The organism is Pseudomonas sp. CF161 (assembly GCF_000416215.1).
Lineage (GTDB): Bacteria > Pseudomonadota > Gammaproteobacteria > Pseudomonadales > Pseudomonadaceae > Aquipseudomonas.
The window spans coordinates 1-223,760 of the sequence record NZ_ATLP01000083.1 but is presented as its reverse complement, the minus strand read 5'-3'; the positions used below and the strand labels follow the sequence as shown (position 1 = coordinate 223,760).

Genomic DNA, 223,760 nt, shown 5'->3' with positions numbered 1-223,760 from the left:
TGCTGGCAGTTCGGGTGCGACCTTGCAGGCATCTTGTTCGGCTCCCGCTTGCTGCTTAAAGCTTGTCGCTGTGCCAACCACAAATTTGCACAGTTATTTTGAGGCCAGGACACTAGAATAGCGGCAACCCCTTTTAGAGCCAGAGTCCCTTATGCCAGATCCGGTTGACGCCTCCGGGTTGTCAGATTTACCGCTGGACGACCTGGTGGCCTGCCACGAGTGTGATCTCTTGATGCGCAAGCCTGAGCTCGCTCTCGGTGAAAAAGCCCTGTGCCCGCGCTGTGGCTACGAGCTTTATGCCCATCGTCATAATGTCGTAGAGCGCAGCCTGGCGTTGGTGATTGCCGCCTTGTTGTTGTACGTCCCCGCGAACTTTTTACCCATCATGCAGCTCAATCTACTCGGGCAGACATCCGAAGATACGGTCTGGAGTGGTGTACTGGGCTTGTTCAATACCGGCATGCAGGGCGTGGCCGTAGTGGTGTTCCTGTGCAGCATGGGTATTCCGCTGCTGAAGCTGCTGTGCCAACTGCTGGTATTGCTGAGCATCCGCTGGAATATCGGCCGCAGCTACGGTTTGTTGCTTTACCGCATTTATCACCATCTGCGCGACTGGGGCATGTTGGAGGTCTATTTGATGGGCGTGCTGGTGGCGATCGTCAAATTGGCCGACTTGGCCGCCATCTCGGTGGGCCTGGGCCTGGTGTGTTTTGTCAGTTTGTTATTGGTCCAGGTCTGGTTGGAAGTGGTCATGTCGCCGCATCAGATCTGGGAGGCCTTGTCAGGAGAGGATCTTCATGCGGGCGATTGAGGCGGGCATTCTGATCTGTACCGAATGCCATGAATTGAACAAGCAGGAACCCGATACCGACGAACAGGTCTGTACCCGTTGCGGGGCGCTGGTGCATCCGCGTCGCCCGAATAGCATCATGCGCACCTGGGCGTTGCTGATCACCGCGGCGATCCTCTATATCCCGGCCAACCTGCTGCCAATCATGACGGTCAGCACGTTGGGACAGGGCGAAGGGGACACCATCATGTCGGGTGTCATTACCCTGGTTCAGCACGGGATGTTCCCTATCGCTGCTGTGGTATTTATCGCCAGTATTCTGGTGCCCACCTTCAAGTTGGTGGGGATCGCCCTGTTGCTGTTTTCGGTGCAGCGCCATCAGCCGTTGTCGGCACGCCAGCGCATCATCATGTACCGCTTTATCGAGTTCATTGGCCGCTGGTCGATGTTGGATATTTTTGTGATCGCCATCCTGGTAGCGGTGGTGAATTTCGGTCGGCTGGCCAGCATCGAGGCCAATCTCGGTGCGGTCGCATTTGCCAGTGTGGTGATTTTGACAATGCTCGCCGCAGTAACTTTTGATCCCCGCCTGATCTGGGATAACACGGAGTCGGACGACGACCATGAGTGATTTGCCTAAAGCTAAAACCCGTCCTGCCTCGAACTGGTCGGCCATCTGGGTCTTGCCCCTGATCGCGTTGATCATCGGTGGCTGGTTGGGCTGGCGTGCCTACAGCCAGACCGGTATCGAGGTTCAGGTCCGCTTTGAAAGCGGCGAGGGCATCCAGGCGAACAAGACCGAAGTGGTCTACAAAGGCATGCCGGTGGGCAAGGTCAAAACCCTGGCCCTGGACGACGAGGGCAACTCCAAGGGGGTGATCGCCACCGTCGAGATGAACAAGGATGTCGAGCAGTACCTCAAGACCGGCACCCGCTTCTGGCTGGTCAAGCCAAGCGTGACCCTGGCCGGGATCACCGGCCTGGAAACCCTGGTCTCCGGCAACTACATCGCGGTCAGCCCCGGTGAGGGCGAGCCTTCGCGCAAATTCAAGGCGCTGGCCCAGGAGCCGCCACTGTCGGACCTCAAGCCCGGGCTGCACTTGACCATCAAGGCCGAGCGGCTGGGCTCGCTGAACCGTGGCAGCCCGGTGTTCTACAAACAGATCCAGGTCGGTCAGGTCAAAAGCTACCTGCTGTCGGAAGACCAGAACACGGTCGAGATCAAAGTCTTTATCGAGCCGACCTACGCCAACCTGGTGCGCAAACACACGCGTTTCTGGAATGCCAGCGGCATCAGCATCGACGCCAACCTGTCCGGGCTGAAACTGCGCAGCGAATCCCTGGCCAGCATCGTGGCCGGCGGTATCGCCTTCGCCACGCCGGAGAACCGCAAGGACAGCCCGCCCACCGACCCAAGCCTGCCGTTCCGTCTGTATGAGGATTTCGACGCGGCCCAGGCCGGGATTCGGGTCAAGGTCAAACTGTCCGACTTCGAAGGCCTGCAAGCCGGCCGTACGCCGGTGATGTACAAAGGCATCCAGGTCGGCAGCTTGAAAACCTTGAAGGTCGACCCTGACCTGTCCAGTGCCACCGCCGAGTTGACTTTGGACCCCCTGGCAGAGGACTACTTGGTCCAGGGCACGCAGTTCTGGATCGTCAAACCGTCGATTTCCCTGGCCGGCATCACCGGGCTCGAAGCGCTGGTGAAAGGCAACTACATCGCCATCCGTCCCGGGGACAAGGGCGCCGCGCCGCAACGGGAGTTCGAGGCCCGAGCCAAGGCGCCGCCGCTGGACCTGCGTTCCCCCGGCCTGCACATGGTGCTGTTCACCGATAACCTGGGCTCGCTGGATGTCGGCAGTCCGATTCTCTACAAGCAGGTCAAGGTCGGTTCGGTACAGAGTTACCAGTTTTCGCGCACCCGCAAACAGTTGGTGATCGGTGTGCACATCGAGAAGGAATACGAAAACCTGGTCAATGGTTCGACCCGCTTCTGGAACGTCAGCGGCATCACCCTGACCGGCGGCTTGACCGGCGGCATCCAGGTCAAGAGCGAATCCCTGCAGAGCCTGATGGCGGGCGGCATTGCCTTTGATACGCCACGGCCCAACGTGGCCCTGAAGAAACGTATTCCGCGCTTCCGTCTGTTTGCCAATCAGGAAGAGGCGGCGCAAAAGGGCACCCTGATCAGCATCAAGGTCGACCGCGCCGATGGGCTGCGCTCCGGAACGCCGATTCGTTTCAAAGGCCTGGATGTGGGCAAGATCGAAGAGGTCGACCTGAGTGCCGACTTGCAGTCGGTGGTGCTCAAGGCACGTATCACCGAGGTGCCGGAACGCATCGCACGGGTTGGCAGCCAGTTCTGGGTGGTCAAGCCCGAACTGGGTCTGATCAAGACCGCCAACCTGGAAACCCTGGTCACCGGTCAGTACATCGAGGTCCAGCCTGCCGCGAAAAGCCTTGGGGCGCAGACCAGCTTTATCGCCCTGGCCCAGCCACCGGAAACCGCTGCGCCCGAAGCCGGCTTGAGCCTGGTGCTCAGCGCTGCGCGCCGTGGCTCGTTGAAGGTCGGGGTGCCGGTGACTTACCGCGAAGTGACGGTGGGCAAGGTGACCGGTTACGAGCTGGGTAAAACCGCCGACCGAGTGCTGATCCGGGTGCTGATCGAACCCAAGTACGCACCGCTGATTCGTGGTGGCACGCGCTTCTGGAACACCAGCGGCTTTGGCCTGGACTTCGGCTTGTTCAAGGGCGCGACGGTGCGTACCGAGTCCCTGGAAACCCTGATCCAGGGCGGTATCGCCTTCGCCACGCCAGACGGCGAGCGCATGGGCAATCCGGCCCGGCCGGAGCAGACCTTCCCGTTGTTCGATAAATTTGAAGACGAATGGCTGACCTGGGCGCCGAAGATCCCTCTCGGCAAATAAGCTCAGCGGGTCCCCATAAAAAAGGCCGCGATCTGTGAAGATCGCGGCCTTTTGGTTGCGGCGGGGCTGATTTAAATCGGGTCCAGCTCCGCTTCCGGTTCTGCTGCGACGTTCAAGGTCGCCTTGACCTGGTCGTGACGGCGGATGAACTTCCAGTCCGCCTCGTCGATGTAGATACCGTTCGGGCCGCTGCCGCCTTCGAGGTCGATGGCGACATGGGCCGACACCTGTGGCTTGACGCTGGCCAGGATCGGCACGAAGCCCAGTTGCAGGCTGGTTTCCAGCAATGCGGCCTGGTTTTTCTCGTCGATGTCGGCGGCCTCATCGAGGTAGTAGGGCAAGCGCACGCGCCCGGCCTGGTCGCGATCCATCAAGTGCAGCAACAAGTACATGTTGGTCAGCGCCTTGATGGTCATGGTGGTGCCGTTGGACGCCGCACCGTCGATGTCGGTGTGGATCACCGGCTGGCCATTGACCTTGGTGATCTCGAACGCCAGTTCGAACAGGTCCTTGAGGCCCAACTGGTTATGGTTGGCCGCCACCAGGCGCGCCAGGTACTCCTTGGCCTCTTCGTTCTTGTTGTCCTGCTCGGCACTCTGGCTCAGGTCGAACACCGACAGGGTTTCGCCTTCTTCATACTGACCGGCACTGTGGATGATCTGATCGATGTGCTTCAGGGCTTCCTTGTTCGGCGCGAGGACGATGCGGAAGCTCTGCAGGTTGGACACCTGGCGTTTGTTGATCTCGCGGTTGAACAACGCCAGCTGGTGTTCGAGGCTGTCGTAGTCGCTGCGAATATTGCGCAGGGTCCGGGCGATGTCGGTGACCGCCGCGCGCCGCGCCTTGCCCAGGGTCAGGGCTTCGTCGGTGCGGTGGGCATAGGCGTTGATCAACAGCTGCAGGCGGCGCTCGACATCGTCTTCGCTGTCGAACTTGGCCACACCCTTGAGGCGGACCTGGGCGTACAGCGCCTCAATCTGCCCGTCGACCCGCTGCAAGCCCTGCCAGCTGTCCTGATAGTCGTTGAGCAGGGGCAGCAGGTTGTCCATCGAGTCGTCGATCGGGTCCATGCACGGCGTGCCGAACGGCAGGTCGGCAGGCAACAGCTGGCGGCGGCGCAGGGCGTCGTCGAGGGTGCGTTGCTTGGCTTCCATATCGGCAATTTGCCGGCCGACCAGTTGCAGCTTGGCCGACAGTTGCTGGACGCGCTCGGTGAAGGCATCGCTGGAGCGCTTGAGCTCGTCCTGGGCCGCTTCCATCTGCGCCAGCTGTTCGAGTTTCTCGCCTTCCTCGGCACTCAGGGTTTGTGCGCGGCGGAAGTCTTCCAAGGCTTTTTGCGCGTCCAGCACCTGCTGGTACAGCGCTTCGGTCTGGGTTTTGCTCGCAGCGCGGTCAGCGGCCACGGCCTGCTGGGTCTTGAGTTGCTTGAGTTCTTTTTCCAGGCGTTCCTTCTGGTCACGCAACGCGGCGCGGTCAGCCAGGGCCTGCAGCGCAGGCGGCTCGATGTGCGACAGGTCGATGCTCAGCCCCGGCACTTCGAAACGCTCGCCCTTGAAGGCGTCGAGGATCAGCTCCATGGATTTGACCCACTCGCCGTTCTCGTCCAGCGCAATGCCGTGCTCGCCCAGGGGCAGGCTGAACAGGGCGCTGTTGAACAGGCGCATCAGGCGTTCGACGTCCTGCTGCGAAAACTCTTCGCGCAGTCGGGCATAGCTGTTGTTGTCGGCGTGATCGAGTTGCTGCTTGACCGACTTCAGGCGTTTTTCCAGGTCCCGCAGGCGCTCTTCCAGGTCCTCGGCGGAGAACTGTCGGGACTGGGCCAGGGCGCCGGCCAGTTCATCGTGGGCATCCTTGGCCGCCAGCAGTTGCTGCTCCAGGACTTTCACGTCATCGACCAGGGCAAAGCGATGCTTGAGCACCGACAACTCGCCGAGCCAGCGTTGGATACCGCTGATTTCCCGCTCCAGGCGCATCAGCTCCTGGGTGCCGCCGCGCTGATCGTTTTGCAGGGCGTCCTGTTCGTGGCGGTAGTGCTCGGCCTGGACCGTCAGTTCTTCCTTGCGGGCACTGGCGTAGTCCGACCAGGTGCCGAGCAGCGAATCCAGCAGCGGCGAAATACGGTGCAGTTTGCCGCGCAGCAGGTCGCGCTGCTTCACGCCGTTGGCCAGGGCTTCCACCAACGGGCCGGCAGACACCAGGCAGTTGTAGTCCTGCTCCATGCGGCGCACGTCGCGGAAGGCTTCTTCGCAGGCGGCGATGTAGTCGACGCTGCCGGAACGCAGGCTGTGCTCGAAGGCATCGAGGAACAGCTGCTTGAGCTTGGCCGCGGTGATTTCGCGCATGTGCAGCAGGTTGATAAAGAGCGCGCGGAAGGTCTTCAGGCTCTGCTCGCTGGTGGAGCGCAGCGGAATCAGGGTCAGGTCCAGCGGGATCGAGGTGTGACCGCCGACCAGCAGGCGCCGCAGTTCATCAGGCTTGAGCTCATAGGCCTTGAGGCCCTGGCGCTCAAGATTGGTGAACAGTTCTTTCTGACGCAGGCAGGTGTCGTCTTTCTGGTAATGGGCCAGGTCCAGTTGCCCCGCATAGGCGAAGAACTGGTGACCGAAACCACCGCCCGGGCCGCGCCCGACCACGCCGATCACGTGGGGGCCATGGGGCAAGGACACTTCCACCAGGATGTAGCTGGTGTCCGAAGCGAAGTAGAAGCGCCGCGATTGTTCCAGGCTGTATTTGCCGAAACTCATGTCCGACATGCGCGCCAGAATCGGGAACTGCAAAGCGTTGATCGAGGCGGATTTACCCAGGTTGTTCGCCCCGTAGACCGACAGCGGCTCTTCCAGCGGGAACAGGCCCAGGCTGTAGCCGGCGGTGTTCAATAGGGCAAAGCGGCGGATGCCGTAGCGTTCCTTGCTCATGCGTCGAGCTCCTGTTCTTCGGCAATGGCCCGGGCCAGTGCGTCCTCTTCACTGTCTTCACCTTCGACAAATTCGCTGAGGTCCAGCGGATCGTCGGTCTCCAGCAGTTTTTCGTCGCTGTCGTGGTCGATCAGCACCGGCGTCGGCAACGGCAGCACGCTGTGCAGGCTGGCGGCCAGGTCGCGGTCCTGCTGGACCGAGAGGCAGACATCGAGGAAGCGGTGCATCGGCGGCAGGAAGCGGTAGATACCCGGCTCCTCGCTGGCAAAGCCCAGTTGGGTCATGCGGCGCATGATTTTTTCTTCAAGTTCGTCCTGGGTCTGGACTTCGGCCTGGATAAACAGGTCGCGGTACTTTTCCAGCAACGACGGCAGTTCATCACGGCCCAGGCTGCCGCCGTCGAGCACGGCGATCGGGTCGCGGCCCTGGTCGGCCAGGTGTTCCACCAAGATGAAGGTGAACAGCGCCAGGCGCTGGGCGGTCTTGTTCACCTGGGCGGCGGCCAGGTCCGGGACGAAGTAATAGAAGCCGCGGGTGTCGCACACCAGCTCAAAGCCCAAAGCCTTGAACAGCGTGCGGTACTGGTCCTGGAAGTTCGACAGTTGGGCGTACAGCTCCGGGTCGCGGCGGCTGACGTGGTAGCCCTTGAACAGCTCGCGAAAAATCGGCGCCAGCTGGGACAGTTCGGAAAGATCAAGATGCATGAGGAGTGCTCGCAGAATTCTCAGGCTGGTCATCGCGTGCCGAGAGCAGGGCGAAGGAGCGCAGGCTGACCTGGTGCTCATGGGTGTGGTAGTCGCGGCGTTCGAGACGCTCGCGCTTGAAGCGTTTTTCCCGGGATAAACGGGAGAACCAGTACAGCAACTCGTCGGTCGCGCCGTCCGGCTCCTGTTCCAGCAGCCAGTGCATCAGGTCCGGCATGGGCAGCGCATCTTCGCAGCGCTCGAGCATTTCCTTGACCGTGCGCGGTGCTCGCGGCGCTTCGCCCTTGTGGCTCTTGTGGGCCTTGGGGAAGCGCGCAGGCTTGGGTTCGAAGCGGGCCAGGGCATACACATAGGCCTCGACCTGGCCGGAACTGCCGAGGAAGGTGCTTTGCGGCCGGGTGAACATGGGCATGGCGGCTTGCGGCACGGCGTCGATGCCCTTGCGCCGGATCGCCGACAGGGCCAGGGCCGCGCCACGGGTCACGGCGTTGTGCCGGCGCGCTTCTTCACGCAATGGCAGCAGCAGCTCGCGGGCGTGGCGCAGGGTCAGCTGGGCGCTGGTCTGCATTTCGAGGATCCGCGCGTGGGTGCGCAGCAGCATGTCGTCGTCCACCAGGTGGCCCAGGCGCTGCTGTTCGGTGAGCATGCGCAGCAGGACGTTCTCGACCTTGCGCACCCCTTGCTCGAAGGCCCCGTCGGCGTTCACCAGCTGGATCATCGGTTCGACGTATTCGTCCCAGGTCGCCAGCACCTCGGCATAGCGCTGGCGCAGGGGGATCTGCCGGTCGCTGGTCTTGGCCCGCTCGGCGACCGCCACCAGGGCCTGTTCGTCGTTGGCGAGTTTTTTCAATACATCGCGTACGCGCATGTCCAGCAGGCGCAATTGGCGCGCCAGGTCATTGCTGTCGCGGATATCAAAGGCGTCCTGGATGTAACCCGCCAGGCGCTCCAGGTGGCGCAGGTAGGCTTCGATCTCCAGGCACAGGCCCAGGCGGTGTTCGCGCCGCAGGTAGGCCAGGAAGTCGTGGATCTGCGCGTTGAGCTCGAAACGGTTGGGGCTTTTGGCCACCGGCACCAGGATGTCGAGGCGGATCCACACGTCCAGCAGGCTGGTGATGTCCTGGGGCGTGCTATCCAGTTGCTGGGCGGCCAATTGGCTGCGCAGTTCGGCGAGGCTCAGGGTGCCTTGGTCGAAGTGCTCGCACAGTGGCTCCAGAAGTGCCCAGTGTTCGGCGAGGGCGCGCAAGACGCGCTTGGGTTCGATCATCGGAATGGCCGGCTGGTTGGCAATGAAAAGCAGCGATTGTACTGCATCAGGCGGTCGACGATTCACCCCCGGTCTTTTGATGAGACGGACTGTCGGTTTTCAAACCGATCAACAGCGGGCGATCTTTGTCGAAGGGCGGTAGAATCCCCACCTCAGTTATCCACAAGTGGCCGACCTTTGCTTATCGAGTCCCGTCGTCGCGCTTATTTGACCGCCATGCAGGTGGTCAACTGGCTGCCGCGCACCGAATTGCCCTTTGCCGCGCCTTCGCGTCCCGAGTTGCTGGAGCTGCCAGAGCCGCCGGTCGAGGTGCCTGCGCCTGCCGTCGTGGCCAAGGCGCCGACAGAGCAGCCGGTCGCCAAGCCTGCGGAACGGGCAAAAATCGAAGTGCCGCGGCCCGGCAGCAGCGCGCGCCCGGCCAGCAAACCGGTGGAAGAGGCCGCACCGACGCCGGTGGTGCCCAAGGCCGCGCCGGTGCCACCCCCGCGTTTTGCCCTGCAATTGCTGCGCGCCGGGCGTTGCCTGCTGCTGGTCGAACTGCCGACCGGTGAAGCGTTCCAGAGCCGCGATCCGGCCTACCTGCTGCTCAAGGACATGCTGCGTGCCGCCGGTTTGCCCGACAGCCCGCAGATCGTCGCCGAGCCGGTGCGCTGGCCAATGCTCACGCGCGGCAACCTCGACCAGGGCCCCGATGCGGCCCGGGATTTCGTCCAGGCCTTTGTTTCGGTGCGGGTCGAGGAAGAACCCTGCGTCTGCCTGTGGCTGATCGGCTTGCCGGCGGTGCGTTTTGCCGGAGAGGCCAACGCCGAATCCTACAACCGCGAACTCCAGGTCGAAGGCCTGGGTTCGGCCTGGGCCTTGCCTGGGCTGGAACTATTAATGGAAGAGCCACAGCGTAAGGCTGACGTCTGGCAAGCCATGCGTCGGCTGATGGCGCGCTGGAAGAATACTGATGAGTAAGAACACAGATGAGTGATGCCGTGAACTTCCGTCTCGCCACCGAGGCGGACCTGGATGCCATCCTGAAGATCGAGTACGCGGCGTTCAGCCACCCCTGGACCCGCGGCATTTTCATGGATGCGTTCAAGTCCTATGAAGTGTGGCTGATGTTCGAAGGCAGCCAGCAGGTCGGGCACGGGGTGATCCAGGTGATCATCGACGAGGCGCACCTGCTCAATATCACCGTCAAGCCGGAAAGCCAGGGCCGCGGCCTGGGCTTGCGCCTGCTCGAGGAATTGATGAAGCGGGCCTACCAGAAGGAGGCGCGCGAGTGCTTCCTGGAAGTGCGCTCCAGCAATCAGACCGCTTATCGGTTGTATGAGCGTTATGGTTTCAACGAAGTGGGACGGCGTCGGGATTACTACCCGGCGGTGGGCGGGCGCGAAGATGCGCTGGTGATGGCCTGCACCTTGGTCGACTGACCGGCCCAGGCTCGTTGTAGACGGCGCTGGAGCGAATCCACCGCCGTGATTTTATTGCCGGTGCAGGCCCTGTCGGGTCAGCGGTTACCGTCCAGCGGTTCGCGGCGCGCCAGTTCGGCTTCATCCAGGCCATTGCCGCCACCGATATCGTCTTCATCGACAATACTCAGGTCCCAGTCGGCCTGATCGCCGTCGCCGGCTTCATTGGCCGAACGGGCACCATCTTCGTGGATCAGGGTCTCAGGGCTGAGGTCGTCGTCGGTGGGCTCGTGGTCGGCGGTCGAGGCCCCGGTCAGGCCGGCGTCGCGGACACGCTGGGCGGGCAGGCGGTGCTCCAGTTCCGCCTCGGGGATGGTGTCGCCGATCTTGGCACTGGGTTCTTCATCGTCGAAATGCAGCTCCTCCATCGAGCCCATGCGGTCTTCGTTGTCATCGATGGGCTCGGGCTGCGGCGCACCGTAAGGACGTCGTGATTCGGTCATGGCTATATCCTCATACTGTTGGGGCTTAAGGGGTGGACCTGCGCCGCCGCTCAAGATTCCACTGCGAGGGATAGCCGGTATCTACGCAACACACGTGACCTCGACAGGCGGTCGTCTGTCATACCAGCGCATCATTCTTGAGGCTTCACAGCATGAACGAACTACAAGATCTGATTGATAACAACGAGCGTTGGGCCGAGGCGATCAAGCAGGAAGACCCGGACTTCTTCTCCAAGCTGGCCCGCCAGCAGACCCCGGAGTACCTGTGGATCGGTTGTTCCGACGCCCGGGTGCCGGCCAACGAGATCGTCGGCATGTTGCCTGGCGACCTGTTCGTGCACCGCAACGTGGCGAACGTGGTACTGCACACCGACCTCAATTGCCTGTCGGTGATCCAGTACGCGGTGGATGTGCTCAAGGTCAAACACATCCTGGTCACCGGCCATTACGGCTGCGGCGGCGTGCGTGCCTCGATGCAGGATCGTCAGTTGGGCCTGATCGACGGCTGGCTGCGTTCGATCCGCGACCTGTATTACGAGCACCGCGAAGCCCTGGGGCAGTTGCCGACCGAGGAAGAGCAGGTTGATCGGCTGTGCGAACTGAACGTGATCCAGCAGGTGGCCAACGTCGGCCATACCAGCATCGTGCAGAACGCCTGGCATCGTGGGCAGAGCCTGTCGATCCACGGTTGCATCTACGGCATCAAGGACGGTCGCTGGAAGAGCCTGAACGCAACCATCAGCGGCTTCGAGCAACTGCCGCCGCAATATCGCCTGCGTCCGGTCGGCGCCATCTGAGCCGAAACCGCGTAGCCGCTGCCGAAGGCTGCGGCTACAGGTTTTCGGTTTACAGGTGTGGCACTTCGGTGCTCGGCGCGGGCGCCGGGGCCTTGAGCTGTTGCAGCTGGGTCTTGATGGGCGCGGTTGCGCATTTGGCCTGGGCCTGTGGCGGGGTCAGGTCGCGGACCGAGGTGTAGAACAGCTCGCAGGTCTTGGCCTTATCGGTCACCTGCCAGGTCTGGGTACAGCGCTGCAATTGCGCGCTCGGGTCGCTGCCCGGCGTACTGCCCATGCCCGCCTGCCAGCACGCGGCGCTCAAATCCTGCCCCATCACTTTCAAGCCTGCGGCATCGGCCTTGGCCTGATCGTTGTCGTAGTTGGCCGGGTCCGCCGCGTACCAGATGTAGCTGGGGTGGTTGGAGCCCAGCACCGGCACGTTCACCCCCGGAGTGGGGCTGATCTGCCCCAGGCCCAGTACCCCGACACTGGCGCCGTATTGCTGCTTGATCCAGTTCCGCACCGGTGCGCCGAAGGCCACCATGGGCAAGGCCTTGCCGTCGGCGCTCTGGCTGACCTGCTTGACCATGCTGGTCTGGTAGTCCTTGAAGTAGTCATAGACGCCTTCCAGGTCCTTGCCGGCGCTGGAGGGCGCAGCGATGGGCGCGATGTCGACAATGGTCTGATAACCCGGTGTCTGCTCGGCGGCGATGCCGTTGGCGGTCAGCAGGGTCGCCCAGCGGTCGGTGGTGGCCGATTCCAGGTAATCCTGGGCGCGGGTCAGGGAATAGTCTGGCGGGAAGTGCAGCAACTCGACGCTTTTGCGCTGTTCCAGGGCCATGCCCAGGGGCAGGAACAGGTACCAGCTGTAGGCCCATTTACCATCGGCATTGAGCTGGCTGGCGCCCTTGTAGGCCAGGTCGCCGGCATCCAGCAGGGCCGTCAGCGGTTTGCCGTAGCCTTGGGGCACGCCGCTGATGGTCGCGTGCAGTTGCTGTTGATCGCCGCTGACCTTGACCCGGGCAGCGCTGTAGCCGTCGCGTTGCACGCTTTGGGTCAGGTAATGCTCGACGGTCTGTTCCAGGGTCCAGTTGCGAAAGCAGATCACGTTGCAATTATTGGGATAGGCGAAGAGTTGGGTCACGCGCTGGGGGCTGCCCAGGGGCACCTCTACGTCAGCGGCCAGGGCAGGTGCGCCCTGGATCAGGGCGGCGAGGCCCAGGGACAGTCCGGTGAGTTTGTTCATGCTTGGCTCCTTGTCGGCGAGAACCCCGCTTGTGCGGGGTGAATATCCACAGGGGAACACTAGCGGGTGAGCGGGAGCCGGGTAGGAAATACTTCATCACCGGCGCCGATTGCGCGGCGCCGGTGAGGGTCAGCGCTTGAATTGCAGGGCGTTGCTCAAGTCGCCCAGGGGCTTTTGCCCGCGCGCGACCATGGCGGCGTCACGTTGCTTGATGCCGTCCAGGGGCTCCAGTTGGAACACCCGGGTGATCAGGCGCAGGATCGAGGCGGTGTCGTAAATGGTGTGGTCCACCGTGCCTTTGCGGGCAAAGGGCGACACCACCAGGGCCGGGATCCGCGTCCCCGGGCCCCAGCGGTCACCCTTGGGCGGCGCCACGTGGTCCCACCAGCCGCCGTTTTCGTCGACCGTGACCACCACCACCATGTTTGACCACTGCGGGCTTTCGCGCAGCACCTTGAGCACCCGGTCGATATGCCGGTCGCCGGAGGCCACGTCGGCGTAACCAGCGTGCATATTGAGGTTGCCCTGGGGCTTGTAGAAGCTCACGGCTGGCAGCTTTCCGGCTTCGGCGTCGGCCAGGAACCTGTTGGTCCCCGATTCATCGCCCAGGCCGCCGTCGCGCAGGCGCTTGCTGCGCTCTTCGGGGTTTTCCGGGCCCTGGCGCTTGAAGTAGTTGAAGGGTTGATGGTGGTACTGGAAGTTGGGGATTTTCGGCAGGCCGGTCGAGTCCTTGAACTGGTCCAGGGTCGCTTGCCAGGCACCGCCGTACCAGGCCCAGTCGACGTTCTTTTTCGACAGCTTGTCGCCGATGTGTTCATGGGTCTGGGGCACCAGCACGCTGGGCAGGTCGGCCTTGGCGTAGTCCGGGCGCTCGGGGTCGCGGATCCAGGTCGGCCAGTAGGGCGGGGCCATGGTGTTGACCGCGTAGCCATCCGGGGTCAGGGCGCTGGGGCCGAACTGCGGCGGGCCGGTCATGGCACTGGCCGGGGATTTTTCCAGGGGCTTGAGCCGGGTGTCTTGCGGGTTGTCGCTTTGCAGGGTGGCGATCTGTGACTTGGCCACCGAATTGGCCGCATCCGGGTAGACGGGCACGGCGGCGCTGATCAGGTACTGGTGGTTGAGGAACGAGCCACCGAAGGCCCCCTGGAAGAAGTTGTCACACAGCACGAATTCCCGCGCCACGTCCCACAGTCGCAGGGAATAGCGGCTTTGCGGGTAATGGCCCATGGTCAGGGCGCCGGAGTCGGCCCAGGCGACAAAGCCGTCATTTTTGCCATCGTTGATCTGCATCTGGTTCTGATAAAACACGTGCCACAGGTCGCGGGTCACCAGGCCCAGGGGCAGGTCCTCGCCACTCGGGCCCTTGAGGGCGAACGGAGCGTTGGGCAGGTCCTGCTGGAACTGGGTTTCGATCGGGTAGGTCACCCCATCGAGGTGTTGCGGGCCGACCTGCAGGATGCCGCCCCAGATCGGCGGCAGGGTCTGCAGCAGGCTGCCGTCGCGGTCGCGCTGCTGGTAATCGCCCGGCTTCAGGGAGGACAACGGCTGCTCCAGCCCGGGGAAGTCGGCGAACAGGTTATTGAAGCTGCGGTTTTCGGCGTAGATCACCACTACGTTCTTCACTTGCTCGCGCAGGGCCTGGTCCAGTTCGGCCGGCGAGAGTGGGTGCTCCTGGGGTTTCCCCGGTTCAGCGGGCCCGCCGCAGGCGCTCAAGGTGGCGCCTACCCCCAGAACGGCAACGCCGCCAAGAAAGCGGCGGCGGCTGGTGTCGGTCAACTGTTCGGGCGCCGCGGGTTGCGCGTCGTCATGGTCTTTTTCGTCACTCATGCCAGTTCCCTGCAGGTCTTTTAGTCAATTGGTTACAAAATATTTCGGTCGAACGGTAGCAACCCAATATGACGGAAAGACTACAAAGCGGATCTAGGATGAAGCTGTAGTTGGCGGGGAAAAGTCCGAAATAGCTGTAAGCCAAATGCTGCGGTCGGCCAGCCAAGCACAGCACGGTGAGCGGGGCCCGTGCTGGGGTGGATATTCGGCAGGCCGGCTGCGACGGCACCTTTGCCGTCGCAGCCCGCTCGCCAAGCGGTCTTAGGGCAATACCGGTGGCGTATAGGCCAGGGTGGTGCCCAAGGCCCAGAGCAGCACCAGCACCAACGGCGCGTGCACCAGCAATTGCACAAAGGAAAAACCGATAAGGTCCCGGGCCTTGAGCCCAAGCACGCCCAATAGCGGCAGCATATAGAAGGGGTTGATCAGGTTCGGCAGGGCTTCGGCGGCGTTGTAGATCTGCACCGCCCAGCCCAGGTGGTATTGCAGGTCATTGGCCACCTGCATCACATAAGGCGCCTCGATGATCCACTTGCCACCGCCCGAGGGAATAAAGAACCCCAGCACGGCCGAGTACACGCCCATCAGCAGCGCGTACGTATCGTGGGAGGCGATCTGCACGAAAAAGGTCGAGATATGGTGGGCCAGGGTCTGGCCGTCGACCCCCTTGACCACCGTCATCAAGGCCGCAATCGAACCGTACAGCGGGAACTGGATCAGCACCCCGGTGGTGGTCGGCACCGCGCGCGCCACGGCATCCAGAAAGCTGCGCGGGCGCCAGTGCAGCAGGGCGCCGAGCATCAGGAACAGAAAGTTGTAGGTGTTGAGCCCGGAAATCGCGGTGATCGCCGGTTTGGTCGAGAACTCATGGAACAGCCAACCACCCGCCAGGACCACCAGGGCAATGGTCAGCAGCGGGCTGTACTCCAGCCATTCCCCGGGGCGGGTGCGCGGTTGCGGTGCCGGCATGCTGAAGCTGGGGTCGACGCCGCAGGCCTGGGCATCGCGGGCCGAATTCGGGCCGGGAGCGGTGGCGTAGGCGATGACCAGCGAGACCACGATCAATGCCAGCAGCAACACGCCGGACTGCCAGAGAAAAATGGTCTGGGTGAAGGGAATCACCCCGGTGATCGACAGGATCGACGGCGGCAGGCTGCCCGGGTTGGCCTGCAACTGCGCGGCCGACGATGACAGCCCCAGGGCCCAGACGGCCCCCAGCCCCAGGTAGGCGGCGGCACCGGCGGCGCGGTAATCCATGCGCAGGTCGGTGCGCCGGGCCAGGGCGCGCACCAGCAAGCCGCCGAATACCAGGGACAGGCCCCAGTTGAGCAAGGAGGCGACCATGGAGATCAGCGCCACCCAGGCCACGGCCGAGCGGCCGTTGTTCGGGATGCGCGCCAGTTTGTCGATCAGTTTCACCGCCGGTGGCGAACTGGCGACCACGTAGCCGCCGATCACCACAAAGGCCATCTGCATGGTGAACGGGATCAGGCTCCAGAACCCGTCACCAAACGCCATGGCGGCGTCGGTGGGCTTGGCGCCCATGGCCAGGGTGGCGAGGGCGACGATGATCACCGCCAGCGCGGCGAACACCCAGGAGTCGGGGAACCAGCGCTCGGCCCAGCTTGAACAGCGCAGGGCAAAGCGGGCGGAACGGCTGTCTTCGATGTCTGCGGACACGGAAATACCTCAAGTGTTTTTATGTTTGTCAGGAGGTCGGGCGTCAGGGCAGGAGGCGTCCGATAACTGTGCAAGAATGCGGCAATTGGGAACCACTGCAAAGGATTGAAGGACATGTCATTTCCCCCTGAAGAACGTCAGGCTCTGCTCAAGGTCAAGGGTGTCGGAGCCACCGTGGTGTCGCGCCTGGAGCAACTGGGCTTCAATTCCCTGGCGCAGTTGGCGGTGGCCGATGCCCTGGAGATCGTCACCCAGGCCGCGTCTCTGGTGGGCTCCAACTGCTGGAAAAACAGCCCCCAGGCCCGCGCGGCGATCCAGGCCGCCATCGCCATGGCCAGGGATGCCTGAGCCGGTGAGTCGTGAAACCCCCTTCGCCTATCAGGCGGTGTACCGCTACCTGGTTGAGTGGATCGACAATGCCAGCGAGGCCGAGCAGCGCCTGCCCTCGCTGCGAGCCCTGGCGCTGCGGCTGAAGGTCTCGATCTCCACCATCAAGCATGCCTACGCCTTGCTTGAAGACCAGGGGCGCATCCAGTCCCGGCCCAAACAGGGCTATTTCCGGGTGCCGCTGGCGCCGGCGCAACTGCCGGTGGATGGGCCGAGCCTGATCGACAGTGTCTATGCCCAGGCGCGCCAGCCCGGCATGTTGGCGCTGTGCAGCGATGCGCCGGGCATATTGCTGTCCCTGGAAAACCCGTTGCTGATGACCGAGCGCGAGCTCACCCGGCAATACCCGCGCTCCCAGGCGCCGCCGTTCCAGCCCTTTGGCGAACCCGAACTGCGCAGCGTCCTGGCCGAGCGCTACACCCGCTCTACCACTGACTATTGGCAGGCCGAACAGGTGTACCTGGGGCCGGACCTGCGCAGCCTGCTGGAGCTGGCGCTGCATGCCCTGGAGCTGACGGGCAGCGTGGCGCTGGTGGAGTCGCCCTGTTCCTGGGCGATGTTGCGCCAACTGCGCGCCGCCCATATCCGGGTCATCGAACTGCCTCTGGACCCTACCGGGCGTTTCGATCAACAGCAGCTGCAAGACCTCCTGCAACGTGAGCCGGTGCGCCTGGTGGTGCTGTCATCGACCTTCAGCGTGCCACACGGCAGCCTGATGCCGGCCGCCGACAAACAACGGTTGTGCCGCTGGCTGGACGAGCGGGGTATCTGGCTGTTCGAGAACGACAGCTATGGCGAGTTTTGCTTCAGCCCGGCCCCTGTGCGTTTTCGTGACTACGCCAACCCCGAGCGGCTGTTGGTGTTTGCCACGTGCGACAAGCAAATCGGCGCCGAGGCTCCGTTCAGCTACGTGCTGACCCGGGGCCATGGCCAACGCCTGCATCGGCAGTTTCTCGAGCGTGCCTTTCGCTTGTCGCCGCTGCGCCAGCAGGCCCTGGCCCGGCTGTTCAGCTCCGGGCGGGTCGACCAGCATCTGCTGAAACTGCGGGTGCTGCTGCGCGAGCGCATGGGCCAGATGCAGGGCTTGCTGCAGGAACACGCCGCCCAGCAATTGCGGGTACAGCCAGCGGCCGGTGGCGCGACCTTATGGGTCGAGGCCCTGCGCCCGGTAGAGATGTGGCAGGTGTACCAGCGCCTGCTGGCCCAGGGCCTGGTCATCGCCCCCGGGCCAATGTTCAGCCAGCAGGGCCTGTGGCGGCATCACCTGCGCCTGAGCTACACCCTCGACTGGCGCCAGGACATCCCCGGCGCCATCCAGGCCCTGGCCCAGGCAATCGATCAGGAACCCTGTTCGACTCCATAGCAGTGCCGCGCTTCGGGAAACTGCCCGTCGCGCACTTCGGCGGCAAAGCGCTCGCAGGCCTGGCTGATCAGCGCGGCGGCATCGGCGTACTGCTTGACGAAGCGCGGCACCTGCTCACCGCCCAGGCCCAGCAGGTCCTCGGTGACCAGCACCTGGCCGTCGCAGGCGGGGGAGGCGCCGATGCCGATGGTCGGCATGGCCGAGAACTCGCTGATGCGCCGGGCCACCGGTTCCGCCACCCCTTCCAGCAGCAAGCTGAAGGCGCCCGCGGCGAGGTGGGCCCGGGCGTCTTCTTCGATCGCCCGGGCCGTGGCTTCACTCATGCCCTGGGCCTTGAACCCGCCCATGGCGTTGACGTACTGCGGCATCAGGCCGATGTGGGCCATCACCGGAATGCCCCGTTGCACCAGAAACTCCACGGTCGGCGCCAGGGCCTTGCCGCCTTCGAGCTTGATCGCATCGCAGCCGGTGCGCGCCAGCACCTGGGCGCAGTTGCGGTAGGCCTGTTGCGGTGACTCCTGGTAACTGCCAAACGGCATGTCGGCGATCACACAGGCCAGGCGGGTGCTGGCGACCACGGCGCGGCTGTGGGCGATGATTTCCTCCAGGCTCATGTCCAGGGTCGAGGTGCGACCGTAGCCGACCATGGCCGTGGAGTCGCCGATCAGCACGAAGTCGACGAAGGGGTCCATCAACCGGGCCATGTGGCTGGTGTAGGCGGTCAGGGAGACGATTTTCTGCCGGCCTTTCATCGCCACCAGTTGCGGTACGGTCAGGCGGCGGGTGCGGGTATGGATGCTCATGGCGGCTTTCCTGTTCTGCTGCGGTTTGGAAAGTTGCCGATTATTGCTGCTGCTCAAGGGGATTCAATGCACAGAAATTGGCTAAAAATAGACCCAGTTACGGGTTCGGGTTGTTCCAGGCGGTTTTTGCGTAGACCATTGGCGCCTTGGTTTCTGTCCCCCCTACAGAGTGACTGCTATGCCTTTGCCTCCAGAGACGCGACCGGCACCGTTTTCCCGGTCCGACTATAAAACCCTGGGTCTCGCGGCCTTGGGTGGCGCGCTGGAAATCTACGATTTCATCATTTTCGTGTTCTTCGCCCTGACCCTCAGCCAGCTGTTCTTCCCGCCGGAAATGCCTGAGTGGCTGCGCCTGCTGCAAAGCTTCGGGATCTTTGTCACCGGCTACCTGGCGCGGCCGCTGGGCGGGATCCTGATGGCGCATTTCGCCGATCGGCTGGGGCGCAAGAAGGTCTTCAGCCTGAGCATCCTGATGATGGCGCTGCCATGCCTGCTGATCGGCATCATGCCGACCTACGCACAGATCGGTTATTTCGCGCCGCTGCTGTTGCTGGTGCTGCGGGTGCTGCAAGGCGCCGCGGTGGGCGGCGAAGTGCCCAGTGCCTGGGTGTTTGTCGCCGAGCATGCGCCGCCTGGCCATCGCGGTTATGCCCTGGGTTTCTTGCAGGCCGGGTTGACCTTCGGTTACCTGATCGGCGCGCTGACCGCGACCCTGCTGGCCCAACTGTTCACCCCGGCCGAGATTCTCGATCAGGCCTGGCGCTATCCGTTTCTGCTGGGTGGACTCTTCGGCGTGATCGGCGTCTGGTTGCGCCGCTGGCTGAGTGAAACCCCGGTGTTCATGGCCATGCAGGCACGCCGCGAAACCGACGCCGAGCTGCCGCTGCGCACCGTGCTGCGCGAGCATCGACTGGCGATGTTGCCGGCCTTGATCCTGACCTGTGTCCTGACCTCGGCGGTGGTGGTGTTTGTGGTCATCACGCCGACCATGATGCAGAAAACCTTTGGCATGACCGCCAGCCATACCTTCGCCCTGAGCAGCCTGGGCATCGTGTTCCTGAATATCGGCTGCGTGCTGGCCGGGTTGATCGTCGATCGCATCGGTGCCTGGCGCACGGTGATGCTCTACAGCCTGCTGCTGCCCCTGGGCATCGGCCTGCTGTATGCCAGCCTGATCGGCGGCAGCCAGTGGGTCGGCCTGGCTTACGCGGTGGCCGGGCTCGGCTGCGGCGTGGTCGGCGCGGTGCCATCGGTGATGGTCAGCCTGTTTCCGGCGCGGATCCGCGTGTCGGGCATCTCTTTTACCTACAACATCGCCTACGCCCTCTGGGCCAGCACCACGCCGTTGCTGTTGATCGCGCTGATGCCCTGGAGCCCATGGGTGTGCGTGATCTATTGCGTGGTGATGGGCGCGGTGGGGGTGCTCAGCGCCGGGTATTTCGGTTCGCGCCTGCCCAGTGAGACACGCTCAGCCCTGCCATCCGGCTGCTGATCCTGGCGGAACGGGCCCTCCCGGAATCGACGTATTGCGAGACTGGCCCGTGCTAGAGCCTTCGCCGAGGGCTGGCTGTTTTGACTGGCCACGGCGCTGCAAAATTGCCTTCAGCCCTGGGCGATTTACCCGCTAATCTCCCCGAAACCCGTGGCCTGCACGGGCTTTTCGGGGGCTGTCTTGATTCGATCGACGCTGTGTTCCTTGAGAGACTTTTCCACGCTGGAGCCGCTGTTGCAGATGGCCCTGGTGTCGTTCGTGCTGGGCCTGGTGTTTGCCGGTATCGAACTGTGGACCCAGAGCGCACCCGACTACGACCTGGAGGGCGCCAGCGTCGAGACCTTCAGCGCCCGGGTGCTGGAGGTGGGCCCGGGACGGATCCTGCTTGAAGAAGCCGAAGGCGGCGAGGTGCTGGCGCTGACGATTGCGCGCGGTATCAGCCAATTGAACGCGGACCCGGCACGGCTCAAGGGCCAGACCCTGACCGTCAGCCATCTGCGCCACTACCTGCTCAGTTGCGGGCGCGAGGGCGAGGCCCTGTGCCGTGCACGCTGTTCCTCGGCCAGCAGCTGCCGGGACAGTCGCCGCGAATATGAATCATCGTTGAGCATGCTGTACGGCGCGTGGGCCGTGACCTTGGCCAGCCTGGGTGCCTATGCCTGGGGACAGCGCGGCCGCAGACCCTGGCGGGTCGGGGGCGAGTGACCGGGGCGGGTCGCGGCCTTAGCTGCAGCACTCCGGCAACCAGCGGTCCAGGTCCCGCGCCCGCTCGCGGCTCAGGCGGCTGACGCAGGTATTGATCAGGGTGGTGTGGGCCGGCGTTCCCGGCTGCACGTCAAACGCCTCGACCACGCAACTGGTGTCGCGGTATTTGATCCAGGCCCGTTGGGCGTTTTTCAGTTTGCCGAGGTAATCCTGCTCCAGCAGCGGCTGGCTCTGATACTGGTGTTGCAGGCGCCCGAGCAGCGCTTGATAGCTGGCGTTGAGGGCTGCATCGGCGCGGTCCTTGTCGAGCTGCGCACAGCGCTCAAGCTGAGCGCTGAGGGTGATCCGCGAACAATCGAGGTCATCTGCCAGGGCCGCCGACGCCGCACCCAGCAGTAAGGAAAACAGAGCGATGGAGAGCCGTGAAAGCCGGAGCGGGTGCAGCATGGCATGCCCTTGCGCGGATAAAAGAGCCGGCATTCTACAGCGCCTGCCAGCGCGAGGTATGTGCCTGGCGCGCCACAGCATGCCGTGGTTTGCCCCTGCGACTGCAACCGTCCCCGAACAGCCGGGTGCCGATCAGTTAAGCGCTAGAGCGAACGAAACATAACCTGTGGCGAGGGCGCTTGCTCCCGTGGGGCCGGCCGGGGCTCCGGGGCGTAGCAGTGCCCTTTTTGGGGCCGCTGCGCGGCCCAGCGGGAGCAAGCTCCCTCGCCACCCTGACAGTGCTGGCCCTTGACTGACTGGCAGTAGGCAACAGGCCGGATAAGCGCAGGATGAGGATTGCCTCACACCGGCGCCCGGCGGCCGCTCATTCACGTTCCTCAAGCACGTAGCCGACGCCGCGCAGGGTGTGGATCAGCTTGCTGTCGAACGGGTCGTCGATCTTTGCCCGCAGGCGGCGGATCGACACCTCGACCACGTTGGTGTCGCAATCGAAATTCATGTCCCAGACAAACGAGATGATCTGCGTGCGCGACAGCACCACGCCGCTCTGGCGCATCAGCAGGTGCAGCAGGGCGAACTCCTTGGTGGTCAGGTCGATGCGCTGCTTGCCGCGAAAGGCCCGGTGCCGGCCCTGGTCCAGCTCCAGGTCGGCCACCCGCAACACATCCGGGACCGGTGGCTGTTCACTGCGGCGCATCAGGGTGCGAACCCGGGCCAGCAGTTCGGGGAACTCGAACGGCTTGACCAGGTAATCATCGGCGCCCAGGTCCAGGCCTTTGATCTTGTCGGCCAGGCGCCCCAGGGCGGTGAGCATCATGATCCGCGTGGGGCTGCTTTCGCGTATGCGCTGCAGCACGCCCCAGCCATCCAGCAGCGGCAGGTTGACGTCGAGTATCACCAGGTCGTAGGCGTGCTGCAGGGTCAGGTGCAGCCCGTCCGCGCCGTTGTTGGCGCAGTCCACGACATAGCCGCTTTCGGACAGCCCCTGATGCAGGTAATCGGCAGTTTTGGGTTCGTCTTCGATAACCAGGATGCGCATGCTGAGTGAGATCTCGGAGTTGAAAGGCAGTTGCGACTTGAATACGTGATGCCGGCCTACCCCTGGTCGTTGTGATTTTGGTGGGGGATCAATCATCGGCCGCCGAGGCATTTCCGGATGCGAAATACACCGCAGGGAAGGCGTCGATTCGGCGCTGTTTGAGGGGGCGGATACTAATACAGAACCTTGAGCCAGAGCCTTGGCTAACGGATTTGTAATCTTTGCGCCACCCTGTTGATAAGTACCCGACGCTACATTTGGCCGGCATTCAATACCCTCCCTTTTAATGATTGAGCGGGGCGCGGTGTTGACTCAGCAGGCCGGTGCGAATGCCTTGGATGATTGGCCGGTCTCTGCTGTTTCAACCGTTGCGGCAACACTGCTTGTGCACAGGCCTGAATCAGTTATGCCCATCACCATGAGAATTTCCCTGCGGCGCCTGGTGGCCCTGTCTGGCGCCCTGTTATTGGCCAGCGTGGCGCTCGAACAAGCCCGGGCCGCCGAAGCATTGAGCCTGGACCAGGCCCTGCAGACCGCCGTCGCCAACAACCCGGAGCTGGCCGCGGCGCGCTGGGACGTCGAGATTGCCCAGGGTGCCCGACAACAGGCCGGACTTATCCCCAACCCGGTGCTGACGCTGGATGCCGAGGACACTCGCCGCGATTCGCGCACCACGGCCATCAAGATCAGCCAGACCCTGGAACTGGGAGGCAAGCGCGGGGCACGGATCGACGTCGCCAGCCGTGGCCAGGACGCGGTGGACCTGGAGCTGGAACGGCGGCGCAATCTGCTGCGCGCTGACGTGATCGAGGCTTTTTATGCGGCCTTGCGTGCCCAGGAGCGCAGCCAGTTGGCCGAACGGTCCCTGGCCCTGGCCGAGCGCGGCCTGAACGTGGCCCAGGGCCGGGTGACCGCGGGCAAGGCGTCGCCGGTGGAAGCGGCCCGGGCGCAGGTGCAGCTGTCGCAGATGCGCCTGGAGTCCAACCGCGCGCACATGGATCAGGGCAACGCCTATCGGCGCCTGGCCACGGTCAGTGGTGCATCCACTGTGGGCTTCAGCGCGGTTCAGGCCCCATCTCAGGTGCTGCCGAGCGTGCCGGCTTCCAGCGCGTTGCTGGCTCGGCTGGAGCAGACGGTCGAATTGCGCCTGGCCGAGATGGCGATCGTGCAGGGGGAAGCGGCCCTGGGCCTGGAAAAGTCCCAGCGCATTCCCGACCTGGATATCAGCCTGGGCAGCCAGTACGACGCCAGCGCTCGCGAGCGGGTCAACCTGGTGGGGCTGTCGATGCCGATTCCGTTGTTCAACCGCAACCAGGGCAATGTGCTGTCGGCCGCGCGCCGTGCCGACCAGGCCCGGGACCTGCGCAACGCCGCCGAGCTGCGCCTGCGCGGTGAAACCCGCGAGGCCCTGGACCAGTGGGCCACGGCCGAGAACGAGGTGCAGTCGTTCAACCGGGTGATTCTGCCCGCTGCGCAAAACGCCGTGGACAGCGCCACCCGTGGCTTCCAGATGGGCAAGTTCAACTTCCTCGAAGTCCTCGACGCCCAGCGCACCCTGATCGAGGCCCGCAGCCAATACCTGATGGCGCTGGCGCAAACCACCGAGGCCTGGGTGCGCATCGAGCGCATCTACGGCGACCTGACGCTGCTTGACCGCAGCCGCTGACAACCCATTGCCGCTGAGCGTGCGCAATCCCTGGCGCAATTTCTGGAGCAGCGCCGCCAGCTGTTTTCCATCACTGCAAACCTTAGGCGCCGCAGCGTTGTTCGCCGGCGGCACAGCGTTTTTTCAGGAGCACCCATGAACAACAAACGAAGCATTGCCATCGCCTTCGGCCTGGTCGCAGCGCTGGGCCTGGCCGGGCTGCTGTTGCAGCAACGGGCCGAGGGCCAGGCGCCTGCGGCCAGCGTCGAACCCGCGCCTGAAGAGCATGCCGAGGAAGAGGGCCTGCTCGAACTCAGCGCACAGCAGATTCAAGCCGCCGGGATCGAACTGGCCGAGGCCCAGCCGCGTCGCCTCAGTACCTTGCTGGCGCTGCCGGGCGAGGTGCGTTTCGACGAAGACCGCACCTCGCACATGGTGCCGCGTGCCGCCGGGGTGGTGGAGTCGGTGCAGGTCAGCCTGGGCCAGGCGGTCAAGCGCGGCGACCTGTTGGCGGTGATCGCCAGCCAGCAGATCTCCGATCAGCGCAGCGAACTGGCCGCCGCCGAGCGCCGGGTGCAACTGGCCCGCACCACCTTCCAGCGCGAGCGCCAATTGTGGGTCGAGCAGATTGCCGCCGAGCAGGATTACCTGTTGGCCCGCCAGGCGCTGCAAGAGGCCGAGATTGCCCAGGCCAATGCGCGGCAGAAGATGAATGCCCTGAGCGGCAGCGCCCAGTTGGTGGGCGGCAACCGCTATGAAATGCGCGCGCCATTCGACGCCGTGGTGGTGGAAAAACACCTGAGCCTGGGCGAGGTGGTCAATGAGTCCAGCGCCGCCTTCACCCTGTCCGACCTGTCCCGGGTCTGGGTCACGTTTGGCGTGTTTCCCAAGGACCTGGACAAGGTCCGGGTTGGCCAGGCGGTGACCGTCAGTTCCACTGAACTGGGGACCCAGGTGCAGGGCCAGGTGGCCTATGTCGGCAGCCTGCTCGGTGAGCAGAGCCGTACCGCCACGGTCCGGGTCAGCGTCGCCAACCCCCAGGACACCTGGCGCCCGGGCCTGTTTGTCGCGGTGCAGGTGGCCACCGACAGCTATGAGGCGGCGGTCACGGTGCCTCAGGCGGCGATTCAGACCGTGGAAGGGCAACCCTCGGTGTTCGTACGGGTCGACCACGGCTTCATGGCCCAGGCGGTGGTGGCCGGAGCCAGTCAGGACGGCGTGGTTGAAATCAAGCAGGGCCTGGCGGCCGGAGCCCAGGTGGCCAGCAACGGCAGCTTCACCCTCAAGTCCGAACTGGGCAAAGGCTCGGCCGAACACAGCCATTGAATGGCCCCTCATAGAGTGATTTCCCATGTTTGAACGCATCATTCAATTCGCCATCGAGCAGCGCATCATCGTCTTGCTGGCGGTGCTGCTGATGGCCGGGGTGGGCATCGCCAGTTATCAGAAACTGCCGATCGACGCGGTGCCGGACATCACCAACGTGCAGGTGCAGATCAACTCGGCGGCGGCCGGGTTCTCACCGCTGGAAACCGAGCAGCGCATCACCTTTCCCATCGAGACTGCCATGGCCGGCCTGCCCGGGTTGCAACAGACCCGCTCGCTGTCGCGCTCGGGGTTGTCCCAGGTGACGGTGATCTTCAAGGACGGCACCGACCTGTTCTTCGCCCGGCAACTGGTCAACGAACGCCTGCAGGTGGCGCGCGAGCAATTGCCGGCGGGCGTCGAGGCACTGATGGGGCCGATCTCCACCGGGCTCGGGGAAATCTTCCTGTGGACCGTGGAGGCCGAGGAGGGCGCGCTCAAGGACGACGGGACAGCCTACACGCCGACCGACCTGCGGGTGATCCAGGACTGGATCATCAAACCGCAATTGCGCAACGTGCCCGGGGTGGCCGAGATCAACACCATCGGCGGCTTTGCCAAGGAATACCAGATCGCCCCCGACCCCAAGCGCCTGGCCGCCTACCGCCTGACCCTGAACGATCTGGTGACGGCCCTGGAGCGCAATAACGCCAACGTCGGCGCCGGTTATATCGAGCGCAGCGGCGAGCAATTGCTGATTCGCGCCCCGGGCCAACTGGCCTCGATCGACGACATCGCCAACATCGTGATCAGCAGCAGCGACGGCACGCCGATCCGCGTGAGCAATGTGGCCCAGGTCCAGATCGGTCGCGAGTTGCGCACCGGCGCTGCCACCGAGAACGGGCGCGAGGTGGTGCTGGGCACGGTGTTTATGCTGATCGGCGAAAACAGCCGCAGCGTGTCCCAGGCCGTGGCGAAAAAACTCGAAGAGATCAACCGTTCGCTGCCTGCTGGGGTGGTGGCGGTCACGGTGTACGACCGCACCAACCTGGTGGAAAAAGCCATCGCCACGGTGAAGAAAAACCTCTTCGAAGGCGCGTTGCTGGTGATCGTGATTCTGTTCCTGTTCCTGGGCAATATTCGCGCGGCGCTGATTACCGCGATGGTGATCCCGCTGGCGATGCTGTTCACCTTTACCGGGATGTTCAGCAACCGGGTCAGTGCCAACCTGATGAGCCTGGGGGCCCTGGATTTCGGGATTATCGTCGACGGTGCGGTGGTGATCGTCGAGAACGCCATTCGCCGCCTGGCCCATGCCCAGCGTCACCACGGCCGCATGCTCACCCGCTCCGAACGCCTGCATGAAGTGTTCGCCGCAGCCAAGGAGGCGCGGCGGGCGCTGATCTTCGGCCAGCTGATCATCATGGTGGTGTACCTGCCGATTTTCGCCCTGACCGGGGTCGCCGGAAAAATGTTCCACCCCATGGCCTTTACCGTGGTGATTGCGCTGCTGGGGGCGATGATTCTCTCGGTGACCTTCGTCCCGGCGGCCATTGCCCTGTTTGTCACCGGCAAGGTCAAGGAAGAAGAAAACCTGGTCATGCGCAGCGCGCGCCGGGCTTACGCACCGGTGCTCGATTGGGTCATGGGCAACCGCTCCCTGGCATTTGCTCTGGCGGTGTTGGCCCTGGTCGGGTCCGGGGTAGTGGCGAGCCGCATGGGCAGTGAATTTATCCCCAGCCTCAGCGAAGGCGACTTCGCCCAGCAAGCCCTGCGCGTGCCGGGCACCAGCCTCACGCAATCGGTGGAGATGCAGCAGCGCCTGGAGCGGACCCTGATGGCCCAGGTGCCGGAAATCGAGCGGGTGTTCGCCCGCACCGGCACTGCGGAAATCGCCTCCGACCCGATGCCGCCGAACATCTCCGACAGTTACCTGATGCTCAAGCCCAAGGCGCAATGGCCGGACCCGGACAAGTCGCGGGAAACCCTGATCGCGGATATCCAGCGTGCCAGCGCGATAGTGCCGGGCAGTGCCTATGAGCTGTCGCAACCCATTCAGCTGCGCTTCAACGAGCTGATTTCCGGGGTGCGCAGCGACGTCGCGGTCAAGGTCTTTGGCGATGACATGGCGGTGCTCAACAGCACTGCCGCCGAGATCGCCGAGACCTTGCAGAAGCTCGAGGGCGCCTCGGAGGTCAAGGTCGAGCAGACCACCGGCCTGCCGGTGCTGACCATCAATATCGACCGCGACAAGGCCGCGCGTTTCGGCCTCAACGTCGGCGACGTGCAGGACACCATTGCCGTGGCCGTGGGTGGGCGCCAGGCCGGCACGCTGTACGAGGGCGACCGGCGCTTCGACATGGTGGTGCGCCTCTCGGATGCCTTGCGCACCGATATCGACGGGCTGTCGCGGCTGCTGATCCCGACCCCGGCCCGGGCGGGCAGTGATTCCGGGCAGATCGGCTTTGTCGCGCTGTCGGAGGTGGCCAGCCTGGACCTGGTGCTGGGGCCGAACCAGGTCAGCCGCGAAAATGGCAAGCGCCTGGTGATCGTCAGCGCCAACGTGCGTGGGCGTGACATTGGCTCGTTTGTCGACGAGGCCACGCGACGGATTGCCGAAGAAGTGAAAGTCCCCGCCGGCTACTGGACCAGTTGGGGTGGGCAGTTCGAACAACTGCAGGAAGCCACCCAACGCCTGCAGGTGGTGGTGCCGGTGGCGCTGCTGCTGGTGTTTGGCTTGCTGTTCATGATGTTCAACAACCTCAAGGACGGCCTGCTGGTGTTCACCGGCATTCCCTTTGCCCTCACGGGCGGGATCATGGCGCTGTGGCTGCGGGACATTCCGCTGTCGATCTCGGCCGGGGTGGGCTTTATTGCCCTGTCCGGGGTGGCGGTGCTCAACGGCCTGGTGATGATTGCGTTTATCCGCAACCTGCGTGAACAGGGAAGGCCCTTGGCGCTGGCGATCAACGAAGGCGCACTGACCCGCCTGCGCCCGGTCCTGATGACCGCGCTGGTGGCGTCCCTGGGCTTCATCCCCATGGCCCTGGCCACCGGCACCGGCGCCGAAGTCCAGCGCCCGCTGGCCACCGTGGTCATCGGCGGCATCCTCTCCTCGACCATCCTCACCCTCCTGGTCCTGCCCGCCCTCTACCACTGGGCGCACCGCAAGGAAGAGCAGGTAACCACCTGACCGTAGCCGCCGGACGCTGCCCCTCAAAAACGCCGTGATGACACCTGACACCACACGGCGCTTTTCCGGGGCTGCGGTAACCGCGATGGTGTTAGCGCCAGGCGGCATCCCATAGGGGGTATTCGCCTACCCGTCGTGCCAGCCCCGCACGCACGGGGTTGAAGATGATGTAACGGGCGATGGTTTTAAGGTCTTCGTCCTGGCGTACGGCGCGTTGGTGGTAACCCTTTTGCCAGACGTGGCCGTGGCTGTGGGTTGTGTGATTAAGGCTCAAGCTGCTTCTGGACTTGAGCGGGCACATAACCACACCAAGCGAGCGCGCCTGCAACTCGAACAGCCAATGAATGTGGACGGGTATGACCACCCAGGCCAGGGAGTGTGTATGCCCGGCTTGGTCCTGCCTGCGCAGCTGGTCGATCACCAGGTGCCCCAGGTGAACGTCGCGCAATATAGGTTTTCGCTGATTTGTCACGGCCGTTAGGGAATAGACCTGGCTGATTTGTGAGTGGCGCACCTTGAGCAGGTGATACCCCTTGGTTCGGAAAAACACTCCCTTGCCCTTCAGAGCGGGTGCATGAATCTTCACCCTAGTTCCGGGACCTCCTGTTAACAGAAGTAACCGTTAAGCAGATATTTCCTGTAGCCGCTACAGGCGCCGGACGAAAAACCGAGGGCAAAAAAAAACGCCCCTGATGGGGCGTTAAAAATTCATCTCTTTCCAAAGGAGCATCCAAAAACGCTTCAGAGATGAATGTGCTCTGGAGAACCTGCGTCAGATTTTTTCGTCAGCCGCGGAGGGCTTCGGGGCGCTGGGTTCGGCTCTGTCTTCGCTGCCACTGGCGGCGACTTGCTGGTTGTTGTCGCCGTGGATCTGTTCCTGTCCGAGCAGGAAGCTATCCCGTTCCAGCTGGGAGCGTTCGCTGCCATCAGCGGCCAGTGCGGCGGTGGTGATCGTGGCCAGAAGGCCGATCAAAAACAGTTGGGCAGGCTGCATGCTATGACTCCTGTAAAGGGCCCTGCCGGCAGCGGAAAGGCTGCGGGCTTGAACCTGTTCTGGAGTATATGGAGCGCAACCTAACGAGAAGGTGAGGCCGATATTACAGTTCTGAAAGGTGTGAGTCTGTGAAGAAGTTTTAACGTCGGGCAGGCACCAAACCTGCCCGGCGCAAGGCTTAGAGAATCGCCAGCGGGTACTCGACGATCAGGCGAAATTCCTCGAGGTCGGACTCAAAGCGGCTGGAGCGAATCGTCGCCTGGCGGATGCGCAGCGACAGGTCCTTGAGGCTGCCTTCCTGCACCACGTACTTGGCTTCGATGTCGCGCTCCCAGCGGCGCTGGTCGGTCAACGGGTCGCCCGCCGCATCGCGACGCATGTACACCGAATTGGCGTTGCTGTAGTCGGCGCCGGTGCCTTTGGCGTAGCGGGTCATGAACGACAGGCCGGGAATGCCGAAGGTCTGCATGTCGAGGTCGTAGCGCACCATCCACGACCGTTCCTTGGGCGAATTGAAGTCGCTGTACTGGATCGAGTTGTCGAGGAAAATCGAGTCCGACTGGCGCAGGTAGTCGAAGTCGTCATCGCCATTGTTGCGCTGGTGGGACAGGGCCAGGGTATGGGCGCCGTAGGTTGCGCCGACCTTGGCGCTCCAGATGTTGTTGTCGAATTCGCCAAGCAGTTTTTTGCCCTCGTCGACGGCCTTGTAGTAGTTGAAACCGGCGAACAGCGCGAGATTCTCGGTGAGCGGATAGTTCGCGGCGGTGCCGAAGTAGTGCTGGTCCCAGGCGTCTTTCAGGCGGCTGCTGTAGAGGCTGAAACTGAGGTTGGGGTTGAGCTGATAATCGCCGCCGAAGTAGCCGACCCACGGCGAGTCGACCTTGCCCGCGTAGAAGGTCGCGAAGCCATCGCGCATGCCGCTGCTGTCGGGCTGGCTCATGGCGTGCAGCCGTCCGCCTTGCAGGGTCAGGCCATCGAGGCTGGTGTTTTCAACGGTGGCGCCGCGAAAGCTCTCGGGCAGCAGCCGCGAATCTCCGTAGTGCACCACCGGGGTTTTCGGGAACACGTCGCCCACCCTTACCACCGTGTCCAGCAGGCGCATTTTTGCCGCGCCACCGACCTTGGCGTATTCGTCAGCCGGGCGATTGTCGCTGTCGACCGGCAGCACGCCGAACGAGCCGCCCCCGCCGCTGCGCCCGGCGCCCGAGTCGAGCTTGAAGCCGTACATGGCAAATGCATCCAGGCCCAGGCCGACCGTGCCCTGGGTAAAGCCGGATTCGAAACGGCCGATCAGCCCCTGGGCCCAGGCCTCGGAGTAACCGTTGCCGGTGGGGCTGGACTGGCCTTTGCGGTCATCGCGATTGAAGTAGAAGTTACGGGCCAGCACGTTGAGGCTGCTGCCTTCGATAAAGCCTTCGGGCTTGTCGTCGGCCGCATTGACCGACACCGGGCCAAGCCCCAGTGCCGCGCAAAAAACGGACAACGACAAGCGGGTTTGAGTACGCATGGATTTCGCTCCTGAAGGGTGGCAGCTATCAACTTTCTTATCGTCAGAGACGTTCTTATTGGTCTGCTCGCGGCCGCGCTAAAAGCCGCACGGCGAGCCAGCGCGGATAGTTGCAAACGGCAGATAACCCGGGAGTGACGGGCGGATTACAATTTTGCAAGACCGGCAGGCAGCACCGCACCTGCGCTTGGGAAAAACGCGCTGTTTTCGGGGCGGGCACGGGAGGGCGGAGCGGGATGACAGAAATGTAAGGCGGCCGAGATCCTCCTGACAGGGTCGGCTGGCTATCCTCGCCAGCGTCATCCAGACGAGGAAACCGTCATGAAAGCAATCCAGTCAGTGATCGCCGCGTGGGTAGTGGGCCTGTCATCCGTGGCGTGGGCCGAGGGCGGCAGTGAGCGCACATTCCAGCGGGCGATGGAGGCGAACCAGCAAGCCATGGAGCGCTACGCCACACAGCAGGGCAAGCCGGTGCCGAAGGTCGAGTCCTATCGATATGGCATGAACCTGGATATTTCCCGGGTGGTCAGCATGACCCCGCCGCTCAAGTCCTGTGGCCTGGTGCCCTCGCGCATGACCTACGAGGACTCCGCCGGGCAATTGCGGACCGTCGAATATCAAGTGCAGGGCCAGTGCCGCAACAACGGCAGCTAACCCCGCGTGCAGGCTTCAATCTTCGGTGGTTTCGTGGGGCGCCGGGGCCGGTTCGAGGGCGACGATCATGTCCACTTCCACCGATGCATTTTTCGGCAACTGGTACACCCCCAGGGAGGTGCGAGTGTGCACCCCGGCCTCGGCGAACACCGAATACAGCAGGTCGGACGCCGCGTCGGCGACTTCGCTCTGTTGGGTGAAGTCGGCGGCGCTCTGCACATAGACGTTGATGCGCAATATCTGCTTGATGCGCTGCAGGTCCCCCAGGGTTTGCTGGAGAATGGCCAGCGCGCGCAGAGTGCAGATCCGGGCCGCGTGCCGGCCCTGCTCCAGGGAGACCTCGGCACCGACCCGGCCGACCACCATCACCGTGTTGTCGATGCGCGGAATCTGGCCACTGACGTACACCTCGTCGCCATGTTGCACGGTGGAGACATAGTTGCCGCCAATCCGCATCTCCCCCGCGAAACTGTGGCCGACGCGGGCTGCAGCCTGGTCGAAAAGCGCCTTGCGTGAATCATCCATTACTCAACTCCGTCGATCAGCGTGGATTGTGCCGGGCACGACTATAACCTCTGCCTGATGCCAGGCAAGAGGTCTGTTCGGGCGCCGGAATGTGGCCGGTACGCCGCTTGAAAGTATTTTTGTCAGACAAATCTCGATAGCTCTTCAGAAAAAACTTTCAGCGCCGATGGTTAGCTCAGAACTGCCACTTATTTCAGTCCATCGGTGCACCCCATGTTCAACAAACGCTTGAAGCAAGAGCTGTCGGCTCTTCGCGAAGAACTCTCGAGCCTGCAGCAAGTCAAGGAAAGCCTCGAAAGCGAGATGATGGTTATCACCCTGGATGCCGATGGACGGATTCACTCGGTCAACCACAACTTCGCTCAGGAGATGCTCTACAAGAGTGCCGATCTGCTCGGCCGCTCCCTGGAAGACCTGGTGCCGGAGCATGTTCGAAGCGATGAGTTTCACAAGCGTTTCAAGGTGTCCTTGACCCGTGGCGAACACTTCGCCGGCGCGGTGCGCCTGTTGCGCGGCAATGGCCAGGAAGCCTGGCTGCGCTCCATCTCGCAGCCGATTCGTGACTCGGCCGGGCGGATCAAGTATTTCGCGATTTACTGCAGCGACCTGACCCGCACCATCGAGGCCTCGCGCGAGCACGAAAACCTGATCGGCGCCCTGGTCCGCTCCACCGCGGTGATCGAGTTCGACCTCAATGGCCACGTGCTGTCGGCCAACGAGCGCTTCCTCAAGGGCATGGGCTACACCCTGGCGCAGATCCAGGGCAAGCATCACCGTATGTTCTGTGAGCCGCAGGAGTACAACAGCGCCGAGTACCAGGCGTTCTGGAAGCGCTTGAACAATGGCGAGTTCGTTGCCGAGCGCTTCAAGCGGATCGACAGCCATGGGCGCGTGGTGTGGCTCGAGGCCTCCTACAACCCGGTGCTCGACGCCAACAACAAGCTGTACAAGGTGGTGAAGTTCGCCACTGTGATCACCGATCAGGTCAATCAGGAAATAGCCGTCGCCGAAGCGGCCAACATTGCCTACAGCACCTCGCTGCAAACCGACAATAGCGCCCAGCGTGGCACCACAGTGGTGACCGAGGCGGTGAACGTGATGCGCGATCTGGCCAAGCACATGCAGCAGGCCGGCGACGGGATCGAGGCACTGAATGAGCAGTCGCTGGTGATCGGCACCATCGTCAAGACCATCAGCGGGATTGCCGAGCAGACCAACCTGCTGGCGCTCAACGCCGCCATCGAAGCGGCGCGCGCCGGTGAGCAGGGGCGTGGGTTTGCGGTGGTGGCGGACGAGGTGCGGCAATTGGCGTCGCGCACCAGCAAGGCCACCGAAGAGATCGTTGCCGTGGTGCGTCAGAACCAGGACATGGCCCGCGATGCAGTGGCCTTGATGGCCGAAGGTCAAAGCCAGGCCGAGCAGGGCCTGGCCCTGGCCGCCGAAGCCGGTACGGTGATTGTCGAGATCCAGGACGGCGCGCAAAAGGTCGTGAGCGCGGTCGGGCAGTTCGCCAACCAACTCTCCACCTGAGCCCGGGCCCAGGCCCATCCAACCCGCGTACGGCCCTGCACCGACGCGGGTTTTTTATCGCCTGGGCCCGGGGCTGGCCCTGGCCGATTACAGATCCCGCTACAATCGCGCTTTTGCCCAAGGAGCCAGCATGAGCCCATCCCAGCGTCGTCCGGTGCCGTTGTCCAAGGCCTATCGCCTGCTCAACCATGGCCCCACCGTACTGGTCAGCGCCGCCCACGACGGGCAGCGCAACATCATGGCCGCCGCCTGGGCCATGCCCCTGGATTTCGAGCCGCCGAAAGTCGCGGTGGTGCTCGACAAGTCCACCTGGACCCGCCAGTTGCTGGAGGCCGCAGGCACCTTCGTGCTTAACGTGCCCTGCGCGGCCCAGGCCGATATCGTGCAGACCGTCGGCTCCACCTCGGGCTTGGAGCTGCAACAGGGCGGTGGCGATAAATTCCAGGCCTACGGGCTACAGACCTTTGCCGCTGAACAGGTCGAGGCGCCGCTGCTGGAAGGGTGCGTGGCCTGGCTCGAATGCCGGCTGTTGCCCGAGCCGCACAACCATCAGCAATACGACCTGTTCCTGGCCGAGGTGATTGCCGCCCAGGCAGACTCGCGGGTGTTCAGCGACGGGCGCTGGCACTTCGAAGGGCATGATGCGCTGCGCACTTTGCACCACGTGGCCGGTGGCCATTTCCTCACCATCGGCGCGCCGCTCGACGGTCAACTGCTGAAGCCATGAACCCGCTACCGCCGTGATCAGGACCTGAACTCGCGGCGCAGCAGCGACAGTTGCAACAGGTCATGATGTCGGCCCGCCCAGTACCCGGCCTCGCGCAACCGGCCTTCCTGCTCGAACCCCAGGCGCTCCAGCAGGTGCAGGCTCGCCTGGTTCTGCGGGTGCACCAGGGCTTGCACGCGGTTCAACTGCATCTGTGCAAAACCCCAGGCCAGGACCGTGCGCAAGGTTTCGCCCATGATCCCCCGGCCCCTGGCGTCGGGAGCCAGGGCGAAGGCGACAAAGCAGCTGCGGTACTCGCGGCTCCATTTGAACAGGCCGCAGTCGCCGAGCAACTGGCCGTCCTGCCGGCATTCAATGCCCCAGCGGGTGCCGGGGGTGGCTTGCTGGCGCCAGGTGGCGAAGGTCTCGATCAGCGCCTGGGCCTGAGCCAACTCGGTAAGCGGGTCGCTGCCCAGCCATTGCATGGCCTGGGCGTCGCCATACATTTCGAGCAGCCTTGGCGCGTCTTGCGGCGTCAGTTCGCGCAGCAGCAGGCGCCGGGTTTCGCAGGTGGGGAAGTCGTTCACGCAAGGTCCTTGTCGCGGGGGATTCACGCGGGATAGCCGCCCAGGCGGGTGATGGTGAATGTCACGTATTCGCCGATCAGTGCCGGGTCGCTGGAGCGCACCACATCTTCGACCTGCAGCACCGCGCAATCGACCACCACCGGCGCGACGCTGACGATCCGGCCGTAGGCCTGGTAACGCCAGCCAGCGAGGTGCTCCAGGCCCTGGCGCTGCGGGTGCCCGGGGGAAAATATCTGCGCCCATGACTGGTTTTCGTCCAGCTCGGCCGAGAACTCGAAGTCAAAGCTGTCGCCGACCTGGGGCATGGTCTCGGCGCTGACGCTGAACTCATCCATGACGATAAAGCGCTGGCCTTGCACCTCCAGGCACGCTTCCAGGTAGGGACCATCGGTGGCAATCAGGGTGGCGCGGACCATTGAACTCTCCTTGTTTGATTAACGATGCAGCGACGCTTCAGCAGGCCGCGAGGCCCAGGGCCCGGGCGAAGGCCTGCAGCTTGGGCGCGCACTGGCGCGAGGGTGGATAGACCAGCGACAAGCTGCGGCTGCACCCGGAAAACCCCTCGAGGATCGGCACCAGGCGGCCGTCGGCCAAGGCGTCGTCGACCGCAAAGCTCATGACCTGGGCAATGCCGAAGCCGCCCAGCACGCCTTCCACCAGGGCATCGCCGATGTCGAAGATCAAGCGGCTGGGCACGCTGATCTCACGCAGCTTGCCGCCTTGCATGAACTGCCAATCCACCAGCCGTCCGCTGCGCAGGTTACGCACGGTCAGGCAGTTGTGCTGCTGCAATTGTTCCAGGGTCTGTGGGGTGCCGTGGCGCGCGAGGTAGTCCGGCGCGGCCACGGTGACCCAGTGCAGGGCCGGCAACGGGCGGGCGATCAGGCGCTGGTCCTGGATCTCGCCGGTGCGCAATACCGCATCGAAGCCCTCGTCGATGATGTCCACCAGGCGGTCGGTCATCACCGCCTCGATGCACAGCTCGGGGTGGCGCGCGGTGAGCTGGCCGATCAGCGGCATCACCACCTTGCGCCCGAACAGCGACGGGGTGCTGATTTTCAGCAGCCCGGTGGGTGAGTCGCGGCGATCCAGCAGCAGGTGTTCGGTGTGGGCCAGTTCCGCCAGCAGCGGCGCGGCGCGCTCCACCAGCACCTGGCCATCGGGGGTCAGGCTGACGCTGCGGGTATTGCGCTGCAACAGGCGCACCCCCAGTTGCTGCTCAAGGCGCGAAATAGCCCGGGACAGCCCGGACTGGGTCAGCCCCAGGTCGCCGGCGGCACGGGTGAAACTGCGGGTTTCGGCGACCCGCACCAGCAGGCGAACGGCATTGAGATCCATGATTTAAGTCATTACTGAAAGCGTGTGCAGCGTATTTATCATTTAACGCGCATCAATGACACTGGCCGCCGCTTTTTCCACACAAGGATTTCCCCATGCCCGCTTCTCTTGCGGCCAAGCCCTCGGGCTGGATGCTGTTGTTGCTGGCCACAGCGCAACTGATCATCGCCCTGGACGCCACTATCGTTTTTATCGCCTTGCCGGAGATTGGCCAGGAGCTGGGGTTTTCCGCGCAGCAATTGCAGTGGGTGGTCAGTGCCTACAGCGTGGCGTTTGGTGGCTTCCTGCTGCTTGGTGGGCGTGCATCGGACCTGCTGGGCAAGCGCCGTTTCTACATCATCGGCCAGGCGCTGTATGCCCTGGCGTCCCTGGCGGGTGGCCTGGGTGGCAGCGCGTTGTTGCTGGTGCTGGCGCGGGCGGTGCAGGGCGTGGGCGGGGCGATGCTGTTCCCGGCGACCCTGGCGCTGATCAATAGCCATTACGCCGAAGGCCCGGCGCGCAACCGGGCCTTTGCCGTGTGGAGCGCGGCGTCGGCTGCGGGGCTGGCCCTGGGGGCACTGCTTGGCGGTGTTCTCACGCAGTGGTGGGGCTGGGAAGCGGTGTTCCTGGTCAACGTGCCCCTGGCGGGCGCCTGCGCTTTGCTGGCCCGGCGCTGGATTCCGGCCGATGGGCGCCGCGCCCGTGGGCGGCAGTTCGATTTACCCGGCGCGCTGAGCGTGACCCTGGGGGGCACCTTGCTGGTGTTCGCCATCGTCCAGGGGCCGGAGTGGGGCTGGGCGGCGCCGGCCACCCTGGGTTGTCTCGGGCTGGCAATGGCCTTGCTCGGGCTGTTCGCCTGGATCGAGCACCGGGGCCGCGATCCGCTGATGCCGCTGCGCCTGCTCAGGCACCGCTCGCTGTGCATGGCCATGGTCCAGACCGCGTTGTTCATGAGCAGTTTTGGCGTGCAGTACTACTTCCTGACTCTGTATTTCCAACAGGTCTATGGCTACAGCGTATTGAACAGCGGCCTGGCGTTCTTGCCCTCGACCCTGGTCTGCACCTTTGGCATCTGGCTGGCCGAGCGCTCGCTGCTGCGGTTCAGCCTGCGCAGTACGTTGGTCAGCGGGTTGCTGGCTGGCGCCCTGGGCATCGGCCTGGTGTACCTGGCGCTGCCCACGGGGGCGGGTTACTGGAGCCTGCTGCCCGGGGTGATCGTGCTGAGCATCGGCCAAGGCATGACCTGGACCGCGATGTGGGTCTCGGCCGGGCAGGGCATTGCCGCCGGCGAACAGGGCGTGGCCGCGGGCATGGCCTCCACCAGCCAGCAGATCGGCGGCGCCCTGGGCCTGGCGTTGCTGGTGTCCCTGGCCAACACCGTCAGCGTCGACGGCGGCCTGGCCTACGGCCTGCAACTGGCGGTTGGGGTCAGTGCCCTGCTGGCATTGCTGGGCGCACTGTTGGCGTTGGGGCTGCGCAGCCCGCTGCCAGCGCCTGCGCCCGTGGGTGCAGCGCACGGCAGCTGAGCGCGGGGCTTAGATCCACACGTCATTGGCGGCGGTGCGTTCGCCGCCTTCATGGCCGGTGTTGCGCACGCCCTTGGGTTCGATCAGCAGCAGTTTCACTTCGTGCTCGGCAAACGGTTTGTGCTTGAGGCCCTTGGGCACGACAAACATCTCCCCCGGGTTGACGAACACCTGGCCATCGGGGAAGTCGATCCGCAGCTGGCCTTCGAGGACGATAAAGGTCTCGTCGGTGTCCAGGTGGTCGTGCCAGATGAAATCCCCCAGCAGCTTCACCAGCTTGAACTGGTAGTCGTTCATTTCGGCGATGACCTTGGCTTGCCAGTGTTCGCTGAACAGGCTGTGCTTCTGCGCGAAGTTCAGGCTTCGGTAGGGCAGGGTCGAGATGGGGCGGGTGGTCGTGGTCATGGCGCGGTTCCGGGCAATTGATTCTTGAGTGCCCAGAGTAGCCAGCGGCCTTTTGCGCTTCTTGTACGATTGTGCGTGGCTCAGCGGCCGTGCATTTTCAGCCAGCGGGCCGGGGGCAGGCCGTAGGTCTTGCTGAACTGGCGGGTCATGTGGCTCTGGTCGGTAAAACCGGCCATCAGCGCTGCGCTGACCAGCGACTGGCCCTGCATCAACAGGGCGCGCACCAGGTCCAGGCGGCGCATGGTCAGGTAGCGGTAGGGGCTGGTGCCGAACAACAGGCGAAAGTCCCGCGACAGGCTCCAGCGGTCGCGGCCGCTGTGCTCGGCCAACTCGTCGAGGGTGACGCTGCGCTCGAGGGCACCGTGGATCAGTTCGCGGGCACGTTCCGCCGCCAGGTAATCGAAGCGCTGGCGTTGCAGCGGCACGCCGGACACCGCGTTCAGCGCCTGGGCCAGGTCGAACAGGGCGTCTTGCTGTTCCAGCGGGTCGAGGGGGCTGTGCATGCTGCCCAGCAAGGTGTCGGTGGCGGCGGCCAGGCGCGGGTCGCTGGACAGGCCGTCCTTGATGAAGGGCAGCGGCTGGCCGCCGAGGATCTGCTGGATCAGCGCCGGCTCGACATACAGCATCCGGTACTGGAAACCTTCCTGGGTCCCGGCTTCGCCGTCATGCAGCTCGTCGGGGTGCAGGACCATGGTGGCGCCGGGCAGGCTGTGCCGCCAGCCGCCGCGGTACTGAAAACTCTGGACCCCGGCCAGGGTCCGGCCGATGGCGTAGGTGTCATGCCGATGAGGGTCATAGCCATGGCCCGAAAAAAACGCCTCGATACGCTCCAGCCCCTGGGCAGGGGGAGCGCGGTGAACCCAGTCGGTCGGGGGCGTTGGCTTGGCCATGGGGGCGGTCTTGGTGGCAGGGGCAAGGAACGCACGTTAACCCAAGGCGCAAGCGCTGTCAGCCGGCATACCGGTTGATCCACAGCCCCGGAGTGGAGTAGAACGTGCTCTCCCTTCTCCTCTCCCGGCGGTTGGCTCATGCAGCTCCCACACCTGATCTACGCGGCTCCCTTGCTTTCGCTGGCGTTGCTTTGGAGCGTTGCGGTCATCACCCCGGGGCCGAACTTCTTCACCACTGCGCAGCTTGCGGCCAGTTGCTCCAGGCGCCATGGCCTGTTCGCCGCCCTGGGCGTGGCCAGCGGCACCGTGCTCTGGGGCCTGGCGGGCGGTTTGGGGATCAAGTCGCTGTTCACCGCGGCGCCGGCTCTGTACCTGGCGTTCAAGATCGCTGGCGGCTGCTACCTGATCTACCTGGGGCTCAAGCAATTTCGCCGTAAACCGGCAGTGGCGGTCGACGCCAGTGGCCTGCCGCACGAGCCGACGCGCAGCCTGTTCTCGGCCTACCGCCTGGGCTTTTTGGGCAACATGACCAACCCCAAGTCGGCGCTGTTTGTCGCCACTATTTTTGCCACCTCGATGCCGGCGACACTGCCACCGCTGCTGTTGGCCCTGGCGGTGCTGACCATGGCGTCGCTGTCGTTCTGCTGGTATTGCAGCGTGGCGCTGTTTTTTGCCAGCAGCCGCGTGGCCGGGGCCTATGGCCGCTCACGCAAGTGGCTGGAACGTTTTGCCGGCAGTTGCTACATGCTGTTCGGCGCCCATTTGGTGGCCAGCCGCTGAGGCAGCGCGTTGGCGTAATGGCAGGACCTTGATGTCAGGAGACAGAGCATGAGCTTCAACTTCCGCGCGGCAGAAGAACGGGATATTCCACGGGTTTGCAGCTTCGCCCAAACCGAGCAGGACCTGTTCTTTTTCTTCCCGGCCGCCCATTGGCCGCTGACCCACGAGCAGTTGCGCGAGTCCATTGCCAAGCGCAGTGATTCAACGGTGATCGAGCGCGATGGCCAGGTCGTGGGTTTCGCCAACTTCTACCTCTGGGAAGCCCAGGGCACCTGCACCATCGGCAACGTCATCGTCGACCCCGAGGCACGCGGAACCGGGGTCGGCGCAGCACTGATCCTGCACATGATCGAGATCGCCGGCAGCCGGCACCAGGCCGCCGAGGTCACCCTGTCGTGCTTCAACAGCAACGTCGCCGGACTGCTGCTGTACCCGAAACTGGGCTTTGTGCCATTCGCCATCGAAGCCCGCAAAAACAAGCTGGACGAGCGTGTGGCCTTGATCCACCTGCGTTACGCGCCTGCGTGAATGCGTTAACGGGCGCGGGTCAGGAGTACCCCGCGCCTGGGTTGGAAAACCGCCCTTGGGGCACCGTGTTATCTATTCAGGAGGTACCGATGAGCGTGGCAACAGAAGCAACGGTTAACTTGTTTTCCTATGGCACCCTGCAAGACAAAGCCGTACAGATCGCCAACTTCGGCCGCGAGTTGAACGGCAGCGCCGACGCCATGCTGGGCTATGACCAGGCCTGGGTGGAAATCACCGACCCGCAAGTGCTGGCCGCCAGCGGCAAGACCCATCATCCGATCCTGCGCCCGGGCAGCGCGGCCAGTGCGCCGATCCCGGGCACCGTGTTCCAGATCACCCCGCAGGAACTGGCCGCCGCGGACAGCTACGAAGTGGCGGACTACAAACGCGTCAGCGTGGCGTTGCAGTCCGGGATTCAGGCCTGGGTCTACGTCAGCGCGTAAAGCCCGGCAGTGGGTCCACTAGGTGACCAGCAGGCCCACCGCCACCAATAGCCAGAGCACCACGCCGATCACGATAAAGACGTAGTTGATGGGCGTGAAGCGTGCGTTGCTCTGGCCTTGCGGGTCGCCGCCGGCGACATTCAGCCCGCGCTGGCCTTCGAAGGTCACCACGGCCTGCAGCGGAATCAGCGCCAGGTTGATGATGTCGAGCAGCGGCGCGCCGATGTTCTTTCTGACCAGGGCATCGAGCACCTTGCTCGCAATCGCCAGCAATACAAACCAGGTCGCCAGCTCCGCATGCCGCCAAGGGTGGCTGCGCCCGTTCTGCTTGATCCAGGCGTCGGCCTCGCGGTACAGGGCGTGGGTCCAGAAAATCGCAAAAAACGCCCGCGCCATGGGCCACATCGGCTGCTGGGTAGCCTGTTTGAACTGGCGCCAGTTCTGATAGGCCCAAAACAACTGGTACAGGCCAAAGGTCAGAATGAACAGGGTCAGGAACTTGCCCCGCGACACCACGTAAAAAGCCTGTTGTTCCTGCACTGGGGTGTGCAGCAACGGCGCCTGTGGCGGTGAATAAAGGTTATCGGACACGTTCACTCCCTGTAGTGATCTGGAAAATGTGCAACGTTAGCGCAGCCGCCGCCTGAAGCCCAGGCGTTACTGCGACGGGTCACCCTCTGTTCGGTGGTGCGAAGTTGAACCTTTGGTATCAGGCTCGCTGGATCCATGAATACTGAAAGGCCTTGGCTTCCCCGCGATGGTTTCGACGGCGGTAGCTGGCCAGGGCTTGGGTGGAGCAATAGGTGCACGATGGGCTGACGGCGACTTGCTCCGACGCGACGCCTTCGGCGTGCAGTTGCAGGAGGGCGTAGCGGTTCAGGTCAAACCACAGGCTGCCCGCCTGCGTCGGTGGTGGCGGTGCTATGGCTGGAGACCGTTGCGGCTGGGGTTGAGCGTCGAACCAGGGCGGTTGTGTGCCTTGCCAAAGATGCCCCTGGGGCGCTTCCAGAGTAGCGATAAACCCGGGGCTCACTTCATAGCAACACGGCTTGATCGCGGGGCCGATGGCAATCCTCAACTGCTGGCGTGAAACGCCCTCGGCCTCAAGGCGCTGTAACGTATGGCCGATGATGCCGCGCTGCAAACCTTGCCAGCCGCCATGAATGGCCGCCACCACTGCGCCGTCGGCAGAGGCGACCAGGAGTGGCAGGCAGTCGGCGGTAATCACCGCAATGGGGCGCCGGCTGCGAGTGAAGACCGCGTCGGCCTCGATCACTCCGGCGGGCTGTCTCTCGTCGATTTCAATCACCGTGGCGGTGTGAGCCTGGGCGCAGAAGAACAACGACGCGGGTCGCGGGGCATCGACTGCGGCGAAGTCATGTTCGATGCCCGGCAGTTGGCTCAGGATGGCTGCGGGAAAACTCATGGCCGGTTGCTCTGTTCCATACAAAGAGGAGGCAGAGCATAGCGGGATCCAGCCTGTTGTGGCGGGAGCCGTCAGGCGATATCGATCACCACCTTGCCCACGGCCGTGCCTTGCTCGACGGCATCGTGGGCGGCGTGGGCTTCGGCCAGGGTATAGCGCCGGGCATCCAGCAGCGGTTTGAAATGGCCTTGCTCGACCATCTGCGCCGCCGCCTTGAGGATGTCACCGTGATGGTCGCGGCCGTTGCCGCTGAGCATGGGCAGCAAAACAAATACCCCGGACAGGGTCATGCAGCGCAGCGAACCCACCGCCAGCCCGTGCTGGCCAAAGGCGGCACAACTGGCGATGTGGCCGTAGTGGGCGATGGCGGCAAACGAGTCATCCAGGCTGGCACCGCCGACGGTGTCGTAGATCACATCGAACCCGGCCCCTGCGGTGTGGGCCGTCACGTAATCGGCGACGCCCTGGGTGCGGTAGTCGATGGCGGTCGCGCCGTAGCCTTCGACAATGTGCTTTTTACCGGCCGACACGGTGGCGAACACCTCGGCCCCCAGGGCGCGGGCAATCTGCACCGCCGCATGCCCCACGCCACCGGCACCGCCATGCACCAAGACCTTGTGCCCGGCGCCGACCTTGGCCCGGTCCACCAGCCCTTCCCAGGCCGTGAGGAACACCAGGGGCATGGCGGCCGCTTCGCGCAGGCTGAGGGTGCTTGGCTTGTGGGCCAGCAAACGGGCGTCCACCGCGGCGTATTCGGCCAACGAGCCTTGCAGGCCACGAACGCCGCCGGTGAGGCCATAGACTTCATCGCCGACAACGAATTGGCTGACGCCAGCCCCCACGGCTTCGACCACGCCCGCCAGGTCGGTGCCGATGATCGCCGGCAACTCCGGCATGGCGTAGGGCGCGTTGCCGGTGCGGATCTTGTAGTCGATCGGGTTGACCCCGCTGGCGACAACCCGCACCAGGACCTCGCCGGGACCGGCCTGGGGCAGCGGCACCTGGCTTTCGCTGAAGCGACCGCTGGCGTAATCGTGCAGCACCAGGGCGCGCATGGTGGTGGGCAGGGACATGGGCAAACCTCGAATCAATGACGGGGCGGTGATCGCCGCCGTGGATGGGTAGAATTATTGGTCGCCGGTGCCTGACTGTAAATCAGGCACTTTTTAGTGCCCAAGACCTGCGGAAGTCACCATGAGCGATCTCACTTACGTTCCTGTAGCCGGTCCCCTGATCGTCGAAGAAACCTGCCCACCACGGCGCATTCATACGCTGCTGTCGACCAAATGGACCTCGATGGTCCTGTACTGCCTGAGCTTCGGAGCCTCGCGCAGCAGCCAGTTGCAACGCAGCATGCCGGGCATCTCCCAGAAAATGCTGACCCAGACCTTGCGCGAACTGGAGCGCGATGGCGCAGTGGCCCGCACCGTATTGCAGGACATGCCACCGCGGGTGGAGTACGCCCTCACGCCCCTGGGCTGGCGCTTTGTCGAGCCCTTGAGGGCCCTGTATTCGTGGGCCGACGAGAATGCCGATGCGCTGGATGAGTTGATGCATAACCGTGAGCGGATGGGGGCTGCACAAGCCATGTGAAGGCGCGGGGATTACGCCGGCTTGACTGGCTTGATCAGGCTTTGCGCGGGGATACCGAACAGCTGGTGCAGTTTCCAGATCATCGGCAGGGTCAGCGCGCGCTTGCCGTTGAGCACTTCGTACACGCGGTTGGTACGGCCGATGGCGGGCACCAGGTCGGCCACCGACAATCCCGACTGCTCCATGCGGAACTTGATGGCCTCGATCGGGTTGGGCAGGTCGACCGGAAAGTGCTTGGCCTCATAGGCCTCGATCAGGGTCACCATCACGTCGAAGTAATCGCCTTCAGGGGTGCCGGGGGTGGGCTCGTTATCAAAAAAGGGCGACACGTTTTTCAGCGCCGCGCGGTAGTCCTGGTCAGTGTGAATAGGGCGAATATTCATGCTTGCTCCATATCAATGCGGTCGGCGTCGATGGCGTCGTACTGCGCGTGGGTGCCGACGAACTTTATGTAGAGGGCGCCGAAGCGGTAGGCCACGGCGACCACCAGCCGGTAGTCATTACCTTTGATGTTGAACACAACCCTGCGGCTTTTGAGAATGCTGGCGCTGCGGTACTGGTCCTTGATTTGCGCAGGGGTGGACCAGTGGGCGGTTTTTGCTTCGTCAATCCAGGCCAGGAAGGCTTGCTCCGAATCGGGGTACTTCTCCCAGAAGGCCTTCAAATGACTGATGGCGATAATTCTCATGGCAGGATCCTAGTCCCGTCCCGGGACCTAAACAAGTCAATGAGGAGAGTAGCCGATGGACGGGCAGAGGGTTCTGCCCGTCCCGGGTCAGCGCCGTCAAGACGCTGCCGCTAGCCCAGCGTGCACATCATCCATCGCTGCCTTGGCCATCTCTCCCAAGTAATGTGCTGCCCAAGCATAGCGCTCGACCTGGGGTTCCAAGGCGGCTTCCAGGGAGAACTGTTTTGCCAGATGTAGCAGCGCCGAGGCATGCGCCAGGGCATCGGCTGTGGGCACATTCGTATTGACCCGAAACAGCGGGCGGGGGTGTTCGCCGCAGTCGGCAAAGCTGATATCGCCGAGGGTAGTGAGGATAGGGGACGGAGCTGGAGTGTGGTTCATGGTGACGACTCCTTTCGTGGTCGGGCCGCCAAGCCCGGTCGCTGATTGGGCAGCGACGGACGGAGAATAATGGCCCAGGTACCGCGCTGCGACGGCGCGGTTGCGACATTCGGTGACGGTGCCGTTAGAAATGTTGTTTTGGGCAGGAAATGGTTTGAGAAGGCGCTGACACTTCAGCGATCGAACAATCGAAAAAGTACCCTGTGGCGAGGGAGCTTGCTCCCGATGAACCCGCCGCCGGGCTGGTGCGAAGCCGTCCCATTTTTGGGGCCGCTGCGCGACCCAGCGGGAGCAAGCTCCCTCGCCACATGTGAGGTGCTGCGCTTTGGTGGTTCATGACACATTTCTTTTTTGCCTGCGCCGCCCACTCAAGGCTAGGATGCGCGCCCTGTTGCGCATCTTGCCTTTGCGCTGCGCGATATCGGCTCACCCCAAGGGCGCTGCACCGCCCCTCCAGGCAAAAGGAGTTGCTTGCACGATGCGTCACGATATCCAGCTGCTGCTGGTTTTTTTCCTGATTCAAACCCTGACGTTGCTGCTGTTGCCGGTCTATAGCGCGTTCGATATTGCCTTGTTCAGTGGCCTTGGGGCCCTGCTGGCGGCGCTGATCAGTGCTCGCCACAAAAGCCGCCGCCAGCGGGCGCCCGGGGTCTGGCCGAGTGTGGTGGGGTGCGCCCTGGTCGCAGCCACGCTGTTCGCGGCGCTGTACAGCGCCAAGCTCTACCTGGACCTGGTGGTCAACGCCCGCAGCGGTGTGCGTTTCCCGGCACCGCAGTTGGACCTGGGCTGGACCTTCATCAAGGGCTGGAGCATTAGCCTGCTGACGGTGGGCGTCGCGCTGGCCTGGTTCGACCCCCAGGTCATGCGCCCCGCGGTGACCGAGCCTGAAAGCAAACCCCGGGTGCCCCTGCATTTCGCTGGCGACGGCAGTTCGCTGGCGTCCATCGGCGGTCGCCGCAGCGCCTGGCTCCCCGGCTTGGGGCGGGCGTCCAGGCGCGATAAACACTTTGTTGCACTGTTCTTTGCATTGGCCGCGCTGATGGTGCTGGGCAATGTGCTGTGGGGCCTGGAGCGCATGGGGCTTGTGCTCACGACCTGTCTCGCCACCCTGGGCGCGGTGCGCCTCACCCGGCGGGTTTCTGCACAGCGCTGCGCCGATCAGCCCCTGTGGCCCTCGGTGTTGTTCTGCGCCCTGGCGGCGGCCTGCCTGTTTGCCGCACTGGTGATTGCGTGCCGGACCCTGGTGCTGGCCTTCTCCGACTTCCCCTGGACCTTTGTCGAGGTGATACAGCGCTCGCTGCTGCCGGAATTGGCCGAGGCTGTGGGCGTGGTCTTTATCACCGTGGCGACCCTGTTGGGCTTGCTGGATGCGCGGGTGTTGCGCGGCAGGTTTATAGGGGCGCGCTGAGGGCCAGGTGTGTTTCGGCGTTATTGATGATGAAACGCTTTGCGTTCCTCCCGAGCGTGCGACGTTGAGATCAATGCTCGCCCCCCAATAGCTCTTGGCCGATTGGCTGTTCGCAGCACGTTCCACCCCCTTCAAACCGCTCTGATTTAAATGCCTCGGAACGGTTGATAACCCGCAAGCACAGGTTCACCCTGGCCGCTCATTCATGGAGTGCGGTGATCTGTACAGCCACAGGTCGCGGCATTTGGGGGGCGTTTGCGCGGTGGCGCGGCGCTCCCGCACGGCAACGGAGTAGCCCGCACGATGCGTCTGGATATGAAACTGGTGGGCACCTTTGGTGCGCTTGAAGCGTTGGCCATTCTGATGGTGGGTATCAACAGCCTGTTCGAACTGGCGGTGTACACCGGGCTTGGAGCCCTGGCGGCGGCTTTTATTGTCCGGCGGCACAAGACGTCGAATGAATCACGGGGGCGAATGGGGTCGCTGGTGTTTTGCGCCTCCTGGGGCGCCACGCTGTTCGCCTTGCTGTACTGCGCAAAACTGTACCTGACCCTGATGTTCGCCGGTGCCATGGGCTCGCCCTATGGCCTGTCGGCGCTGACCTTTGTCTGGGTTTTCATCAAGTGCTGGGCGACGGCCTGGGTATCGATGGCCGTGGTGCTTGCGGTGTTCGATCTGGCCGTGCGTGATGCTTCGGTGATGAAAGGGCCTACCGCGCAGTAGGCCCCTTTCAGTTTCGGCTCAATCCCCCAACGCTTCACCTTCACGCCGTGGGTCGGCTCCGCCGGCCCATGAAGCTTTGCCCTGGGCGTCGCGCACGCGGACGATGGCCTGGGTGCCGCTGGTCATGTCGATCTCGTTCACTGCGTGCCCCTTGGCCTGCAACGCCTGTTTCAGGGCCGGTGTGAATTGGCCTTGTTCCAGTTCGGTGGGGCCATTGCGGCTGCCGAAGTTGGGCAGGTTGATGGCGGCTTGCGGGTCGAGGTTCCAGTCGAGCATGCCGATCACCGACTTGGTCACGTACTCGATAATCTGCGAGCCACCGGGGGAGCCAACGGTGGCCAGCAGTTCACCGCTGGCGCGATCGAAGACCAGGGTCGGGGCCATGGACGAGCGCGGACGTTTGCCCGGCTGCACGCGGTTGGCCACCGGTTGGCCGTTTTCTTCGGGGATAAAGGAAAAGTCGGTCATCTGGTTGTTGAGCATGAAGCCCTGGACCATCAGGTGCGAACCGAAAGCGGCTTCCACGGTGGTGGTCATCGACACCGCGCCGCCCAGGTCATCCACCGCCACCACTTGCGAGGTGGAAATACGCATCGGCGAACGGTCCGGGGCGTACGCCACTTCAACCCCCTGCGGCTTGCCTGGCTGGGCCTGGCCCATGCTGCGTTCGCCGATCAGCGCCGCGCGTTGGGCCAGATAACCGGGGGCGATCAGGCCGGTCACCGGCACCGGCACGAAGTCGCTGTCAGCCACGTACAGGCCACGGTCGGCGTAGGCCAGGCGCTCGGCTTCGGCAATCAGATGCACCGCTTGCGGCGCCGGTTCGAGGCCGGCCGGCAGGCTGGTTTTCACCGGTTTGAGCGGCGCCAGGGCGTAGCGCGGGTCACGTGCCTCCAGCGCCTGCAAGGTGCCGAGGATCTGCGCCACGGCGATGCCGCCGGACGACGGCGGCGGCATGCCGCACACCTGCCAGCGCTTGTAGTCGCTGCACAGCGGCGCGCGCTCCTTGGCCCGGTAGCCTTGCAGATCCTTGAGCGACAGGCTGCCGGGGTTGGCGTGGCCCTGGACCTTGGCCACGATTTCCTCGGCGATCGGGCCCTGGTACAGGGCGTTCGGACCTTCATGAGCGATGCGCTTCAGCACCGCCGCCAGCCTCGGATTGCGCAACAGGGTGCCCACGGCTTTGGGGCTGCCGTCGGTGTTGAGGAAGTACGCGGCCATGTCCGGCGACTGCGCCAGATAAGGGTCGGCCACGATCATGCCGTGCAGGCGCGGGGAGATCGGGAAGCCCTGTTCAGAAAGGCGGATGGCCGGCTCAAACAATTGCGCCCAGGGCAGGCGGCCGTGTTGTTGATGGGCCAGTTCCAGGGCTCGCAATACGCCCGGGGTGCCCACCGAACGTCCGCCAATCTGCGCCTTGGGAAAGGGCATCGGGCGACCGTCGGCTTGCAGGAACAGGTTTTCGCTGGCGCCGGCCGGTGCGGTTTCGCGGCCGTCGTAGGTGCGCACCGCCTTGCCATCCCAGAGCACGATCATCGCGCCGCCGCCGATGCCCGAGGACTGCGGCTCCACCAGGGTCAGCACGGCTTGCATGGCAATTGCCGCGTCGATGGCCGCGCCGCCCTGGCGCAAGATCTCGCGCCCGGCGTGTGCCGCCAACGGGTTGGCGGCGGCGGCCATGTGCTGGTCGGCATACCGGGTGTGCAGGTCGGTGCGGTAGCCCGAGGCGATTTCCGGGGCCGCGGGCAGGGCGGTGCTGGGGGGCGGGTTGTTGCAGGCACTGAGGGTGAGGGCGGCGGCTATCAGCGAGAGGGTGGTAAGCCGGCGATGACGCGGATGGAAGATCGAAAACACGCGTTGAACTCCGTTCACTGGAAAAATGATGTGTCGTCCGTGGCGGCAATGTACAGCAGTGGGCGGCCGGCTGTTCAGGCGGGGATGTCGGACGCGGCAGCTTCTGCGCAAATCTCCCGGAGGCAGGTGCGCAGCCAGCGATGGGCCGGGTCGGCGTCCAGCCGTGGGTGCCAGAGCATGGACACGGTGATCGGCGCCACATCCAGCGGCAGGGCAAAACTGTGCAGGCCGGTGCGCAGGGTGGCGGTATGCCGTTCAGGCACGGTGGCGATCAGGTCGTCACCACGGGTCAGCGCCAGGGCACTGGCAAAGCCGCCGACGATGGCCACCTGTTGGCGCTGCAAGCCAAGGGTGTGCAGGGCGTGCTCGATCGGTTGCGGGCCTTTGTCCTGGCCGCCTCGCGAGACACCGATATGCCGCCCAGCCGCATACAGCGCCGGGGTGATCGCCCCCCGGGTCAAGGGATGGCCTTGGCGCACGACGCCAATAAAACGATCGCGGAACAAGGCCTGGGTCAGCAGTTCGGGCGCGGTGGCTTGCCCCACCACGCCGGTCTCCAGGTCGACCGTGCCGTCGCGCAGGGGCGTGCTGTCCTTGTCGGGCTTGTGCACAAAGCGCAGTTGCACCCCGGGTGCTTCCTGGCTGATGCGGGCGATCAAGGGCGGGCCGAAGGTTTCGACAAAACCGTCACTGGTGCGCAGGGTGAAGCTGCGCACCAGACGCTTGAGGTCCAGCTGTTCGACCGGGCGCAACACGGCTTGTGCTTCTTGCAGCAGACGGCTGACCTGCTCGCGCAATTCCAGGGCCCGGGGTGTGGCCACCAGCCCGCGCCCGGCCCGGACCAGCAGCGGATCGCCGGTGGTTTCACGCAGGCGCGCCAGGGCCCGGCTCATGGCCGACGGGCTCAGGTGCAGGCGTTGCGCCGCGCGCGTGACATTGCCTTCAGCGAGCAGGGCATCGAGGGTAAACAGCAGGTTGAGGTCGGGTTTTGACATGGGGCGACGTTAGCACAGGCGGGATCGAGGTATGGCGTCTAGTGCACACCTGAAGTGTAAATGCTGCGTCTTCCGCCTTGTCAGTGCAGGCCATACCCTGTTGCCAGCTGCATTGTGCGGCGCTCAAAAAAGGAGCACAGCGTGAAGCCGATCATTGCCCAACCGGAGCCTGCACGGCGCGGGGTGCTCGCCAGCCTGTCACTGTCGATGCTGTTGGCATCCCTCGGCACCAGCATTGCCAATGTCGGCCTGCCGGCCCTGGCCCAGGCGTTCGAGGCGTCTTTCCAGCAGGTGCAGTGGGTTGTGCTGGCGTATCTGCTGGCCATCACCACCTTGATCGTCAGCGTCGGGCGCCTGGGCGACCTGCTGGGGCGCCGGCGCCTGCTGCTGGCGGGCATTGCCCTGTTCACGCTGGCTTCCCTGGGGTGCGCTTTGGCGCCGAACCTGGGGTGGTTGCTCGGCGCGCGCGCGATCCAGGGCCTGGGCGCGGCGATCATGATGGCGCTGGCCATGGCCTTTGTCGGTGACAGCGTGCCCAAGGCGCAAACCGGCAGCGTCATGGGCCTGCTGGGGAGCATGTCGGCGATTGGCACGGCGCTGGGCCCGGCCCTGGGTGGCGTGCTGATTGCCTGGCTGGGATGGCGGGCGATCTTTGTGCTCAATCTGCCCCTGGGCCTGCTGGCCTTGGCCCTGGCCTACCGTTACCTGCCCGCCGATCGCCCACGCGCCGAGGCAGGGCCGGTCGGTTTTGACTACGGCGGCACCTTGCTGCTGGCCCTGGCACTCGCGGCTTATGCCCTGGCGATGACCCTCGGGCATGGCCGTTTCGATTGGCGCAACGCCGCGCTGCTGCTGACAGCGGCGATCGCCGGCGGGCTGTTTGTCTGGGGGCAGGGCCGGGTGGCGTCGCCGTTGATTCGCCTGGCGTTGTTTCGCGAGCCATTGCTCGGCGCCAGCCTGCTCATGAATGGCCTGGTGTCGACGGTGATGATGGCGACGCTGGTGGTCGGGCCGTTTTACCTCAGCCGTGGGCTGGGGCTCGATCTGGCCGTGGTCGGTGCGGTGATGGCGATGGGTCCGGTGGTTTCGGCGCTGAGCGGGGTGCCAGCGGGGCGCGTCGTCGACCAGCTCGGAGCGCCCCGGGGTGTGGTGCTCGGGTTGTTCGGCATGCTCGCCGGAGCGCTTGCGCTGAGCGTGCTGGCGCCGCTGTTCGGCGTCGTCGGGTATGTGGCCGGGCTGCTGATCCTGACCCCGGGTTATCAACTGTTCCAGGCGGCCAACAACACCGCGGTGATGCAGGATGTCCAGGCCGATCAGCGCGGCGCGATGTCCGGCTTGCTCAGCCTGTCGCGCAATCTCGGGCTGATCAGCGGGGCGTCCGTCATCGGCGCGGTGTTTGCCTTGGCGTCATCTGCCAGCGAGCTGAGCACGACCGCGCCCGATGCCATGAGTCACGGCCTGCGGGTCAGCTTCGCCGTGGCCACCGGGTTGCTGCTTATGGCCCTGGTTATTACGCGCTGGTCGCAGCGCGCACCAGGGGCCAGTCGTGCCGGTTATGGGGGTTAGAAGTCGAGCTTTCCGCGCATCTCGGCGAAAGGAATCATCACGTGCTCGCGGTAGGCCGGGCGCTCCTGCAGGCGGGCGTACCAGGCCTCGACGTTGGGGATGACAGGGCGTTCGATCTCCAGCTCGAAGTAGCGATACAGGTTGGTGCCTGCCGGGATATCCGCCAGGGAGAATTGGTTGCCGCCCAGGAACGCTTGTTTGCTCAACACCTGGTCGAGCAACTGAAAATGCTCGGTGCAACGCTGGATGCTGGCCTTGAGCGCCACGCTGTCCTGCTGCTCCTGCGGCGTCCGAAACCCGCCCCAGAACACCCCGTTGATAAAGGTGGTTTGCAGGCTGCACTGGGCCCAGTCCATCCAGCGATCGACCACCGAGCGCTGCCCGGGGTTGTCGCTCCACAGCGCCGTGCCGCCGTAAGTGGCCGCCAGGTACCTGAGGATCGCGTGGGACTCCCAGACCACGGTCTCGCCGTCCTTGATCAGCGGCACCCGGCCGTGGGGGTTCATGGCCAGGAACTCCGGTGTTTCCTTGATCCCGAAGCTGCCGCCGGCGGGGATGTGTTCATGGGCCAGGCCCAGTTCGCCGATCAGCCACATGACTTTTTGCACATTGAACGCGCTGCGGCGTCCCCATACTTGAAGCATTGCCCACTCTCCTTGAGCGCCCATTGATGTCGAACCGGCCGGGCAGCAGTGCCGGCCCAGGAACGCCAGCGATCTTGAACAGCGGGCGGTGACAGCGCAAGGCTTGAGCGCAGGCTGAGGGGGATCGGCGGGGTGCTGATACTCGCGCCTTGCAAATTGACATCCAAACAACAAGAATGAGAACAATTACCATTAGTGCATGATTCGCATGGCCGACTTTCGCGCTCCTCCCCAAGATCCTTTCCAACTTCTGTACGCGCAGAATCATCAGTGGCTTGAACGCTGGCTGCGTCGGCGCCTGGATTGCCATGCCGATGCGCAAGACTTGACGCACGACACGTTTGTGCGCAGCTGGAAATCCTCCAGGCTGGAACAGATTGAAGAGCCCCGGGCATTTTTGTGCGTGATCGCCAAGCGGGTGCTGTGCACGTTCTGGCGGCGCGGCGAGCTGGAGCGCAGCTACTTGCAGGCCTTGGCCAGCCTGCCCGGGGATTGCTCACCGTCCGAGGAGGAGTTGGCGCTGTTGCGTGAGGCCCTCGAGTCCATCGACGCCATGCTCGACGGTTTACCGGCCCGGGTGCGCCATGCGTTTTTGCTCAACCGTCTGGAAGGCATGACCCATCAGCAGATCGCCTCTGAGCTGGGGGCATCGGTGGCCAGCATCGAGCGCTGGATAAAACGCGCGGTGACCCAGTGCTACCTGGTCCAGATGGGATCGAGCCCGGCATGAGCCGCTCCCATGCCGAGCTGACGCCGGTCCTGAAAGCCGCCATCGACTGGATGGTGCTCCTGGATTCCGGCAGCGCCAAAGCCCGTGACCGAGCCGCGTTCGAAGGCTGGCTGGCGGCCGATGCCGGCCATCGCCTGGCCTGGGAGTCCCTCAACGGCGCTCTGGCTCCGGCGTTCACGCCGGTGGTGCAGGTTGACCGCTCGCTGCCTGGCAGTGCGCGCGCCGCGACCCAGGCGTTGCGTTCTTCGGGCGTCTCGCTGGAACGCCGGCGCCTGTTGCGCAATGGCTCGGCGTTGGCGCTGCTCCTTGGCCTGGGCACCTCGATCACGCTCCAGCGACGCATGCCGCTACAGGGGCTGGTGAGCGATATCTACAGCGGCACCGCCGAACGCAAGCAACTGACCCTGCCCGATGGCAGCGTGTTGCTGTTGAACGCACGGACTACGGTGGATCTGGACTTCAGCACCACGGCGCGCCGTCTGCGCCTGCATCAGGGCGAGTTGCGGATCCAGGTGGCGGCCGACCCGCTGCGGCCATTGCAGGTCGTGACGGCCCAGGGCTCTGTGCAGGCGCTGGGTACTTGTTTCAGCGTGCGCCAACTGCAGCAGGAAACTCTGGTCGGCGTGCAGCAACACAGCGTCCGGGTGATGAATCTCGCCGGCCAGCAGGCGCAGGTGAACGAGGGTGGGGCGTTGCGTTTTTCCCAGGACAGGCTGCTGGCCCTGCCGGGTAATCAGCACCAGACCGATGCTTGGGTCACCGGCCGGCTCGAGGTTGAAAATGAGTCGCTGGGTTCGGTGATCGAGGCGCTGCGGCCCTATCGCTATGGCCTGCTGCGGATATCCGAGGCGGCGTCGCGGCTGCGGGTCTTCGGCGTGTTCAACCTGGACGACAGTGACCGCGCTCTGCAATCGCTGGCGCAGGTGCTGCCGATCACGGTCAGCCAATACGGTCCGCTGACCCTGATCGACCTTGCGTGATCCCTGTAAAAAAATCTCGATGTGATGAGGGCTTTTTCCAACTGGCTGGACATATCAGCAAGTGCCCACTCATTTCAGCGAGGAACCCCTTGAACATGTGTCCGACATTCTTGCGTCCTGCCACCCTGGCCACGGCCATCGCCTTGGCGTGCACCGGCGCTGCCATGGCCCTGGCCAGCCAGGCGGCCACTGCCGCCGAGGCCATTGCCCACTACGACATAGCGTCCGGTCCGATGGAGCAGACCCTGCGCCAGATCGCCCGGCAAAGTGCTCGCAGTATCGTCGCCGACCCGGCCCTGGTGCGCGGCAAGAGCGGTGCCGCGGTGCGTGGTGATTTCAGCCCCGAAGCCGCGGTGCAGCAGGCGCTGCGGGGCAGCAGCCTGCAACTGCGGGTTACCGCCAATGGCACCCTGACCCTGGAGCCCGCAGTCAGCGGCGATACGCTGCAACTGGGGGCCACCAGCGTGGTCGGCCAGGCCTTGGGCGAGGTGACCGAGAACACCGGTTCCTACACCACGGGGAGCATGAGCAGCGCCACCAAATTTCAGGCCTCGGCACGGGAAACGCCGCAGTCAGTGACCGTCGTCACTCGCCAGCGCATGGACGACCAGAATATGCAGAGCCTGGAGGACATCTCCACCAACACCCCCGGCCTGACCCTGCGCCGAACCGGTGGCGAGCGCCCGGAGTTCTACTCTCGCGGCAGCGCCGTCGAAAACATCATGATCGACGGCCTGCCCATCGCTTACGACAGCGACACCCTGGGCACCTCGACCCTGGCCATGTTCGACCGCGTGGAAGTGGTACGCGGCGCCTCGGGGCTGATGGTGGGCTCGGGCAACCCTTCCGGGACCTTGAACCTGGTGCGCAAGCGCCCGACTGTCGAGCCGCAGGTATCGATCAGCGCCGGGGCCGGTTCCTGGGACAACTATCGGACCGAGATCGACGCCAGCAGCAAGCTCAACCAGGCCGGGACTGTCCGCGGTCGGGTGGTCGCGGCGTTCCAGGACAAAAACAGCTTCACGGACTCCTACAGCAGCAAGCGCCAGTTGCTGTACGGCATCAGCGAGTTCGACCTGTCCGAAGCCACCACCCTGACCCTGGGCGGCTACTACAACCGTGAGGACAACCCCGGTGCGGACTGGAATGGTTTGCCGACCCAGGTCGACGGCGGTTTCCTGCCTCTGAGCCGTTCCTCCCGGCTGACGCCGACCTGGACCTACTGGGATAAAAAGAACCAGAGCCTGTTCGCCGAAATCGAGCATCGCTTCGATAACGACTGGAAGCTGCGGGTCAACACCACGTGGCTCAAGAGCAACCTGGAAATGCTCGGGGGCAGTTTCTACCGTGACGCCACCGACACCCTGCATCTCAACGCCGGTCGCTACAGCTATGAGCACAGCCAGAAAAGCATCGATGGATATGCCCGCGGGCCCTTCAGCCTGTTCGGCGCGACCCATGAGCTGGTGGTGGGTGCCAGCTATCGCCGCGAAGACACCAATGACGGGCCTGGCGGCGGCCCGGACGAGAACTTCAACTACCTCGTCGACCCGCTGAATTTTGACTACAAGGCGGTTCCCAAGCCGCAGATCGTCTACAACTGGTCGCGCAAGGGGCTGGTGGATCAGGCCAGCACCTATGCGGCGCTGCGCTTCAATCTGCGCGATGACCTGAAGCTGATTCTCGGCTCGCGGCTGGACTGGTACGAGCACGATATAAAAACCGTGTCCGGCACCTATGCCTTTGGCGAACCCTACAAGGCGACCCGTGAGCTGACGCCCTATGCCGGGGTGATTTATGACCTCAATGACACCTATTCGGTGTACGCCAGCTGGACCCGGATCTTCCAGCCACAAGAGTATGAAGACTCATCGGGCGGGATTCTCGAGCCGGTCACCGGGACCAACATTGAAACGGGCCTGAAGGCCGAGTACTTCGACGGTGCACTCAATGCCAGCGCGGCGATCTTCCAGCTCAATCAGGAAAACCTGGCCAAATCCCTCGCCTTCAGCCAGTGCCTGCAGGGCCAGGACGCCTGTTATGAGGCCAGTGGCGAAGTCCGCACCCGGGGTATCGAGTTCGAGCTGTCTGGCGCGGTGGCGCCGGGCTGGCAGGCCTCCGCCGGCTACACCTACGCGGCGGCCGAGTATGTGAAGGGCGTCGATCAGGCGCAGAAAGGTGATCGCTACGACAGTGACAGCCCCTACAACCTGTTCAAGTTGGCCACCAGTTACCAACTGTCTGGCGCATTGGACAGGTGGACCGTTGGGGGCGCCTTCAGATCGCAAAGCCGGACCTACACCAGCTTCAACGTCAAGCAGGGCGGCTACAGCATCACTGACCTGATGACCAGCTACCGCCTGACCGACAACCTCAAAGTGCAAGCGAACATGAACAACGTGTTCGATAAGCGCTATTACCAGAGCATCAGCAACTCGGCCGGGGCCAACCTGTTCGGTGACCCGCGCAACCTGATGTTCACTATGAAGTGGTCGATGTAGCCATAACCCAGCGTCGATGCAGCGGGTTCACGACAATGGGCGGACCCGCTCCGACTCCCGCAGAATTGATCCGGGCACCCGTCGACGACGGGTATTGCCTGCCCGACTGGTTGCCGGGAGGCTGCCAAGTGGTGATCGACGTGCGCTGACTCAGCCCTGATAACGGCGCCGGTGCAGCGATTGGACCGTTTGCAGAAAGCGTTTCTCGTCAGCCATGGGTGACTCTTTGGCGCTGAAGACGTTTTTGATTCGGGTGAGCTCGACGCGTGTTCGCTCTTTTTCAGCCTGGGCCAGTTCAGGGAATTCAAGCAGCAGCGCCTTGTTGCCCCGGGTGATGTGTTCCATCACCGCCAGCGCGATGTGCTCACGCACCAGCCCGGCGGAGACGTAATACATGGCCCAGGCCTGTTCGGGCGTGCAGTGACCGATTTGCTCTTCGATCTCCTTGTACGCTTTGTAATCGTCCGACTCCACGTTGCGCTGGCAATCGCCTCGGCACATGACTTTCTCCTTCCCTAGGACCTCGGTGACAACGCCGTTGTCATTCGGCTGCTCCCTGCCTGATTGCGTGTGCCGCTCATAAACGCCGGCCAGCGCGCAACCACGGTGGATAATCACTTAGTTGGGCCGAGTGTTGGACTCGGCCTGCCAAGGGCTATCGGCACCGCTCAATCTTTTGGTTCTTTATAAAAGCCTCTGTTCCCTCATGCCGTGTGAAGGAACAGGGGAGCAATCAATCATAACCAGGCAATATCAAGTGCCACTCTTGACCTTGGTCCATACGCGAGTACGAATTCGCTCCAACTTCAATGGCAGCGGCTCAAGTGGAATAAGTGTGGCGATGGTGTTCTTGTCCGGATAGATCCAGGGGTTGTCTCGCAACTTCTGCTCAACAAACTCAGAGGCGTCTTTATTGGCGTTGGGGTACAGCGTGTGATTTGAAGTCTTGGCAATCACATTGGGGCGCAACATGTAATTAATAAACGCCATGCCTTGTTTAGGGTTCGGGGCGTCTTTGAGCAGCACCAGGTTTTCCGACCAGACCAGTGCGCCTTCGCGCGGAAGGCTGTAGGCAATCTTGCGCCCGGTGTTGGACTTCTCATTGATGGCCTGTGCCGCAAGAGCTCCATTGGCCCAGCCCACTACTGCGCAGATATTGCCATCCGCCAAGTCGGCATCGATTCTGGAAGAGTCGAAATAGACGATGTAAGGGCGGATTTTTAATAGCAGGGCCTGGGCTTTCTGGTAATCCTCAGGGTTTTTGCTGTTGCTTGGCAGCCCAAGGTAATTCAAGGCAATCGAAATGATCTCGCTGGGAGAGTCGAGCATGGCCACGCCACAGGACTTGAGTTTGCTGATGTTTTCTTCTTTGAAGATCAAGTCCCAGCTATTCACTGGGGCATTGTCGCCCAGTGCGGCCTTGACCTTATCTTCGTCATAGCCAATCCCGGTGGTGCCCCATAAGTAGGGAACAGCGTAGCGGTTGCCGGGGTCATTGGCCGCGAGCAGGGCGAGGATATCAGGGTCAATATGGGAAAAATTGCTCAGTTGGCTGCGATCCAGTGGCTGCAGCACGCCGGCCTCGATCAGGCCTGGCAAGACATTGGAAGTGGCCACGACCACGTCATACCCAGTGCGCCCCGCCATCACCTTGCTCTGCATCATCTCGGCGCTGTCAAAGGCGTCCATCTTGATTCTGCTGCCGGTCTCCCGCTCGAACTCCTTGGGGGTCTCCGGCGCCAGCAACCCGAACCAGTTATACAAATGTACGGCGGGTTCTACAGCACTGACGGATGTGCTTATTCCGGCACTGAGAAGCGAGGCTAAAAAAATAGCTCGCAAATGCGACTTACTCATATGACTATCCCTGTCAACTCGATAGGCCCTCATGGCCATCGTAAGCTAGGGGCTGAATATACTCGGCATCCTCGAATAGTAAATACCTACAAATACTTACCTCTGACCCATGAATTCCTAACCCTAAAGGGGTAGACAATGTCACTCGACCTTCATGACCTGGTGTGGCACCGGTCGATTGGAAAGTTGATCATGCAGCTGGACCGTCCGGAGTTCTGGAGCTCGCTTATTCGCGTATTGAATGAATACGTGAAGATAGATAATTGGGTGGTATTGATTTTCAGCGATCAGCAGGTTCAAGTCATTAGCCTGCCTGAAGTGGCCGATGCCGAAGAGGTGGACGCCTTTACCCATCGTTATGTAAAGGGACTTTATTTGCTGGACCCTTTTTATATCGCCAATCGAGAAGATCCGCAGAGCGGCTTCTTTCATATGCTCGATATTGCGCCGGAGCACTTTCTGGAGACTGAGTATTATCATCAGTACTTTGCGCAATACATTTCGGTCGATGAGGCGCAGTACAATGTTCAACTCGATGCGGATCGAACATTGTGTGTTTCATTTGGCAGTACTGTTCGATTCACCCAGGAGCAAATTGCAACACTTGAAATCATCAAGCCCTGGGTCATTGCTTTGATGTATCAGCGCATGTCGTTTGAAAATAGCCTGGAAAAAAACATCACCGAGCCCCCTCTGTGGTCGGACACCATCGCTCAGTTGGGGGCACAAATAACGGCGCGGGAAAAGGATGTACTCAAGTTGTTGCTGAGCGGCTTCTCCAGCAAGGAGATAGCCGGCAAGCTTTCCCTGTCTACGGAAACCATCAAGGTTCATCGGCGTAATATTTACGCCAAGTTCAATATCAAGTCGCAGTCCGAACTCTTCGCGCGCTTTTTCATGCCCAGGCAAGAGGGGCAGACCCTCAGTTGAAACCAGCGCCTGCGTGGGCGGGCGCGACGCAGGTAGACGTGGCCGGAAACAGCAGGGCCGTCTTCCGCAGCCAGGGGCTTTTCTCCAGGCATAAAAAAACGGCCTACCTTGCGGTAAGCCGTTTTTAGTACTTGGTGGCTACACAGGGACTTGAACCCCGGACCCCAGCATTATGAATGCTATGCTCTAACCAACTGAGCTATGTAGCCAAGTGGCGCGCATTATTCGCGGAGAACGACATTGCGTCAAGCCTTTTTGTAAGAAATTTATCTACGCTATCAACCGTTTATCCAATTACCCCCGACTCAGCAGTGGCGAAGGGCAGCGCTGGAACCAGCGGCTGGCCTGTTCGTAGGCGTGTGCCAGTTGCAGCACGGCGAAGTCGGCCTGGTGCCGGCCGATGATTTGCAGGCCCATGGGCAGCCCGTCGGCATTGAAGCCGGCCTGCACATTGGCCACCGGGCAGCCGCTCAGGGTGCCGGGGATGACCACTTCCATCCAGCGATGATAGGTGTCCATGGCCACGCCCTGGATGCTGCGTGGCCAGGGGATGGTTTTGTCGAACGGGAACACCTGGGCGCTGGGCAGCAGCAGAAAGTCGAAGCGCTCGAACAGTTTGCTGATGGCGCGGTACCAGTGGCTGCGGCTGACCGAGGCGGCGTACACCTGGCTGGCGCTGAGGCTGAGGCCGTTCTCCACTTCCCAGCAGGCTTCGGGTTTGAGCCGGGCGCGTTTTTGCGGGTCGGCGTAGGCCGCGCCCAGGGAGCCGGCCACCAGCCAGTGGCGCAGGGTGCGCCAGCTGTCCCACAGCTGCTCCGGGGCGAAGTCGACCTGGGCCACCTCGACGCTGCAGCCCACGGCCTCGAAGTCGGCGAAAGTGGCTTGGCACAGTTCGAGGATGCCTGGCTCCATCGGCAGGTAGCCGTTGAAGTCGCCGAGCCAGCCCAGGCGCGTGCCCCGCAGGTCGCGCTCCAGGGGCTCGACAAAGGCGGCTCCGGATTCGGCGATGGACAGCGGCGCTCGGGCATCAAAGCCGGCCTGTACCGACAACAGCAGGGCGGCGTCACGCACGCTGCGGGCCATGGGCCCTTCATAGCCGAGCTGGTCGAAAAACAGGTCGCTGCTGTCATCGAACGGCACCCGGCCCTGGGACGGGCGAAAGCCGAAAATATTGTTGAACGCCGCCGGGTTGCGCAGCGAGCCCATCATGTCGCTGCCGTCGGCCACCGGCACCAGGTGCATGGCCAGTGCGGCGGCGGCACCACCGCTGCTGCCGCCGGCCGTCTTGCTCGGGTCATAGGCGCAACCGGTGGCGCCGAACAGCGGGTTGTAGCTTTGTGAGCCGAGGCCGAATTCCGGGGTGTTGCTCTTGCCGATGATGATCGCCCCGGCGGCCTTGATCCGCTCGACCATGATGCCGTCGCGCTGCGGCACAAAATCTTCATACAGCGGTGAGCCCAGGGTGGTGCGGATGCCGTGGGTCAGCGACAGGTCCTTGATCGCGTGGGGCAGGCCGTGCATCCAGCCGTGGTATTCGCCGCGCGCCAGCGCTGCGTCGCGCAGGTCGGCCTGGGCCAGCAGCGCCTGGGCCGGTTGCAGGCTGATCAGGGCATTCACCGACGGGTTGAAGCGCTCGATATGGGCCAGGTAGGTCTGCATCACTTCGCGGCAGGAAACCTGACGCAGGCGAATGCGTTCGGCGAGTTCGTGGGCCTGCAGCAGGACCAGTTCGCTGATGGGGTGTGAAGTCATGGTGATGCTGCCTTGTAGACGGCTTGAAGAAAGCGCCCCGCCGCAGCGGGGCGGCCGGGGGTCAACGCATCAGGTTGGTCCACAGGCGGTCGGCCAGACGGATGGCGCCTTCGCCGCAGGTCTGGCTGAACACCACCTTGGTGCCCTCGGGAATGTGCAGCTCGGGGGCGTCCTTCAGGCCCGCGTCGAGGAAGGGTTCGACGCCTTTGATCGGGCTCTGGTGCTTGAGGAAGTTCTGGGTCATGGCCGCGTTTTCAGGCTGGCTGAGGAAGGCGATAAAGGCCCTGGCGTTCGCCGGGTTCTTGCTGCCCTTGGGGATGACCATGTTGTCGACCCAGGCCAGCACGCCTTCTTTCGGGTACAGGTACTTCAGGCTCGGTTTCATCTCCCGGGCGCGCATCGACGAGCCGCCCCAGAACATCGACATGTCGATTTCGCCGGCGGCCAGGTTCTCGCGGATGGAGCCGGCCTTGGAGCTGTAAGTCTTGACGAAGGGCTTCTGCGCCTTGAGCAGGGCCAGCACCTGTTGCAACTGCTTGGGGTCTTCGCTGCACAGCGGAATGTTCAGGTACAGGCTGGCCATGTCGATTACATCGCTGACCGAATCGAACATGTTGATCCGCCCCTGCAACTCGGCCGGCGGCTCATACAGCACCTTGTAGCTGTCGGCCGGGCCCGCGTAGCGCTGGCTGTCGAGTACCACGCTGGTGGTGCCCCAGATAAACGGCATCGAGTAGGCGCCGTCCGGGTCCCAGGTCGGCCGTTGCAGGTTGTCGACCACGCTGGCGTAGTAGGGCTGCTTGATCGGGTCGAAGCGCTCCAGCAATTGTTCCTTGATCAGGATCGGCACGAACTGGTGCGAGGGAATCGCCACGTCGTAGCCGGTGCCGCCCTGCTTGAGCTTGGCCAGCAGGGTCTCGTTGGAGTCATAGGAATCCACCGTGACTTCAATGCCGCTCTGTTTCTGGAACTTGGCGAGGATCTGCGGCGAAAAGTAGCCGCTCCAGCTCACCACGTTGAGTTTCTCCGCCGCCTGAACGCTGCCGACCATGGTCAGTGGCAGTGTCAGTAACAACGAGGCGCCGAGGCCTGCAATCAACTTGCTCATGCTATTTCCCCACAGTGCTTGGAAGGTTCAGGTTTTCTTTTTGCCCAGCAAATAAGAGAGGCTGACGAACAGCACCGAGACGCCGAGGATCAGGGTCGAAACGGCGTTGACGTCGGGGGTCACGCCCATGCGCAACAGGCCGAAGATAAAGATCGGCAGGGTGGTGGTGCCGGCCTGGGAGACCATCATCGAGATCACGAAGTTATCCAGCGAGACGATGAAGGCCAGCATCAGCCCGGAGAAAATCCCCGGCATCAGCAGGGGCAGGGTGACCTTGCGAAAGGTGCGCCAGGGGCCGGCATAGAGGTCGGCGGCGGCCTGTTCCAGGGACAGGTCCATGTCGTTGAGCCGGGCGCGGATCGGCAGGTAGGCGAACGGGATGCAGAACACCGTATGGGCGATGATCAGGTTGCCGTAGCCCAGGGACAGGCCGATGGTGGAAAACAGCGCCAGGGTGGCCACGCCGACCACGATTTCCGGCAGCACCAACGGCAGCATGATGGCGCCCATGGACAGTTGCAGGCCCTTGAACTTGGCGCCGCGCGAGGTGCCCAGCGCCGCCAGGGTGGCAATCGCGGTGGCGATGCTGCTGGCGCAGACCGCGATCAACAGGCTGTTGCCCGCTGCCTGGCGCAAGGCCTGGTTGGCAAAGGCGGCGCGGTACCAGTCGAGGCTGAAACCGCTCCACACCGTGGCCGACTGGTTGGCGTTGAAGGAGAACACCACTAGCACCACGATCGGCGCGTAGAGGTACAGGTAGAACAGGAAGCTTGCGCCACCAAAGCCGGGGAAGTCCTGCACGCCCAGGCCGTTTCGCTTGAATAGACGCAGCATCATGCACCCTCCCGGGCAACGCGCTGGCGCTGGGCGCGCAGGGCATACAGGGTCAGGACCAGCATCACCGCCGCCATCAGCACCAGCGACAGCGCGGCACCGAACGGCCAGTTACGGGCGTCGCTGAACTGACGGAAGATCAGGTTGCCAAGCATCATCCGCGTCCCGCCGCCCAACAGCTCCGGGGCAATCATCGCCCCCAGGCAGGGCACGAAGGTCAGGATCGCGCCGGCGATAATTCCCGGCCGGGCAATCGGCAGCACCACCTTGCGCAAGGTGCGCAGGCGCCCGGCGTACAGGTCCTGGGCCGCCTCCAGCAGACGCGTGTCCATTTTTTCCAGGGTGGCGTAGATCGGCAGCACCACGAATGGCGCGTAGGTGTAGACCAGCCCCAGCAGCACCGCGCCGTCGGTGTAGAGCAGTTGCAGCGGCTGGTCGATCAGGCCCAGGCCGAGCAGGCTGTTGTTGATGACCCCGGTGTTGCGCAGCAGCAGGATCCAGGCGTAGGTGCGGATCAGCAGGTTGGCCCAGAACGGCACCGTGATCAGGAAGATCAGCAGCCCGCGGCGGTGCACCGGTTGCATGGCCAGCCATACGGCCACCGGAAAGCCGATCAGCAGGGTGATCAGGGTGGTCAGCCCGGCAATGCCGATCGAGCGCAGGGCGATGACCAGGTAGGAATCGGTGAAGGCCAGGCTGTCGTCCAGTTGCCGCTCGAACAGCAGCGAGGTGTAGGCGTCGCTGCTCAGGACCTTGTTGACCCCACCGTAGGGGTTGGCCTCCATCAGCGAGTAACCGATGACGATCAGGATCGGCACCAGCAGAAACAGGCCGATGGCGAGCAGCGCCGGGCTGACCCCGAGAAAGCTGTGCAGGGCCCGGCGACGTTCCAGGTTGTGAGTGATCGGTGAAGCGTGCATGGCGAACCCTCGTGCTCAATCCAGCAGGACGCTGGCGCTGCCGCGGTCGAAGTGCAGGCCGGCGTCACTGCCGACGGCAAACCGCTGGCTGTGGTCGACGCTGTTGGGGGTGCGCACGGTGAGGCGCGACCCGTCGCCGAGGCTGACCTGGTATTGCAGGTCGGTGCCGAGGTAGATCTGCGCCTCGATGCGGCACGGCAGTGCGCCCTGGCTGCCGGCCGGCACCAGGTGCAGGCGTTCCGGGCGTACCGACAGCGCCACCGTGGCGCCGACCTGGAGCTCGCTGCAGGACTGGGCCGGCAGCGGGTGCCCGGCCGGGCCGGCGAACCAGGCCAGGCCGGCTTCGACGCGGGTCACGGTGCCCTGGATAAAGTTGGTTTCGCCGATAAAGTCGGCGACAAAACGGTTGCGCGGTTGTTCGTAGATATCTTGCGGACGGCCCACTTGCTGCACTTCGCCTTCCGCCAGCACGGCAATGCGGTCGGACATGGTCAGGGCTTCTTCCTGGTCATGGGTGACGAAGATAAAGGTGATGCCGGTCTTGGCCTGGATCGCCTTGAGCTCTTCGCGCATGGCCTGGCGCAGCTTGAGGTCGAGTGCCGACAAGGGTTCGTCCAGCAGCAGGACCTTGGGATGCGGCGCCAGCGCCCGGGCTAGGGCCACTCGTTGTTGCTGGCCGCCGGAGAGCTGGTTGGGACGGCGCCCGGCGAAGCGTTCCATCTGCACCAGGGCCAGCATTTCGCGAACCCGCTCCCCGATTTGCGCCTTGCTCAAGACCTTGCCCATGGGCTGCGATTCAAGGCCGAAGGCCAGGTTCTCGGCGATGCTCATGTGCGGGAACAGGGCGTAGTGCTGGAACACGGTGTTGACCGGGCGCTTGAACGGCGGGCGGTCGGCGATGTTTTCGCCATAGAGCAGGATCTCGCCCCGGGTCGGAAATTCGAACCCGGCAATCATCCGCAAGAGGGTGGTTTTACCGCAGCCGGAAGGGCCGAGGAGGGTGAAGAACTCGTTGTCGCGGATGTCCAGGTCGATGTTTTTCAAGGCCACCGGGCCGTTGTGCGGATCACCGTAGACTTTGCGCACCGAGCGGATAGACACCGCCAGCGTTTGCAGCGAATGCACAGCATTCATGCGTAACCTCCGATTCCCCCATCGCCTGCGAGCGCCCGGAAAAGGGCGGTGGCGTCAGGCCATGGATATTATTTTTCTGGGCAGGATCGAGATGTGTTTCAGGTCTGTTGCGAGCCGCTTTTTCGGGCCCTTGAGGTGTTTTTCTTATTCTGCTGTTGCGCCGATTATCAGTGAGGGGTTGCGGGGGCGAAACTTCAATTTTAACATAGCAGCTGTTAAATAATTTAATAGCAGAAGGCGTGCCCGGCCATGGTTGAACAGCGTTTGCCACCGATGAATGCGGTGCGTGCCTTTGATGCGGCGGCGCGGCTGGGCAGCTATGTCGAGGCGTCCAAAGCCCTGCACGTGACCCAGCCTGCCATCGGCCGCCATGTGAAACTGCTGGAGGAATGGCTGGGGGTGCAGCTGTTTGAACGCACCTCACGCGGGGTGATCCTGACCACCGCTGGGGCGACTTATCACCGCAAGGTTGCCCAGGCGCTGCAACTGATCATCGAAGCCGGCCAGGAGCTACAGCCAGGGGATCGCGAGCGCTGGCTGCGGATCATGGTGGTACCGGGGTTCGCCAAGCGCTGGCTGACACCGAGGCTGGAAGCGTTGCGCCATGTGCGGCCGGGATTGAAGTTCGCCATCGAGCCTAATTCGACCTTTGCCGAGGTCGATGCCAAGCACTGTGATCTGGGGATCGCCTACGGCCTGGACGGCCAGTACCCCCAATCCCGGGCGAGCCTGATTCGCCCCCGGGTGTTTCCGATCTGCACCCCGGGTTACCTGGCCAGCATCGAGCCGATCAGCAGCCCCACCGATTTGCTCAAGCACAACCTGATTCACTTCGATGACGGTGAGTGGTGGAACATGTGGTTCGCCGCCAATGGCCTGGACATCCACATCGGCTCCGACGTGCTCTACGTCAATAACGACCATGCCTTGTCCGTGGCGGAAAGCGGGCAGGGCATCGCCCTGGCCAATGAAGTGCTGGTGCGCGAAGAGCTCAAGGCCGGGACCCTGGTACGTGCGCTGGAAGACCAAGTGCAACTGGAGAGCTACCGCGTGCTGACGCCCAATGGGCAATGGTCGGCGGACGTGGCGTGGTTCACCCAGTGGTTGAAAACCGAGCTGGAAGCGGATTTCCCCGAGGCGCGGATCACCTAGGCGCTGCCGCCAGGCTGCGCTGGCCCTCAGAGCCGCCGTGATTGACCTGACACCCCACGGCGCTCTTCCCCGGGCCAGCGCAGCCTTGCAGGCTCGGCAGCGGCTACAGCAGCTACGGGCTTATGCCAGCTGAAACCGCCCGGTATTGGCACTCAACGCGCGGCTGCCCTGGCTCAGGGTGTCGGCGGCGAGGTTGACGGCGCGGGCGCCTTCCAGCAAGCGTACGGCGGCCTGATCCACCTGCTGGATATTGCCGCTGACTTCATCGGCGGTGCAGGCCTGCTCCTCCACGGCGGTGGCGATGTGCGCCAGGGTGTCGGTGACGCTTTGCACGGCCTGGGCAATTTCCTCCAGGCGTTCGCCCAGGCCGGTGACCGCGTGCGCATCGCTCTGGGCCTGGCCGCAGGCGGCTTGCATCAGGCTCACCGCTTCATTGACGGTGCTGCGCAGGCTGTCGACGGTGCCGGCAATCTGCGCGGTCGACGACTGGGTGCGTTGCGACAGGCTGCGGACTTCATCGGCGACCACCGCAAACCCACGGCCCTGTTCCCCGGCCCGGGCGGCTTCGATGGCGGCATTCAGGGCCAGCAGGTTGGTCTGTTCGGCGACGCCGCGAATGGTGTCCACCACCAGCTGGATCTGTTGCCCTTGCTCGCTGACCCGACCCAGGGCCGCGGCGGTTTCATTGAGCCGTTGATTGAGCTGCTGGATGCTCGCGGTGGTGCGCTGGCTGTCGCGACTGCTGTCGGCGGCAATGCGCTGGGTGTGTTGGGCGCTGCCGGAGGCTTGCTCGCAACTCATGGCCACGCCCTGGGACGTGGCGGCCAACTGGGTCGCGGCGGTGGCGATCTGGCTGATCTGCTGCTGTTGCGCTTCGACCTCGCCCAGGGCCCCACTGGAGTGATCGTTAAGGCTGCGCACGGCATTGCTCAGTTGCAGGGTTTCATGGTCCACGCCCTGCAGGCTGCTGCGTAACTGCACCACCGCCACATTCAGCGCGGTACTGATGGCGGCCAGTTCGTCGCGCCCGTGCACCGGCACTTGCAGGTACAGGTTGCCGTCACGCAGGGCCTCGGCCAGTTGGGTGATGCCGCTGGCGCTGCGGCGGATCGAGGCTTGCAGGCAGATAAACAGATACAGCGCCGCCAGCAGCAGCGCACCGAGCACCGTTGCCACCAGGATGAACTGGCGCACCGCGGCGCCCTGGTAGTGTTCCAGGCGTAGATCCAGCGAGTTCAGCGAGTCCTGACGCAGGCTCGCCAGATTGCCCAGCAGGCCGTCCAGGCTGCGTTCGAAGTCTTCCGGCTTGAGGTTGATGCTGCCGCCGAACACCCCGTCGTCCAGCACCTTGAGCCCGGCGTCGAGCTGCTTGAGGCTGTCGTGATAGTGCCCGGCCCAGGCTTGCAGTTCGCTGGGCAGGCGCGCTTCGAGCAGGCCGGCGGTCTTCACCAACTGGTCGCGGGCATCGCCGATACGGCTGCGCAGGTCGCGCAATTGCAGGCGGCTTTGCAGGGTGAACTGCCCGGAAACCACCGACGCCTGGCCGACGCTGGCCAGACGCCCGACCCGCTCGATCAGGTCCGGTGCATGCTGGGTGGAGATCTGCGTCAGCAGGTAGGTTTCCAGCCAGGGGGCGAGGGTCAGGCGATTGTCCATGACGATCTGCTCGCGCAGCGCCTGCAGCGCACTCAAGGCGGCGGTGAAGCGATCGTAGCCGTCCGGCCACCAGCCAACGCTGCTCAGGCTCTTGGAGTCCAGGCCCGTGAGCGCCGCTTGCAAGGCCTGGTAACGGGCCAGGGTGTCGCCCGCGGCACCGGCGGTCTGCAGGGCGGCGCCGAGTTCGACCATGGCCTGGTTCAGCGCCGGTTGCACACCATCGAAGGCGGCCATGGCGGCCAGGGTCGCCGGGGTCGGTTGACGATTGGTTTCGGTGGCGCGCCAGCGGGCGGCACGGTCGCGTTGCGCGGCCAGCAGGTTGTCCAGATTGTTGAGGGCCAGCAGCTGATGCACCCCGGTGCGCTCGCCGGCGATCAGGCTGAGCTTGTCGCGGTAGTCCTGGCCAATCATCCACAGGCTGACCAGCAGCGGCAGGATAAACAGCAGAAACAGCAGCTGGAATTTACGGGCGAAACCGAAACGCCCGAGCAGCCGAATGCCTGGTGAAAGAAAAAGATGCATCCCGACAACTCCCCCGGGCACTACGCACCATTGGCGTGCGGTCAGGGCGGTGTGGCCCGTGACCCGTGCCCTCGTAAAAGGCCTCGAAAAGCTCGCCAGTGCAGCCGTTATCAGGCCGGCGCTGTGGCGATACTTCCCATTTTCCGTCCCCTTTGTAAGGGAGGCGGGGTGGAAACAATCCCGGAGCAAGATTCAGACCATGGCGTTACGCTATCAGTGGCGGATGATCAGGATAGGTACTTAGCAAGCTAAGGGGATGGCGTTGCTGCACCTAAAAATGGCACATTGATGCACCTGCAAATGTGCATCCATTCGTTGTACGGAAACTCTCATGGCTATCAGCAACGTTCAGTCCGCCGCGACTTCGGTCCCCGCGTCGGCGCAAAGCAGTCCCCTGGTCATGCGCATCATCGGCGCGGTAGCGCTGGCGCATCTGATCAACGACCTGATTCAGGCCGTGCTGCCGTCGATCTACCCGATGCTCAAGCAAAGCTACGGCCTGACCTTTACCCAGGTCGGCCTGATCACCTTGGCCTTCCAGTTGACGGCGTCGTTGCTGCAACCCTGGGTCGGTTACTACACCGACCGTCATCCCAAACCCTACCTGTTGCCGATGGGCATGATCTGCACCCTGATCGGCATCCTGATGATGTCCCAGGTCGGCAGCTTCCCGTTGATTCTGCTGGCGTCGGCGTTGATCGGCATCGGCTCTTCGACCTTTCACCCGGAAGCATCGCGGGTGGCGCGGCTGGCTTCGGGCGGACGCTTTGGCCTGGCACAGTCGACCTTCCAGGTCGGCGGCAACGCCGGCACTGCCTTCGGCCCGCTGCTGGCGGCGGCCATCATCATTCCCTATGGCCAGGGCAATGTGGCCTGGTTCGGCCTGTTTGCGGTGTTTGCCCTGGTGGTGCTGTATGCCATCAGCCGCTGGTACGCCAACCACCTGCGGCTGTTCAAACTCAAACAAGGCCAGGCGGCTACCCATGGCTTGTCCAAAGCCCGGGTGCTGAGCGCGCTGGTGGTGCTGGGGCTGCTGGTGTTCTCCAAGTACTTCTACATGGCCAGCTTCACCAGTTATTTCACCTTCTACCTGATCGAAAAATTCGACCTGTCGGTGGCCAGTTCGCAGCTGCATCTGTTCCTGTTTCTTGGCGCGGTGGCGGCGGGGACCTTCTTCGGCGGGCCGATCGGCGACAGGATCGGGCGCAAGGCGGTGATCTGGTTCTCGATCCTCGGGGTGGCGCCGTTCACCTTGATCCTGCCCCACGTCGACCTGTTCTGGACCAGCGTCCTCAGCGTGGTGATCGGCTTTATCCTGGCCTCGGCGTTCTCGGCCATCGTGGTCTACGCCCAGGAACTGGTGCCGGGCAACGTCGGTATGATCGCCGGGGTGTTCTTCGGCCTGATGTTCGGTTTCGGCGGCATCGGCGCGGCGCTGCTGGGCTATCTGGCCGACGTGCGCGGCATCGAGTATGTGTACCGGTTGTGCGCGTATCTGCCGCTGTTTGGCATCTTGGCGATCTTCCTGCCGCGTAGCAAAAAAGCCTGATCGACCTCGGGCTTGCCGCGATCCGTCAGCGGCGTTGCTGATGGATCGCGAGTCACTCAACTCCTCCCTCTTTCCAGCAATCGGCCCGCCAGTACGGGCCGCAAGCGTTGCTGAGCGCTCTACGACAAAGGTTTCAGGTTCTTTCTGTTTCTAAATGATATTCATTTGCATTACACTCGCGCCTTCCTCAATGCACCGTAACAGTGCATTGGCTCGACAAGGACCGTTTGTAATGCGACCTACCCCCTGCCTTTTCAACTCACTTTTCCTCACCGCCGGCGTCATGCTGGCTGCCCCGACGCTGCATGCCGAGGAGGTTGTCGAGAACAGCTCCCCGGCGGTTACCGAGCTCGACACTTCGTTTGTGACCGCCACTGGCGCGGCGACGGATATCCGCGACGCCCCCGCCAGTGTCAGTGTGATTTCTCGTGAAGAGATCGAGCGCCAACCGGTGTACGACCTCAACACCCTGCTGCGCCGCGTACCCGGCGTGACCGGCGGCTTCGGCCCGGTGGGCGAGCAATCGAAGATCAAACTGCGCGGCCTGGACGACAAGTACACCTTGATCCTGGTGGACGGCAAACGTGTCGGCAGTTCGGCTGACACCAGTTACCGCCGTGACCTGGCGCGCCAGGACCTGAACTGGATCGCGCCGAGCATGATCGAGCGCATCGAGATCGTGCGTGGGCCGATGTCTTCGCTGTACGGTTCCGACGCCATGGGCGGGGTGATCAATATCATCACGCGCAAGGTGTCCAAGACCTGGAGCGGTTCGGCCAGCACCAACATCACCGTGCCCAAGGATTCGGATCGCGGCCAGACCACCCAGAACAGCCTCAACCTGGCCGGCCCGCTGACTGACTCCCTGGGCCTGCGCCTGGGGGCCAACGTGACTCGCCGCGCTGCCGACGAGGTCGAGCCCCGGCGCGATGCCGCCGGCGACTACATGTATGGCGACGGTGCCGGGGGTTCCAAGGACCACAGCGTGAACGCCTTGCTCGACTGGAAAATCAACGACGAGCAGAGCCTGTCCCTGGAAGCGGTGCACGGTGTCGAGCGCTCATGGTCATCGAAAAAGACCTTTGGCGATTACGACGAAACCATCGGCGAAGGCTTCGGTGCCGGGCGCCTGATCCGCGACAGTTATGTGCTGTCCCACACCGGCGACTGGAGTTTCGGCAGCACCAAACTGGATGCCTACTTGAACAAGTTCAAGAACGACATCGAGTGGGGCAAAGCCAACTCCGAAGAAAAAATCGTTGAAGGCAGCCTCAATCTGCCGTTTGAGTGGCTGGTCAATCAGAGCCTGACCCTGGGCGGTCAATGGAAGCGCGAAGAACTGACCAACAGCAACACCCTCGGCACCGTGCCGGTGGACTACCAGGGCGCCCCGGTCAACGGCTCCAGCTTGAAAGCCGACTACTCGGCGGCGTTTATCGAGAATGAACTGTTCCTGCTCGACAACCTGTCCCTGACCCTGGGCAACCGCTTCGACCACAGCGACGAATACGGTAACCACAACAGCCCACGGGCCTATCTGGTCTATCACCCGCACCCCGACTGGACCGTGCGTGGCGGTATCTCCAAAGGCTTTCGCGCGCCCAGCCTGAAAGAGGGTAGTGCGGGCGCGGCGACGGAGTCCGGGGGCCGCGGCTGTGGCTCCCTGGTGGTCCTGGGGTACGGCTCCGGCAGTTGCTGGATGGCGGGCAACCCGAACCTGACGCCGGAGACCAGCACCAACAAGGAGGTCGGTGTGTCCTTCGATCACGGTGGCTGGGAAGCCGGCTTGACCTACTTCCACACCGACTTCACCGACAAGATCGAATACGCCGCACTGGGTGAGTACCAGGGACGCTGGTGGACCATGCTGGAAAACGTCGACAAGGCGCGTACCCGTGGCTGGGAAGGGACGACGCGGGTGCCCTTGGGTGACTCGGTGGACTGGCGCACCAACGCCACCTACATGCTGGAGAGCCGAAACCTGTCCACCGGTGAAGACTTGATCAGCTCACCCAAGCTGTCGCTGTTCAGCGCCATCAACTGGCAGGTCAATGATCAGCTCAACACCGAACTGTCGGCGCAGCATGTCGGCAAGCAGCGGGGGATTGGCGATGATTTCACCCAGTCGTACACCACCTACGACCTGACGGCGAACCTGGCGCTGACCAAGTGGCTGAGCCTGAATGCCGGGGTGCAAAACCTGCTGGATGAAGATCCACGGGATGGGGCGACGAATTTCTATGTGCCCGGACGGGCGTTTTTTGCGGGGGCTACGACGTACTTCTGAGGTTGCCAGGTCGGACCAGGGGAGGGCAGTGCGGCAAGCGCATTGCCTGCCGCAGAGCGGCAGCTTTTTGCCTCCCTGTGCGCACCGGGTGAGTGATTTTTTACCGCCGAAAAAGCGTTTCACCCGCAATGCCCCCTGCCCAACGCCTTGTAAAGCTGAAGTCAGCGCGCCATGTCAAAGTTGGCATAACTTCTGCTGTATAAATAAAGCGCGTCAATAAACTGGATAGTAAAAGGAAGCGTGCCTATACAAGGCATTGAACATATCCAGGCATCACCAATCACTTATGGATATACGACTGGAGATACCGTGAAAATTGAAAATGCATCGGCGTCACTAATGACTGTCAATGGACAGCCCCGTAAGTCTGACGAAAAAGTGTCAACTCGTGATTCAGGGGATTTTGCACAAGTTCTGGCATCCGCGTCCTCCACGACAGTTGCAAAGACAGCAGGCACAGGCAGTCCGGCCAGTCAGGGCAAAGTGAGTGTCGAAAACTATCGAACCGATCTGGTTAATGTCGCCAAGGCGGATAACAGCGAAGCTGAAAAACTGTTGGAATATAACACCTCCAACACCTTTCATCCCTTGATCGATATTTCAGGCTGGCCAAGCGTTCGCTATTCAGTTACGGGTGAACTGCAAACACCCGAGTCAACGGCCTATTTTGCGCACGTCAATGCGAGTGCGGTGAAAGAGCGCATGGCGCTGGTACAGGCTGAGCGCAGCCAAGGGACACCGGCTGCCGAGATACTGGATAAAGTGCTGGCCTTTAATAGCGCGCTGCCGTCGCGCTTCAAAGAGATGGCCAACATCTTCTACTGAGAGTGCCTATAAAATTGCCACCTCTGAGGTGGCAATTTTCAAAACGGTGAAGCGGTCTTAGTTCCAGCTGACCGTGACTTTCCCTAGCTGGCCAGCCACAGGGATGGTCCCGCCATTAGCCACGCGCAAGGCAAAGAAGAAACGCTGTGCAGGGCTTTTGTTATTGAACGCTGTAGTCGACATGCTGCGCACCCGCGAGACATCGATGCAGTTGCTGGTGGTGCCCTGACACAGCGCAACCGACAGCCCGACAGGAAAACCGACAACGTTCCAGTTCCACGTCACGTTATTGATAAGCCCAACGGTAGGAGGCGAGCCGACGACAGGCAAATAAGCCGTTTCCATAAAGTTACGAGAGAATACCGTCGGCAGCGTGACCGACGACTGATAGCTGCCCGCTGAGGCCAGTGTTGAAAACACCGACAATAACAGCGCCCCGCCGATGGCACACAACGTGCCGGTCGATACTTTCTTTGTTGCTTCCATAGTGTTCATCCTGATGATTTTTCTTCCATTGCCGAGTTTTATCCTTCAACTCGGTGTGCGTGTCATTGCGAATTCCAAATACTGAATATCCGGTAAATGACGGCGCTCATGCTGCATAGCTTTATCGATCTGGCACAACGTTAAACTTAACCCCGGTTAATAATACGTATTGATATTGACAGGTGGTCAGGTTGGGGCTTGTTTGTTAACTATCACTTTCTTTTTAAAATGTTTATTGCCAGAATCCGCCGCTTATTGAGTGCCGTGGCACGGTTTAACGAATCAGTCATTTTTCAGTGCGCTCTGTCACGTCGACAGTGGCTGGCGGGCGCATGCCAGTAACTCTGGAGAGTTAATGCTCAGTTCAAGGATGATGAGCGATCGGGCATTGATTGCCTTGAAAGCAGTGGGTCATGTTTACCGGATGGGCGATCAGTTACAGCCGGTCTTGCAACAGGTATCAGTCGATATCTTGCGTGGGCAAACTTGCGCCATCCTGGGGACGTCCGGCTCCGGTAAAAGCACCCTGCTTAATATACTTGGCTTACTCGATCGGCCGAGCAGTGGCCACTTCCACTTTGCCCAGCGCAATATGCTGGAGGCCAGCGCCGATGATTTGGCCTTGATCCGCAATCGTGAAATCGGCTTTGTGTTCCAGGGGTTCAATCTGTTGCCGCGCCTGACGGCGCTGGAGAACGTCGCACTGCCCCTGATGTATCGCGGCGGCCTGCGTGCGCAAGCACAGCAGTTGGCAATGGCTCAACTGCGGCGTGTCGGTTTGGGTAATCGGGCGAACCATAGGCCGGCGGATCTGTCTGGGGGGCAGCGCCAGCGGGTCGCCATTGCACGGGCATTGGTCGGGAGCCCGTGCCTGATTCTGGCGGATGAGCCCACCGGCAATCTGGACAGTGAAACGGCCCATGAAATCATGGACTTGTTGCTAGGTTTGAACCGCGAGCAGGGCGTGACGCTGGTGATGGTGACCCATGACGAGCAGTTGGCCGCACGCTTTGATCGCCGGCTGGACGTCTGCAATGGGCGCTTGACGGAGACATGTTCGAGCGGGCGTGGTCATGCTTGAGGCTCACTTGCAACCTCATGGCCCATCGCTGGCGCAGGCACTGGCGGAGTCGGTTGATAGCCTCAGGCTTCTGGGGCGTCGCTCCTTGCTGGCCCTGCTGGGAATCGCGGTCGGTAGCGCATCGATCGTCGCCCTGCTCAATATCGGGCGCAACGCTGCCGATGACGCCATCAGTGCATTCAAGAGCATGGGTACCGACACACTGGTCATCGCCTTTCCTTTTTCGTCCGAGAAGCAACCGCCGCTGCCCGCCACCCTGGATACCCGCGACGCGCTCGTTGCGGTGCCTGGCCTGGCCCACATTGCCCCGCTGACGCTTCAGGCGGCTCATGCCAGGCATCAAGGCAGTGTCACGCAAGCCAACCTGGTGGGCACCACTGCGGGACTGTTCTTTACCTTGGGCCTGCACCTCGACAGTGGCCGTTTTATTTCTGATTACGACGCTCTTGCAACCTTCGCGGTCGTCGGCGCACGGGCGGCCCAGGAACTGGGAACAGCTGATAAGCCGCTGCGCGTGGGGGATCGGCTGCAAGTGGAGGGGTACTTGCTGGAGGTGATCGGGCTGCTCAGCCCCCAGCCAGCCAATGGCCTGATTCCAATTGCCGTGGACGATGCTGTTTTTATTCCCATTGAGGGCATGCGCCGCCTGCATTCGGCACCTGAAATCAACAACGTTATTGCCAAGGCAACCTCCCCCGAGGGTGTCGAGCAAACGGCCTTGGTTTTAACGCAATACCTGAAAAAAAAGCTCAAGGGGCGCGATGTTGAAGTCCAGGTGCCCCTGCAATTGATCGAGGGCCTGAAACGCCAGGCCAACACTTTTTCCTATCTGCTCGCAGGCCTGGGCAGCATCTCGTTACTGGTCGGTGGCGTGGGCGTCATGAACGTCATGCTGATGAACGTTGCCGAGCGGCGTCGAGAAATCGGTGTCCGGATGGCGCTCGGTGCGCGAGCCAGAGACATCCGCAGCCTGTTCCTGATGGAGGCGGCCACTCTCTCGGTCGTCGGTGCCCTGATAGGTGCGCTGGTCGGGCTCGGTATTGCCTACGCCTTCGTCTATTACTCCGGCTGGTCTTTCACCCTGGCTGCCGAATCTCTGCCGATGGGCATTGGCAGCGCATTGGCCATCGGCTTGTTTTTCGGACTCCACCCCGCGCTTGCTGCGTCGCGCCTGTTACCGGTGGAGGCCTTGCGCGATGACTGACCTGTACCGACGTCTCGGCCTCTGTTTCGCGTTGTTTTTTGGCACTGGGCTGACGGCAGCAGCAGCGACACCCACACCGTCACGCGCCACCATGCCGGGTCACGTGGGAGCGTCGATGCGAGACCAGGCGATCGATCTCACGCTCAGTGATGCCATCTACCTGGGGCTGCGAAACAATCGCGCCATTCACAGTGCCTATCTCCAGCGCATCGCGCAAAAATTCGATCTGCGCGTGGCGCAAGATCAGTTCACGCCGACGCTGGTCCTGAGCAGTCGATACCTGGCCAGTCGCAATCAAAGTGACGGTGTGCGCCAGGCTGAGCTGACGCCGACCACGACACTGCTCACCGAGATCGGAACCCGTTTGAGCCTGTCCTGGAGTAATCAGAGTACCCAGGCTAATCAGGGCGGCCGCGTCCGTAACGATGGCGCTAATTTCACCTTGATCCAGCCGCTGCTGCGCGGCGCCGGCCAGGAAGTCGCAACCGCACCGATGCGCCTCGCCCGGCTGAGTGAACAGATCAACCGCCTCAGCCTCAAGGCCACGGTCTCACGGACCATCACCGATATTGCACGGGCCTATCGCGAGCTATTGCGGGCCCAGGAGCAGGTGCGTATTGCGCGCGACGCGCTCGCGCGTTCGCGGCAACTGCTGGAGGTCAACAGAGCCATGATCGACGGGGGGCGAATGGCTGAGTTCGAGATCGTTCAAACCGAAGCGGATGCAGCTACCCAGGAGCTCGGCGTAGAGGAAGCGAGCAATCAGCTCGACGCCAGTCGACTCGAACTGTTGCGCCTGCTGGCGCTGGATCTGAAAACGTCGCTGGAGGCAGTCGACCGGCTCGACACCCAGCGCATTGAGCCTGACCTGGCCAAGGCATTGAGCGCGGCATTGTTGCAACAGCCGGGTTATCTGAGTCAGTTGATTGCGGTCGAGCAGGCCGACATCAATCTGACGGTGGCACGCAATAACCGCTTGTGGGATCTGTCGTTGGTCGGTGGTGCGACACAGGCGCGCGACCGTTACGACCTTCATACCGACCGTCGCTGGGAAGGTTATGCCGGTATCCAGGTGGACATCCCGATTGGGGATCTGAGCCGGCGCCAGGGCGAGGTCAGGGCCCAGGTCGATGTCGAGACCCAGGGTGTGCAGCTTGCCGAGGCCAGACAGGTACTGGAGCGACAAGTGAGCGATGGGGTGCGTGATATTGGCACTCGCTGGCGTCAGTACGAAATCGCGCAACGTGCTCAAGAACTCTCACAGCGCAAGCTGGATATCGAACGCGAGAAGCTGCAGGCCGGTCGTTCCAGCAACTTCCAGGTGCTGAGTTTCGAAGCGGATCTGCGCAATGCCGAGAACGCTCGCCTCAATGCATTGATTGCCTACCTTAACGCCCAGGCCGAGTTAGATCTGACCCTGGGCATGACCTTGGAGAGCTGGGACATTGCCCTCAACGATTAAGCACAACCCGATGCGCCTTCCTCGCTGGGCCTGGTGGCTGGTTATCCTCGTCATACTGGGGCTCGCGGCGGCAATCCTCACGCTGCGCAGCCCTCCCGGCTCGGCCTCTGCGCAAAGCCAGTGGATTCGGGTCGACCCCCAGCCTCTCGAAAGTCGCCTTGGTCTGGTGGGGCGTATCGAAGCGTCGAACTACCTGACCATCGCCGCGCCCTTTGACGCCGGCGTCGAGGCATTGACGACGGTTGTAGGTCAGCGCGTCGAGCGCGGCCAGAGGCTGCTCATGCTCGATACCCTTCAGTTGGATATTCAGCTGCGTCAAGCTCAGGCCGAGCAGCTGAAAGCCTGGCGCGTCGTGCAAGACATGGAGCGTTGGGAGCAAAGCCAGGATGTGGCGCGAGCCCGGCGCGCGTTGAGCAATACCCGTATGGGGCTGAGCGATACGGAGCGCAAGTTGCACGATACGCAAGGGCTGCTCAAGCGCGGCATTGTCCCGCGCATGGAGGTCGATGCGCTGGTGCAGCAGTTGAGGGTGCAGCGCCTGGACCTGAGTGCTGCCGAAGCTGAGCTGGATGCGGCGCTGGCTAAAGGCAAAGGTGAAAACCGCCTGATCGCGCTAATGGAATTGAAAAACACCCAGTCTCGTTATCAGGCACTGCAGGCGCTGCAGGCTCAGCGGGAGATCAAAGCCCCATTTGCCGGCATCGTGCTTCGCCCCCCGAACCCATTGGGTAGTGGTATGCCGCTTGCCGCGGTACAGAGCGGCACGCGTGTGACCCAAGGTACGCCGCTGTTTGAACTGGCTAACCTGGAACAACTCCAGGCGGTGGCTCGCGTCGAAGAGGTCGATATTCATCAGTTGCAGGAGGGCCAGCTTGTGGATGTCACCGGTGATGGATTTGAGGGGCTGACGTTATCGGGTCGTGTCCAGAGCATCGGGGTCAAAGGTATCGCCGCTGAAGCGAGCGGTGCCGGCGCCACGTATGAGGTCATCGTTTCGTTTGCGCCGCTCAGTGCCGAGTTACAAAAACGGGTGCGTCTGGGGATGAGTGCGCGGCTGAGCATTGTCATCTACACAAACCCGACCGCAATGGTCATCCCACCTGAGGCGCTGCTTCAAAGCGCAACGCAAGGCCTTCGGGTTAATTACCGCAGTGAAATGAACCAGCCGCCCCAAGCGGTGCCGTTGACGCTCGGTCGAGCCACGCCACAAGGCGTGGAGGTCTCGGGGCTTGCTTCGGGTTACGTGGAAATCAACGAGCCCAGTCTTCAGTAACAAGAGCGCTGCGTTGTGGCTTTGTAATAATTGGAATCAAGTCGTGAAGTCAAAATGCCATCAATGGTTAAGTTTAACGTGGTTCAAGGCAAGGGGATCTTTCACGCTTCTCCTATGCACACACCTATCATCCAGCGTGGCCGCCCAGTCGGTAGCCGAACTTACGAAGCCAGCCCGGCACGAGCCTTTGGCATGGCTGTCCGAGCTGCCCGCACCAAGGCGGGGACTGCGCAGGAGGCACTTGCCGGCCAGGCCGGGATCGAGCGGTCGCATATGGGCAAGATTGAACGTGGGGAGCACATGCCCACCTTGGCGCTGATCATCCGGGTGGCTAAAGCGCTCAATTGCAGCGCTGCCGAACTGATGGCGCACACCGAACTGAACATCATCAGTATCAGCATCAGCGAAGGCGAGCCGGTGGTGCCTTAGCAGTCAGGTGAAGGGTAAAGAGTGGGGGAGTACCCCTGAGCGGCAGGCAGGTGGGGGAGGCAGATGGCGCAAGCCTTGTTTCCCGTGCCAGCGATGGAGTGCTTTGAATACACAAAAGCCCCGATTGACGGGGCTTCTGGATGCGAGAGGGGGTGTTGGCGGTGGCGCCCCTCTCAAACGTTGTCTACGGCTTAGACGTTAAAGCGGAAGTGCATCACGTCGCCGTCCTTGACCACGTATTCCTTGCCTTCCAGGCGCCATTTACCGGCTTCCTTGGCACCGGCTTCACCCTTGAACTGGATGAAGTCGTTGTAGGCGATGACTTCGGCGCGGATAAAGCCTTTTTCGAAGTCGGTGTGGATCACGCCAGCGGCTTGTGGCGCGGTGGCGCCGACCTTGACGGTCCAGGCGCGGACTTCTTCGACACCGGCGGTGAAGTATGTCTGCAGGTGCAGCATTTCGTAGCCGGCGCGGATCACGCGGTTGAGGCCAGGTTCTTCCAGGCCCAGGGCTTCGAGGAACATGTCTTTCTCTTCGCCGTCTTCGAGCTCGGCGATTTCCGCTTCGATCTTGTTGCAGACCGGCACCACCATGGCGCCTTCTTCTTCGGCAATGGCCAGGACGACGTCGAGCAGCGGGTTGTTCTCGAAACCGTCTTCAGCGACGTTGGCGATGTACATGACCGGCTTGGTGGTCAGCAGGTGGAAGCCACGAATCACCGCTTTCTCATCGGTGCTCATGTTCTTCATCAGGCTGCGCGCAGGCTTGCCTTCGGTGAAGTGGGCGATCAGCTGTTCCAGCAGGGCTTTCTGGACCACGGCGTCCTTGTCACCCCCCTTGGCGTTGCGGGTGACTTTCTGCAGTTGCTTCTCGCAGCTGTCGAGGTCGGCGAAGATCAGTTCCAGGTCGATGATTTCGATGTCGCGCTTGGGATCGACGCTGTTGGAGACGTGAATCACGTTCTCGTCTTCGAAGCAGCGGACCACGTGGGCGATGGCATCGGTTTCACGGATGTTGGCCAGGAACTTGTTGCCCAGGCCTTCACCTTTCGACGCGCCGGCCACCAGGCCTGCGATGTCGACGAATTCCATGGTGGTCGGCAGGATGCGCTTTGGATTGACAATGGCTGCCAGGGCTTCCAGGCGCTTGTCCGGCATCGGCACGATACCGGTGTTCGGCTCGATGGTGCAGAAGGGGAAGTTCTCGGCCGCGATCCCGGATTTGGTCAGGGCGTTGAACAGGGTGGACTTGCCGACGTTAGGTAGGCCGACGATGCCGCAATTGAATCCCATGGTGTTTCCCCTTGGATAAGAGTCAGGCCTTCTGGCTGTGCAGGTTTTTCATCGCGCGGTTCCATTCACCGGCGAGGATATCCGGCAGCACGCCGAGGGCAAAGTCGATGCTGGCATCGAGTTTTTCCTGTTCGGCGCGTGGCGCACGACCCAGGACGAAATTTGAAACCATACTGGCAACGCCCGGGTGGCCAATGCCAAGCCGCAGGCGGTGAAAGGTATTCTGATTGCCCAGTTGCGCGATGATGTCGCGCAACCCGTTGTGACCGCCATGGCCGCCGCCCTGCTTGAGCTTGGCGACGCCGGGTGGCAGGTCGAGTTCGTCGTGGGCCACCAGGATTTCTTCGGGCGTGATGCGGAAGAAACCGGCAAGTGCCGCTACGGCCTGGCCGCTGCGGTTCATGTAGGTGGTGGGAATCAACAGGCGAACATCCTGACCCTGATGCGAGTAGCGCCCGGTCAGGCCGAAATATTTGCGATCGGCCACAAGGTTGATCCCTTGCTTCTCGGCGATGCGCTCAACAAAAAGGGCCCCTGCGTTATGCCGGGTCTGTTCGTATTCAGCGCCTGGATTACCCAGGCCAACGATCAGTTTGATGGCAGTCACGATAGGGGCCCTTCCTTGGAGTGGTGGATAACATCGCAGCAACCGGGTGTTGCGGCGAAAGTGGACGACAAGTGCTCATTTACCATTATGTAAACTCCGCGTTACCGCCCGCTTTCTCGCTACGTTCCAGTCCGCGATGTTTCCTGGTCACTCCGGCATTGCAGAGTAATTACTCTGCAGCGCCTTCTTCAGCTTCTGGAGCAACACGTGGAGCGTGAACGTTGGCAACAGCCTTGTCATCGCCGTGTGCCAGAGCAACAAACTCAACGCCTTTAGGGGCTTTGAGGTCAGACAGGTGAATGATCGCGCCGATTTCGGCGTTAGCCAGATCGACTTCGATGAATTCAGGCAGGTCTTTTGGCAGGCAGGTCACTTCGATTTCAGAAACAACGTGCGAAACTTCGCCGCCTTTCTTGATCGGAGCTTCTTCGCCAACAAAGTGTACAGGCACGATAGCGGTCAGTTTCTGGCCAGCTACAACGCGTACGAAGTCAGCGTGCATCACGTGGCCTTTGGCCGGGTGACGCTGCAGAGCTTTGATGATTACGTTTTGCTTGGTGCCGCCAACATTCAGCTCGATGATGTGGCTGTAAGCCGCTTCGTTTTCGAGCAGTTTGGCCACTTCTTTAGCCAGCATGCTGATGGATTCAGGGGCTTTTTCGCCACCGTAAACTACAGCTGGAACCAGGCTTGCGAGACGACGCAGGCGGCGGCTCGCACCTTTCCCCAGGTCGGAACGCACTTCAGCATTCAGAGTAAAATCGTTCATGTTGTATCTCCAAAATAACCACATTCGCCCCAGCGTTTGCGACCAGCGCTAAAGGCGATATGGGCAAAAAAGCCCCGCCCCGACAGGAATGCCGGGGCGGGGCGCTTTTCGTCAGAACAATGTTCGAGAAGGGCAGGGCCCTTAGCGGAACATCGCGCTGATCGATTCTTCATTGCTGATGCGGCGAACCGCCTCGGCAACTACCGGCGCGATATCCAGTTGACGGATACGCGAGCAGGCTTGAGCAGCTGCGGACAACGGGATGGTGTTAGTCACCACCAGTTCGTCCAGCATGGAATTTTCGATGTTTTCGATCGCCCGACCCGACAGTACCGGGTGCGTGCAATAAGCGAAAACCTTGGCTGCGCCATGCTCTTTCAAGGCCTTGGCCGCATGGCACAGAGTGCCGGCGGTATCGACCATGTCATCGACCAGAATACAGGTACGCCCTTCGACATCACCGATGATATGCATCACTTCAGAGTGATTGGCTTTCTCACGGCGTTTGTCGATGATCCCGAGATCCACGCCCAGGGATTTGGCAACAGCCCGTGCACGCACGACGCCACCAATGTCCGGGGACACGATCATCAGGTTTTCGAAGCGCTGATCTTCGATGTCATCCACCAAGACGGGGGAGCCGTAGATGTTATCTACCGGAATATCGAAGAAACCCTGGATTTGGTCAGCATGCAAATCAACCGTGAGAACACGATCGATGCCGACTACGGTAAGCATGTCAGCCACGACTTTCGCGCTGATAGCCACACGTGCGGAACGCGGACGGCGATCCTGACGGGCATAACCAAAGTAAGGAATAACAGCAGTGATACGAGTAGCCGAGGAGCGGCGGAAGGCATCAGCCATCACTACCAGTTCCATCAGGTTATCGTTGGTCGGAGCGCAAGTCGGCTGAATAATGAAGACATCTTTACCGCGGACGTTTTCATTGATCTCTGCAGTAATTTCGCCGTCGGAAAACTTACCGACAGAGATGTCACCGAGAGGGATATGCAGCTGACGTACAACACGCCGAGCCAGATCGGGGTTAGCGTTCCCCGTAAAGACCATCATCTTGGACACGCGCAGTACCTGAAGGCTGAGGGTAACCTGGATGAGTATAGGAAAATGGCAGGGGCGGCTGGATTCGAACCAACGCATGGCAGGATCAAAACCTGCTGCCTTACCGCTTGGCGACGCCCCTGTATCTGTTGCATCGAGTGCCTGGCACTCGGTTCCTTTAGAGCAGATTTTGCAGCTTGCGATGCAACATCGAAACGTTGCTTCCTTTTGCTACAAACCCTGTAAGGGTCTCTGTAAGAAGGGCCGAGACTTTATCAGCTTCAGCTTTGCTTGGGAAGCCCCCAAACACACAACTTCCAGTTCCGGTGAGTTTTGCTTCGGTAAAATTACCTAACAAATTCAATGCGTTACGTACTTCTGGATAACGCTTTGCTACCACCGGCAAGCAGTCATTTCGACTGTTTCCCTTGGGAACGGGGCGCACTTTAATGGGCGCAGAGTTACGTGTCAACAGCGGATCTGAAAAAATTTCTGCTGTACTTACAGAGACTTGCGGTACAAGCACCAGATACCACGGTTCTTCGGGTTCTACAGGGGTCAGTTTTTCGCCCACGCCTTCGGCAAAAGCCGCGTGGCCGCGCACGAATACCGGGACGTCGGCGCCCAGTGTCAGGCCCAGGCTGGCCAGGCGATCTTCATCCCAGCCCAACTGCCACAGGTGGTTTAGGCCGAGCAAGGTGGTCGCCGCATTCGAGCTGCCGCCGCCGATACCGCCGCCCATTGGCAGGACCTTTTCGATCCAGATGTCGATCCCCAGCGGGCATGCCGATTGTTCCTGGAGTTTTTTTGCGGCTTTCACGATCAGGTTGCTGTCGTGGGGCACATCGGCGAACTCGGTGTGCAGGCGGATTATGCCGTCATCGCGCACGGCGAAAGTGATTTCATCGCCGTAGTCGAGGAACTGAAAAATGGTTTGCAGTTCGTGGTAGCCGTCTTCCCGGCGACCCAGAATGTGCAGCATCAGGTTGAGTTTGGCCGGGGAGGGCAGGGTCAGTCGCTGTGCGGTCATGTCACTGCCCCAGCTTGCGCGGTTGCCATTCCTTGATCACCAGCGTGACGTCAAGGTCGCTGCCGTGCAGTTTGATCCGCTCGGGCAGCCAATAGCCGTTCTGTTGCGCGTAGCTCAGGTATTCCACCTGCCAGCCATCCTGCTCAAGGGTCGCCAGGCGGCTGTCGGCGTCGAGGCTCAGGCGGCTTTTGCTGTCAGGCGCAGGCAACCCGCGGACCCACCATGACAGGTGGGACACCGGCAGCTTCCAGCCCAGTTGTTCTTCAAGCAGGGTTTCCGGGGTCGTGGCGTCATAGCGGCCCTGGTTGGCGACTTCCAGCGACACTTTGCCCGGGCGCCCGGTCAGGCGTGCGGCGCCACGACCCAGGGGGCCGGACAGGCGGATGTCGTAGTAATCCTGGCGTTGCAGCCAGAACAACGTGCCGCTGCCCGAATCCTTGGGCGCGCGAATGCCGATCTTGCCGTTGATCTGCCAGCCGTCGAGGCCGGTCAGTTGCTGTTTGTGTTCGCGCCATTGCGCGGGGTTGCCATGGCCCTCGACCGATTCACGGGAGCCGAAGCTGGAGCAGCCGGCGAGCAAGGCGATAAAACTGAAAGCAATAACGTGGCGCAAAAACATAGTCTTAAAGAGTCTCTGATCCGGTCAGGCGCTTGATGGTGCTGCGCAGGAGAGGGCTGTCGGGTTGATCCTTGAGGAACTTGCTCCAGATCTGCCGGGCTTCGCGCTGCTTGCCATTGGCCCACAGCACTTCGCCCAGGTGGGCAGCGACTTCCTGGTCGGGGAAGCGTTCCAGAGCCTGGCGCAGCAGGCGCTCTGCTTCATCCAGGTTGCCCAGGCGGAAGTTCACCCAGCCCAGGCTATCGAGTACGGCGGGGTCTTCAGGGTTCAATTGATGAGCTCGTTCGATCAGTTCCTTGGCTTCGGCGTAGCGCGTGGTGCGGTCCGACAGGGTGTAGCCCAGGGCATTGAGTGCCATGGCGTTGTCCGGCTCGCGCTTGAGGATCAGGCGCAGGTCTTTTTCCATCTGCGCCAGGTCATTGCGTTTTTCCGCCTGCATGGCCCGGGTATACAGCAGGTTCAGGTCGTCGGGGTACTGCAACAAGGCCTGCTGGAGCACTTTCCAGGCGCGGTCGCCCTGATTGTTGGCCGACAGGGTCTCGGCTTCGATCAGGTACAGCTGGATGGCGTAGTCAGGCTGGGCATCGCGCGCGGCGCCCAGGCGTTTCTCGGCCTCGTCGGTGCGGCCGTTGTTCATCAGGATATCGGCCTGGCGCAGTTGAGCCGGCAGGTAATCGTTGCCGGGGCCCACTTGCTCGTACTCGGCCAGTGCGCCTTGCGGGTCGTTGAGCTCTTCGGCGATGCGGCCCAGGTTCAGGTGCGCCGAGTCGACATGGCTTTCGCGGGCGATCAGGTCTTCCAGGTAACCCTTGGCTTCCTGCCAGGCCTTGGCTTCCAGGCACACCAGGGCGAGGGAGTAACGCAGTTCGTCGTCTTCCGGGTATTGCTGCACCAGGCTGGAGAACTGCACTTTGGCGTCGTCCATGCGGTCCTGTTCGACCAGCATGCGTGCATAGGTCAGGCGCAGGCGCTTGTCGTCCGGATATTGGCGAATGCTTTTTTCCAGCAGCGGCAGCGCTTCCTTGCCACGGTTGAGGCTTTGCAGCAGACGCGCACGCAGCAACAGCGGCGCCACTTCACCGTCTTCCGGCGGGTTCTGCTCGAGCAGGGTCAGGGCGCCCTGGCCATCACCGTCCTGTTGCAGCAGCAAGGCCTTGCCGAAAATCAGCTGGCCGTTGTTCGGGTGTTTTTGCAGCAAACGGTCGAAACTCTTCATCAGGCCGTTGCGCGTGTCCTGGTCGGTATCGGCAGCCGACAAGGCAAGAAAGTCGAAATGGGTGTCGCCCTTGCCCTGCAGGACCTTCTCCATATAGACCATGGAGTCGTCATAGCGACCGCTGCGCGCCAGCTGTATGGCGGCTGCGCGCTGTGCTTCGAGGTCGTCGGGAGCATTTTTGGCCCAGATCAGCGAGGTATCGAGTGCGGCCTGGTCGGCGCCCAGGTATTCGGCAATGCGGAAGGCTCTTTCGGAGATGCCCGGGTCCTGAGTGTTGATGGCCTGGGTCACGTAGTTGTCCAGGGCAATGTCGAAACGATTGCGCTGGCCAGCCAGTTCCGCACTCAGCAGGCTGAAGACCGTGTCTTCACTGAACGAGGCGTAAACCGTGGGCTTTTCAGGGGCGGGGGCATTGTCTTCAACCGGCGGCGTACCGTCCGACGAAACGGGTGCCAAGGCCTGGCAGCCGCTGAGGAAGACAAAAGCGAGGAGCAACGCGGAAGATCTATTCATATAGGAAGAGGACGACTAACCTGCGGTCGGATCATCATGACACAAGCCTTCGGTCAAACATAACCGAGACTCAATGGGACGCCAGAACAGAGGCAGTCTATTAGTGTATGCGCAAAAACGGCCTGCGCTGCGACCATGCGGCACCCTGGGGGCCCCTGGCGTTACGCGAAAACAGGCTCGGAATGCTGATTTGAACCACTGAATTTCGCTTCCTCGCCCGCTTTCGCCTTGCCTGATCTTCGCTCGACGAGTTTTCGCTCAAAACTAGGACAATAGTCGGCAGTGGTTGTTCTGAATCTTTCGAAGTAGGACAATTGCCGGCTTCTCGACATCATCAGCGACCTTGAATGGCCTTCCTTGCACTCGGTATTAACCACAAGACTGCTTCAGTAGACGTCCGCGAGCGCGTGGCCTTTACCCCTGAGCAGTTGGTTGAGGCCTTGCAGCAGCTCTGCCGCCTCACCGACAGCCGCGAAGCTGCGATCCTCTCCACCTGCAATCGCAGTGAGCTTTATATAGAACAGGATCAGCTTTCGGCGGATATCGTGCTGCGCTGGTTGGCGCAATACCATCATTTGAACGTCGATGACCTGCGCGCGAGCGCTTATGTGCACGAAGATGATGCGGCAGTTCGTCACATGATGCGCGTGGCATCCGGGCTCGATTCCCTGGTGTTGGGCGAACCGCAGATTCTCGGGCAGATGAAGTCGGCCTACGCCGTGGCGCGTGAAGCGGGGACGATCGGGCCGCTGCTGGGCCGCCTGTTCCAGGCCACGTTCAGCGCCGCCAAGCAAGTGCGTACCGACACCGCCATCGGCGAAAACCCGGTCTCCGTGGCGTTTGCCGCGGTCAGCCTGGCCAAACAGATTTTCAGCGACCTGCAACGCAGCCAGGCCCTGCTGATCGGCGCCGGCGAGACCATAACCCTGGTCGCCCGCCATCTGCACGACCTGGGGGTCAAGCGCATCGTGGTCGCCAACCGCACCCTGGAGCGGGCGAGCATTCTTGCCGAGCAGTTCGGTGCCCATGCGGTGCTGCTTTCGGATATTCCCCAGGAGCTGGTGCACAGCGACATCGTCATCAGTTCGACTGCCAGCCAGTTGCCGATTCTCGGCAAGGGCGCGGTGGAAAGTGCGCTGAAGCTGCGCAAGCACAAGCCGATTTTCATGGTGGATATCGCCGTCCCTCGGGATATCGAGCCGGAAGTCGGCGAGTTGGACGACGTTTACCTGTACACCGTCGACGATCTACACGAAGTGGTCGCGGAAAACCTCAAGAGCCGTCAAGGCGCGGCCCAGGCGGCGGAAGAGCTGGTGAATATCGGCGCCGAGGACTTCATGGTGCGCCTGCGCGAGCTGGCGGCGGTGGATGTGCTCAAGGCCTATCGTCAGCAAAGCGAGCGCCTGCGTGACGAAGAATTGCAAAAGGCCCTGCGCCTGCTGGCCAACGGCGGCAGTGCTGAAGATGTGCTGGCGCAACTGGCCCGTGGCCTGACCAATAAATTGCTGCATGCGCCCAGCGTCCAGTTGAAAAAACTGACCGCTGAAGGCCGCCTCGATGCGTTGGCCATGGCCCAAGAACTTTTTGCCCTCGGTGAGGGCTCGTCGGATAGCTCTTCGGATAAAAAACCGCAATGAAAGCGTCACTGCTCAATAAACTGGACATCCTCCAGGACCGTTTCGAGGAATTGACCGCCTTGCTCGGCGACGGCGAAGTCATTGCCGATCAGACCAAGTTCCGTGCGTATTCCAAGGAGTACGCCGAAGTCGAGCCGATTGTCAGCACCTATAAGCAGGTGCTCAAGGTCCAGGCCGACCTCGAAGGTGCCCAGGCGCTGCTCAAGGACAATGATCCGGACATGCGCGAAATGGCCGTGGAAGAAGTCCGCGAAGCCAAGGAGCAGTTGCTGGAGCTGGAAAGCACCCTGCAGCGCATGCTGCTGCCCAAAGACCCCAACGACGGGCGCAACGTGTTCCTGGAGATCCGCGCCGGCACCGGTGGCGACGAAGCGGCGATTTTTTCCGGCGACCTGTTCCGCATGTATTCGCGCTACGCCGAGCGGCGTGGCTGGCGGCTGGAGATCCTCTCGGAAAACGAGGGTGAGCACGGCGGCTATAAAGAAGTCATTGCCCGGGTCGAGGGCGAGAACGTTTACGGCAAGCTCAAATTCGAATCCGGCGCGCACCGTGTGCAACGGGTGCCGGCCACCGAGTCCCAGGGCCGTATCCACACCTCGGCCTGCACCGTGGCGGTGTTGCCAGAGCCGGACGAGCAGGAAGCGATCGAGATCAACCCGGCGGATCTGCGGGTCGATACCTACCGTTCTTCCGGTGCCGGTGGCCAGCACGTGAACAAGACCGACTCGGCGATCCGCATCACGCACTTGCCGTCCGGGATCGTGGTCGAGTGCCAGGAAGAGCGCTCGCAGCACAAGAACCGGGCGCGGGCCATGTCCTGGCTGTCGGCCAAGCTCAATGACCAGCAGACCAGCGCCGCGGCCAATGCGATTGCCAGCGAGCGCAAGCTGCTGGTGGGCTCGGGGGATCGTTCCGAGCGGATCCGTACCTACAACTTCCCCCAGGGCCGGGTGACCGATCACCGTGTCAACCTGACCCTGTATTGCCTCGACGACATTCTTGCCGGTGGCGTCGACGCGGTTATCGAGCCGTTGCTGGCCGAATACCAGGCGGATCAACTTGCAGCATTGGGTGAGTAAATGACCATCATCGCCAGCCTGCTGCGCGCAGCCCAATTGCCTGATTCGCCGACGGCGCGCCTGGATGCCGAGTTGCTGCTCGCCGCCGCCCTGGGCAAGCCGCGCAGCTTTCTGCACACCTGGCCGGAGCGCATCGTGCCCAGCGAGGCGGCGTTGACCTTCGCCGACTACCTGCAGCGCCGTCGTTCCGGCGAGCCGGTGGCCTATATCCTCGGCCAACAGGGCTTCTGGAAACTCGACCTGGAAGTCGCGCCGCACACTCTGATCCCACGGCCCGACACCGAGCTGTTGGTGGAAGCCGCCCTGGAGCTGCTGCCCGCCACACCGGCCAAGGTGCTCGACCTGGGCACCGGCAGCGGCGCGATTGCCCTGGCCCTGGCCAGCGAGCGCCCGGCGTGGAAGGTCACGGCAGTGGACCGGGTGCTGGAAGCCGTGGCCCTGGCCGAGCGTAACCGCCAGCGCTTGCAGTTGAACAACGTCACGGTGCTCAGCAGCCACTGGTTCAGCGCCCTGCACGAGCAGCGCTTTGCCCTGATTATCAGCAACCCGCCCTACATCGCGGCGGCCGACCCGCACCTGGCGGCCGGCGATGTGCGTTTCGAGCCGGAAAGTGCGCTGGTCGCAGGGCCGGATGGCCTGGACGACCTGCGCTTGATCATCACCCAGGCCCCGCAGCACCTTGAAGCCGGCGGCTGGCTGATGCTCGAACACGGCTACGATCAGGCCGCGGCCGTGCGCGATTTGCTGCTCGGCCAGGGGTTTGCCGAGGTCCACAGCCGAGTCGACCTGGGTGGCCATGAACGCATCAGCCTGGGGCGCCGGCCGTGCTGAATGACCAGGAGCTGTTGCGCTATAGCCGACAGATTCTGTTGCAGCATGTCGATATCGACGGCCAATTGCGCCTCAAACACAGCCGCGCTTTGATCGTCGGCCTCGGCGGCCTCGGAGCGCCGGTGGCCTTGTACCTGGCGGCGGCCGGGGTCGGTGAGTTGCATTTGGCCGACTTCGACAGCGTCGACCTGACCAACCTGCAACGCCAGATCATCCATGACACCGACAGCGTCGGCATGAGCAAGGTGGACTCGGCGATCCGCCGCCTCACCGCGCTCAACCCGCAGGTGCACCTGGTGCCGCACCGCCATGCGCTGGACGAGGATTCCCTAGCGGCGGGGGTGGCCGCTGTCGATCTGGTGCTCGATTGCAGCGACAACTTCGCCACCCGGGAGGCGGTCAACGCGGCCTGTGTCGCGGCCGGCAAACCCCTGGTCAGCGGCGCGGCGATTCGCCTTGAAGGCCAATTGTCGGTGTTCGATCCACGGCGCGCCGAAAGCCCGTGCTACCACTGTTTGTACGGGCACGGCAGCGAAGCCGAGCTGACCTGCAGCGAAGCCGGTGTGCTCGGCCCCCTGGTCGGCATGGTCGGCAGCCTGCAAGCACTCGAAGCCTTGAAGTTGCTCGCCGGCTTCGGCGAACCCCTGGTCGGACGCCTGCTGTTGATCGATGCGCTGGGTTCACGTTTTCGTGAGTTGCGGGTCAAGCGTGACCCGGGATGCAGTGTCTGTGGGCCCACACATGGGTGAGGCGCCCATCGCAGTCTTCGACTCCGGCATCGGCGGCTTGTCGGTGCTGGCGGAAATCCAGCAGCGCCTGCCTGACGAGTCGCTGTTGTACTTCGCCGACTGTGGGCACATTCCTTACGGCGAGAAAACCCCGGAATTTATCCGTCAGCGCTGTGGCGTGATGGCGCGCTTCTTTCGTGAGCAGGGGGCCAAGGCCCTGGTGCTGGCCTGCAATACTGCGACGGTGGCGGCGGTGGCCGAGTTGCGCCGCGATTACCCGCAGTGGCCGATCGTGGGCATGGAGCCCGCGGTCAAGCCCGCTGCCGCCGCGACCCGCAGTGGCGTGGTCGGGGTGCTGGCAACCACCGGCACCTTGAAGAGCGCCAAGTTCGCGGCCTTGCTCGATCGTTTTGCCACCGACATCAAGGTCATCACTCGGCCGTGCCCGGGCCTGGTGGAGCTGATCGAGGCCGGCGACCTGCACAGCCCGGCGTTGCGTGAGCTGTTGCAGAGTTATGTCGACCCACTGCTGGCCGCAGGTTGCGACACCATCATTCTGGGCTGCACCCATTACCCCTTTCTCAAGCCACTGCTCAAGCCGATGCTGCCCGCCCACATCAGCCTGATCGACACCGGCGCCGCCGTGGCGCGGCAGGTGGAGCGCCTGCTCGACGAGCAGCAATTGCGTGCTCAGGGCCCGGCGCGTGAAGCGCAGTTCTGGACCAGTGGCAATGTGCCGCACTTCAAGCATGTTCTTCCGCTGTTGTGGCACAGTAGCGGCGTTGTACACCCTTTCGATTTGTAAAAAAAACGTGAAAAAAAGCGAAATAGCGCTGAACTTCTGCTTCCGCGCGGATTTCTATAACGTGTCTGTACGATCGTACAACAACATACAAAAACGTTTAAAAAGGATGTTCGTGATGAAGCGTCTGTTCTGTTTGGCCGCGCTTGCGGCCGCACTTTTGGGGCAAAGTTTTAGTGCACAGGCTGCTGGTGTCGAGTTTGCCGTGGGCCAGACCAGCGACTCGACCCAGACTTACCGCCTGGGCATGCAGTTCGACTGGGACAAAAGCTGGTTGCAAAGCGATGTCGGTCGCCTGACCGGCTACTGGAGTGGCGCCTACACCTATTGGGATGGCGACAAGAAGTCGAGCAACCACAGCCTGTCGTTCTCGCCGGTGCTGGTGTACGAGTTCTCCGGTGAAAGCGTCAAGCCGTACGTTGAAGCGGGGATCGGGGTCGCGTTGTTCAACCACACCGAAGTCGAGAGCAACAAGCTGGGGTCGGCCTTTCAGTTTGAAGACCGGATTGGTTTCGGCCTGCGCTTCGCGGGTGGGCACGAGGTGGGCATTCGTGCCACTCACTACTCCAACGCCGGTATCAGCAGCAACAACGACGGCGTAGAAAGTTACGCGCTGCACTACACCATGCCGTTGTAAGCCGTATGCCGCAGCCGTTTTAACGGCTGAGGTCAGCGATACGCCGTGGCGATGCCACGGCGTTCGGTGAGGCAGTCGGCTTCACCCATCTCGAACTCCCGGCAGATCAGCGGGCGCTTCTCGTAGATGGTGCACATCATGCTGTTGCGATCCAGCGCGGCGCACCAGCCGTCATCCAGGCGCAGCATGACTTCGCCCCCCCAGTCATCGGTGTCGATAAACCGTTCAGGCACACCGGTGTCGGTGATCAGCATGACTTCCAGCTGGCAGCAGCACGCCGCGCAGGTGGAGCAGGTGACCGCAGGTTCGGCAATCTGGGTGTGGGGGATGGTGTTCATAGGCGCGCAGTGTAAGGCAGTGGGGCCGGGCTGTGTGAATGCACTGACGGACGCTTAGCCTGCCGATGTGCGCAACTGCCCGTTGGGCAGATGCCGGGCCATCAGTTGCAGCAAGGGAAAGACCACGGCCCAGAGCAACCCCAGGCCAATCAGCGTCGGCCACAGCCCATAAGGAAACTGCACCCCCGCCAGGCGCCCGCCGGCGTAGTACGACAGCGGCCCGCTGAAGGCGCCCAACAGGCTGGCCAGCCACCAGGGCCTGGCGCACCAGGCCAGGCAATGGCGCAAGGTGGTGCCCAGCAGGGCCCAGAGCAGCATCAGCCACAGCGGAATCAGCAGCGCGACTTCCTTGAACTGAAACACCCCCAGCCAATGCAGGAAGCTGTCGATCGAGATGCCGAACAGCATCACGCTGAGGATCAGCCGACCTTCTTCGGCCCACTGGTTTATCCACAGCAAGTGAATCACCAGCACCCCCAACCCCAGCAGCAGCCAGGGGCCGTCACCGCCCATCACGCAGGCGAACCAGCCCAGCTGGAACAGCCCCGCATTGGCCAGGCGTTTACGCATTGAAGCGACCCAGCAACGGCTCCGGGGCCGCCGCAGGCTTGGCCAACAGCAACTGTGCGGTGCCGATGGTGCGTTCCAGGAAGCCGCCCTCGCAGTAGCACAGGTAGAACTCCCACAGCCGCAGGAAGTACTGGTCGTAACCGAGTTCGACCAGGCGCCCATGGGCGCGGCGGAAGTTCTCGTGCCACAGGCGCAGGGTGCGCGCGTAATGCAGGCCGAAGTCTTCCATGTGCAGCAGATTCATGTCGGTGTCGCGGCTGACGATCTCCAGCATCTTCTGCACGCAGGGCAGGGCGCCGCCGGGGAAGATGTAGCGCTGGATGAAGTCGACGTGGTTTTTCGCCTGCTCATAACGCTGGTCGCGGATGGTGATGGCTTGCAGCAGCATCAGGCCGTTGCTCTTGAGCAGGTGCGCGCACTGCTTGAAGTAGGTCGGCAGAAAGTGGTGGCCGACGGCTTCGATCATCTCGATCGACACCAGCTTGTCGTACTGCCCGCTGAGGTCGCGGTAATCCTCCAGCAGCAGGGTCACCTGGTCTTGCAGGCCCAGTTGGTCGATGCGCTGGCGGGTAAAGGCGAACTGCTCCCTGGACAGGGTCGTGGTGGTGACCTTGCAGCCATAGTTCTGCGCGGCGTACAGCGCCATGCTGCCCCAGCCGGTGCCGATCTCCAGCAGGTGGTCGGACGGTTGCAGGGCGAGCTTCTGGCAGATGCGCTCCAGCTTGTTCAGTTGCGCCTGCTCCAGGGTGTCTTCGCTGCTGCGGAACTGCGCCGCCGAATACATCATGGTCGGGTCGAGAAACTGTTCGAACAGCTCATTGCCCAGGTCGTAGTGGGCGGCGATGTTTTTCTGCGAGCCCTTGCGCGTGTTGCGGTTGAGCCAGTGCAGGCCCTGGATCAACGGCCGGCCGAGTTTGGCCAGGCCGCCTTCCAGGCCATCGAGTACCTCCAGGTTGCTGACAAACACCCGTACCACGGCGGTCAGGTCCGGGGTGCTCCAGTAGCCATGGATAAAGGCTTCGCCGGCACCGATCGAACCGTTGCTGGCGACCAGGCCCCAGACTGCCGCATCGAGGATATGAATCTCCCCCAGCAGCTTGGCCCCGGCACTGCCGAACACATGGCGTTCGCCGTCTTCAATCAGCACCAGTTGTCCGTGCTTGAGCTGTGCCAGCTGACGCAGCACGCCACGGCGCAGGAGATTGCCGGTCAGGCCATTGGTGCTCAACAGGCTGGCCTTGGCCGATACGCTAGAGGATTTCATGGCGGCGATCCTTGGGTTGTACAGCGGCGGTTTTATAGGTGCCATCGGCAGCCTGATGGGAAACAAGGGGAATGCGTTTGAGCAGCAGGCGCAGGGCTTGCCAGTAGATGGCCAGGCAAGTCTTGGCGGTCATCCACGGAAAGCGCCGCAGGTAGGCGTGCAAACTGTGACGGTCGAGGGCCTGGCGTTGCAGGTTGAGGGTGGCGTCAAACAGCTTGAACTCGCCCTGCCAGTCGGCCATGTGCACCCCCAGGCGTTCGCCCGGGGGGCTGAAACTCATGCGGTACTCCAGGTCCCGGGGCATGAACGGCGACACATGAAAGGCCTTGGCCACGGCGAAGTGCTGGTGCTCGGCGGTCGTCGCAGCCTGGGCTGGCAGCACGTAGTGATAGCGCTCGCGCCATGGGGTGTTGGTGACCTCACACAGAATCGCCGCCAGTTGCCCGTCGCTTTCGAAACAGTAGAAAAAGCTCACCGGGTTGAACGCCAGGCCCCAGCTGCGGACCTGGGTCAACAGGCACACCGCGCCGCCGGGTACATGGCCGAGGGCGGCCGCCACCTGCTGGCGCACGGCATCGATCAGGGGCATGCCCTGGCCGGTGAAGGCCTTCAGGTAATCGCTTTCGCGCAGGGAAAACGGCGCAAAACGGCTGCTGCCCGCCAGGGGCGAGAGGCCGAACACCTGCGCTTGTTCATCCAGATCCAGGTACAGCAGGCCGATGCGATAGCGAAACGCATGGCACTTGGGCGCAAAGCGCCGATGGCCGATCCAGCCGCTGTACAGGGCGCTGTTCACAATTGTTCCCCGAACGCCTGGGCCACGCGCAGGGCGCTGACCACGCCGTCTTCATGGAAGCCGTTGGCCCAATAGGCACCGCAGTAGAAGCTGTGCTGCGCGCCTTGCAACTCTTGCCAGCGACCCTGGGCGGCCACCGCGCCGAGGCTGTATTGCGGGTGGGCGTAGGTGTAGCGCGCCAGGACCTTGGAGGGGTCGATGGCGGCGCTCTGGTTGAGGCTGACGCAAAAGGTGGTCGAGCTTTGCAGGCCCTGGAGGATGTTCATGTCATAGGTGACGGCCGCCTGGGTGTCGCTGCTGCCGTCCAGGCGATAGTTCCAGCTGGCCCAGGCCAGCTTGCGTTGCGGCAACAGCCGGGTGTCGGTGTGCAGCACCACGTCGTTGTCGGCATAGGGCAGGGCGCCGAGGATGTCCTGCTCGGCATCGCTGGGTTCGGCCAGCAAGCTCAGGGCCTGGTCGCTGTGGCAGGCGAACACCACTTTGTCGAAGCGTTCGCTGCCGGCGGCACTGTGGATCAGCACGCCGGACAGATCACGCTCGACCCGGCTGACCGGGCAGTTCAGGCGAATGCGCTCGCGAAACGTGGCGCTCAGCGGTTCGATATAGCGGCTGGAACCGCCCTCGATCACGCACCATTGCGGGCGATTGCTCACCGACAACAGGCCGTGGTTCTTGAAAAAGCGCACAAAAAACTGCAACGGAAAGCCGCGCATCTCCACCAGGGACATGGACCAGATCGCCGCGCCCATGGGCACGATGTAGTGCTGGATAAAACGCTCGCCGTAGCCCTGGTCTCGCAGGTAGTCGCCGAGGGTGGTGTCGGGCGCGATCCGCTGTTGCTGTAAGTCGCGCAGGGCCTCTTTATTGAAGCGCAGAATGTCCCGCAGCATGCCCCAGAACCCCGGCGACAGCAGGTTGCGGCGCTGAGCGAACAGGCTGTTGAGGTTATTGCCGTTGTACTCCAGCCCCGATTGCGCATCGCACACCGAGAAACTCATCTCGGTGGGTTTGAACGTCACGCCGATCTGCCCCAGCAGGCGAATGAAGTTGGGGTAGGTCCAGTCGTTGAACACGATAAAACCGGTGTCCACCGCGTGGGTTTCGCCCGCCACGCTGACGTCCACCGTGTGGGTGTGGCCGCCGACCCAACTGCCGGCCTCGAACAGCGTGATGTCGTGGCGGCGATTGAGCAGGTAGGCGCTGGTCAGCCCAGAGATGCCGCTGCCGATAATGGCGATTTTCATGAGGCGCTCCCGGTCGGCGAGGCGTTGCGTGCCAGGCGTTTGCCGATCGCCAGTTGCCAGCGCCCCGGCAGCCAGGACAGCAGTTTTAGGCCGGCGATAAAACCGGCCGGAAAGGCGATCTCCAACGGCCGTTGTGACAGGCGCCGGTTGATATGGCGTGCCGCCTTGGCGGCCGGCCAGCTCATGGGCATAGGGAAGTCGTTGCGGGCGGTGAGCGGGGTTTCGACAAAACCCGGGCTGACCACGGTTACATCGATGCCCTCGGCCGCGAGGTCGATCCGCAGCGATTGCAGCAGGTAGCGCAAGGCGGCCTTGGAGGCACCGTAGGCTCCGGCCCGGGGCAGCGGCAGGTAGGTCACCGAGCTGGCGACCCCCACCAGGTGCGGACGATTGCCGGCGCGCAGCAAGGGCAGGGCGGCTTCGATGCAATGGCAGCTGGCCGTCAGGTTGCTGCGCATCACTTGCTCGACCAGCGCGGCCTTGAACTGCTGCACCTCGATGTATTCACAGGTGCCCGCATTGAGAATCGCCGTGTCCAGCGCGCCCCAGGCCAGGGCGATCTGTTCGCCGATCTGGCGCACTTGTTCGGGGGCGGTGAGGTCCCCCGGCACCACCAGCACCCGTCCGGGAAAGCGCAGCGCCAGGGCGTCGAGCGGGGCACGGGTGCGTGCGCTGAGGGCCAGGTGTGCGCCGCCCAGCAGCAGTTCTTCGGCGAGGGCCGCGCCGATGCCGCTGCTGGCGCCGGTCAGCCAGATACGCCGAGGCATGGTCGCCTTCATCCGATTCTCCTTTTCAGCCAGGCGATCACCCGGCCGAGGATGGGCAGGTGCTGATACAGCAGCGCGCCGGCGTCGAAATAGTCGTGGTGGCGATAGACCCGACCGTTGCGCCACTGCAGGTGGGAGCAGCCGTCGACGTGGATGGTCCGGCCGGCATTGAGTCGAGGGTGGCTGTAGCTCATGGTCCAGCGCAGGTAGCCCTGGCCGTCGTCCACCGGGTCCATGCCGGAAAAGACGAACTGCAAATGGCTGACGTTGGCGTACAGCTCGCTGAAGTATTCATGCAGGCGCGGCAACCCCTGCACCTCATGCAGCGGGTCGGTGAACTGGATGTCCGGGCTGTACAGCGAGTGCAGACGCTCGAGGTTATGTTTGTCGAGGCTGGCAAAGACGCGGGCGAAGTCGTGCAGGAACTCACTCATGGCCGGCTCCGGCATCCATCCGTGGCGGCAGGCTCTTGAAGGCCGCCAGGGCGCGTTCGCGAGACTGCGACAGGTTGACGATCGGCGCCGGGTAATCGGCCACGCCGAACAGCCCGCCCATGGCCGCCGGGTTGTGCACGTCCTTTTTGTTCAGCGCCGCCAGTTGCGGCAGCCAATGCTTGATAAAGCGCCCTTCGCTGTCGAACTTCTGCGATTGGCTCAGGGGGTTGAAGATACGGAAGTAGGGCGCCGAATCGGTCCCGGTGGAGGAGCTCCATTGCCAGCCGCCATTGTTCGCGGCCAGGTCGCCGTCGATCAGGTGCCGCATGAAAAAGCGTTCGCCTTCACGCCAGTCGAGCAACAGGTTTTTGGTGAGGAACATCGCCACCACCATCCGCAGGCGATTGTGCATCCAGCCGGTTTCCAGCAATTGGCGCATGGCGGCATCGATGATCGGCAGGCCGGTGCGCGCCTCCTGCCAGGCCGCCAGTTCATCGGGGGCATGGCGCCAGGCCACGGCCTCGGTTTCCGGGCGAAAGGCGCGATGCCGCGAGACCCGTGGGTAGCCCACCAGGATGTGTTTGTAGAATTCGCGCCACAGCAATTCGTTGATCCAGGTGACGGCGCCGACGCTGCCACTGTCGAACTCGCCCTGATTGGCTTGCAGCGCCGCATGCAGGCATTGGCGCGGCGACACCACCCCCGCGGCCAGGTACGGCGACAGCTGGCTGGTGCCGGGTTTGGCCGGGAAATCCCGCTCGCTCTGGTAGTAGTCGATCTGGGCGTCGGCGAAACGCTCCAGGCGTTCGCGGGCCTGGTCTTCACCGGCGGGCCAGAGGTCGCGCAGGCTTTGGCTGGGGCGGGCAAAACCTTCGACCTGCTGCGGCACCGGGTCGGCTTTCAAGGCCATCGGTGCTTGCACCCGAGGGGCGTTGACCAGGGCCGGCAAGCTGCCGTGCAAACGGCTGTAGCAGACCTTGCGAAACTGGCTGAAGACCTGGAAATAGGTGCCGCTCTGGGTCAGTACGCTGCCTGGCTGAAACAGCAACTGATCGAGGTAGTTGTGAAAGCCGATGCCGTTGTTTTCCAGCTTCTCGGCCACCGCCGCATCGCGTCGGCTTTCGTGAATGCCGTATTCGTCGTTGCAGTGCAGGCCCTGGATCTGCAGCTCCTGGCACAGCTTCAACAACACGTTGGGTGCCTGATCCCAGGTGGCGGCGTGGCGGATCAGCAGCGGGATATTGCGTTCGCCCAAGGCTGCGCTCAGCCGTTGCAGGTTGCGCAGCCAGAAGTCGACTTTGCACGGCGCGTCATCGTGGACCAGCCACTGTTCCGGGCTCAGCAGGTACACGGCCACGGTCGGGCCGCGTGCGGCAGCGGCGCTGAGGGCGGTGTTGTCATGTAGGCGCAGGTCACTGCGTAGCCAGATCAGTTGCATGGTGATTCCTGGATCAGAGAAGTCCTCGCTGGGTCAGGGCCTGGTGTGCCGAGATCGGGTCTTCGGCCAGGAACAGATCAGCGATTTCAGTGGTACATACGGCCAGTTCGGCGCAGTGGATGCATACCGTTGGTCCGGCAATCAGCGTCGGGCAGTTCAGCCCGCTCAGCAGCCGTGGCAGCTGCCCGAGGTGGATGGATTTGCTCGAATACAGCAGCACGCACCGGGCTTGTAGGTGCTCGGCGGCCAGGGCCAGTTCGCCGACGGGCAGCGGCCAGTCGAACACTTCCACCGGGCAGTCGGCGCTGCTGATCAGCCAGGCGCTGAGCCACAGGTGCGGCTCCAGCGGCAGGTCCGAGTGGTTGATCAACAGCAGCGGCGCGCCTTGCAACTGGCGGTTGTTGTGATAGATCCGCGCGCCGAGCTTGCTGCGCAGCCAGGAGTAGAAAAACACCCGCTCCATCTGCGCGCCGAACTGGCCTTGCCAGCGTTGTTCGAGTTCGGCCAGCAGCGGAATCAGCAGCTGCTCGCACAGGGTTCGGGGTGGATACAGGGCCATGGCCTGGTTGAAGGTGTCGTCGACCTTGCGCTCGGCCAACTGGCTGATGGCCAGGGTCAGGCTCTGGCGCAGGCTGTGCCAGTCGTTTGCCGCCGGCACGCTGAAGGCCGGGGTGGAGCCCAGCAGGTGCTTGACCTGGCTCACGGCAACACCGCGGTTGAGCCAGGTGAGAATGGTCAGGATCTGTTGCACATGCTCTTCGGAAAACAGCCGGTGGCCCTTGGGGGTGCGCTGCGGCACGATCAGGCCGTAGCGCCGTTCCCAGGCGCGCAGGGTGACCGCGTTGACGCCGGTGCGGCGCGCCACTTCCCGGATCGGCAGCCAGCCCTGTTCCAGCGCCTGGCCGTAGTCGGTGGCGGTTTGCGGATCGTCGGAGTCAGGTTCGCTCATGGCTCAGATCGCATTGCGCAGGCTGAGGTTTTCCGGGTGTGGCTGCAGGTAGACCTGCTGCGCCACGTACGGATCCGGATGCTGGCGCAGGTGGTGCTTGAGCAGGGTCAGCGGCACCACCAAGGGGATGATGCCGTGGCGGTACTGGCCGATCAGTTGCTGCATTTCCTGGCGGTCGTCGGCACTGATGGTCTGCTTGAAATAGCCGCTCAGGTGCTGCAGGACATTGGTGTGAGTGCCGCGGGTGGCGCATATTTTCAGCGCACTCATCAGCTCGCTGAAATACTGCGGGCCGATCAGGGCGGGGTCGCCCTTGCCCATGCTGCCCAGCAGGTGGCCGAGGCTTTTGTAGTGCACGGGGCTGTGGGCCATCAGCAAGTATTTGTAGCGCGAGTGGAATTCCATCAGGCCACGGCGGGTCAGGCCTTGCTTGAGCAACTCCTGCCAGGCGCTGTAGGCGAACACCCGAGTCAGGAAGTTTTCCCGCAGCACCGGGTCGTTGAGGCGGCCGTCTTCTTCCACCGGCAAGTTGGGGTGTTTGGCGCAGAACGCCTGGGCGTAGATGCCGCGCCCGCTGTGTTCGGCGGGCCGCCCTTTGTCCTGATAGACCTTGACCCGCTCCATGCCGCAGGAGGGGGATTTCTGCATCAGGATATAGCCGCAGATGTCGCCCAGTTCGGCCGCCATCCGGGTGCCGTAATCAGCCAGCGGCTGAGTCACGTCGAGTGCGCGGTCAACGGTGCCGACGGCCTGTGGCTGCTGCGGATCGCCGACCAGGCGGATCGGCTCGCGGGGGGTGCCCAGGCCGATCGCGACTTCGGGGCATACCGCAACGAAGTCGAAGTGCTCGCTCAGGACCCGGCTGCACAGGCGAGATTCCTTGTGCCCGCCGTTGTAGCGCACCTCGGCGCCCATCAGGCAGGCGCTGATGGCGATTTTCGGTTTGCTCTGGGGAACGGTGATATCGGGCATCAAGGCACCTCCGGCCAATACCTGTACAGAATTAATACCCTGTACAACTTTGCTCTATCATAGATTCAAAGCTGTACAAGTCAAATAATCTGTATAGGTATTTGCGTGAGGGCCTAAGGCGTCATTTCCAGCCCATCTGCCAGCTGCTGTCGTTTTGCAGGTCCTGCCAGTTCAGGCGTTGGCAGCGGCGGGTGAGGACCGCCTGCAATTCGACTTGCAGCACAGTGCCTTCTTCGTCGCAGAACAGTTCGCTGACCAGAAAGTGTTTCTCGCGGTTTTGCGGGAGGGCTGCCGTCCACTTCGACAGCAGCAACTTGCGTGGATTAAGGCGATTCACTGCAGGTTTTCATGCAGCCGACGCGCGGCTTCCTGGCCGCTCAACCAGGCACCTTCGACACGACCGGACAAGCACCAGTCGCCGCAGACATACAGCCCCAGGTCGGCATCGGCCAGGGCGCCCCATTCGTGGCTGGTGGCAGGCCGCGCGTAGAGCCAGCGGTGGGCGAGGCTGAAGGTCGGCGCGGGCATGGCGCTGTGCAGCAGCTCGGCGAAGGCGCCGTGCAATTGCTCGATGACGGCCTCCTTGGGCAGGTCGATATTCTGTCGGCTCCAGGCGCTGGTGGCGTGCAGGACCCAGGTGTCGAGCGTGCTGTCGCGCCCGGGTTTGCTGCGGTTGCGGGCCAGCCAGTCAAGCGGGCTGTCCTGCACGAAGCAGCCTTGCATCGGGGTTTCCAGCGGGGTGTCGAACGCCAGGGCGATGGCCCAGGTCGGGTCCATTTTGACCCCGGCAGCGGCGCCGGCGAGTTTCGGTGCGGCGGCGAGCAGGGCGGTGGCCTGGGGCGCGGGCGTGGCGATGACCACATGGCTGAATGGGCCGTGGGTCACGCCTTCGGCATCTTGCAGGTGCCAATGCTGTTCACCGCGAAAGACCTCGGTGATGCGGCAGGCGAAGTGTACTTCCATGTCGCCGAGCAGGGCGCGGGTGATGGCGCTCATGCGGGGGGTGCCGACCCAGCGGGTCTGCTCGTCGGGGGAGGGGCTCAGTTGGCCGCCATGGGAGTTGTACAGCTGCGGGGTCCATTCGGCGACCCAGCCATTGGCCTGCCAGCGCTGGACCTCGGTGACAAAACGCCGGTCGCGGGCAGTGAAGTATTGCGCGCCCATGTCCAGAGCACCGGCATCGCTGCGTTTGCTCGACATGCGACCGCCACTGCCGCGGCTTTTATCGAAAAGTTGAACGACGTGCCCGGCATCGTGCAACGCCTGGGCAGCTGAGAGTCCGGCAATGCCGGTACCGATAATTGCGATGGGTACAGTCATAGGGGCCTCGTTTACCGTTCTGTACAGACTACGCCGTCGCTAAAACCTGTACAATATTGTTTTATGGTATAGCTTTTGGCGTGATCGGATGTGCAGGTTGTCTATTGTTAAAACACAGCCTGCCCGATTGAAAAGATCCCTGCCTATAAAAATAGACTAGTGATCGGGCTTAAACGCCACGCAAGGAGGATCTCATGCACATATTGCTGACCGGCGGTACTGGTTTGATTGGCCGTCAGTTGTGTCAGTTCTGGCTGAGCCAGGGCCATCAACTGACGGTCTGGAGTCGCCAGCCGGAAAAAGTCGCGCAGCTGTGTGGCGCCCAGGTGCGGGGTGTCGCGCAGTTGCAGGAGCTGGATCAGCAGCCGCTGGACGCGGTGATCAACCTGGCCGGGGCGCCGATTGGCGACCGGCACTGGACCCATAAACGCAAGGCGCTGCTCTGGAGCAGCCGTATCGGCCTGACCGAGACGCTGCTGGCCTGGCTCGAAAACCGGGAGCAAAAGCCGGGTGTTTTGATCTCGGGCTCGGCAGTGGGCTGGTATGGCGATGGCGGCGAGCGTGAGTTGCATGAAGACTCCCCTCCGGTCAGCGAAGACTTCGCCAGCCAGCTGTGCATCGCCTGGGAAGAAACCGCGCAACGCGCCGAAGCCTTGGGCATCCGTGTGGTGCTGGTGCGCACCGGGTTGGTGTTGTCGGCCGAGGGCGGCTTTTTGTCGCGCCTGCTGCTGCCGTTCAAGTTGGCGCTGGGCGGGCCTATTGGCAATGGTCGGCAGTGGATGCCGTGGATTCATATCAAGGATCAAATCGCCTTGATTGATTTTCTCCTGCATCGCAGCGATGCCCGGGGTCCTTATAATGCGTGCGCGCCGCAGCCGGTGCGCAATCGCGAGTTCGCCAAGAGCCTGGGCCGCGTCCTGCACCGGCCCGCGATAGTGCCGCTGCCGGCCTTTGCGCTGCGAGTGGGGCTCGGTGAGTTGTCGCTGCTGTTGCTGGGTGGCCAGCGCGCGACGCCCGAGCGTTTGCTGGCGGCCGGATTTACTTTTCAGTTCCCTGATTTGCCTGCGGCCCTGGACGATTTATCCAGCCGCCTTTGAAATAGGACGTTGCATGACCGATCACGCGTTGCTCCTGGTCAACCTGGGTTCGCCGGCTTCCACCTCGGTGGCGGATGTGCGCAGCTACCTCAATCAATTCCTGATGGACCCGTACGTGATCGACCTGCCGTGGCCGGTGCGACGCTTGCTGGTGTCGCTGATCCTGATCAAGCGCCCGGAGCAGTCGGCCCATGCCTACGCTTCGATCTGGTGGGAAGACGGCTCGCCGCTGGTGGTGCTCAGCCGCCGCCTGCAGCAGGCGATGACCAGCCAGTGGACCCAGGGCCCGGTCGAGTTGGCCATGCGCTACGGCGAGCCGTCGATTGAGACGACCCTGTTGCGCCTGGTGGCCCAGGGGCAGAAGAAGATCACCCTGGCGCCGCTGTATCCGCAGTTCGCCGACAGCACCGTGACCACCGTGATCGAAGAGGCGCGGCGGGTGATCCGCGACAAGAAGCTGGATGTGCAGCTCTCGATACTGCAGCCGTTCTACGATCAGCCCGAATACCTCGACGCCCTGGTGGCCAGTGCCAAGCCGTACCTGGAGCAGGAACACGATCATCTGCTGCTCAGTTTTCACGGCTTGCCCGAACGTCACCTGACCAAGCTCGACCCTACTGGCCAGCATTGTTTCAAGGATGCCGACTGCTGCAAGAATGCGTCGCCGCAAGTCCTGGCCACCTGTTATCGCGCGCAATGCCTGCGCACCGCCGAGCTGTTCGCCGAGCGCCTGGGCCTGGCGCCGGGCACCTGGTCGGTGTCGTTCCAGTCGCGCCTGGGGCGCGCCAAATGGATAGAACCCTACACCGAGGCGCGCCTCGATGAGTTGGCCAAGCAGGGGGCAAAGAAAATCCTGGTGATGTGCCCGGCATTCGTTGCCGACTGCATCGAGACCCTGGAAGAAATCGGTGATCGTGGCCTGGAACAGTTCCGCGAAGCGGGGGGCGAGGAATTGGTGCTGGTGCCGTGCCTCAATGACAACCCGCAATGGGCCAAGGCCCTGAACACGCTCTGCGAGCGCGCCCCGCTGGCGCTCTAGGTCGAGCTGTAGCCGCTGCCGAGGCTGTGCTGGCCCTCAAATCCCCTACGGGATAAAAGGCCCAACACAGCCCGCAGCCGCGATAAGAACACGCCGATGGCCGCAGCCATCAGATCAGCGGTTCATCGCCTTTCTTGTGCTTCCAGCTGTCATTGCCCGGCAGGATCAGGTTCAGCGCAATCGCCACTACGGCGCACAGCGCAATCCCTTTGAGCCCAAAGTCATCCGGCCCGGTGCCGGTTCCCACCAGCACACCGCCAATCCCGAACACCAGGGTCACCGAGACAATCACCAGATTGCGCGCTTCGCCCAGGTCGATCTTGTGGCGGATCAGGGTGTTCATGCCGACCGCGGCAATCGAACCGAACAGCAGGCACAAGATCCCGCCCATCACCGGCACTGGAATGCTTTGCAGTAACGCGCCGAACTTGCCGATAAATGCCAGGCTGATGGCGAAAATCGCCGCCCAGGTCATGATTTTCGGGTTGTAGTTCTTGGTCAGCATCACCGCGCCAGTGACTTCGGCGTAGGTGGTGTTGGGCGGGCCGCCAAACAGGCCGGCAGCGGTGGTGGCAATGCCGTCACCGAACAGGGTGCGGTGCAGACCGGGTTTTTTCAGGTAGTCGCGACCGGTCACGCTGCCGACGGCAATCACCCCGCCGATGTGCTCGATGGCCGGGGCCAGCGCCACCGGGACGATAAACAGGATCGCCTGCCAGTTGAACTCCGGCGCGGTGAAGTGGGGCAGGGCCAGCCAGGGCGCGGCGGCGATTTTCGCGGTGTCGACCACGCCGAAGTAGAACGACATGGCAAAACCCACCAGCACCCCGGAAATGATCGGCACCAGGCGGAAAATCCCTTTGCCGAAGACGGCGACGATCAGGGTGGTCAGCAGTGCGGGCATCGAGATCAGCATCGCGGTCTGGTAGTGGATCAGCTCGGCGCCGTCTCCACTCTTGCCCATCGCCATGTTGGCGGCGATTGGCGCCATGGCCAGGCCGATGGAAATGATCACTGGCCCGATCACCACCGGCGGCAGCAGGCGGTCAATGAAACCGGTGCCCTTGACCTTCACCGCCAGCCCCAGAAAGGTGTAGACGAAACCCGCGGCCATCACGCCGCCCATGGTCGCGGCCAGGCCGAACTGCTGCTTGGCGAGAATGATCGGGGTGATGAAGGCAAAGCTCGACGCCAGGAACACCGGCACCTGGCGCCGGGTCACGACCTGGAACAACAGAGTCCCGAGACCCGCCGTGAACAGCGCCACGTTGGGGTCGAGACCGGTAATCAGCGGCATCAACACCAACGCGCCAAAGGCCACGAAGAGCATCTGTGCGCCCGACAGCACCTGGCGCCAGAGCGGATCGTTGAACTCATCCTGCATGATCAGGAATCCTTCTGCTTGGTACCGAAGATCTTGTCGCCGGCATCACCCAGGCCAGGGATGATGTAGCCGTGTTCATTGAGTTTCTCGTCGATCGAGGCGGTGTAGATGGTCACGTCCGGGTGTGCTTTTTCCACGGCGGCGATGCCTTCGGGAGCGGCCACCAGGACCATGGCGCGGATATCCCGGCAGCCGGCTTTTTTCAGCAGTTCGATGGTGGCGACCATCGAGCTGCCGGTGGCGAGCATCGGGTCGATGATCATGGCCAGGCGTTCGTTGATTTCCGGAACCAGTTTTTCCAGGTAGGTGTGGGCCTGCAGGGTTTCTTCATTGCGGGCCACGCCGACGGCGCTGACCTTGGCTCCCGGGATCAGGCTCAGCACGCCTTCGAGCATGCCGATGCCGGCGCGCAGGATCGGCACCACGGTGATCTTCTTGCCGGCAATTTTTTCGACCTGGACAGTGCCGCACCAGCCTTCGATATCGTAGGTTTCCAGGGGCAGGTCTTTGGTGGCTTCGTACGTCAGCAGGGCACCGACTTCCTGAGCAAGCTCGCGAAAGTTTTTGGTGCTAATGTCTGCGCGGCGCATAAGGCCAAGTTTGTGTCGGATCAGCGGATGGCGGATCTCACGGATGGGCATAGGGAAAGGCTCCGGCGGCGGGCAAAAAAACCGGCCTAGATTAATCTATCCGAGGGTGTTGTCCTATAGACATACAGTACGTTAGTCCAGAAAGGCTTGATCTGGCCCGGCGGGATGCGTACCTTTGCCCGCTTTTCCGAAACCGCCACCCCCTTGGAGAGCGCCATGTCCGCTGATCTCGAGCATATCCGTCAAATCATGCGAGAGGCCGACTGCCTGTACACCGAAGCTGAAGTCGAGGCGGCCATCGCCCGGGTCGGTGCACGCATCAATGAAGAGTTGGCTGAGCGCAATCCTGTGGTGTTCTGCGTGATGAACGGCGGCCTGATCTTCTCCGGCAAGCTGCTGACTCACCTGAAGTTCCCGCTGGAAGCTTCCTACCTGCACGCCACCCGCTATCGCAATGAAACCAGCGGTGGCGAGCTGTTCTGGAAATCCAAGCCGGAAGTGTCCTTTATCGACCGTGACGTGCTGATCATCGACGACATCCTCGACGAAGGTCACACCCTGGGCGCCATCATCGACTTCTGCAAGCATGCCGGCGCCCGCGCTGTGCACACTGCGGTGCTGATCGACAAGGATCACGACCGCAAGGCACGCCCGGACCTCAAGGCCGATTACGTCGGCTTGCCCTGCATCGACCGTTACATCTTCGGTTACGGCATGGATTACAAGGGCTACTGGCGCAACGCCGCGGGCATCTTCGCCGTCAAGGGCATGTAAGCCATGAACCAGCCGAGCTTTCTCGACCAAGCGCTGTTCGCCGAATTGGCCGAGAAGGCCGCGGCCAGCCCCCGGGGCCGGCAGCACCATAACTTCCATCAGATGCAAGAGCCGTGTCACCGCATGGCGGTCGGCCTGCAACCGGCGACTTACATTGCGCCCCATCGTCATTTGAGCGCCGACAAGGCAGAAACCCTGCTGGTGCTCAAGGGGCGCCTGGGACTGCTGGTGTTCGACGAGGCGGGCCAGGTCCTGGCCAAGCGCGTGCTGCAGGCCGGTGGTGAGTGTGTCGGTGTCGACCTGCCTGCCGGGGTGTTCCATGGCCTGGTGGTGCTGGAGCCTGACAGCCTGATGTTCGAGTGTAAATCCGGCCCCTACCGTCCAGTGGGTGAGGGCGAGATGGCCAGTTGGGCACCCCGCGAAGGCGAGCCCGCAGTGGCCCAATACCACGCCTGGATGCGCGCTCAGTTCGATTGACCCCGCCCACTCTGTAGCCGCTGCCGAGCTTGGCGAGGCTGCGCTGGGCCTGGCAGACGCCCCTATTTCCCTGAAGATTTGCGGCGTCAGTTCTGGCCAGCGCAGCCTACGGCAGCGGCTACAGCGTGGGAGGGAAAAGGCGTGCTAGAGTGGTCGGCCCTTGCCTGGAGCCTGTCATGAGCCTGTTGATTCGCAGTAGCGCGGCCCTTCTTCTGACCTTGAGCCTGCCGCTGGCAGCAGCCCCGGCGCCGATGCACGCGCAGTTTCTACCCCCCGATGACCTGACCCTGCGCGACTCCGTCCCCGAGCAACAGCAGCTGTTGCAGGTCACCGAATATTCGGTGGTGGTCGGCAGCCAGCGCCAATCCAATCAGCAGCCGATCCCCGTGACTTCGCCGTTGCTGGTGCGCCTCAAGGGCAAGCCGCTGAACAAGGGCGCGACCATCGGCCAGGTGCTGGTGAATTTCGATGGCGAAAGCAAAAGCCTGAAAAAGCCCATCTACGACCCCAAGAGCAAGACCCTGACCTTGTATTACCCCCTGGCCCAATACCGGGTGGTGATGGATCTGTTGCGCAACGACACGGTGTATTGCCAATTCCTGAGCTATGCCAACGGCCATATCTGGGCCGACTTGCACACCGGAGCCACACGCCCGCGTTGAGACCCGACGCCGCCTGGGGGTAAACTGCCCGCCCCGTGAAATGTCTGCGAGCTGGAGTCGGCAATGCGTAAAGATAAGAAGCAATTGATTGGTGACGAGATCGGCGATGAGCAGATCAAACTGTTCCTCGATTTCGAGCCGGTCGACGCCACTTCACCCTCCCTGCACAAGCTGATCAAGGCCTACCGTGGCCTGCGCATCGATGACTTCGAGCGTTTCCTGACGTTCTTCCTCGAAGCCGGTTACGACCTGGACGGCAAGGATGAGCACGGCCAGGACTTCGTGAGCCTGATCGCCGACCAGCGCAATGGCGCCGATTACATCGAGCTGATCGAAAAAGCTCGCGGCTGAAGGAGAGGGTAGGGGCATCGGCCTCTACCGCCCCTGATCCAAGGCCAAAAAAAACGCCCCGCTCTCAACGAGAACGGGGCGTTTTTTATGCAGCAGGCATCAAGCGTAGCTTTCGGCCTGGTTGCTTTGCTCGACCAGTTCGAGGCTGACGTTGTTTTCGCTGTTGATCTTGCGATACAGCGCCGCGTCGGTTTCCAGGGTCTTTTCCCGCGCCGGGAAGATTTCCTTGAGCTTTTCGGCCCACTCGCCGCTGGCCTTGCTCGGGAAGCAACGCTCAATCAGGTCAAGCATGATCGAGACCGTTACCGAAGCGCCCGGGGAAGCCCCCAGCAGAGCGGCCAGAGAGCCGTCCTTGGCCGCGACCAGTTCGGTGCCGAACTGCAGGACGCCGCCTTTCTTCGGGTCTTTCTTGATGATCTGCACCCGTTGGCCGGCCACTTCCAGGCGCCAGTCTTCGGCCTTGGCCTCGGGGTAGAAGCGGCGCAGGGATTCCAGGCGCTGCTCCATCGACTGCATGACTTCGCTGACCAGGTACTTGGTCAGGTCCATGTTGTCGCGGGCCACGGCCAGCATCGGGCCGATGTTGCCGGCGCGAACCGACAGCGGCAGGTCGAGGAACGAACCGTGCTTGAGAAACTTGGTGGTGAAACCGGCATAAGGCCCGAACAGCAGGGACTTCTTGCCATCGACCACCCGGGTGTCCAGGTGCGGCACGGACATCGGTGGCGAACCCACGGCCGCCTGGCTGTAGACCTTGGCCTGGTGCTGCTTGACCACTTCCGGGTTGTCGCAACGCAGCCATTGGCCGCTGACCGGGAAGCCGCCGAAGCCTTTGCTTTCCTCGATGCCCGAAGCCTGCAGCAACGGCAGCGCCGCGCCACCTGCGCCGAGGAAGACGAATTTGGCATCGACTTCACGGCTGTTGCCGTTGTTCACGTCCTTGATGCTGACGGTCCAGCCGGCGCCGTTGCGCTTGAGGCCGGTGACACGCTTGCAGTACTTGACCTGGGCATCGGGTGCGCTGGTCAGGTGCTTGAGCAACTGATTGGTGAGGGCTCCGAAGTTGACGTCGGTACCGTTCAGCACGCGGGTCGCGGCAATGGTTTCGTCCGCCGGGCGGCCGGGCATCATCAGCGGCATCCACTCGGCCATCTTGGCCTTGTCTTCGGTGTATTCCATGTCCGCGAAGGCGTGGTGCTGGCTCAGCACTTCAAAACGCTTCTTGAGGAAGGAAACGCCTTTGTCGCCCTGCACGAAGCTCAGGTGCGGCACCGGGCTGATAAAGGACTTGGACGAGCCGAAGGTGCCTTTCTTGGTCAGGTAGGACCAGAACTGCTTCGACACCTCGAACTGGGTGTTGATGTGCACGGCTTTCTTGATGTCGACAGAGCCATCGGCGGCCTGAGGCGTGTAGTTCAGCTCACAGAGGCCGGCGTGACCGGTACCGGCGTTGTTCCACGGGTTGGAACTCTCCGCGGCCCCCGAATCCATCAACTCGACGACTTCCAGCTTGATCGCGGGGTCGAGTTCTTTGAGCAGTACTGCGAGGGTGGCACTCATGATGCCGGCCCCAACCAATACGACGTCTACTGCTTCGTTATGCGCCATTAACGCGTCTCCAAAATCTGCAGCACCAAATTGACGGCATAGCTGCCAGGAGTGACGGGGCGTTCAGTTCTGCCCCAGGTACCCATGGCCAGGATCGCCATGTCCGAATCTTCGCAATTTTTTGCAACTTCTGCGGACGCTGCCATTCGGGCCTCAAGCTGCGTATGAACGCATCTTCGGGTATCCCAGGCAATTCGACTTATGGTCAAGACGTCCGTTCGTGCAACCAAATCCGTAGCGGACAGGCTTCAAGCGCAGCTATATGAGGAAGGCTCGGTCCTGTGTAGTCGGGGTGTTGTAGACGCTAATGGTGCTTGTACTGACGCAAAACTATTCATTTGCTCGCCACACTCTTGTGAAGTTGTGAAAACCCGTTTTTTTCACGCTCTTTTGAAGACGTGAACCTCAAAAAAGGGCTACCTCAGCCTGGCACCGGGCCCGAACGCTGGTGCCAGCATGGATGCATGACAGGCACAACGGGCATACAACTCAGTGTCCGAGCAAGGATAGCTCTGGCAGATTCGCGAAAAGTGCGGTTTGCAGGAGGAACAGCAAGCGCCAGCTTCACTCGATCTGTGTGGGCGGCTCTCTGTGGGCGGTGCGGGGTGCTAATACAAGCGCATTAGCGGTGCTGCGAGGCCCGATCAGGAGACGTCCTTATAATCGGGGGGAGATTGTAACGAAGAAACGCGCAGAAATGATCCTGTTAAATGACTTTTATTAGCCTTTTGGTCAGGTGGCCAGTACCTGTTGCCCCCGTGGCCGGGCAATGCGCGGGCTGACGCGGGCGCTGGCAGGCAGGGGCTGATGCAGCCAATTGAGGCGGATTTCGTCGATTTCCACCCAGCCATCGCCGGTCGGCGGCAGGCTGCAATGCTTGAAGGCCTGGCAGCGACCCTGTTGATCGAGCAGGGCAAAGCTGCGGTGTTTCTGGCGCGGTGCGAACAAGGACCAGAGAAAGTGCATGGCGAAATACCTGTTGGGTAATTGCGAGTAAGGATGCCGGTCAAGCGTTACAGCTCGATGTGATGCTCATGTCGGAAATATTACGTGAACCGACATGTACCGGACCTGTCTGAGCCTTGACTAAACCTGTTCTGAAGCTGGTTAGCCGTTGCCGAGCACCGCTATACTGCGCCCCTGTTTGTGCCTGATTTCTGGAGAGATGAGCATGTTGCAACGTTTGTTGTTCGGTTTGATCACTGTGACCAGCTTGACCCTGGCTGGCTGCGCCCACAGCCCGCAACAACTCAGCCCGGAACCGAAACTCACGACTCAACTGGCGCCCGTAGGGCATGGCCAGCCGGTGGTGGTGCGTGTGGTCGACGGCCGGCCGTCGCCAACCCTGGGCACCCGTGGCGGTCTGTACCCGGAAACCAGCGCGATCACCGTGCAGGGCGCGCAGATCCTGCCCAAGCTCCAGGCCCAGGCCGAAGCGGCCGTGCGTCTCCTGGGGTTCACCCCGACCAGCAATGCCTATAACGCGCCGCAACTCACCGTAACCCTGGCCGAACTGAAGTATCAGTCGCCCAAGGAAGGCCTGTATGTCACGGAGGCCACCATCGGCGCGACCTTCCGCTCTGATGTGCAAAATGCCAACCGTCGCTACAGCGGCCGCTATGGCGCTTCCCTGGACCAGCGTTTCGGCATGGCGCCGAACCAGGAAACCAACACCAAGCTGGTCAGCGACGTATTGAGCGATGCCCTGACCCGCCTGTTCAAGGACCCGACCGTGGGTCAGATCCTCGGCGAGTAACCTGCGCCCAAGCGCTGGCTCAGGCCCGCGCGGCACAAAAAAGCCCGGTCTTCAGTGATGAAGCCGGGCTTTATTTATGCCTGAGGTTATCCAGGCCCGAGGTCAGGCCGCCTCGACGTAGAAATCCAGCACGCTGACCCCGGTCAGCAAGTCGGTTTCCGGCAGGTCGGCGTGCTGATGCCCACCCAGGGCGCAATACACCAGCCAGTGCCGGTCCTGTACGTTGAACGCCAGGCTGCCGACCAGCGTCTGCTGCTCATCACTCTGGGCGATCAGGTAAAGACGATCCTGGTTTTCTGCGTGCAGCATGACGTTCTCCGTGGCGTATCGAGGGGCAACAGACTGGCCTGTTTAGATGACGAACAGATGACCGGGTAAATTAATCGGCGCAAATTTCGTTTTTTGTCGGAAATAGCAGGCGAATACTGGCGCTTTGGGTAGAATTCGCGCCGCTAGACCATCGCCCGGCGCTGAGGCCGGGTTCACTCGAGGTTCCCGATGTCGCTGCATGTGATCTGGTCGTTGTTCAACGCTCACCCCGCCAAACTGCTCAACCTGCTCGCGCTGCTGTTTGCCTGCCCGGGTAGCTGGGTGCTGCACGCCACTCGTCGCCGGGAGCAGCGCGCATTGGCCAGCCTGGAAGCACAGAGCGCCAGCCGCAGCATCGATCAGCCCATGCTGTTGCTGGATGTGGCCACCTTGCGCATGAACCGCTTCTTCTACCGGTTCGGTTTTGCCTGCCTGGCCCTGGCGCTGCTGGTGTCCTGGATCAGCACACGGTTTTGATTCGCGCTCACTGAAGGTGACAGACACAACAACGGCGCCCTGGGGCGCCGTTGTGGTTTTGCGAGCTTGGGTTACAGCGCCAGCCCGGCCTTGACCCGGTACTGGTTGCGTACCGGGGTCGCGTATTGCAGCACCAGGTACGGCCGATGATCCACGGGGCAGGCTTCCAGGCGCCGTTGCCACTCCTCTTCGGCCTTGGCCAGCTCCTGGGCGGGGAATACATCCTTGGCTGCGGGGACCTGCAACTGCGGGTCGGCATCGCTCCATTGGGCATACGCCAGGTAATGCACCGGGAACAGGCGATATCCGCCGAGAATCTGCCGGTCCATCTCCACCGCCAATTGCTTGGTGTCTTCGAACAGTTCGCTGATAGGCGCGGCGAAGTTGACGTGGACCCGGCCCTTGTAGCCAGTGATGCCCTTGGCAATGCTCACATCGTCCTCGCCCGGCACCTTGGTGTAGGTGCCCGTGGTGGCGCGGATGAACAGTTCGCGGGCCTTGGCCTGGTCGCAGGGGTCGTATTCGTAGCTGATCGACACCGGGGTCAGGTTCAGCGACTGGATGACTTCGCCGAACGGCTCATCCTTGCGGCTCATGTGGAACATCTTGAGGATCGCCGACTCGGTGCGGTCGTCACCGTCCTTGGCGCGGCCTTCGGCCTGGGCGATCCAGATCGAAGCGCAATCAGTGCGGATCGAGTGATTGATGTAGGCCGACAGCAATTGGTAGGCGGCCATTTTTTCCCGACGCCCGGTAATCGAGCGGTGCACGATAAAACTCTTGTTCAGGCGCATCAGGTCACTGACAAACGGCTTTTGCAGCAGGTTGTCGCCAATCGCGATGCGCGGGGTCGGCAAGCCGGCGTGATACACGGCGTAGTTGACGAAGGCCGGGTCCATCACGATGTCGCGGTGGTTGGCAATAAACAGATAGGCGCTGCCGGACTTGAATTGCTCGACGCCGGTATAGGTCACGCCGTCGGTCGCGCGCTCGATGGTGTGGTCGACGTAGTACTCGACCTTGTCCTGCAGGGTGGCTACCGACGTCACGCCGGCGAACTCGCGCCGCAGTCGATGAGCTATAAGAGGTTTGAGCAGCCAGCCGAAGGCGCCGGCAAAGCGCGGGAAGCGGAAGTGGGTGAGGATATCTAGAAACGCCTTGTCGCCGAGCAGTCGAGCCAGCACCGCTGGGACTTCGCTGTCGTCGTAAGGTCGGATGGCATCGAATTCGCCCATCATGCTCTCTTGTTGGAAACGGCTAGGGTAAGAAAAGGTTTGGATCGAAAAACGGCCGGGCACGGTCTGAAAAGTAAGCTCAAACAAAAATAGCCCTGCGAATAGACCGGCGATTATACGCACAAGTCACTCTGGAGACCGCGATGCTGGAAACCGAGCACTACTCCTGTCCCTATTGCGGCGAAGAAGCCGAGGCCGTGCTGGATTTATCCGGCGGCGATCAGACCTATATCGAAGACTGCCCGGTGTGCTGCCGGCCCATTGTGTTCAGGCTACAAACCGACGGTCAGGAATGGATGCTCGACGTTCACAGTGAAAACGAATGATGGGGTGGCCGTATGCAGCGTATCTACGAACCGGAAAACCTGATGGAGGGCGAGTTGCTGCAGAGCATGCTGGCCAGCGAAGGGGTCGAGGCGCACCTGGCGGGGCGCGACCTGCTGGGTGGCGCCGGCGAGTTGCCGGTGTTCGGATTGCTTGGGCTGACGGTGCCAAACGATCAGGCGCAATACGCACGGGAGCTGATCGCTGCGTACAATGCGGCCCTGCCGATGCCCTTTGAAGAGCCGGAAAACTTTGCCGGCGTGCTGGTCTGTTAGGCTGGCCGCCAATTTGTCGAGAGTTGTATTGCCCCCATGTGTGGACGTTATGCCCTGTTTCGCTGGAACCCCGCGTTTGCGGCCTTGCCCGGGTTTCCGGCGGATCAGCAGGCGCAGTGGAATATTTCGCCCAACGACTCGGTGCTGATCCTGCGCGCCGAAGCTGAGCAGCGCACCCTGGCGCGGGCTCGCTGGGGCCTGACCCCGCCCTGGTTGACCGACCTGTCGCGCACCCCGGCCCACGCCCGGGCTGAAACCCTGGCCGAGCAACCGATGTTTCGCGAGGCATTTCGTCAGCGGCGCTGCCTGCTGCCGGCCAATGGGTTCTATGAATGGCGGGGTGGCACGCGCAAGCGCCCCTATTGGCTGACCCCGGGGGAGGGCTCAGCGCTGTTTTTTGCAGCGATCTGGGAAGCCTACCCGGTGCAGGAGCAGGTCTGGCTGAGCACCGCGGTGGTGACCCAGGCCGCGTCCAACCAGCGCCGACCGCTGATTCTCGATGCCGAGGGCCAGGCCGCCTGGCTGGATCCGCAAACACCGTTGCCGGTCCTGCATGCCTTGCTCGCCAGTCCCCCGGCGGCGTTGCGCGAGCGGGTGCTGGCCAATCTGGTGAATGACCCGAAACTCAATGCCCCCGAGTGCCTGACGCCGGGTTGAAGGGGCTGGCGCCCCGGAGCGTCGGCGACCCCGCGCGAGCAAGCCGCAGTTGGGGAGGCTGGCGCAGGGGCTTGTCAGACCTTGAACTGGTTGATCAGGCGCCGCTGCTGTTCGGCCAGTTTGGTCAGGCCCGCACTGGCTGCGCTTGATTCGTCGGCACCACCGGCCACTTCATTGGCCACCTGGCCGATATTGATCACGTTGCGGTTGATGTCCTCGGCCACGGCGCTCTGCTCCTCGGCGGCGCTGGCGATCTGGGTGTTCATGTCGTTGATCACCGACACCGCTTGAGTGATGGTCTCCAGGGCTTCGGCGGCCTTGGCCGCGTGTTGCACGCTCTGGTCGGTCTTGGTCTGGCTGTCTTCCATGACCCGCACCACGTCGCGCGTGCCTTGCTGCAACTGCTGGATCATCGACTGGATTTCTTCGGTGGCCTGCTGGGTTTTCTGGGCCAGGTTGCGCACTTCGTCAGCCACCACCGCAAACCCCCGCCCTTGTTCGCCGGCGCGCGCCGCTTCGATGGCGGCGTTGAGGGCCAACAGGTTGGTCTGCTCGGCAATGCCGCGGATGGCGATCAGGATCGCGTTGATGTTTTCGCTGTCCTTGGCCAGGGTCTGTACCACGCCGACCGCCTTGCCGATTTCCACGGCCAGGGCGCCGATCGACGTCGAGGTCTCGCGCACGATCTGCATGCCCTGGCTGGCGGCCTGGTCGGCGTGGGTCGCGGCTTGTGCGGCCTGGGTCGCATTGCGCGCCACGTCTTGGGCGGTGGCGGTCATTTCGTGCACCGCAGTGGCCACCTGGTCGATTTCGACCATCTGTTTATGCACGCCCTGATTGGTGCGGATGGCGATATCGGCGGTGTGCTCCGAGGAGTCGCTGACACTCTGCACCGAGCTCACCACCTGGGTGATCATCGCCTGCAACTTGGCCAGGAAGGTATTGAAGCCCTTGGCGATCGAGCCCAGTTCGTCGACCCGATCGCTGCTCAGGCGGCGAGTCAGGTCGCCTTCGCCCTGGGCGATATCGTCAAGCATGGCCACCATCTGCTTCAGCGGGCGGGCGATTTCGCGCCCAACCAGCCAGATCACCAGCAGGCCGATGCCGGCCACCAGCAGGCCAACCATCGCCATGCCGAAGGTATCGGCCTGGCGTTGCGCAGCCAGATCGTTCTGCAGTTTTTGCAGGTCGGCCATTACCGCGTCCAGGGGCAGGTGCAGCATCAGGGTCCATTGGGCATCGGTCTGGCCAATGCCAAAGGGCAGGTAGACTTCGATTTCGTTGCCGGCCTGGTCGACGCTGTAGGCCACTTCCCCGCGCTTGAGGTGGTTCAGCCTGGCCAGCTTGTCGCCTTGCAGGATGCTGCTGACCGGCTCGCCGAATTTGCCCGAGTCCCGGGTATAGGCCACCAGCCGCCCGTTGCCGCCGATCAGGGCCATTTCCCCGGCGCCGTTATAAAGCGTGTGGTTCGCCGCCAGGAGCATGTCCTGGATGAAGTTCACCGAGAGGTCGGCGCCGACGATGCCCTGGAACGCGCCGTTGAGCAGGATCGGTTGAATGAAGGAGGCGAGCATCACCACCTTGTCCCCGACCTTATAGGGCGCCGGATCGATCACGCAGGGCTTTTTGCTTTCCTTGGAGCACAGGTAGTACTCGCTGGCACGGACGCCGGTGGAGAGCAGTTTCTGGTCGTCGACGTCTGCCAGTTTGTCCAGGCCCAGGCTGCCGTCTTCATTGCGGAACCACCAGGGCAGGAAGCGGCCGTTGGCGGCGTCGATCCCCACCACCTGGGAGCCGACGTAGGCCGCGTCGTTCTGGTCGATGGCGTTTTTTTCCCAGCCGACGTAGGCGCCGAGAATTTTCGGGTTCTGCGCGACGTTTTCCTTGATCAGGCCAATCAACTGTTCGCGACTCAGGCTCAACTGGGTCGCGCCCTGGCTGCCCGGGTTGCCCATCATGGCGTTGACCCGCACCAGGCCGCTGGCAATCAGCAATGGCGCTTCCAGTTCACGCTGGATCTGACTGGCCTGGTTCTGGGCCAGTGTGCTCAGGCGCTGCTCGATAACCTGCTCGAACTGGGCCTGGGTGCGGGCTTGCACCATGTCCTGGGTCCGGGCGCCGGCGAACAGTGCGTACAGCACCAGGGCCGCAACCACGCTGAGGACGATGGCGCCGGCCAGGGCGGCCACGGAAAACTGGATCGACTTGAATTTCATAGGGGCTCCGGTCGCAGGAATGGCGTCTGCCGTGCTGTATCGGCAGGCTCTGCAATGGCCATTAGCGTTGATTGCGCAAATGACCGTTTTCGATCGGCGCGAGTCGCACATGAATACGACACGTCAGTGCCTGGCCTGGGGCGGGGGCTTGATGAATTATTTCTTACGGTCGTCGGGATGTATCTTGAACAGCGCATTTAGATGTCATTTGCATCTAGCGTCGATACCCGTCACCCCCTACGATACGCGCCATGTTTTCAGGGAGCGTTTTCATGATGAAGTCGAAGAAGTCATTGCTTGCATGTGCACTGGGTACCAGCCTGCTGCTCGGTGGTTGTCAGGCCGTGAACACCACCAGCGGCGGCGCCGTGGGTGTCGATCGCAAGCAGTACATGTTCAGCATGCTGTCGAGCGATGAGGTCAACCAGTCCTATGCCCAGGACTACCAGCAGACGCTGGGCGATGCGAGCAACAAGGGCATGCTCGACAAAACCAGCGCCACCGCCAAGCGCGTGCAGAGGATTGCCGACCGCCTGGTCGCCCAGGCCCCGACCTTCCGCCCGGATTGCGCGGCGTGGAAGTGGGAAGTCAACCTGATCAAGAGTGATGAACTCAACGCCAACTGCGGTCCTGGCGGCAAGATCATTTTCTACACCGGCCTGATCGACAAGCTGCAACTGACCGACGATGAAATCGCCGCGGTGATGGGCCATGAAATCGCCCACGCCCTGCGCGAGCACGGCCGTGAAGCCATGTCCAAGGCCTACGGTGTGGGGGCGTTGAAGCAGATCGCCTTGCTGGCGGGTGCACCACAGGGCGCAGTGGCCCTGAGTGATAACGGGGTGAACCTGTTGATGACCTTACCCAACAGCCGCGACAACGAAAACGAAGCGGACCTGATCGGCCTGGAGTTGGCGGCCCGTGCCGGCTACAACCCGAACGCGGCGATCAGCCTGTGGAACAAGATGAGCAAGGCGTCGGAAGGCGCGCCGCCGGAATTCCTCAGCACTCACCCGGCGTCCACTAGCCGGATCAGCTCGTTGCAGGCGGCAATCCCCAAGGTCATGCCGTTGTATCAGCAAGCCAAGAAGTCCTGATGGCCTGGCGTCACGTCCTGTGACGCCAACCCCGGCAACACCGGCCTGTGCATGATTGCGCAGCGGCCGGCTCGCCGACGATGAAGGCGCTCCAGGCGCCTCCCTCCGTTTTGCTTACACCCACCCGCTGCTTTGCATGGCCTTGTACACCGCAACCAGGGCCAGGACGAAGAACGCCGATGCCGCCAGGCGACGGATCAGGGTCAGGGGCAGTTTGTCTGCCGCGAAGTTGCCGGCCAGTACCACCGGTACGTTGGCGATCAGCATGCCCAGGGTGGTGCCGATGATGACCAGCCACAGTTCAGGGTACTGCGCCGCGAGCATGACCGTGGCGATCTGAGTCTTGTCACCGATTTCCGCGAGGAAGAACGCAATCAGGGTGGTCAGGAACGGCCCGAACTTGCGTGCGGTGCTGGCTTCGTCTTCGTCCATTTTGTCGGGAACCAGGGTCCACAAGGCCGTGGCGGCAAAGCTGGCGGCGAGGATCCAGTGCAGGGTGACGTCGGAGAAGAAGCTGCCGAACCAGGCACCCACCGCACCGGCGGCCGCATGGTTGGCCAGGGTCGCGGCGACGATACCGGCGATGATCGGCCAGGGTTTGCGAAAGCGCGCGGCGAGAATCAGGGCGAGCAGCTGCGTCTTGTCGCCGATTTCGGCCAAGGCAACGACTGCGGTAGGAACGAGTAGAGAATCCAGCATCAGGTTTTTCCTAAGGGGCGGGTCGACACGGCTATGACACGTACAGCCTCCCCGCCCCGGGTAAGGTGTTCGTGTCATAGGTCTTGTCAAACCCTGCGGTCCGTCTGTGCGGACTCTTGGGTCGCATGCGCCATGGTCTGTTGACCAAGTATGTTGACGCATGCCGGACGAGCGTGGCGCTCGTGGGAGACTACTCCCCTAGGACGGAGCGGATTCTGCCTAGGCAAAATCCATTCGGCAAGCCTTCTTTTGCAAAAGCCGGTTACCCGCGCTTGGCCCGGTAAATGCGAAAACCCTGGCCTTCGGCCTTGATCGAACACGGCCCCAGATGTTCTTCGATCAGCGGCTGGTAACGCAGGAAGCTATTGGCAACCAGCCGAAGTTCGCCGCCGTTTTTCAGATGTTTGGCTGCTTTTTTCAGCAAGTTTTCGGTGGCGTGATAATCGGTGTGAACCCCGACATGGAAGGGCGGGTTGCTCAGGATGGCGTTCAAACCCATGGGCGCGGCGTCGATTCCGTCGCCGGTCAGGACCTCTGCGTCCAGGCCATTGGCAGCCAGGGTCAAACGACTGCTGGCGGCGGCGAAGGCATCGACGTCGAGCAGCGTCACGCTGTTATGTGGGTAGCGGCGCTTGACCGCCGCCCCCAGGACCCCGGCGCCACAGCCGAAGTCCAGCAGGTGGCCGCTGGGCAGTTTGTCCAGATGCTCCAGCAACAGTGCGCTGCCGCGATCCAGCCGGCCGTGGCTGAATACGCCGGGCAGGCTGATGACTTTGAGCGGGCCTTCGGCCAGGGGCAATTCGTATTCCTGGGCCAGGCTTTCCAGGGTTACCGCCTCGGGGGCATTGGCGACTGTGACTTGCCACAGCTGGCAATGCCGCGCGCTGTCGAGCTTGCGTGGTTTGCCGAAGGGGTTGAGTTGCTTGGCCGCGCCTTCGATACCGCTGCGCTTTTCACCCACCAGGTACAGTTCGCGCCCCGCCAGGCGCGAGGCCAGGGCATTGAGCAGGTAGTCGGTCAGGTCCTTGGATTTGGGCAGAAACAGCACGGCGCTTTCGAACCCCCGCTGCGGCGCATCCACCCCGAAATGGCTGCGCTCGGTAAAACGAGCGTCGAGCGCCGCCTGGTCACCGGCATGCCAGCACCAGCCATGGGCATTGGGCAGCCGACCCAGCAAGTCGTCGGCGGGCAGGCCCGCCAGCAGCAGCGAACCTTGAAACAATTCAGCCTGGCGAAGCAGTACTTCACTGCGCGGATCCATAACCTGCTCCTTGAAAAAAGTGGCGCAGTTTATCAACTGACGACCCGCAGCGCTGTACCGCTGAAAAAGCCCCGGGCATTTTCCGTCAATTGGCCGACGATGCGCTGGCGCGCCTCGCGGCTGCCCCAGGCGATATGCGGGGTGACGATCAGCCGTGGAATGTCGGCGGCCAGCAGCGGGTTGCCGGCCACGGGCGGTTCGACACTCAGCACGTCGGTGGCGGCACCGCCCAGGTGGCCGCGGCGCAGGGCATCGGCCAGGGCTTGCTCGTCGATCAGGCCACCGCGTGCGGTGTTGACCACAAAGGCGTTGGGTTTGAGCAGGGCCAGCTCGCGGGCGCCGATAAAGTGGCGGGTGTGCTCATTGAGCGGGCAGTGCAGGGTCAGGGCGTCGATTTGCGGCAGCAGCTCATCCAGCGGCAGGCGATCGGCGCGGGGCGGGCGGCCAGGCAACTGACCAAGCAGCACGCGCATGCCAAAGGCTTCGGCCAGGCGCGCCACGGCGCTGCCGAGTTCGCCATGCCCGAGCAGGCCCAGGGTTTTGCCTTCGAGTTCGACAATCGGGTAATCGAGCAGGCAGAACTGTTTGGCGTGTTGCCAGCGTCCTTCGCCCACGGCTTTTTGATAGTCGCCCAGGCGGGTGGCCAGGTTGAGCAGCAGCATCAGTGTGTGCTGGGCCACCGATGGCGTGCCGTAACCCTGGCAGTTGCTGACGGTAATGCCCTGGGCCCGGGCCGCGGCGAGGTCGACGTTATTGGTGCCCGTGGCGGCAATCAGGATCAGTTTCAGGTCAGGGCAGGCGGCGAGGGTCTTGGCGTCCAGCAGGACCTTGTTGCTGATGGCCACCTCGGCGCCCTGCAGGTGTTCGATGACCTGGTCGGGGGCGCTGGTGGCGCACAGCTGCAGGTCGCTGAAGCTGTCGCGCAGTTCGCCAAGATCAAGGTCGCCGAGGTCGAGGGAGGTGGAGTCAAGGAATACGGCGCGGCGCTGGTTAGTCATCAACTGTACCTTTTGCACTAGGGGTCTGAAGGCGTAATCTGCCGAGCCTAACAGATGAAATAATTAGAAACACGGGAGCCCCATGTACCTGACAGAGTTCTTGACCGTTGCCCTTATCCACCTGCTTGCCGTGGCCAGTCCAGGCCCGGACTTTGCCGTAGTGGTCCGCGAGAGCGTGACCCACGGCCGTCGCGCCGGAACCTGGACGGCGCTGGGGGTGGGCACCGCGATTTTCCTGCATGTGGGTTATTCGCTGCTGGGGATCGGCCTGATCGTGTCGCAGTCGATCGTGCTGTTCAACGCATTGAAATGGCTGGCGGCGGCCTACCTGCTGTACATCGGCTTCAAGGCGCTGCGCGCCAAACCGGCCGCCCCGGCCACGGAAAACCTGCACCATGAAGCTGGCGAGCGCACGGCCCGCGGGGCCTTCACTTCCGGCTTTGTGACCAACGGCCTGAACCCCAAGGCGACGCTGTTTTTCCTGTCCTTATTCACCGTGGTGATCAACCCGCACACGCCCCTGGCGATCCAGGCCGGTTACGGTGTGTACCTGGCGGCGGCAACGGCGTTCTGGTTCTGCCTGGTGGCCATGCTGTTCAGCCAGCAACGGGTGCGCGCCGGTTTTGCGCGCATGGGCCACTGGTTTGACCGGACCATGGGTGCGGTGCTGATCGCCATCGGCGTGAAGCTGGCCTTTACCGAAATGCACTGATTCAAAGAACAGATCACGAAATATCCCTTCTGACCGAGCAAATACTGGCGTAACGCTAGTATTTGCTTGGCTCTGCAAATCATTCCTTTGGCTGATTTGGTTGCTGCGCTCTCGCTCTAGAGTGGGCATTCTTCAGTTACGACCGGGCAGTCAGAAAAGGGATTCTTATGTTGCAGACTCGCGTGATTCCACCAGCCGAAGGCGCTTACCAATACCCGTTGCTGATCAAGCGGCTGCTGATGTCCGGCAGTCGCTACGAGAAAACCCGGGAGATCGTCTACCGCGACCAACTGCGTTACACCTACCCGACCCTTACCGAGAGGGTCGCGCGCCTGGCCAATGTGCTGACGGAGGCCGGGGTCAAGGCCGGCGATACGGTGGCGGTGATGGATTGGGACAGCCATCGCTACCTGGAATGCATGTTCGCCATTCCAATGATCGGTGCGGTGATCCACACCATCAACGTGCGCCTCTCGCCAGAACAGATTCTCTACACCATGAACCATGCCGTGGACCGCGTGGTACTGGTCAACAGCGAGTTCGTCGGCCTGTACCAGGGCATTGCCGGGCAACTGACCACAGTGGAGAAAACCCTGCTGCTGACCGATGGCCCGGAGAAAACCGCCGAGCTGCCGAACCTGCTGGGCGAGTACGAACAGTTGCTGGCCGCCGCCAGCCCGCAGTATCCGTTCGAAGACTTCGACGAAAACTCGGTCGCCACCACCTTCTACACCACGGGCACCACCGGTAATCCCAAGGGTGTGTACTTCACCCACCGTCAGCTGGTGCTGCACACCATGGGGGTCGCGACCACCATGGGCTGCATCGACAGCGTACGCTTGCTGGGCACCAATGATGTGTACATGCCCATCACCCCGATGTTCCACGTGCACGCCTGGGGCCTGCCGTATGTAGCCACCATGCTTGGGCTCAAACAGGTCTACCCCGGGCGTTATGACCCCGAGTACCTGGTGGAGCTGTGGCGCAAGGAAAAGGTCACGTTCTCCCATTGCGTGCCGACCATCCTGCAGATGCTGCTCAATGCCAAGGCGGCCCAGGGCACGGATTTCGACGGCTGGAAAATCGTGATTGGCGGCAGCTCGCTGAACCGCGCCCTGTACGAAGCCGCCAAGGCCAAGGGCATCCAGCTGACGGCCGCCTACGGCATGTCTGAAACCGGTCCGTTGGTGGCCTGCGCTCACCTCAATGATGAGCTGATGGCAGGCACCGAAGACGAACGCACCACCTACCGCATCAAGGCCGGGGTGCCGGGACCCTTGGTGGAAGCGGCGATTATCGACGGTGATGGCAACTTCCTGCCGGCCGATGGCGAGTCCCAGGGCGAACTGGTACTGCGCGCGCCATGGCTGACCGAAGGCTATTTCAACGAGCCGCAGAAGGGCGCCGAGCTCTGGGAGGGCGGCTGGCTGCATACCGGCGATGTCGCGACCCTGGACAGCATGGGCGTGATCGACATTCGCGACCGGATCAAGGACGTGATCAAGACCGGGGGCGAATGGATTTCCTCCCTCGACCTTGAAGACCTGATCAGCCGGCACGTGGCGGTACGTGAAGTAGCAGTGGTGGGTATCGCCGATCCGCAATGGGGCGAGCGCCCGTTTGCCTTGCTGGTGATCCGTGAGGGCCACGTGATCGGGGCCAAGGAGCTCAAGGAGCATCTCAAGCCATTCGTGGAATTGGGGCACCTGAGCAAGTGGGCCATCCCCAGCCAGATCGCCCTTGTTACTGAAATTCCCAAGACCAGTGTTGGCAAGCTCGACAAGAAGCGCATTCGCATCGACATCAGCGAATGGCAGGCCAGCAACAGCACCTTTCTCTCGACCCTCTAAGCCCCCTCTGCGCGCCCGAAAGGGCGCGCCAGACGCCCCCAAGCAAGCGCTTGCCTTGTGAAATCCGAATTTTCAGCCATCCTTGCCCCCGCCAGTGTCCGCTGGCATGGCAAAGGACTGTTCTAGTGCGGTTGGATGGTGCAAATCACACTTTAGAGGGATCTAGCAGTACTACCTGCTGGATATAGTCCGTCCACGGATTTTTAAGAACGGAGCAAGCACGCGAGATACCGCGCTGCCACCTTGAACGATCTAGGGAGCCGAGCTTCTGTTTGTTCGGGACGTTTTTAGAAGTGCTCACTGCCATAACAATAATGCACATGGAGTAGCGTCGATGACATCAGTAAACCAGTTCTGGCGCCGGGCAAAACTGCCCCTGGCCGTCGGTCTCGCCTCTACGCTCGCCGGACCCGCATTCGGCGTCAGTTTCAACATTGGTGAAATCGAAGGCAGCTTCGATTCGTCCCTGTCGGTGGGGGCCAGTTGGTCGACCGCCGGGCGTAATAAGGACCTGATCGGGGTCAACAACGGCGGCAAGGGCCTGTCCCAGACCACCGATGATGGCCACTTGAACTTCAACAAGGGTCAGACCTTCTCGAAGATTTTCAAGGGTATCCATGACCTGGAGTTGAAGTACGGCGATACCGGTGTGTTTGTCCGTGGCAAGTACTGGTATGACTTCAAGCTCCAGGACGAAGACCTGGACTTCAAGAACGTCAGCAATGACAACCGTAAAGAGGGCGCCAAGTCTTCCGGTGGGCAGATTCTCGACGCCTTCATCTATCACAACTACTCCATTGCCGATGAGCCGGGCTCCGTGCGTTTCGGCAAGCAGGTGGTGAGCTGGGGTGAAAGTACCTTCATCGGTGGCGGCATCAACTCGATCAACCCGATCGATGTGTCGGCGTTCCGCCGGCCCGGTGCCGAGGTCAAGGAAGGCCTGATTCCGGTCAACATGTTCTACATCTCTCAGAACCTGACCGAGAACCTGTCGGCCGAAGCCTTCTACCAGCTGGAGTGGGACCAGACTGTTACCGACAACTGCGGGACTTTCTTCTCGCAGCCGGACAACATTTCCGATGGCTGTGACGACAACCTGCGACTGCTGGCCAAGCGTTCGACCATCGCCGCCACTGCGCCGGGTCGCGCAGCCCTGGCCGCGATGCAGGCACGTGGTGTCGACGTCAACGAAGAAGGCACGCTGGTACGCCGCAGTGGCGACCGCGATGCCCGTGACAGCGGCCAGTTCGGTGCGGCGTTCCACTACAACTTCGAACCGCTGGACACCGAGTTCGGCGCCTACTTCATGAATTACCACAGCCGTGCGCCGATTTTCAGTGCCACGGCAGCGCCTCAGTCGGCATACAACATCGCCGGCGGCTTCGGCACATTGGCGCCGGTATGGATCGCCGGTAACTCGAAGTACTTCGTTGAGTATCCGGAAGACATTCGCCTGTATGGCTTGAGTTTCTCCACCACTCTGCCTACAGGGACTGCCTGGAGTGGTGAAATCAGCTACCGGCCGAATGCGCCTGTGCAACTCAACTCCACCGATATCCTCTATTCCGCTGTTCGGCCTTTGGGAGGGGCGTTCTCCAATGCTTCCCTGCTCAGTGGCGTCGCCGGGCAGGACCTCAATGGCTACCGCCGCAAGGAAATCACTCAGTTCCAGACCACCTTCACCCACTTCTTCGACCAGGTTATGGGCGCCAGTCGTCTGACTCTGGTGGGTGAGCTGGGGGTTACCCACGTCGGTGGTCTTGAGAGCAAGTCGGATGTCCGTTATGGACGTGATCCAGTGTTTGGTCCTGGCGCCTTGCCAGCCACCGGCGGGCAAAACACCTGTCGCGCTCTTAACTCCACCACCATTGCCGGCGCAGGTCCTGGTGCTGATGCCAGCAATCTCACCACCAACTGCAACAACGACGGCTTCACCACCGCCACCTCCTGGGGCTACCGCGGCCGCGCCATCTGGGAATACCCGGATGTGTTCGCCGGTGTGAACCTCAAGCCGAACGTGGCCTGGTCCCATGACGTCAAGGGTTACTCGCCAGGTCCTGGCGGCAACTTCGAAGAAGGTCGCAAGGCCATCAGCCTGGGCCTGGACGCTGAGTACCAGAACACCTACACCGCGAGCCTGGCTTACACCAACTTCTTCGGTGGCGACTACAGCACCGTGGATGACCGGGACTTCCTCGCGTTGAGCGTTGGCGTGAACTTCTAAGCACACTGCATTTTCAGGAAGAACAACACTATGAAAATCACCAAAAGTCTGTTGCACGTCGGTGTGCTTGGACTGTCTCTGCTGGCGACCAGCGTCATGGCCGCAGTCTCGGCCGATGAAGCTGCCAAGCTGGGTACTACCCTGACGCCGATGGGCGCGGAGATGGCCGGCAACGCTGCCGGCACCATTCCGGCCTGGAAGCCGATGCCGACCAACGCCGGCACCGTGGACAGCAAAGGTTTCCTGTCCAACCCCTATGCCAGCGAACAGCCGCAATTCACCATCACCGCGCAGAACGTCGAGCAGTACAAGGACAAGCTGGCGCCCGGGCAGTACGCGATGTTCAAGCGTTACCCGGAAACCTTCAAGATGCCGGTGTACCCGTCCCATCGCGGCGCAACCGTGCCGGCTGATGTGTTCGCCGCCATCAAGGAAAACGCCACCAAGACCAACCTGGTCAGCGGTGGCAACGGCCTGGAAAACTTCAAGACCGCCATACCGTTCCCGATTCCGAAAAGCGGCGTGGAAGTCATCTGGAACCACATCACCCGCTATCGCGGTGGCAGCGTAACTCGCCTGGTCACCCAGGCCACGCCCCAGGCCAACGGCTCGTTCAGCCTGGTGTACTTCCAGGACCAGTTCGTATTCCGCGACAAGATGAAGGACTACGACCCCGCCAACCCGGGCAACATCCTGTTCTACTTCAAGCAGAAAGTGACCGCCCCGGCGCGTCTGGCCGGTGGTGTGCTGCTGGTCCACGAAACCCTCGACCAGGTGAAGGAGCCGCGTTCGGCTTGGGTCTATAACGCGGGTCAGCGTCGCGTGCGCCGTGCACCGCAAGTGTCCTATGACGGCCCGGGTACCGCGGCGGACGGCCTGCGTACCTCCGACAACCTGGACATGTACAACGGTGCGCCGGATCGCTACGACTGGAAGCTCGAAGGCAAGAAAGAACTCTACATCGCCTCCGACAGCTACAAGCTCGACTCGCCGACCCTCAAGTACACCGACATCATCAAGGCCGGCCACATCAACCAGGACCTGACTCGCTACGAGCTGCGCCGGGTCTGGCATGTGGTCGCGACCCTGAAGGAAGGTCAGCGTCACATCTACGCCAAACGTGACTTCTACATCGACGAAGACACTTGGCAGGCCGCGGTCATCGACCACTACGACGGTCGTGGTCAGCTGTGGCGTGTGGCCGAGGCGCATGCCGAGAACTACTACGACAAGCAAGTGCCGTGGTACGCCGTGGAAACCCTCTACGACCTGCAGTCCGGCCGCTATCTGGCACTGGGCATGAAGAACGAAGAGAAACAGGCTTATGACTTCGGTTTCACTGCCACCACCAGCGACTTCACCCCAGCTGCATTGCGTCAGGACGGTGTTCGCTAATCTGCTGTAAATAGAGGCCGCATCCTCGTTAAACGCCCCGACTGGTTCGGGGCGTTTTTTTTGCTTAAAAAAGACGTGGGGCGGCCCTCTGCTTGAAGGCGAATCCCTAAGTAAATAAGGGTTACTCTCAGTTTTTTCAGATATTTCTCTTGATCAATAAGAGGGTGCCGTCATGGATTTCAGATGCATCCAGACATTCAGTAGATGGCCTTTTTGTATGTATTTGTAGCAATAATCTTCAACAGGCGGCCTTTTACCGCTAGTCTGCGGACATCTGCAATGCCGACAACAGCACTTCAATAAGAGTTGGCTATGACTGACCTGTCCCGCATTCAAGGGCCTGCCGACGCGATGATTCCCGCGCTGGAGGGGCGCTTTTATCGACCACCCTTGCCCGACGGCCATATTCTGCGGCCGCGTTTGTGCGAGCGACTGAGTGCGGGCCTGAATGGGCGATTGCTGCTGGTCAGCGCCCCGGCCGGTTTCGGTAAAAGCTCGCTGGCGGTGGAGTTCTGTCAGAGCCTGCCGCCGCATTGGCAAAGCTTGTGGCTGGGGCTGAGCCGGCGCGACAACGACCCGGGGCGGTTCCTCGAGCGTCTGCTCGAAGGCTTGCAGCTGTACTTTCCGCAGTTGGGCAGCCAGTCCCTGGGCCAGCTGAAAATGCGCCAGCGTCATCAACCCTTCGCCTTTGAGGAATGGCTCGACGGCTTGCTCGATGAATTGGCCGCTCACCTTTCCCTCAGCGCGCCGCTGTTGCTGGTCCTCGACGATTACCACCTGGCCCAGGGCCCGGTGCTGGATCGTTGCCTGCAGTTTTTCCTCAATCACCTGCCCGATGGCCTGTTGGTGCTGGTCACCAGTCGCCAGCGCCCGGACTGGCACCTGGCGCGCTTGCGCCTGTCACGACAACTGCTCGAGTTGCATGAGCAAGACCTGCGTTTGACCCATGATGAATCCCTGGCGCTGCTGGATCGCCACAGCAGCTCGCTGCGCGGTGAGGCGCTGGAGCGCGTGATCCAGCGCAGTGAGGGTTGGGTCGCCGGGTTGCGTTTCTGGCTGTTGGCAGCGTCCGAGGCGGGCAGCGACAGCACCCTGCCCAAGGGGCTGCACGGTGGGGAAGGGCTGATTCGCGACTACTTGCTGGAAGAAGTCATCGACTGCCTGCCCGCCGAGGTCCAGGCGTTTCTGTATGACACGGCGCCCCAGGAGCGCTTTTGCAGCGAATTATGTGATGCGCTGCGTGAGTCCCATGACAGCGCGGAGATCCTGCGTTACCTGCAGGCGCATCAGGTATTCCTGGTGCCGCTGGATGAACACGGCCACTGGTATCGCTACCACCATTTATTTTCCGACTTGCTGCGCAGCCGCCCCAGGACCAACGCGGTGCTGCCGGCCGCCAGTCTGCACTTGCGCGCCTGCCGCTGGTTCAACGCCCAGGGCCTGCTGGATGAAGCGGTGGAGCAGGCCTTGCGCGCCGGACACCTGGATGTCGCGGCGAACCTGGTGCAGAACCTTTCCGAAGAACAGCTGCTGGCCGAGCAGAACGTCGGCATGTTGCTGCGCTGGAAGATGGACTTGCCGGACAGCCTGCTGGTCAGTACGCCGCGCCTGATCGTGCTCTACAGCTGGGCGCTGGGCCTGGCGTGCCAGCTGGATGCCGCGCAGGAGCTGGCGGAGAACTTGAGTCGCTTCCTGCCGGCGCCGTCTGCCACCGCCCAGAAGTCGATGCTGGCCCAGTGGTTGGCGCTGAGCGGAATCATCGCCCGTGGCCGTGGCGACCGAGAATTGACCCTGGCCTATTGCACCGAAGCTCTGGAAAGCCTGCCGCACAAACGCTACGGGCAACGTTTGATGTGCCTGTCGACCCTCTCCAACCTGGCGATTGCCGACGCGGACTTGTGGCGGGCCCGTGGGCTCAACCGCGAGTCCCTGGAGCTGGCACAGCGGGTCGGCAACCCGCTGTTCGAGGCCTTGGCCCATTACGACCGGGCGCGGGTACTGCAGGCGCGGGGAGAGGTGCTGCGCGCGCTGGATGAGGTGCGCCAGGGGCAGCAGCGGCTGCTCGGGCTGTCGGCACGACGGCTGTACGCGGTGCGTGCTCGCCTGACGCTGTATGAAGGGTATTTGCTGACTCTGCGCGGGCAGCACCAGACGGGCATGGCGCGTTTGCGTGGCGGCCTGATTGAAGCGCGGGCCTGTCGAGATATCAGCGTGCTGATCGGCCACTGCGTGATTGCCAATCAGGAAGGGCATAACGGCCGGTTCGCCGAGGCCTTTGCGGAACTGGCCGAGGCCGAACGCCTGATGCACATCTGGGATGTGCCGCCCATCTATTACCTGGCGATGATCACCCTGGTGAAGTGCGAACTCTGGTTGGCCCAGGGCCGTACCGACCTGGCCCAGGCCTGGCTGGCACGCTTGGGGCAGACCTACACCGGCGAGCAGGCCGCTGCGCCGCCGGAGTTTCATCCCCAGCTGCCGCTGCATATCGAGTTGCAGCAGGCGTTGCTGGACACCATCCAGGGCCAGCCGGCGCAGGCCGAAAAACGTCTGGATGCCCTGATCGAACATGGGCGACAGACCGGTCGGCAATTGTTGAACGTGATGGCATTGAACCAGAAGATCGGCCTGTTACTTGGTCTGGGGCGTGAACCTGAAGCCCGTCAGGCCTTTGCCCAGGCCCTGGAATCCGCCGTGGGCGGAGCGTTGCAGCCCTTTGAATGGCTGGTTCGCGAGCACCCGCAATGGATGCGCGAACAGCTGCTGCATGGGGGGCAGTCGCCGTTGCAGCAAGCCCTGCTTGAACAGTTACCGGCGCCGGTCAGTCGCGAGCCCGTCGAGCCTGTGACCCATCACACCGAGACCTTGAGCTCTCGCGAACTGGCGGTCCTGCAATTGATTGCCCAGGGCTGCTCGAATCAGGAAATCAGCGAGCGGCTGTTTATCTCCCTGCACACGGTAAAAACCCACGCCAGCCATATCAACAGCAAGCTCGGGGTAGAGCGCCGAACCCAGGCAGTGGCCAGGGCACAGGAAATCGGTCTGCTCGGATAAAAGCCTTGATTGCTGCGCCTTGTCTTGACCTGAAACAGCAACCGAAACGGCAATCGACCTCTCGCCAGCGCTGGGGGGGCGCCTGATTGCCGGTGCCCTGAAAGTGCGCCGCGTCTGTCAGGCATTCAATCGCAAGAAACGTAGTTCTTGCGATTGAACCGGCAATTAAAGTGGATGCGTACCGTTACAAAGGCGAAGATCGGCCCCCACCGATCTACCCGAATGGATCAAGGAGGCACCCATGTCTTATGTCTACACCAGAATGAGCTCGCCCGTCGGCCAGTTGACCCTGATCGCACGGGCCTCAAAGCTCTGCGCCATCCTGTGGGAGAACGAAAAACTCAACCGCGTGCGCCTGGGCCCGTTGCAGGAAATCCGCGACGAGCCGGTGTTGTTGGAAGCGCAGCGTCAACTCAACGAGTACTTCGCCGGCAACCGTGAGCAGTTTGAACTGGACCTGGACTTTGCCGGCACTCCCTTCCAGTGCAAGGTCTGGCAAGCCCTGCTGACCATCCCTTTCGGTGAAACCCGCAGTTACAGCCAAATCGCCACCCAAGTCGGCAGCCCCAAGGCGGTTCGCGCCGTAGGCGCCGCCAATGGCAAGAACCCGATCTCAATCGTCGCCCCTTGCCACCGAGTGATAGGCGCCTCCGGCAGCCTTACCGGCTTTGCTGGAGGGCTTGAGGCCAAGCAACTCCTGCTGACGCTGGAGGGGAGGGGGACGTTGCCGTTGGATTTTTGAGAGGGCATGGAGGAGGCGCTGACTGTCGCCTGTTGGAGTAGGCAACAGTCAGCGTTAGAGGCGTATTAGGCTTTGCGCCAAACGGTACGGTTGATGTAGTCCGTATAGCTAAGCACGACTCGCACCACCTGTTGCGATACAGGGCCGCCCTGATAGTCGGGAACCAGGGGGATCACACGCTGCTCGCGATCATGCTGGCTGGTAATCACCCGAACTGCTGCCAATACAGATGCTTTGTCGAGAGCGCTCATAATCAGCGTCCCTTCATCCATCCCTTCTGGGCGCTCATGGGCATTACGCAAGGTAACGGCCGGCAGGTTGAGCAACGAGGCCTCCTCGGTAACGGTGCCGCTATCGGACAATACGCAGAAGGCCGACATCTGAAGCTTGATGTAGTCGAGCAGTCCAAAAGGCTTTACGAAGCGAATCAGCGGGTGATCCAAGGATTCACCCAGCGCCTCTAGACGTATACGGGTACGTGGGTGTGTTGACACGATCAGTGGGTGGCCATACTCGTCGGCCAGAGCTCGCAGGCTCGCCAACAAGTCACGCAGGTTGTCCGGGGTATCGACGTTCTCTTCACGGTGAGCACTGACAATAAAAAACTTGCCTTCTTCAAGGCCACTGCGTTCGAGCACATTGGACTGCAGGATCTTGGGCATGTAGTAGTCCAGAACCTCCTGCATGTGCGACCCGGTCTTTATGATGGTTTCCGGGCGGATACCCTCGGCAATCAGATAGCGCCGGGCGTGCTCGGTCAACACCATGTTTATATCGGACAGGTGATCCAGCACCTTGCGGTTGAGCTCTTCCGGAACGCGCTGATCGAAACAGCGGTTGCCTGCTTCCATGTGGAAGACAGGGATTTTGCGACGCTTGGCGGCAATTACCGCAAGGCAAGTATTGGTATCGCCATAGAGCAACAGGGCGTCGGGCTTTTCCAGCTCGAAGACTTGATCCGCTTTGGCGATAACTTCTGCGATGGTCTGCGCCGCTGTTTCGCCCGCTGCGCCCAGGAAGTAATCCGGCTTGCGAATTTCCAGATCGTCAAAAAACACCTGGTTGAGCTCGTAGTCGTAGTTCTGCCCAGAATGCACCAGGACGTGATTGACCTGTTTATCCATCTCAGCAATAACTCGGCTCATCTTGATCAGCTCTGGGCGTGTACCGACAAGGGTCATGACCTTAAGCATTTAGCTGTTCCTTGATGTAGTCGAGTTTAAGCAGTAACTGTTTGATACCCGGTACGTCCAGGCGTTCGGTGTTATGTGATGTGTAGTCGTCTAGTTCGGAGATCTTTTCCTCACCTTCGACGAAGTACTTCTTGTAGTTCAGGTCACGGTTATCGGCGGGGATGCGATAGTACCGTCCCATGTCTTCGGCCTTGGCCATTTCCTCACGCGATACCAGCGACTCATAGAGCTTCTCGCCATGACGGGTACCGATTACACGTACCGGGCTGGTCTTGGCAAACAGTTCCTTGAGCGCTTGAGCCAGTTCGCCAACAGTTGAGGCCGGCGCTTTCTGTACGAACAGATCACCCTGCTGACCATGCTCGAAGGCATGAAGTACTAGATCGACTGAGTCCTCCAGCGACATCAGGAAACGCGTCATCTCTGGGTCCGTCACCGTGAGCGGCTCGCCTTTGCGTAGTTGATCGACGAACAGGGGGATGACTGAACCGCGGGATGCCATGACGTTGCCGTAGCGAGTGGCGCAAACCACCGTGCCCCCTTCCGGGATCATGCGAGACTTGGCGACCATCAGTTTTTCAGCCATGGCTTTGGAGATGCCCATGGCGTTGATCGGGTAAACAGCCTTATCGGTACTGAGGACCACTACCCGTTTGACGCCGCAGGCAATCGCCGCATTCAGAACGTTCTCAGTGCCATGCACATTGGTACGTACTGCTTCCATCGGATAGAACTCGCAAGAAGGAACTTGCTTGAGCGCGGCCGCATGGAAAATGTAATCCACGCCCACCATGGCCTGCCTCAGGCTGTCAGGGTCACGGACATCACCGATGTAGAACTTGACCTTGTCATTCGCCAAGGCGATGCGCATGTCTTCCTGTTTTTTTTCGTCACGAGAGAAAATACGGATTTCACGCACATCGGAATTGAGAAAGCGCCGCAACACCGTATGACCAAATGAGCCGGTGCCACCGGTGATCATCAATACCTTGTCGTTGAACATAGAACCTTCCAAATCGTATACAACCCAGCAATGGGTCAGGAAAAATATCGGCAAAAGCCCAGTGCAAGTAAGAGGTCGCTTCCCTTAATGGGGGGCATGCATCCGCGCGATCAGCTCAGGCCATGGCGCTGCGATGTACCCAGTAGCCTCGCGAAAACGATTGCCATTGAGCGAACGGTCGATAACCAGAGCATCATCGGGCGTGATGTCGATCTGCTTCTCATACTCTTGAGCTACCAGTCGCAACAGCTCCAACTTGTTGATTGGGGCTGCGGCCACATGATACAGCCCACAGAGTTGCGGGTGTGGTAGAACGTAATCCTTGATCACTTGCGCCAGCTCTACCGTTGGCAAGCCCGAAAAGATGGCTCTGGAAAAGCCTTTGACGCTACCTTGTTGCGATAGAAACCAGTCTACCAAGGAGTGGTTGGAACTCAATTCGTGACCAATGATAGAAGTGCGCAGGGTTATAGCATGGGCCAGATCATGCAGTTCGCCGATGTACTTGGACTTGCCATAAAGATCTTCTGCATCGGATGTCTGGGATTCAAGATACCCACCCTCACGGCCAGAAAATACGCAGTCTGTGCTGATCTGGACCAACCGCGCTCCTACTAAGTCACACAGGCGAGCAAGACGATGCGGCAACATTGCATTGATGGGCAGGGCTGTCAGAGGATCCTTGGCATCTGCCAATTGCTTGATCAGGCCAACGCAGTTGATGACGATTTGTGGACGCACTTTTGACATCACTGCAGCCAATGCGTCCTGATCAAGTACATCAATACCTACAACCATTCGCGCTTGAGCGACCTGTGGGAAATGACGTAGCGCCGAAGCGCTGCGTAACGTCCCCCAGACCTCATGTTGACTATCTTCATTAAATACATTAAAGACTGCATGACCCAACATGCCGGTGACACCCAGAACCAATACTTTCATTTCAAACTGCCTTCTTTTTGGGATCACGACCGAGTAACTCCACCAGATTGGCAACTTGGCGACTCATATCGAAATGCTCGTCGAAGTATGCACGCCCTGATTCGCCCATCGCAGTACGTTCTGTTGTCGTCATCTCTTTCATTCGACGGATATTAGCCACCAGAGACTCAACGTTCTCGGCCGGCGACGTTAGCCCTGCACCCGCCTCAAGCACGACTCGTGCGCCTTCTCCGTTGATGCTGGCGATGATCGGGCGCCCGGCGGCGAGATAAGCCTGGATCTTACTGGGGACGGTCTGCGCGAAAATAGCCTCGTCATTGAGCGAGACCAGTAGGGCTGAAGCTCGCTCGAATATTGGCGACATGGCGTCCATTGGAAAGCGTCCAGGTAAGACCAAATTTTCCAACTGATGTGAAAGGCGTTGCTGTTCAAGCCATTCCAGTCGGCTACCGCTCCCGATGAGCACCAAGCGAATGGAAGGATCGTTGCGCAACTCTATGGCGGCTTGCACGAGCATATCGAGACTTTGCGCGGTACCTAGATTACCGGCGAATACTACGCAAAAGTGGCTATCGAGCAGTTCCTTTAGAAAGTCTGATACCGCAGCCACGGGCGAAGGCCGTGCGTCGAAAGAATTTGGGAAGTACACGATTTTCTGTCGTTTGGCGTAGTGGGTCACTGGATCTATAAAGGCACGAGACTGAACAAGCAATAGATCGCAACCGCTGTAGATTCCCTTGACCAACCCACCCACGACTTTGAGTACGTGCCGGTTTTTGATAAAACCGGTAGCAGCAAGGCTCTCCGGCCACAAGTCTTGGACCCACAATGTGAGCTTTGCCTTTTTTAACCATTTGAGAAAAATGGCGGGGATGGCTTGGGTGATTGGAGACGGTGCGAAAACCAGAATGGCATCGAACTCGCGTTTACGCAGCAACCAAGGAAGTAATATCAGCCCAGCGACGACGAACGAAAAGTAGTTAAGAACAAGATTGATTGCTCCTCCATGGCCACGTGGCCATAAGGGAACACGTATTACTTCGACCTTCTCCAGGTACATTTCCCGCTGCATGCCCCGAGCGGAATATCCGTCGAATATCTTGCCATCTGGGTAGTTTGGTTTACCTGTGGCTACAGTAACCTTGTGCCCTTGCTCTACAAGCTCAGTGACGATGTTATTAATAATAAAACTTTCAGGATAAAAATACTGGCTGAGCATCAATATTCGCACTTCTACTCCCCGCGACTTCTAATTGCTGAAAAAAATAATTCTTTATTGGCCTCAACAGCAGACTGATCTGTCAGCTTTACGATTGCGTTTTTATAAACGACCTTCCGCTGAGCCTCTCGCTCCTGAATGGTAAACTGAGCAAAATGATCAATCGTCTCCGCAAATGCAGAGGGGGCAACCAGCGGTAAATCCCAGCCTAAACCGTCTTGCTCTAGATTTCGCCAAGGTGTTTGGTCACTAAGCAAAACTGGCGTGCCAACGCTTATTGCTTCGGCGATAACATGGCCATAATTTTCACCGCGAGTAGGAAAGAAAAATAAATCGTATTTTGCAAATGTGGATTTTACCTGTTTTGGCAGAATACTCCCGCAATAGTTGACCATAATATTGTCGGGCAGTTCTTTTATCAGTAAGTCACAGGCTGCCCAATAGGCAGGGTCTTCTTTGGGTCCATAGATGTCGAATACAATAGGCGTCTTCACTGCGCTCAGGACTGCCAGTGCATAGTCCAAATTCTTCATGGGGGAAATTCGGGATAAAAAGACAAGCTTTAGTTGTTGCCTCGGTGGTAGTTGTGCTCTGCTCTTAATCGACTGGAAGAAAAAAATAGGGTCAGTTTGTGCCGGTAAATCCATTGCGATAATCGTATCTTCCTCAGCCCAAGGTAAAACCTGGAGGAGGTCATATTTTTCATACGCGCTTGATACTTGAAATGTTACATCTTTATATAACCAAGAGAAAAATGACAGATAAATTCGTTTCTTGAGTTTCTTTAGGCGCAGAGCCTCTGGCGAAAACTCGCCGCGGGGAGCAACTATCACTGCCTTGCTTGCTGACTTAATTGTTTTGCAAGCCAGCAATGATTTCATCGTAAAGACAGGGTCGAAAAAGCTATTGAGGTAGACCACCTCATGAGGGGTCGATTGAAGAATCTTAATCATTCCCCACACTGTGCATTGATCAGGAGACATGTAAAAGACATTTGCATGACCCACTTGCTGCCATGTGTTGGTGGTGACCTGTGGGTAGGCCTCAGAGTCATCAAGGTCCCGGTCCCGCGTAATAATCCAAAACTCGAAGACGTCGCTTAGATTATCGACCATATTGGATATAGTACGTAAAGGGCCGCCGGCCTTAAAACCTGGAAAGTAATAACTGACAAACGTGATAATACGGATTTTCTTTTGCAAATTAGGCACCATAAAAACCATCTCCGTACTCTATTATGCGGTCAATAAATAATAAACCTTTCGCAAGAAAATAAACCCCCGTAGTCAGTACGCCGACATTTAAGCCTCGGTTAACTTGAAGTGCATAATACATGAAAAATATGTATGAGAAAATTACCAAGCGCTCATCCCCTACAAAGTATGCGGCTATTAACAATGGTAGGTATATAAATAAAGGAAGAATTTTGTTTTTCGAATAATATGTGGCTAAAATTAAAAAAACTATTGGTTTTAGAAGTGCATGGAAGCCGCCATCAAAAATTCGATCTGTACCGGTATAGGCATTTAGTTTCGTTGTGATATGGTCCCCCAGAAGGGTAAAAACAGTGAGGGAAAATACAGCCACTGTAATTAAGCTAATTAGTAAGCTAGTCTTTAGATGTCCACGTAGAAGAGAGGATAGGTCCGTACTTAACTTTGATATTGTTTGTGCGGAAAGTAACATCAAAATCTGAACGTGAGAAAAGATTGCGGAAAGCCAAAATAAAAAACTTTTCCTCCCTGTAGATCTGAAGGCGAGCATACAAAAAATAATCGAGAGTTTTAGTCTCTCGGCAGAGAATAAAAGTATTAACAAATAGAAATTAAAGAATAGAAGAAATAAAACAACAGGTGAAGTGTTTTTTTCTAAAAGAAGCTTGGCAAAAATATAACCCAAAAAAGCATTTGTAAGCGAGATTAAAAAATCTTTTTTTAGAAGCTCGGAAAATAAGTATACATATACATAATATCCTATTTCCTTAGAGCCTAAAGCCTCATTGTAGTAATGAAAGCCATCAATAAAGCCATAGTCAGGGAGGTTTTCATAGAATGCCCTATAATGAAGTTGGTCTCCTGATGTGTAGTAAGGTAATAAGCTGATGCTTAATAAAAAAACAGCCATTGAGAAAAAAAAAGCTAAAGCATCTTTTTGCATAGCACGCCTATTCCTAGCTTTAATTTTTAGAAGAAAAGAAATTTAATTTGAATTTAATTGTGTGTTTTAGTTTTCTGATGAGTACGACCAACCCAGCAACCGAAAATTTACGACCTGAACTATGTAGAATTAAAAAAGCTTGTTGAGATTCATGAAAGCTAGCTTTAAATTTTTGGATGTCGTCCGACATAGGATTGCATGTTAAATCATGATGTATGCTGTAGTCCAGCACATAAAAAAAGCGGTTGATTTTACGATACTCTCTCATGAAATAATCGTCCGTTCCGTAAAATTTCAAGCGCGTATCATACCCTCTGAATATGTCCGAAAAATAAGACCAGCGTATTATCATGCCACTGTTAATTGCCGTTTTATTAGAGGATGTATATGTTCCGTGCTTGAGAGTCTTGTATGGCAAACTTTTATAGAAGAGCTGTCGGCAGGGGCTGACGATCTCATTTTTGAATATGACTTTTGGTAGGTATAAGTTAATGTTGTTATTGTTGTTAAGGCTTTTTTCGTGTGCTAGAAAAAAATTCTCGTCAAAAGATGTATCATGATCCAGCAATACTACAAAGTCTCGAGAAACAAAGATTTCATCTAAAAAAGTATTGTATATCTCAGAAAGACTCATGTTTTCTGGTGTGTGCTTGTAGATAATTTCCGTTTTTTCAAATTGGCTACGAAGGTTAGCTAACTTTTCCAGGGTTTGAGGGGTAGTGCTATTGTCCCAAATGAATAGGGTTGATTTTTCTAGCCTATATTTTGACTTGATCAAAGAGTTTATGGTTTCTGAGCAGTCAAGGTCTTTGTTGTAAAGGACGGTGAGTATGATGTAAGAGTGCATGCGACTACCTTTGTTTTATGGTTTTGCGGGCGAGGTTTACTTGAGATTAAAATAGATGTGTAGGCGCAGCCAATAAGTAAAATGACGGGTTTTAAATATGTAATTTTATAAGTTTGGTAGTGTGTATTAAGTTTTTGTGAGGAGTGAGGTGCATACCACAAGTTATTTTTTTAAGAGTTTATATGTTGCTTTGGCATAGGTGAAAAACTTTACTGGTAGACGTGAGCATACTATTAGTATGAGAAGATCTAAATTGGATATGGTTAATTTAAGAGGTGAGTAAAATTTTGTAATAGTGTCTGGTTTTAGTATCAGATGTGAGCGAAATGCAAAGATCTGTCTGACTCCAAGTCCGTTACCGGTTGCAGAAATACATTTTAAACTCCTGAGTTTTGCGTCTAATCTATAACTGGCAGGTAGCGATAGTATGAAGTTTGCTCTTGAGCTTATCCATATCTCAAAATAATGGTTCATCCATGTTGATTTTATTGCTCCTTTGATTTCGGATATGCGTTGTACAGAATGTTCTGATATCCAACAAATATTAAATTTTTTATTATTTATGTATTCGAAAACTATTCCTGCTTGAATGAAATATGTGCCTCTATATCTCTCAAATTGTGCATGTTTAATTAATTCTCGATTATAGATGTGAGCACTGAGGCAGGTCATCAGCCAAAACAAATCATACAAAAGCTCGTTTTGATCAGCGTAAATTTTGTCCGGTTTGTTGATCACTTCTCCTCCGATATTAACGAGGATATGGTCAAAGCGCTCATTCAACTTGCTCATTACACACGAAAGGGTACCTTCTCTTATGATATACGTATCTCCTAGTAGCCAGATATAGTCAGTGTCGGGCCGTTTTAGCGCACTTTCAAAATTCTCATCTGCTCCTAAATTAAAGTCGTTTCGAACATAATATAGTAGGCTGTATTTGTCCATCCAGTTGCTAACTACTTCAGTTGTATTATCTGTTGATGCATTATCAAAAATGAATATCTGTATGTTGTATTTTTTAAGAATTGGTATATGTAACTCTAAAGAGTGATTTAAAAAATCTGCGCGATTATATGTTGGGATGACAACTGATAAGTGCTGATTGGGATTAAGAGTCATGCATGTATCCTTTTGTAACCTTTAAAGATATAAAAGGTCCACGGTAATGTTATGAAGTAAGCGCTTATGAAGCCTAAGAACAGGTAATCAAATGGTAGGTAATTAACACACAGTAATGTTGTTGCTGCTACATATAACCCGTTCAGCATTGAGGCCAGAACTAGGGGTTCTTTTTTGTGTGCGCGTATGTATATGGCCATTGAATTTATAAGTATCTGAAAAAACCAGCCAGTTCCTAGCATTAGAAGGGGTTTCAAAGGGAGTAAGCGATTGGTGAAGGAGAGGCAATCTTTTAGAAGATACAAAAGAAAAAGCAAGAATGAAAATCCAGCTATATAAGTGATTGCGGACATTAATAAATTTAGTCGGAATGTGTTGTTGAGGGGTATGTGTTCTTTTTGTGCAATATACATGCTTATTTTTGGTGTTATTATAGTTATCCAAATGTTGGCAATGCCAAATATTGCCATGCATGCTGACATTGATAGTCCGACTTGTCCTGCTTGGGTCGCGCCATAATAATGAAAGGCTAATGGCGTGAAAATTGAAAATATAAAGTAACCGCTGATCCAACTTGCGGCATAACGCCAGAGTAGTGGCATAATTTCTTGCCACCATGGATGTGTTTGGTTTTGTGCAAGGCGAAATAGCTGTAAGAATAGATACTTGTATTGAAAGGCTATCATTATCGATCCAGACAGCGCGCCTACGAGTAGGGCTAGGGATAATGCGTATAAGTTACTTTTGAGAACTAATAATAATATGGTGATTGTTACCGTGATGACGCTTGTCAATAATCGAATTTTTTGAGCGTCACCAACACTGTTGCAGCCTTCTATAAATGATAGCAACATGCTGTTGCAGAATACAAGTACTGAGGCAATGCCGTATATAACCCAAGGTAATTTCCAGTTTAGATTAGAGCTTTTTTCGTCTAGTATAATATAGCCTACTATCAAAACTAGAGGGAAAACTGCGCCGGCCATTATCGCGGACCACTTAAGTGAGAATCTCCAAAGTGTTGCCAGGCGAGTAAGGTGGTAATCATCCCCTGCCAAAGTTCTATCATGATTAAATTTCAGATGCGAGAACTCATGTGCTGAGAACATTAGCAGAATGGAGGAGAATCCCATATCGGCGAATATAGCTAGGGCTGCCATGCTTATAAATGTATACCAATACCCTTGTGTCTCAGCTGTAAGAAACAGTGGTAAAAGTACAAGCATCATCGGGCCAGAAAAAAGTCTCCATAACTGGTTGATGGCGGTGTTTCGAAAATCACTATTTAGTAACGATTTAAAATTCATTTATTGCCTTGGGTGAACGTTATATTTCGAATAGCTTATGGTTGTGACTTCCATTTTTAGACAGCATTTAAGAGAATCAGATACGGTAGTTTTTTAAAAAACCATTGCACTCTCGACTAATGTTTCTATCTATCTCTCTTAAGCTCGCGAGCGACCTCTATGATAAGGCTTTCTTGTCCTGCTACGGCCTTACGTTTTCCGAGGTTAAAAAATATTTCCCTTGGGTCAACACCGTACTCAATTGCAGCCCTCGCGACGGGTTTGGCGAAACCGGAAAACACACCTGCAAGGCCGCTTACTAGAGAAATAGCAGAGATTGTAGGAGCTACAAAATTTAACTCTTTCTCAGCCATCGATGCAGCATCCAATATCTTGAATAGATCTATACCTGTTTCAAAGCCTAGTTTGTGCAGTACTCCAACCAACACTTCAAGCTGAGTATTACCTGCGCCTGCACCAAAACCGCGAATTGTACCATCCAAAATAGTAGCACCCTCTTGGACTGCGGTGATGGAGTTAACGAGAGCCATGCCGAGATTATTGTGGCCGTGGAAACCTACCGGTATGGATAGGCCATTAACAAGTGTAGCTATGCGGGCTCTGACATCGTCAACTAACTGCGCTCCAGCCGAGTCCATGATAACTATAGCTTGAGCACCGTAGGACTCCATTTTCTTGGCTTCTTCCAAGAGTATTTCAGGAGTTGCCATGTGACTCATCATTAAGATTCCCCAAGCTTCTTTGTTTGCTTGGCGAATATATTTCATGTGACGTTCCGTGACATCGGCTTCGGTACAGTGCGCCGCAATACGGAATACATCAACACCCAATCCGACAGCCTTGCTCAGATCTTTCTTAATCGTACAGAACCCGGGAATAACGTGAATGGCCAAGCGCGAATTTGAAAGGTTCTGACGTGCAATATTTAGAATTTCTTGATCGCATAGTCGACCCTCGCCAACTAGCATTGACGAGCCGCCCAAACCATTACCGTGACCAACTTCTACGATGGGCACTCCGGCAGCTTCGGCGGCCGCACAATAAGCCGCATAACTCTCCGAATTTAACTTATGACCAACTGCGTGATTTCCGTCACGTAAAGTGGGGTCGGTAATTAAGATTTTTTTAGACATGTTTTTTGCCCTGCTCAATAGCTGCAATTGCGATAGTCTCTGCTACAGCAATAGCAGCGCAGTTTATGATGTCAAGGTTGCCTGCGTATTGAGGTAAATAGTCACCGTTGCCGACGACCTTGATAGTCGTGAGCACTCGATCTCCTTCCACTGTTGGAGGAACGATTAGCTCGTAACCAGGAACATATGATTTTAATTTTAATACCATGTTTTCAACTGACTGTCTAATTGCTGGAACATCCGGGTTCTTGATTTTTGCATAAATAGTTGTTTGCATATCGATAGGCGGGTTGGCTGGGTTCAATATAAGAATAGCTTTAGTACGTTTAGCTCCAGAGAAACGCATAAGTGCCTCCTCTGTGGTTTCGATATATTCATCCAGATTCGCACGGGTGGCGGGGCCTGCGCTACGGGAGGCTATGCTTGAAACTACCTCTATATAATCGATATCTGGATGGATAACTGAAATGGCATTAGCAATTGGGATCGATGATTGACCGCCGCATGTAATCATGTTGATATTTCGAGGTCCGGTACCTAGGCATTCCCGTACATTGATTGCCGGAATGCAGAAAGCACCTAACTTCGCAGGCGTCATATCAACAATAGTTTTGCCTAACGCCTTTAATATCTCCCAATGATCTATGTGCGCGTGAGCAGAAGTAGCATCAAATACTAAGTCACAGATATCTGGGGTGTTGACTATCGCTTGTATACCAAGATCAGATGTGTTTATTCCTAATTCTTTAGCCCGTTTCATTCCGGTGGATGTGAGATTTCTTCCGGAAAAAAGCGTACAAGTTAGGTGCTCTGATCGCATTACTTTTATAAGAAGGTCTGTACCAATATTGCCAGAACCTATAATTGCGACTTTTAATGGGGGGCTATGATTCACAAAGCAATACTCCAAGAAAAATTTTTACAGAACTAAGTAGCATTAAGTATTGCTGAAATTTCAGTTGTGATTGTGTCCAGTGAGGTATATTTCGGTATATAGCCGAATTCCTCGGCAGTTTTATTGGTTGAGTAATAATTTGGCTTTTGACCGGTTGCATTAATTACGCTGTCTAAGTTTTTTTCTAATTTGTACTTTAATCCAAAGCTTTTTTTTAGTGAGTCTAGGAGTGCTAGCTTCTCGATTGGCGCTGCGCTATAACAATCCAACGCTAAGTTAGCGGCAGGTGAGGTTAGTAGGCAGGTAATTAAATTGTAAAAATCACTTGGGTGAAGGTAGTCACGAATCATGTGATTTGACGATGTCAAAAGTTCAGATTTACTTTTTAAAGCATTGACTATGTCTGAAATCAGAAAGCGAGTTTTCAGGTTTTGGTGCCTGCAAAAATAATTAAATACTCGAATGTCAATAATGGAAAGATTCGCATGGGCGCGATGTCGCGCTTCAGTGTACAACTTTGCTATAGAATAATAGTTTTCAGGCGTTAATGCGTTTATAGGTATTGTTGCTTGGCTTTTTTTAGTTGCAGGGTGATTGAAATCACTTCCGTAAGCTGCGCCGCTCGAAAGAAAAATATAGCGCCTACTTGGATTTAGTTCTAGGTCTTCTAGTATTAGTTGGTCAAATTTTAATGTTATCTCGAAAATCTCTCCTGCCATAATAGCGGCTTTTGCAGGATCGCCCACACCAACAAAGTTAATTACTACATCGTGTGCTCTTTGGCCATAGGCAATGTAGGGGAATACTTCATACATATCTGCTCGTCCGATTTGGACTAGCCAGTCTCTCATCCCTTTGACGTCGCGTACGTATAGCAGTAGCTGGTACGACCCGGCTGTATCAATTGAGCGAATTAGATCTTTTGCTATTTGGCTGCTAGCGCCGACGATCGCTAAGTAACTCATATCAAAGGTTTTTCGACTTTTCATGCATGCCATTTAGCATTGCCTTTTTCAGCATGTCTCGCGGGATGAGCGGAGACAAGTCCTCCAGCGGTGGAGAAACCAGCGAGCCATCATCTTTAGCCACTACAGAGAGTTTTGGCGAAAACAATTGTTCTGGGTGCATGAATACTTCGCAGATTACGGGTCCGGTTGCGGCCTGTACTTTTTCAAGTGTCGCATCGACATCATCCCACTCGCGAATTTGAAAGGCTGGAATACCGAACCCTGTCGCTAGTTTTGAGAAGTCCGGGCAGGATATACCTGAGGAGCGATCTGTACCCACATACGAACCTTTGAAAAGAGAGTTTTGGGTGTGCTTGATCATCAAGTAGCCATCATTGTTGAAAATGAACAGTTTGATCGGCAATTGGTGATGAACGATCGTCTGCAGTTCTTGCAAGTTCATCATCATGCCTCCGTCGCAGTTCAGGCACATGACTTCGCCACGGTCGTTGGCGAAAGAAACGCCAAGCGCGGCGGGCAACCCATAGCCCATCTCGCCTAGCCCGGTAGAGGTCATCAGGCGCTGACCGTCTTTGATTCTGAGTACTTGGTGACCACACAGGAGCGCGGTTCCCATATCGGTTACAACAACCTGATCGGGTTTGAAAAATCCGTTCAGCCGCTCCATGAAGCGATAGGAGTTAATGAAACCTCCCTTGTCGGCATGTTCTTCACCCACCCAAGGGAACTGGTCGGTGTAGCCCCGGCACTGTTCTACCCAAGGGGCTTTTGACGGAATAGAAAGGTTTTTTAAGCGAGCTGTTAATGCCGTTATAAATACGGCGGCGTCGCTGACAATTACCTCTTGGGTCCGTGTTGAATGTTTGATTGCCTCATCACGGCAGATATCAACAACATCAATCCGAGCTTCCCGTGCCAGCTCGGTCAAGTCATAGCCGACTTGGGGTATCGCCAGCCGAGTGCCGATTGCCAACACATAATCGCTATTTTGCAGAATAAAGTTGGCTGCGCGCTGGCCATATACACCCGCCCGGCCGAACACTAGAGGGTGATCAGAATCAATCATGTCGATCCCGGCCCAGGATACCAGACCTGGGGTCCCGAGCATTTCAAGCAGCGGGGCGATTTGATGCGTCGCACCAGCCAAGCGTATTCCGTTACCCAGCCAGAGTAATGGGCGTTCCGATTTGAGCAGCGCAGCGACCACGCTATCAATTTGAGTGGCGATTTCTTCGCTTATCTCGTGATCAATGCTTGGTGCTTGGAAATGAAGCATTTGCGCAGCGGTAATCCGGCTGGATTGAATATCCATCGGTATCTCAATCCATGTCGGACCTGGTCGTCCTTCCAACGCGATATAAGCTGCCTTTTCGAGCTCAAAGGCAGCTTGTTCCGGTTTGGTTACGCGTTGTGTGTATTTGCAGACTTGGCTAACCATCTGGCATGAGTCGTAACCTTGCACCCCCCACATCCTCAATGGGTTTTCCGGGTAGCAGAACTTCGAGTTTTCGTTACCGGCTATCACCAGACATGGAATAGAGTCGGCCCAAGCAGAAACCACACCTGTAACACCATTGGTCGAGCCTGCTCCCGTTGTAAGCAATGCCGCAGCCAAACGACCGTTGGTCCGGTAATACGTCTGCACCGCCATGCATGCAGCCTGCTCATGATGAACGCAGACAATTTCAGAGAAGCCGCGACGGCTGATAGCTTCAAAGAGGTGAACGTTACCAGCACCGATGATGCCGAAGATATGCGTGATGCCCAGGCCTTCCAATGCTTCGGCAATTTGCTCGCTTACTTTGATTTTTTCTTGCGTATTCATTTGAAAGTCCCGTCAGTTCACGCTCGGCTTTTCTCGGTGTCGGAGCACTCTTGCAGCATTGATAATGCTTCGACCGATAGGGCTTGCCCGCATCGTTAAATAATTAATCGGCCATTCAATGAGCCGATATCTGAAAACAAAAAAGTCTGGTCTGTTGTTTTTTTGTTAAAACCCGATACCAAAAAACTCTTCAAGTTTTTCGCCCACAAAATCGAAATGCTCTTGTCCCAGGGCTGGCTGTACGCCAAGCCAAAAAGTCTGGTTCATGGTCCTATCGGTGTTGGTGAGTTCACCGACCACGCGGTACTCGATATCCTGGAAATACGGCTGGCGCGTCAGGTTGCCGGCGAACAAAAGCCGCGTACCAATCTTGTTCTGATCCAGGTACTTGAGCAAATCGACCCGGTTGACTCCACTGCTTTCCTTGAGCGTTACCGGAAAACCGAACCAGGATGGATCGCTGTTCGGTGTAGCCTCAGCGATTTCCAGAAATTCCGACAGGCTGGCGAGGCGCTCTTTGAGCAAGATGAAGTTGCGCTTGCGAGTATCAATGAAGTCCTGGGCGCGCTCCAGTTGTGCTAGGCCACAGGCGGCTTGCATATCCGTGATTTTCAAGTTGTAGCCCAGATGGGCGTATACGTACTTGTGGTCGTAGCCTTGCGGCAGGCTACCGTATTGCTGACCGAAGCGATCACCGCAGGTGTTGTCACAACCTGGTGCGCAATAGCAATCCCGTCCCCAGTCGCGGAACGATTCGGCAATCACTTTCAACTGAGGATTGTTGGTAAATACAGCTCCACCTTCGCCCATGGTGATGTGGTGGGCCGGATAGAAACTGAGCGTGGCGATATCACCAAAGGTACCCACCAGCTTTCCGTCGTAGGTAGCACCCAGTGCGTCACAGCAATCTTCCACCAGCCACAGGTTGTACTTCTCGCACAGTGCCTTGACCTTGCCCAGATTGAATGGGTTGCCCAAGGTATGGGCGAGCATGATGGCTTTCGTTTTGGGCGTGATAGCTGCTTCGATCAGATCGGCGTTGATGTTATGAGTGCTCATATCGACGTCGACAAATACCGGAATTGCCCCGAACTGGACGATTGGGTTAACGGTGGTTGGAAAACCTGCAGCCACCCCAATCACTTCATCGCCTTTCTTGATCGCTCGCTCTCCCAGTTTGGGCGAGGTCAGGGTACTGAAGGCAACCAAATTGGCGGAAGAGCCCGAGTTTACGGACAGCAGATATTTGACACCAAGAAACTCGGCCAGCTTCTTCTCAAATTCAGCGTTGAACCGGCCGGTGGTCAACCAGCCATCCAGGGATGCTTCAACCATCAGTTGCAGCTCACGCGCACCGATAACTTTGCCAGAGGGCGGAATTACACTTTCACCGGGCACAAAAGGTTTGCTTGCCAACGCAACTTGGGCGTACTGCTCAACGAGCTTGCTGATTTCCTGGCGGAGCATATCGGGGGTCATGAACGTTCCTGCTTGTAGAATTTGATTAGTGACTGGTTTCACACATGGCGGCCATGTATGCATTTATTTCTTCCAGGCAATGAGCCTGGATATCAGCGCCGCTCAACCAGGCTCGATGCCAATTGATGATTCGGGAAAGAGTGATTTCCAGATTCCAGGTCGGGCTCCACTGCAAGCGAGCCCGGGCCTTGGAGATATCCAACTTGAGGTAGTTGGCCTCATGTACTTGTTCGGTTTGCTCAAGCCGCCAGTCGGCCCCCGAACCCCAGGTTTCGACCATATGATTGAGAATCCACTCGACTGGCCGGGCATCTTCGTCTTTAGGGCCAAAATTCCACCCTTGGGCGTACTCATGTCCTTGGTTCCATAGCCGCTCAGCCAGAACCAGATAGCCACTCAGTGGTTCCAGTACGTGTTGCCATGGACGTGTGGCTTGTGGGTTACGCACGATAACCGGTTGGCCTTTCTCGAAAGCTCGTAGAATATCCGGTATCAGTCGATCTTCAGCCCAATCTCCGCCGCCAATGACATTCCCAGCGCGTCCGGATGCCAGAGCGGGTGTTTGTGGCGTGTTGAAAAAAGAGCTCCGGTAAGCAGATGTCACCAACTCTACACAGCCCTTGCTATTGCTGTATGGGTCGTGGCCGCCCATGGGTTCGTCTTCACGATATCCCCATTCCCACTCCCGGTTTTCATAACACTTGTCGGTGGTGACATTGACGATCGCACGAAGGTTTGGACAGCCCCTCGCAGCTTCCAACACGTGAACGGTACCCATGACATTGGTGGCATAGGTTTCAACCGGTTCGCGATAGGACAAGCGAACCAGAGGTTGCGCTGCCATATGTATCAGAACATCAGGGCTGAAACGGGTTATGGCTTGGGTAATGACTTGCAAGTCGCGGATGTCGCCGATCGCCGATTGCATGCCGTCGCCGACTCGAGCCTCATTAAATAGCGCTGGAGTTGTCGGTGGTGTCAATGCAAAGCCCTGCACCTGTGCACCCATGCTCTGCAGCCAAAGGGCCAGCCAGCTGCCTTTGAAGCCGGTATGGCCGGTCAGGAAAACTCTTTTGCCTTGCCAGAAGGCTGGAGTAACAGTCGACTTCATGCTCAGTCCCAACTTTTCCAAGGGGCTTTACCCGACTGCCATAACTCTTCCAGCAGATGCTTGTCGCGAAGGGTATCCATAGGTTGCCAGAAGCCCGGATGCTCGTAAGCCATCAACTCGCCTTCAGCGGCAAGGTTCATCAGGGGCTCTTGCTCCCACGTTGTACTATCGTCTACCAGATAATCCAATACCTTGGGCGTCAGAACAAAAAAGCCACCATTGATCATGGCTCCATCGCCCTTCGGTTTTTCCTTGAAGTTTAAAACTTGGCCTTGTTGAATATCCAATGCCCCAAAGCGGCCTGGTGGAAATGTTGCAGTTAAGGTAGCAGCCTTGCCATGATTTTTGTGAAACTCGATGGATGCCCCAATATCTATATCGCTCACACCATCGCCATAAGTGAAGCAAAACGCCGCTTCATGCTTCACGTAGTCGGCTACTCGACGCAAGCGTCCTCCAGTCATTGAGTTATCGCCCGTATCTACTAGTGTCACATTCCATGGTTCGGCACGCTTGTCGTGTACTTCCATAGCGTTATCACGCATGTTGAACGTGATGTCTGACATATGCAGGAAGTAGTTGGCAAAGTATTCCTTGATCACATAGCCCTTGTAACCACAGCAAATGATGAAGTCATTTATTCCATGAGCTGAGTACATCTTCATGATGTGCCAGAGAATCGGTTTACCACCAATCTCCACCATGGGCTTTGGACGGACACTGGTTTCTTCACTTAAACGAGTACCCAGGCCACCGGCCAAAATAACTGCTTTCATGGTTTCTCCGGATTAATTCGAGCTTATAAAAGCATCGGAATAGAAATTTTTTTTTGGAAGGCCCGAGGCTATTAATGTTTCATGTGCCGAGTGAATCATTGTCTCGGAGCCACAGGCGTAGACCACGGTATCTGCCAGGTCGATAGCATCGGCAATCAGCGAATGGTGAACGTAGCCTGTCCTTCCGGGCCACTGGCTGTTGGCTTGAGACAGAGTCGGGGTAAACGTCAAGTCGATTCCTGAGAGCTCAGGTTGCCAATACACGTCTGACTCGCTGCGTCCTCCCCAATAGATGTGGATATGTTTACCAGCGACTTTTTCGGGGGCGCGAGCCAGTGCCTCCACCATGGCCTTGACGGGGGCGATACCTGTTCCCGTCGCGAGGAAAACCAGGTGGGTCGCGGCAGACTCGCGCAGGCAGAAGGTGCCCAGGGGGCCTTCCAGGCGCAGAAGATCATTTGTTTGAGCTTCGCCAAACCAGTACTGGCTCATAACGCCGTCGGGCACTTGTCTGATCAGGAGCTCGAGCTTTCCGTCCTCGCGAGGAGCATTAGCGATTGAGTAGCTACGACGTACGGCATTATTACCGATGACGTTAATGTATTGCCCCGCTAAATAGAACAGCCCGCTGTTCGGCGGTGTTCGTAATAGAACACGCACAACATCCGCGGCCACTCGTTCGATATAGTCCAACCGGCAAGGAATAGTCTTAGTTTGAATCTTGGCCAGCAGCCCTAAGTCTTCGATATCCAGCTCTACATCAGTTAAAGCACCTTGGCAACAAGTCAGGATATAACCTGAAGCTGACTCAGCTTCGGTCAGCACTGTCTCTTCCTGAAGCCTTTCAGTTTTTCCTTTCAATAGCTTGGTCTTACATATGCCGCAACGACCTGTCCGGCAACTGTATTCCAATACAATGTCTTGAGACTTTGCACTTTCGAGTAAGCTCTTGCCCTGCTCTGCAACAAAGGTCTTATGATTGGATAACGTCACAATAGACATGCTTTATTTTTCACTCTCAGGCGTGGCGTTCTTTTCTCTGTGTTTTTTTAGCAAGCCAAATGCTAGTGCGATGGAGATACCCAACAATCCACCGAGAGCTGTGCCCAGTGCGAGCATGAGTATCTTTTTTGGTTTGATCGGTGTATCAGGAACTGCTGCGTCTATATCGATACGGTATAAATCGGTCGCCACAAAGCGATGTGTGACTCCCATTCCACTTAAAAAAGTATTAGATTGCGCCGCGGAGATCTCGGCGATTTTATTCAGGTAGGCAGTTAGTAGCGGTTTGAGTTTGAGTCGATCATTATCTGTAATATAGAGTGTGATATTGTTACACGCAGCGTGATCTTTAATCGATGTGATTTTTCTGCATTGATCTCTGTTTTCCTTGACCACTATATTGAGCGACTTATCATCTGGCGCATAATTAAGTTTAAAACGCTGTTGCTCACTCGCCGACATTAGGTTGCGTTTAAGCACTTCCATTGTGCTTTCGGCGTGCGAAATCGCCAGGGCCAGGGGTGCCTCATCCTGTCTCGTCGGCTGCGGGTTCATTTCTTTGAGCAGATCACCAAACCCCGCGACCGAGGGCGGTATCAGCGTGATAGAGGACTCATACACAGGGCTCACTGAGTAGCTATAGACAGAAGAGATACTCAGTCCTAGAAGGGTGGAAGCAATAAGCAGAGTCTTTCTCTGCCAGAGAAGATGAAATAACTCCAAAATCTCAATTCCGTCCGAATAACTCTCTCTCTGGAAAGTTACTCTCCCCTTGTTTTCTGTGTTCATGAATCAATGCATCTCCTTTTTCCAAGCCTCTGGAGTTAGTCAGGAACATAAGTTCGCCAAGGCTTACGATTGAAATTCAGACACGCTACCGCCCCAGGATTTACCGTTTGTCCTGAGAACGATTCTCGATTGCTTGTTTTTGCAACAACATCGAGAAGGCGGCGATAGGCCTACGGGGAAGTCAATTTCAGCCCATAGGATTACATTTTATGAATACTGCTCAGAGGTAGCTCAATGCGTTGCTGCCGGTTGAGAAGGGTGAGCAGCAGAATCACTCGCTCTTCACCAACCGCGCTTTCGAAAATAGCTTCGAGATCAGCGAAGCAGCCTTCACTGATTCGAACCGTTTCTCCTGGGAGCAATAAAGATGCATCCAAATGCGATGTACGTTGTCTCAATTCTTCGATCAGGCTTCCGGCGACTGCCAGCGGATTGCCATTGAAGGCCACCAGTCTATTCACTCCGCGAGTCGAGCGTAACGGAGCCCAGTTAGCACTATCTCCGAGCGCAATAAACAAATAGCCCGGAAACAGTGAGTCCACGACAGCTCGTCGCCGTCCCTGGATAATCCGCTCGTACCGACGTTGCGGACGGTAGCACTGGTAACCTTGACGGCGCAGGTTTTCTTCGGCGCGTTCGTCCTGTCGTGACTTGCATTGCACCAGGTACCAAGGTGCAGCGTAGTCTTCTTGATGCGTGGCCATAACTTCTGCGATCTCTCAGCACATGCAGTCACTTTGCCGGCTGCGTGTTCACATTTATTCCTAGTATTTGCTACTGCTCGTCATGAAGCGTGCGTTTTGGAGCCCCGAAGGCTAATTGAGCACTAGGCTCTTTGCGACCCGGCATTGTAACTCGCGAGCAACTCATCCGCACTTGGGCAAGCCGAGCTGATTTTTTGTCAGCATCTGATGTTCGCGCGCCTTTTTTAGGTAGGGAGGCGGGATAGGGCGGGCATGTTAGTCATCCTTACCTCATTCTTGTAGCGTTTTTCGTCCAGTTTCGCGGCAATCGAGCGCGTGGAATTTAAGGGCGGGGCTCAAAGTTGCCAAGATTTATTGTTTTTTTGCGTAAGAGCGCGTGGCCACCTGATCAACACGGGGGACAGTCGGTCGCCGTGTCTCGGAGTATGCACGGGTTGCACGCTGCCTAGGCCAATTTTTGAGCAAGCGCTATCATTGTCCGCGTCCATTATTAATGTGCTCAGCGCCAGCCTCGGATCAATTATGACCCCCGCCCACCCCACCCTGATCCGCGAAACCTTCCCCGTCGGCCCGTTGCAGTGCAACTGCACGATCATCGGCGATCCGATCACGAAAAAAGCGATCGTCGTCGATCCGGGCGGCAATCATGAGCTGATCCTGGCGCGGCTCGATGCCTTGGGTCTCAAGGTGGTGAGCATCATCCATACTCATGCTCACCTGGATCATTTCCTGGCCTCCGGGCAGTTGAAGGAAAAGACCGGCGCGACCCTGCATCTGCACAAGGAGGACCAGTTCCTGTGGGACAACCTGGAGATGCAATGCAGCATGTTTGGCGTGCCTTATACGCCCGTGCCGGCGCCGGATCGCTGGCTGGCCGATGATGAGGAGCTGGCCTGTGGCTGCGGCGTGGCGCTGCACACGCCGGGGCATACGCCAGGTTCCATGAGCTTTTGGTTTTCTGAGGCTAAGCTGTTGATTGCCGGTGACACCCTGTTCAAGCGTGGGGTCGGGCGTACGGACTTATGGGGCGGCGATCAGGCCACCATCGTGCGTTCGATCAAGCAGCGCCTGTACACCCTCGATGAAGAGGCGACGGTGGTGACCGGGCATGGTCCAGACACCCGCCTGGGCGATGAGATGCGTGAGAATCCCTTTGTTCGGGCCTGATGTTTTGCAGGGGTGTTGATGGAATTTTTGCCATTTGTCGCGTTCCAACGCCAGCAAAGGTCCATTGCCAACGTCCGCTGCACCACAGAATGCAAAAAGTAGGAGCTTTCCATGTTCACCTCGCGTCGTTTAATTATTGCCGCTACCGCTGTGGCCTTGTTGTCTGGATGTGCTTCGCCTAATCCGTATGACAACCAGGGGCAGGCCGACGGCTCCACGGGCATGAGCAAGACTGCGAAATACGGCGGTCTGGGTGCCTTGGCCGGCGCCTTGGCCGGTGCCGCCATCGATCACAATAACCGTGGCAAGGGAGCGCTGATTGGTGCCGCCGTAGTGGGGGCTTCCGCCGCCGGTTATGGCTACTACGCCGACCAGCAGGAAAAGAAACTGCGCGCCAGCATGGCCAATACGGGGGTTGAAGTGCAGCGCCAGGGCGATCAGATCAAGCTGATCATGCCGGGCAACATTACCTTCGCCACCGATTCGGCGAACATCGCCCCCAGCTTCTACCAGCCGCTGAACAACCTGGCCAACTCGCTGCGTGAGTTCAGCCAGAATCAGATCGAGATTGTCGGCTACACGGACAGCACCGGCAGCCGTCAGCACAACATGGATCTGTCTCAGCGTCGGGCACAGAGCGTGGCGACCTACCTGACCTCGCAAGGTGTCAGCGGTGCCAACCTGTCCGCGCGCGGTGCCGGCCCGGACAACCCGATTGCCAGCAACGCCGATGTCAACGGTCGCGCGCAGAACCGTCGAGTCGAGGTCAATCTCAAGGCGATTCCTGGCCAGCAGTATCAGCAGCCGGGTCAGCAAGGACAGCAATACCAGCAGTACTGAGTGCGCGCCTGAGTACCGGCGAGGCATAAAAAAGCCCGCCCGTTCCATTGAGGACCGGGCGGGCTTTTTAGTGTCCGAGTCTTACTTTCTCAGACCGTAATGCTCATCGAGCATGCCGGGGGCATTGGGTGTTTTTGGGGCGTAGTCGCGCGGTGGTTCCTGGTCGCGCGGAGGTGTCAGGCGCTCCCGTGGAGCCTGTACCGAGTCGGAGTGCAGGGCGGCCAGCAGGCGTTGGCGAGTCAGTTCGTCCAGGGCCAGGCGGTTGGCACCCTCGGCGAGATGGTCTTGCACTTCCTGATAGCTCTGGGTGAGCTTTTTCACCAGGGTTGCGGTGCTGTTGAAGTGGGTGACCACTTCGTTCTGATAATTGTCAAAACGTTCCTGAATATCATCCAGCTGACGTTGCGTGCGGTTAGGCGCGGCATTCGGCAGCAGGCGAGCGACCAGAAATCCAATGGCGACACCGGCAACCAGGGCAAGAGTCGGCAACAACCAAACTAAGAGCGAGTGTTCCACGAGTCCTTCCTCTATAAACGGCTTTGCTTTACGTTAACGGCTCGAACCTGCGCTGTATACCGCGATTCACTCGCAATAGATTGGCACAGACAATTTGCTAGACGAGTCGACCCCCTTCGAGGTCACGGAGTTCCTTCCTTGCTAATGCGTGAAACCCCTGTAGTGATTGATGGCCCTGTCGGCCAACTGGAAGCCCTGTATCTGGATGTGCCCGATGCCCGTGGCGTGGCGCTGATCTGTCACCCCAACCCGGTACAGGGCGGCACCATGCTCAACAAGGTGGTGTCGACGTTACAGCGCACCGCGCGCGATGCCGGGTTGATTACCTTGCGTTTCAACTATCGGGGGGTAGGTGCTAGTGCTGGCACCCATGACATGGGCACGGGTGAAGTTGACGACGCCCAGGCCGCAGCCCAGTGGTTGCGGGCCAAGCACCCCGAGCTGCCGATGACGCTGCTCGGCTTCTCCTTCGGTGGTTTTGTCGCGGCCAGCCTCGGCGGCCGCCTGGAAGCCAGCGGTGAACAGCTCAAGCACCTGTTCATGGTGGCCGCTGCGGTCATGCGCCTCGGCGATACCGACCAGTTGCCCCAAGGCTGCCCACTGACCCTTATCCAGCCGGAAACCGACGAAGTCATCGACCCGCAAACCGTCTATGACTGGTCCGCCGCGCTCAAGCGCCCCCATGAGCTGCTGAAAGTGGCAGAATGCGGACACTTTTTTCATGGCAAGCTCACCGATCTGAAAGATCTGGTGCTGCCGCGTCTCTCGAATTGATAGCTGTCTGATAAGCGATTACCCATGACTACTCGTACGCGCATCCTTACCGGCATCACCACCACCGGCACGCCGCACCTGGGCAACTACGCGGGTGCCATCCGCCCGGCGATCCTTGCCAGCCGCGACAGCAATGCCGATTCGTTCTACTTCCTGGCCGATTACCACGCCCTGATCAAGTGCGATGACCCGCTGCGCATCCAGCGCTCGCGCCTGGAAATCGCCGCGACCTGGCTGGCCGGTGGCCTGGATGTGGAGCGCGTGACCTTTTATCGCCAGTCGGATATCCCGGAAATCCCCGAGCTGACCTGGCTGCTGACCTGCGTTGCGGCCAAGGGCCTGCTCAACCGTGCGCATGCCTACAAGGCGTCGGTGGACAAGAACGTCGAGTCCGGCGAAGACCCGGATGCCGGTATCACCATGGGCCTCTACAGCTACCCGGTGCTGATGGCGGCGGACATCCTGATGTTCAATGCGCACAAAGTGCCGGTAGGTCGCGATCAGATTCAGCACGTGGAAATGGCCCGCGACATCGGCCAGCGCTTCAACCATCTGTTCGGCCAGGGCAAAGAGTTCTTCACCATGCCCGAGGCGCTGATTGAAGAAAGCGTCGCCACCTTGCCTGGCCTCGACGGTCGCAAGATGTCCAAGAGCTATGACAACACCATCCCGTTGTTCACCAGCGCCAAGGACATGAAGGACGCCATCTCGCGCATCGTCACTGACTCCCGCGCCCCGGGCGAAGCCAAGGATCCGGACAACTCGCACCTGTTCACGTTGTTCCAGGCCTTCGCCACGCCCGCGCAGGCGGACGAATTCCGTAGCGAACTGCTGCAGGGCCTGGGTTGGGGTGAAGCCAAGAACCGCCTGTTCCAATTGCTGGACGGCGAGCTGGGTGAGGCCCGCGAGCGCTATCACCAGTTGATCGAGCGTCCGTCGGACCTGGAAGACATCTTGCAAATCGGCGCTAAGAAAGCCCGCGCCGTGGCCACGCCGTTCCTGAACGAGCTGCGTGAAGCCGTCGGCCTGCGTTCCTTTGTAAACCAGGTACAAGTCGCTGCAACCGGTAAGAAAAAGGCCGCCAAGGCCGCGAGGTTCGTCAGCTTCCGTGAAGACGACGGTAGCTTCCGCTTCCGCCTGCTGGCAGCGGATGGCGAGCAACTGCTGCTGTCGCGCAACTTTGCCGACGGCAAGGCCGCAGGCGCTGCGACCAAGCAGTTGCAGTCGGGCCAGGCATTGGATGTGCGCAGCGATGCGCTGAGCTTCAGCCTGTGGCTGGGCGGCGAACAGGTTGCCGACAGCCCGGCATTTGCCGATGTGGGCGCGCGTGATGCGGCCATCGCGGAACTGCGGATTGCTCTGACCCCCGCGCAGGACTAATCGGAATCTTCCCGACCAAGGGCTGATTGCCATTCCTCAGGGCCGTCGCTACAGTGACGGCCCGTTTTTGTTGCCTTGCTAACGAATTATGACGCCCCTAGAACGATATCAAGCTGATCTGAAACGCCCTGACTTCTTCCACGATGCGGCGCAGGAAACTGCAGTACGCCATTTGCAGCGCCTGTACGACGATCTGGTCGCGGCCTCGCAAAACAAGCCGGGGCTGCTGGGCAAACTGTTTGGCAAGAAGGATCAGACGCCGGTCAAGGGCCTGTATTTCTGGGGCGGCGTTGGCCGTGGCAAGACCTACCTGGTCGACACCTTTTTCGAAGCCTTGCCGTTCAAGGAAAAAACCCGCACCCACTTTCACCGCTTCATGAAGCGCGTGCACGAAGAGATGAAGACCCTGGGCGGCGAAAAGAACCCGCTGACCATCATCGCCAAGCGTTTTTCCGATGAGTCGCGGGTGATCTGCTTCGATGAGTTCTTCGTCTCCGACATTACCGATGCCATGATTCTCGGCACCCTGATGGAAGAGCTGTTCCGCAACGGCGTGACCTTGGTTGCAACCTCGAACATCGTGCCCGACGGTTTGTACAAGGACGGCCTGCAGCGTGCGCGCTTCCTGCCGGCCATCGCCTTGATCAAGCAGAACACCGAGATCGTCAACGTCGACAGTGGCGTTGACTATCGCCTGCGGCACCTCGAACAAGCCGAGCTGTTCCACTTCCCGCTGGACGAAGTGGCTCAGGAAAGCCTGCGCAAGAGCTTCCGCGCCCTCACGCCGGAATGCACCCAGGCGGTGGAAAACGACGTGCTGATCATCGAGAATCGCGAAATCCGTGCCTTGCGCACCTGTGATGACGTGGCCTGGTTTGATTTCCGCGAGTTGTGCGACGGCCCGCGTAGCCAGAACGATTACATCGAGCTGGGCAAGATTTTCCACGCGGTGCTGCTCAGCGGCGTCGAGCAGATGAGTGTGACCACTGACGATATCGCCCGGCGCTTTATCAACATGGTCGACGAATTCTACGACCGCAACGTCAAGCTGATCATCTCGGCCGAGGTCGAGCTCAAAGATCTGTACACCGGCGGGCGCCTGAACTTCGAGTTCCAGCGCACCCTGAGCCGGCTGCTGGAGATGCAGTCCCACGAGTTCCTCTCGCGGGCGCACAAACCCTAGGCTGTTGCCGCATACAAGAAGGGCCTGCACATCGCAGGCCCTTTTTCATTTACGCGGCTTGTTGCTGAAACTGCTGTCGGTACTGGTTGGGCGACAGTTCGGTGTGCTGGCGGAACAGACGGGCAAAGAAGCTCGCATCGTCGTAGCCCACCTCGTAACTGATGGTCTTGATGCTCTTGCGGGTGCCGGAGAGCAAGCCCTTGGCGGTTTCGATGCGCAGCCGTTGCAGGTAATGCAGGGGCTTGTCGCCGGTGGCGGTCTGGAAGCGGCGCATGAAGTTGCGGATGCTCATGCCGTGTTCTCGCGCTACGTCTTCAAAACGGAATTTGTCGGCGAAGTGTTCTTCGAGCCAGTGCTGGATCTGCAGGATGATCACGTCCTGATGCAGTTTCTGGCCGCCGAAGCCGATGCGCCCCGGGGCATAGTTGCGCTGCACCTCATACAGAATGTCGCGCGCCACGGCCTGGGCCACGTTGGCGCCGCAGAAGCGCTCGATCAGGTAGATGTACAAGTCGCAGGCCGAGGTGGTGCCGCCGGCGCAGTACAGGTTGTCGGCGTCGGTCAGGTGCTTGTCCTGATTGAGCTGGACCTTGGGGAAGCGTTCGCTGAAGGCATTGAAGAAGCGCCAATAGGTGGTGGCCTCCTTGCCATCGAGCAGGCCGGCCTCGGCCAGCCAGAACACCCCGGTGGCTTCGCCGCAGAGTACGGCGCCGCGGGCGTGCTGCTGGCGCAGCCAGGGCAGGATTTGTGGGTAGCGTTGGCACAGGGATTCGAAATCATCCCAGAAGGCCGGGAGGATGATCACATCGGTATCTTCCAGGCCGCCGTCCACCGGCATGATCACATCGCTGAAACTGCATACCGGCTTGCCATCGGGGCTGACCAGGCGGGTTTCGAACGCCGGGGTCAGGCCTTGGCCAAGCTGTTTGCCATAGCGCAGGCTGGCCAGGTGGAAGAAGTCCTTGGCTTGCATGAGGGTGGAGGCGAAAACCCGGTCGATAGCCAGGATGCTGACGCGCCGCAAGGGCGTAGAGGTTTGGTTAGACATAAATTCAATTGTTCTTATAGGGGAAAGTGGTCACCAGACGGCTGGATCGTCTTATTTTTTGTCGGATGTGTCCAGTGTCCTGTCGTGAGGTCGCGGCTTAGGCTCGTTGAGCCTTATCCGACCAACAATAATCACAGGTGGCTGCATGATCCCCAGAACCTTGTTCAATTCCGACCACGAGCTCTTTCGCGACAGCGTGCGCACCTTCCTGGAAAAGGAAGCCGTGCCGTTTCACGGCGCGTGGGAAAAGCAGGGCTATATCGATCGCCAGCTGTGGAACAAGGCGGGCGAGGCGGGGATGCTGTGCTCGCATATTCCTGAGGTGTACGGCGGTCTGGATGCCGACTTTCTGTACAGCGCCGTGGTTATCGAAGAGGTGGGGCGCCTGGGGCTGACGGGCATTGGGTTTTCCCTGCACTCGGATATTGTCGCGCCCTACATCCTGCATTACGGCAGTGAGGCACTGAAGCACAAGTACCTGCCGAAGCTGGTCTCGGGCGAGATGGTCACGGCCATTGCCATGACTGAGCCGGGCGCCGGTTCCGACTTGCAGGGGGTGAAGACCACGGCCGTGCTGGAGGGTGATGAATATGTCATCAATGGCTCGAAGACCTTTATCACCAACGGCTTTCTCGCCGATCTGGTGATTGTGGTGGCCAAGACCGATCCCAAGGCTGGCGCCAAGGGCACCAGCCTGTTCCTGGTGGAAGCCAGCACGCCCGGTTTCTCCAAGGGTAAGCGACTGGAAAAGGTCGGAATGAAAGCCCAGGACACCTCGGAGCTGTTCTTCCAGGATGTTCGTGTGCCCAAGGAAAACCTGCTGGGCCAAGCCGGGATGGGGTTTGCCTACCTGATGCAGGAATTGCCCCAGGAGCGCCTGACGGTGGCCATCGGCGGCCTGGCCTCGGCCGAGGCGGCGCTGCAGTGGACCCTGGACTACACCCGCGAACGCAAGGCTTTCGGCAAGGCGATCGCCGACTTCCAGAACACCCGCTTCAAGCTGGCGGAAATGGCGACCGAAATTCAGATTGGCCGGGTTTTTGTCGATCGCTGTCTGGAGCTGCACCTGCAAGGCAAGCTGGATGTGCCCACGGCGGCCATGGCCAAGTACTGGGGGACCGACCTGCAGTGCAAGGTGCTCGACGAGTGCGTGCAGCTGCACGGCGGCTACGGGTTCATGTGGGAGTACCCGGTGGCCCGGGCCTGGGCGGATGCCCGGGTGCAGAGGATTTATGCCGGGACCAACGAGATCATGAAAGAGATCATCGCCCGTTCCCTGTAAGGGGCAGCCTGCCTGCGATTGAGATGGCGCGGTCCGGCAGGCTGCCGGGCGCTCCCAGTCGCAGGCAGGTGAGGCTCAAGGGGCTGGGTTTGGGTGATCCTTGTGGATCGCCTCGATCCCGGCCAGGACCTCGTCCGACAGCTTCAGCTGGAAGCTGGCGATGTTGCTGTCCAGTTGCTCAAGGGTGGTGGCGCCAATGATGTTGCTGGTCACGAATGGCTGCTGGGTGACAAAGGCCAGAGCCATCTGCGCCGGGTCCAGGCCGTGTTCGCGGGCCAGGGCCACATAGCGGCTGCAGGCAGCTTCCGATTGGGCGTTGAAGTAGCGACTGAAGCGGCTGTAGAGGCTCAGGCGGCCTTTGGCAGGGCGTGCGCCATTCTCGTACTTGCCCGACAGGAAACCGAACGCCAGCGGCGAATAGGCCAGCAGACCGCACTGTTCGCGAATGGCGATTTCCGCCAGGCCTACTTCAAAGCTGCGGTTGAGCAGGTTGTACGGGTTCTGGATCGACACCGCGCGCGGCCAGCCGCGGCTTTCGGCCAGGGCCAGGAATTTCATGGTGCCCCATGGGGTTTCGTTGGACAGGCCGATATGGCGGATCTTGCCGGCCTTGACCTGTTCATCCAGGGCTTCGAGGGTTTCTTCCAGCGGGGTGAAGTCTTCATCGGCCTGGTGCTTGTAGCCGAGCTGGCCGAAAAAGTTGGTGCTGCGCTCCGGCCAGTGCAGTTGATACAGGTCGATCCAGTCGGTCTGCAGGCGCTTGAGGCTGGCGTCCACCGCTTCGACGATGTGTTTGCGGTTGTGCTTGAGTTGCTTGTCGCGAATGTAGTCGATGGTGTTGCCCGGGCCGGCGATCTTGCTGGCCAGGATCCAGTCGGCGCGATCGCCGCGGGTCTTGAACCAGTTGCCGATGTAACGCTCGGTGGTGGCGTAGGTTTCGGCCTTGGGTGGTACCGGGTACATCTCGGCGGTGTCGATGAAATTGATTCCCGCGCTCTTGGCGCGTTCGATCTGGGCGAAGGCCTCGGCTTCGCTGTTCTGCTCGCCCCAGGTCATGGTTCCCAGACAGATCGCGCTCACATTCAGATCGGTTCGGCCCAGCTGTCGATAATCCATCGGGTACTCCTTTGGGGAAAACAATCATAAAAGCAGGTTGAATTTTTTTTCGCAATCTGCATAATTGCGCACCTCTTTCTGCAGTGGAAGTGATGCGCCGCCTGCCGAAGAATCTTGCCGTTGAACGGACGCGCTGACCCGAGCCCCCGATAGCGTCTGTATCCGGCTGCCTTTGACTTGTCAAAGTACGCACTATTCAGTAAGATCCGCCGTCTAATTTACAGGGCGGCCCCTGAGGCTATAAAGAATGAAAACTTTTACTGCTAAACCGGAAACAGTAAAGCGCGACTGGTTTGTCGTCGACGCTGCTGGTCAGACCCTGGGTCGTCTGGCCACCGAGATCGCGAGCCGTCTGCGTGGCAAGCACAAGCCTGAGTACACTCCTCACGTTGACACCGGCGACTACATTGTCGTTATCAATGCTGAGCAGATCCGTGTAACAGGTGCTAAAACCACCGATAAAATGTACTACTCCCACTCCGGTTTCCCGGGCGGCATCAAGTCCATCAGCTTCGATAAGCTGATCGCTAAAGCCCCTGAGCGCGTGATCGAGACTGCGGTCAAAGGCATGCTGCCTAAGAACCCGCTGGGTCGCGACATGTACCGTAAGCTGAAAGTCTATGCGGGCGCTGCTCACCCTCATACTGCTCAGCAGCCCCAAGAACTGAAGTTTTAACGGAATAGTTCATTATGTCGGCGACTCAAAATTACGGCACTGGCCGTCGCAAAACCGCAACCGCACGCGTTTTCCTGCGTCCGGGCACTGGTAACATCTCGATCAACAACCGCTCCCTGGACAACTTCTTCGGTCGCGAAACTGCCCGCATGGTAGTTCGTCAGCCGCTGGAATTGACCGAGACCGTTGAAAAGTTCGACATCTACGTCACCGTTATCGGTGGCGGTGTAAGTGGTCAAGCTGGCGCAATCCGCCACGGCATCACTCGCGCTCTGATGGACTACGACGAAACTCTGCGCGGTGCACTGCGCAAAGCTGGCTTCGTAACTCGCGACGCCCGTGAAGTTGAACGTAAGAAAGTTGGTCTGCGTAAAGCGCGTAAGCGTCCGCAGTACTCGAAGCGTTAATTCGCTCTCGCGTTCAAAAACGCCCAGTCTCCTCGCGGAGCTGGGCGTTTTTTATGGGCGTAGATTTTTGGTGTGACAACTTGCCACATCCGTAGAGGCCCTATACTACAAGGCTTGGCGCTAGGTCCGCCTAGTAATTACCTTGTCAGAGTAGGGGCTTTTCATTACCATTCGGCAAAATTTTTATAAGTTCAGATTTTTACTTAGTAGATGCCTGATTTAACAGGCCACAAAGCTGATGGGAGAGGACTGAATGAGCAATGACGGCGTGAATACAGGCCGGCGTCGCTTCCTTGTAGCAGCCACATCCGTGGTGGGTGCTGCAGGAGCGGTGGGGGCTGCGGTCCCGTTCGTGGGGTCATGGTTTCCCAGTGCCAAGGCGAAAGCCGCAGGTGCACCGGTGAAAGTGAATGTCAGCAAAATCGATCCAGGTCAGCAGATGATTGCTGAGTGGCGCGGTCAGCCGGTGTTCATTGTCCGCCGTACGCAGGAAATCCTGGGGAATCTGAAAAAGATCGAGGGTCAGCTGTCTGACCCGGACTCCAAGAATTCGGAACAGCCAACCTACGTCGACCCGGAGGTGCGTTCGATCAAGCCAGAGATTCTGCTGCTGATCGGTATCTGCACTCACCTGGGCTGTTCGCCAACCTTCCGTCCAGAGGTGGCACCTGCGGATCTGGGCAAGGACTGGGTAGGTGGCTATTTCTGCCCATGCCACGGCTCCCACTACGATCTGGCTGGCCGCGTCTACAAGTCGCAACCTGCGCCTTTGAACCTGCCAGTTCCCCCGCATTCCTATGAGTCGGACGACATCATTGTCATCGGCGTCGACACGGAGAAAGCGTGATGAGCAAGTTCATGGATTGGGTTGATGCACGCTTTCCCGCGACCAAAATGTGGGAAGACCATCTCAGCAAGTATTACGCTCCGAAGAACTTCAACTTCTTCTACTTCTTTGGCTCCCTCGCACTGTTGGTTCTGGTCAACCAGATCGTCACCGGTGTGTGGCTGACTATGAGCTACACCCCTTCGGCGGAGGAGGCGTTCGCTTCCGTTGAATACATCATGCGTGACGTGGAGTACGGCTCGATCCTGCGCCTGCTGCACTCCACCGGCGCCTCGGCGTTCTTCATCGTGGTCTACCTGCACATGTTCCGTGGGCTGCTCTACGGCTCGTACCAGAAGCCACGGGAGCTGGTATGGCTGTTCGGCATGCTGATCTACCTGGCGCTGATGGCAGAGGCCTTCATGGGCTACCTGCTGCCTTGGGGTCAGATGTCTTACTGGGGTGCCCAGGTGATCATCTCGCTGTTCGGCGCGATCCCGGTCATCGGTAACGACCTGACCCAGTGGATCCGTGGTGACTACCTGATTTCCGGTATTACCCTGAACCGCTTCTTCGCGTTGCACGTGGTGGCCTTGCCGATCGTGATTCTCGGCCTGGTGGTGCTGCACGTGCTGGCGTTGCATGAAGTCGGTTCGAACAACCCGGACGGCGTGGATATCAAGAAGCACAAGGACGAAAACGGCGTACCGCTGGATGGCATTGCCTTCCACCCGTACTACACCGTGAAAGATATCGTCGGCGTGGTGGTGTTCCTGTTCATCTTCTGCACCATCGTGTTCTTCTTCCCGGAAATGGGTGGCTATTTCCTCGAGAAGCCGAACTTCGAAGTGGCTAACGCCTTCAAGACCCCTGAGCACATTGCCCCGGTTTGGTACTTCACGCCGTTCTACGCGATTCTGCGTGCGGTGCCGGACAAGCTTCTGGGTGTCATCGCCATGGGCGCTGCGATCGCAGTTCTCTTCGTCCTGCCCTGGCTTGACCGCAGTCCGGTCAAATCCATGCGCTACAAGGGCATGCTGAGCAAGATCTGGCTGTGGGTGTTCTGCATCTCGTTCGTGATCCTGGGTGTCCTGGGTGTTCTGGCGCCGACTCCGGGTCGTACGCTGCTGTCGCAGGTCTGTACGTTCCTGTACTTCGCCTACTTCATTCTGATGCCGTTCTACACCAGGCTTGAGAAGACCAAACCGGTTCCGGAAAGGGTGACTGGCTGATGAAAAAGCTATTTGCTGTACTGATTCTTGCTGCTTTGCCTATGTTGTCCTTCGCGGCCGAGCATGGTCCTGAGCTGGAAAAAGTCGACATCGACGTCTCGGACAAAGCGGCCATGCAAGACGGCGCACGTACGTTCGCCAACTACTGCATGGGCTGCCACAGCGCCAAGTTCCAACGCTATGAGCGCGTCGCGGATGACCTGGGTATCCCCCATGATCTGATGCTGAGCAATCTGGTGTTCACCGGTGCCAAAATCGGTGACCACATGAGCATCGGCATGCAGCCTTCCGATGCCAAGGCATGGTTTGGTGCAGCGCCGCCGGACCTGACCCTGGTGGCTCGTGTTCGTGGTACTGACTGGCTCTATGGCTACCTGAAGTCGTTCTACGAAGATCCGGCGCGTCCTTGGGGTGTGAACAACAAGGTGTTCCCGAACGTCGGCATGCCTAACGTGCTGGTTGGCCTGCAAGGTCGCCAGGTCGTCGGCTGCAAACAGGTGCAGATTGTCGAAGACGGCAAGAAGCAATATGACCCGCTGACCGGTACTCCGCTGACTCACGAAGCCTGCGATCAACTGACCATCGTGCCGAAAACAGGTGCGCTGACAGAAGAGCAGTTCGACGAGAAGGTCAAAAACCTAGTAACCTTCCTGGCTTACTCGGCCAACCCGGTAAAACTGCAGCATCAGCGTATCGGCACTTATGTGTTGTTGTACCTGGCCTTCTTCTTCGTATTCGCCTACTTGCTCAAGCGCGAATACTGGAAGGACGTTCATTGATAAAGCTGTAAGCAACTGCTGTTAATCGTGCGCGCCCAAGGGCGTCTCTGAAGGTGTAACGGTCTGGGTCATCCAGGTGTTACGGGAGACGCCCTCTGGGCGCGCTCGTTTTTCTGCTCCCGATAATTTCAACAAGCGAGGAGGATCGCCATGGGCGTGACCAATCGGTTGGCCTGTTACTCCGACCCCGCCGACCACTATTCCCACCGAGTACGCATTGTGCTCGCAGAGAAGGGTGTCAGCGCCGAGATCATCAGTGTGGAGGCGGGCCGTCAGCCGCCGAAACTGATCGAAGTGAACCCTTACGGGAGCTTGCCCACCCTGGTCGATCGTGACCTGGCGTTGTGGGAATCGACCGTCGTGATGGAATATTTGGATGAGCGTTACCCGCATCCGCCTTTGCTGCCGGTTTATCCGGTGGCTCGTGCCAACAGTCGTCTGCTGATTCATCGTATTCAGCGCGATTGGTGTGGTTTGGTGGATCTGATTCTGGATTCACGCAGCAAGGAAGCGGCTCGCGTGCAGGCTCGTAAAGAGCTGCGCGAGAGCCTGACCGGGGTTTCTCCGCTGTTCGCGGACAAGCCGTTTTTCCTCAGTGAGGAACAAAGCCTGGTGGATTGCTGCCTATTACCAATACTCTGGAGGCTGCCGATCCTGGGTATTGAATTGCCGCGGCCAGCCAAGCCGCTGCTTGATTATATGGAGCGCCAGTTTGCGCGTGAGGCTTTCCAGGCGAGTCTGTCTGGTGTCGAACGCGACATGCGCTAAGGCTTAAGGAGCCGCTATGAACTCCAGTCGACCTTATCTGGTCCGCGCGCTCTACGAGTGGATTGTGGATAACGATTGCACCCCGCACATGCTGGTCAATTCCGATTACCCAGCGGTGCAGGTGCCACAAGGTTTTGCCAGTGATGGACAGATTGTCCTGAACATTTCGCCGAGCGCCGTACGTCATCTGCACATGGATAACGACGCGGTGAGCTTTGAAGGGCGCTTCGGTGGCGTGCCGCACACCCTGTACGTGCCTATAGCGGCCATCCTGGGCATTTACGCTCGGGAGAATGGCCAGGGTATGGTGTTCGACCTGGAGTCGCCTCTGGATGAGGATGGCGACGACGAGATCGAAGCGGACGATGATATGCCGCCACCTGACAGCGAGCCGCCGCGCCCTAGCGGTCGGCCGAGCTTGAAAGTGGTGAAGTGATACAGCGGTAATAAAAAAGGCGATCCAGATGGATCGCCTTTTTTTGTGCCTGTCGCTTATGCGTCAGTCGATGTATTCAAACACCTTCACCACTTTCTGAACCCCGGAAACGCCCTGCACCACATCGCTGGCGCGGGAGGCTTCCTGCTGGGTCAGCAGGCCCATCAGGTAGACGATGCCGTTCTCGGTGATGATCTTGATGCGCGAGTCCGGGACATTGCTGTCGGTCATCATCTGCGCCTTGATCTTGGTGGTCAGCAGCGCATCGTTGCTGATGGCCAGCAGGGTGATGGGTTGCATGACCTGCAGCTCGTTATGCACTTTTTTCACGCGCTGCACGCTGCTGGCGGCCTGCTCGGCCAGTGCCTTGAGGTCTTCGCGCGGGGTCTGCCCAACCAACAGCACCACGCCGTTGAAGCTGGTCACGCCGATGCGCGATGCGCCGTTTTTCAGGTCTGGGGCGGCTTGGGCGACGTTGACTTCAACCTTGGTCTTGATCAGTGAATCGTCGATCTTGCTGCCGAAGGTGCGGGTGCCACGGTCGTCCTCGATGGGGGTGTCACGGCTCGCGGTGATTACCGAGCTGCACCCGCTGATACCGAGGCACAAGGTCAAAGCCAGTAGGCTAAGGCGATTAGCGGTCATTCTTCACTCCCGAACAGTTGGCTGTCGATCAAGTCGCAGAGGCAATGGATCGCCAGCAGGTGGACTTCCTGGATACGTGCGGTGACATTGGCCGGGACGCGGATTTCAACGTCTTCGGGCAGCAGCAGCGAGGCCATGCCGCCACCGTCGCGTCCGGTCATTGCTACGACAATCATTTCGCGATCATGTGCGGCCTGGATCGCCTGAATTATGTTCGCCGAGTTTCCGCTGGTGGAAATCGCCAGCAATACATCGCCGGGCTGGCCCAGGGCTCGAATCTGTTTGGAGAAGATTTCGTTGTAGCTGTAGTCGTTGGCGATCGAGGTGATCGTCGAGCTGTCGGTGGTCAGTGCGATGGCCGGCAGGCTCGGGCGCTCGCGTTCGAAACGGTTGAGCAGCTCCGAAGAGAAGTGCTGGGCATCGCCCGCAGAACCGCCGTTGCCGCAGGAAAGCATTTTGCCTTCGTTGAGCAGGGCATTGACCATCACTTGGCTGGCTTGCTCGATGTGCGGTGCAAGTACGTCCATCGCCTGTTGCTTGGTGTCGATACTGGCCTGAAAAAGCTGGCGAATTCGGGATTGCATGTCCATCTGTGTGACCTTAAGTGGCGCGGCTTTCCGGCACGTGAATGTGCAGCTCGCAAAGCAAAGAGCAAAAGTGTTGGCTGAAAATGGGCTGTGCCCGAGAGCTTGGGTCAGCTGTCAAAGGCATTGCGTAGCCAGTTCAATTCGGGTTCGGCGCCTGGGGCGCTGTCTATGGCGACCACATCAAAACGGCAGGGGTGGTTGGACCAGCGAGGCTCGCTCTGCAGAAAGAACTGCGCGGCGAGTATCAGTTTTTGCCGCTTGCGCGCATCGATACTGCCGAGTGCGCCACCCCATTGCGTGTGTTGTCTGTAGCGGACTTCGACGAATACTACTGTATCGCCGTCAAGCATGACCAGATCAAGCTCGCCGCGTTTGCACAACCAGTTCTGCGCCAACAGGCGCAGTCCTTGTTGCTGGAGATGCCTGAGCGCATGGCTCTCGGCATCTCGTCCGCTTTGCTGGCGTGATCGTTGGAGCATTAGCGCGGGGTATCGGGCAGGCGGGTAACCTGGCCTTTTACAAACTGTGCCCAGGGAAGCTGGCGTTCGACTCGCTGGTTGGGGCTCATGCTCAGGCTGCCGCTGTAACCTTCGATTCGGCTGTCTGGCAGTGCCTTGAGCTGACCCAGGCGAGGTGCCAGGCGATAGGCGTCTACGCCCAGAGCGAACAGGCGACCCAGGCTGCCGCCTGCTTGCGGCCATTGTGCGGTCACTTGTTTGCGCAGCGGATCGTTGGCGTCCAGCAGCCACGGGGTTTCACAGAACAGCACGCCGTTCATGTCGTTGTACTGATCCTGATCGCCGCTGGCGCTGAAAACCTGCGAGGTGGCATACACCGGCACATCGCCTGCGTATTGGAAGTTCAGCGTAGGTTTGATCTGTTGGGCCTGCAGTGGGGTGGCATCGAGGAAGATAAACTCGATGTCCTGGCGCCGCGACGGCTGTGCTGCCACCTGAGTGCCTACGGTGTTTTGCAGGCTCTTGGCGCGGCCTTCACTTTGGCGCAGGTGGAACAGGTCGGCGATCTGCTGGGCCAGGGCAACAGGTTTGTCGACGCGTTCGATACCGACCACTGTGCCGCCGTTGGCTTCCCAGTCCTGGCGGAAGGCTTTGAGCATGCGCTCGCCACGATCACCTTTCGAAATCATGATGGCCGCACGATGCAGGCCGTCAGCACGGGCGCGGCGCGAAGCTTCGCGTGCTTCATCTTCAGGGGCCAGGCCAAACTGGAACATCTGGGCCGGTGCCTGCTCGCCATCGTTGTAGTTCAGGGCCAGGGTGGTGATGGGCAATTGCGGGCGAGCAGCCAGTTGCTTGACTTGCTGTTTGTCCAGCGGGCCGATCACCAACTGCACGCCTGCTGCCTGGGCTTTGCGGTAGAAGTCATCCAGCGAGGTCTGGCGCGAGCTGTCATAGAACTCGATGCTTGGCGGATTTTGCCCGGCTTGTTGAGCCTGGTAGTGGGCTGCCATGAAGCCTTCGCGCAGCGCCTTGGCAGAGGCGGCCCAGGGGCCATCCAGCGGCAGCAGCAAGGCGATCTTCGACAGCGGTTGGCTGGCCAGTTCCTTGAGCTTGATCAGGGGTTGCGGCAACTGAATTGCGGCGGGGTGTTTCGGGTTCTGCGCGCGCCAGGTATCGATGGCGGCTTGCTGTTGCTCCAGGGTGCCGGCGGATTTGACGGCCAGGGCCAGGCTCATCCACCCGGCGAGGTCGTCATTGCCGGCGGATTGCAACTGGTCGGTTGGCAGGGCGGCGATCAGTACCCAGATGGCTTCATGGTTTTTGCTGGCCGCCTCCCCGGTGAGCAGGGGAGCAATCACGATGCGCTCGCGGGCGGCGGCGAGTGTCTGGCCGTCAGCTTCGAATGCACGAGCATGCACGGTGCCGGTACGAACCTGCTGGTCGGCTGGCAATTCGCCGAGGCGTTGCAGGCTTGGGTGGCTCAAGGCTGCCAGGGCGGCCTTGGGCTGGTTGCGGGTCATCGCCAGTTCTGCTGCCAGGGTGCTGGCAAAGACTTGCTGTCCTGGTTTGAGCTGTTCGATAGGCACTTGCTGAAGAATCTGTGCCGAACGGCCGGCGTTGCCTTGGCGATAGGCCAGGTCGGCAGCGCTCAGGCGCAGAAGGGCGGCCTTGTCGGGTGATTTGCTGTTGGCGGCCTGTTCGAGCAGTTGCTCGATGCTGGCGTCCGGAGTCCGTGGAAGTTCGCCAAGGCTGGACGAGGGCGAGCTGGCGCAAGCCACCAGAAGGGTAGCCAGGCAGAGGGCAGTAAGCAGCCGCAAGCAAGCGATCATGTAAGTGTTCCCGATACTCGATCAAATTAGCCTGGAATTGTACCCAAGCGCTGGCCGGGGCGCGATGTTACTGGCGATAAACCGGCTATTTAGGTCGTGCAAATGTTGCAGTGCTCCAGAAACGACGCAAAAGGACTGGGTAATGCCGGGATTGTCAGGCGCATTACACAGGCATCTACGCGCTACAATGGCGCTTTTGCCGAACAAGAGGTGTGCGCTTTGACTGCTCCAGGTCCTTTGAATTCCGCTGCTGGCTCGCTTTATGTGGTGGCGACGCCCATCGGCAACCTGGACGACATCAGTGCCCGGGCGCTGAAGCTGCTGCGCGAAGTCGCCCTGATTGCGGCCGAAGACACCCGGCATTCGCTGCGACTGCTGCAGCACTTCGGCATTTCCACGCCATTGGCGGCCTGCCATGAGCACAATGAGCGTGACGAGGGCAGCCGCTTTATCACCCGTTTGCTGGCGGGCGATAACGTCGCACTGATCTCCGATGCCGGTACGCCGCTCATCTCCGACCCGGGGTATCACCTGGTACGCCAGGCGCGCGCGGCGGGGATCAATGTGGTGCCGGTCCCGGGAGCCTGTGCTCTGATTGCTGCGCTCTCTGCGGCCGGGCTGCCTTCCGACAGGTTTATCTTCGAGGGTTTTCTGCCGGCCAAGGCTGTGGGGCGCCGCGCTCGGCTGGAGTTGTTAAAGGAAGAGCCGAGAACCCTGATCTTTTATGAGGCGCCCCATCGGATTCTTGAATGCCTGCAGGATATGGAGCTGGTCTTCGGTGCCGAGCGTCCTGCATTGCTCGCGCGGGAACTGACCAAGACCTTCGAAACCCTCAAGGGATTGCCGCTGGCCGAGCTGCGTGGTTTTGTCGAGGCTGACAGTAATCAGCAGCGCGGGGAGTGCGTGGTGCTGGTGGCGGGCTGGACAGTGCCTGAAAGTGCCGAGGCTATCAGTGCGGAGGCCATGCGCATTCTCGACCTGCTGCTCAAGGAGATGCCGCTCAAGCGGGCCGCGGCGCTGGCGGCAGAAATCACCGGCGAGCGCAAGAATGTGCTGTACCAAATTGCCCTGGATAAACAGAAGGGCGAATAAACACCGGTGCAGACTGGCAAAAGGCTTTTAGCGCTTGTTCTTCGGCTTCTCTGCCGTTAACCTGCGCGGCGGAGAGTCGATTGGACAGTCGCTGCCCTCTATGAAAATTAGGGGGGGGAGGAAAGTCCGGGCTCCATAGGGCGGAGTGCCAGGTAATGCCTGGGGGGCGTGAGCCTACGGAAAGTGCCACAGAAAATAACCGCCTAAGCACTTCGGTGCCGGTAAGGGTGAAAAGGTGCGGTAAGAGCGCACCGCACGTCTGGCAACAGTTCGTGGCTAGGTAAACCCCACTCGGAGCAAGACCAAATAGGGTTCCAAGGCGTGGCCCGCGCTGGAACCGGGTAGGTTGCTAAAGATGTCCAGTGATGGCCATCGTAGAGGAATGACTGTCCTCGACAGAACCCGGCTTACAGATCGACTCTCCACCTTTTCCCTCCCTGCTGGAATCACTGGCAGAAGCGCTTTTGTAATACCGAAAAAATCTTACTCTTAACAAATCACTTTAACTTCTGAGTGCAGCGCATTGAGCTGCTTCAAGTTAATGGGTCAAAACCTCATCCAAATTCTCGTTGCCCCTTCTTTTAGTCTCCTAAATCTCCGTTCTATAAGGCTTTTCCGTCGCTCCGCGCCTTGACGGTGTGGTGGGCGCATTCCTATAGTGTGCGCAAGTGGCGGAAAGTGGCATGAAGTGGGTTTTTTGGGCGTAAAACGCTAAAATTTGGAGAAACGCTGACGTGTTTCGCGGAGCTAACGCTATCAGTCTCGATGCAAAAGGCCGTCTCGCCATGCCGAGCCGGTATCGTGACGAGCTTGAATCGCGAAGTTCCGGGCAGTTAATCGTCACGATCGACGCTGTTGATCCCTGTTTATGTGTTTACCCGCTCGATGAGTGGGAGCTGATTGAAACCAAACTGCGCGCACTGCCTTCGCTTCGCGAAGAAAACCGCCGTTTGCAACGTTTGCTGATTGGTAATGCCGTCGACCTAGAGCTCGATGGCAGCGGTCGTTTCCTGGTGCCGCCTCGTCTGCGTGAGTATGCCAAGTTGGATAAACGCGCGATGTTGGTTGGCCAGCTGAACAAGTTCCAATTGTGGGACGAGGATGCCTGGAATGCTGTTTCTGCAGCAGACCTGGCTGCTATTCAACAACCGGGCTCTATGCCTGATGAACTGCGTGATTTGATCCTGTGACTATTGATAGCGGCTTTAACCACATCACCGTACTGCTTGACGAAGCCGTCGAGGCTCTCGCCGTACGTCCTGATGGCTGCTATCTGGACGGCACGTTCGGACGTGGCGGACATAGCCGGCTGATTCTCAGCAAGCTCGGGCCGGATGGCCGGCTTCTCGGATTCGACAAGGATCCCCAAGCGATTGCCACCGGGCAAGCGCTAGCGGCCGAAGACGGCCGCTTTGTCGTTGTGCAGCGCAGCTTTGCCGAGCTGGGTTCGGAAGTTGCCGAGCGCGGTCTGGCAGGCAAGGTCAGCGGCGTGCTGCTGGATCTTGGCGTGTCCTCGCCGCAGCTGGACGACCCTGAGCGCGGCTTCAGTTTTCTCAATGATGGCCCGTTGGACATGCGCATGGACCCGACTCGTGGCGTCAGCGCTGCGCAGTTCATCGCCACGGCGCCGGTTGAAGAAATCGCCCGTGTATTCAAGGAATACGGCGAAGAACGTTTTTCCGGTCGCATGGCGCGCGCCGTGGTCGAGCGTCGTGAAATCCAGCCATTCGAGCGCACTGCCGACTTGGCCGAAGTCTTGAAAGTCGCCAACCCGGCGTGGGAAAAGGGCAAGAACCCGGCCACCCGCGCTTTCCAGGGTTTGCGTATTCACGTCAATAACGAACTGGGCGACCTGGAAGCCGGCCTCGAGGCGGCGCTGGAGTCCCTTGAGGTGGGCGGTCGCCTGGTAGTGATCAGCTTCCACTCGCTGGAAGACCGTATCGTCAAACTGTTCATGCGCCGCCTGGTAAAGGGTGAAACCGATAACCTGCCGCGGAACCTGCCGGTGCGTTTCGAGGCCTTCGTGCCCAAGATCAAGGTCCATGGCAAGGCACAGTTCGCCTCCGAGGCTGAACTCAAAGCCAACCCGCGTGCCCGCAGTGCGGTCATGCGCGTGGCGGAGAAGCTCCGTTGAGCAAGCTCTTCGCCAAACCGCTCCCGGGCGGGAGCTTTTTTATGCTCCTGCTATTTGTCGGGGTGCTGGTCTCCGCTATCGCCGTCTCTTACAGCGCACATTGGAACCGTCAGCTGCTCAATTCGCTGTACGGTGAGCTGAGTGTGCGCGACAAGGCCCAGGCTGAATGGGGCCGGCTGATTCTCGAGCAAAGTACCTGGACGGCCCATAGCCGCATTGAAGTGCTGGCCACCGAACAGTTGAAGATGCACATCCCCGGCGCTGCTGAAGTGCGGATGGTGGCGCCATGATGAAACTCGAGGGCGCGCTCTACCCATGGCGTTTCCGAGTGGTCCTGGGGCTGCTGGCGGTGATGGTGTCGGCGATCGCCTGGCGCATTGTCGACCTGCAGGTGGTCGACCGTGATTTCCTCAAGGGCCAGGGCGATGCGCGCAGCGTCCGGCACATTCCGATTCCCGCCCACCGTGGTCTGATTACCGACCGCAACGGTGAGCCTCTGGCCGTCAGTACGCCAGTCACCACCCTCTGGGCCAACGCCAAGGAAATGCAGGCGGCCAAGGACAAGTGGCCGGCATTGGCTGCAGCCCTGGGCCAGGATCCAAAAGCCCTGGCCGAACGTCTCGAAGCGCAGGCCAATAAAGAATTCATTTACCTGGTGCGTGGCTTGACGCCTGAGCAGGGCCAGGTCGTGCTGGACCTTAAAGTGCCGGGGGTCTACGGCATCGAAGAGTTCCGCCGGTTTTATCCGGCCGGTGAAGTCACCGCGCATATGGTCGGGTTTACCGACATCGACGACCGCGGTCGTGAAGGTGTCGAACTTGCCTACGACGAATGGCTGGCCGGGGTCGCCGGCAAACGACAGGTCATCAAGGATCGGCGTGGCAGGCTGATCAAGGATGTCCAGGTCACCAAAAACGCCAAGGCCGGCAAGCCCTTGGCGTTGTCGATTGATCTGCGCCTGCAATACCTGGCCAACCGCGAACTGCGCAATGCCATCGTCGAGAACGGCGCCAAGGCCGGCAGCCTGGTGATCATGGACGTCAAGACCGGCGAGATCCTGGCGATGGTCAACCAGCCGACGTACAACCCGAACAACCGTCGCAACCTGCAGCCGGCGATGATGCGCAACCGCGCCATGATCGACGTATTCGAACCCGGTTCGACCATGAAGGCGATCTCCATGAGCGCGGCCCTGGAAACCGGTCGCTGGAAGCCCAGCGATACTGTCGAGGTGTACCCCGGTACGTTGCAGTTGGGCAAATACACCATTCGCGACGTTTCCAAGACTGAAGGCCCGGTGCTCGACCTGACCGGGATTCTGATCAATTCCAGTAACGTGGGCATGAGTAAGGTCGCCTTCGATATTGGCGGCGAAACCATTTTCCGCCTGGCGCAGAAGATCGGTCTCGGCCAGGACACCGGCCTCGGTTTCCCGGGCGAGCGTGTCGGCAACCTGCCGAACTACCGCGAGTGGCGCAAGGCCGAGACCGCCACGCTGTCTTACGGCTACGGCCTGTCGGTGACCGCGATCCAACTGGTTCACGCGTTCTCGGCGCTGGCCAACAACGGTCGAATCGCACCGCTGACTCTGATCAAAACTGACAAGGCGCCGGACACCACCCAGGTGATTCCGGAAAATGTCGCCAAAACCATGCAAGGCATGCTGCAGCAAGTGATCGAGGCCCCGCGCGGCGTATTCCGTGCCCAGGTCCCGGCTTATCACGTGGCGGGCAAGAGTGGTACGGCACGTAAGACCTCGGTTGGCACCAAGGGCTATGCCGAAAACTCCTACCGCTCGCTGTTTGCCGGCTTTGGTCCGATGAGCGACCCGCGCTACGCGATCGTGGTGGTGATTGATGAACCGAGCAAGGCCGGCTACTTCGGCGGCCTGGTATCGGCGCCGGTGTTCAGCAAAGTGATGTCCGGCACCCTGCGCCTGATGAACATCACCCCGGACAACTTGCCCCCTACACAGCAAGCCGATGCAGCACCTGCCAAAGGAGGGCGCGGCTGATGTCTCTTAGCCTGAACAAGATTTTTGCCCACGCCGGTCGCGACCTGTTGATCCGTGAATTGTCGCTGGACAGCCGCAACGTACGTGCCGGGGACCTGTTCCTCGCCGTGCCGGGCGGGAAATTCGATGGGCGCGAGCACATTGCCGACGCGTTAAAGCGTGGCGCAGCTGCCGTGGCCTATGAAGTGGAAGGCGCCACCGTGTTGCCGATCACCGATGTGCCGCTGATTCCGGTCAAGGGCCTGGCGGCGCAGTTGTCGGATATCGCCGGGCGCTTTTACGGCGACCCGAGCCGCCACCTGAACCTGATTGGGGTTACCGGGACCAACGGCAAGACCAGCGTCACCCAGTTGGTGGCTCAGGCCCTCGACCTGCTGGGCCAGCATTGCGGGATTGTCGGTACCCTGGGCAGCGGCTTTTATGGTGCGCTGCAAAGCGGCATGCACACCACGCCCAACCCTATTGCCGTGCAGGCGACATTGGCCGACCTGAAAAAGGCCGGTGCCAAAGCGGTGGCCATGGAGGTTTCCTCCCACGGCCTGGACCAGGGGCGGGTTACCGCGCTGGCGTTTGACGTCGCGGTGTTGACCAACCTGTCTCGCGATCATCTGGATTATCACGGCACCATGCAGGCGTATGGCGAGGCCAAGGCCAAGCTGTTCGGCTGGTCCGACCTGCATTGCCGGGTGATCAACCTCGACGATGAGTTCGGTCGGCAACTGGCGATTGAAAAACACGACTCGCGATTGATCACCTACAGCCTTGAAGACAGCTCGGCCTACCTGTACTGCCGAGACGCGCAGTTCGACGACGACGGCGTGCGCGCAACCCTGGTCACCCCGCAAGGCGAGCACCATTTGCGCAGCACCCTGCTTGGGCGCTTCAACTTGAGCAACGTACTGGCTGCGGTCGGTGCCTTGCTCGGCCTGGATTACGCGCTGGACGAAATCCTGCGTGTCCTGCCCAAGCTTGAAGGCCCTATCGGACGTATGCAGCGCCTGGGTGGCGGTACTCAACCGCTGGTCGTGGTCGATTACGCCCATACCCCGGATGCCCTGGAAAAAGTCCTGCTGGCCCTGCGCCCGCACGCCAAGGGGCGTCTGCTGTGCCTGTTCGGCTGTGGCGGCGATCGCGATCGCGGCAAGCGTCCGCTGATGGCGCAAGTGGTCGAGCGCCTGGCCGATGGCGTGCTGGTGACTGACGACAACCCGCGTACCGAAGACCCGGCGCTGATCTTCGACGATATCCGTGCCGGCTTCAGTGCTGTGGATAAGATCGATTTCGTCGCCGGGCGTGGACAGGCCATTGCCAAATTGATCGCCAGTGCTTCGGCGGACGACGTGGTGGTCCTGGCCGGCAAGGGCCATGAGGACTATCAGGAAATCAAGGGCGAGCGCCATGACTTCTCCGATCTGGTCGAGGCTGACAAGGCGTTGACCGCATGGGAGGTGGCCCATGCTTAAGGCTCTGAAACTCAGCGAGTTGAGCGCCGTACTCAATGCGCGCCTGATTGCTGCGGATTGCAGCTTTGATGGCGTCAGTATCGACAGCCGGGCGATCAAGCCGGGGCAGCTCTTTATTGCCTTGACCGGTCCGCGCTTCGACGGCCATGACTACCTGAACGATGTTGCGAGCAAAGGTGCCGTCGGTGCTTTGGTCGAACGCGAGGTGCCTGACAGCACCTTGCCGCAGTTGCTGGTCAGCGATACGCGCCTCGCTCTGGGGCAGTTGGGGGCACTCAACCGCGCGGCCTTCGATAAACCGGTGGTGGCCATTACCGGCTCCAGCGGCAAGACCACGGTCAAGGAAATGCTGGCCAGTATCCTGCGCACCCGCGGGCCAGTGCTGGCGACCCGTGGCAACTTGAATAACGACCTCGGCGCTCCGCTGACCCTGCTGGAACTGGCCCCGGAGCACACGGCGGCGGTGATCGAGCTGGGGGCTTCGCGGATTGGCGAGATTGCCTACACCGTGGCCATGACCCGGCCGCAGGTGGCCGTGATCAACAACGCCGGGACGGCCCACGTTGGTGAATTCGGCGGCCCGGAAAAAATCGTCGAAGCCAAGGGCGAGATTCTGCAAGGGCTCGATGCTTCCGGCATCGCCGTGCTCAACCTCGACGACAAGGCCTTCCCGATCTGGAAGGCCCGCGCCGGTAATCACCAGGTGCTGAGTTTCGCCCTGAACAATAGCGCCGCAGACCTGCACGCCAGTGATATAGCCCTGGATGCCCGCGGTTGCCCGGCCTTCACCCTGCACAGTCCCAAGGGCCAGGAGCGGGTGCAATTGAATCTGTTGGGCACCCACAACGTGGCCAATGCCCTGGCAGCGGCTGCCGCCGCGCATGCCCTGGATATTTCCCTGTTTGGCATCGCCACCGGCTTGAATGCGGTGCAGCCGGTCAAGGGCCGCACCGTCGCGCAATTGGCGAAAAACGGTATGCGGGTCATTGATGACACTTACAACGCAAACCCCACCTCGATGTGCGCCGCCGTTGATATACTCGCCGGCTTTTCCGGCCGCACCGTCCTGGTGCTCGGAGACATCGGCGAGTTGGGCGAGTGGGCGGAGCAGGGGCACCGCGATGTAGGGGCATACGCTGCCGGCAAAGTGTCGGCCCTCTACGCGGTCGGGCCGCTGATGGCGCATGCCGTCTCTGCCTTCGGTGAGCACGCTCGCCACTTCGCCACTCAGGCCGATCTGATCGCGGCACTGAACGTCGAGCAAGACCCAAATACCACCATTTTGATCAAGGGATCGCGCAGCGCGGTGATGGAAAACATCGTCGCGGCTTTGTGCGGTTCAAGTACGGAGAAACATTAATGCTGCTGCTGCTGGCTGAGTATCTGCAACAGTTCCACAAAGGCTTCGCGGTCTTTCAGTACCTGACCCTGCGCGGGATTCTGGGTGTGCTGACCGCGCTGTCGTTGTCGCTGTTCCTCGGGCCATGGATGATCCGGACCCTGCAAAGCCTGCAGATCGGCCAGTCGGTGCGCAATGACGGCCCGCAGTCGCATTTGTCCAAATCCGGCACCCCGACCATGGGCGGCGCGTTGATCCTGTCGGCCATCGGTATCAGCACCCTGCTGTGGGCCGACCTGCATAACCGCTATGTATGGGTGGTGCTGATCGTGACCCTGCTGTTCGGCGCAGTGGGCTGGGTCGACGACTATCGCAAGGTGATCGAGAAGAACTCCAAGGGGCTGCCAAGCCGCTGGAAGTATTTCTGGCAATCGGTGTTCGGCCTGGGCGCGGCGATTTTCCTGTATGTCACGGCGCCAAGTGCGGTGGAAACCACGCTGATCCTGCCGATGCTCAAAGACATCAGCATCCCCCTGGGCGCCGGTTTCGTGGTCCTGACCTACTTTGTGATCGTCGGTTCGAGCAACGCGGTCAACCTGACCGATGGCCTCGATGGCCTGGCAATCATGCCGACGGTCATGGTCGGCGGCGCGCTGGGCATTTTCTGCTACCTGTCGGGTAACGTGAAATTCGCCGAATACCTGCTGATTCCCTACGTGCCGGGCGCCGGTGAGTTGATCGTGTTCTGCGGTGCGTTGATCGGTGCGGGCCTGGGCTTCCTCTGGTTCAACACCTACCCCGCACAAGTCTTCATGGGCGACGTCGGCGCACTGGCGCTGGGCGCGGCCCTGGGCACCATTGCCGTGATCGTCCGCCAGGAAATCGTCCTGTTCATCATGGGCGGCGTGTTCGTGATGGAAACCCTGTCGGTGGTGATCCAGGTGGCTTCTTTCAAACTGACCGGTCGCCGCGTATTCCGCATGGCGCCGATTCACCACCACTTTGAACTCAAGGGCTGGCCCGAGCCGCGCGTGATTGTCCGTTTCTGGATCATCACCGTGATTCTCGTGTTGATCGGCCTTGCCACCCTGAAGCTGAGGTAGAACGAGTGTCTCTGATCGCTTCTGACCACTTCCGCATCGTTGTCGGCCTCGGCAAGAGCGGCATGTCCCTAGTTCGCTTCCTGGCGAGCCGGGGCGTGGCGTTTGCCGTGGCCGATACGCGGGAAAATCCACCGGAGCTGGCCACGCTGCGCCGTGACTACCCGCAGGTGGAAGTGCGTTGTGGCGAGCTGGATGTGGAGTTCCTGTGCCGCGCCGATGAGCTCTACGTGAGCCCCGGCCTGGCCTTGGCGACCCCGGCCCTGCAAGCGGCGGCTGCCCGTGGCGTGAAGCTGTCCGGTGATATCGAGCTGTTCGCGCGTAACGCGAAGGCGCCGATCGTCGCCATCAGCGGTTCCAATGCCAAGAGCACCGTGACCACCCTGGTCGGCGAAATGGCCGCGGCAGCGGGCAAGCGCGTAGCCGTGGGCGGCAACCTCGGCACTCCGGCGCTGGACCTGCTCAGCGACGACGTTGAGCTGTACGTCATGGAACTCTCCAGCTTCCAGCTGGAAACCACCGACCAGCTCAACGCCGAAGTGGCCACCGTGCTCAACATCAGCGAAGACCACATGGACCGCTACAGCGGCCTGCCGGCCTATCACCTGGCCAAGCACCGGATCTTCCGTGGCGCGCGGCAAGTGGTGTTCAACCGCCAGGATGCGCTGACCCGCCCATTGATCGGCGAAGGTTTGCCGTGCTGGACCTTCGGCCTGGGCGTACCCGATTTCAAGGCGTTCGGCCTGCGTGAAGAGCAGGGCGAGAAGTACCTGGCCTTCGGCTTGCAGAACCTGATGCCGGTGAGCGAGCTGAAAATCCGTGGCGCGCACAACCAGTCCAATGCCCTGGCGGCCCTGGCCCTCGGGCACGCGGTTGGCCTGCCATTCGATGCCATGCTCGCCAGCCTGCGGACCTTCGCCGGTCTTGAGCACCGCTGCCAGTGGGTACGAGAGCTGGACGGCGTGGCCTACTACAACGATTCCAAAGCCACCAACGTCGGTGCCGCCCTGGCGGCCATCGAAGGCCTGGGCTCGGACATCAGCGGCAAGCTGGTGCTGATTGCCGGTGGCGATGGCAAGGGTGCCGACTTCAAGGACCTGGGCAATCCGGTCGCTGCCAACTGCCGGGCCGTGGTGTTGATGGGCCGTGACAGTGAATTGATCGCCGCAGCGATTGGCGACGCGGTGCCGTTGGTGCGCGTGCAGTCCTTGCTCGAGGCGGTCGAGCGCAGTCGCGCATTGGCCGAGCCTGGTGACGCGGTGCTGTTGTCGCCGGCGTGCGCCAGTTTCGACATGTTCAAGAACTACGAAGAGCGTGGGCAGCTGTTTGCCCAGGCTGTGGAGGGCTTGGCATGAATCTGGGAAACATCATCAAGCCTTATCCGTCGCCGATCATTACCGGGCGCGGTATCGACCTCGACTTCCCGATGCTCGCCGGCTGCCTGGCCTTGCTTGGCCTGGGCCTGGTGATGATCACCTCGGCCTCGTCTGAAGTCGCCGCGGTGCAATCGGGCAACCCGCTGTATCACATGATTCGCCACCTGATTTACCTGGTGATCGGCCTGGGCGCGTGCATCGTGACCATGATGATTCCGATCGCCACCTGGCAGCGCCTGGGTTGGCTGATGCTGCTTGGCGCCTTTGGTTTGCTGGTGATGGTGCTGTTGCCGGGCATTGGCCGTGAGGTCAACGGCTCGATGCGCTGGATCGGCTTCAGCTTCTTCAACGTGCAGCCTTCGGAAATCGCCAAGGTTTTTGTGGTGATCTACCTCGCCGGTTATCTGGTGCGGCGGCAGAAGGAAGTGCGCGAAAGCTGGATGGGCTTCTTCAAGCCGTTCATCGTCCTCCTGCCCATGGCCGGCCTGTTGCTGATGGAGCCGGACTTCGGTGCCACCGTGGTCATGATGGGCGCGGCCGCGGCCATGCTATTCCTCGGCGGGGTGGGCTTGTTCCGCTTCACCTTGATGGTGGTGCTGGCGGTGGCGGCGGTGACCATTCTGGTTCAGGCCCAGCCCTACCGGATGGCCCGTCTGATTACCTTCACCGACCCCTGGGCTGACCAGTTTGGTTCCGGTTACCAGTTGACCCAGGCGCTGATCGCCTTCGGTCGCGGCGAGTGGCTGGGTGTCGGCCTGGGCAACAGTGTGCAGAAGCAGTTTTACCTGCCTGAAGCCCACACCGACTTCGTGTTCTCGGTCCTGGCCGAAGAGCTGGGCGTGGTCGGTTCCCTGGCTACCGTCGGGCTGTTTGTATTCGTTTGCGTGCGCGCCATGTACATCGGTTTGTGGGCCGAGAAGGCCAAGCAGTTTTTCGCCGCCTATGTGGCCTATGGCCTGGCGTTCCTGTGGATTGGTCAGTTCCTGATCAATATCGGGGTGAACGTCGGCCTGCTGCCGACCAAGGGCCTGACGCTGCCGTTCCTCAGTTATGGCGGCAGTTCGTTGGTGATCTGCTGCGCCTGCCTGGGCTTGCTGCTGCGCATCGAGTGGGAGAGTCGAACCCACCTGGGCAGCGAGGAGATGGAGTTCAGCGAGAGTGACTTCGCCGAGGAGCCAAGCCATGGGCGCTAATGTGCTGATCATGGCCGGCGGCACCGGCGGCCACGTGTTCCCGGCCCTGGCCTGTGCCCGCGAGTTCGAAGCCCGTGGCTACACCGTGCATTGGCTCGGGACCCCGCGTGGCATCGAAAACGAACTGGTGCCCGGCGCTGGCTTGCCGCTGCACTTGATCAACGTCACCGGCCTGCGGGGCAAGGGCAAGTTGTCCCTGCTCAAGGCGCCGTTCGTGCTGATCAAGGCCGTGCTCCAGGCACGCAAGATCATTGCTCAACTGAAGCCGGTCTGTGTATTGGGTTTTGGTGGTTATGTGACTGGCCCTGGCGGCGTCGCGGCGAAATTGTCTGGCGTGCCGGTCATCGTTCACGAACAAAACGCCGTCGCCGGTACCGCCAATCGGCTGCTGGTGCCGTTGGCTGCCCGAGTCTGCGAAGCTTTCCCGGACACCTTTGCTGCCTCCGACAGCCGGCGCACCACCGGCAATCCGGTACGCCGCGAGCTGTTCCTCGATACCCCGCGCCAGGACCTGGCCGGACGCAAGGCGCGGTTGCTGATTCTGGGCGGAAGCCTGGGCGCGGAACCGTTGAATAAATTGCTGCCAGAAGCCCTGGCGCTGGTCGCTGCCGAGCTGCGTCCGGAGGTGTTTCATCAGGCCGGCAAAAACCACGATGAAGTGACTGCCGAGCGCTATCGCGCCGCAGGCGTCGAGGCGCAAGTGCAGCCCTTTATCAAAGACATGGCCCAAGCCTATGGCTGGGCCGACCTGGTGGTCTGTCGCGCAGGTGCGCTGACTGTCAGTGAACTGGCTGCCGCCGGTCTGCCCTCGATGCTGGTGCCTTTGCCCCACGCGATCGACGATCACCAGACCCGCAATGCCGATTATTTGGCTCGTGAAGGCGCTGCTTTCCTGATGCCGCAAAGAACGACTGGTGCTGCGGATCTAGCCGCACGCCTGACAGAGGTCTTGATGCAACCGGAACGACTGAACAACATGGCCGACGCCGCGCGTCGCCTGGCCAAACCCGATGCTACCCGCAATGTGGTCGATATCTGCCTGGAGGTGGCCCATGGTTGAGAACCAGAAAGCCATGCATCAGCCGGAAATGCGCCGCATCCGTCGTATTCACTTCGTCGGTATCGGCGGCGTGGGCATGTGCGGGATCGCCGAAGTGCTGCTGAACCTGGGCTATCAAGTGTCCGGCTCCGACCTCAAGGCGTCGCCGGTCACTGAGCGCCTGGAGTCTTTCGGTGCGCAGATCTTTATCGGCCACCGTGCCGAGAACGCCGCCAGTGCCGATGTGCTGGTGGTGTCCAGTGCCGTAAACACGTCCAACCCGGAAGTCGCCACCGCTCTGGAACGCCGGATCCCGGTGGTGCCACGGGCGGAAATGCTCGCCGAGCTGATGCGCTATCGCCACGGCATCGCCGTGGCCGGTACTCACGGCAAGACCACCACCACCAGCCTGATCGCATCGGTGTTCGCCGCTGGCGGCCTGGACCCGACGTTCGTCATCGGTGGCCGGCTGAATGCAGCAGGCACCAATGCACAACTGGGGACCAGCCGTTACCTGATCGCCGAGGCCGATGAAAGCGACGCCAGCTTCCTGCACCTGCAGCCGCTGGTGGCCGTGGTCACCAACATCGATGCCGATCACATGGCAACGTACGACGGCGACTTCAACAAGCTGAAGAAAACCTTCGTCGAGTTCCTGCACAACCTGCCGTTCTATGGTTTGGCCGTGGTCTGCCTGGATGATCCGGTGGTTCGCGAGATCCTGCCTCTGGTCAAGCGTCCGACCGTGACCTACGGCTTCAGCGAAGACGCCGACGTGCGGGCGATCAATGTTCGCCAGCAAGGCATGCAGACCTTCTTCACCGTGCTGCGTCCCGACCGTGCGCCACTGGATGTGTCGGTGAACATGCCCGGCAACCACAACGTGCTCAATTCCCTGGCGACCATCTGCATCGCCAGCGACGAAGGCGTCAGCGATGAAGCCATTGTCCAGGGCCTTTCGGGCTTCCAGGGCGTGGGCCGTCGCTTCCAGGTCTACGGTGAGCTGCCGGTCGAAGGCGGCAACGTGATGCTGGTGGACGACTACGGTCACCACCCGACTGAAGTGGCCGCCGTGATCAAGGCCGTGCGTGGTGGCTGGCCTGAGCGTCGCCTGGTGATGGTCTACCAGCCGCACCGCTACAGCCGCACCCGTGATCTGTACGACGATTTCGTGCAGGTCCTGGCGGACGCCAACGTACTGCTGCTGATGGAAGTCTATCCGGCCGGCGAAGAGCCGATCCCGGGGGCCGATAGCCGCCAGCTGTGCCACAGCATTCGCCAGCGTGGGCAATTGGACCCGATCTACATCGAGCGTGGCGTCGACCTGGCGCCGCTGGTCAAGCCGTTGCTGCGTGCCGGCGACATTCTGTTGTGCCAGGGCGCCGGTGATATCGGCGGCCTCGCGCCGAAACTATTGAGCAGCCCGCTGTTTGCCGGTGCTGTGGCTGCTGTACAGGGGAAGTCGAAATGACCGCCGCCTACGCCAAGCTGTTCTCGACCATCGAGCCGCAAGCCTTCGGCCGCGTTGCCGTGCTGTTCGGTGGCAAGAGCGCCGAGCGCGAAGTCTCGCTCAAGTCCGGCAATGCCGTGCTCCAGGCCCTGCAAAGCGCGGGTGTCGATGCGTTCGGCATCGACGTCGGTGATGACTTCCTGCAGCGCCTGCTGAACGAGAAAATCGATCGCGCCTTTATCATTCTTCACGGCCGTGGCGGTGAAGACGGCAGCATGCAGGGCCTGCTGGAGTGCCTGGGCATTCCTTACACCGGCAGCGGCATCCTCGCCTCGGCCCTGGCCATGGACAAGCTGCGCACCAAGCAGGTGTGGCACAGCCTGGGTATTCCGACTCCGCGTCACAGTGTGCTGAGCAGCGAAGCCGACTGTATTTCTGCGGTGGCGGAACTGGGCCTGCCTTTGATCGTCAAACCGGCTCATGAAGGTTCCAGTATCGGTATGGCCAAGGTGACTTCCGCGTCAGAGTTGATCGACGCATGGAAAGCGGCCAGTACCTACGATTCGCAAGTCTTGGTTGAACAATGGATTCAAGGTCCGGAGTTCACCATCGCGACGCTGCGTGACCAGGTGTTGCCTCCCATCGCCCTGGGCACGCCCCACACTTTTTACGACTACGACGCCAAGTACGTGGCTTCCGATACCCAGTACCGGATCCCGTGCGGCCTCGATAGCGCCAAGGAACAAGAGCTCATGGACCTCACGGCGAAAGCCTGCGAGGCGCTCGGTATTGCCGGTTGGGGGCGTGCCGATGTGATGCAAGACGCCGACGGGCAGTTCTGGTTCCTGGAGGTCAACACGGCTCCTGGCATGACCGATCACAGCCTGGTGCCGATGGCGGCGCGGGCAGCCGGCCTGGATTTCCAGCAATTGGTATTGGCGATCCTGGCGGCGAGCGTTGCCAGTCATGAAGAGGCGCGAGGTTAAGTCCATGCAAGGCGCATCGCTACGTCATCAGCCACCCGCACCCGGCCGCAAGCCGGTGCCGCGGGGTGCCAGCCGAATGGTGGCTAAAGAGCCGATGTCGGTGCGCCTGCCCAAAGCCAACTTCGGCTTCCTCAAGGCCCTGTTCTGGCCGGTGCTGCTGGTGGCGTTGGGTTTTGGCACTTACGAAGGCGCGCAGCGCCTGTTGCCTTATGCGGACCGGCCGATCACCAAGGTCGCGGTCCAGGGCGACCTGAGTTACATCAGCCAGCAAGCGGTGCAGCAGCGGATCGCGCCTTATGTGGCGGCGAGCTTCTTCACCATTGACCTGGCCAGCATGCGTACCGAGCTGGAGCAGATGCCATGGATCGCACATGCCGAGGTACGTCGCGTCTGGCCGGACCAGGTGGTTATCCGCCTGGAGGAGCAACTGCCCGTGGCCCGTTGGGGCGACGAGGCGTTGTTGAACAACCAGGGCCAGGCGTTTACGCCGCGTGAATTGGCCAACTACGAACACTTGCCGCAGTTGTTCGGTCCGCAGCGGGCCCAGCAGCAAGTGATGCAGCAGTATCAGGTGTTGAGCCAGATGCTGCGACCGATGGGCTTCTCGATCGCTCGTCTGGAGCTGCGTGAGCGCGGCAGCTGGTTCCTGACGACCGGGGCCGGCAGTGCGGGCCCGGGTATCGAGTTGTTGCTGGGCCGCGATCATCTGGTGGAGAAGATGCGCCGCTTTATTGCCATTTATGAAAAAACGCTGAAAGAACAGATTACGAACATTGCGCGCATCGATCTGCGCTACGCCAACGGCCTGGCCGTCGGCTGGCGGGAACCTGTAGCGCCCACGACGGCCCAACCCGCCGTCGCGAAGAATTAAGAAGAGGCAGGACCATGGCAAATGTGCAAAGCGGCAAAATGATCGTCGGTCTCGATATCGGCACCTCCAAGGTGGTGGCGCTGGTGGGTGAGGTCGGGGCCGATGGCACGCTGGAAATCGTCGGTATCGGTACCCATCCGTCCCGCGGCCTGAAGAAGGGCGTGGTGGTGAATATCGAGTCCACCGTGCAGTCCATCCAGCGCGCCGTCGAAGAAGCGCAACTGATGGCTGGATGCCGCATTCACTCGGCGTTTGTCGGCGTGGCCGGCAATCACATTCGCAGCCTGAACTCCCACGGCATCGTGGCGATTCGCGATCGTGAAGTCAGCTCGGCCGACCTCGAGCGGGTTCTTGATGCGGCCCAGGCCGTGGCGATTCCGGCTGACCAGCGGGTTTTGCACACCCTGCCGCAGGACTACGTGATCGATAACCAGGAAGGTGTACGTGAGCCCCTGGGCATGTCCGGCGTTCGCCTGGAAGCCAAGGTGCACGTGGTGACCTGCGCGGTAAATGCGGCCCAGAACATCGAAAAGTGCGTGCGTCGCTGCGGCCTGGAAATCGACGACATCATTCTCGAACAACTGGCCTCGGCCTACTCGGTGCTGACCGATGACGAGAAAGAGCTGGGCGTGTGCCTGGTGGACATCGGTGGCGGTACCACCGACATCGCGATCTTCACTGAAGGCGCGATCCGGCATACCGCAGTGATCCCGATTGCCGGCGATCAGGTGACCAACGACATCGCCATGGCGCTGCGTACCCCGACCCAGTACGCCGAAGAAATCAAGATTCGTTACGCCTGCGCCCTGGCCAAGCTGGCCGGTGCCGGTGAAACCATCAAAGTTCCAAGTGTCGGCGACCGTCCGCCGCGCGAGTTGTCGCGCCAGGCCCTGGCCGAAGTGGTCGAGCCGCGTTACGACGAGCTGTTCACCCTGATCCAGGCTGAACTGCGTCGCAGCGGCTACGAGGACCTGATCCCGGCCGGCATCGTGCTGACCGGCGGTACCTCGAAGATGGAAGGCGCGGTCGAACTGGCCGAAGAGATTTTCCACATGCCGGTTCGCTTGGGCGTGCCGCACACCGTCAAGGGCCTGTCCGACGTGGTGCGCAACCCGATCTATTCCACCGGCGTCGGCTTGCTGTTGTACGGGCTGCAGAAACAGTCCGACGGGATTTCGTTCTCCGGCATCGGCAGCCGCGACAGCTACAGCAATGAAGAACCCAAAGCCGCCTTGCTCGATCGCATCAAGAGCTGGGTACAAGGCAATTTCTAAGCAGTGGTTTCAAGCGACACGTTTCAAGCGGCACGCAACAAAGCAGTAGGCAGTAGGCGAAAAAACTAGAGAAATGAAAGGAGAGGGAAAATGTTCGAACTCGTAGACAACATCCCGCAAAGCCCGGTAATCAAGGTTATTGGTGTTGGCGGTGGCGGCGGCAACGCGGTCAATCACATGGTCAAGAGCAACATTGAAGGCGTCGAGTTCATCTGCGCCAACACTGATGCCCAGGCGCTGAAAAGCATCGGCGCGCGGACCATCCTGCAATTGGGCACCGGCGTGACCAAGGGCCTGGGTGCTGGCGCAAATCCGGAAGTCGGTCGTCAGGCCGCTCTGGAAGACCGCGAGCGCATTGCCGAGGTTCTGGCGGGCACCAACATGGTGTTCATCACCACTGGCATGGGCGGCGGTACCGGTACCGGTGCTGCGCCGATCATTGCCGAAGTGGCCAAGGAAATGGGGATCCTGACGGTCGCTGTCGTGACTCGTCCGTTCCCGTTCGAAGGTCGCAAGCGCATGCAGATCGCCGACGAAGGCATCCGCCTGCTGTCGGAAAGCGTCGACTCGCTGATCACCATCCCCAACGAGAAGCTGCTGACCATCCTCGGTAAGGACGCCAGCCTGCTGTCGGCTTTCGCCAAGGCTGACGATGTACTGGCCGGTGCCGTTCGCGGTATCTCCGACATCATCAAGCGTCCGGGCATGATCAACGTCGACTTTGCCGACGTGCGTACCGTGATGAGCGAAATGGGCATGGCGATGATGGGCACTGGCTGCGCCAGCGGTCCGAACCGTGCACGTGAAGCCACCGAAGCGGCGATCCGCAACCCGTTGCTCGAAGACGTGAACCTGCAAGGTGCACGCGGCATCCTGGTGAACATCACCGCCGGTCCTGACCTGTCCCTGGGTGAGTACTCCGACGTGGGTAGCATCATCGAAGCCTTCGCTTCCGAGCACGCCATGGTCAAGGTCGGTACTGTTATCGATCCGGACATGCGCGACGAACTGCACGTGACTGTGGTTGCCACAGGTCTGGGCGCGAAAATCGAGAAGCCGATGAAGGTGATCGACAACACCGTGCAAACCTCCATGGCTTCGCAGGCTCAACCAGCGCCTTCGCGTCAGGAACTGCCGTCGGTGAACTACCGCGACCTGGATCGTCCTACCGTGATGCGCAATCAGGCTCAGTCGAGCGCTGCGACCGCGGCGAAGCTGAATCCGCAAGATGATCTGGACTATCTGGACATCCCGGCATTCCTGCGTCGCCAGGCCGATTGATGGAATGTATCAGGGGTATTAGGGTGATTGGTGTTCAGCAAAGGTCTGGTCTGCTATTATCGCCAGCCTTTGTTGATACCAGTTCGCAATTTGCGCTGAAGCGGCCCAAGCCATGATTAAACAACGCACCCTGAAGAATATTATCCGTGCCACAGGTGTAGGCCTGCACTCCGGGGAGAAGGTATACCTGACCCTCAAGCCTGCGCCTGTAGACACCGGCATTGTGTTTTGTCGTGCCGACCTGGACCCTGTGGTGCAGATTCCTGCTCGCGCGGAAAACGTTGGTGAAACCACTATGTCGACCACGCTGGTCAACGGTGACACCAAAGTGGACACGGTGGAGCACTTGCTCTCGGCCATGGCTGGCCTGGGCATCGATAACGCCTACGTCGAGCTCTCCGCGTCCGAAGTCCCAATCATGGATGGTAGCGCTGGACCCTTCGTATTCCTGATTCAATCTGCCGGCCTGGAAGAACAGGACGCAGCCAAGAAGTTCATTCGTATCCTGCGCGAAGTGACAGTGGAAGACGGCGACAAGCGCGCCACTTTCGTTCCTTTCGACGGTTTCAAGGTGAGCTTCGAGATCGATTTCGATCACCCGGTTTTCCGTGACCGCACCCAAAGTGCAAGCGTGGATTTTTCCAGCACTTCGTTTGTAAAAGAAGTCAGCCGCGCCCGTACCTTTGGTTTCATGAGTGATATCGAGTACCTGCGCAAGCACAACCTCGCACTCGGCGGCAGCGTGGAAAACGCCATCGTGGTCGACGCGGATGGTGTACTGAACGAAGACGGCCTTCGCTATGAAGACGAATTCGTGAAGCACAAGATCCTCGACGCAATTGGTGACCTCTACCTGCTGGGCAATAGCCTGATAGGTGAGTTCAAAGGCTTCAAGTCGGGCCATGCACTGAACAACCAGCTTCTGCGCAAACTGATTGCACAGAAAGATGCGTGGGAAGTCGTGACCTTCGAAGATGCCAGCACTGCACCGATCTCTTACATGCGTCCGGTTGCGGCCGTGTAAGTAACACTCTCTTTCCTTTTGTTTTTAAAGGCCGCCCTCGGGTGGCCTTTTTTTATGGCCGTCAGTCAGGGATCGAGAATCTGGCGGCCGCAGACGTCGGGCTGCTCGCGGCCAGGTCGGCCACCACCCGGTTACGACCGTGGGATTTGGCCTGGTACAGGGCTTTGTCGGCGTTGCGCAGCAGGTTTTCCGGGCTGGTGTCCTGGCCCGCCGACCAGGTGCCGACCCCGATACTCACCGTCAGCGGCGTGATGTTCTGGCCCACCGGCGCCAACTGTTCGATGCTGGCGCGGATCTGCTCGGCCAGGGCGCAGGCGCCGGCCATGGTGGTCTCCGGCAGGATCACCGCGAACTCTTCGCCGCCATAACGTGCCGCCAGATCCGCAGGGCGGCGCACGCTGCCGCCAATCACATCGGCCACCGCACGCAGGGCAAAATCGCCCAATTGATGGCCGTGGCGGTCATTGAAGGCCTTGAAGTGGTCGACATCAATCATCAGCAGCGACAGGTTATTACCCGAGCGCTGGGCCCTTGAATACTCGCGAGCCAGGGTCTGGTCCATGGCGCGGCGGTTGGCCAGCCCGGTCAGCCCGTCAGTGGCGGCCAGTTGCTCCAGCTCCTGCTCGGCGCGCTGGCGCAGGCGCAGTTCGCGGCGCAGCAGCCAGGTCAGCCACAGCAAGCCAATGCACAAAATACCGGTGGCCAGGCTGACCACCAGGGCCGTGCGGCGCCAGGCGGCGAACACTTCGTCGGTGGACAGGGCCACAATCACGATCAGCGGCAACTGGCCAACCTGGGAGAAGGTGTACAGCCGGGCCTTGTGGTCGACACTGGAAACACTGCTGAAGCTGCCGTTGCCTTCCTTGAGAATGCGCAGGAAGTTCGGCCGATTGCTGAAGTCGCGGCCGATCAGGTCGTCGCCCAGGGGCGGTTGCTGAGCCAACAGAAAACCGTCGCTGCTGATCAGGTTCACCGAGCCATTGCGGCCGACACTCAGGGTCTTGAACAGCGCATTGAAGTAGTCCAGGCGCATGGCGGCCTCGGCCACCCCCAGAAACTCCCCCTGCTCGGACGACAAGCGGCGGCTGAAGCTGATGCGCCAATCCTGTTCGGCGCTGCGGCTGCGGAACGGGCGGCTGATCATCATCTGCGGGGCAGGGTTGTCGACATGCATTTGAAAGTATTCGCGGTCGGCGAAATTGTCTTTGCGCGGTATGACCGAGGCCGAGTCGGCCACCACGTCGCCTTTGTTGTCCAGCAGCAGGATGTCGCCCTTGTGGGGCATGGTGGTGGCGCGGTCGAACAATACCCGGTGGCGCACATCGGCCGGAATCCCGGCCAGGTCCTTGAGGCGGGTGGCTTCGATCAGGCCACGCAGGGAGATGTCGTAGAGCTCGACGTTGTGCTCCACGTCAGCATCGATCAATTGCACGATGTTCGTGGCCGAGCGCACCGCGACCAGCTCGGCGCTGCCGCGTTCGCGGATCAGCAGGTAGGTCACGATGCACAGGATGGCGATGACCGTCAGGGAACTGCCGGCCAGCAGCATCCACTCGGATTGGCTGGGGGGCGGGCGTGAAGGAATCGCACTGTGTGCACGCATGTTTCTGGGCTTCTGCTGGCGGACGGGGGAAGGAGGCCGCTAGCAGAGTGACAGAGAGCCGTCATTGCCTTGGCGTTTGCCCAGCCACACGCAAAAAAAAGGCCAGCAATGACGCTGGCCTCCGGTTTTTTAAGTGTTCAGAAGATATTGATCGGGTAGTCGACGATCACCCGGTACTCATCGGTGTCGTTATCCAGCGCGCCATACCCATTACCGCCGCGGTTGGTCGCCCATTGCAGGCGCAGCGCCAGGTCCTTGGCCGAGCCGCTTTGCACCACGTATTTGAGGTCGATATCCCGTTCCCAGTGTTTGGCGTGCTTGCCATTGGCGCTGTACCAGCTGGCATAGCCGCGGCTCTCGGGATCTGCCTTGGTCAGGTCCAGCTCACCCCGGGAATAGGACACCGCCGACGTCAGGCCCGGCAGGCCCAGGCCGACAAAGTCATAAGCGTACTTGAGCTTCCACGAGCGCTCGTTGGGGCCGTTGAAGTCCGAATACTGCTGCGAGTTGTCCAGGTAGATGCTGTCGCCCTGGCTGATGTAGTCGAACGGCGTGTTGCCGTTGACCCGCTGGTAGGCCGCCGTAACGCTGTGGTTACCCACGCCGACGGTGAAGTGCAGGCTGTAGGTGTTGTTGTCGATGGAGCCCAGCAGCGCCTGGCCGGTGTCCTGGGTGTGGTAGACGTGCAGCCCGGGATTGAGGCTGACCAGCTCATTCACCGCGTAGGTGTAGTCCAGGTCGTAGTAGTACTGGTTCCAGATGTCCTTGAGCTCGGAGGCGTAGAGGCTGCTGCTGAGGCCAGGAACGCCGCTCCAGGCGGTGCCGATCCAGTTCAGGTGCAGGGATTCATCACCCTCGCGCAGCGAACCATAGGACGTGCCGATGCGTTTGTGCCCGCTCTGGTTGTAGGGCTTGGTAAAGCTGGCCTGGCCACCTTCGATCAGCCAACCGTCGAAACTGTGATTGCTCAGGCTCACGCCACGAAAGGTCTGCGGCAGCATCCGGCTCTGGCCGCCGGCGATCACCGGGTTATTCAGGAACAGGTCACCGGCTTTGAGTTCGGTGTCGAAGGCGCGCATTTTCAAGGTCGCCCCCGCCGTCGAGAACGACCCCGGCGCTTTGCCGTTGCCATCGCTGATGGGCAGGATGCTGGAGCCGTCCGTGCCGCCCCCGCCGTCGAGTTTCAACCCGAGCATGGCATTGGCATCAATGCCGAAGCCGACGCTGCCCTGGGTATAGCCGGATTCGAAAATCCCCAGCAAACCCTGGCCCCATTCGATGTTGTCATCGTTTTGCTGATGCCGATTGCGGTTCATGTAGTAGTTGCGAGCGTTGAGCTTGAGGCTTGAGCCCTCGATAAAGCCTTCGGCAGGCGGCGCTTCGGCGGCTTGGGCATGGCTGCAGATCGTTGCAGCCAATGCAATGAATAGTGGGGTGAAAATGAAGGGTGTCTGCATCGGGATGGAGCTCCTTGGGGTGGATAACGGCGATTTTTTATTGTGGATTCGGTGCGGCTGGTTCTGCGGAATACGCCCTCCATGGGCGCTTTCTGATGGCAAAAAAAAGCCGCTGAAGGCAGCGGCTTTAAGACAACTCACTCCGGGGTTACAAGCGGAGAAATTGTCGAGGGAAACGAGTCGGTGATGCGGATCAGCTGTCTTTCTGCGAGTCGGCCTGGCTGTGCTCAGCCGTTACTTTCTGGGCTTGTTCGGCGTTTTTATGCTGGGCGGCGAGGGCCACTTGCGCTTCCTGGAAGGCCTCTGCACGTGCCGCGTTGCGCGCGGCGAATGCCTGGGACTCTTCGGCCATCGCCATCGGGGCGACGAACAGGGAAGACAAAACAAATGCGCTGGCAATACCCATGACGTTGGACATTTCTGAAGACCTTCTTGCAGAGCAAGTCAAATTCGGTGCGACAAAAATATAGGGCTGGGGCGCTCGGAAAAAGAGCGGAACAGGATAAGGACTGTTACCGAAAAAACAACAGTGGCTGCGGTTTTTCTGCAAAGGCCCCGCGTCGGCCCCTGGGGCGGGGGCTTAGACCGGCAGGTAAATGCCAAAGGTATTGATGCCCGCGTTGCTGCGCACGAACACATCGCCGCCATGCATCAGGGCGATGGCCTTGACGATGGCCAGCCCCAGGCCATGGTTGGCGCCGCTGTTGCTGCGCGAGGCGTCGACCCGATAGAAGCGCTCGAACAGGCGCGGCAGGTGTTCGTTGGCAATGCCCTGGCCGGGGTTGCTGACGGCGATCGCCACCTGGTGTTCCTGCACCTCGATCCGCACCTGGATCATCTGGCCGGGGGCGGTGTGCTGTACGGCGTTGCTCAGCAGGTTGATCAAGGCGCGACGCAGGTGGGCGATTTCGATCGAGACCAGGGCATCGCCGCTGACTTCGACCTTGACCTGGGCGTCTTCGAGGATGAAATCCAGGTAGTCGAGGGTGGTCGCCACTTCGCTGGCCAGGGAGGTGGCGGTGAGTTTGGTGGCCTTGCTGCCCTGGTCGGCGCTGGCCAGGAACAGCATGTCGTTGATGATCGAGCGCAAGCGCTCGAGCTCTTCCAGGTTCGATTGCAGGACCTCGAAATAATGCTCCGCCGAGCGCCCTCGGGTCAGGGCCACCTGGGTCTGGCCGATCAGGTTGGTCAGTGGCGAGCGCAGTTCGTGGGCCACGTCGGCATTGAAGGATTCAAGCCGCGAATAGGCTTGCTCGACCCGCTCCAGGGTCGAGTTGAAGGAATTGACGAACTGGCTCAACTCCGGCGGCAGTGGCGACAGTTGCAGGCGCCCGGTCAGCCGTGGCGGGGCCAGGCGCTGGGCCTCCTGGGACAGTTTGATCAACGGCTTGAGGCCGATCCGCGCCACCCAATAACCCAATGCCGACGCCAGCAGCACGCCGACAATGGCTAGGCTGATCAGGGCCATCAGCAGTTGGTGCTGGGTCTGGTAAAAGGTCTCGGTGTCGATGGCGATCAGAAAGCGCAGGGGCGGGCGCTGGTCCTTGGCCGGTAACTGGCTGACCAGCACTTTCAACGGGTACGGGTGCTCGGCCAGGTTCAGGTCGCGCATGCCCAGGGGGCCCAGGGCCAGTTCGCGGACCTGCGCATCCGGGTCGCCGTACTCGTAGTGGGCGTCACCGCTGACTACCCAGAATCGAATGCGCTTGTCTTCTTCGCTGAGCAGCTTGAGCTTGGCGTTGATCTTGGCCCAGTGCTCGGGGGTGCCATAGCGCGTCAGCGCCGACTCCAGCACGCTGTAGCGCGCGTCGAGTTCGGCCTCGGGCAACAGGCCCAGGCCCTTGTCCACCTGCTGGTACAGCGCGCCGCCAATCAGCACGAACACCAGCAACGCCACCAGGGTGAACATGCCGCTCAGGCGCAGGGCGATGCTGTTACTGGACACCGCGGCTCTCCAGCACGTAACCCATGCCGCGGATGGTGTGCAGCAGTTTCTCCTCAAAAGGCCCATCGAGCTTGGCCCGCAGGCGCTTGATCGCGACTTCGACCACGTTGGCGTCGCTGTCGAAATTGATGTCCCAGACCATTTCCGCAATCGCGGTTTTCGACAGGATCTCGCCCTGGCGCCGGGCCAGTACGCTGAGCAGCGAGAATTCCTTGGCGGTCAGGTCGAGGCGAGTGCCGGCGCGGCTGGCCTTGCGGCTGATCAGGTCGATCCACAGGTCGGCGATGCTGACCTGCACTGGCTCATGGCCGCCGCTGCGACGGGTCAGCGCCTGCAGGCGGGCCACCAGTTCGAGGAAGGAAAACGGCTTGCCGAGGTAATCGTCGGCGCCGTCGCGCAGGCCCTTGATCCGGTCTTCGACCCGCTCGCGGGCGGTGAGCATGATCACCGGGGTCTGCTTGCGTGCGCGCAGGGCGCGCAATACGCCGAAGCCGTCGAGGCCCGGCAGCATCACGTCGAGCACGATCACCGCGTAATCGCTTTCCAGGGCCAGGTGCAGGCCTTCGACGCCATCGCGCGCCAGGTCCACGGTGTAACCCTGTTCCGTCAGGCCGCGGTGCAGGTAATCCGCGGTTTTTTCTTCATCTTCGATAATCAGAACGCGCATGACCCCGCCTCAGGTAGTGGTCGCCAGCACCGGGGCTGGTTTGGGCCGATGGAAGAGCCGCTCGAGCCACAAGTATATGACCGGAGTGGTGAACAGGGTCAGCGCCTGGCTCACCAGCAGCCCGCCGACCACGGCGATCCCCAGTGGCTGGCGCAGTTCGGCGCCGGTGCCGTAGCCGAGCATCAGCGGCAGGGCGCCGAGCAGGGCGGCCAGGGTCGTCATGATGATCGGCCGGAACCGGGTGATACAGGCCTGGTAGATCGCCTCTTCCGGGGCCAGGCCGCCACGGCGCTGGGCGTCGAGGGCGAAGTCGATCATCAGGATGCCGTTTTTCTTGACGATGCCGATCAGCAGCACCAGGCCGATCAGGGCCATGATCGAAAAGTCCTGGCCCAGCAGCCAGAGCATCATCAGCGCCCCCAGGCCGGCAGAGGGCAGGGTCGAGATGATGGTCAGCGGGTGCACGAAGCTCTCGTAGAGCACCCCGAGAATGATGTACACCGCCACCAGCGCCGCCAGGATCAACCACGGCTGGCTGGCCAGGGAGCTCTGGAAGGCTTGGGCCGCGCCCTGGAAGTTGCCGCTGATGGCCGCCGGCATGCCGATCTCGGTCTTGGCCTGGTTGAGCAGGATCACCGCATCGCCCAGGGCCACGCCAGGGGCCAGGTTGAACGACAGGTTGGCGGCCGGGAACATGCCGTCATGGGCGATCGACAGCGGGCCGATGGTCGGCGCATCGAAGCGCGCCAGGGCCGAGAGCGGCACCATCTCCCCGCTCAGGGGCGAGCGCAGGTAGAAGTAGTTCAGGCTCTCGGCCTTGCCGCGCTGGCGGGTGTCGAGTTCGAGGATCACGTTGTACTGGTTGATCTCGGTCTGGAACTCGTTGATCTGCCGTTGGCCGAAGGCATCGTACAGGGCCTCATCGACATCGCTGGCGGTCAGGCCGAAGCGGGCGGCGGCGACCCGGTCGATATTGATATGGGTAATGCTGCCGCCCAGCTGCAGGTCATTGGAAATATCGCGGAAGGCCGGGTTGCTGCGCAGTTTTTCCGTCAGGCGCTGGGTCCAGGTGCTCAGTGTCGGGCCGTCGTTGCTCTTGAGGACGTACTGGTACTGGGCGCGGCTTGGGCCGGAGCTGAGGTTAATGTCCTGGCCGGCGCGCAGGTAGAGCACGACCCCGGGGATTTTCATCAGTTGCGGGCGGATTCGGTCGATAAAGGCGCTGGCGGACACGTCGCGCTCGCTGCGTTTTTTCAGGGCGATCCAGAACCGGCCGTTGGCGATGGTCTGGTTGCTGCCCGAGACCCCCACCGAATGGGAGAAGGCCGCGACTGCCGGGTCAGCCGCGACAATCTCGGCCAGGGCCTGATGTTTTTTCACCATGTCCGGGTAGGAAATGTCCGCAGCAGCTTCGGTGGTGCCAAGGACGAAACCGGTGTCCTGCACCGGGAAGAAGCCCTTGGGAATAAAGATGTAGCCGACCACGGCCATGGCCAGGGTCAGGGCGAAAATCCCCAGCATCAGCTTCTGGTGGGCCAGGGCCCGGCGCAGGCCGCGTTCATAAAGGGCCAGCAGGCGTTCGCCGAACCCCGGTTTGGCGTGTGCCTCATGCACCGGCGCGCGCATGAACAGCGCCGCCAGGGTGGGGGCCAGGGTCAGGGACACCACCACCGAAATCATGATGGTGCTGGTGGCGGTCAGGGCGAATTCCTTGAACAGGCGCCCGACCACGCCGCCCATGAACAGCAGCGGAATAAACGCCGCCACCAGCGAGAAACTGATGGAGACCACGGTAAAGCCGATCTCGCCGGCGCCCTTGATCGCCGCCTCGCGCATGCCGTCGCCGGCCTCCAGGTGGCGGTGGATGTTCTCCACCACCACGATGGCGTCGTCCACCACAAAGCCCACGGCCACCACGATCGCCACCAGGGTCAGGTTGTTCAGGCTGAACCCCAGCAGGTACATCAGGGCAAAACTGGCGATCAGCGACACCCCGAGCACGGCCGAGACAATCAGGGTCGCCGACCATTGGCGCAGGAACAGCGCCATCACCGCGACCACCAGCAGCACCGCGATCAGCAGGGTGATCTCCACTTCGTGCAGAGAGGCGCGGATGGTCTGGGTGCGGTCGATCAGCACCTTGACCTGGACCGACGCCGGGAGCATGGCTTCAAGACCCGGCAGGGCGGCCTGAATCCGGTCCACGGTCTCGACGATATTGGCCCCCGGCTGGCGCGAAATCACCAGGTTGACCCCCGGCTGGTCGCCGGACCAGGCCTGGATATAGGCGTCCTCGGGGCCACTGACCACCCGCGCCACATCCTTGAGCTGCACCGGTGCGCCATTCTTGTAGGAAACGATGAGCTGGCTGTACTCCTCGGGGTGGAACAACTGATCGTTGGTCGACAGCGTGGAAATACTCGACTCGCCGTACAGCGCGCCCTTGGCCAGGTTGAGGCTGGTTTGCTGGATCGCCAGGCGGATATCGGCCAGGGTCAGGCCAATGGCCGCCAGCTTGTCGGCTGAAGCCTGGACCCGGATCGCCGGCCGTTGCTGGCCGGTGATGTTGATTTGCCCGACACCGTCGATCTGGCTGATCTGACGTGCCAGCAGGGTTTCCGCGTAATCGCTGAGTTCGGTGCCGGGCATCTGGGTCGAACTGATGCTGAGGATCAGCACCGGGCTGTCGGCCGGGTTGACCTTCTTCCAGGTCGGCAGGGTCGGCATGTCTTTGGGCAGTTTGCCGGCGGCGGTGTTGATCGCCGCCTGAACTTCCTGGGCCGCGGTGTCGATGCTTTTATTCAGGGTGAACTGCAAGGTCAGCAGGGATGAGCCCAGGGCGCTGCTGGAGGTCATCTGGGTCATGCCGGGGATGGCGCTGAACTGCACTTCCAGAGGCGTGGCCACCGACGAGGCCATGGTGTCGGGGCTGGCGCCGGGCAGAGTGGCCGACACCTGGATGGTCGGGAACTCGGCTTCCGGCAGCGGCGCGATGGGCAGGCGCGGAAAGGCGATCAAGCCCACCAGCACCAGGGCGAAGGTCAGCAGGACGGTGGCGACCGGATGGTCGACGCACCAGGCTGAGACCGAACCGTGACCCTTCATGGCTTGAGCTCCGCGTCAGCGGCTTGCACCACCTGGGGCGGATCGCCGAGCACCTGCACCTGGGAGCCCGGCTTGAGCCGGGATTGGCCGTCGCTGACCAGCACATCCCCGGCCTGCACGCCCTGGATGATGTTCAGGCCACTATCCTGATAGAGCATCTGCACCGGCACCACTTCCACCTTGTCGCCCTGCACCCGGTACACGAAGTGCTGGTCGAGGCCGCGCTGCACCACCGTGGGCGGTACGGTCAGGGCGTTTTTGTCGAGGGCGGTCTGGATCTGGATGGTCACCAGTTGCCCGGGCCAGAGCTTCTGCTGGTCATTGGCGAACTCGGCCTTGGCCCGCAGGGTGCCGGTGTTGGCGTTGATCTGGTTGTCGATCAGGGTCAGGTGGCCTTCGCCCAGCAGGTCGCCGCTGGTGCTGTCGGCGCCGATAAAGGCTTTGACCGCCGCCGGGTCCTGGGCCTTGATCAGGCCCTGCAGGGTCGGCAGCATTTGCTGTGGCAGCGAAAACTCCACGGCAATTGGGTCGATCTGGGTTACCGAGAACAGGCCCTGGGTATCGCTCATGCGCAGGAAGTTTCCTTCATCCACGGTGCGAATACCCACGCGGCCGGTGACCGGGGAGCGTATCTGGGTGTAGGAAAGCTGGACCTGGGCCGCGTCGATGGCGGCCTGATTGCCCTGGGCGGTGGCTTTGAGCTGGTTGACCAGGGCTTGCTGCTGGTCATAGGTCTGTTTCGAGATCCCGTCGTCCACCGTCAGCAGTTTGTAGCGCTTGAGGTTGATCTGGGCCACCTGCAACTGCGCCTGGTTTTCCGCCAGTTGCGCCCGGGCCTGGTCGAGGCTGGCGCGGATCGAGCGGTCGTCGATGGTCGCCAGCAGGTCGCCGGCCTTGACCAGTTGCCCTTCCTTGACCAGAAGCCTGGTCAGGATGCCGTCGACCTGGGGCCGGATCACCACGCTGTGCAGCGATAGCACCGAGCCGATTCCGCTGGTGTGGCGCGGCACGTCCTTCTGCACCACTTCGACGACCCGCACCGGGATCGCGGTGGGGGCCGTCAGTTTGTGGGCGGCCGGCTTGTTCAGCAGCCACAGCCCACTGGCAACCAGTACGACAACGACGCCTAGGATCACGACTGTTTTTTTGGATTTGCGCATGGGATAGAGCGCCGGGGCAATGGGATCGGGAGGAGGGACCAGTATCGGTGCTTCACTTATAGCCGGCCAACCCAGTCAGCAAGGTGACGGCTAACTGACAGCGCTGTCAGTAATGGCTGACCATTCGTGCCTTGTCAGGTTAAAGATCTGAGGCGCGCAGGTATACTGCCGCCGTCTGTGGCCTGTCCCCGGCCATTTCACCCCTTCGGAGCTTCCATGAATTCCCCTACACAACCGCCTGTGTCCGACGCAGTGAGCGACGACCAGGTTGTCGAGCCAACCACCGTCGACAGCGAAGACAAACCGGCGATTGCCGCGTTCAAGTTTCCGTTCAAGCCTTCCGAGTTTGCCCAGGCCAAAAATGCCAATCAGCCCTGGTACAAGGGCGGCGCTACCAATGGCCACACCAAGACTCCCGGTGCAGCGCCTCCCGGCACCCGTCGCTCGATGGGCAAGCGCTGATTGCGCGATGCCTGCCGAGTTGGTCATGTTTGCGCTTTTTAGCGGCAATGATGGCTAAATGATACAAACGTGAGCTGGATCAGTATTTGTGGGATCAGTGCGCTTAGAGTCAGCAGCCCTGCCGACTCTATCCCAACAATCCGAGCGCGCTCCCCATGAAGATCAACCTTCCAGTTACCGGGCGAAATGTGGACTTCGCCCCTGATGTGAACATCCTGTCGACCACCGATCTGACGAGCGCCATCACCTACGCCAACCCTGATTTCGTCGAAATCAGCGGCTACGATCGAGACGAATTGCTGGGCTCGCCCCATAACCTGATGCGTCACCCGGACATGCCGTCTGCGGCGTTTGCCCATATGTGGCAAACCCTCAAGGCCGGTCGTTCATGGATGGGCCTGGTGAAGAACCGCTGCAAGAACGGCGATCACTATTGGGTCAGCGCCTACGTGACCCCGGTGACCCGCGACGGTCAGGCGGTTGAATATCAGTCGGTGCGCACCAAACCCACGGCTCGGCAAATCGATGCCGCCGAAGCGGCCTATGCCCAACTGCGCAGCCCGCGTTCAGCGTTGTGGCGACGGCTGCCGACGCTGGGGGTCAAGCTCAAGCTCTGGGCCCTGGTCAGTGGCGCATTCATGGCCAGCTTCCTTGCCTCGACCTCGCTGCTGCCGCCTTCGGTATGGTCTCACGGCCTGGCCGTGGCGGCGGGCTGCGGCCTGAGTGCCCTGGGCATCTGCCTGCTGCTCAAACCCCTGGATCAACTGAGCGTCCGTGCCCGGCAGATTGCCGACAACCCCTTGAGCCAGGGCATCTACACCGGTCGCGCTGATGCCTTCGGCCAGATCGGGTTCGCCCTGCACATGCTGGAAGCCCAGGTCGGTGCGGTGGTCGGGCGGATCGGCGATGCGTCCCAGCGGCTGGCCGGGCATGCGGCCGAGTTGGTGGAGCATTTGCACAGCAGCCACAGCAGCACCCTGGAACAACAGGCGGAAACCGACCAGGTGGCGGCGGCGATCCATCAGATGGCCGCCAGCGTCGCCGAGGTCGCCAATCATGCCCAGCAGGCGTCCCAGGCCGCGGATCAGGCAGAAGGCGAGACCCGTGCGGGCCATCATCTGGTGGGCGAAAGCCGCAGCGCGGTGCTGCGCCTGGCCAGCGAGCTGGTGCGGGCCACCGAGGTGATTCACCAGCTGGAAAACCACAGCAGCGACATATCCGGGGTACTGGACGTGATCCGCAGCATCGCCGAGCAAACCAACCTGTTGGCCCTGAATGCGGCCATCGAAGCGGCGCGGGCCGGTGAGCAGGGGCGCGGTTTTGCGGTGGTGGCCGACGAGGTGCGCGGCCTTGCCCAGCGCACCCAGGACTCGACCAATGAAATCCAGCGCATGATCAGCACCCTGCAAAACGGTGCCCGGGATGCGGTGCAGGTGATGTTGCAGAGCAGCGAGCATGCGCAGAACAGTGTCGATCAGACCCAGCGCGCCGCCGTGGCCCTGGACGGCATCAGCCAGCGGGTCAATCAGATAACCGAGATGAGCCTGCAGATCGCGGCGGCGGTGGAAGAGCAAAGCGCGGTCAGCGAAGACATCAACCGTAATATCAGCGGCATCCGCAATGCCTGTGATGCCACGGTCAGCGCCGGCCAGCAGAGCCATATCAACTCCGGGGATGTGGCAGCGCTGGCTGGGGATCTGCAACAGCTGGCCCATGAGTTCTGGCACAAGCGCAGCTAGCCGCTGTCTGTCGGGTGGGCGGTTACGCCGCCCGCAGGGAAATAAACGCGTAGTTGAGCGGCGCCTCGGTCGCCACCTGCGCCCCGGCGGCCTGTACCTGGCCGGCGATGTCGTCGCCCGAGACATGGAACAGCCACGCCGTGCCGGCTGCTGCCAGGGGCCGGGCCTGGACCTGATCGATCGCCTGGGCCAGGGCCGTCATTTCAGGCAGGTAGGCGGTGAAACCGTCGCCCTTGAGCGCGGTGGTGCGAATTCCCAGCAGCGCGCAAATCGCTTCCTTGCTGCGGATATCGTCACGGTCGGCTTGGCGTGAGCGGCGGATCAGCTCAATCAGCTCCTGGTCCACCAGTTCGCCACCGACGATCAGCGCCGGCCCCTGCTCCCAGGATTCAGGCGGGCATTCCTTGGCTTGGGGCTGCAGCGGGATATGGGGGTTGATCTCCATCGGGTAAATACGGCACACCAGCGGCCGGCGCTGGTAGATGCGGCACAGCAGGTCTTCGTCAAGATTCCGGCACGGGCCGACGTTGTAGGCGGCGAAGGTGATGGCCACATAGGCTTCGGCATTGCCGCTGCGGACCACGCAGGAACGCCGTTGCGCATGCTCGCGTTGCGGGGCGGGAAGGCCCAGGCCGTTGCCGAGAAACCCTTCCACCAGAACAATCACCTGACCGCCGTCAGCCGCCCATTGGCGGGCTTCGGCGAGGGTCAGGGGCACGTGGTGGTCGGTGCAGCACTTGCCGCAGCCGACGCAGGAAAACGATGTATTCATTGTGCGAAAGCAGCCATGGTTGATCGGCCCGGGTGCCGCCAGGAAGGGCGCGGTGGGCACCGTAAAGCCAGTCTTGAAGCAAGTTATGCGCCATTCATTTACGCGGCAGGGCGGGGCGGATCGAGTCCCACTCGGTGACGTAGGCCGTTTTGTGCTGCTTGTCATACAGGCACAGCTCGGTGCCGGTTTGGCCCTTCATGTGCGGTTGCGGGTACTGGCCTTGCAGGAGCAAGGCGACATAGCCCACACGGTCATCAAACTGCGCGGCGGTGCCGACCGCTTTCGGTTTTTTCAGCCCACTGGCCTGGGTGCAGCGGGTGACCACGGCCTTGTCCAGGGCGGCCCAGGCCTCGCTGCTGGAGGCATGGGCCTGGGTGGCGAGGGCGGTCAGGAGGATAACGCTCAAGGTGAAGGTTTTCATGCCGGGGGCTCCCTGGGTTGGCGGTTACCCGGAGTATGCCTGAGGCGGCGTCGGTGAAAATCGCGGCCAAGTGATGGCCCCAGCCCGACGCTGGCGAGCGGCTAGGGCTGCAGGGCGGGTAGCGCGGTGGGTAGCAGTTCGCGGCGGATCAGGGTCATGCCGACGCTGGCATACAGTTCGCGGGCCGGCAGGTTGTCTTCGCGCACCTTGAGGTCGACGAAACCCTCGCGGCGCTGGCGGAACACCTCGAATGCATGCAGCAGCAAGGCCCGGCCAATGCCCTGGCCCCGGGCGCGGGGGTGCACCACCAGGTCCTTGATGTAGGCACTAGTCCAGCACTGGGCCACGCCGACCAGGCCTTCGGCGTCGTGGGCGATGAAGCACAGCGCCGGGTCATATTCGGCATCGGTTTCAAAGTGCCTGCGCCAGGTGTCGAACTCGGGCAGGTCGCCGCCGTCGGCGTAACCCTGTTGCATCAGTTGATACACCCTGGCCGCCAGGTGCGCCTGATACGGGCTGAGGCGCAGGGTGGCCGGCCAGCTCACGGCGGGCAGCGGCGTGCCCAGGTCACGCCGCAACAACAGGCAATGTGCGCTCGCCAAGGCTCAGGCGCCCTGGGCGGCGACCGTTTTCGCCGCTTCGATCAGGCAGCGGGTCAGCTCCGGCGAGGAAAACTTGGTCAATACCGCATTGGCCCCGGCCAGTCGGGCTTTTTCGCTGTTCATCGCGCTGTCCAGCGAGGTGTGCAGCAGCACGTAGAGGTGGGAGAAGTCCGGGGTTTCGCGCAGGGTGCGGGTGAAGGCGTAGCCGTCCATCTCCGACATCTCGATGTCGGAGACGATCAGGTTGATCTGCTGCGCCGTGCCTTGCAGGTCCAGCAGGCAGTCGATGGCTTCCTTGGCGCTGCGCGCGGTGTGGCATTGCAGGCCAAGGTTGCGCAAGGTGTGCACCGATTGCTGCAAGGCCACCTGGCTGTCGTCGACCACCAGGATTCGGGCGTTACCCAGCACTTCGGCGTCTTCCATGCTCAGCTCGGTCGGGGCCATTTCGATCTGCGCCGGGGCGATGCCGTGGATTACCTTCTCGATATCCAGCACCTGGACCAGGGTTCCGTCGACCTGGGTCACCCCGGTGATGTAGGACTTGATACCGCCCGAGCCATACGGGGGTGGACGGATATCGGTGGTCAGGCAGTGCACGATCTTGCTCACCGCCTGCACGTGCAGACCCTGTTTCGAGCGGCTGACGTCAGTGACGATCAGGCAGCCGCCGTCCGGGTCTTCCAGCGGCCGCTCGCCGATGGCCCGGCTCAGGTCGATCACCGACAGCGAGGCGCCGCGCAAGGTGGCGATGCCTTTGACGTGGGGGTGCGACTCCGGCAGCTTGGTCAGCGGCGGGCAGGGGATGATTTCACTGACTTTAAGCAGGTTGATTGCCATCAGCTTGCCGCTGCGCAAGGTAAACAGCAGGAGCGAAAGTGAGTCTGCGCGGGCTTTGTTGGAAGACATAAAAACCTTCTATAGAAAAGGTGGTGTCGCGGTTAGAGCCACGAACAGCTATCAGTAACGGGTTATCGACGCGTTCAGGGCTGGCTTTAACCCGATTACGGCTTTACCGACCGCCGTACCCGAAACCCGGTTATTTCAGCCCCAGGCGCTTGGCCATGCGCCCCAGGTTGGCCCTGTCCAAGCCTAGCTCACGGGCGGCGCTCGCCCAGTTGTGCCGGTGGCGCTCAAGGCACTCGGTAATCAGCTGGCGCTGGTAGTTCTCGGTCGCCAGGCGCAGGTCGCCGGTCGCGCTCGCCCCGGCCGCCGGGGTGCCGGTCGGCAGCGGCGGTGCCGATGGGGGAGAGGCGTCGGGCAGGTCGAGGTCGACGGCGTCCAGGCTCAGAATCTTCGGTCGCTCACCCCGGCTGCCCAGGGCTTTCAGGGCGCTGCGACCGATCAGATGCTCCAGTTCGCGCACGTTGCCCGGCCATTGGTAGGCCAGGAGCGCGGCCTGGGCGGCGCTGGTCAGGCGCAGGCTGCCGAGGCCCATGCGCGAGCGGTTCTGCTCCAGGAAGTAGCCGCTGAGCAGCAACACATCTCGCCCGCGATCGCGCAAGGCCGGGACCTGCAGCGGGTACACGCTCAGGCGATGGTAAAAGTCGGCGCGGTAGCGGCCGCTGCGCACTTCTTCGGCCAGGTCGCGGTTGGTGGCGGCGATCAGGCGCACGTCCACCTGGTGTTCCCGGTCCGAGCCCAGGCGCTGCAGTTGTCCGCTCTGCAGCACCCGCAGCAGCTTGGCCTGGACCGTCAGCGACAGCTCGCCGACCTCATCGAGAAACAACGTGCCGCCATTGGCCAGCTCAAACTTGCCGCGCCGATCCTGGGTGGCGCCGGTGAAGGCGCCGCGCACGTGGCCGAACAGTTCGCTTTCCACCAGGGTCTCGGGCAGGGCGGCGCAATTGAGACTGATGATCGGCTTATCGGCCCGGGGCGAGGCGGCGTGGATCGCCTGGGCCACCAGTTCCTTGCCGACGCCGGTTTCACCGGTAATCAGCACCGTCAGGTCGCTGCCGCCCACCAGGTTGATTTCTTCCAGCAGGCGCTTGTGGGCCTTGCTCTGGCCGATCATCTCGCGGTTCTGGCCGCTGGCCTGGCGATAGACTTCCGCGCGCTGATGTTCATCCTCCAGGCGCAGCGCCAGGCGTTCGATGCGTTCGGCGGCATTCACCGTGGCCGCGGCGAGGCTGGCGAAGGCTTGCAGGGCGTCCAGTTCGACCGGCTGGAAGCGTTGCGGGTCGAGGGCGTCCAGGGTCAGCAGGCCCCACGGGTGCTCGTCGATAAACAGCGGGCAGCCCATGCAGTCGTGCACTTCCAGGTGTTCGTCGAGGCCTTCGACCAGGCCGTCGTAAGGGTCCGGCAGCTCGCTGTCGCTGGCGAACCGGGTCGGCCCCGGGCTGCTGAGCAGGGCGGCGAAGCGCGGGTGTTCGCTGACTTTGAAGCGCCGGCCCAGGGTGTCGGTGCTCAGGCCATCCACCGCCAGGGGCACCAGCCAATCGCCGTCCAGGCGCAACAGCGCGGCCGCGTCGCAGGGCAGCAGGGCGCGCATGGCTTCGAGCAGGCGCCGGTAGCGCTCGCCCTCGGGCAGTTCGCGAGACAGGTCGGCCACTAGGGGCAGCAGGGCAGTGAGCAGGGATTTTGCAGTCATAGTGACTCCATGTGGTCTTAATGACTATAAAACGTTGTGTGTCGATATGACTATAAATATCTTAATCTATTGATTTTTAGGACTTTTATTATTGGCACGAAAACTGATCTGCATAGGGTAACCAGCTAGTCATTAAAAAAGCTCAGGAGTTGCCCTTATGCTCAGCGTGCAAGATCGTACCCTTATCAAAGCCACCGTGCCCCTGCTTGAAAGCGGTGGCGAAGCCTTGATCACTCACTTTTACCGGATGATGCTCGCCGAATACCCGCAAGTTCGCGCCTTGTTCAACCAGGCGCACCAGGCTAGCGGCGACCAGCCCCGGGCCCTGGCCAACGGCGTACTGATGTACGCCCGCCACATCGATCAACTGGATCAGTTGGGCGACCTGGTGGCCAAAATCATCAACAAGCATGTGGCCCTGCAGATTCTGCCGGAGCACTACCCGATTGTCGGCAGCTGCCTGTTGCGCGCCATTCACGAAGTGCTCGGCAGTGAAATAGCCACGCCAGAGGTGCTCGCGGCCTGGGGCGCGGCCTACAACCAGTTGGCGGACATCCTGATCGGGGCCGAGGCGACGATCTACGACCAGAAAGCCGCCGCCCCCGGTGGCTGGCGCGGGGCGCGGGAATTCATCCTGGCCAGGCGCGTGGAGGAGAGCGCGGAAATCACCTCGTTCTACTTCGAACCGGCGGATGGCGGGGCGATTCTGGCCGCCGAACCGGGGCAATACATTGGCTTGCAGCTGTTCCTGGACGGCGAAGAGATTCGCCGCAACTACTCGCTGTCGGCCCTGTCCGACGCTGGGCACTATCGGATCAGCGTCAAACGCGAAGCCGGCGGCCGGGCCTCGAACTACCTGCATGACCAGTTCCAGGTCGGCGCCCGCATCCAGCTGTTCCCGCCATCGGGTGAATTCACCCTGGCCGCCAGCGCCAAACCCCTGGTGCTGATCAGCGGCGGCGTGGGGATCACCCCGACCCTGCCGATGCTGGAAGCGGCGCTGGCCACCGAACGCCCGGTGCACTTTATCCACTGCGCGCGCAATGGCGGGGTGCATGCCTTTCGCGAGTGGGTCGATGAGCTGGCAGCGCGTCATCCGCAGCTCAAGCGCTTTTATTGCTATGCCGAAGACGACGGGGTCAGCCCGGCGGCGGACAAACTGGGGCTGTTGAGCCAGGAGCAATTGGGCCAGTGGTTGCCGCAGCAGCGCGACCTGGATGCCTATTTCCTCGGGCCCAAGGGCTTCATGGCCGCGATCAAGCGTCACCTCAAGGCCCTGGGCGTGCCTGAGCAACAAAGCCGCTACGAGTTCTTCGGTCCGGCCGCCGCGCTGGAATGACATCCCCGGGGAAGGGCAGTGGCAGCCCCATTGCAGCCGCTGTCCGTTGCCCCAGGGCGTTGAATTTTGTTCAGGGGTTAATTCGTACTTAACCTATTGAGCGTCAATTAGCCGAGGCTGATCATGGGTCTCGCGCGTCATCACTTTCAGCGCAGCCTTGCTGTTGTTCGCCCCCGGCCACTGGCTGGGGCGATCTGACGGCTAAGCTGCTGGCCTGAAACCTGATTTTTTGCACCTGTGGACAGGTTGCGACCACCCCGGCGAGCGAGTGATCGTTCCCGGGGCGCAGGCCTTGGGGCGAACGCCTCAATGCATTCAAAGGTCATGATCAGCGTGTAGACTTCCGGGCCACCGGTGCCTGTCAGCTCCACAGCGGCCGGATCGCGGCCAATGGACAATCACATACGACTACTCGGTTCGACCCGGCTGCTACACCGGCTGGCGCCGCGCCGAGCCACACACAGGAAAGGAATTGGGGATGAGTGACGACATATTGCGCCTGGGGCGTGAACGACGCTTTCTGGTGTTGCTGGGGGTTATTTGCCTGGCGCTGATCGGCGGCGCGCTGTACATGCAGGTGGTACTGGGCGAGGCGCCTTGCCCGCTGTGTATCCTGCAGCGTTATGCGTTGCTGCTGATCGCCTTGTTCGCCTTTATTGGCGCGGCCATGCGCACCCGGCGCAGCATCACCCTGTTTGAAGTGCTGGTGGTGATCTGCGCCCTGGCCGGTGTCGCGGTCGCCGGGCACCACGTCTACACCCAGTTCTACCCTGCGGTCAGCTGCGGCATCGACGTGCTGCAGCCGATCGTCGACAGCCTGCCGCTGGCGGCGATCTTCCCCCTGGGTTTTCAGGTCGACGGTTTCTGTTCCACCCCGTACCCGCCGATACTGGGCCTGTCCCTGGCGCAGTGGGCGCTGGTGGCGTTTGTACTGACGGTGGTGCTGGTGCCGCTGGGTGTCACACGCAATCGCAAAGCACATGGCTGACACGGTAAAAGAGCCCTGGTCCCTGCTGGGGGGGCCGGGGCTTTTTCATGGGTTCGGGCAAAGGATGAAGGGGCTGTGACTTGAGGCAATCCGCGGTGCGGAAAAAGTGCGACATGTTGTCACAGTCTTGTGCGGCAAGGAGCGTTTCAGCCTTGGGCTGGGAAGCATGATCTGGGGTCCCGAGAGCGGGAAATATCTGTCAATTCGTACTGGCAGGACCCGTGACGACAACCATAGCCTGCTATCGATGTACCGCGTCCGGCCCTCATTCCATAAGGGATAGCGCCGGGTAGTGGGGGGCAGCGCGGTTGGACCCAGGAATTGCGGAGAGTCTGTTTTGAGGCTTTTTGTTGAGAATGAAAATCGATATGATTGCGGGCTTTCGTAATAATCGGCCTCGATTGTTGCACCGGTCGATATTAATTATTTCGAGATGAGACATGGTTTATGCCTCCTGACATATCTACAATCGCCCGCACTGAATTTCCGGCGCTGCTCATCCCTGAGCACACGAGTGCGGTCGAGGGGCGGTTTGATTGCTCCATGCGACGCCAGGTGCCGGCACCTTCCAAACTTCCGCACCAAATGGAATTGGTCTGTAACAAGGCCTTTGACCACGAAATCGAATAAGAACTCACTGCTGGCCCAGGATTTGTCGTTCAGCGTTTAACGCGATGGGCAGGCCCTTATTCAATTGAAGAAAAAATGCCAACCCTTGGCAGGGTGAAGTGTTGGCGATCAAAACCCAACTGCATTGCGCAAGCTGCTTTAGAGGTCGTGAGATGAGTAAAAAAAGGTACCCCAGATTCCTAGGCTTATTGCCGCTACTCGGCATGTTGATGCTGGGAGGCTGCAAATGGACCTTGCTCGATCCCAAGGGTCAGGTTGGTCTGGATGAACGAAACCTGATCATCACTGCAACCATTCTGATGCTGCTGGTGGTTGTGCCGGTCATCATCATGACCTTCGCCTTCGCCTGGAAATACCGCGCCTCCAACAAGGACGCCGTCTACGCGCCGAAGTGGTCGCACTCCACCAAGATCGAAATCGCGGTCTGGCTGGTTCCGGTGCTCATCATCATTGCCCTGGGTTATGTGACCTACAAGTCGACCCACGCCCTGGACCCTTATCGTCCGCTGGAATCGGACGTCAAGCCGATCACCATCGAAGTAGTCGCGATGGATTGGAAGTGGCTGTTCATCTATCCCGAGCAAGGGATCGCCACCGTCAACAAGATCGTGTTCCCGGCGCACACCCCGGTCAATTTCCGCGTGACCTCCGACACCGTGATGAACTCGTTCTTCATCCCGGGCCTGGGCGGCCAGATCTACGCGATGGCCGGCATGCAGACCAAGTTGCACCTGATTGCCAACCAGAACGCTGAAATGGACGGTATCTCCGCCAACTACAGCGGTGCTGGTTTCACCGGCATGAAATTCAAAGCGATCGCGACTTCCCAGGAAGAATTCGACGCCTGGGTAAGTGAAGTCAAAAAGGCACCTAAACAGCTTGAACAAGCTGAATACGAAGCCCTTTCCAAGCCGAGCCAGAACAACCCTGTTGAACTCTACTCCTCGTACACCCCGAACCTGTTCCAGCTCATCATCGACAAGTATGAGGGCATGAAACCAGGCGCGCCGGTCAAGCACGAGAAGAAAGAGAAGGAAGTGGCCAGTACGCAAGGGATGGACGCGAGTTCGCATTCAGCTGCCGGGGCAGAGGAGTAAACGATGTTTGGTAAATTAAGTCTGGACGCGATACCGTTCCACGAGCCGATTGTCATGGTGACCATTGCCATGATCGCGCTCGGTGGTCTGGCGCTTTTCGCGGCAATCACCTACTTCAAGAAGTGGACCTACCTGTGGACCGAGTGGCTGACGTCCGTCGACCACAAGAAAATCGGCGTGATGTACATCATCGTCGCCATGGTCATGCTGCTGCGCGGTTTTGCCGACGCCATCATGATGCGTACCCAGCTGGCCATGGCCACCGAGGGTTCGCCTGGCTACCTGCCACCTGAACACTATGACCAGATCTTCACCGCCCACGGTGTGATCATGATCATCTTCATGGCGATGCCATTCTTCACCGGCCTGATGAACCTTGTCGTGCCGCTGCAGATCGGCGCCCGTGACGTTGCCTACCCGTTCCTCAACTCCCTGAGCTTCTGGCTGCTGGTTTCCGGTGTGGTGTTGATCAACCTGTCCCTGGGCGTCGGCGAATTCGCCAAGACCGGCTGGGTTGCCTATCCGCCGCTGTCGGGCCTGCAATACAGTCCGGGCGTGGGTGTGGACTACTACATCTGGGCGCTACAGCTATCCGGATTGGGTACGACGCTAACCGGGGTCAACTTCCTGGCCACCGTGCTGAAAATGCGTACCCCTGGCATGAAGATGATGGACATGCCGATCTTCACCTGGACCTGCACCTGGGCCAACGTGTTGATCGTGGCTTCGTTCCCGATTCTGACCGCTACCCTGGCACTGCTGACTCTTGACCGTTACATGGATTTCCACATTTTCACCAATGAACTTGGTGGCAATCCAATGATGTACGTCAACCTGTTCTGGGCCTGGGGCCACCCTGAGGTTTACATCCTGATCCTGCCGGCATTCGGTGTGTTCTCGGAAGTGATCTCGACGTTCTCCGGCAAGCGCCTGTTCGGCCACCACTCGATGATCTACGCCAGCGGCGCGATCTCGATCCTGGGCTTCATGGTCTGGCTGCACCACTTCTTCACCATGGGTTCGGGGGCCAGCGTCAACGCCTTCTTCGGCCTGGCGACCATGCTGATTTCGATCCCGACGGGGGTGAAGCTATTCAACTGGCTGTTCACCATCTACCACGGCCGTCTGCGCATCACCAGCCAGGTTCTGTGGACCCTGGGCTTCATGGTGACCTTCGCCATCGGCGGCATGACTGGCGTACTGCTGGCCATCCCGGGTGCTGACTTCGTACTGCACAACAGCCTGTTCGTGATCGCTCACTTCCACAACGTGATCATCGGTGGTGCTGTATTCGGTTACATCGCCGGTTTCAGCTTCTACTTCCCGAAAGCGTTCGGCTTCAAGCTGCACGAAGGTTGGGGCAAGGCAGCATTCTGGTTCTGGATCTCGGGCTTCTTCGTCGCCTTCATGCCGCTCTATGCACTGGGCTTCATGGGCATGACCCGTCGTCTGAACGCCACCACCAACCCTGAGTGGGTGCCGTACCTGTACGTCGCCATGGTCGGTGCGGTGATGATCGCAATCGGTATCGCCTGCCAGCTGATCCAGCTCTACGTCAGCATCCGTGATCGCAAAGAGAACATGTGCGTCTCCGGCGACCCATGGAATGCTCACACCCTGGAATGGTCGACCTCGTCGCCACCTCCGTTCTACAACTTCGCAGTACTGCCCAAGGCTGACGGTATCGACCCGTTCACCGAGGCCAAGGAAAACGGTACCGCCTACGAGCAGGCAAGCCGCTACCAGCCGATCCACATGCCTAACAACACCGCTACCGGTGTGGTCATGGGGGCGCTGTTGACGGTGTTCGGTTTCGCGATGATCTGGCACATCTGGTGGCTGGCGATCGCAAGCCTGGCCGGCACCGTGATCTATTTCGCGATCCACGCTGCCCGTGATGATCAAGGCTACATGGTGCCGGTCGATGTGATCGAACGCATCGAAGCCGAGCAGCACGCTCGCCTGGTAGCCGAGAAGAAGATCCCGGCCAACCGTGTTGAAACCTCGTTGGAACAGGCTTAAACCATGTCGAACTTAGTGACCAATGCTGGACACGCCCATGTCGATGAACATGGGCACGATGACCATCACCACGACTCGGGCGAGATGACCGTATTCGGTTTCTGGCTCTACCTGATGACCGACTGCATTCTGTTTGCGTCGATCTTCGCGGTGTACGCGGTACTGGTAAACAACGTAGCGGGTGGCCCGTCGGGCCACGACATCTTCGAACTGCCATACGTACTGGGCGAAACCGCTCTGCTGCTGTTCAGTTCGATCACCTACGGCTTCGCCATGCTGGCGTTCTTCCGGGGCAACAAGAAGCAGGTCCTGGGCTGGTTGGCCATGACCTTCCTGTTCGGCCTGGGCTTCATCGGCATGGAGATCAACGAGTTCCACCTGCTGATCTCCGAAGGCTACGGCCCTAGCCGTTCCGGCTTCCTGTCCGGGTTCTTCACCCTGGTCGGCACCCACGGTCTGCACGTGACCAGCGGCCTGATCTGGATGGCGATCATGATGTACCAGGTCCACAAGCATGGCCTGACGGCGACCAACAAGACCCGTCTGAGCTGCCTGAGCCTGTTCTGGCACTTCCTGGACGTGGTCTGGATCTGTGTGTTCACCGTTGTTTACCTGATGGGGACTCTGTAATGGCTAATGCAAATGCCCATGACAACCACGATGCCAGCCATGGCAGCGTCAAGTCGTACGCCATCGGCTTCATCCTGTCGGTGATCCTGACCGTCATTCCATTTGGTCTGGTGATGTACCCATCGCTGCCAAAAGCCATGACCCTGTGGATCATCCTGGCGTTCGCCGTGATCCAGGTGCTGGTGCACCTGGTGTACTTCCTGCACCTGGACCGCTCGCAAGCCCAGCGCAACAACGTTGTCGCGTTTATCTTCGCCGCACTGGTGATCGTGCTGCTGGTGGGTCTGTCCTTGTGGATCATGTTCAGCATCCACACCGTCATGATGGCGAAGTGAGGTAGACCCGATGTCGCTCAAGCACTTTATCCAAATCACCAAACCGGGGATCATTTTCGGTAACGTGCTTTCTGTGGCAGGCGGGTTCTTCCTGGCCTCGAAAGGGCATGTCGATCTGGCCATCTTCCTGGCGGCCATGATCGGCACTTCTCTGGTGGTAGCGTCCGGTTGCGTGTTCAACAACTGCATCGACCGTGACATCGACCTGAAGATGGAACGCACCAAGAACCGGGCGCTGGTCCAGGGCTTGATCTCCCTGAAGCTGGCCCTGGTCTATGCGACTGTCCTGGGTGTGGCGGGCGTGGTGTTGTTGTACAAGGTGGCCAATCCGCTGGCAGCGTTGTTTGCCGTCATTGGGTTTGTCATTTATGTCGGCCTGTACAGCCTGTACCTCAAGCGTCGCTCGGTTCACGGCACGCTGGTCGGCAGTCTGTCGGGAGCCATGCCGCCGGTGATCGGTTACGTCGCCGTCAGCAACAGCTTCGACATGGCCGCCCTGACCCTGCTGGTGATGTTCAGCCTGTGGCAGATGCCGCACTCGTACGCCATCGCGATCTTCCGCTTCAACGATTACCTGGCAGCATCGATTCCAGTGTTGCCGGTGAAGCGCGGGATCCTGGTGGCCAAGCGGCACATCCTGCTCTACATCCTGGCGTTCCTGGTGGCGACCCTGATGCTGACCTTCAGTGGTTATGCCGGCATGAGCTACCTGGCGGTGGCCGCGGCCATGGGCATGTACTGGTTGTACATGGCCTGGACCGGCTACAAGGCAGTGGATGACACGGTCTGGGCACGCAAGCTGTTCGTGTTCTCGATCTTCACCATTACCGCCCTGAGCGTGATGATGTCCCTGGACTTCAAAGCGCCCGCCGCGTTGCTGCTGACGTACGCGCCCTAAGCTGCAGACGTTGTAAAAAAAGCCCCGCCTTCGAAAGAAGCGCGGGGCTTTTTTCATGCTGCAGAGGCCCCGTTACATATCCGTTAAAGGTTTTCGGACCTGTCCCATCCCCTGGCTGGGTAAAATTGTCCGTTTGTTGATGAAGGCAGAGTGGATGTAATGGAAAACCGTATCGAAATGCTCGACTCGAACGCGCGTTATGGCGCTGTCAGTCGCGGACTGCACTGGGCCATGGCACTGGCTTTTGCCTGGATCTACTGCACCACCGGTGCCCACTACCTGCTGGCCGATTCGGCCCTGGACACCTTTCTCTGGCCGACCCACAAACAAGTGGGCCTGCTGCTGATGGGCCTGCTGTTGGTGCGGCTGCTCTGGAGCCTGTTGAATCGCCATCGTCGCCCGCCCAGCGTCAACCTCGCCGCGACGGTGGGGCATGGCCTGCTGTATGTGGCCATGTTCGCCATTCCGTTTCTTGGGCTGTTGCGCCAGTACGGCTCGGGGCGCGCTTTTTCCGCGTTTGGCTTGCCGGTGATGAGTGGTTTCGAGGGGCCGAAAATCCAGTGGATGACCGAGCTGGGCAACAACTTCCACAGCCTGCTGGGCTGGACCCTGTTGCTGCTGATCGTTGGTCATGTTGCGGCGCTGATCCTGCACTGCGTCAAAGGTGACAGGGCTATCCTGCGGCGCATGGCCGGCGGCACCGCCAGGGGCTGATCCGCAATCCCTCCATAAAATGCGCCGCCTTCGAGACAAGCACGGGGCTTTTTATAGAGGGCGCCGTTTAAACTACCGACGTGAATCCACTTATGCAGGAAGCAGAATGATGAAGAAAAAAGCCGTGGTTGTATTCAGTGGCGGGCAGGACTCAACCACCTGTTTGATCCACGCATTGCCGCTCTACGATGAAGTGCACTGCATTACCTTTGATTATGGCCAGCGTCACCGCGCAGAAATCGACGCCGCGCAGCAACTTTCAAAACAGCTGGGGGCCACCGTCCACAAAGTGCTGGACGCTTCGCTGCTCAACGAATTGGCGATCAGCAGCCTTACCCGGGACAATATTCCGGTGCCGACCGTGAACAGTTCGGGCGAAAGCCTGCCCAGCACCTTCGTGCCGGGAAGAAACATCCTGTTTTTAACCCTGGCTTCGATTTATGCCTATCAGGTCCAGGCCGAATGCGTGATTACCGGGGTCTGCGAGACCGACTTTTCCGGCTACCCGGATTGCCGGGATGAGTTTGTAAAGGCGCTGAACAAGGCCCTTGAGTTGGGCATGGACTACCAACTGCGCCTTGAGACACCGCTGATGTGGCTGAACAAGGCGCAGACCTGGGCACTGGCCGACTACCACCATCAACTGGAGCTGATTCGCCAGCAAACGCTGACCTGCTACAACGGCGTGCTCGGCAGTGGCTGTGGCGATTGCGATGCCTGCAACCTTCGTGCAAAGGGTTTGAATGAGTACCTGGGCAACAAGGCCGCGGTCATGGAAGCCCTGAAAGGCAAACTCAATCTGCAGTGAAGGGTTGATCGAGGGCGAGCCAATGGACTCAGGCAGTGCGCCCGCCAGCTGAGTGTTGAATCCGGCGGCTGGAGATGATCGGGCGCCGTGGGGCAGGGCTTGGCGCCCACCGACGTGGCGCCTGTTGTGCCGCGCCTCCGGAACTTCCGGCGCCGATTGCAGACAAAGTTTTTCCTGCTCTGCGCGCGGCGTCTTCATCTCCATCCGTTTCGCCCGCGCCAGGCCGGTTCCTGACGCATTTCTGAGCAGTGGCTCACAGCGTCGCGGCCGGGATTTTTTCCTCGGTGACGTTGCTGTTAACGTGGCCTCCCTTATTTCACGGAAGAAGAACGAGGCCGCCCATGGCTCACCCCCCTCAGTCCCATTGGCTGCACATTCTGCGCAGCCTGCTTATCAGCCTGATCGGTATCGTGTTGCTGGTGATCGCCAGCTACATCCTCAGCAATCGCCTGGAATTTCTCGACCACGCCTTGACCGCCGACGGCGTGGTCAGCGGTTTGAACGCCGGCGGCTCGCACCCCGAGATCGCGTTCAGCACGGCCCAGGGTGAAGGTATTTCCTACCCGCAGGGCGGCTTTATCTTCGGCTACCAGGCCGGCCAGCCGGTCAAGGTGCATTACCTGGCCGAGCGCCCGGCCAACAGCGCCGTGGTTGATGACCCGATGGCGCTGTGGGCCACGCCTGGCGTGCTGGGCGGCCTGGGGCTGATTTTCCTTGGTGCCGGCCTGGTGGGCATTTTCAAGCGCAAGGGCCAAGACCCTGCGCGTTCTCTGACAGGACGTTGAACCCATGAGCATCTCCATCCCGATACCGGTCAATGAAAGCCAGTGGCAGTACTCGACCGCAAGCGGAGGCGGCCTGACGGTGGCCCTGGTCGCCGGCAGTGGCGGCTCGATCATCTTGCGTTCGCCCCAGGGCCAGGACGTCAGCTTCCGCTACGGCGGCGTGGGCGTGGGGGTGGGCGTCGGTGCACGGCTGCCGCGTATCGGCAAGATCAACATCAAGATCAAGGGCACGGGTGTGGCCGCGGCCGGCGCGGCAGAGGCGTTCCCCAGCACCGGCAAGGTCTTTGTCAGCGATGCGCTGAAGGCCCGCGACCTGACCAGCGATGACATCACCGGCCCCTGCGTCTACACCGAAGTGGCGGCCGGCCTGGTGGTCGGCGGTTCGGCCACCGCGCTGTTGTTCGGCCTCGACCCCAAGTTGCTGGCCCTGTACCTGGCCCTCAACAGCAACCCGGCGACGTCACTGATCGCCGCGCAACTGGTCAACCGCCAGCTGCTGCAGTCGGCCAAGGGCGCGGTGGTCATGGTCGGGATGAATGCCGGTGTGCAAGCAGGCGCGGGGGCGGGGATTTTTCTCGGCTATCTGTTCTGACCCGGCGCTGCCCATCGATCGCCCACAAAAAAGCCCCGTGAAGGGGCTTTTTTATGGCCGCGTGCGCAGTTACTGCTGCTGTGCGCTGTAGCCTTCAAAGGCGGTCTGCTGCTGGATCGCGGTCACGATGCCTTTACGGGTGGCCGGCTGTTCGTTGCCGTCCTTGTCGAGGAAGGTCTCGCTTTCCAGCTCGGCTTCATCGCCTTCACCGACAAAGCTGAAACCCAGGAACTCAAAGGCTTCACGGTCGACGTTGGCCTTGGAGCGCGGGCGCATCGGCAGGGTGACGCTGATGCCGTCCTTGCTGATGGCGAACACTTCCATTTCTTTCTTGGCCCGTGCCGCCTTGCCCTTGCCGCCGCTCGGGTTGCTGATGGCCTGGTGGGTCTGGTTCAGCACCTTGAGGGCCAGGCTGTAGACCAGCTCCTGGAAGCTCGGGTCGTCCTTGTAGCTGGACAGGATGCGGCTGATCGGGAAGCGTGCGCTGAGGTCTTCCAGGGCGCTGGCGTCGGCCGCCTCGGCGTCCTTGAGCTGCTTGAGCTCGCCCATCAGCTCGTAGGCCTTGTCGTCGTCAAAACGGTCGTGGGCCTGGCGAATCGCGGTGCGCAGCTCACGAATCTGATCGCTCTCTTTCGAGCTGTGAAAGGCGTCGAGGACCATCTCGCTGATGGTCTTGGCCTGGGCCACATGCTGGGAAAGATTGATCGCGTTTTCGTATTCAACCTTGCTGGACAAGGCGATCACGGATTCTTCGGTGTTGGAGTCAGGCATTGAAAATCCACTACTTCGTTTAACCAGGTTTGAGGCGTGAAAAGCCCGCGGGCATTTTCAGGTCGCCTAATCTATTGGACCCGGGCGGTGTTGTCACGGCTGAACAGGCCCCTTGGGGCAAAGGATGATGGATCCGATCGCGAATTTAATGGGCCATCATCAAACCCCGCCGCTTCCCAAACCCGTAGACGCGGCCAGGAGCTCGTCGATGACCGCCATAAACGCCTCGACCAGCTGGCTGCGGCCTTGCTTGCGGGTCAGCATCAGCAGTTGGGCGGTGGCGTCGGGGTCGGTCAGCGGGCGGTAGACCACGCCTTTCTTGGCCAGGGTCCGGGTGCATTCGGGCACCAGGGCCACGCCCTGGCCGGCCGCCACCAGGGCGATGATCGAGGTGATCTGGCGCCCGGCCGGGCCTGGCGTCAGCGCTAAGCCATTGCGTTGGTACAGCTGCTCGATGGCCTCGTTGAGCCCGGAGCCGTAGTCGGCGGGAAACAGAATCAACGGCTGCGCGCTGAGTTGCGCCAGGCTCACCTGCTCCAGGCTGGCCAACGGGTCATCGCTGCTGAGTGCAGCCACCAGCGGCTCGTCGCCCAGGGACAGGGCCTGCACCTGGGACTGTCCATGGGGCGGGGTCAGCCGGCTCAGGCCGATATCGATGCGGCCGTCGACAATCTGCGACCACTGGCTGCCCGAGGCGCCCTCCACCAGGGTCAGTTGCACCGCGGGATAACGCTGGGCGAAGGCCTGGATCGCCTGGCTGAAAATATCCGACAGGGCCACCGAACTGGCATAGCCCAGGGACAGTTGCCCGGCCGAGCCCAGGCTCAGCTTGCGTGCGATGACTTCGGCCAGGTCGACCTGCTCCAGCACCGCACGGGCATAGGGCAGGAAGTAGCGGCCCTGGGCGGTGAGGGTCACGGTGCGGCTGGTGCGGTCGAACAGGCGAAAGCCCAGCTCGGTCTCCAGGGCGGAAATCTGCCGGGTCAGGGGCGGTTGGGCAAGGTGCAGGCGCAGGGCTGCGCGGCCGAAGTGCAGCTCTTCGGCGACCGTCAAAAAGTAACGCAACCTGCGTAGGTCGAGCATCCTGATCCTTAGGTATTGATCGGTCCGAAATCGGTATTGGTTTGCAACCTGTCGCGCATTCTATAAAGGCCCTTCGTCATAAAACGAGCGGTTTCATGAATTCGCGCCTGCATTGTGCACGCATCGCCCTGTTTCTGTGTGGCTGTGCGGCCTTCCTCAACCTGTACGCCACCCAAAGCATCCTCCAGGAATTTGCCCAGGGTTTTCAGGTGAGTGTCCGCGAGGCCGGCTGGAGCATCACCGTCACCACCCTCGGCGTGGCGATCACCGCACCCTTTGTCAGTCGCTTTACCGGTCGTTTCGAGCAGCGCTCGGTGATTGTCGGCGCCTCTTTGCTCCTGGCCCTGCCCGCCGTCCTCGCGGCTTACGCCGGCAGCTTTGCCGAACTGCTGGTCTGGCGCTTTGCCGAAGGCATGCTGATTCCGGTGGTGTTCGCCACCAGCGTGGCCTATATCGGCGATCGCTGGAGTGGCGGCAGCGTCACTGAAGTCACCAGTTTGTATGTGGCGGGCACCGTGCTCGGCGGCTTTGCCGGGCGTTTCGTCACTGGGGTGGTCACCGAGTACGCCGGCTGGCGGGAGGCCTTCGAGTTGCTGGCCGCGGCGAGCCTGCTGATCGGCCTGGCGATCGGCGTGCTGCTGCCGCCCAATCCGCGCCCGCTGGCCAAGGTTGCGCCCAGTCGCCTGCTGGCGGTACGCGAGCTGTACAGCAAGCCGTTGCTGGCCGCCTACGGGGTGGGCTTTTGTGTGCTGTTTTCGCAAGTGGCGACCTTTACCTACGCCGGGCTCTACCTCAGCCAGGCGCCGTTTGAGCTGGGCACCGCGGCCCTGGGGGCGATCTATGGGGTGTTTCTGCTGGCCCTGGTGGTGATCCCGATTGCCGGGCGCCTGAGCAAATCGCGACCGCAATCGGAACTGCTGGTGGGCGCGGCGTTGCTGGGTGTCTGCGGTTCGGCCCTGACCCTGCTGCCGTCGTTGTGGCTGATCGTGCTCGGCCTGGCCTTGAGCTCCACCGGGGTCTTCCTGGCCCAGGCCGCCGCCAACTCCTTTACCACCGCCACCGCCCGCCACAACAAGGCCGGCGCGGTGGGGCTGTACCTGACCTGTTACTACCTGGGCGGCAGCTTCGGCGCCGTCGTCCCGGCCATGATCTGGAGCCGCTTCGGCTGGCCCGGCTGTGTGGCGCTGATCATCGGCTTCCAGTTGCTGTCGCTGCTGATCGCGGTCAGTGGCTGGAAGCCCGGAACAACTGCAACACCGGTCGCTCGCGATGCCAATGGACGTGGCTCGACCGGGCCCATTCCCCAACCCGATTCATCATCCAATAAGGAATATGTGAGGTGACCATGAGTAACGTACTGACCCAACAAAGTCAGTTGTTGAAGATCGTTGAACCGGTCTTGAACGATATGCCAGCCAGTGTCTTGAAACATGCCCTGTTCGAGGCGTTCTGGAGTGAAGAAAGTGCACTCGTGGATATCGAAAATGCCTTTGAAAAACTCACCTCGCGCCATCAGTCACCGGCCGCGCTGAGGACCTTTTTCGCCAGTTGGTCGAAGACCAACAACTCGGCCACCAGCGTCTCCGGCCTGGCCAATCGCATCACCTTGCTGGCGCGCTCGGAACAGGGCTCCGAAGCCGCCGACAGGCTCTATCGGGCCTGTGGCAGCCTGCAACGCATCACCGACGAGGACCTCGGCGCCCTGGGCAACACCTTGCACTCGGACCTGTTCTACAACATGGCCACGCCGATCTGTGGCGATGACCAGTGGCTGCTCAAGGAAAACTGCCTGCCGTCGGCGCAGTCGTTCAAGGACTGGACCGACGCCCGCCGCCTGCGCGACCGCGACCTGCTGCAAGGGCTGCTGACCACGCTGATCCATGAGGTCTACACCCATGGCGAAGTGGAGTTTATCCACCCGCTGTACAAACAGTGGTTCGTTCGCGACATGGGTGTGCCGGCGGAAAGGGCCCGCGCCACCGTGGCCTGGGTCACGGTGCACACCGGCGGCACCGAGAGCAATCACTTCGCCCATGCGGTGGCGGCGGTGAACGAGTTTGTCGACGCCATGCAGATTCAGATCGATCCGGAAGCCGCGAAGGAAATCTTCGCCGAGTACCTGCGCCGCAAATCCAGCGTGATGTGGGACTGCGCTCAAGTCTTGCAATGATGGGGTAACACCGCCGACTGATGTCAGGCGCTTTTGCCGGGAGTCCTCGCTGGGGGGACTGCCGGCTTTTTTTTGCTCGCCGAAAAGACCCCGGAGTTGCCGGGTTCAGCCTTGCGCCCGGGTGGCCTTGTGCTGCGCCGTGGCGAGGTCCACCGGCAAGCTGAAACGAAAGCTGGCGCCACGCCCGGGCAGCTCGATCAGGCGGATTTCCAGGCCATGCAATTGCAGGATGCGGTGCACGATGCGCAGGCCCAGGCCGCCATCGCGCCGCGCCCCACCGATGGTAAAGGGGCGCAGAAACAGTCCTTCGCGCAAGTCGGCGGCGATGCCCGGGCCGCTGTCGCTGAGGGTCACCTCGACCATCGGCCCCTGGGGCACCAGGCCGATCTCGATCTCGCCGCCTTCCGGCGTATGGCGCAGGGCGTTGTCGAAGAGGTTGGTCAGCACCCGCTCGATCAGGCCGAGGTCGGCGCAGACCGCGCCGACGTTGGGCGCAAAGCTGGCCTTGAGCTGCACATGGCGCGCCTCGGCGCTGAGTTCGAACTTCTGGAAGATGTCCTGCACCAGGTCGGTCAGGGGGAAACGTTCGAGCACCGGCTGCACAAAGCCGTGCTCCAGTCGCACCAGCTCCAGCAGCGACTGCGCCAGGCCACCGACCTTGCGGCTCTGGTCGAGGGCGATGCCCAGGTAGCGCCGGCGTTCTTCGGGGGTCAGGCTGGCGTCCTTCAGTTGCAGGGTTTCGAGGTAGCCGTGCAGCGACGCCAGGGGCGTGCGCAGGTCATGGGAAATATTGGCCACCAGCTCGCGCCGCTCCTGGTCCTGGCGGGTGAGGGAGCGCCACTGCTCGCTGAGGCGGCTCTGCATGTGGCGGAAGGTGGCATCGAGCACGGCGATTTCATCGTGGCCCTCGGCGGGCGGCGGTGGGGGCGCGCCCGTGGTCGGCGCGCTGGGGGCGCCATCGATGTCGAACTGGCTGACGGTGTCGGTCAGCTTGCGCAACGGCCGGGTGATCAGGGCAAAAGCCGTCAGCCCGGCGATCAGGCAGAGCAGGGCCACCAGGCCGATCGACCATAACGCGATGTTCAAGGCCGCGCTGGTGGCGCCGCGTTCGGCGAAGCGGTCGTGCTCTTCGCTCAGCAGCACCACGTACAGGTAGCCGGCCGGCTGGCCGTTGACCTTCAGCGGGGCGGCGCTGAACACCTTGCGCCCGTCGAGGCTGCGCGGGTCATCGCCCAGAATCGGCAGCGCCGCGCCATCCAGCAGGCGCTGTACCGGCGCCAGGTCCACCTGTTCCCGGCGCAGGCGGCCCTCGGGGGCGGCATTGCCGACGATCCGTCCCGTGGGGTCGAGCAGGTACACCTCGACACTGGGGTTGACCAGCATCAACTGGCTGAACAGCTCGCGCAGGGCACCGGGCATCAGGCCGTTGGCATCCATCAACTGGGTGTCGCGCGCGATGTGCTGGGCCAGGTCCCGGGACAGGCCCTGCACCACCTCCAGCTCATGCATCTGGTTGGAGCGCACCTGGAGCCATGCCGAAGTGCCGCAGCACACCAGCAACAGCAGGGCGAAGACCAGGGACAGGCGCTGGGTCAGGGTCAGTTTCATGCGGGCTCCTGGCTCGCGGCGAATTTATAGCCGCGCCCCCACACCGTGAGGATGCGCGTCGGTTGCGCCGGGTCGCTTTCGATCTTTGCCCGCAGCCGGTTGATATGGGTATTGACCGTGTGCTCGTAGCCATCATGGCTGTAGCCCCATACCGCGTTGAGCAGCTCCATGCGCGAGAACACCTTGCCCGGCTGGCGGGCGAAAAAGTACAGCAGGTCGAACTCGCGCGGCGTCAGGTCCAGGCGCCGGCCGTCGAGCGCCACGTCGCGGGTCAGCGGGTCGATGGCCAAGCCGTCCAGGGCCAGGCTGCCGGCGTCCATCTTCAGGTTGCGCGCCATGGCATCGACCCGGCGCAGCAGGGCCTTGACCCGCGCCACCAGCTCGAGCATGGAAAACGGCTTGGCCAGGTAGTCGTCGGCCCCCAGCTCCAGGCCGAGGATGCGGTGCATTTCGCTGGCGCGGGCGCTGGTGATGATGATCGGGGTGTAGCGGGTCATGGCGCGGGCGCGGCGGCAGATTTCCAGGCCGTCGACCCCGGGCAGCATCAGGTCGAGGATCAACGCATCCCAGCCGCCCTGTTCCAGCAGGCGCAGGCCCTGATTGCCGTCGGCGCTGTGCACCACCTCGAACTGCTCGTCACGCAGGTGCAACACAATCAGGTCGGCGATGTGGGTGTCGTCCTCGACCACCAGGACGCGTTTGGGCTGTTCCATCGGTACTCCGGGCCTCGCGGCGTAAGGCGCTTATTGTGCGGGGTTTGCGCGCCTCGAGTTATCACGAATTGTTTAACTGTGCGTGAGGATTTGGCGACCACCTCAAGCCTAGGCTGTGTTGAACGCGACCCACGGTGATTTTTCGGGAGAGGCTCATGTTTTCACGGCGACAGTTTTTGCGGGCAGGTGGCAGCCTCGGTGCAGCGGCCCTGGCCATTGGGGTCCTGCCCCGGTTGGTCGGCAGCCCGGCGCTGATCAGCGAGGCCCGGGCCGATGAGGTGTTCGAGGTCAGCCACAGCGACAGCGAATGGCGCACCCTGCTCAGCGCCGGGCAGTACCAGGTGCTGCGCGAGGAGGGCACCGAGCGCGCCTACAGCAGCCCGCTGAATGACGAACACCGCGACGGCACCTTCAGCTGTGCCGGCTGCGCCCTGGAGCTGTTCTCTTCCCGCACCAAGTTCGACAGCCGCACCGGCTGGCCGAGCTTCTGGGCGCCCCTGGAGCATGCCGTGGCGACCCGCAGCGATCGAAGCTTCGGCATGCAGCGCAACGAAGTGCATTGCCGACGCTGCGGCGGGCACCTGGGGCATGTCTTCGATGACGGCCCGCGGCCTACGGGGCTGCGTTACTGCATGAACGGCGTGGCAATGAATTTCGCCCCGCACGCGGCGTGACCCCGTCACACATTCTTCTACTCACTGAAAAAAGGTCGTCGCCATGTGGCTGCTACTTCTCGCTTATCTCGGCGGTGTGCTGACCATCGTCAGCCCGTGCATTCTGCCGGTATTGCCCTTTGTCTTCGCTCGCACCGGGCAGCCGTTTGTGCGCAGTGGCCTGCCGCTGCTGGTGGGGATGGCCGTGACATTTGCCCTGGTCTCCACCCTGGCGGCGGTGGGCGGGAGTTGGGTGGTGCACCTCAATCAGTACGGGCGTTGGCTCGCGCTGTTGTGCGTTGCCCTGTTCGGGCTGACGCTGCTGCTGCCGCGCCTGGCCGAGCGCCTGACCCGACCCCTGGTGGCTGCCGGCAGCCGGCTGTCGCAAGCCGCGGGCAACGATACCCGGCC

Annotated in this window: 216 protein-coding genes, 2 tRNA genes, 1 other RNA gene, 3 pseudogenes and 1 riboswitch; of the genes and pseudogenes, 111 read left to right on the top strand and 111 right to left on the bottom strand. The window is 60.8% G+C overall.

Annotation, left to right across the window (positions count from 1 at the left end; translation table 11 throughout):
* Positions 1 to 151: 151 nt before the first annotated feature.
* The 3 genes from CF161_RS16375 to CF161_RS16365 are packed head-to-tail and all read left to right on the top strand — an operon-like array spanning position 152 to position 3,717.
* Positions 152 to 811: a paraquat-inducible protein A gene (locus tag CF161_RS16375; protein ID WP_020297722.1), complete on the top strand. Its 660-nt coding sequence runs from the start codon at positions 152 to 154 to the stop codon at positions 809 to 811.
* Positions 798 to 1,421, top strand: coding sequence for a paraquat-inducible protein A (locus CF161_RS16370; protein WP_020297721.1), 624 nt, complete (start codon positions 798 to 800; stop codon positions 1,419 to 1,421). The genes CF161_RS16375 and CF161_RS16370 overlap by 14 nt, the downstream gene beginning before the upstream one ends.
* On the top strand, positions 1,414 to 3,717 hold the full coding sequence (locus CF161_RS16365) for a PqiB family protein (RefSeq protein ID WP_020297720.1): 2,304 nt from the start codon (positions 1,414 to 1,416) through the stop codon (positions 3,715 to 3,717). Before CF161_RS16370 ends, CF161_RS16365 begins: the two co-directional genes overlap by 8 nt.
* Positions 3,718 to 3,788: 71 nt before the next feature.
* Here CF161_RS16365 and mksF read toward each other — a convergent pair whose 3' ends face one another.
* The 3 genes from mksF to mksB are packed head-to-tail and all read right to left on the bottom strand — an operon-like array spanning position 3,789 to position 8,603.
* Positions 3,789 to 6,632: an Mks condensin complex protein MksF gene (gene mksF / locus CF161_RS16360; RefSeq protein ID WP_020297719.1), complete on the bottom strand. Its 2,844-nt coding sequence runs from the start codon at positions 6,630 to 6,632 to the stop codon at positions 3,789 to 3,791.
* On the bottom strand, positions 6,629 to 7,336 hold the full coding sequence (gene mksE, locus CF161_RS16355) for an Mks condensin complex protein MksE (RefSeq protein WP_020297718.1): 708 nt from the start codon (positions 7,334 to 7,336) through the stop codon (positions 6,629 to 6,631). Before mksE ends, mksF begins: the two co-directional genes overlap by 4 nt.
* Positions 7,326 to 8,603, bottom strand: coding sequence for an Mks condensin complex protein MksB (gene mksB, locus CF161_RS16350; protein ID WP_020297717.1), 1,278 nt, complete (start codon positions 8,601 to 8,603; stop codon positions 7,326 to 7,328). The genes mksE and mksB overlap by 11 nt, the downstream gene beginning before the upstream one ends.
* A 177-nt stretch (positions 8,604 to 8,780) precedes the next feature.
* Here mksB and CF161_RS16345 point away from each other — a divergent pair, with 177 nt between their 5' ends.
* Entirely contained in the window at positions 8,781 to 9,563 is a 783-nt protein-coding gene (locus CF161_RS16345) for a hypothetical protein (RefSeq protein WP_043229603.1), read from the top strand.
* 8 nt (positions 9,564 to 9,571) lie between these two features.
* The gene (rimI, locus tag CF161_RS16340; RefSeq protein ID WP_020297715.1) at positions 9,572 to 10,024 is read left to right on the top strand and encodes a ribosomal protein S18-alanine N-acetyltransferase; all 453 of its coding nucleotides are present in this window, start codon (positions 9,572 to 9,574) and stop codon (positions 10,022 to 10,024) included.
* Between the two features lie 77 nt (positions 10,025 to 10,101).
* Here rimI and CF161_RS16335 read toward each other — a convergent pair whose 3' ends face one another.
* A complete protein-coding gene (locus tag CF161_RS16335; RefSeq protein ID WP_020297714.1) occupies positions 10,102 to 10,506 on the bottom strand; it encodes a hypothetical protein in 405 nt (134 codons plus the stop codon).
* 152 nt (positions 10,507 to 10,658) lie between these two features.
* Between CF161_RS16335 and can the strand changes: the two genes are divergently transcribed.
* Positions 10,659 to 11,303 carry a carbonate dehydratase gene (gene can / locus CF161_RS16330; protein WP_020297713.1) on the top strand — a complete coding sequence of 215 codons (645 nt, stop codon included), beginning with the start codon at positions 10,659 to 10,661 and terminating at the stop codon, positions 11,301 to 11,303.
* 49 nt (positions 11,304 to 11,352) lie between these two features.
* On the opposite strand, the gene CF161_RS16325 is transcribed toward can, so the two are convergent.
* The 3 genes from CF161_RS16325 to CF161_RS16315 all read right to left on the bottom strand — a co-directional run bounded on the left by CF161_RS16325 (position 11,353) and on the right by CF161_RS16315 (position 16,035).
* On the bottom strand, positions 11,353 to 12,528 hold the full coding sequence (locus CF161_RS16325) for a hypothetical protein (RefSeq protein ID WP_020297712.1): 1,176 nt from the start codon (positions 12,526 to 12,528) through the stop codon (positions 11,353 to 11,355).
* Between the two features lie 129 nt (positions 12,529 to 12,657).
* Positions 12,658 to 14,355, bottom strand: coding sequence for an acid phosphatase (locus CF161_RS16320; protein WP_020297711.1), 1,698 nt, complete (start codon positions 14,353 to 14,355; stop codon positions 12,658 to 12,660).
* 261 nt (positions 14,356 to 14,616) lie between these two features.
* Positions 14,617 to 16,035, bottom strand: a complete 1,419-nt coding sequence (locus CF161_RS16315; protein ID WP_020297710.1) for a short-chain fatty acid transporter — start codon at positions 16,033 to 16,035, stop codon at positions 14,617 to 14,619.
* A gap of 114 nt (positions 16,036 to 16,149) precedes the next feature.
* On the opposite strand from CF161_RS16315, the gene CF161_RS16310 reads away from it, so the two are divergent.
* Positions 16,150 to 16,383, top strand: coding sequence for a hypothetical protein (locus CF161_RS16310; protein WP_020297709.1), 234 nt, complete (start codon positions 16,150 to 16,152; stop codon positions 16,381 to 16,383).
* Between the two features lie 4 nt (positions 16,384 to 16,387).
* Entirely contained in the window at positions 16,388 to 17,785 is a 1,398-nt protein-coding gene (locus tag CF161_RS16305) for a PLP-dependent aminotransferase family protein (RefSeq protein ID WP_020297708.1), read from the top strand.
* On the opposite strand, the gene panB is transcribed toward CF161_RS16305, so the two are convergent.
* Positions 17,761 to 18,588 carry a 3-methyl-2-oxobutanoate hydroxymethyltransferase gene (gene panB, locus CF161_RS16300; RefSeq protein WP_020297707.1) on the bottom strand — a complete coding sequence of 276 codons (828 nt, stop codon included), beginning with the start codon at positions 18,586 to 18,588 and terminating at the stop codon, positions 17,761 to 17,763. The two genes, CF161_RS16305 and panB, sit on opposite strands and share 25 nt — an antisense overlap.
* Positions 18,589 to 18,766: 178 nt before the next feature.
* On the opposite strand from panB, the gene CF161_RS16295 reads away from it, so the two are divergent.
* Positions 18,767 to 20,080: an MFS transporter gene (locus tag CF161_RS16295; protein WP_043229601.1), complete on the top strand. Its 1,314-nt coding sequence runs from the start codon at positions 18,767 to 18,769 to the stop codon at positions 20,078 to 20,080.
* Between the two features lie 204 nt (positions 20,081 to 20,284).
* On the top strand, positions 20,285 to 20,785 hold the full coding sequence (locus CF161_RS16290; protein ID WP_177326780.1) for a hypothetical protein: 501 nt from the start codon (positions 20,285 to 20,287) through the stop codon (positions 20,783 to 20,785).
* 18 nt (positions 20,786 to 20,803) lie between these two features.
* Here CF161_RS16290 and CF161_RS16285 read toward each other — a convergent pair whose 3' ends face one another.
* Together CF161_RS16285 and CF161_RS16280 are read right to left on the bottom strand one after the other, a co-directional pair.
* Entirely contained in the window at positions 20,804 to 21,232 is a 429-nt protein-coding gene (locus CF161_RS16285; RefSeq protein WP_020297704.1) for a lysozyme inhibitor LprI family protein, read from the bottom strand.
* A 364-nt stretch (positions 21,233 to 21,596) separates the two neighbouring features.
* Positions 21,597 to 22,271, bottom strand: coding sequence for a heavy metal response regulator transcription factor (locus CF161_RS16280; protein WP_020297703.1), 675 nt, complete (start codon positions 22,269 to 22,271; stop codon positions 21,597 to 21,599).
* 406 nt (positions 22,272 to 22,677) lie between these two features.
* Between CF161_RS16280 and CF161_RS16275 the strand changes: the two genes are divergently transcribed.
* From CF161_RS16275 to CF161_RS16265, 3 genes are all read left to right on the top strand, one after another.
* Entirely contained in the window at positions 22,678 to 23,937 is a 1,260-nt protein-coding gene (locus CF161_RS16275; RefSeq protein WP_020297702.1) for a TolC family protein, read from the top strand.
* Between the two features lie 135 nt (positions 23,938 to 24,072).
* Positions 24,073 to 25,242, top strand: a complete 1,170-nt coding sequence (locus tag CF161_RS16270) for an efflux RND transporter periplasmic adaptor subunit (protein ID WP_020297701.1) — start codon at positions 24,073 to 24,075, stop codon at positions 25,240 to 25,242.
* 25 nt (positions 25,243 to 25,267) lie between these two features.
* Entirely contained in the window at positions 25,268 to 28,414 is a 3,147-nt protein-coding gene (locus tag CF161_RS16265; RefSeq protein WP_020297700.1) for a CusA/CzcA family heavy metal efflux RND transporter, read from the top strand.
* Between the two features lie 91 nt (positions 28,415 to 28,505).
* On the opposite strand, the gene CF161_RS16260 is transcribed toward CF161_RS16265, so the two are convergent.
* The 3 genes from CF161_RS16260 to CF161_RS16250 form a co-directional block, all read right to left on the bottom strand.
* The gene (locus CF161_RS16260) at positions 28,506 to 29,000 is read right to left on the bottom strand and encodes a transposase (RefSeq protein WP_020297699.1); all 495 of its coding nucleotides are present in this window, start codon (positions 28,998 to 29,000) and stop codon (positions 28,506 to 28,508) included.
* Positions 29,001 to 29,186: 186 nt separating this feature from the next.
* Positions 29,187 to 29,408, bottom strand: coding sequence for a hypothetical protein (locus tag CF161_RS16255; protein ID WP_020297698.1), 222 nt, complete (start codon positions 29,406 to 29,408; stop codon positions 29,187 to 29,189).
* Between the two features lie 178 nt (positions 29,409 to 29,586).
* A complete protein-coding gene (locus CF161_RS16250; RefSeq protein ID WP_020297697.1) occupies positions 29,587 to 30,915 on the bottom strand; it encodes an OprD family porin in 1,329 nt (442 codons plus the stop codon).
* A gap of 321 nt (positions 30,916 to 31,236) precedes the next feature.
* Here CF161_RS16250 and CF161_RS16245 point away from each other — a divergent pair, with 321 nt between their 5' ends.
* A complete protein-coding gene (locus tag CF161_RS16245) occupies positions 31,237 to 31,569 on the top strand; it encodes a DUF2790 domain-containing protein (RefSeq protein ID WP_020297696.1) in 333 nt (110 codons plus the stop codon).
* 15 nt (positions 31,570 to 31,584) lie between these two features.
* On the opposite strand, the gene CF161_RS16240 is transcribed toward CF161_RS16245, so the two are convergent.
* Positions 31,585 to 32,094: a RidA family protein gene (locus CF161_RS16240; protein WP_020297695.1), complete on the bottom strand. Its 510-nt coding sequence runs from the start codon at positions 32,092 to 32,094 to the stop codon at positions 31,585 to 31,587.
* A gap of 213 nt (positions 32,095 to 32,307) precedes the next feature.
* Here CF161_RS16240 and CF161_RS33680 point away from each other — a divergent pair.
* The 3 genes and pseudogenes from CF161_RS33680 to CF161_RS16230 all read left to right on the top strand — a co-directional run.
* A pseudogene (locus CF161_RS33680) lies at positions 32,308 to 33,078 on the top strand (PAS domain-containing protein); the annotation flags it as partial.
* Between the two features lie 114 nt (positions 33,079 to 33,192).
* Complete coding sequence (locus tag CF161_RS33675; protein ID WP_371106533.1) at positions 33,193 to 33,624, top strand: methyl-accepting chemotaxis protein; 432 nt, start codon at positions 33,193 to 33,195, stop codon at positions 33,622 to 33,624.
* Between the two features lie 130 nt (positions 33,625 to 33,754).
* Positions 33,755 to 34,351, top strand: a complete 597-nt coding sequence (locus tag CF161_RS16230) for a flavin reductase family protein (protein ID WP_020297693.1) — start codon at positions 33,755 to 33,757, stop codon at positions 34,349 to 34,351.
* 17 nt (positions 34,352 to 34,368) lie between these two features.
* Here CF161_RS16230 and CF161_RS16225 read toward each other — a convergent pair whose 3' ends face one another.
* Genes CF161_RS16225 through CF161_RS16215 form a run of 3 tightly spaced genes read right to left on the bottom strand, consistent with a single transcriptional unit; the run spans position 34,369 to position 36,255 of the window.
* Complete coding sequence (locus tag CF161_RS16225) at positions 34,369 to 34,917, bottom strand: GNAT family N-acetyltransferase (RefSeq protein WP_020297692.1); 549 nt, start codon at positions 34,915 to 34,917, stop codon at positions 34,369 to 34,371.
* A gap of 23 nt (positions 34,918 to 34,940) precedes the next feature.
* On the bottom strand, positions 34,941 to 35,333 hold the full coding sequence (locus CF161_RS16220) for a hypothetical protein (RefSeq protein ID WP_020297691.1): 393 nt from the start codon (positions 35,331 to 35,333) through the stop codon (positions 34,941 to 34,943).
* A 37-nt stretch (positions 35,334 to 35,370) separates the two neighbouring features.
* Positions 35,371 to 36,255, bottom strand: a complete 885-nt coding sequence (locus CF161_RS16215; RefSeq protein ID WP_020297690.1) for a LysR family transcriptional regulator — start codon at positions 36,253 to 36,255, stop codon at positions 35,371 to 35,373.
* A 95-nt stretch (positions 36,256 to 36,350) separates the two neighbouring features.
* Between CF161_RS16215 and CF161_RS16210 the strand changes: the two genes are divergently transcribed.
* On the top strand, positions 36,351 to 37,760 hold the full coding sequence (locus CF161_RS16210; protein WP_020297689.1) for an MFS transporter: 1,410 nt from the start codon (positions 36,351 to 36,353) through the stop codon (positions 37,758 to 37,760).
* 9 nt (positions 37,761 to 37,769) lie between these two features.
* Here the strand turns inward: CF161_RS16210 and CF161_RS16205 are convergent, their stop codons facing one another.
* Both CF161_RS16205 and CF161_RS16200 read right to left on the bottom strand, forming a co-directional pair.
* Entirely contained in the window at positions 37,770 to 38,165 is a 396-nt protein-coding gene (locus CF161_RS16205; protein WP_020297688.1) for a cupin domain-containing protein, read from the bottom strand.
* Between the two features lie 80 nt (positions 38,166 to 38,245).
* Positions 38,246 to 39,055, bottom strand: coding sequence for an AraC family transcriptional regulator (locus tag CF161_RS16200; protein ID WP_020297687.1), 810 nt, complete (start codon positions 39,053 to 39,055; stop codon positions 38,246 to 38,248).
* A gap of 138 nt (positions 39,056 to 39,193) precedes the next feature.
* Here CF161_RS16200 and CF161_RS16195 point away from each other — a divergent pair, with 138 nt between their 5' ends.
* The 3 genes from CF161_RS16195 (at position 39,194) to CF161_RS16185 (ending at position 40,806) form a co-directional block, all read left to right on the top strand.
* Positions 39,194 to 39,835 (top strand): LysE family transporter, encoded by a 642-nt coding sequence (locus CF161_RS16195; RefSeq protein ID WP_020297686.1) that lies wholly within the window; start codon positions 39,194 to 39,196, stop codon positions 39,833 to 39,835.
* A 48-nt stretch (positions 39,836 to 39,883) separates the two neighbouring features.
* The gene (locus tag CF161_RS16190) at positions 39,884 to 40,363 is read left to right on the top strand and encodes a GNAT family N-acetyltransferase (protein ID WP_020297685.1); all 480 of its coding nucleotides are present in this window, start codon (positions 39,884 to 39,886) and stop codon (positions 40,361 to 40,363) included.
* Positions 40,364 to 40,452: 89 nt separating this feature from the next.
* A complete protein-coding gene (locus tag CF161_RS16185; protein ID WP_020297684.1) occupies positions 40,453 to 40,806 on the top strand; it encodes a gamma-glutamylcyclotransferase family protein in 354 nt (117 codons plus the stop codon).
* Between the two features lie 18 nt (positions 40,807 to 40,824).
* Here the strand turns inward: CF161_RS16185 and CF161_RS16180 are convergent, their stop codons facing one another.
* The 3 genes from CF161_RS16180 to CF161_RS16170 all read right to left on the bottom strand — a co-directional run bounded on the left by CF161_RS16180 (position 40,825) and on the right by CF161_RS16170 (position 43,305).
* A complete protein-coding gene (locus CF161_RS16180) occupies positions 40,825 to 41,397 on the bottom strand; it encodes a hypothetical protein (protein WP_020297683.1) in 573 nt (190 codons plus the stop codon).
* Positions 41,398 to 41,515: 118 nt separating this feature from the next.
* Positions 41,516 to 42,232 carry a polyphenol oxidase family protein gene (locus tag CF161_RS16175; protein WP_020297682.1) on the bottom strand — a complete coding sequence of 239 codons (717 nt, stop codon included), beginning with the start codon at positions 42,230 to 42,232 and terminating at the stop codon, positions 41,516 to 41,518.
* 71 nt (positions 42,233 to 42,303) lie between these two features.
* On the bottom strand, positions 42,304 to 43,305 hold the full coding sequence (locus CF161_RS16170) for a zinc-dependent alcohol dehydrogenase family protein (protein ID WP_020297681.1): 1,002 nt from the start codon (positions 43,303 to 43,305) through the stop codon (positions 42,304 to 42,306).
* A 121-nt stretch (positions 43,306 to 43,426) separates the two neighbouring features.
* On the opposite strand from CF161_RS16170, the gene CF161_RS16165 reads away from it, so the two are divergent.
* Positions 43,427 to 43,825 carry a helix-turn-helix domain-containing protein gene (locus CF161_RS16165; RefSeq protein WP_020297680.1) on the top strand — a complete coding sequence of 133 codons (399 nt, stop codon included), beginning with the start codon at positions 43,427 to 43,429 and terminating at the stop codon, positions 43,823 to 43,825.
* Positions 43,826 to 43,836: 11 nt separating this feature from the next.
* Here the strand turns inward: CF161_RS16165 and CF161_RS16160 are convergent, their stop codons facing one another.
* From CF161_RS16160 to CF161_RS16150, 3 genes are all read right to left on the bottom strand, one after another.
* Positions 43,837 to 44,208, bottom strand: a complete 372-nt coding sequence (locus CF161_RS16160) for a type II toxin-antitoxin system HigA family antitoxin (RefSeq protein WP_020297679.1) — start codon at positions 44,206 to 44,208, stop codon at positions 43,837 to 43,839.
* Positions 44,205 to 44,513: a type II toxin-antitoxin system HigB family toxin gene (locus CF161_RS16155; protein WP_020297678.1), complete on the bottom strand. Its 309-nt coding sequence runs from the start codon at positions 44,511 to 44,513 to the stop codon at positions 44,205 to 44,207. The genes CF161_RS16160 and CF161_RS16155 overlap by 4 nt, the downstream gene beginning before the upstream one ends.
* 96 nt (positions 44,514 to 44,609) lie before the next feature.
* A complete protein-coding gene (locus CF161_RS16150) occupies positions 44,610 to 44,894 on the bottom strand; it encodes a DUF3077 domain-containing protein (protein WP_020297677.1) in 285 nt (94 codons plus the stop codon).
* Between the two features lie 478 nt (positions 44,895 to 45,372).
* Here CF161_RS16150 and CF161_RS16145 point away from each other — a divergent pair, with 478 nt between their 5' ends.
* A complete protein-coding gene (locus CF161_RS16145) occupies positions 45,373 to 46,302 on the top strand; it encodes a hypothetical protein (RefSeq protein WP_020297676.1) in 930 nt (309 codons plus the stop codon).
* A gap of 303 nt (positions 46,303 to 46,605) precedes the next feature.
* The gene (locus CF161_RS16140; protein ID WP_020297675.1) at positions 46,606 to 47,025 is read left to right on the top strand and encodes a hypothetical protein; all 420 of its coding nucleotides are present in this window, start codon (positions 46,606 to 46,608) and stop codon (positions 47,023 to 47,025) included.
* Positions 47,026 to 47,043: 18 nt separating this feature from the next.
* Here CF161_RS16140 and ggt read toward each other — a convergent pair whose 3' ends face one another.
* Complete coding sequence (ggt, locus tag CF161_RS16135) at positions 47,044 to 48,879, bottom strand: gamma-glutamyltransferase (RefSeq protein ID WP_020297674.1); 1,836 nt, start codon at positions 48,877 to 48,879, stop codon at positions 47,044 to 47,046.
* A gap of 74 nt (positions 48,880 to 48,953) precedes the next feature.
* Positions 48,954 to 49,874 (bottom strand): LysR family transcriptional regulator, encoded by a 921-nt coding sequence (locus CF161_RS16130; protein WP_020297673.1) that lies wholly within the window; start codon positions 49,872 to 49,874, stop codon positions 48,954 to 48,956.
* A 141-nt stretch (positions 49,875 to 50,015) separates the two neighbouring features.
* Here CF161_RS16130 and CF161_RS16125 point away from each other — a divergent pair, with 141 nt between their 5' ends.
* Entirely contained in the window at positions 50,016 to 51,440 is a 1,425-nt protein-coding gene (locus CF161_RS16125) for an MFS transporter (RefSeq protein WP_020297672.1), read from the top strand.
* Here CF161_RS16125 and CF161_RS16120 read toward each other — a convergent pair.
* Entirely contained in the window at positions 51,437 to 52,084 is a 648-nt protein-coding gene (locus tag CF161_RS16120; RefSeq protein WP_020297671.1) for a glutathione S-transferase family protein, read from the bottom strand. The genes CF161_RS16125 and CF161_RS16120 overlap by 4 nt on opposite strands.
* Positions 52,085 to 52,283: 199 nt before the next feature.
* On the opposite strand from CF161_RS16120, the gene CF161_RS16115 reads away from it, so the two are divergent.
* From CF161_RS16115 to CF161_RS16105, 3 genes are all read left to right on the top strand, one after another.
* On the top strand, positions 52,284 to 52,814 hold the full coding sequence (locus CF161_RS16115; RefSeq protein WP_020297670.1) for a sigma-70 family RNA polymerase sigma factor: 531 nt from the start codon (positions 52,284 to 52,286) through the stop codon (positions 52,812 to 52,814).
* Positions 52,811 to 53,794 (top strand): FecR domain-containing protein, encoded by a 984-nt coding sequence (locus CF161_RS16110; protein WP_020297669.1) that lies wholly within the window; start codon positions 52,811 to 52,813, stop codon positions 53,792 to 53,794. The genes CF161_RS16115 and CF161_RS16110 overlap by 4 nt, the downstream gene beginning before the upstream one ends.
* A gap of 95 nt (positions 53,795 to 53,889) precedes the next feature.
* Positions 53,890 to 56,295 (top strand): TonB-dependent receptor, encoded by a 2,406-nt coding sequence (locus tag CF161_RS16105; protein ID WP_020297668.1) that lies wholly within the window; start codon positions 53,890 to 53,892, stop codon positions 56,293 to 56,295.
* Positions 56,296 to 56,445: 150 nt separating this feature from the next.
* Here the strand turns inward: CF161_RS16105 and CF161_RS33415 are convergent, their stop codons facing one another.
* Positions 56,446 to 56,913: a hypothetical protein gene (locus tag CF161_RS33415; RefSeq protein ID WP_256206396.1), complete on the bottom strand. Its 468-nt coding sequence runs from the start codon at positions 56,911 to 56,913 to the stop codon at positions 56,446 to 56,448.
* Between the two features lie 135 nt (positions 56,914 to 57,048).
* Positions 57,049 to 58,152 (bottom strand): polyamine ABC transporter substrate-binding protein, encoded by a 1,104-nt coding sequence (locus CF161_RS16095; RefSeq protein WP_043229598.1) that lies wholly within the window; start codon positions 58,150 to 58,152, stop codon positions 57,049 to 57,051.
* Positions 58,153 to 58,290: 138 nt separating this feature from the next.
* Here CF161_RS16095 and CF161_RS16090 point away from each other — a divergent pair, with 138 nt between their 5' ends.
* Positions 58,291 to 59,082 carry a response regulator transcription factor gene (locus tag CF161_RS16090; RefSeq protein WP_020297665.1) on the top strand — a complete coding sequence of 264 codons (792 nt, stop codon included), beginning with the start codon at positions 58,291 to 58,293 and terminating at the stop codon, positions 59,080 to 59,082.
* Between the two features lie 132 nt (positions 59,083 to 59,214).
* Here CF161_RS16090 and CF161_RS16085 read toward each other — a convergent pair.
* The 6 genes from CF161_RS16085 to CF161_RS16060 form a co-directional block, all read right to left on the bottom strand.
* Positions 59,215 to 59,291 (bottom strand) — tRNA-Met (locus CF161_RS16085).
* A gap of 85 nt (positions 59,292 to 59,376) precedes the next feature.
* A complete protein-coding gene (locus CF161_RS16080; RefSeq protein WP_020297664.1) occupies positions 59,377 to 60,834 on the bottom strand; it encodes an amidase in 1,458 nt (485 codons plus the stop codon).
* Between the two features lie 61 nt (positions 60,835 to 60,895).
* Positions 60,896 to 61,942, bottom strand: coding sequence for an extracellular solute-binding protein (locus CF161_RS16075; protein ID WP_020297663.1), 1,047 nt, complete (start codon positions 61,940 to 61,942; stop codon positions 60,896 to 60,898).
* 27 nt (positions 61,943 to 61,969) lie between these two features.
* On the bottom strand, positions 61,970 to 62,779 hold the full coding sequence (locus CF161_RS16070) for an ABC transporter permease (RefSeq protein ID WP_043229596.1): 810 nt from the start codon (positions 62,777 to 62,779) through the stop codon (positions 61,970 to 61,972).
* Positions 62,776 to 63,696 carry an ABC transporter permease gene (locus CF161_RS16065; protein ID WP_020297661.1) on the bottom strand — a complete coding sequence of 307 codons (921 nt, stop codon included), beginning with the start codon at positions 63,694 to 63,696 and terminating at the stop codon, positions 62,776 to 62,778. The genes CF161_RS16070 and CF161_RS16065 overlap by 4 nt, the downstream gene beginning before the upstream one ends.
* A 15-nt stretch (positions 63,697 to 63,711) precedes the next feature.
* Entirely contained in the window at positions 63,712 to 64,830 is a 1,119-nt protein-coding gene (locus CF161_RS16060; RefSeq protein ID WP_020297660.1) for an ABC transporter ATP-binding protein, read from the bottom strand.
* A 249-nt stretch (positions 64,831 to 65,079) separates the two neighbouring features.
* Here CF161_RS16060 and CF161_RS16055 point away from each other — a divergent pair, with 249 nt between their 5' ends.
* The gene (locus CF161_RS16055; RefSeq protein ID WP_020297659.1) at positions 65,080 to 65,982 is read left to right on the top strand and encodes a LysR substrate-binding domain-containing protein; all 903 of its coding nucleotides are present in this window, start codon (positions 65,080 to 65,082) and stop codon (positions 65,980 to 65,982) included.
* Positions 65,983 to 66,102: 120 nt separating this feature from the next.
* Here CF161_RS16055 and CF161_RS33670 read toward each other — a convergent pair whose 3' ends face one another.
* Complete coding sequence (locus CF161_RS33670; protein WP_371106532.1) at positions 66,103 to 66,783, bottom strand: methyl-accepting chemotaxis protein; 681 nt, start codon at positions 66,781 to 66,783, stop codon at positions 66,103 to 66,105.
* A 1,708-nt stretch (positions 66,784 to 68,491) separates the two neighbouring features.
* Here CF161_RS33670 and CF161_RS16045 point away from each other — a divergent pair.
* The 3 genes from CF161_RS16045 (at position 68,492) to CF161_RS16035 (ending at position 72,821) form a co-directional block, all read left to right on the top strand.
* Positions 68,492 to 69,709 (top strand): MFS transporter, encoded by a 1,218-nt coding sequence (locus CF161_RS16045; protein WP_020297657.1) that lies wholly within the window; start codon positions 68,492 to 68,494, stop codon positions 69,707 to 69,709.
* A 232-nt stretch (positions 69,710 to 69,941) separates the two neighbouring features.
* A complete protein-coding gene (locus CF161_RS16040) occupies positions 69,942 to 71,996 on the top strand; it encodes a TonB-dependent receptor domain-containing protein (protein ID WP_020297656.1) in 2,055 nt (684 codons plus the stop codon).
* Positions 71,997 to 72,305: 309 nt separating this feature from the next.
* Positions 72,306 to 72,821: a hypothetical protein gene (locus CF161_RS16035; RefSeq protein WP_156882695.1), complete on the top strand. Its 516-nt coding sequence runs from the start codon at positions 72,306 to 72,308 to the stop codon at positions 72,819 to 72,821.
* 57 nt (positions 72,822 to 72,878) lie between these two features.
* Here CF161_RS16035 and CF161_RS16030 read toward each other — a convergent pair whose 3' ends face one another.
* Positions 72,879 to 73,307: a flagellar protein FlhE gene (locus CF161_RS16030; protein WP_020297654.1), complete on the bottom strand. Its 429-nt coding sequence runs from the start codon at positions 73,305 to 73,307 to the stop codon at positions 72,879 to 72,881.
* A gap of 355 nt (positions 73,308 to 73,662) precedes the next feature.
* On the opposite strand from CF161_RS16030, the gene CF161_RS16025 reads away from it, so the two are divergent.
* From CF161_RS16025 to CF161_RS16005, 5 genes are all read left to right on the top strand, one after another.
* On the top strand, positions 73,663 to 74,388 hold the full coding sequence (locus tag CF161_RS16025; protein ID WP_020297653.1) for an ABC transporter ATP-binding protein: 726 nt from the start codon (positions 73,663 to 73,665) through the stop codon (positions 74,386 to 74,388).
* Entirely contained in the window at positions 74,381 to 75,592 is a 1,212-nt protein-coding gene (locus CF161_RS16020; protein WP_043229594.1) for an ABC transporter permease, read from the top strand. The genes CF161_RS16025 and CF161_RS16020 overlap by 8 nt, the downstream gene beginning before the upstream one ends.
* The gene (locus CF161_RS16015) at positions 75,585 to 77,054 is read left to right on the top strand and encodes a TolC family protein (protein ID WP_043229591.1); all 1,470 of its coding nucleotides are present in this window, start codon (positions 75,585 to 75,587) and stop codon (positions 77,052 to 77,054) included. Before CF161_RS16020 ends, CF161_RS16015 begins: the two co-directional genes overlap by 8 nt.
* A gap of 10 nt (positions 77,055 to 77,064) precedes the next feature.
* On the top strand, positions 77,065 to 78,327 hold the full coding sequence (locus CF161_RS16010; RefSeq protein WP_020297650.1) for an efflux RND transporter periplasmic adaptor subunit: 1,263 nt from the start codon (positions 77,065 to 77,067) through the stop codon (positions 78,325 to 78,327).
* Positions 78,328 to 78,441: 114 nt separating this feature from the next.
* Complete coding sequence (locus tag CF161_RS16005) at positions 78,442 to 78,756, top strand: helix-turn-helix domain-containing protein (protein ID WP_043229589.1); 315 nt, start codon at positions 78,442 to 78,444, stop codon at positions 78,754 to 78,756.
* A 191-nt stretch (positions 78,757 to 78,947) separates the two neighbouring features.
* Here the strand turns inward: CF161_RS16005 and ychF are convergent, their stop codons facing one another.
* The 8 genes from ychF to CF161_RS15965 form a co-directional block, all read right to left on the bottom strand.
* Positions 78,948 to 80,048 (bottom strand): redox-regulated ATPase YchF, encoded by a 1,101-nt coding sequence (ychF, locus tag CF161_RS16000; RefSeq protein ID WP_020297648.1) that lies wholly within the window; start codon positions 80,046 to 80,048, stop codon positions 78,948 to 78,950.
* 22 nt (positions 80,049 to 80,070) lie between these two features.
* On the bottom strand, positions 80,071 to 80,655 hold the full coding sequence (gene pth / locus CF161_RS15995; protein ID WP_020297647.1) for an aminoacyl-tRNA hydrolase: 585 nt from the start codon (positions 80,653 to 80,655) through the stop codon (positions 80,071 to 80,073).
* A 169-nt stretch (positions 80,656 to 80,824) separates the two neighbouring features.
* Positions 80,825 to 81,424, bottom strand: a complete 600-nt coding sequence (locus CF161_RS15990; protein WP_020297646.1) for a 50S ribosomal protein L25/general stress protein Ctc — start codon at positions 81,422 to 81,424, stop codon at positions 80,825 to 80,827.
* Between the two features lie 141 nt (positions 81,425 to 81,565).
* Entirely contained in the window at positions 81,566 to 82,507 is a 942-nt protein-coding gene (locus tag CF161_RS15985) for a ribose-phosphate pyrophosphokinase (RefSeq protein ID WP_003208392.1), read from the bottom strand.
* A 46-nt stretch (positions 82,508 to 82,553) separates the two neighbouring features.
* A tRNA-Gln gene (locus CF161_RS15980) sits at positions 82,554 to 82,628 on the bottom strand.
* A gap of 36 nt (positions 82,629 to 82,664) precedes the next feature.
* Positions 82,665 to 83,516 carry a 4-(cytidine 5'-diphospho)-2-C-methyl-D-erythritol kinase gene (ispE, locus tag CF161_RS15975; protein WP_020297644.1) on the bottom strand — a complete coding sequence of 284 codons (852 nt, stop codon included), beginning with the start codon at positions 83,514 to 83,516 and terminating at the stop codon, positions 82,665 to 82,667.
* A gap of 1 nt (position 83,517) precedes the next feature.
* Positions 83,518 to 84,135 carry a lipoprotein insertase outer membrane protein LolB gene (lolB, locus tag CF161_RS15970; RefSeq protein ID WP_020297643.1) on the bottom strand — a complete coding sequence of 206 codons (618 nt, stop codon included), beginning with the start codon at positions 84,133 to 84,135 and terminating at the stop codon, positions 83,518 to 83,520.
* A gap of 4 nt (positions 84,136 to 84,139) precedes the next feature.
* Complete coding sequence (locus CF161_RS15965) at positions 84,140 to 85,864, bottom strand: tetratricopeptide repeat protein (protein ID WP_020297642.1); 1,725 nt, start codon at positions 85,862 to 85,864, stop codon at positions 84,140 to 84,142.
* A gap of 347 nt (positions 85,865 to 86,211) precedes the next feature.
* On the opposite strand from CF161_RS15965, the gene hemA reads away from it, so the two are divergent.
* From hemA to CF161_RS15935, 6 genes are all read left to right on the top strand, one after another.
* A complete protein-coding gene (gene hemA / locus CF161_RS15960) occupies positions 86,212 to 87,501 on the top strand; it encodes a glutamyl-tRNA reductase (protein ID WP_020297641.1) in 1,290 nt (429 codons plus the stop codon).
* The gene (gene prfA / locus CF161_RS15955) at positions 87,498 to 88,580 is read left to right on the top strand and encodes a peptide chain release factor 1 (protein ID WP_020297640.1); all 1,083 of its coding nucleotides are present in this window, start codon (positions 87,498 to 87,500) and stop codon (positions 88,578 to 88,580) included. Before hemA ends, prfA begins: the two co-directional genes overlap by 4 nt.
* Positions 88,581 to 89,411 carry a peptide chain release factor N(5)-glutamine methyltransferase gene (prmC, locus tag CF161_RS15950; RefSeq protein ID WP_020297639.1) on the top strand — a complete coding sequence of 277 codons (831 nt, stop codon included), beginning with the start codon at positions 88,581 to 88,583 and terminating at the stop codon, positions 89,409 to 89,411.
* A complete protein-coding gene (locus CF161_RS15945; RefSeq protein ID WP_020297638.1) occupies positions 89,405 to 90,160 on the top strand; it encodes a molybdopterin-synthase adenylyltransferase MoeB in 756 nt (251 codons plus the stop codon). The genes prmC and CF161_RS15945 overlap by 7 nt, the downstream gene beginning before the upstream one ends.
* Positions 90,153 to 90,944 carry a glutamate racemase gene (gene murI / locus CF161_RS15940; protein ID WP_020297637.1) on the top strand — a complete coding sequence of 264 codons (792 nt, stop codon included), beginning with the start codon at positions 90,153 to 90,155 and terminating at the stop codon, positions 90,942 to 90,944. Before CF161_RS15945 ends, murI begins: the two co-directional genes overlap by 8 nt.
* Positions 90,945 to 91,059: 115 nt before the next feature.
* Entirely contained in the window at positions 91,060 to 91,578 is a 519-nt protein-coding gene (locus CF161_RS15935) for an acyloxyacyl hydrolase (protein WP_020297636.1), read from the top strand.
* A gap of 32 nt (positions 91,579 to 91,610) precedes the next feature.
* Here CF161_RS15935 and CF161_RS15930 read toward each other — a convergent pair whose 3' ends face one another.
* The 12 genes from CF161_RS15930 to CF161_RS15875 all read right to left on the bottom strand — a co-directional run bounded on the left by CF161_RS15930 (position 91,611) and on the right by CF161_RS15875 (position 101,670).
* On the bottom strand, positions 91,611 to 91,916 hold the full coding sequence (locus CF161_RS15930; protein WP_020297635.1) for a YkgJ family cysteine cluster protein: 306 nt from the start codon (positions 91,914 to 91,916) through the stop codon (positions 91,611 to 91,613).
* 54 nt (positions 91,917 to 91,970) lie between these two features.
* Positions 91,971 to 92,486: a DUF2878 domain-containing protein gene (locus CF161_RS15925; RefSeq protein WP_020297634.1), complete on the bottom strand. Its 516-nt coding sequence runs from the start codon at positions 92,484 to 92,486 to the stop codon at positions 91,971 to 91,973.
* Entirely contained in the window at positions 92,479 to 93,750 is a 1,272-nt protein-coding gene (locus CF161_RS15920) for a cyclopropane-fatty-acyl-phospholipid synthase family protein (RefSeq protein WP_020297633.1), read from the bottom strand. The genes CF161_RS15925 and CF161_RS15920 overlap by 8 nt, the downstream gene beginning before the upstream one ends.
* Entirely contained in the window at positions 93,737 to 94,546 is an 810-nt protein-coding gene (locus CF161_RS15915) for a DUF1365 domain-containing protein (protein WP_020297632.1), read from the bottom strand. The genes CF161_RS15920 and CF161_RS15915 overlap by 14 nt, the downstream gene beginning before the upstream one ends.
* Positions 94,543 to 95,790 (bottom strand): NAD(P)/FAD-dependent oxidoreductase, encoded by a 1,248-nt coding sequence (locus CF161_RS15910; RefSeq protein WP_020297631.1) that lies wholly within the window; start codon positions 95,788 to 95,790, stop codon positions 94,543 to 94,545. The genes CF161_RS15915 and CF161_RS15910 overlap by 4 nt, the downstream gene beginning before the upstream one ends.
* Positions 95,787 to 96,569: an SDR family oxidoreductase gene (locus CF161_RS15905; RefSeq protein ID WP_020297630.1), complete on the bottom strand. Its 783-nt coding sequence runs from the start codon at positions 96,567 to 96,569 to the stop codon at positions 95,787 to 95,789. The genes CF161_RS15910 and CF161_RS15905 overlap by 4 nt, the downstream gene beginning before the upstream one ends.
* Positions 96,566 to 96,991 carry a nuclear transport factor 2 family protein gene (locus CF161_RS15900; RefSeq protein WP_020297629.1) on the bottom strand — a complete coding sequence of 142 codons (426 nt, stop codon included), beginning with the start codon at positions 96,989 to 96,991 and terminating at the stop codon, positions 96,566 to 96,568. The genes CF161_RS15905 and CF161_RS15900 overlap by 4 nt, the downstream gene beginning before the upstream one ends.
* Positions 96,984 to 98,429: a deoxyribodipyrimidine photo-lyase gene (phrB, locus tag CF161_RS15895; RefSeq protein WP_020297628.1), complete on the bottom strand. Its 1,446-nt coding sequence runs from the start codon at positions 98,427 to 98,429 to the stop codon at positions 96,984 to 96,986. The genes CF161_RS15900 and phrB overlap by 8 nt, the downstream gene beginning before the upstream one ends.
* Positions 98,430 to 98,442: 13 nt before the next feature.
* On the bottom strand, positions 98,443 to 99,378 hold the full coding sequence (locus CF161_RS15890) for a MerR family transcriptional regulator (protein WP_020297627.1): 936 nt from the start codon (positions 99,376 to 99,378) through the stop codon (positions 98,443 to 98,445).
* 3 nt (positions 99,379 to 99,381) lie between these two features.
* Positions 99,382 to 100,350 carry a DUF523 and DUF1722 domain-containing protein gene (locus CF161_RS15885; protein WP_020297626.1) on the bottom strand — a complete coding sequence of 323 codons (969 nt, stop codon included), beginning with the start codon at positions 100,348 to 100,350 and terminating at the stop codon, positions 99,382 to 99,384.
* A gap of 121 nt (positions 100,351 to 100,471) precedes the next feature.
* A complete protein-coding gene (locus CF161_RS15880; RefSeq protein ID WP_020297625.1) occupies positions 100,472 to 100,687 on the bottom strand; it encodes a TIGR02450 family Trp-rich protein in 216 nt (71 codons plus the stop codon).
* Entirely contained in the window at positions 100,684 to 101,670 is a 987-nt protein-coding gene (locus tag CF161_RS15875; protein WP_020297624.1) for an NAD(P)/FAD-dependent oxidoreductase, read from the bottom strand. The genes CF161_RS15880 and CF161_RS15875 overlap by 4 nt, the downstream gene beginning before the upstream one ends.
* Before the next feature lie 194 nt (positions 101,671 to 101,864).
* Here CF161_RS15875 and CF161_RS15870 point away from each other — a divergent pair, with 194 nt between their 5' ends.
* Positions 101,865 to 102,767 (top strand): TIGR01777 family oxidoreductase, encoded by a 903-nt coding sequence (locus tag CF161_RS15870; protein WP_020297623.1) that lies wholly within the window; start codon positions 101,865 to 101,867, stop codon positions 102,765 to 102,767.
* A 13-nt stretch (positions 102,768 to 102,780) separates the two neighbouring features.
* Complete coding sequence (gene hemH / locus CF161_RS15865; RefSeq protein WP_020297622.1) at positions 102,781 to 103,806, top strand: ferrochelatase; 1,026 nt, start codon at positions 102,781 to 102,783, stop codon at positions 103,804 to 103,806.
* A gap of 109 nt (positions 103,807 to 103,915) precedes the next feature.
* Here the strand turns inward: hemH and CF161_RS15860 are convergent, their stop codons facing one another.
* Positions 103,916 to 105,190: a uracil-xanthine permease family protein gene (locus CF161_RS15860; protein ID WP_020297620.1), complete on the bottom strand. Its 1,275-nt coding sequence runs from the start codon at positions 105,188 to 105,190 to the stop codon at positions 103,916 to 103,918.
* Between the two features lie 2 nt (positions 105,191 to 105,192).
* Entirely contained in the window at positions 105,193 to 105,831 is a 639-nt protein-coding gene (gene upp, locus CF161_RS15855) for a uracil phosphoribosyltransferase (protein ID WP_020297619.1), read from the bottom strand.
* Positions 105,832 to 105,996: 165 nt separating this feature from the next.
* On the opposite strand from upp, the gene CF161_RS15850 reads away from it, so the two are divergent.
* From CF161_RS15850 to CF161_RS15835, 4 genes are all read left to right on the top strand, one after another.
* Positions 105,997 to 106,554 (top strand): hypoxanthine-guanine phosphoribosyltransferase, encoded by a 558-nt coding sequence (locus CF161_RS15850; protein WP_020297618.1) that lies wholly within the window; start codon positions 105,997 to 105,999, stop codon positions 106,552 to 106,554.
* Positions 106,555 to 106,557: 3 nt separating this feature from the next.
* Positions 106,558 to 107,031, top strand: a complete 474-nt coding sequence (locus CF161_RS15845; protein ID WP_020297617.1) for a WbuC family cupin fold metalloprotein — start codon at positions 106,558 to 106,560, stop codon at positions 107,029 to 107,031.
* 176 nt (positions 107,032 to 107,207) lie between these two features.
* Entirely contained in the window at positions 107,208 to 107,693 is a 486-nt protein-coding gene (locus CF161_RS15840; protein WP_020297616.1) for a hypothetical protein, read from the top strand.
* Between the two features lie 63 nt (positions 107,694 to 107,756).
* Positions 107,757 to 108,044 carry a PA4642 family protein gene (locus CF161_RS15835; RefSeq protein WP_020297615.1) on the top strand — a complete coding sequence of 96 codons (288 nt, stop codon included), beginning with the start codon at positions 107,757 to 107,759 and terminating at the stop codon, positions 108,042 to 108,044.
* A gap of 99 nt (positions 108,045 to 108,143) precedes the next feature.
* Here the strand turns inward: CF161_RS15835 and mqo are convergent, their stop codons facing one another.
* Positions 108,144 to 109,652 carry a malate dehydrogenase (quinone) gene (gene mqo / locus CF161_RS15830; RefSeq protein ID WP_020297614.1) on the bottom strand — a complete coding sequence of 503 codons (1,509 nt, stop codon included), beginning with the start codon at positions 109,650 to 109,652 and terminating at the stop codon, positions 108,144 to 108,146.
* A gap of 732 nt (positions 109,653 to 110,384) precedes the next feature.
* Positions 110,385 to 110,618, bottom strand: coding sequence for a hypothetical protein (locus CF161_RS15825; RefSeq protein ID WP_020297612.1), 234 nt, complete (start codon positions 110,616 to 110,618; stop codon positions 110,385 to 110,387).
* Between the two features lie 205 nt (positions 110,619 to 110,823).
* Between CF161_RS15825 and CF161_RS15820 the strand changes: the two genes are divergently transcribed.
* Positions 110,824 to 111,408 (top strand): YajG family lipoprotein, encoded by a 585-nt coding sequence (locus tag CF161_RS15820; RefSeq protein ID WP_020297611.1) that lies wholly within the window; start codon positions 110,824 to 110,826, stop codon positions 111,406 to 111,408.
* Between the two features lie 102 nt (positions 111,409 to 111,510).
* Here the strand turns inward: CF161_RS15820 and CF161_RS15815 are convergent, their stop codons facing one another.
* The gene (locus tag CF161_RS15815; RefSeq protein ID WP_020297610.1) at positions 111,511 to 111,717 is read right to left on the bottom strand and encodes a hypothetical protein; all 207 of its coding nucleotides are present in this window, start codon (positions 111,715 to 111,717) and stop codon (positions 111,511 to 111,513) included.
* A 189-nt stretch (positions 111,718 to 111,906) separates the two neighbouring features.
* Between CF161_RS15815 and CF161_RS15810 the strand changes: the two genes are divergently transcribed.
* A complete protein-coding gene (locus CF161_RS15810) occupies positions 111,907 to 112,194 on the top strand; it encodes a hypothetical protein (RefSeq protein ID WP_020297609.1) in 288 nt (95 codons plus the stop codon).
* 71 nt (positions 112,195 to 112,265) lie between these two features.
* Here the strand turns inward: CF161_RS15810 and CF161_RS15805 are convergent, their stop codons facing one another.
* Entirely contained in the window at positions 112,266 to 113,432 is a 1,167-nt protein-coding gene (locus CF161_RS15805) for a 1-acyl-sn-glycerol-3-phosphate acyltransferase (RefSeq protein WP_043229585.1), read from the bottom strand.
* A 140-nt stretch (positions 113,433 to 113,572) separates the two neighbouring features.
* Here CF161_RS15805 and CF161_RS15800 point away from each other — a divergent pair, with 140 nt between their 5' ends.
* From CF161_RS15800 to CF161_RS15790, 3 genes are read left to right on the top strand one after another with little or no spacing between them, the layout of a single operon-like run.
* Complete coding sequence (locus CF161_RS15800) at positions 113,573 to 113,755, top strand: CPXCG motif-containing cysteine-rich protein (protein ID WP_020297607.1); 183 nt, start codon at positions 113,573 to 113,575, stop codon at positions 113,753 to 113,755.
* Positions 113,756 to 113,767: 12 nt separating this feature from the next.
* Entirely contained in the window at positions 113,768 to 114,028 is a 261-nt protein-coding gene (locus CF161_RS15795; protein WP_020297606.1) for a putative signal transducing protein, read from the top strand.
* Positions 114,029 to 114,064: 36 nt separating this feature from the next.
* Positions 114,065 to 114,685, top strand: a complete 621-nt coding sequence (locus CF161_RS15790; protein WP_020297605.1) for an SOS response-associated peptidase — start codon at positions 114,065 to 114,067, stop codon at positions 114,683 to 114,685.
* A 74-nt stretch (positions 114,686 to 114,759) separates the two neighbouring features.
* On the opposite strand, the gene CF161_RS33665 is transcribed toward CF161_RS15790, so the two are convergent.
* Together CF161_RS33665 and CF161_RS33660 are read right to left on the bottom strand one after the other, a co-directional pair.
* A complete protein-coding gene (locus tag CF161_RS33665) occupies positions 114,760 to 115,503 on the bottom strand; it encodes a methyl-accepting chemotaxis protein (RefSeq protein ID WP_371106531.1) in 744 nt (247 codons plus the stop codon).
* Positions 115,504 to 115,614: 111 nt separating this feature from the next.
* Positions 115,615 to 115,812: pseudogene (locus CF161_RS33660) on the bottom strand (HAMP domain-containing protein); the annotation flags it as partial.
* A gap of 1,361 nt (positions 115,813 to 117,173) precedes the next feature.
* Here CF161_RS33660 and CF161_RS15780 point away from each other — a divergent pair.
* Positions 117,174 to 117,998: a M48 family metallopeptidase gene (locus CF161_RS15780; protein ID WP_020297603.1), complete on the top strand. Its 825-nt coding sequence runs from the start codon at positions 117,174 to 117,176 to the stop codon at positions 117,996 to 117,998.
* Positions 117,999 to 118,112: 114 nt separating this feature from the next.
* Here CF161_RS15780 and CF161_RS15775 read toward each other — a convergent pair whose 3' ends face one another.
* The 3 genes from CF161_RS15775 to CF161_RS15765 all read right to left on the bottom strand — a co-directional run bounded on the left by CF161_RS15775 (position 118,113) and on the right by CF161_RS15765 (position 120,956).
* The gene (locus CF161_RS15775; protein WP_020297602.1) at positions 118,113 to 118,697 is read right to left on the bottom strand and encodes a TMEM165/GDT1 family protein; all 585 of its coding nucleotides are present in this window, start codon (positions 118,695 to 118,697) and stop codon (positions 118,113 to 118,115) included.
* An 89-nt stretch (positions 118,698 to 118,786) separates the two neighbouring features.
* Positions 118,787 to 118,908, bottom strand: a riboswitch (yybP-ykoY riboswitch).
* A gap of 51 nt (positions 118,909 to 118,959) precedes the next feature.
* Complete coding sequence (locus CF161_RS15770; RefSeq protein WP_020297601.1) at positions 118,960 to 119,958, bottom strand: class I SAM-dependent methyltransferase; 999 nt, start codon at positions 119,956 to 119,958, stop codon at positions 118,960 to 118,962.
* 32 nt (positions 119,959 to 119,990) lie between these two features.
* Complete coding sequence (locus tag CF161_RS15765) at positions 119,991 to 120,956, bottom strand: 2-hydroxyacid dehydrogenase (RefSeq protein ID WP_020297600.1); 966 nt, start codon at positions 120,954 to 120,956, stop codon at positions 119,991 to 119,993.
* 82 nt (positions 120,957 to 121,038) lie between these two features.
* Here CF161_RS15765 and CF161_RS15760 point away from each other — a divergent pair, with 82 nt between their 5' ends.
* From CF161_RS15760 to CF161_RS15735, 6 genes are all read left to right on the top strand, one after another.
* Positions 121,039 to 121,668 carry a LysE family translocator gene (locus CF161_RS15760; protein WP_020297599.1) on the top strand — a complete coding sequence of 210 codons (630 nt, stop codon included), beginning with the start codon at positions 121,039 to 121,041 and terminating at the stop codon, positions 121,666 to 121,668.
* A gap of 167 nt (positions 121,669 to 121,835) precedes the next feature.
* Positions 121,836 to 123,518 (top strand): fatty acid--CoA ligase, encoded by a 1,683-nt coding sequence (locus CF161_RS15755; RefSeq protein ID WP_020297598.1) that lies wholly within the window; start codon positions 121,836 to 121,838, stop codon positions 123,516 to 123,518.
* Between the two features lie 334 nt (positions 123,519 to 123,852).
* On the top strand, positions 123,853 to 125,742 hold the full coding sequence (locus tag CF161_RS15750; RefSeq protein ID WP_020297597.1) for a DUF1302 domain-containing protein: 1,890 nt from the start codon (positions 123,853 to 123,855) through the stop codon (positions 125,740 to 125,742).
* Positions 125,743 to 125,772: 30 nt separating this feature from the next.
* A complete protein-coding gene (locus tag CF161_RS15745) occupies positions 125,773 to 127,137 on the top strand; it encodes a DUF1329 domain-containing protein (RefSeq protein WP_020297596.1) in 1,365 nt (454 codons plus the stop codon).
* 312 nt (positions 127,138 to 127,449) lie between these two features.
* On the top strand, positions 127,450 to 130,191 hold the full coding sequence (locus tag CF161_RS15740) for a LuxR C-terminal-related transcriptional regulator (protein WP_020297595.1): 2,742 nt from the start codon (positions 127,450 to 127,452) through the stop codon (positions 130,189 to 130,191).
* 241 nt (positions 130,192 to 130,432) lie between these two features.
* Positions 130,433 to 130,933, top strand: a complete 501-nt coding sequence (locus CF161_RS15735; protein ID WP_020297594.1) for a methylated-DNA--[protein]-cysteine S-methyltransferase — start codon at positions 130,433 to 130,435, stop codon at positions 130,931 to 130,933.
* 65 nt (positions 130,934 to 130,998) lie between these two features.
* On the opposite strand, the gene wecB is transcribed toward CF161_RS15735, so the two are convergent.
* From wecB to rfaH, 19 genes are all read right to left on the bottom strand, one after another.
* A complete protein-coding gene (gene wecB / locus CF161_RS15730; RefSeq protein ID WP_020297593.1) occupies positions 130,999 to 132,126 on the bottom strand; it encodes a non-hydrolyzing UDP-N-acetylglucosamine 2-epimerase in 1,128 nt (375 codons plus the stop codon).
* Positions 132,119 to 133,129, bottom strand: coding sequence for a nucleoside-diphosphate sugar epimerase/dehydratase (locus CF161_RS15725; RefSeq protein ID WP_020297592.1), 1,011 nt, complete (start codon positions 133,127 to 133,129; stop codon positions 132,119 to 132,121). The genes wecB and CF161_RS15725 overlap by 8 nt, the downstream gene beginning before the upstream one ends.
* 84 nt (positions 133,130 to 133,213) lie before the next feature.
* Positions 133,214 to 134,071 carry an SDR family oxidoreductase gene (locus CF161_RS15720; protein WP_020297591.1) on the bottom strand — a complete coding sequence of 286 codons (858 nt, stop codon included), beginning with the start codon at positions 134,069 to 134,071 and terminating at the stop codon, positions 133,214 to 133,216.
* Between the two features lies 1 nt (position 134,072).
* Positions 134,073 to 135,290, bottom strand: a complete 1,218-nt coding sequence (locus tag CF161_RS15715) for a glycosyltransferase family 4 protein (RefSeq protein WP_020297590.1) — start codon at positions 135,288 to 135,290, stop codon at positions 134,073 to 134,075.
* 14 nt (positions 135,291 to 135,304) lie between these two features.
* Positions 135,305 to 136,504: a glycosyltransferase gene (locus tag CF161_RS15710; RefSeq protein ID WP_156882693.1), complete on the bottom strand. Its 1,200-nt coding sequence runs from the start codon at positions 136,502 to 136,504 to the stop codon at positions 135,305 to 135,307.
* A complete protein-coding gene (locus CF161_RS32845; protein ID WP_156882692.1) occupies positions 136,494 to 137,447 on the bottom strand; it encodes a hypothetical protein in 954 nt (317 codons plus the stop codon). The genes CF161_RS15710 and CF161_RS32845 overlap by 11 nt, the downstream gene beginning before the upstream one ends.
* 19 nt (positions 137,448 to 137,466) lie before the next feature.
* Positions 137,467 to 138,294 carry a glycosyltransferase gene (locus tag CF161_RS32300; RefSeq protein ID WP_020297588.1) on the bottom strand — a complete coding sequence of 276 codons (828 nt, stop codon included), beginning with the start codon at positions 138,292 to 138,294 and terminating at the stop codon, positions 137,467 to 137,469.
* 162 nt (positions 138,295 to 138,456) lie between these two features.
* Complete coding sequence (locus CF161_RS32295; RefSeq protein ID WP_020297587.1) at positions 138,457 to 139,413, bottom strand: glycosyltransferase; 957 nt, start codon at positions 139,411 to 139,413, stop codon at positions 138,457 to 138,459.
* Entirely contained in the window at positions 139,410 to 140,720 is a 1,311-nt protein-coding gene (locus tag CF161_RS32290; protein WP_084471725.1) for a hypothetical protein, read from the bottom strand. Before CF161_RS32290 ends, CF161_RS32295 begins: the two co-directional genes overlap by 4 nt.
* 125 nt (positions 140,721 to 140,845) lie before the next feature.
* Positions 140,846 to 141,853: a 4-hydroxy-2-oxovalerate aldolase gene (gene dmpG / locus CF161_RS15705; RefSeq protein WP_043229581.1), complete on the bottom strand. Its 1,008-nt coding sequence runs from the start codon at positions 141,851 to 141,853 to the stop codon at positions 140,846 to 140,848.
* Entirely contained in the window at positions 141,846 to 142,748 is a 903-nt protein-coding gene (locus CF161_RS15700; RefSeq protein ID WP_043229578.1) for an acetaldehyde dehydrogenase (acetylating), read from the bottom strand. The genes dmpG and CF161_RS15700 overlap by 8 nt, the downstream gene beginning before the upstream one ends.
* Before the next feature lie 32 nt (positions 142,749 to 142,780).
* On the bottom strand, positions 142,781 to 143,713 hold the full coding sequence (locus CF161_RS32285) for an NAD-dependent epimerase/dehydratase family protein (RefSeq protein ID WP_020297584.1): 933 nt from the start codon (positions 143,711 to 143,713) through the stop codon (positions 142,781 to 142,783).
* Between the two features lies 1 nt (position 143,714).
* Positions 143,715 to 145,541 carry a thiamine pyrophosphate-binding protein gene (locus CF161_RS15695; RefSeq protein ID WP_043229575.1) on the bottom strand — a complete coding sequence of 609 codons (1,827 nt, stop codon included), beginning with the start codon at positions 145,539 to 145,541 and terminating at the stop codon, positions 143,715 to 143,717.
* A gap of 165 nt (positions 145,542 to 145,706) precedes the next feature.
* Positions 145,707 to 147,020 (bottom strand): lipopolysaccharide biosynthesis protein RfbH, encoded by a 1,314-nt coding sequence (gene rfbH / locus CF161_RS15690; protein ID WP_020297581.1) that lies wholly within the window; start codon positions 147,018 to 147,020, stop codon positions 145,707 to 145,709.
* Between the two features lie 25 nt (positions 147,021 to 147,045).
* A complete protein-coding gene (gene rfbG, locus CF161_RS15685) occupies positions 147,046 to 148,131 on the bottom strand; it encodes a CDP-glucose 4,6-dehydratase (RefSeq protein WP_043229572.1) in 1,086 nt (361 codons plus the stop codon).
* Between the two features lie 2 nt (positions 148,132 to 148,133).
* On the bottom strand, positions 148,134 to 148,907 hold the full coding sequence (rfbF, locus tag CF161_RS15680) for a glucose-1-phosphate cytidylyltransferase (RefSeq protein WP_020297578.1): 774 nt from the start codon (positions 148,905 to 148,907) through the stop codon (positions 148,134 to 148,136).
* Between the two features lie 12 nt (positions 148,908 to 148,919).
* Complete coding sequence (locus CF161_RS15675; protein ID WP_043229569.1) at positions 148,920 to 149,909, bottom strand: FAD-binding oxidoreductase; 990 nt, start codon at positions 149,907 to 149,909, stop codon at positions 148,920 to 148,922.
* A gap of 3 nt (positions 149,910 to 149,912) precedes the next feature.
* Positions 149,913 to 150,698, bottom strand: a complete 786-nt coding sequence (locus CF161_RS15670; protein ID WP_020297576.1) for a Wzz/FepE/Etk N-terminal domain-containing protein — start codon at positions 150,696 to 150,698, stop codon at positions 149,913 to 149,915.
* Between the two features lie 200 nt (positions 150,699 to 150,898).
* Positions 150,899 to 151,402: a transcription/translation regulatory transformer protein RfaH gene (gene rfaH, locus CF161_RS32280; protein WP_020297575.1), complete on the bottom strand. Its 504-nt coding sequence runs from the start codon at positions 151,400 to 151,402 to the stop codon at positions 150,899 to 150,901.
* Positions 151,403 to 151,924: 522 nt separating this feature from the next.
* On the opposite strand from rfaH, the gene CF161_RS15665 reads away from it, so the two are divergent.
* A complete protein-coding gene (locus tag CF161_RS15665; RefSeq protein WP_020297574.1) occupies positions 151,925 to 152,569 on the top strand; it encodes an MBL fold metallo-hydrolase in 645 nt (214 codons plus the stop codon).
* A gap of 111 nt (positions 152,570 to 152,680) precedes the next feature.
* Positions 152,681 to 153,409 carry an OmpA family protein gene (locus tag CF161_RS15660; RefSeq protein ID WP_043229567.1) on the top strand — a complete coding sequence of 243 codons (729 nt, stop codon included), beginning with the start codon at positions 152,681 to 152,683 and terminating at the stop codon, positions 153,407 to 153,409.
* An 81-nt stretch (positions 153,410 to 153,490) separates the two neighbouring features.
* Here CF161_RS15660 and CF161_RS15655 read toward each other — a convergent pair whose 3' ends face one another.
* Entirely contained in the window at positions 153,491 to 153,925 is a 435-nt protein-coding gene (locus tag CF161_RS15655) for a YhcB family protein (protein WP_020297572.1), read from the bottom strand.
* Positions 153,926 to 154,069: 144 nt separating this feature from the next.
* Between CF161_RS15655 and CF161_RS15650 the strand changes: the two genes are divergently transcribed.
* The 3 genes from CF161_RS15650 to zapE all read left to right on the top strand — a co-directional run bounded on the left by CF161_RS15650 (position 154,070) and on the right by zapE (position 157,262).
* Positions 154,070 to 154,699 (top strand): alpha/beta hydrolase, encoded by a 630-nt coding sequence (locus tag CF161_RS15650; protein ID WP_020297571.1) that lies wholly within the window; start codon positions 154,070 to 154,072, stop codon positions 154,697 to 154,699.
* A gap of 24 nt (positions 154,700 to 154,723) precedes the next feature.
* On the top strand, positions 154,724 to 156,079 hold the full coding sequence (locus tag CF161_RS15645; protein ID WP_020297570.1) for a tryptophan--tRNA ligase: 1,356 nt from the start codon (positions 154,724 to 154,726) through the stop codon (positions 156,077 to 156,079).
* 88 nt (positions 156,080 to 156,167) lie between these two features.
* Positions 156,168 to 157,262, top strand: coding sequence for a cell division protein ZapE (gene zapE, locus CF161_RS15640; protein ID WP_020297569.1), 1,095 nt, complete (start codon positions 156,168 to 156,170; stop codon positions 157,260 to 157,262).
* Between the two features lie 49 nt (positions 157,263 to 157,311).
* On the opposite strand, the gene CF161_RS15635 is transcribed toward zapE, so the two are convergent.
* Positions 157,312 to 158,211, bottom strand: coding sequence for a GlxA family transcriptional regulator (locus CF161_RS15635; RefSeq protein WP_177326784.1), 900 nt, complete (start codon positions 158,209 to 158,211; stop codon positions 157,312 to 157,314).
* Positions 158,212 to 158,455: 244 nt separating this feature from the next.
* Here CF161_RS15635 and CF161_RS15630 point away from each other — a divergent pair, with 244 nt between their 5' ends.
* Positions 158,456 to 159,592 (top strand): acyl-CoA dehydrogenase family protein, encoded by a 1,137-nt coding sequence (locus CF161_RS15630; protein ID WP_020297567.1) that lies wholly within the window; start codon positions 158,456 to 158,458, stop codon positions 159,590 to 159,592.
* 75 nt (positions 159,593 to 159,667) lie between these two features.
* On the opposite strand, the gene CF161_RS15625 is transcribed toward CF161_RS15630, so the two are convergent.
* The gene (locus CF161_RS15625; protein ID WP_020297566.1) at positions 159,668 to 160,708 is read right to left on the bottom strand and encodes an NADP(H)-dependent aldo-keto reductase; all 1,041 of its coding nucleotides are present in this window, start codon (positions 160,706 to 160,708) and stop codon (positions 159,668 to 159,670) included.
* Positions 160,709 to 160,955: 247 nt separating this feature from the next.
* Here CF161_RS15625 and rplM point away from each other — a divergent pair, with 247 nt between their 5' ends.
* From rplM to CF161_RS15590, 7 genes are all read left to right on the top strand, one after another.
* Entirely contained in the window at positions 160,956 to 161,384 is a 429-nt protein-coding gene (rplM, locus tag CF161_RS15620; protein ID WP_020297565.1) for a 50S ribosomal protein L13, read from the top strand.
* A 14-nt stretch (positions 161,385 to 161,398) separates the two neighbouring features.
* A complete protein-coding gene (gene rpsI / locus CF161_RS15615; protein WP_003205364.1) occupies positions 161,399 to 161,791 on the top strand; it encodes a 30S ribosomal protein S9 in 393 nt (130 codons plus the stop codon).
* A 253-nt stretch (positions 161,792 to 162,044) separates the two neighbouring features.
* Positions 162,045 to 162,638, top strand: coding sequence for a ubiquinol-cytochrome c reductase iron-sulfur subunit (petA, locus tag CF161_RS15610; RefSeq protein WP_020297564.1), 594 nt, complete (start codon positions 162,045 to 162,047; stop codon positions 162,636 to 162,638).
* Positions 162,638 to 163,849 (top strand): cytochrome bc complex cytochrome b subunit, encoded by a 1,212-nt coding sequence (locus CF161_RS15605; protein WP_020297563.1) that lies wholly within the window; start codon positions 162,638 to 162,640, stop codon positions 163,847 to 163,849. Before petA ends, CF161_RS15605 begins: the two co-directional genes overlap by 1 nt.
* Positions 163,849 to 164,628, top strand: coding sequence for a cytochrome c1 (locus CF161_RS15600; protein ID WP_020297562.1), 780 nt, complete (start codon positions 163,849 to 163,851; stop codon positions 164,626 to 164,628). The genes CF161_RS15605 and CF161_RS15600 overlap by 1 nt, the downstream gene beginning before the upstream one ends.
* Before the next feature lie 150 nt (positions 164,629 to 164,778).
* Positions 164,779 to 165,396: a glutathione S-transferase N-terminal domain-containing protein gene (locus CF161_RS15595; RefSeq protein WP_020297561.1), complete on the top strand. Its 618-nt coding sequence runs from the start codon at positions 164,779 to 164,781 to the stop codon at positions 165,394 to 165,396.
* A gap of 16 nt (positions 165,397 to 165,412) precedes the next feature.
* Complete coding sequence (locus CF161_RS15590; protein WP_020297560.1) at positions 165,413 to 165,832, top strand: ClpXP protease specificity-enhancing factor; 420 nt, start codon at positions 165,413 to 165,415, stop codon at positions 165,830 to 165,832.
* A gap of 63 nt (positions 165,833 to 165,895) precedes the next feature.
* Here CF161_RS15590 and CF161_RS15585 read toward each other — a convergent pair whose 3' ends face one another.
* From CF161_RS15585 to CF161_RS15570, 4 genes are all read right to left on the bottom strand, one after another.
* On the bottom strand, positions 165,896 to 166,477 hold the full coding sequence (locus tag CF161_RS15585; protein WP_020297559.1) for a BON domain-containing protein: 582 nt from the start codon (positions 166,475 to 166,477) through the stop codon (positions 165,896 to 165,898).
* Positions 166,474 to 167,067 (bottom strand): phosphoheptose isomerase, encoded by a 594-nt coding sequence (locus CF161_RS15580; protein WP_020297558.1) that lies wholly within the window; start codon positions 167,065 to 167,067, stop codon positions 166,474 to 166,476. Before CF161_RS15580 ends, CF161_RS15585 begins: the two co-directional genes overlap by 4 nt.
* A gap of 104 nt (positions 167,068 to 167,171) precedes the next feature.
* Positions 167,172 to 167,543, bottom strand: coding sequence for a YraN family protein (locus tag CF161_RS32275; protein WP_020297557.1), 372 nt, complete (start codon positions 167,541 to 167,543; stop codon positions 167,172 to 167,174).
* Positions 167,543 to 169,354 (bottom strand): penicillin-binding protein activator, encoded by a 1,812-nt coding sequence (locus CF161_RS15570; protein ID WP_020297556.1) that lies wholly within the window; start codon positions 169,352 to 169,354, stop codon positions 167,543 to 167,545. Before CF161_RS15570 ends, CF161_RS32275 begins: the two co-directional genes overlap by 1 nt.
* Positions 169,355 to 169,573: 219 nt before the next feature.
* Between CF161_RS15570 and rsmI the strand changes: the two genes are divergently transcribed.
* The 18 genes from rsmI to lpxC all read left to right on the top strand — a co-directional run bounded on the left by rsmI (position 169,574) and on the right by lpxC (position 188,990).
* Positions 169,574 to 170,446, top strand: coding sequence for a 16S rRNA (cytidine(1402)-2'-O)-methyltransferase (gene rsmI, locus CF161_RS15565; RefSeq protein ID WP_043229558.1), 873 nt, complete (start codon positions 169,574 to 169,576; stop codon positions 170,444 to 170,446).
* Between the two features lie 72 nt (positions 170,447 to 170,518).
* Positions 170,519 to 170,872: RNase P RNA component class A (gene rnpB / locus CF161_RS31815), an RNA gene on the top strand.
* A 308-nt stretch (positions 170,873 to 171,180) separates the two neighbouring features.
* A complete protein-coding gene (gene mraZ / locus CF161_RS15560; RefSeq protein WP_020297554.1) occupies positions 171,181 to 171,636 on the top strand; it encodes a division/cell wall cluster transcriptional repressor MraZ in 456 nt (151 codons plus the stop codon).
* Entirely contained in the window at positions 171,633 to 172,580 is a 948-nt protein-coding gene (gene rsmH, locus CF161_RS15555) for a 16S rRNA (cytosine(1402)-N(4))-methyltransferase RsmH (RefSeq protein WP_020297553.1), read from the top strand. Before mraZ ends, rsmH begins: the two co-directional genes overlap by 4 nt.
* On the top strand, positions 172,577 to 172,870 hold the full coding sequence (gene ftsL, locus CF161_RS15550; RefSeq protein WP_020297552.1) for a cell division protein FtsL: 294 nt from the start codon (positions 172,577 to 172,579) through the stop codon (positions 172,868 to 172,870). The genes rsmH and ftsL overlap by 4 nt, the downstream gene beginning before the upstream one ends.
* Complete coding sequence (locus CF161_RS15545) at positions 172,870 to 174,594, top strand: penicillin-binding protein 2 (protein ID WP_020297551.1); 1,725 nt, start codon at positions 172,870 to 172,872, stop codon at positions 174,592 to 174,594. The genes ftsL and CF161_RS15545 overlap by 1 nt, the downstream gene beginning before the upstream one ends.
* Positions 174,594 to 176,057, top strand: a complete 1,464-nt coding sequence (locus CF161_RS15540; RefSeq protein ID WP_020297550.1) for a UDP-N-acetylmuramoyl-L-alanyl-D-glutamate--2,6-diaminopimelate ligase — start codon at positions 174,594 to 174,596, stop codon at positions 176,055 to 176,057. Before CF161_RS15545 ends, CF161_RS15540 begins: the two co-directional genes overlap by 1 nt.
* The gene (murF, locus tag CF161_RS15535; protein WP_020297549.1) at positions 176,050 to 177,417 is read left to right on the top strand and encodes a UDP-N-acetylmuramoyl-tripeptide--D-alanyl-D-alanine ligase; all 1,368 of its coding nucleotides are present in this window, start codon (positions 176,050 to 176,052) and stop codon (positions 177,415 to 177,417) included. Before CF161_RS15540 ends, murF begins: the two co-directional genes overlap by 8 nt.
* Entirely contained in the window at positions 177,417 to 178,499 is a 1,083-nt protein-coding gene (mraY, locus tag CF161_RS15530; protein ID WP_020297548.1) for a phospho-N-acetylmuramoyl-pentapeptide-transferase, read from the top strand. Before murF ends, mraY begins: the two co-directional genes overlap by 1 nt.
* 5 nt (positions 178,500 to 178,504) lie before the next feature.
* Positions 178,505 to 179,851, top strand: a complete 1,347-nt coding sequence (gene murD / locus CF161_RS15525) for a UDP-N-acetylmuramoyl-L-alanine--D-glutamate ligase (RefSeq protein WP_020297547.1) — start codon at positions 178,505 to 178,507, stop codon at positions 179,849 to 179,851.
* The gene (gene ftsW, locus CF161_RS15520; protein WP_020297546.1) at positions 179,848 to 181,065 is read left to right on the top strand and encodes a putative lipid II flippase FtsW; all 1,218 of its coding nucleotides are present in this window, start codon (positions 179,848 to 179,850) and stop codon (positions 181,063 to 181,065) included. The genes murD and ftsW overlap by 4 nt, the downstream gene beginning before the upstream one ends.
* Entirely contained in the window at positions 181,055 to 182,125 is a 1,071-nt protein-coding gene (gene murG / locus CF161_RS15515) for an undecaprenyldiphospho-muramoylpentapeptide beta-N-acetylglucosaminyltransferase (protein WP_020297545.1), read from the top strand. Before ftsW ends, murG begins: the two co-directional genes overlap by 11 nt.
* A complete protein-coding gene (gene murC, locus CF161_RS15510; RefSeq protein ID WP_020297544.1) occupies positions 182,118 to 183,575 on the top strand; it encodes a UDP-N-acetylmuramate--L-alanine ligase in 1,458 nt (485 codons plus the stop codon). Before murG ends, murC begins: the two co-directional genes overlap by 8 nt.
* Positions 183,572 to 184,540 carry a D-alanine--D-alanine ligase gene (locus tag CF161_RS15505; RefSeq protein WP_020297543.1) on the top strand — a complete coding sequence of 323 codons (969 nt, stop codon included), beginning with the start codon at positions 183,572 to 183,574 and terminating at the stop codon, positions 184,538 to 184,540. Before murC ends, CF161_RS15505 begins: the two co-directional genes overlap by 4 nt.
* Before the next feature lie 4 nt (positions 184,541 to 184,544).
* Positions 184,545 to 185,411 (top strand): cell division protein FtsQ/DivIB, encoded by an 867-nt coding sequence (locus tag CF161_RS15500; RefSeq protein WP_043229552.1) that lies wholly within the window; start codon positions 184,545 to 184,547, stop codon positions 185,409 to 185,411.
* Between the two features lie 14 nt (positions 185,412 to 185,425).
* Complete coding sequence (gene ftsA, locus CF161_RS15495) at positions 185,426 to 186,685, top strand: cell division protein FtsA (RefSeq protein ID WP_020297541.1); 1,260 nt, start codon at positions 185,426 to 185,428, stop codon at positions 186,683 to 186,685.
* A gap of 90 nt (positions 186,686 to 186,775) precedes the next feature.
* Complete coding sequence (gene ftsZ / locus CF161_RS15490) at positions 186,776 to 187,966, top strand: cell division protein FtsZ (RefSeq protein WP_020297540.1); 1,191 nt, start codon at positions 186,776 to 186,778, stop codon at positions 187,964 to 187,966.
* A 112-nt stretch (positions 187,967 to 188,078) separates the two neighbouring features.
* Positions 188,079 to 188,990, top strand: coding sequence for a UDP-3-O-acyl-N-acetylglucosamine deacetylase (lpxC, locus tag CF161_RS15485; RefSeq protein WP_020297539.1), 912 nt, complete (start codon positions 188,079 to 188,081; stop codon positions 188,988 to 188,990).
* A 61-nt stretch (positions 188,991 to 189,051) separates the two neighbouring features.
* On the opposite strand, the gene CF161_RS15480 is transcribed toward lpxC, so the two are convergent.
* The 7 genes from CF161_RS15480 to CF161_RS15450 form a co-directional block, all read right to left on the bottom strand.
* Positions 189,052 to 190,593, bottom strand: coding sequence for a diguanylate cyclase (locus CF161_RS15480; protein ID WP_052027215.1), 1,542 nt, complete (start codon positions 190,591 to 190,593; stop codon positions 189,052 to 189,054).
* 137 nt (positions 190,594 to 190,730) lie between these two features.
* Positions 190,731 to 192,050 carry an OprD family porin gene (locus tag CF161_RS15475; protein WP_020297537.1) on the bottom strand — a complete coding sequence of 440 codons (1,320 nt, stop codon included), beginning with the start codon at positions 192,048 to 192,050 and terminating at the stop codon, positions 190,731 to 190,733.
* A gap of 193 nt (positions 192,051 to 192,243) precedes the next feature.
* Positions 192,244 to 192,468 (bottom strand): hypothetical protein, encoded by a 225-nt coding sequence (locus CF161_RS15470; protein WP_020297536.1) that lies wholly within the window; start codon positions 192,466 to 192,468, stop codon positions 192,244 to 192,246.
* Positions 192,469 to 192,630: 162 nt separating this feature from the next.
* On the bottom strand, positions 192,631 to 193,995 hold the full coding sequence (locus tag CF161_RS15465) for a heavy metal sensor histidine kinase (protein WP_020297535.1): 1,365 nt from the start codon (positions 193,993 to 193,995) through the stop codon (positions 192,631 to 192,633).
* The gene (locus CF161_RS15460; RefSeq protein WP_020297534.1) at positions 193,985 to 194,662 is read right to left on the bottom strand and encodes a heavy metal response regulator transcription factor; all 678 of its coding nucleotides are present in this window, start codon (positions 194,660 to 194,662) and stop codon (positions 193,985 to 193,987) included. The genes CF161_RS15465 and CF161_RS15460 overlap by 11 nt, the downstream gene beginning before the upstream one ends.
* A gap of 9 nt (positions 194,663 to 194,671) precedes the next feature.
* A complete protein-coding gene (locus CF161_RS15455) occupies positions 194,672 to 197,767 on the bottom strand; it encodes a multidrug efflux RND transporter permease subunit (RefSeq protein WP_020297533.1) in 3,096 nt (1,031 codons plus the stop codon).
* Positions 197,764 to 198,927 (bottom strand): efflux RND transporter periplasmic adaptor subunit, encoded by a 1,164-nt coding sequence (locus tag CF161_RS15450; protein ID WP_020297532.1) that lies wholly within the window; start codon positions 198,925 to 198,927, stop codon positions 197,764 to 197,766. Before CF161_RS15450 ends, CF161_RS15455 begins: the two co-directional genes overlap by 4 nt.
* Positions 198,928 to 199,143: 216 nt before the next feature.
* Here CF161_RS15450 and CF161_RS15445 point away from each other — a divergent pair, with 216 nt between their 5' ends.
* The 3 genes and pseudogenes from CF161_RS15445 (at position 199,144) to CF161_RS15440 (ending at position 201,128) form a co-directional block, all read left to right on the top strand.
* The gene (locus CF161_RS15445; protein ID WP_043229549.1) at positions 199,144 to 199,389 is read left to right on the top strand and encodes a hypothetical protein; all 246 of its coding nucleotides are present in this window, start codon (positions 199,144 to 199,146) and stop codon (positions 199,387 to 199,389) included.
* A 155-nt stretch (positions 199,390 to 199,544) separates the two neighbouring features.
* Positions 199,545 to 199,826, top strand: a pseudogene (locus tag CF161_RS33655) (PAS domain-containing protein); the annotation flags it as partial.
* 201 nt (positions 199,827 to 200,027) lie between these two features.
* Positions 200,028 to 201,128 (top strand): methyl-accepting chemotaxis protein, encoded by a 1,101-nt coding sequence (locus tag CF161_RS15440; protein ID WP_371106530.1) that lies wholly within the window; start codon positions 200,028 to 200,030, stop codon positions 201,126 to 201,128.
* A gap of 22 nt (positions 201,129 to 201,150) precedes the next feature.
* Here the strand turns inward: CF161_RS15440 and CF161_RS15435 are convergent, their stop codons facing one another.
* From CF161_RS15435 to norR, 5 genes are all read right to left on the bottom strand, one after another.
* Positions 201,151 to 201,900, bottom strand: coding sequence for a YkgJ family cysteine cluster protein (locus CF161_RS15435; RefSeq protein ID WP_020297529.1), 750 nt, complete (start codon positions 201,898 to 201,900; stop codon positions 201,151 to 201,153).
* A gap of 94 nt (positions 201,901 to 201,994) precedes the next feature.
* Positions 201,995 to 202,321: a hypothetical protein gene (locus CF161_RS15430; protein ID WP_020297528.1), complete on the bottom strand. Its 327-nt coding sequence runs from the start codon at positions 202,319 to 202,321 to the stop codon at positions 201,995 to 201,997.
* 101 nt (positions 202,322 to 202,422) lie between these two features.
* On the bottom strand, positions 202,423 to 202,923 hold the full coding sequence (locus CF161_RS15425; RefSeq protein WP_020297527.1) for an N-acetyltransferase: 501 nt from the start codon (positions 202,921 to 202,923) through the stop codon (positions 202,423 to 202,425).
* Between the two features lie 3 nt (positions 202,924 to 202,926).
* Positions 202,927 to 203,829 carry a chemotaxis protein CheV gene (locus CF161_RS15420; protein ID WP_020297526.1) on the bottom strand — a complete coding sequence of 301 codons (903 nt, stop codon included), beginning with the start codon at positions 203,827 to 203,829 and terminating at the stop codon, positions 202,927 to 202,929.
* Positions 203,830 to 203,959: 130 nt separating this feature from the next.
* A complete protein-coding gene (gene norR, locus CF161_RS15415; protein WP_020297525.1) occupies positions 203,960 to 205,513 on the bottom strand; it encodes a nitric oxide reductase transcriptional regulator NorR in 1,554 nt (517 codons plus the stop codon).
* A gap of 157 nt (positions 205,514 to 205,670) precedes the next feature.
* Here norR and hmpA point away from each other — a divergent pair, with 157 nt between their 5' ends.
* The 11 genes from hmpA (at position 205,671) to CF161_RS15360 (ending at position 216,351) form a co-directional block, all read left to right on the top strand.
* Entirely contained in the window at positions 205,671 to 206,852 is a 1,182-nt protein-coding gene (hmpA, locus tag CF161_RS15410; protein ID WP_020297524.1) for an NO-inducible flavohemoprotein, read from the top strand.
* A gap of 478 nt (positions 206,853 to 207,330) precedes the next feature.
* The gene (locus tag CF161_RS15405) at positions 207,331 to 207,840 is read left to right on the top strand and encodes a disulfide bond formation protein B (RefSeq protein ID WP_020297523.1); all 510 of its coding nucleotides are present in this window, start codon (positions 207,331 to 207,333) and stop codon (positions 207,838 to 207,840) included.
* Positions 207,841 to 208,622: 782 nt separating this feature from the next.
* The gene (gene cyoA / locus CF161_RS15400; RefSeq protein ID WP_020297522.1) at positions 208,623 to 209,567 is read left to right on the top strand and encodes a ubiquinol oxidase subunit II; all 945 of its coding nucleotides are present in this window, start codon (positions 208,623 to 208,625) and stop codon (positions 209,565 to 209,567) included.
* 3 nt (positions 209,568 to 209,570) lie between these two features.
* Positions 209,571 to 211,589 (top strand): cytochrome o ubiquinol oxidase subunit I, encoded by a 2,019-nt coding sequence (gene cyoB, locus CF161_RS15395; protein ID WP_043229546.1) that lies wholly within the window; start codon positions 209,571 to 209,573, stop codon positions 211,587 to 211,589.
* A gap of 3 nt (positions 211,590 to 211,592) precedes the next feature.
* On the top strand, positions 211,593 to 212,219 hold the full coding sequence (locus CF161_RS15390) for a cytochrome o ubiquinol oxidase subunit III (protein WP_020297520.1): 627 nt from the start codon (positions 211,593 to 211,595) through the stop codon (positions 212,217 to 212,219).
* Positions 212,219 to 212,554, top strand: coding sequence for a cytochrome o ubiquinol oxidase subunit IV (gene cyoD, locus CF161_RS15385; protein ID WP_020297519.1), 336 nt, complete (start codon positions 212,219 to 212,221; stop codon positions 212,552 to 212,554). Before CF161_RS15390 ends, cyoD begins: the two co-directional genes overlap by 1 nt.
* 10 nt (positions 212,555 to 212,564) lie before the next feature.
* Positions 212,565 to 213,452, top strand: coding sequence for a heme o synthase (cyoE, locus tag CF161_RS15380; protein WP_020297518.1), 888 nt, complete (start codon positions 212,565 to 212,567; stop codon positions 213,450 to 213,452).
* A gap of 159 nt (positions 213,453 to 213,611) precedes the next feature.
* Complete coding sequence (locus CF161_RS15375) at positions 213,612 to 214,166, top strand: cytochrome b (RefSeq protein ID WP_020297517.1); 555 nt, start codon at positions 213,612 to 213,614, stop codon at positions 214,164 to 214,166.
* Between the two features lie 109 nt (positions 214,167 to 214,275).
* Positions 214,276 to 214,974, top strand: coding sequence for a 7-cyano-7-deazaguanine synthase QueC (queC, locus tag CF161_RS15370; RefSeq protein WP_020297516.1), 699 nt, complete (start codon positions 214,276 to 214,278; stop codon positions 214,972 to 214,974).
* 341 nt (positions 214,975 to 215,315) lie between these two features.
* Positions 215,316 to 215,759: a DUF3592 domain-containing protein gene (locus tag CF161_RS15365; RefSeq protein WP_020297515.1), complete on the top strand. Its 444-nt coding sequence runs from the start codon at positions 215,316 to 215,318 to the stop codon at positions 215,757 to 215,759.
* 4 nt (positions 215,760 to 215,763) lie between these two features.
* Positions 215,764 to 216,351 carry a hypothetical protein gene (locus CF161_RS15360; protein WP_020297514.1) on the top strand — a complete coding sequence of 196 codons (588 nt, stop codon included), beginning with the start codon at positions 215,764 to 215,766 and terminating at the stop codon, positions 216,349 to 216,351.
* A 69-nt stretch (positions 216,352 to 216,420) separates the two neighbouring features.
* Here CF161_RS15360 and CF161_RS15355 read toward each other — a convergent pair whose 3' ends face one another.
* Together CF161_RS15355 and CF161_RS15350 are read right to left on the bottom strand one after the other, a co-directional pair.
* Positions 216,421 to 217,122, bottom strand: a complete 702-nt coding sequence (locus CF161_RS15355) for a hypothetical protein (protein WP_020297513.1) — start codon at positions 217,120 to 217,122, stop codon at positions 216,421 to 216,423.
* Between the two features lie 159 nt (positions 217,123 to 217,281).
* The gene (locus tag CF161_RS15350; RefSeq protein ID WP_020297512.1) at positions 217,282 to 218,205 is read right to left on the bottom strand and encodes a LysR family transcriptional regulator; all 924 of its coding nucleotides are present in this window, start codon (positions 218,203 to 218,205) and stop codon (positions 217,282 to 217,284) included.
* 95 nt (positions 218,206 to 218,300) lie between these two features.
* Between CF161_RS15350 and CF161_RS15345 the strand changes: the two genes are divergently transcribed.
* On the top strand, positions 218,301 to 219,548 hold the full coding sequence (locus CF161_RS15345) for an MFS transporter (protein ID WP_020297511.1): 1,248 nt from the start codon (positions 218,301 to 218,303) through the stop codon (positions 219,546 to 219,548).
* A 2-nt stretch (positions 219,549 to 219,550) separates the two neighbouring features.
* A complete protein-coding gene (locus tag CF161_RS15340; RefSeq protein WP_020297510.1) occupies positions 219,551 to 220,375 on the top strand; it encodes a hypothetical protein in 825 nt (274 codons plus the stop codon).
* A 105-nt stretch (positions 220,376 to 220,480) separates the two neighbouring features.
* Here the strand turns inward: CF161_RS15340 and CF161_RS15335 are convergent, their stop codons facing one another.
* Together CF161_RS15335 and CF161_RS15330 are read right to left on the bottom strand one after the other, a co-directional pair.
* Complete coding sequence (locus tag CF161_RS15335) at positions 220,481 to 221,983, bottom strand: sensor histidine kinase KdpD (protein ID WP_020297509.1); 1,503 nt, start codon at positions 221,981 to 221,983, stop codon at positions 220,481 to 220,483.
* Positions 221,980 to 222,696 (bottom strand): response regulator transcription factor, encoded by a 717-nt coding sequence (locus tag CF161_RS15330; RefSeq protein WP_020297508.1) that lies wholly within the window; start codon positions 222,694 to 222,696, stop codon positions 221,980 to 221,982. The genes CF161_RS15335 and CF161_RS15330 overlap by 4 nt, the downstream gene beginning before the upstream one ends.
* Positions 222,697 to 222,851: 155 nt before the next feature.
* On the opposite strand from CF161_RS15330, the gene msrB reads away from it, so the two are divergent.
* Both msrB and CF161_RS15320 read left to right on the top strand, forming a co-directional pair.
* The gene (gene msrB / locus CF161_RS15325) at positions 222,852 to 223,370 is read left to right on the top strand and encodes a peptide-methionine (R)-S-oxide reductase MsrB (protein WP_020297507.1); all 519 of its coding nucleotides are present in this window, start codon (positions 222,852 to 222,854) and stop codon (positions 223,368 to 223,370) included.
* A 43-nt stretch (positions 223,371 to 223,413) separates the two neighbouring features.
* Positions 223,414 to 223,760: cytochrome c biogenesis CcdA family protein (locus tag CF161_RS15320; protein ID WP_020297506.1), on the top strand; the 347-nt coding region annotated here is incomplete at its 3' end.

Excerpts from the sequence above, each read along its gene's own strand:
- CF161_RS16245 (WP_020297696.1), top strand. The coding sequence starts at position 31,237 with ATGAAAGCAATCCAGTCAGTGATCGCCGCGTGGGTAGTGGGCCTGTCA.
- CF161_RS15590 (WP_020297560.1), top strand. The coding sequence starts at position 165,413 with ATGAACTCCAGTCGACCTTATCTGGTCCGCGCGCTCTACGAGTGGATT.
- hmpA (WP_020297524.1), top strand. The coding sequence starts at position 205,671 with ATGCTCAGCGTGCAAGATCGTACCCTTATCAAAGCCACCGTGCCCCTG.
- upp (WP_020297619.1), bottom strand. The coding sequence starts at position 105,831 with ATGCCCATCCGTGAGATCCGCCATCCGCTGATCCGACACAAACTTGGC.
- CF161_RS32275 (WP_020297557.1), bottom strand. The coding sequence starts at position 167,543 with ATGCTCCAACGATCACGCCAGCAAAGCGGACGAGATGCCGAGAGCCAT.
- CF161_RS15450 (WP_020297532.1), bottom strand. The coding sequence starts at position 198,927 with ATGCGCAAATCCAAAAAAACAGTCGTGATCCTAGGCGTCGTTGTCGTA.
- CF161_RS15470 (WP_020297536.1), bottom strand. The coding sequence starts at position 192,468 with ATGTCCAACGTCATGGGTATTGCCAGCGCATTTGTTTTGTCTTCCCTG.
- norR (WP_020297525.1), bottom strand. The coding sequence starts at position 205,513 with ATGACTGCAAAATCCCTGCTCACTGCCCTGCTGCCCCTAGTGGCCGAC.
- CF161_RS32290 (WP_084471725.1), bottom strand. The coding sequence starts at position 140,720 with ATGAATTTTAAATCGTTACTAAATAGTGATTTTCGAAACACCGCCATC.
- rpsI (WP_003205364.1), top strand. The coding sequence starts at position 161,399 with ATGTCGGCGACTCAAAATTACGGCACTGGCCGTCGCAAAACCGCAACC.
- CF161_RS15845 (WP_020297617.1), top strand. The coding sequence starts at position 106,558 with ATGAACCAGCCGAGCTTTCTCGACCAAGCGCTGTTCGCCGAATTGGCC.
- CF161_RS16365 (WP_020297720.1), top strand. The coding sequence starts at position 1,414 with ATGAGTGATTTGCCTAAAGCTAAAACCCGTCCTGCCTCGAACTGGTCG.
- CF161_RS16310 (WP_020297709.1), top strand. The coding sequence starts at position 16,150 with ATGTCATTTCCCCCTGAAGAACGTCAGGCTCTGCTCAAGGTCAAGGGT.
- CF161_RS15735 (WP_020297594.1), top strand. The coding sequence starts at position 130,433 with ATGTCTTATGTCTACACCAGAATGAGCTCGCCCGTCGGCCAGTTGACC.
- CF161_RS16240 (WP_020297695.1), bottom strand. The coding sequence starts at position 32,094 with ATGGATGATTCACGCAAGGCGCTTTTCGACCAGGCTGCAGCCCGCGTC.
- hemH (WP_020297622.1), top strand. The coding sequence starts at position 102,781 with ATGACCGATCACGCGTTGCTCCTGGTCAACCTGGGTTCGCCGGCTTCC.
- CF161_RS15745 (WP_020297596.1), top strand. The coding sequence starts at position 125,773 with ATGAAAATCACCAAAAGTCTGTTGCACGTCGGTGTGCTTGGACTGTCT.
- CF161_RS15990 (WP_020297646.1), bottom strand. The coding sequence starts at position 81,424 with ATGAACGATTTTACTCTGAATGCTGAAGTGCGTTCCGACCTGGGGAAA.
- CF161_RS16055 (WP_020297659.1), top strand. The coding sequence starts at position 65,080 with ATGGTTGAACAGCGTTTGCCACCGATGAATGCGGTGCGTGCCTTTGAT.
- CF161_RS16045 (WP_020297657.1), top strand. The coding sequence starts at position 68,492 with ATGGCTATCAGCAACGTTCAGTCCGCCGCGACTTCGGTCCCCGCGTCG.
- CF161_RS15715 (WP_020297590.1), bottom strand. The coding sequence starts at position 135,290 with ATGCTCAGCCAGTATTTTTATCCTGAAAGTTTTATTATTAATAACATC.
- mqo (WP_020297614.1), bottom strand. The coding sequence starts at position 109,652 with ATGGCGCATAACGAAGCAGTAGACGTCGTATTGGTTGGGGCCGGCATC.
- rfaH (WP_020297575.1), bottom strand. The coding sequence starts at position 151,402 with ATGGCCACGCATCAAGAAGACTACGCTGCACCTTGGTACCTGGTGCAA.
- petA (WP_020297564.1), top strand. The coding sequence starts at position 162,045 with ATGAGCAATGACGGCGTGAATACAGGCCGGCGTCGCTTCCTTGTAGCA.
- CF161_RS16270 (WP_020297701.1), top strand. The coding sequence starts at position 24,073 with ATGAACAACAAACGAAGCATTGCCATCGCCTTCGGCCTGGTCGCAGCG.
- CF161_RS16020 (WP_043229594.1), top strand. The coding sequence starts at position 74,381 with ATGCTTGAGGCTCACTTGCAACCTCATGGCCCATCGCTGGCGCAGGCA.
- CF161_RS16115 (WP_020297670.1), top strand. The coding sequence starts at position 52,284 with ATGATTCGCATGGCCGACTTTCGCGCTCCTCCCCAAGATCCTTTCCAA.
- CF161_RS15475 (WP_020297537.1), bottom strand. The coding sequence starts at position 192,050 with ATGCAGACACCCTTCATTTTCACCCCACTATTCATTGCATTGGCTGCA.
- CF161_RS15710 (WP_156882693.1), bottom strand. The coding sequence starts at position 136,504 with ATGGTGCCTAATTTGCAAAAGAAAATCCGTATTATCACGTTTGTCAGT.
- CF161_RS16140 (WP_020297675.1), top strand. The coding sequence starts at position 46,606 with ATGCGTCTGGATATGAAACTGGTGGGCACCTTTGGTGCGCTTGAAGCG.
- rplM (WP_020297565.1), top strand. The coding sequence starts at position 160,956 with ATGAAAACTTTTACTGCTAAACCGGAAACAGTAAAGCGCGACTGGTTT.
- CF161_RS16155 (WP_020297678.1), bottom strand. The coding sequence starts at position 44,513 with ATGAGAATTATCGCCATCAGTCATTTGAAGGCCTTCTGGGAGAAGTAC.
- CF161_RS16370 (WP_020297721.1), top strand. The coding sequence starts at position 798 with ATGCGGGCGATTGAGGCGGGCATTCTGATCTGTACCGAATGCCATGAA.
- CF161_RS15890 (WP_020297627.1), bottom strand. The coding sequence starts at position 99,378 with ATGAGCGAACCTGACTCCGACGATCCGCAAACCGCCACCGACTACGGC.
- CF161_RS15755 (WP_020297598.1), top strand. The coding sequence starts at position 121,836 with ATGTTGCAGACTCGCGTGATTCCACCAGCCGAAGGCGCTTACCAATAC.
- mksE (WP_020297718.1), bottom strand. The coding sequence starts at position 7,336 with ATGCATCTTGATCTTTCCGAACTGTCCCAGCTGGCGCCGATTTTTCGC.
- cyoE (WP_020297518.1), top strand. The coding sequence starts at position 212,565 with ATGTCGCTCAAGCACTTTATCCAAATCACCAAACCGGGGATCATTTTC.
- CF161_RS16040 (WP_020297656.1), top strand. The coding sequence starts at position 69,942 with ATGCGACCTACCCCCTGCCTTTTCAACTCACTTTTCCTCACCGCCGGC.
- CF161_RS32845 (WP_156882692.1), bottom strand. The coding sequence starts at position 137,447 with ATGCAAAAAGATGCTTTAGCTTTTTTTTTCTCAATGGCTGTTTTTTTA.
- CF161_RS15505 (WP_020297543.1), top strand. The coding sequence starts at position 183,572 with ATGACCGCCGCCTACGCCAAGCTGTTCTCGACCATCGAGCCGCAAGCC.
- murF (WP_020297549.1), top strand. The coding sequence starts at position 176,050 with ATGCTTAAGGCTCTGAAACTCAGCGAGTTGAGCGCCGTACTCAATGCG.
- ftsA (WP_020297541.1), top strand. The coding sequence starts at position 185,426 with ATGGCAAATGTGCAAAGCGGCAAAATGATCGTCGGTCTCGATATCGGC.
- CF161_RS15660 (WP_043229567.1), top strand. The coding sequence starts at position 152,681 with ATGTTCACCTCGCGTCGTTTAATTATTGCCGCTACCGCTGTGGCCTTG.
- CF161_RS16375 (WP_020297722.1), top strand. The coding sequence starts at position 152 with ATGCCAGATCCGGTTGACGCCTCCGGGTTGTCAGATTTACCGCTGGAC.
- CF161_RS16010 (WP_020297650.1), top strand. The coding sequence starts at position 77,065 with ATGCGCCTTCCTCGCTGGGCCTGGTGGCTGGTTATCCTCGTCATACTG.
- lpxC (WP_020297539.1), top strand. The coding sequence starts at position 188,079 with ATGATTAAACAACGCACCCTGAAGAATATTATCCGTGCCACAGGTGTA.
- CF161_RS16150 (WP_020297677.1), bottom strand. The coding sequence starts at position 44,894 with ATGAACCACACTCCAGCTCCGTCCCCTATCCTCACTACCCTCGGCGAT.
- CF161_RS15605 (WP_020297563.1), top strand. The coding sequence starts at position 162,638 with ATGAGCAAGTTCATGGATTGGGTTGATGCACGCTTTCCCGCGACCAAA.
- CF161_RS16190 (WP_020297685.1), top strand. The coding sequence starts at position 39,884 with ATGAGCTTCAACTTCCGCGCGGCAGAAGAACGGGATATTCCACGGGTT.
- CF161_RS16220 (WP_020297691.1), bottom strand. The coding sequence starts at position 35,333 with ATGGTCCGCGCCACCCTGATTGCCACCGATGGTCCCTACCTGGAAGCG.
- prfA (WP_020297640.1), top strand. The coding sequence starts at position 87,498 with ATGAAAGCGTCACTGCTCAATAAACTGGACATCCTCCAGGACCGTTTC.
- CF161_RS16200 (WP_020297687.1), bottom strand. The coding sequence starts at position 39,055 with ATGGCCAAGCCAACGCCCCCGACCGACTGGGTTCACCGCGCTCCCCCT.
- CF161_RS16295 (WP_043229601.1), top strand. The coding sequence starts at position 18,767 with ATGCCTTTGCCTCCAGAGACGCGACCGGCACCGTTTTCCCGGTCCGAC.
- CF161_RS15625 (WP_020297566.1), bottom strand. The coding sequence starts at position 160,708 with ATGGATTATCGACAGCTGGGCCGAACCGATCTGAATGTGAGCGCGATC.
- CF161_RS15650 (WP_020297571.1), top strand. The coding sequence starts at position 154,070 with ATGCGTGAAACCCCTGTAGTGATTGATGGCCCTGTCGGCCAACTGGAA.
- mksB (WP_020297717.1), bottom strand. The coding sequence starts at position 8,603 with ATGATCGAACCCAAGCGCGTCTTGCGCGCCCTCGCCGAACACTGGGCA.
- CF161_RS15595 (WP_020297561.1), top strand. The coding sequence starts at position 164,779 with ATGGGCGTGACCAATCGGTTGGCCTGTTACTCCGACCCCGCCGACCAC.
- CF161_RS15820 (WP_020297611.1), top strand. The coding sequence starts at position 110,824 with ATGTTGCAACGTTTGTTGTTCGGTTTGATCACTGTGACCAGCTTGACC.
- prmC (WP_020297639.1), top strand. The coding sequence starts at position 88,581 with ATGACCATCATCGCCAGCCTGCTGCGCGCAGCCCAATTGCCTGATTCG.
- murI (WP_020297637.1), top strand. The coding sequence starts at position 90,153 with ATGGGTGAGGCGCCCATCGCAGTCTTCGACTCCGGCATCGGCGGCTTG.
- CF161_RS15790 (WP_020297605.1), top strand. The coding sequence starts at position 114,065 with ATGTGTGGACGTTATGCCCTGTTTCGCTGGAACCCCGCGTTTGCGGCC.
- murG (WP_020297545.1), top strand. The coding sequence starts at position 181,055 with ATGGGCGCTAATGTGCTGATCATGGCCGGCGGCACCGGCGGCCACGTG.
- CF161_RS15905 (WP_020297630.1), bottom strand. The coding sequence starts at position 96,569 with ATGAAGGCGACCATGCCTCGGCGTATCTGGCTGACCGGCGCCAGCAGC.
- CF161_RS15835 (WP_020297615.1), top strand. The coding sequence starts at position 107,757 with ATGCGTAAAGATAAGAAGCAATTGATTGGTGACGAGATCGGCGATGAG.
- CF161_RS16320 (WP_020297711.1), bottom strand. The coding sequence starts at position 14,355 with ATGAGTGACGAAAAAGACCATGACGACGCGCAACCCGCGGCGCCCGAA.
- CF161_RS33670 (WP_371106532.1), bottom strand. The coding sequence starts at position 66,783 with ATGAGTTGCGAGCAAGCCTCCGGCAGCGCCCAACACACCCAGCGCATT.
- CF161_RS16120 (WP_020297671.1), bottom strand. The coding sequence starts at position 52,084 with ATGCTTCAAGTATGGGGACGCCGCAGCGCGTTCAATGTGCAAAAAGTC.
- CF161_RS15920 (WP_020297633.1), bottom strand. The coding sequence starts at position 93,750 with ATGAAATCCTCTAGCGTATCGGCCAAGGCCAGCCTGTTGAGCACCAAT.
- ispE (WP_020297644.1), bottom strand. The coding sequence starts at position 83,516 with ATGACCGCACAGCGACTGACCCTGCCCTCCCCGGCCAAACTCAACCTG.
- phrB (WP_020297628.1), bottom strand. The coding sequence starts at position 98,429 with ATGCAACTGATCTGGCTACGCAGTGACCTGCGCCTACATGACAACACC.
- CF161_RS16210 (WP_020297689.1), top strand. The coding sequence starts at position 36,351 with ATGCCCGCTTCTCTTGCGGCCAAGCCCTCGGGCTGGATGCTGTTGTTG.
- CF161_RS15720 (WP_020297591.1), bottom strand. The coding sequence starts at position 134,071 with ATGAAAGTATTGGTTCTGGGTGTCACCGGCATGTTGGGTCATGCAGTC.
- CF161_RS15910 (WP_020297631.1), bottom strand. The coding sequence starts at position 95,790 with ATGAAAATCGCCATTATCGGCAGCGGCATCTCTGGGCTGACCAGCGCC.
- CF161_RS16205 (WP_020297688.1), bottom strand. The coding sequence starts at position 38,165 with ATGACCACGACCACCCGCCCCATCTCGACCCTGCCCTACCGAAGCCTG.
- CF161_RS15750 (WP_020297597.1), top strand. The coding sequence starts at position 123,853 with ATGACATCAGTAAACCAGTTCTGGCGCCGGGCAAAACTGCCCCTGGCC.
- CF161_RS15460 (WP_020297534.1), bottom strand. The coding sequence starts at position 194,662 with ATGCGCGTTCTGATTATCGAAGATGAAGAAAAAACCGCGGATTACCTG.
- CF161_RS15375 (WP_020297517.1), top strand. The coding sequence starts at position 213,612 with ATGGAAAACCGTATCGAAATGCTCGACTCGAACGCGCGTTATGGCGCT.
- CF161_RS15405 (WP_020297523.1), top strand. The coding sequence starts at position 207,331 with ATGAGTGACGACATATTGCGCCTGGGGCGTGAACGACGCTTTCTGGTG.
- zapE (WP_020297569.1), top strand. The coding sequence starts at position 156,168 with ATGACGCCCCTAGAACGATATCAAGCTGATCTGAAACGCCCTGACTTC.
- CF161_RS15480 (WP_052027215.1), bottom strand. The coding sequence starts at position 190,593 with ATGCGTGCACACAGTGCGATTCCTTCACGCCCGCCCCCCAGCCAATCC.
- ftsW (WP_020297546.1), top strand. The coding sequence starts at position 179,848 with ATGAATCTGGGAAACATCATCAAGCCTTATCCGTCGCCGATCATTACC.
- CF161_RS16005 (WP_043229589.1), top strand. The coding sequence starts at position 78,442 with ATGCACACACCTATCATCCAGCGTGGCCGCCCAGTCGGTAGCCGAACT.
- hemA (WP_020297641.1), top strand. The coding sequence starts at position 86,212 with ATGGCCTTCCTTGCACTCGGTATTAACCACAAGACTGCTTCAGTAGAC.
- cyoD (WP_020297519.1), top strand. The coding sequence starts at position 212,219 with ATGGCTAATGCAAATGCCCATGACAACCACGATGCCAGCCATGGCAGC.
- CF161_RS16275 (WP_020297702.1), top strand. The coding sequence starts at position 22,678 with ATGCCCATCACCATGAGAATTTCCCTGCGGCGCCTGGTGGCCCTGTCT.
- cyoA (WP_020297522.1), top strand. The coding sequence starts at position 208,623 with ATGAGTAAAAAAAGGTACCCCAGATTCCTAGGCTTATTGCCGCTACTC.
- CF161_RS32285 (WP_020297584.1), bottom strand. The coding sequence starts at position 143,713 with ATGAGTTACTTAGCGATCGTCGGCGCTAGCAGCCAAATAGCAAAAGAT.
- CF161_RS15740 (WP_020297595.1), top strand. The coding sequence starts at position 127,450 with ATGACTGACCTGTCCCGCATTCAAGGGCCTGCCGACGCGATGATTCCC.
- CF161_RS15360 (WP_020297514.1), top strand. The coding sequence starts at position 215,764 with ATGAGCATCTCCATCCCGATACCGGTCAATGAAAGCCAGTGGCAGTAC.
- CF161_RS15645 (WP_020297570.1), top strand. The coding sequence starts at position 154,724 with ATGACTACTCGTACGCGCATCCTTACCGGCATCACCACCACCGGCACG.
- CF161_RS33665 (WP_371106531.1), bottom strand. The coding sequence starts at position 115,503 with ATGGTCGAAATCGACCAGGTGGCCACTGCGGTGCACGAAATGACCGCC.
- lolB (WP_020297643.1), bottom strand. The coding sequence starts at position 84,135 with ATGTTTTTGCGCCACGTTATTGCTTTCAGTTTTATCGCCTTGCTCGCC.
- CF161_RS15665 (WP_020297574.1), top strand. The coding sequence starts at position 151,925 with ATGACCCCCGCCCACCCCACCCTGATCCGCGAAACCTTCCCCGTCGGC.
- CF161_RS15545 (WP_020297551.1), top strand. The coding sequence starts at position 172,870 with ATGAAACTCGAGGGCGCGCTCTACCCATGGCGTTTCCGAGTGGTCCTG.
- CF161_RS15330 (WP_020297508.1), bottom strand. The coding sequence starts at position 222,696 with ATGGAACAGCCCAAACGCGTCCTGGTGGTCGAGGACGACACCCACATC.
- CF161_RS15935 (WP_020297636.1), top strand. The coding sequence starts at position 91,060 with ATGAAGCGTCTGTTCTGTTTGGCCGCGCTTGCGGCCGCACTTTTGGGG.
- CF161_RS15925 (WP_020297634.1), bottom strand. The coding sequence starts at position 92,486 with ATGCGTAAACGCCTGGCCAATGCGGGGCTGTTCCAGCTGGGCTGGTTC.
- dmpG (WP_043229581.1), bottom strand. The coding sequence starts at position 141,853 with ATGTCTAAAAAAATCTTAATTACCGACCCCACTTTACGTGACGGAAAT.
- CF161_RS15875 (WP_020297624.1), bottom strand. The coding sequence starts at position 101,670 with ATGACTGTACCCATCGCAATTATCGGTACCGGCATTGCCGGACTCTCA.
- CF161_RS16080 (WP_020297664.1), bottom strand. The coding sequence starts at position 60,834 with ATGACTTCACACCCCATCAGCGAACTGGTCCTGCTGCAGGCCCACGAA.
- queC (WP_020297516.1), top strand. The coding sequence starts at position 214,276 with ATGAAGAAAAAAGCCGTGGTTGTATTCAGTGGCGGGCAGGACTCAACC.
- CF161_RS15930 (WP_020297635.1), bottom strand. The coding sequence starts at position 91,916 with ATGAACACCATCCCCCACACCCAGATTGCCGAACCTGCGGTCACCTGC.
- murC (WP_020297544.1), top strand. The coding sequence starts at position 182,118 with ATGGTTGAGAACCAGAAAGCCATGCATCAGCCGGAAATGCGCCGCATC.
- CF161_RS15860 (WP_020297620.1), bottom strand. The coding sequence starts at position 105,190 with ATGCAGGATGAGTTCAACGATCCGCTCTGGCGCCAGGTGCTGTCGGGC.
- CF161_RS15440 (WP_371106530.1), top strand. The coding sequence starts at position 200,028 with ATGGCCAGCTTCCTTGCCTCGACCTCGCTGCTGCCGCCTTCGGTATGG.
- CF161_RS15365 (WP_020297515.1), top strand. The coding sequence starts at position 215,316 with ATGGCTCACCCCCCTCAGTCCCATTGGCTGCACATTCTGCGCAGCCTG.
- CF161_RS16215 (WP_020297690.1), bottom strand. The coding sequence starts at position 36,255 with ATGGATCTCAATGCCGTTCGCCTGCTGGTGCGGGTCGCCGAAACCCGC.
- CF161_RS15580 (WP_020297558.1), bottom strand. The coding sequence starts at position 167,067 with ATGGACATGCAATCCCGAATTCGCCAGCTTTTTCAGGCCAGTATCGAC.
- CF161_RS15670 (WP_020297576.1), bottom strand. The coding sequence starts at position 150,698 with ATGAACACAGAAAACAAGGGGAGAGTAACTTTCCAGAGAGAGAGTTAT.
- CF161_RS15355 (WP_020297513.1), bottom strand. The coding sequence starts at position 217,122 with ATGCCTGACTCCAACACCGAAGAATCCGTGATCGCCTTGTCCAGCAAG.
- CF161_RS15695 (WP_043229575.1), bottom strand. The coding sequence starts at position 145,541 with ATGAATACGCAAGAAAAAATCAAAGTAAGCGAGCAAATTGCCGAAGCA.
- CF161_RS15800 (WP_020297607.1), top strand. The coding sequence starts at position 113,573 with ATGCTGGAAACCGAGCACTACTCCTGTCCCTATTGCGGCGAAGAAGCC.
- CF161_RS32300 (WP_020297588.1), bottom strand. The coding sequence starts at position 138,294 with ATGCACTCTTACATCATACTCACCGTCCTTTACAACAAAGACCTTGAC.
- CF161_RS15825 (WP_020297612.1), bottom strand. The coding sequence starts at position 110,618 with ATGCACTTTCTCTGGTCCTTGTTCGCACCGCGCCAGAAACACCGCAGC.
- CF161_RS16090 (WP_020297665.1), top strand. The coding sequence starts at position 58,291 with ATGTCACTCGACCTTCATGACCTGGTGTGGCACCGGTCGATTGGAAAG.
- cyoB (WP_043229546.1), top strand. The coding sequence starts at position 209,571 with ATGTTTGGTAAATTAAGTCTGGACGCGATACCGTTCCACGAGCCGATT.
- CF161_RS15760 (WP_020297599.1), top strand. The coding sequence starts at position 121,039 with ATGTACCTGACAGAGTTCTTGACCGTTGCCCTTATCCACCTGCTTGCC.
- CF161_RS15810 (WP_020297609.1), top strand. The coding sequence starts at position 111,907 with ATGTCGCTGCATGTGATCTGGTCGTTGTTCAACGCTCACCCCGCCAAA.
- CF161_RS33675 (WP_371106533.1), top strand. The coding sequence starts at position 33,193 with ATGCGCGATCTGGCCAAGCACATGCAGCAGGCCGGCGACGGGATCGAG.
- CF161_RS16095 (WP_043229598.1), bottom strand. The coding sequence starts at position 58,152 with ATGAGTAAGTCGCATTTGCGAGCTATTTTTTTAGCCTCGCTTCTCAGT.
- CF161_RS16065 (WP_020297661.1), bottom strand. The coding sequence starts at position 63,696 with ATGCACGCTTCACCGATCACTCACAACCTGGAACGTCGCCGGGCCCTG.
- CF161_RS15335 (WP_020297509.1), bottom strand. The coding sequence starts at position 221,983 with ATGAAACTGACCCTGACCCAGCGCCTGTCCCTGGTCTTCGCCCTGCTG.
- CF161_RS15585 (WP_020297559.1), bottom strand. The coding sequence starts at position 166,477 with ATGACCGCTAATCGCCTTAGCCTACTGGCTTTGACCTTGTGCCTCGGT.
- CF161_RS15390 (WP_020297520.1), top strand. The coding sequence starts at position 211,593 with ATGTCGAACTTAGTGACCAATGCTGGACACGCCCATGTCGATGAACAT.
- CF161_RS16105 (WP_020297668.1), top strand. The coding sequence starts at position 53,890 with ATGTGTCCGACATTCTTGCGTCCTGCCACCCTGGCCACGGCCATCGCC.
- ychF (WP_020297648.1), bottom strand. The coding sequence starts at position 80,048 with ATGGGATTCAATTGCGGCATCGTCGGCCTACCTAACGTCGGCAAGTCC.
- CF161_RS15420 (WP_020297526.1), bottom strand. The coding sequence starts at position 203,829 with ATGTCTTCCAACAAAGCCCGCGCAGACTCACTTTCGCTCCTGCTGTTT.
- CF161_RS15350 (WP_020297512.1), bottom strand. The coding sequence starts at position 218,205 with ATGCTCGACCTACGCAGGTTGCGTTACTTTTTGACGGTCGCCGAAGAG.
- CF161_RS16130 (WP_020297673.1), bottom strand. The coding sequence starts at position 49,874 with ATGTCAAAACCCGACCTCAACCTGCTGTTTACCCTCGATGCCCTGCTC.
- CF161_RS32295 (WP_020297587.1), bottom strand. The coding sequence starts at position 139,413 with ATGACTCTTAATCCCAATCAGCACTTATCAGTTGTCATCCCAACATAT.
- rfbH (WP_020297581.1), bottom strand. The coding sequence starts at position 147,020 with ATGACCCCCGATATGCTCCGCCAGGAAATCAGCAAGCTCGTTGAGCAG.
- wecB (WP_020297593.1), bottom strand. The coding sequence starts at position 132,126 with ATGCTTAAGGTCATGACCCTTGTCGGTACACGCCCAGAGCTGATCAAG.
- ftsZ (WP_020297540.1), top strand. The coding sequence starts at position 186,776 with ATGTTCGAACTCGTAGACAACATCCCGCAAAGCCCGGTAATCAAGGTT.
- CF161_RS16335 (WP_020297714.1), bottom strand. The coding sequence starts at position 10,506 with ATGACCGAATCACGACGTCCTTACGGTGCGCCGCAGCCCGAGCCCATC.
- CF161_RS15725 (WP_020297592.1), bottom strand. The coding sequence starts at position 133,129 with ATGTTCAACGACAAGGTATTGATGATCACCGGTGGCACCGGCTCATTT.
- CF161_RS15435 (WP_020297529.1), bottom strand. The coding sequence starts at position 201,900 with ATGAATACATCGTTTTCCTGCGTCGGCTGCGGCAAGTGCTGCACCGAC.
- CF161_RS16170 (WP_020297681.1), bottom strand. The coding sequence starts at position 43,305 with ATGTCCCTGCCCACCACCATGCGCGCCCTGGTGCTGCACGATTACGCC.
- mksF (WP_020297719.1), bottom strand. The coding sequence starts at position 6,632 with ATGAGCAAGGAACGCTACGGCATCCGCCGCTTTGCCCTATTGAACACC.
- CF161_RS16145 (WP_020297676.1), top strand. The coding sequence starts at position 45,373 with ATGCGTCACGATATCCAGCTGCTGCTGGTTTTTTTCCTGATTCAAACC.
- CF161_RS15965 (WP_020297642.1), bottom strand. The coding sequence starts at position 85,864 with ATGAATAGATCTTCCGCGTTGCTCCTCGCTTTTGTCTTCCTCAGCGGC.
- CF161_RS16280 (WP_020297703.1), bottom strand. The coding sequence starts at position 22,271 with ATGCGCATCCTGGTTATCGAAGACGAACCCAAAACTGCCGATTACCTG.
- CF161_RS15600 (WP_020297562.1), top strand. The coding sequence starts at position 163,849 with ATGAAAAAGCTATTTGCTGTACTGATTCTTGCTGCTTTGCCTATGTTG.
- CF161_RS16160 (WP_020297679.1), bottom strand. The coding sequence starts at position 44,208 with ATGAATATTCGCCCTATTCACACTGACCAGGACTACCGCGCGGCGCTG.
- CF161_RS15675 (WP_043229569.1), bottom strand. The coding sequence starts at position 149,909 with ATGTCTATTGTGACGTTATCCAATCATAAGACCTTTGTTGCAGAGCAG.
- CF161_RS15345 (WP_020297511.1), top strand. The coding sequence starts at position 218,301 with ATGAATTCGCGCCTGCATTGTGCACGCATCGCCCTGTTTCTGTGTGGC.
- CF161_RS16165 (WP_020297680.1), top strand. The coding sequence starts at position 43,427 with ATGAGCGATCTCACTTACGTTCCTGTAGCCGGTCCCCTGATCGTCGAA.
- msrB (WP_020297507.1), top strand. The coding sequence starts at position 222,852 with ATGTTTTCACGGCGACAGTTTTTGCGGGCAGGTGGCAGCCTCGGTGCA.
- CF161_RS15900 (WP_020297629.1), bottom strand. The coding sequence starts at position 96,991 with ATGAGTGAGTTCCTGCACGACTTCGCCCGCGTCTTTGCCAGCCTCGAC.
- CF161_RS15430 (WP_020297528.1), bottom strand. The coding sequence starts at position 202,321 with ATGAAAACCTTCACCTTGAGCGTTATCCTCCTGACCGCCCTCGCCACC.
- rimI (WP_020297715.1), top strand. The coding sequence starts at position 9,572 with ATGAGTGATGCCGTGAACTTCCGTCTCGCCACCGAGGCGGACCTGGAT.
- CF161_RS15780 (WP_020297603.1), top strand. The coding sequence starts at position 117,174 with ATGATGAAGTCGAAGAAGTCATTGCTTGCATGTGCACTGGGTACCAGC.
- CF161_RS16285 (WP_020297704.1), bottom strand. The coding sequence starts at position 21,232 with ATGCTGCACCCGCTCCGGCTTTCACGGCTCTCCATCGCTCTGTTTTCC.
- CF161_RS16015 (WP_043229591.1), top strand. The coding sequence starts at position 75,585 with ATGACTGACCTGTACCGACGTCTCGGCCTCTGTTTCGCGTTGTTTTTT.
- CF161_RS16030 (WP_020297654.1), bottom strand. The coding sequence starts at position 73,307 with ATGGAAGCAACAAAGAAAGTATCGACCGGCACGTTGTGTGCCATCGGC.
- CF161_RS15765 (WP_020297600.1), bottom strand. The coding sequence starts at position 120,956 with ATGACTAACCAGCGCCGCGCCGTATTCCTTGACTCCACCTCCCTCGAC.
- CF161_RS16025 (WP_020297653.1), top strand. The coding sequence starts at position 73,663 with ATGCTCAGTTCAAGGATGATGAGCGATCGGGCATTGATTGCCTTGAAA.
- CF161_RS15770 (WP_020297601.1), bottom strand. The coding sequence starts at position 119,958 with ATGGATCCGCGCAGTGAAGTACTGCTTCGCCAGGCTGAATTGTTTCAA.
- CF161_RS15885 (WP_020297626.1), bottom strand. The coding sequence starts at position 100,350 with ATGCCCGATATCACCGTTCCCCAGAGCAAACCGAAAATCGCCATCAGC.
- CF161_RS15540 (WP_020297550.1), top strand. The coding sequence starts at position 174,594 with ATGTCTCTTAGCCTGAACAAGATTTTTGCCCACGCCGGTCGCGACCTG.
- CF161_RS16195 (WP_020297686.1), top strand. The coding sequence starts at position 39,194 with ATGCAGCTCCCACACCTGATCTACGCGGCTCCCTTGCTTTCGCTGGCG.
- CF161_RS16175 (WP_020297682.1), bottom strand. The coding sequence starts at position 42,232 with ATGAGTTTTCCCGCAGCCATCCTGAGCCAACTGCCGGGCATCGAACAT.
- rfbG (WP_043229572.1), bottom strand. The coding sequence starts at position 148,131 with ATGAAGTCGACTGTTACTCCAGCCTTCTGGCAAGGCAAAAGAGTTTTC.
- CF161_RS16230 (WP_020297693.1), top strand. The coding sequence starts at position 33,755 with ATGAGCCCATCCCAGCGTCGTCCGGTGCCGTTGTCCAAGGCCTATCGC.
- CF161_RS15815 (WP_020297610.1), bottom strand. The coding sequence starts at position 111,717 with ATGCTGCACGCAGAAAACCAGGATCGTCTTTACCTGATCGCCCAGAGT.
- CF161_RS15795 (WP_020297606.1), top strand. The coding sequence starts at position 113,768 with ATGCAGCGTATCTACGAACCGGAAAACCTGATGGAGGGCGAGTTGCTG.
- CF161_RS16265 (WP_020297700.1), top strand. The coding sequence starts at position 25,268 with ATGTTTGAACGCATCATTCAATTCGCCATCGAGCAGCGCATCATCGTC.
- CF161_RS15805 (WP_043229585.1), bottom strand. The coding sequence starts at position 113,432 with ATGATGGGCGAATTCGATGCCATCCGACCTTACGACGACAGCGAAGTC.
- can (WP_020297713.1), top strand. The coding sequence starts at position 10,659 with ATGAACGAACTACAAGATCTGATTGATAACAACGAGCGTTGGGCCGAG.
- CF161_RS16250 (WP_020297697.1), bottom strand. The coding sequence starts at position 30,915 with ATGCGTACTCAAACCCGCTTGTCGTTGTCCGTTTTTTGCGCGGCACTG.
- CF161_RS15840 (WP_020297616.1), top strand. The coding sequence starts at position 107,208 with ATGAGCCTGTTGATTCGCAGTAGCGCGGCCCTTCTTCTGACCTTGAGC.
- CF161_RS16060 (WP_020297660.1), bottom strand. The coding sequence starts at position 64,830 with ATGAATGCTGTGCATTCGCTGCAAACGCTGGCGGTGTCTATCCGCTCG.
- CF161_RS15870 (WP_020297623.1), top strand. The coding sequence starts at position 101,865 with ATGCACATATTGCTGACCGGCGGTACTGGTTTGATTGGCCGTCAGTTG.
- CF161_RS16185 (WP_020297684.1), top strand. The coding sequence starts at position 40,453 with ATGAGCGTGGCAACAGAAGCAACGGTTAACTTGTTTTCCTATGGCACC.
- CF161_RS16325 (WP_020297712.1), bottom strand. The coding sequence starts at position 12,528 with ATGAACAAACTCACCGGACTGTCCCTGGGCCTCGCCGCCCTGATCCAG.
- CF161_RS16075 (WP_020297663.1), bottom strand. The coding sequence starts at position 61,942 with ATGAGCAAGTTGATTGCAGGCCTCGGCGCCTCGTTGTTACTGACACTG.
- panB (WP_020297707.1), bottom strand. The coding sequence starts at position 18,588 with ATGAGCATCCATACCCGCACCCGCCGCCTGACCGTACCGCAACTGGTG.
- rfbF (WP_020297578.1), bottom strand. The coding sequence starts at position 148,907 with ATGAAAGCAGTTATTTTGGCCGGTGGCCTGGGTACTCGTTTAAGTGAA.
- CF161_RS16070 (WP_043229596.1), bottom strand. The coding sequence starts at position 62,779 with ATGATGCTGCGTCTATTCAAGCGAAACGGCCTGGGCGTGCAGGACTTC.
- CF161_RS15340 (WP_020297510.1), top strand. The coding sequence starts at position 219,551 with ATGAGTAACGTACTGACCCAACAAAGTCAGTTGTTGAAGATCGTTGAA.
- CF161_RS15850 (WP_020297618.1), top strand. The coding sequence starts at position 105,997 with ATGTCCGCTGATCTCGAGCATATCCGTCAAATCATGCGAGAGGCCGAC.
- CF161_RS16110 (WP_020297669.1), top strand. The coding sequence starts at position 52,811 with ATGAGCCGCTCCCATGCCGAGCTGACGCCGGTCCTGAAAGCCGCCATC.
- mraY (WP_020297548.1), top strand. The coding sequence starts at position 177,417 with ATGCTGCTGCTGCTGGCTGAGTATCTGCAACAGTTCCACAAAGGCTTC.
- CF161_RS15630 (WP_020297567.1), top strand. The coding sequence starts at position 158,456 with ATGATCCCCAGAACCTTGTTCAATTCCGACCACGAGCTCTTTCGCGAC.
- CF161_RS15445 (WP_043229549.1), top strand. The coding sequence starts at position 199,144 with ATGAATTCCCCTACACAACCGCCTGTGTCCGACGCAGTGAGCGACGAC.
- CF161_RS15775 (WP_020297602.1), bottom strand. The coding sequence starts at position 118,697 with ATGCTGGATTCTCTACTCGTTCCTACCGCAGTCGTTGCCTTGGCCGAA.
- CF161_RS16255 (WP_020297698.1), bottom strand. The coding sequence starts at position 29,408 with ATGCAGCCTGCCCAACTGTTTTTGATCGGCCTTCTGGCCACGATCACC.
- CF161_RS15455 (WP_020297533.1), bottom strand. The coding sequence starts at position 197,767 with ATGAAGGGTCACGGTTCGGTCTCAGCCTGGTGCGTCGACCATCCGGTC.
- CF161_RS15570 (WP_020297556.1), bottom strand. The coding sequence starts at position 169,354 with ATGATCGCTTGCTTGCGGCTGCTTACTGCCCTCTGCCTGGCTACCCTT.
- CF161_RS15500 (WP_043229552.1), top strand. The coding sequence starts at position 184,545 with ATGCAAGGCGCATCGCTACGTCATCAGCCACCCGCACCCGGCCGCAAG.